This window comes from Pseudomonas sp. FJ2-5-13, assembly GCF_029201605.1.
Lineage (GTDB): Bacteria > Pseudomonadota > Gammaproteobacteria > Pseudomonadales > Pseudomonadaceae > Aquipseudomonas > Aquipseudomonas lactis.
In genome coordinates this window covers 5,108,452-5,339,137 of the sequence record NZ_CP104045.1, presented here as the reverse complement: position 1 = coordinate 5,339,137, position 230,686 = coordinate 5,108,452, and the positions used below count along the sequence as shown (strand labels likewise).

General features: G+C 60.2%; 199 protein-coding genes, 2 tRNA genes, 1 other RNA gene and 1 pseudogene (2 of these 203 running past the window's edge). 113 read left to right on the top strand and 90 right to left on the bottom strand.

Annotated features, from left to right (window positions below; genetic code table 11):
• The 9 genes from N2A98_RS23590 to N2A98_RS23550 form a co-directional block, all read right to left on the bottom strand.
• Positions 1–373: the start of a S24 family peptidase gene (locus N2A98_RS23590; protein WP_044269006.1), read on the bottom strand. 398 nt of this gene lie to the left of the window's left edge; the window shows 373 of its 771 coding nt (coding positions 1–373); its start codon is at positions 371–373; the stop codon falls past the left edge of the window.
• Between the two features lie 211 nt (positions 374–584).
• On the bottom strand, positions 585–1,112 hold the full coding sequence (ppa, locus tag N2A98_RS23585; protein WP_003176323.1) for an inorganic diphosphatase: 528 nt from the start codon (positions 1,110–1,112) through the stop codon (positions 585–587).
• 109 nt (positions 1,113–1,221) lie between these two features.
• A complete protein-coding gene (locus N2A98_RS23580; RefSeq protein ID WP_275622720.1) occupies positions 1,222–2,037 on the bottom strand; it encodes a M90 family metallopeptidase in 816 nt (271 codons plus the stop codon).
• A 6-nt stretch (positions 2,038–2,043) separates the two neighbouring features.
• Positions 2,044–2,700: a DedA family protein gene (locus tag N2A98_RS23575; protein WP_003194521.1), complete on the bottom strand. Its 657-nt coding sequence runs from the start codon at positions 2,698–2,700 to the stop codon at positions 2,044–2,046.
• A gap of 815 nt (positions 2,701–3,515) precedes the next feature.
• Positions 3,516–3,974 (bottom strand): GNAT family N-acetyltransferase, encoded by a 459-nt coding sequence (locus N2A98_RS23570; RefSeq protein WP_078803902.1) that lies wholly within the window; start codon positions 3,972–3,974, stop codon positions 3,516–3,518.
• An 89-nt stretch (positions 3,975–4,063) separates the two neighbouring features.
• On the bottom strand, positions 4,064–4,900 hold the full coding sequence (eutC, locus tag N2A98_RS23565) for an ethanolamine ammonia-lyase subunit EutC (protein WP_078803901.1): 837 nt from the start codon (positions 4,898–4,900) through the stop codon (positions 4,064–4,066).
• On the bottom strand, positions 4,897–6,291 hold the full coding sequence (locus tag N2A98_RS23560) for an ethanolamine ammonia-lyase subunit EutB (protein ID WP_003194516.1): 1,395 nt from the start codon (positions 6,289–6,291) through the stop codon (positions 4,897–4,899). Before N2A98_RS23560 ends, eutC begins: the two co-directional genes overlap by 4 nt.
• A gap of 63 nt (positions 6,292–6,354) precedes the next feature.
• The gene (eat, locus tag N2A98_RS23555) at positions 6,355–7,788 is read right to left on the bottom strand and encodes an ethanolamine permease (protein ID WP_275622719.1); all 1,434 of its coding nucleotides are present in this window, start codon (positions 7,786–7,788) and stop codon (positions 6,355–6,357) included.
• 179 nt (positions 7,789–7,967) lie between these two features.
• A complete protein-coding gene (locus N2A98_RS23550) occupies positions 7,968–9,488 on the bottom strand; it encodes an aldehyde dehydrogenase family protein (protein ID WP_032895131.1) in 1,521 nt (506 codons plus the stop codon).
• A 272-nt stretch (positions 9,489–9,760) separates the two neighbouring features.
• On the opposite strand from N2A98_RS23550, the gene N2A98_RS23545 reads away from it, so the two are divergent.
• The 5 genes from N2A98_RS23545 to N2A98_RS23525 all read left to right on the top strand — a co-directional run bounded on the left by N2A98_RS23545 (position 9,761) and on the right by N2A98_RS23525 (position 15,378).
• A complete protein-coding gene (locus N2A98_RS23545; protein ID WP_044268997.1) occupies positions 9,761–11,671 on the top strand; it encodes a sigma-54-dependent Fis family transcriptional regulator in 1,911 nt (636 codons plus the stop codon).
• 553 nt (positions 11,672–12,224) lie between these two features.
• Positions 12,225–13,016, top strand: a complete 792-nt coding sequence (locus N2A98_RS23540; RefSeq protein ID WP_275622718.1) for a hypothetical protein — start codon at positions 12,225–12,227, stop codon at positions 13,014–13,016.
• 109 nt (positions 13,017–13,125) lie between these two features.
• Entirely contained in the window at positions 13,126–14,475 is a 1,350-nt protein-coding gene (gene mpl, locus N2A98_RS23535) for a UDP-N-acetylmuramate:L-alanyl-gamma-D-glutamyl-meso-diaminopimelate ligase (RefSeq protein WP_275622717.1), read from the top strand.
• Positions 14,472–15,101, top strand: a complete 630-nt coding sequence (ubiX, locus tag N2A98_RS23530) for a flavin prenyltransferase UbiX (RefSeq protein ID WP_032895136.1) — start codon at positions 14,472–14,474, stop codon at positions 15,099–15,101. Before mpl ends, ubiX begins: the two co-directional genes overlap by 4 nt.
• Entirely contained in the window at positions 15,094–15,378 is a 285-nt protein-coding gene (locus tag N2A98_RS23525) for a YceK/YidQ family lipoprotein (protein WP_003194502.1), read from the top strand. The genes ubiX and N2A98_RS23525 overlap by 8 nt, the downstream gene beginning before the upstream one ends.
• A 494-nt stretch (positions 15,379–15,872) precedes the next feature.
• On the opposite strand, the gene N2A98_RS23520 is transcribed toward N2A98_RS23525, so the two are convergent.
• From N2A98_RS23520 to N2A98_RS23510, 3 genes are all read right to left on the bottom strand, one after another.
• Positions 15,873–16,514, bottom strand: a complete 642-nt coding sequence (locus tag N2A98_RS23520; RefSeq protein WP_014720096.1) for an oxidoreductase — start codon at positions 16,512–16,514, stop codon at positions 15,873–15,875.
• 29 nt (positions 16,515–16,543) lie between these two features.
• Positions 16,544–18,262: a C13 family peptidase gene (locus N2A98_RS23515; RefSeq protein ID WP_044268988.1), complete on the bottom strand. Its 1,719-nt coding sequence runs from the start codon at positions 18,260–18,262 to the stop codon at positions 16,544–16,546.
• A 196-nt stretch (positions 18,263–18,458) separates the two neighbouring features.
• Positions 18,459–18,914, bottom strand: a complete 456-nt coding sequence (locus N2A98_RS23510) for a MaoC family dehydratase (RefSeq protein WP_003194496.1) — start codon at positions 18,912–18,914, stop codon at positions 18,459–18,461.
• 182 nt (positions 18,915–19,096) lie between these two features.
• On the opposite strand from N2A98_RS23510, the gene N2A98_RS23505 reads away from it, so the two are divergent.
• From N2A98_RS23505 to N2A98_RS23490, 4 genes are all read left to right on the top strand, one after another.
• Positions 19,097–19,450 (top strand): CidA/LrgA family protein, encoded by a 354-nt coding sequence (locus N2A98_RS23505; protein WP_003194494.1) that lies wholly within the window; start codon positions 19,097–19,099, stop codon positions 19,448–19,450.
• Complete coding sequence (locus tag N2A98_RS23500; protein ID WP_032895141.1) at positions 19,447–20,163, top strand: LrgB family protein; 717 nt, start codon at positions 19,447–19,449, stop codon at positions 20,161–20,163. The genes N2A98_RS23505 and N2A98_RS23500 overlap by 4 nt, the downstream gene beginning before the upstream one ends.
• A 22-nt stretch (positions 20,164–20,185) precedes the next feature.
• On the top strand, positions 20,186–20,776 hold the full coding sequence (locus tag N2A98_RS23495) for an LON peptidase substrate-binding domain-containing protein (protein ID WP_047711863.1): 591 nt from the start codon (positions 20,186–20,188) through the stop codon (positions 20,774–20,776).
• Positions 20,777–20,876: 100 nt separating this feature from the next.
• Complete coding sequence (locus N2A98_RS23490) at positions 20,877–21,092, top strand: hypothetical protein (protein WP_032895144.1); 216 nt, start codon at positions 20,877–20,879, stop codon at positions 21,090–21,092.
• Here the strand turns inward: N2A98_RS23490 and N2A98_RS23485 are convergent.
• Both N2A98_RS23485 and N2A98_RS23480 read right to left on the bottom strand, forming a co-directional pair.
• A complete protein-coding gene (locus N2A98_RS23485; protein ID WP_275622716.1) occupies positions 21,086–22,402 on the bottom strand; it encodes a bifunctional DedA family/phosphatase PAP2 family protein in 1,317 nt (438 codons plus the stop codon). The two genes, N2A98_RS23490 and N2A98_RS23485, sit on opposite strands and share 7 nt — an antisense overlap.
• A 155-nt stretch (positions 22,403–22,557) precedes the next feature.
• Positions 22,558–23,241, bottom strand: a complete 684-nt coding sequence (locus tag N2A98_RS23480; RefSeq protein WP_047711861.1) for a DNA-3-methyladenine glycosylase — start codon at positions 23,239–23,241, stop codon at positions 22,558–22,560.
• Between the two features lie 175 nt (positions 23,242–23,416).
• On the opposite strand from N2A98_RS23480, the gene N2A98_RS23475 reads away from it, so the two are divergent.
• The 13 genes from N2A98_RS23475 to N2A98_RS23415 all read left to right on the top strand — a co-directional run bounded on the left by N2A98_RS23475 (position 23,417) and on the right by N2A98_RS23415 (position 35,908).
• Entirely contained in the window at positions 23,417–24,682 is a 1,266-nt protein-coding gene (locus N2A98_RS23475; protein ID WP_034126904.1) for a glutamate-5-semialdehyde dehydrogenase, read from the top strand.
• A complete protein-coding gene (gene nadD, locus N2A98_RS23470; protein ID WP_003194480.1) occupies positions 24,682–25,326 on the top strand; it encodes a nicotinate-nucleotide adenylyltransferase in 645 nt (214 codons plus the stop codon). The genes N2A98_RS23475 and nadD overlap by 1 nt, the downstream gene beginning before the upstream one ends.
• Before the next feature lie 66 nt (positions 25,327–25,392).
• Entirely contained in the window at positions 25,393–25,887 is a 495-nt protein-coding gene (gene rsfS / locus N2A98_RS23465) for a ribosome silencing factor (RefSeq protein ID WP_275622715.1), read from the top strand.
• Between the two features lie 9 nt (positions 25,888–25,896).
• Positions 25,897–26,364 carry a 23S rRNA (pseudouridine(1915)-N(3))-methyltransferase RlmH gene (gene rlmH, locus N2A98_RS23460; RefSeq protein WP_003176297.1) on the top strand — a complete coding sequence of 156 codons (468 nt, stop codon included), beginning with the start codon at positions 25,897–25,899 and terminating at the stop codon, positions 26,362–26,364.
• 15 nt (positions 26,365–26,379) lie between these two features.
• On the top strand, positions 26,380–28,278 hold the full coding sequence (gene mrdA / locus N2A98_RS23455; protein ID WP_003194477.1) for a penicillin-binding protein 2: 1,899 nt from the start codon (positions 26,380–26,382) through the stop codon (positions 28,276–28,278).
• 31 nt (positions 28,279–28,309) lie between these two features.
• On the top strand, positions 28,310–29,413 hold the full coding sequence (rodA, locus tag N2A98_RS23450; protein WP_044268991.1) for a rod shape-determining protein RodA: 1,104 nt from the start codon (positions 28,310–28,312) through the stop codon (positions 29,411–29,413).
• A 17-nt stretch (positions 29,414–29,430) separates the two neighbouring features.
• On the top strand, positions 29,431–30,441 hold the full coding sequence (mltB, locus tag N2A98_RS23445; RefSeq protein ID WP_047711860.1) for a lytic murein transglycosylase B: 1,011 nt from the start codon (positions 29,431–29,433) through the stop codon (positions 30,439–30,441).
• Positions 30,441–31,445 (top strand): septal ring lytic transglycosylase RlpA family protein, encoded by a 1,005-nt coding sequence (locus N2A98_RS23440; protein ID WP_078803896.1) that lies wholly within the window; start codon positions 30,441–30,443, stop codon positions 31,443–31,445. Before mltB ends, N2A98_RS23440 begins: the two co-directional genes overlap by 1 nt.
• 183 nt (positions 31,446–31,628) lie before the next feature.
• A complete protein-coding gene (locus N2A98_RS23435; protein ID WP_003194468.1) occupies positions 31,629–32,786 on the top strand; it encodes a D-alanyl-D-alanine carboxypeptidase family protein in 1,158 nt (385 codons plus the stop codon).
• Positions 32,787–32,871: 85 nt separating this feature from the next.
• Positions 32,872–33,147, top strand: a complete 276-nt coding sequence (locus N2A98_RS23430; protein ID WP_003194466.1) for a DUF493 domain-containing protein — start codon at positions 32,872–32,874, stop codon at positions 33,145–33,147.
• Positions 33,147–33,794 (top strand): lipoyl(octanoyl) transferase LipB, encoded by a 648-nt coding sequence (gene lipB, locus N2A98_RS23425; RefSeq protein ID WP_275622714.1) that lies wholly within the window; start codon positions 33,147–33,149, stop codon positions 33,792–33,794. The genes N2A98_RS23430 and lipB overlap by 1 nt, the downstream gene beginning before the upstream one ends.
• A gap of 25 nt (positions 33,795–33,819) precedes the next feature.
• Positions 33,820–34,821 carry a lipoyl synthase gene (gene lipA, locus N2A98_RS23420; protein ID WP_161794304.1) on the top strand — a complete coding sequence of 334 codons (1,002 nt, stop codon included), beginning with the start codon at positions 33,820–33,822 and terminating at the stop codon, positions 34,819–34,821.
• A 157-nt stretch (positions 34,822–34,978) separates the two neighbouring features.
• Positions 34,979–35,908: an LD-carboxypeptidase gene (locus tag N2A98_RS23415; RefSeq protein WP_275622713.1), complete on the top strand. Its 930-nt coding sequence runs from the start codon at positions 34,979–34,981 to the stop codon at positions 35,906–35,908.
• A gap of 110 nt (positions 35,909–36,018) precedes the next feature.
• Here the strand turns inward: N2A98_RS23415 and N2A98_RS23410 are convergent, their stop codons facing one another.
• The 5 genes from N2A98_RS23410 to leuS form a co-directional block, all read right to left on the bottom strand.
• Complete coding sequence (locus tag N2A98_RS23410) at positions 36,019–37,344, bottom strand: lytic murein transglycosylase (protein ID WP_044268967.1); 1,326 nt, start codon at positions 37,342–37,344, stop codon at positions 36,019–36,021.
• 61 nt (positions 37,345–37,405) lie between these two features.
• Complete coding sequence (arfA, locus tag N2A98_RS23405; RefSeq protein WP_003176285.1) at positions 37,406–37,570, bottom strand: alternative ribosome rescue factor ArfA; 165 nt, start codon at positions 37,568–37,570, stop codon at positions 37,406–37,408.
• Between the two features lie 665 nt (positions 37,571–38,235).
• On the bottom strand, positions 38,236–39,273 hold the full coding sequence (gene holA / locus N2A98_RS23400) for a DNA polymerase III subunit delta (protein WP_032895162.1): 1,038 nt from the start codon (positions 39,271–39,273) through the stop codon (positions 38,236–38,238).
• A 39-nt stretch (positions 39,274–39,312) separates the two neighbouring features.
• On the bottom strand, positions 39,313–39,918 hold the full coding sequence (gene lptE, locus N2A98_RS23395) for an LPS assembly lipoprotein LptE (RefSeq protein WP_014720078.1): 606 nt from the start codon (positions 39,916–39,918) through the stop codon (positions 39,313–39,315).
• An 88-nt stretch (positions 39,919–40,006) separates the two neighbouring features.
• Positions 40,007–42,613, bottom strand: a complete 2,607-nt coding sequence (leuS, locus tag N2A98_RS23390; protein ID WP_032895163.1) for a leucine--tRNA ligase — start codon at positions 42,611–42,613, stop codon at positions 40,007–40,009.
• A 261-nt stretch (positions 42,614–42,874) separates the two neighbouring features.
• Here leuS and N2A98_RS23385 point away from each other — a divergent pair, with 261 nt between their 5' ends.
• Entirely contained in the window at positions 42,875–43,180 is a 306-nt protein-coding gene (locus N2A98_RS23385) for a hypothetical protein (RefSeq protein WP_044268949.1), read from the top strand.
• Positions 43,181–43,277: 97 nt separating this feature from the next.
• Entirely contained in the window at positions 43,278–44,039 is a 762-nt protein-coding gene (locus N2A98_RS23380; RefSeq protein ID WP_057711033.1) for a YdcF family protein, read from the top strand.
• A gap of 636 nt (positions 44,040–44,675) precedes the next feature.
• On the opposite strand, the gene lnt is transcribed toward N2A98_RS23380, so the two are convergent.
• The 5 genes from lnt to miaB form a co-directional block, all read right to left on the bottom strand.
• On the bottom strand, positions 44,676–46,199 hold the full coding sequence (gene lnt, locus N2A98_RS23375) for an apolipoprotein N-acyltransferase (RefSeq protein ID WP_275622712.1): 1,524 nt from the start codon (positions 46,197–46,199) through the stop codon (positions 44,676–44,678).
• A gap of 8 nt (positions 46,200–46,207) precedes the next feature.
• Entirely contained in the window at positions 46,208–47,047 is an 840-nt protein-coding gene (locus tag N2A98_RS23370; protein WP_003194444.1) for an HlyC/CorC family transporter, read from the bottom strand.
• A 42-nt stretch (positions 47,048–47,089) separates the two neighbouring features.
• Positions 47,090–47,548, bottom strand: a complete 459-nt coding sequence (ybeY, locus tag N2A98_RS23365) for an rRNA maturation RNase YbeY (protein ID WP_044268940.1) — start codon at positions 47,546–47,548, stop codon at positions 47,090–47,092.
• On the bottom strand, positions 47,541–48,545 hold the full coding sequence (locus N2A98_RS23360; protein ID WP_019818064.1) for a PhoH family protein: 1,005 nt from the start codon (positions 48,543–48,545) through the stop codon (positions 47,541–47,543). Before N2A98_RS23360 ends, ybeY begins: the two co-directional genes overlap by 8 nt.
• Positions 48,546–48,775: 230 nt before the next feature.
• Positions 48,776–50,104, bottom strand: a complete 1,329-nt coding sequence (gene miaB, locus N2A98_RS23355; RefSeq protein WP_275622711.1) for a tRNA (N6-isopentenyl adenosine(37)-C2)-methylthiotransferase MiaB — start codon at positions 50,102–50,104, stop codon at positions 48,776–48,778.
• 130 nt (positions 50,105–50,234) lie between these two features.
• Between miaB and N2A98_RS23350 the strand changes: the two genes are divergently transcribed.
• Positions 50,235–50,561 (top strand): DUF1820 family protein, encoded by a 327-nt coding sequence (locus tag N2A98_RS23350; RefSeq protein ID WP_003215457.1) that lies wholly within the window; start codon positions 50,235–50,237, stop codon positions 50,559–50,561.
• A gap of 128 nt (positions 50,562–50,689) precedes the next feature.
• Here the strand turns inward: N2A98_RS23350 and N2A98_RS23345 are convergent, their stop codons facing one another.
• The 4 genes from N2A98_RS23345 to N2A98_RS23330 form a co-directional block, all read right to left on the bottom strand.
• Entirely contained in the window at positions 50,690–51,244 is a 555-nt protein-coding gene (locus N2A98_RS23345) for a tetratricopeptide repeat protein (RefSeq protein WP_014720065.1), read from the bottom strand.
• A gap of 226 nt (positions 51,245–51,470) precedes the next feature.
• Positions 51,471–52,754, bottom strand: coding sequence for a glutamate-1-semialdehyde 2,1-aminomutase (gene hemL, locus N2A98_RS23340; RefSeq protein WP_032895176.1), 1,284 nt, complete (start codon positions 52,752–52,754; stop codon positions 51,471–51,473).
• Between the two features lie 11 nt (positions 52,755–52,765).
• Positions 52,766–53,395 carry a thiamine phosphate synthase gene (thiE, locus tag N2A98_RS23335; protein ID WP_275622710.1) on the bottom strand — a complete coding sequence of 210 codons (630 nt, stop codon included), beginning with the start codon at positions 53,393–53,395 and terminating at the stop codon, positions 52,766–52,768.
• A 30-nt stretch (positions 53,396–53,425) separates the two neighbouring features.
• Positions 53,426–54,223, bottom strand: coding sequence for a hydroxymethylpyrimidine/phosphomethylpyrimidine kinase (locus tag N2A98_RS23330; RefSeq protein WP_044268934.1), 798 nt, complete (start codon positions 54,221–54,223; stop codon positions 53,426–53,428).
• A 276-nt stretch (positions 54,224–54,499) separates the two neighbouring features.
• Between N2A98_RS23330 and N2A98_RS23325 the strand changes: the two genes are divergently transcribed.
• The 4 genes from N2A98_RS23325 (at position 54,500) to N2A98_RS23310 (ending at position 61,111) form a co-directional block, all read left to right on the top strand.
• Positions 54,500–56,896 (top strand): hybrid sensor histidine kinase/response regulator, encoded by a 2,397-nt coding sequence (locus N2A98_RS23325; protein ID WP_275622709.1) that lies wholly within the window; start codon positions 54,500–54,502, stop codon positions 56,894–56,896.
• A gap of 197 nt (positions 56,897–57,093) precedes the next feature.
• On the top strand, positions 57,094–58,746 hold the full coding sequence (locus tag N2A98_RS23320) for an acyl-CoA dehydrogenase family protein (protein WP_078803891.1): 1,653 nt from the start codon (positions 57,094–57,096) through the stop codon (positions 58,744–58,746).
• Between the two features lie 185 nt (positions 58,747–58,931).
• The gene (gene amn / locus N2A98_RS23315; protein ID WP_153475217.1) at positions 58,932–60,404 is read left to right on the top strand and encodes an AMP nucleosidase; all 1,473 of its coding nucleotides are present in this window, start codon (positions 58,932–58,934) and stop codon (positions 60,402–60,404) included.
• A 71-nt stretch (positions 60,405–60,475) separates the two neighbouring features.
• The gene (locus N2A98_RS23310; protein ID WP_032895181.1) at positions 60,476–61,111 is read left to right on the top strand and encodes a pseudouridine synthase; all 636 of its coding nucleotides are present in this window, start codon (positions 60,476–60,478) and stop codon (positions 61,109–61,111) included.
• On the opposite strand, the gene N2A98_RS23305 is transcribed toward N2A98_RS23310, so the two are convergent.
• Both N2A98_RS23305 and N2A98_RS23300 read right to left on the bottom strand, forming a co-directional pair.
• The gene (locus N2A98_RS23305; protein WP_016773053.1) at positions 61,106–61,315 is read right to left on the bottom strand and encodes a DUF2788 domain-containing protein; all 210 of its coding nucleotides are present in this window, start codon (positions 61,313–61,315) and stop codon (positions 61,106–61,108) included. The genes N2A98_RS23310 and N2A98_RS23305 overlap by 6 nt on opposite strands.
• 227 nt (positions 61,316–61,542) lie before the next feature.
• A complete protein-coding gene (locus N2A98_RS23300; RefSeq protein ID WP_003194418.1) occupies positions 61,543–62,022 on the bottom strand; it encodes an Lrp/AsnC family transcriptional regulator in 480 nt (159 codons plus the stop codon).
• Between the two features lie 427 nt (positions 62,023–62,449).
• Here N2A98_RS23300 and N2A98_RS23295 point away from each other — a divergent pair, with 427 nt between their 5' ends.
• Positions 62,450–63,331 (top strand): DUF6515 family protein, encoded by an 882-nt coding sequence (locus tag N2A98_RS23295; RefSeq protein ID WP_275622708.1) that lies wholly within the window; start codon positions 62,450–62,452, stop codon positions 63,329–63,331.
• On the opposite strand, the gene N2A98_RS23290 is transcribed toward N2A98_RS23295, so the two are convergent.
• Positions 63,328–64,221: a cation diffusion facilitator family transporter gene (locus N2A98_RS23290; protein WP_275622707.1), complete on the bottom strand. Its 894-nt coding sequence runs from the start codon at positions 64,219–64,221 to the stop codon at positions 63,328–63,330. The two genes, N2A98_RS23295 and N2A98_RS23290, sit on opposite strands and share 4 nt — an antisense overlap.
• A gap of 9 nt (positions 64,222–64,230) precedes the next feature.
• Positions 64,231–64,650 carry a hypothetical protein gene (locus tag N2A98_RS23285; protein ID WP_014720057.1) on the bottom strand — a complete coding sequence of 140 codons (420 nt, stop codon included), beginning with the start codon at positions 64,648–64,650 and terminating at the stop codon, positions 64,231–64,233.
• Positions 64,651–64,903: 253 nt separating this feature from the next.
• Between N2A98_RS23285 and hrpB the strand changes: the two genes are divergently transcribed.
• Positions 64,904–67,414: an ATP-dependent helicase HrpB gene (gene hrpB / locus N2A98_RS23280; protein WP_275622706.1), complete on the top strand. Its 2,511-nt coding sequence runs from the start codon at positions 64,904–64,906 to the stop codon at positions 67,412–67,414.
• 39 nt (positions 67,415–67,453) lie between these two features.
• Here the strand turns inward: hrpB and N2A98_RS23275 are convergent, their stop codons facing one another.
• The gene (locus N2A98_RS23275; protein WP_047711849.1) at positions 67,454–68,542 is read right to left on the bottom strand and encodes an endonuclease/exonuclease/phosphatase family protein; all 1,089 of its coding nucleotides are present in this window, start codon (positions 68,540–68,542) and stop codon (positions 67,454–67,456) included.
• Positions 68,543–68,583: 41 nt separating this feature from the next.
• Positions 68,584–69,243 (bottom strand): YciC family protein, encoded by a 660-nt coding sequence (locus N2A98_RS23270; protein WP_275622705.1) that lies wholly within the window; start codon positions 69,241–69,243, stop codon positions 68,584–68,586.
• Between the two features lie 181 nt (positions 69,244–69,424).
• Between N2A98_RS23270 and N2A98_RS23265 the strand changes: the two genes are divergently transcribed.
• The 3 genes from N2A98_RS23265 (at position 69,425) to N2A98_RS23255 (ending at position 71,371) form a co-directional block, all read left to right on the top strand.
• Positions 69,425–70,138 carry a DUF2076 domain-containing protein gene (locus N2A98_RS23265; RefSeq protein ID WP_044268915.1) on the top strand — a complete coding sequence of 238 codons (714 nt, stop codon included), beginning with the start codon at positions 69,425–69,427 and terminating at the stop codon, positions 70,136–70,138.
• 119 nt (positions 70,139–70,257) lie between these two features.
• Entirely contained in the window at positions 70,258–70,734 is a 477-nt protein-coding gene (locus N2A98_RS23260) for an NYN domain-containing protein (protein ID WP_003194396.1), read from the top strand.
• A gap of 25 nt (positions 70,735–70,759) precedes the next feature.
• Positions 70,760–71,371: a 3'-5' exonuclease gene (locus N2A98_RS23255; RefSeq protein WP_003194395.1), complete on the top strand. Its 612-nt coding sequence runs from the start codon at positions 70,760–70,762 to the stop codon at positions 71,369–71,371.
• Between the two features lie 327 nt (positions 71,372–71,698).
• On the opposite strand, the gene N2A98_RS23250 is transcribed toward N2A98_RS23255, so the two are convergent.
• Entirely contained in the window at positions 71,699–72,007 is a 309-nt protein-coding gene (locus N2A98_RS23250) for a DUF3077 domain-containing protein (protein ID WP_275622704.1), read from the bottom strand.
• 216 nt (positions 72,008–72,223) lie between these two features.
• Between N2A98_RS23250 and N2A98_RS23245 the strand changes: the two genes are divergently transcribed.
• Positions 72,224–72,490 (top strand): acyl carrier protein, encoded by a 267-nt coding sequence (locus N2A98_RS23245; protein ID WP_275622703.1) that lies wholly within the window; start codon positions 72,224–72,226, stop codon positions 72,488–72,490.
• A 179-nt stretch (positions 72,491–72,669) separates the two neighbouring features.
• On the opposite strand, the gene N2A98_RS23240 is transcribed toward N2A98_RS23245, so the two are convergent.
• On the bottom strand, positions 72,670–73,131 hold the full coding sequence (locus N2A98_RS23240) for an Lrp/AsnC family transcriptional regulator (protein ID WP_275622702.1): 462 nt from the start codon (positions 73,129–73,131) through the stop codon (positions 72,670–72,672).
• 160 nt (positions 73,132–73,291) lie between these two features.
• Here N2A98_RS23240 and yedA point away from each other — a divergent pair, with 160 nt between their 5' ends.
• Both yedA and N2A98_RS23230 read left to right on the top strand, forming a co-directional pair.
• A complete protein-coding gene (gene yedA / locus N2A98_RS23235) occupies positions 73,292–74,188 on the top strand; it encodes a drug/metabolite exporter YedA (protein ID WP_003194388.1) in 897 nt (298 codons plus the stop codon).
• 48 nt (positions 74,189–74,236) lie between these two features.
• On the top strand, positions 74,237–75,571 hold the full coding sequence (locus tag N2A98_RS23230) for a DEAD/DEAH box helicase (protein ID WP_019818046.1): 1,335 nt from the start codon (positions 74,237–74,239) through the stop codon (positions 75,569–75,571).
• A gap of 121 nt (positions 75,572–75,692) precedes the next feature.
• On the opposite strand, the gene N2A98_RS23225 is transcribed toward N2A98_RS23230, so the two are convergent.
• Complete coding sequence (locus N2A98_RS23225; protein WP_047711846.1) at positions 75,693–76,919, bottom strand: TIGR03862 family flavoprotein; 1,227 nt, start codon at positions 76,917–76,919, stop codon at positions 75,693–75,695.
• Positions 76,920–77,090: 171 nt separating this feature from the next.
• On the bottom strand, positions 77,091–78,011 hold the full coding sequence (locus N2A98_RS23220; RefSeq protein WP_275622701.1) for a histone deacetylase: 921 nt from the start codon (positions 78,009–78,011) through the stop codon (positions 77,091–77,093).
• Positions 78,012–78,087: 76 nt separating this feature from the next.
• Between N2A98_RS23220 and N2A98_RS23215 the strand changes: the two genes are divergently transcribed.
• The 3 genes from N2A98_RS23215 to N2A98_RS23205 all read left to right on the top strand — a co-directional run bounded on the left by N2A98_RS23215 (position 78,088) and on the right by N2A98_RS23205 (position 80,270).
• A complete protein-coding gene (locus tag N2A98_RS23215; protein ID WP_014720044.1) occupies positions 78,088–78,657 on the top strand; it encodes a GNAT family N-acetyltransferase in 570 nt (189 codons plus the stop codon).
• Positions 78,658–78,816: 159 nt separating this feature from the next.
• Complete coding sequence (tesB, locus tag N2A98_RS23210) at positions 78,817–79,686, top strand: acyl-CoA thioesterase II (RefSeq protein WP_032895201.1); 870 nt, start codon at positions 78,817–78,819, stop codon at positions 79,684–79,686.
• Positions 79,683–80,270, top strand: coding sequence for an HAD family hydrolase (locus N2A98_RS23205; RefSeq protein WP_044268888.1), 588 nt, complete (start codon positions 79,683–79,685; stop codon positions 80,268–80,270). The genes tesB and N2A98_RS23205 overlap by 4 nt, the downstream gene beginning before the upstream one ends.
• A 132-nt stretch (positions 80,271–80,402) precedes the next feature.
• On the opposite strand, the gene N2A98_RS23200 is transcribed toward N2A98_RS23205, so the two are convergent.
• The 3 genes from N2A98_RS23200 to N2A98_RS23190 are packed head-to-tail and all read right to left on the bottom strand — an operon-like array spanning position 80,403 to position 82,721.
• The gene (locus tag N2A98_RS23200; protein WP_275622700.1) at positions 80,403–81,377 is read right to left on the bottom strand and encodes an alpha/beta hydrolase; all 975 of its coding nucleotides are present in this window, start codon (positions 81,375–81,377) and stop codon (positions 80,403–80,405) included.
• On the bottom strand, positions 81,378–82,262 hold the full coding sequence (locus N2A98_RS23195; protein WP_275622699.1) for a neutral zinc metallopeptidase: 885 nt from the start codon (positions 82,260–82,262) through the stop codon (positions 81,378–81,380).
• Between the two features lie 45 nt (positions 82,263–82,307).
• Positions 82,308–82,721, bottom strand: a complete 414-nt coding sequence (locus N2A98_RS23190) for a lipoprotein (RefSeq protein WP_044268883.1) — start codon at positions 82,719–82,721, stop codon at positions 82,308–82,310.
• Positions 82,722–82,920: 199 nt separating this feature from the next.
• Here N2A98_RS23190 and N2A98_RS23185 point away from each other — a divergent pair, with 199 nt between their 5' ends.
• On the top strand, positions 82,921–83,799 hold the full coding sequence (locus tag N2A98_RS23185; protein WP_003194370.1) for a DMT family transporter: 879 nt from the start codon (positions 82,921–82,923) through the stop codon (positions 83,797–83,799).
• Here N2A98_RS23185 and N2A98_RS23180 read toward each other — a convergent pair whose 3' ends face one another.
• A complete protein-coding gene (locus tag N2A98_RS23180; protein ID WP_003194368.1) occupies positions 83,800–85,134 on the bottom strand; it encodes an MFS transporter in 1,335 nt (444 codons plus the stop codon).
• 226 nt (positions 85,135–85,360) lie between these two features.
• On the opposite strand from N2A98_RS23180, the gene quiC reads away from it, so the two are divergent.
• Together quiC and N2A98_RS23170 are read left to right on the top strand one after the other, a co-directional pair.
• Entirely contained in the window at positions 85,361–87,262 is a 1,902-nt protein-coding gene (gene quiC, locus N2A98_RS23175; RefSeq protein WP_275622698.1) for a 3-dehydroshikimate dehydratase QuiC, read from the top strand.
• A 77-nt stretch (positions 87,263–87,339) separates the two neighbouring features.
• Entirely contained in the window at positions 87,340–88,005 is a 666-nt protein-coding gene (locus N2A98_RS23170) for a TetR/AcrR family transcriptional regulator (RefSeq protein ID WP_014720036.1), read from the top strand.
• A gap of 137 nt (positions 88,006–88,142) precedes the next feature.
• Here the strand turns inward: N2A98_RS23170 and N2A98_RS23165 are convergent, their stop codons facing one another.
• Positions 88,143–88,994 (bottom strand): shikimate dehydrogenase, encoded by an 852-nt coding sequence (locus N2A98_RS23165; protein ID WP_164545354.1) that lies wholly within the window; start codon positions 88,992–88,994, stop codon positions 88,143–88,145.
• Positions 88,991–89,437, bottom strand: a complete 447-nt coding sequence (gene aroQ, locus N2A98_RS23160) for a type II 3-dehydroquinate dehydratase (RefSeq protein ID WP_275622697.1) — start codon at positions 89,435–89,437, stop codon at positions 88,991–88,993. Before aroQ ends, N2A98_RS23165 begins: the two co-directional genes overlap by 4 nt.
• 206 nt (positions 89,438–89,643) lie before the next feature.
• Between aroQ and N2A98_RS23155 the strand changes: the two genes are divergently transcribed.
• The 9 genes from N2A98_RS23155 (at position 89,644) to N2A98_RS23115 (ending at position 100,370) form a co-directional block, all read left to right on the top strand.
• Positions 89,644–90,165 carry an RNA polymerase sigma factor gene (locus N2A98_RS23155; protein ID WP_003194359.1) on the top strand — a complete coding sequence of 174 codons (522 nt, stop codon included), beginning with the start codon at positions 89,644–89,646 and terminating at the stop codon, positions 90,163–90,165.
• Positions 90,166–90,228: 63 nt separating this feature from the next.
• A complete protein-coding gene (locus tag N2A98_RS23150; protein ID WP_044268872.1) occupies positions 90,229–91,227 on the top strand; it encodes a FecR family protein in 999 nt (332 codons plus the stop codon).
• A 199-nt stretch (positions 91,228–91,426) separates the two neighbouring features.
• On the top strand, positions 91,427–94,081 hold the full coding sequence (locus N2A98_RS23145; RefSeq protein ID WP_275622696.1) for a TonB-dependent receptor: 2,655 nt from the start codon (positions 91,427–91,429) through the stop codon (positions 94,079–94,081).
• A gap of 81 nt (positions 94,082–94,162) precedes the next feature.
• On the top strand, positions 94,163–94,783 hold the full coding sequence (locus N2A98_RS23140) for a heme acquisition protein HasA (protein ID WP_003194354.1): 621 nt from the start codon (positions 94,163–94,165) through the stop codon (positions 94,781–94,783).
• Positions 94,784–94,953: 170 nt separating this feature from the next.
• Positions 94,954–96,702, top strand: a complete 1,749-nt coding sequence (locus tag N2A98_RS23135; protein WP_275622695.1) for a type I secretion system permease/ATPase — start codon at positions 94,954–94,956, stop codon at positions 96,700–96,702.
• Entirely contained in the window at positions 96,699–98,021 is a 1,323-nt protein-coding gene (locus N2A98_RS23130; RefSeq protein WP_044268854.1) for an HlyD family type I secretion periplasmic adaptor subunit, read from the top strand. The genes N2A98_RS23135 and N2A98_RS23130 overlap by 4 nt, the downstream gene beginning before the upstream one ends.
• A complete protein-coding gene (locus tag N2A98_RS23125; RefSeq protein ID WP_044268851.1) occupies positions 98,018–99,346 on the top strand; it encodes a TolC family outer membrane protein in 1,329 nt (442 codons plus the stop codon). Before N2A98_RS23130 ends, N2A98_RS23125 begins: the two co-directional genes overlap by 4 nt.
• Before the next feature lie 134 nt (positions 99,347–99,480).
• Complete coding sequence (locus N2A98_RS23120) at positions 99,481–99,909, top strand: DUF4160 domain-containing protein (RefSeq protein ID WP_275622694.1); 429 nt, start codon at positions 99,481–99,483, stop codon at positions 99,907–99,909.
• Positions 99,906–100,370, top strand: a complete 465-nt coding sequence (locus N2A98_RS23115) for a DUF2442 domain-containing protein (RefSeq protein WP_275622693.1) — start codon at positions 99,906–99,908, stop codon at positions 100,368–100,370. The genes N2A98_RS23120 and N2A98_RS23115 overlap by 4 nt, the downstream gene beginning before the upstream one ends.
• Positions 100,371–100,484: 114 nt before the next feature.
• On the opposite strand, the gene trmA is transcribed toward N2A98_RS23115, so the two are convergent.
• Both trmA and N2A98_RS23105 read right to left on the bottom strand, forming a co-directional pair.
• On the bottom strand, positions 100,485–101,564 hold the full coding sequence (gene trmA / locus N2A98_RS23110) for a tRNA (uridine(54)-C5)-methyltransferase TrmA (RefSeq protein ID WP_044268842.1): 1,080 nt from the start codon (positions 101,562–101,564) through the stop codon (positions 100,485–100,487).
• Positions 101,561–102,856, bottom strand: a complete 1,296-nt coding sequence (locus N2A98_RS23105; protein WP_003194342.1) for an NCS2 family permease — start codon at positions 102,854–102,856, stop codon at positions 101,561–101,563. The genes trmA and N2A98_RS23105 overlap by 4 nt, the downstream gene beginning before the upstream one ends.
• A 188-nt stretch (positions 102,857–103,044) precedes the next feature.
• On the opposite strand from N2A98_RS23105, the gene N2A98_RS23100 reads away from it, so the two are divergent.
• The 4 genes from N2A98_RS23100 (at position 103,045) to N2A98_RS23085 (ending at position 107,278) form a co-directional block, all read left to right on the top strand.
• Positions 103,045–103,491, top strand: coding sequence for a DUF4879 domain-containing protein (locus tag N2A98_RS23100; RefSeq protein WP_275622692.1), 447 nt, complete (start codon positions 103,045–103,047; stop codon positions 103,489–103,491).
• A gap of 96 nt (positions 103,492–103,587) precedes the next feature.
• Complete coding sequence (locus N2A98_RS23095; protein ID WP_044268836.1) at positions 103,588–104,112, top strand: (2Fe-2S)-binding protein; 525 nt, start codon at positions 103,588–103,590, stop codon at positions 104,110–104,112.
• Positions 104,109–105,098, top strand: coding sequence for a xanthine dehydrogenase family protein subunit M (locus tag N2A98_RS23090; RefSeq protein ID WP_020301733.1), 990 nt, complete (start codon positions 104,109–104,111; stop codon positions 105,096–105,098). Before N2A98_RS23095 ends, N2A98_RS23090 begins: the two co-directional genes overlap by 4 nt.
• A complete protein-coding gene (locus N2A98_RS23085; RefSeq protein WP_275622691.1) occupies positions 105,095–107,278 on the top strand; it encodes a xanthine dehydrogenase family protein molybdopterin-binding subunit in 2,184 nt (727 codons plus the stop codon). The genes N2A98_RS23090 and N2A98_RS23085 overlap by 4 nt, the downstream gene beginning before the upstream one ends.
• Before the next feature lie 127 nt (positions 107,279–107,405).
• Here N2A98_RS23085 and N2A98_RS23080 read toward each other — a convergent pair whose 3' ends face one another.
• A complete protein-coding gene (locus tag N2A98_RS23080; protein WP_161904017.1) occupies positions 107,406–108,644 on the bottom strand; it encodes an MFS transporter in 1,239 nt (412 codons plus the stop codon).
• A gap of 316 nt (positions 108,645–108,960) precedes the next feature.
• Between N2A98_RS23080 and N2A98_RS23075 the strand changes: the two genes are divergently transcribed.
• From N2A98_RS23075 to N2A98_RS23060, 4 genes and pseudogenes are all read left to right on the top strand, one after another.
• Positions 108,961–110,400, top strand: a complete 1,440-nt coding sequence (locus tag N2A98_RS23075; protein WP_275622690.1) for a cytochrome ubiquinol oxidase subunit I — start codon at positions 108,961–108,963, stop codon at positions 110,398–110,400.
• A 1-nt stretch (position 110,401) separates the two neighbouring features.
• Complete coding sequence (gene cydB / locus N2A98_RS23070; protein ID WP_275622689.1) at positions 110,402–111,409, top strand: cytochrome d ubiquinol oxidase subunit II; 1,008 nt, start codon at positions 110,402–110,404, stop codon at positions 111,407–111,409.
• A 12-nt stretch (positions 111,410–111,421) separates the two neighbouring features.
• On the top strand, positions 111,422–111,586 hold the full coding sequence (locus N2A98_RS23065; RefSeq protein ID WP_003194328.1) for a DUF2474 domain-containing protein: 165 nt from the start codon (positions 111,422–111,424) through the stop codon (positions 111,584–111,586).
• A gap of 28 nt (positions 111,587–111,614) precedes the next feature.
• Positions 111,615–111,704: pseudogene (locus tag N2A98_RS23060) on the top strand (outer membrane lipoprotein carrier protein LolA); the annotation flags it as partial.
• Between the two features lie 12 nt (positions 111,705–111,716).
• Here N2A98_RS23060 and N2A98_RS23055 read toward each other — a convergent pair.
• Both N2A98_RS23055 and N2A98_RS23050 read right to left on the bottom strand, forming a co-directional pair.
• Positions 111,717–112,841: a class I SAM-dependent methyltransferase gene (locus N2A98_RS23055; protein ID WP_275622688.1), complete on the bottom strand. Its 1,125-nt coding sequence runs from the start codon at positions 112,839–112,841 to the stop codon at positions 111,717–111,719.
• Positions 112,842–112,981: 140 nt separating this feature from the next.
• Positions 112,982–113,692, bottom strand: coding sequence for a LuxR family transcriptional regulator (locus tag N2A98_RS23050; protein ID WP_044268823.1), 711 nt, complete (start codon positions 113,690–113,692; stop codon positions 112,982–112,984).
• 445 nt (positions 113,693–114,137) lie between these two features.
• Here N2A98_RS23050 and N2A98_RS23045 point away from each other — a divergent pair, with 445 nt between their 5' ends.
• Positions 114,138–114,914, top strand: a complete 777-nt coding sequence (locus N2A98_RS23045; RefSeq protein WP_056792028.1) for a ferredoxin--NADP reductase — start codon at positions 114,138–114,140, stop codon at positions 114,912–114,914.
• Positions 114,915–114,955: 41 nt separating this feature from the next.
• Here the strand turns inward: N2A98_RS23045 and mscL are convergent, their stop codons facing one another.
• Positions 114,956–115,372, bottom strand: coding sequence for a large-conductance mechanosensitive channel protein MscL (gene mscL / locus N2A98_RS23040; RefSeq protein ID WP_003194320.1), 417 nt, complete (start codon positions 115,370–115,372; stop codon positions 114,956–114,958).
• A gap of 287 nt (positions 115,373–115,659) precedes the next feature.
• On the opposite strand from mscL, the gene katB reads away from it, so the two are divergent.
• Genes katB through radA form a run of 3 tightly spaced genes read left to right on the top strand, consistent with a single transcriptional unit; the run spans position 115,660 to position 119,201 of the window.
• Positions 115,660–117,201 carry a catalase KatB gene (gene katB / locus N2A98_RS23035; protein ID WP_275622687.1) on the top strand — a complete coding sequence of 514 codons (1,542 nt, stop codon included), beginning with the start codon at positions 115,660–115,662 and terminating at the stop codon, positions 117,199–117,201.
• 57 nt (positions 117,202–117,258) lie between these two features.
• Positions 117,259–117,798, top strand: a complete 540-nt coding sequence (locus N2A98_RS23030) for an ankyrin repeat domain-containing protein (protein WP_032895235.1) — start codon at positions 117,259–117,261, stop codon at positions 117,796–117,798.
• 35 nt (positions 117,799–117,833) lie between these two features.
• Positions 117,834–119,201: a DNA repair protein RadA gene (gene radA / locus N2A98_RS23025; RefSeq protein ID WP_003194313.1), complete on the top strand. Its 1,368-nt coding sequence runs from the start codon at positions 117,834–117,836 to the stop codon at positions 119,199–119,201.
• Between the two features lie 128 nt (positions 119,202–119,329).
• Here the strand turns inward: radA and N2A98_RS23020 are convergent, their stop codons facing one another.
• Positions 119,330–119,698 (bottom strand): PilZ domain-containing protein, encoded by a 369-nt coding sequence (locus N2A98_RS23020; RefSeq protein ID WP_044268811.1) that lies wholly within the window; start codon positions 119,696–119,698, stop codon positions 119,330–119,332.
• A gap of 174 nt (positions 119,699–119,872) precedes the next feature.
• Between N2A98_RS23020 and N2A98_RS23015 the strand changes: the two genes are divergently transcribed.
• From N2A98_RS23015 to yjiA, 3 genes are all read left to right on the top strand, one after another.
• A complete protein-coding gene (locus N2A98_RS23015; protein ID WP_003194310.1) occupies positions 119,873–121,939 on the top strand; it encodes a carbon starvation CstA family protein in 2,067 nt (688 codons plus the stop codon).
• 15 nt (positions 121,940–121,954) lie between these two features.
• The gene (locus N2A98_RS23010) at positions 121,955–122,152 is read left to right on the top strand and encodes a YbdD/YjiX family protein (protein ID WP_003194308.1); all 198 of its coding nucleotides are present in this window, start codon (positions 121,955–121,957) and stop codon (positions 122,150–122,152) included.
• Positions 122,153–122,337: 185 nt separating this feature from the next.
• Positions 122,338–123,294 (top strand): GTPase, encoded by a 957-nt coding sequence (yjiA, locus tag N2A98_RS23005; protein ID WP_078466448.1) that lies wholly within the window; start codon positions 122,338–122,340, stop codon positions 123,292–123,294.
• A gap of 189 nt (positions 123,295–123,483) precedes the next feature.
• Here yjiA and glyA read toward each other — a convergent pair whose 3' ends face one another.
• Both glyA and N2A98_RS22995 read right to left on the bottom strand, forming a co-directional pair.
• Entirely contained in the window at positions 123,484–124,737 is a 1,254-nt protein-coding gene (glyA, locus tag N2A98_RS23000; RefSeq protein WP_003194304.1) for a serine hydroxymethyltransferase, read from the bottom strand.
• Positions 124,738–124,966: 229 nt separating this feature from the next.
• Positions 124,967–128,818: a bifunctional diguanylate cyclase/phosphodiesterase gene (locus N2A98_RS22995; RefSeq protein ID WP_044268778.1), complete on the bottom strand. Its 3,852-nt coding sequence runs from the start codon at positions 128,816–128,818 to the stop codon at positions 124,967–124,969.
• Between the two features lie 285 nt (positions 128,819–129,103).
• On the opposite strand from N2A98_RS22995, the gene ettA reads away from it, so the two are divergent.
• On the top strand, positions 129,104–130,768 hold the full coding sequence (ettA, locus tag N2A98_RS22990; protein ID WP_014720011.1) for an energy-dependent translational throttle protein EttA: 1,665 nt from the start codon (positions 129,104–129,106) through the stop codon (positions 130,766–130,768).
• A 66-nt stretch (positions 130,769–130,834) separates the two neighbouring features.
• Here ettA and N2A98_RS22985 read toward each other — a convergent pair whose 3' ends face one another.
• Positions 130,835–131,764: a LysR family transcriptional regulator gene (locus tag N2A98_RS22985; RefSeq protein WP_073452127.1), complete on the bottom strand. Its 930-nt coding sequence runs from the start codon at positions 131,762–131,764 to the stop codon at positions 130,835–130,837.
• A gap of 95 nt (positions 131,765–131,859) precedes the next feature.
• Here N2A98_RS22985 and N2A98_RS22980 point away from each other — a divergent pair, with 95 nt between their 5' ends.
• The 7 genes from N2A98_RS22980 (at position 131,860) to gdhA (ending at position 139,825) form a co-directional block, all read left to right on the top strand.
• Positions 131,860–133,053 carry an MFS transporter gene (locus N2A98_RS22980; protein ID WP_275622686.1) on the top strand — a complete coding sequence of 398 codons (1,194 nt, stop codon included), beginning with the start codon at positions 131,860–131,862 and terminating at the stop codon, positions 133,051–133,053.
• A 34-nt stretch (positions 133,054–133,087) separates the two neighbouring features.
• Positions 133,088–133,912, top strand: coding sequence for a hypothetical protein (locus N2A98_RS22975; protein ID WP_032900882.1), 825 nt, complete (start codon positions 133,088–133,090; stop codon positions 133,910–133,912).
• Positions 133,913–133,944: 32 nt separating this feature from the next.
• Positions 133,945–135,162, top strand: a complete 1,218-nt coding sequence (locus tag N2A98_RS22970; RefSeq protein WP_044268774.1) for an MFS transporter — start codon at positions 133,945–133,947, stop codon at positions 135,160–135,162.
• Between the two features lie 39 nt (positions 135,163–135,201).
• Positions 135,202–136,431, top strand: a complete 1,230-nt coding sequence (locus tag N2A98_RS22965) for a pyridoxal phosphate-dependent aminotransferase (protein ID WP_078803874.1) — start codon at positions 135,202–135,204, stop codon at positions 136,429–136,431.
• 24 nt (positions 136,432–136,455) lie between these two features.
• Positions 136,456–137,301, top strand: a complete 846-nt coding sequence (locus N2A98_RS22960) for a hypothetical protein (RefSeq protein WP_078466443.1) — start codon at positions 136,456–136,458, stop codon at positions 137,299–137,301.
• Positions 137,302–137,348: 47 nt separating this feature from the next.
• Positions 137,349–138,239 (top strand): phosphoenolpyruvate mutase, encoded by an 891-nt coding sequence (aepX, locus tag N2A98_RS22955; protein WP_044268765.1) that lies wholly within the window; start codon positions 137,349–137,351, stop codon positions 138,237–138,239.
• 248 nt (positions 138,240–138,487) lie between these two features.
• Positions 138,488–139,825, top strand: a complete 1,338-nt coding sequence (gdhA, locus tag N2A98_RS22950) for an NADP-specific glutamate dehydrogenase (protein ID WP_032895242.1) — start codon at positions 138,488–138,490, stop codon at positions 139,823–139,825.
• Here the strand turns inward: gdhA and N2A98_RS22945 are convergent.
• The 6 genes from N2A98_RS22945 to N2A98_RS22920 all read right to left on the bottom strand — a co-directional run bounded on the left by N2A98_RS22945 (position 139,822) and on the right by N2A98_RS22920 (position 145,134).
• Positions 139,822–140,319, bottom strand: a complete 498-nt coding sequence (locus N2A98_RS22945; RefSeq protein WP_078466441.1) for a GreA/GreB family elongation factor — start codon at positions 140,317–140,319, stop codon at positions 139,822–139,824. The two genes, gdhA and N2A98_RS22945, sit on opposite strands and share 4 nt — an antisense overlap.
• Before the next feature lie 56 nt (positions 140,320–140,375).
• The gene (locus tag N2A98_RS22940; protein WP_032895244.1) at positions 140,376–140,732 is read right to left on the bottom strand and encodes a hypothetical protein; all 357 of its coding nucleotides are present in this window, start codon (positions 140,730–140,732) and stop codon (positions 140,376–140,378) included.
• 198 nt (positions 140,733–140,930) lie between these two features.
• On the bottom strand, positions 140,931–142,016 hold the full coding sequence (locus N2A98_RS22935; RefSeq protein ID WP_078803872.1) for a type I restriction endonuclease: 1,086 nt from the start codon (positions 142,014–142,016) through the stop codon (positions 140,931–140,933).
• Positions 142,017–142,226: 210 nt separating this feature from the next.
• Positions 142,227–142,526 (bottom strand): chorismate mutase, encoded by a 300-nt coding sequence (locus N2A98_RS22930; RefSeq protein ID WP_044268754.1) that lies wholly within the window; start codon positions 142,524–142,526, stop codon positions 142,227–142,229.
• 175 nt (positions 142,527–142,701) lie between these two features.
• The gene (locus N2A98_RS22925) at positions 142,702–144,555 is read right to left on the bottom strand and encodes a DUF4105 domain-containing protein (RefSeq protein WP_034133734.1); all 1,854 of its coding nucleotides are present in this window, start codon (positions 144,553–144,555) and stop codon (positions 142,702–142,704) included.
• A gap of 90 nt (positions 144,556–144,645) precedes the next feature.
• Positions 144,646–145,134: a DUF3015 domain-containing protein gene (locus tag N2A98_RS22920; RefSeq protein ID WP_003194274.1), complete on the bottom strand. Its 489-nt coding sequence runs from the start codon at positions 145,132–145,134 to the stop codon at positions 144,646–144,648.
• Positions 145,135–145,397: 263 nt separating this feature from the next.
• Here N2A98_RS22920 and N2A98_RS22915 point away from each other — a divergent pair, with 263 nt between their 5' ends.
• Together N2A98_RS22915 and N2A98_RS22910 are read left to right on the top strand one after the other, a co-directional pair.
• A complete protein-coding gene (locus N2A98_RS22915; RefSeq protein ID WP_003194272.1) occupies positions 145,398–147,836 on the top strand; it encodes an ATP-binding protein in 2,439 nt (812 codons plus the stop codon).
• Positions 147,837–148,135: 299 nt separating this feature from the next.
• Positions 148,136–148,453, top strand: coding sequence for a hypothetical protein (locus N2A98_RS22910; protein ID WP_003194269.1), 318 nt, complete (start codon positions 148,136–148,138; stop codon positions 148,451–148,453).
• A 6-nt stretch (positions 148,454–148,459) separates the two neighbouring features.
• Here N2A98_RS22910 and N2A98_RS22905 read toward each other — a convergent pair whose 3' ends face one another.
• On the bottom strand, positions 148,460–150,283 hold the full coding sequence (locus N2A98_RS22905) for a hypothetical protein (protein ID WP_275622685.1): 1,824 nt from the start codon (positions 150,281–150,283) through the stop codon (positions 148,460–148,462).
• A 162-nt stretch (positions 150,284–150,445) separates the two neighbouring features.
• Here N2A98_RS22905 and N2A98_RS22900 point away from each other — a divergent pair, with 162 nt between their 5' ends.
• The gene (locus tag N2A98_RS22900) at positions 150,446–150,934 is read left to right on the top strand and encodes a TIGR00645 family protein (RefSeq protein ID WP_003194267.1); all 489 of its coding nucleotides are present in this window, start codon (positions 150,446–150,448) and stop codon (positions 150,932–150,934) included.
• A 15-nt stretch (positions 150,935–150,949) separates the two neighbouring features.
• Here N2A98_RS22900 and N2A98_RS22895 read toward each other — a convergent pair whose 3' ends face one another.
• From N2A98_RS22895 to N2A98_RS22880, 4 genes are all read right to left on the bottom strand, one after another.
• On the bottom strand, positions 150,950–152,383 hold the full coding sequence (locus N2A98_RS22895) for a glycosyltransferase family 39 protein (RefSeq protein WP_044268749.1): 1,434 nt from the start codon (positions 152,381–152,383) through the stop codon (positions 150,950–150,952).
• A gap of 115 nt (positions 152,384–152,498) precedes the next feature.
• A complete protein-coding gene (locus N2A98_RS22890) occupies positions 152,499–153,524 on the bottom strand; it encodes a hypothetical protein (protein ID WP_275622684.1) in 1,026 nt (341 codons plus the stop codon).
• 106 nt (positions 153,525–153,630) lie between these two features.
• On the bottom strand, positions 153,631–153,885 hold the full coding sequence (locus N2A98_RS22885) for a DUF6124 family protein (protein WP_034133731.1): 255 nt from the start codon (positions 153,883–153,885) through the stop codon (positions 153,631–153,633).
• 621 nt (positions 153,886–154,506) lie between these two features.
• Positions 154,507–155,025, bottom strand: a complete 519-nt coding sequence (locus N2A98_RS22880) for a cysteine hydrolase family protein (protein ID WP_275622683.1) — start codon at positions 155,023–155,025, stop codon at positions 154,507–154,509.
• A gap of 313 nt (positions 155,026–155,338) precedes the next feature.
• Here N2A98_RS22880 and N2A98_RS22875 point away from each other — a divergent pair, with 313 nt between their 5' ends.
• Complete coding sequence (locus tag N2A98_RS22875; protein ID WP_044268741.1) at positions 155,339–156,262, top strand: hypothetical protein; 924 nt, start codon at positions 155,339–155,341, stop codon at positions 156,260–156,262.
• A complete protein-coding gene (locus N2A98_RS22870; protein ID WP_275622682.1) occupies positions 156,189–157,256 on the top strand; it encodes a DMT family transporter in 1,068 nt (355 codons plus the stop codon). Before N2A98_RS22875 ends, N2A98_RS22870 begins: the two co-directional genes overlap by 74 nt.
• A 567-nt stretch (positions 157,257–157,823) precedes the next feature.
• Here the strand turns inward: N2A98_RS22870 and N2A98_RS22865 are convergent.
• The 5 genes from N2A98_RS22865 to N2A98_RS22845 all read right to left on the bottom strand — a co-directional run bounded on the left by N2A98_RS22865 (position 157,824) and on the right by N2A98_RS22845 (position 165,644).
• Positions 157,824–159,431, bottom strand: a complete 1,608-nt coding sequence (locus N2A98_RS22865; RefSeq protein ID WP_275622681.1) for a type I restriction-modification system subunit M — start codon at positions 159,429–159,431, stop codon at positions 157,824–157,826.
• A complete protein-coding gene (locus N2A98_RS22860) occupies positions 159,428–160,555 on the bottom strand; it encodes an AAA family ATPase (protein ID WP_275622680.1) in 1,128 nt (375 codons plus the stop codon). Before N2A98_RS22860 ends, N2A98_RS22865 begins: the two co-directional genes overlap by 4 nt.
• Positions 160,552–161,802 (bottom strand): restriction endonuclease subunit S, encoded by a 1,251-nt coding sequence (locus tag N2A98_RS22855; RefSeq protein WP_275622679.1) that lies wholly within the window; start codon positions 161,800–161,802, stop codon positions 160,552–160,554. The genes N2A98_RS22860 and N2A98_RS22855 overlap by 4 nt, the downstream gene beginning before the upstream one ends.
• Entirely contained in the window at positions 161,792–164,800 is a 3,009-nt protein-coding gene (locus N2A98_RS22850) for a type I restriction endonuclease subunit R (protein ID WP_275622678.1), read from the bottom strand. The genes N2A98_RS22855 and N2A98_RS22850 overlap by 11 nt, the downstream gene beginning before the upstream one ends.
• A 370-nt stretch (positions 164,801–165,170) precedes the next feature.
• The gene (locus N2A98_RS22845; protein ID WP_275622677.1) at positions 165,171–165,644 is read right to left on the bottom strand and encodes a hypothetical protein; all 474 of its coding nucleotides are present in this window, start codon (positions 165,642–165,644) and stop codon (positions 165,171–165,173) included.
• Here N2A98_RS22845 and N2A98_RS22840 point away from each other — a divergent pair.
• Positions 165,620–166,858, top strand: coding sequence for a hypothetical protein (locus N2A98_RS22840; protein WP_275622676.1), 1,239 nt, complete (start codon positions 165,620–165,622; stop codon positions 166,856–166,858). The two genes, N2A98_RS22845 and N2A98_RS22840, sit on opposite strands and share 25 nt — an antisense overlap.
• 321 nt (positions 166,859–167,179) lie before the next feature.
• Here N2A98_RS22840 and N2A98_RS22835 read toward each other — a convergent pair whose 3' ends face one another.
• On the bottom strand, positions 167,180–167,542 hold the full coding sequence (locus N2A98_RS22835; RefSeq protein WP_275622675.1) for a hypothetical protein: 363 nt from the start codon (positions 167,540–167,542) through the stop codon (positions 167,180–167,182).
• Positions 167,543–168,827: 1,285 nt separating this feature from the next.
• Here N2A98_RS22835 and N2A98_RS22830 point away from each other — a divergent pair.
• From N2A98_RS22830 to N2A98_RS22815, 4 genes are read left to right on the top strand one after another with little or no spacing between them, the layout of a single operon-like run.
• Positions 168,828–170,228 carry a YfjI family protein gene (locus N2A98_RS22830; protein WP_275622674.1) on the top strand — a complete coding sequence of 467 codons (1,401 nt, stop codon included), beginning with the start codon at positions 168,828–168,830 and terminating at the stop codon, positions 170,226–170,228.
• Entirely contained in the window at positions 170,221–170,574 is a 354-nt protein-coding gene (locus tag N2A98_RS22825) for a hypothetical protein (protein ID WP_275622673.1), read from the top strand. The genes N2A98_RS22830 and N2A98_RS22825 overlap by 8 nt, the downstream gene beginning before the upstream one ends.
• A complete protein-coding gene (locus tag N2A98_RS22820; protein ID WP_275622672.1) occupies positions 170,558–171,538 on the top strand; it encodes an integrase domain-containing protein in 981 nt (326 codons plus the stop codon). Before N2A98_RS22825 ends, N2A98_RS22820 begins: the two co-directional genes overlap by 17 nt.
• Positions 171,535–171,804, top strand: coding sequence for a hypothetical protein (locus N2A98_RS22815; protein ID WP_099268127.1), 270 nt, complete (start codon positions 171,535–171,537; stop codon positions 171,802–171,804). The genes N2A98_RS22820 and N2A98_RS22815 overlap by 4 nt, the downstream gene beginning before the upstream one ends.
• Positions 171,805–171,968: 164 nt before the next feature.
• On the opposite strand, the gene N2A98_RS22810 is transcribed toward N2A98_RS22815, so the two are convergent.
• The 5 genes from N2A98_RS22810 to N2A98_RS22790 all read right to left on the bottom strand — a co-directional run bounded on the left by N2A98_RS22810 (position 171,969) and on the right by N2A98_RS22790 (position 178,893).
• The gene (locus N2A98_RS22810) at positions 171,969–173,225 is read right to left on the bottom strand and encodes an integrase domain-containing protein (protein WP_191942866.1); all 1,257 of its coding nucleotides are present in this window, start codon (positions 173,223–173,225) and stop codon (positions 171,969–171,971) included.
• Between the two features lie 186 nt (positions 173,226–173,411).
• Positions 173,412–173,808, bottom strand: a transfer-messenger RNA (tmRNA) gene (gene ssrA / locus N2A98_RS22805).
• A gap of 94 nt (positions 173,809–173,902) precedes the next feature.
• On the bottom strand, positions 173,903–174,181 hold the full coding sequence (locus N2A98_RS22800) for a hypothetical protein (RefSeq protein WP_020301768.1): 279 nt from the start codon (positions 174,179–174,181) through the stop codon (positions 173,903–173,905).
• Between the two features lie 136 nt (positions 174,182–174,317).
• Positions 174,318–177,128, bottom strand: a complete 2,811-nt coding sequence (locus N2A98_RS22795; protein ID WP_275622671.1) for an FAD-binding and (Fe-S)-binding domain-containing protein — start codon at positions 177,126–177,128, stop codon at positions 174,318–174,320.
• 70 nt (positions 177,129–177,198) lie between these two features.
• Positions 177,199–178,893, bottom strand: a complete 1,695-nt coding sequence (locus tag N2A98_RS22790) for a lactate permease LctP family transporter (protein ID WP_078803828.1) — start codon at positions 178,891–178,893, stop codon at positions 177,199–177,201.
• 252 nt (positions 178,894–179,145) lie between these two features.
• On the opposite strand from N2A98_RS22790, the gene N2A98_RS22785 reads away from it, so the two are divergent.
• Positions 179,146–179,913 (top strand): FCD domain-containing protein, encoded by a 768-nt coding sequence (locus N2A98_RS22785; RefSeq protein WP_034133694.1) that lies wholly within the window; start codon positions 179,146–179,148, stop codon positions 179,911–179,913.
• 27 nt (positions 179,914–179,940) lie between these two features.
• Here N2A98_RS22785 and smpB read toward each other — a convergent pair whose 3' ends face one another.
• Entirely contained in the window at positions 179,941–180,423 is a 483-nt protein-coding gene (gene smpB / locus N2A98_RS22780; protein ID WP_003176160.1) for an SsrA-binding protein SmpB, read from the bottom strand.
• Between the two features lie 167 nt (positions 180,424–180,590).
• On the opposite strand from smpB, the gene N2A98_RS22775 reads away from it, so the two are divergent.
• A complete protein-coding gene (locus N2A98_RS22775; protein WP_003194226.1) occupies positions 180,591–181,025 on the top strand; it encodes a type II toxin-antitoxin system RatA family toxin in 435 nt (144 codons plus the stop codon).
• Entirely contained in the window at positions 181,018–181,320 is a 303-nt protein-coding gene (locus N2A98_RS22770; RefSeq protein ID WP_034133693.1) for an RnfH family protein, read from the top strand. Before N2A98_RS22775 ends, N2A98_RS22770 begins: the two co-directional genes overlap by 8 nt.
• 1,453 nt (positions 181,321–182,773) lie before the next feature.
• On the opposite strand, the gene N2A98_RS22765 is transcribed toward N2A98_RS22770, so the two are convergent.
• Positions 182,774–183,301: an outer membrane protein assembly factor BamE gene (locus N2A98_RS22765; protein WP_032895265.1), complete on the bottom strand. Its 528-nt coding sequence runs from the start codon at positions 183,299–183,301 to the stop codon at positions 182,774–182,776.
• Between the two features lie 98 nt (positions 183,302–183,399).
• Here N2A98_RS22765 and fur point away from each other — a divergent pair, with 98 nt between their 5' ends.
• Positions 183,400–183,804, top strand: a complete 405-nt coding sequence (gene fur / locus N2A98_RS22760; protein WP_003194220.1) for a ferric iron uptake transcriptional regulator — start codon at positions 183,400–183,402, stop codon at positions 183,802–183,804.
• 85 nt (positions 183,805–183,889) lie between these two features.
• On the opposite strand, the gene recN is transcribed toward fur, so the two are convergent.
• Positions 183,890–185,563 carry a DNA repair protein RecN gene (gene recN, locus N2A98_RS22755; protein ID WP_003194217.1) on the bottom strand — a complete coding sequence of 558 codons (1,674 nt, stop codon included), beginning with the start codon at positions 185,561–185,563 and terminating at the stop codon, positions 183,890–183,892.
• Between the two features lie 254 nt (positions 185,564–185,817).
• On the opposite strand from recN, the gene grpE reads away from it, so the two are divergent.
• From grpE to N2A98_RS22715, 8 genes are all read left to right on the top strand, one after another.
• Positions 185,818–186,378, top strand: coding sequence for a nucleotide exchange factor GrpE (gene grpE / locus N2A98_RS22750; protein WP_003194215.1), 561 nt, complete (start codon positions 185,818–185,820; stop codon positions 186,376–186,378).
• A 102-nt stretch (positions 186,379–186,480) separates the two neighbouring features.
• Positions 186,481–188,403, top strand: coding sequence for a molecular chaperone DnaK (dnaK, locus tag N2A98_RS22745; protein ID WP_275622670.1), 1,923 nt, complete (start codon positions 186,481–186,483; stop codon positions 188,401–188,403).
• Between the two features lie 317 nt (positions 188,404–188,720).
• A complete protein-coding gene (gene dnaJ / locus N2A98_RS22740; RefSeq protein WP_014719958.1) occupies positions 188,721–189,845 on the top strand; it encodes a molecular chaperone DnaJ in 1,125 nt (374 codons plus the stop codon).
• Between the two features lie 10 nt (positions 189,846–189,855).
• Positions 189,856–190,662 carry a 4-hydroxy-tetrahydrodipicolinate reductase gene (dapB, locus tag N2A98_RS22735; protein WP_003194209.1) on the top strand — a complete coding sequence of 269 codons (807 nt, stop codon included), beginning with the start codon at positions 189,856–189,858 and terminating at the stop codon, positions 190,660–190,662.
• Positions 190,663–190,921: 259 nt separating this feature from the next.
• Positions 190,922–192,058 carry a glutamine-hydrolyzing carbamoyl-phosphate synthase small subunit gene (carA, locus tag N2A98_RS22730; RefSeq protein ID WP_003194208.1) on the top strand — a complete coding sequence of 379 codons (1,137 nt, stop codon included), beginning with the start codon at positions 190,922–190,924 and terminating at the stop codon, positions 192,056–192,058.
• Between the two features lie 105 nt (positions 192,059–192,163).
• Complete coding sequence (gene carB, locus N2A98_RS22725) at positions 192,164–195,385, top strand: carbamoyl-phosphate synthase large subunit (RefSeq protein ID WP_003194205.1); 3,222 nt, start codon at positions 192,164–192,166, stop codon at positions 195,383–195,385.
• On the top strand, positions 195,382–195,858 hold the full coding sequence (gene greA, locus N2A98_RS22720; RefSeq protein ID WP_003194203.1) for a transcription elongation factor GreA: 477 nt from the start codon (positions 195,382–195,384) through the stop codon (positions 195,856–195,858). Before carB ends, greA begins: the two co-directional genes overlap by 4 nt.
• 28 nt (positions 195,859–195,886) lie before the next feature.
• On the top strand, positions 195,887–196,324 hold the full coding sequence (locus N2A98_RS22715; protein WP_275622669.1) for an MFS transporter: 438 nt from the start codon (positions 195,887–195,889) through the stop codon (positions 196,322–196,324).
• 9 nt (positions 196,325–196,333) lie between these two features.
• Here N2A98_RS22715 and N2A98_RS22710 read toward each other — a convergent pair whose 3' ends face one another.
• On the bottom strand, positions 196,334–196,642 hold the full coding sequence (locus N2A98_RS22710) for a YhbY family RNA-binding protein (protein ID WP_003176146.1): 309 nt from the start codon (positions 196,640–196,642) through the stop codon (positions 196,334–196,336).
• A 107-nt stretch (positions 196,643–196,749) separates the two neighbouring features.
• Here N2A98_RS22710 and rlmE point away from each other — a divergent pair, with 107 nt between their 5' ends.
• The 16 genes from rlmE to N2A98_RS22630 all read left to right on the top strand — a co-directional run bounded on the left by rlmE (position 196,750) and on the right by N2A98_RS22630 (position 212,966).
• Complete coding sequence (rlmE, locus tag N2A98_RS22705; protein ID WP_003194199.1) at positions 196,750–197,400, top strand: 23S rRNA (uridine(2552)-2'-O)-methyltransferase RlmE; 651 nt, start codon at positions 196,750–196,752, stop codon at positions 197,398–197,400.
• A gap of 200 nt (positions 197,401–197,600) precedes the next feature.
• Positions 197,601–199,511 (top strand): ATP-dependent zinc metalloprotease FtsH, encoded by a 1,911-nt coding sequence (gene ftsH, locus N2A98_RS22700; protein WP_032895273.1) that lies wholly within the window; start codon positions 197,601–197,603, stop codon positions 199,509–199,511.
• Between the two features lie 8 nt (positions 199,512–199,519).
• On the top strand, positions 199,520–200,371 hold the full coding sequence (gene folP, locus N2A98_RS22695; protein ID WP_047711796.1) for a dihydropteroate synthase: 852 nt from the start codon (positions 199,520–199,522) through the stop codon (positions 200,369–200,371).
• A gap of 16 nt (positions 200,372–200,387) precedes the next feature.
• Complete coding sequence (gene glmM / locus N2A98_RS22690; RefSeq protein ID WP_003194195.1) at positions 200,388–201,725, top strand: phosphoglucosamine mutase; 1,338 nt, start codon at positions 200,388–200,390, stop codon at positions 201,723–201,725.
• A 66-nt stretch (positions 201,726–201,791) separates the two neighbouring features.
• Complete coding sequence (gene tpiA / locus N2A98_RS22685; RefSeq protein WP_003194193.1) at positions 201,792–202,547, top strand: triose-phosphate isomerase; 756 nt, start codon at positions 201,792–201,794, stop codon at positions 202,545–202,547.
• Positions 202,548–202,551: 4 nt separating this feature from the next.
• Positions 202,552–202,935 carry a preprotein translocase subunit SecG gene (gene secG / locus N2A98_RS22680; protein WP_003194191.1) on the top strand — a complete coding sequence of 128 codons (384 nt, stop codon included), beginning with the start codon at positions 202,552–202,554 and terminating at the stop codon, positions 202,933–202,935.
• A 22-nt stretch (positions 202,936–202,957) separates the two neighbouring features.
• A tRNA-Leu gene (locus N2A98_RS22675) sits at positions 202,958–203,043 on the top strand.
• A gap of 96 nt (positions 203,044–203,139) precedes the next feature.
• Positions 203,140–203,216 (top strand) — tRNA-Met (locus N2A98_RS22670).
• 140 nt (positions 203,217–203,356) lie between these two features.
• A complete protein-coding gene (gene rimP / locus N2A98_RS22665; RefSeq protein WP_032873230.1) occupies positions 203,357–203,815 on the top strand; it encodes a ribosome maturation factor RimP in 459 nt (152 codons plus the stop codon).
• Between the two features lie 47 nt (positions 203,816–203,862).
• On the top strand, positions 203,863–205,344 hold the full coding sequence (nusA, locus tag N2A98_RS22660) for a transcription termination factor NusA (protein ID WP_003194187.1): 1,482 nt from the start codon (positions 203,863–203,865) through the stop codon (positions 205,342–205,344).
• A gap of 27 nt (positions 205,345–205,371) precedes the next feature.
• Positions 205,372–207,888 carry a translation initiation factor IF-2 gene (gene infB / locus N2A98_RS22655; RefSeq protein ID WP_003194185.1) on the top strand — a complete coding sequence of 839 codons (2,517 nt, stop codon included), beginning with the start codon at positions 205,372–205,374 and terminating at the stop codon, positions 207,886–207,888.
• A 159-nt stretch (positions 207,889–208,047) separates the two neighbouring features.
• Positions 208,048–208,443, top strand: coding sequence for a 30S ribosome-binding factor RbfA (gene rbfA / locus N2A98_RS22650; protein WP_044268596.1), 396 nt, complete (start codon positions 208,048–208,050; stop codon positions 208,441–208,443).
• A gap of 3 nt (positions 208,444–208,446) precedes the next feature.
• Positions 208,447–209,364: a tRNA pseudouridine(55) synthase TruB gene (gene truB / locus N2A98_RS22645; RefSeq protein WP_014719950.1), complete on the top strand. Its 918-nt coding sequence runs from the start codon at positions 208,447–208,449 to the stop codon at positions 209,362–209,364.
• A gap of 116 nt (positions 209,365–209,480) precedes the next feature.
• The gene (rpsO, locus tag N2A98_RS22640; RefSeq protein ID WP_003177875.1) at positions 209,481–209,750 is read left to right on the top strand and encodes a 30S ribosomal protein S15; all 270 of its coding nucleotides are present in this window, start codon (positions 209,481–209,483) and stop codon (positions 209,748–209,750) included.
• A gap of 195 nt (positions 209,751–209,945) precedes the next feature.
• Positions 209,946–212,051, top strand: a complete 2,106-nt coding sequence (pnp, locus tag N2A98_RS22635) for a polyribonucleotide nucleotidyltransferase (RefSeq protein ID WP_003194180.1) — start codon at positions 209,946–209,948, stop codon at positions 212,049–212,051.
• Between the two features lie 294 nt (positions 212,052–212,345).
• On the top strand, positions 212,346–212,966 hold the full coding sequence (locus N2A98_RS22630) for a BON domain-containing protein (protein ID WP_044268594.1): 621 nt from the start codon (positions 212,346–212,348) through the stop codon (positions 212,964–212,966).
• An 878-nt stretch (positions 212,967–213,844) separates the two neighbouring features.
• Here the strand turns inward: N2A98_RS22630 and N2A98_RS22625 are convergent.
• The 10 genes from N2A98_RS22625 to N2A98_RS22580 form a co-directional block, all read right to left on the bottom strand.
• On the bottom strand, positions 213,845–216,766 hold the full coding sequence (locus tag N2A98_RS22625; RefSeq protein WP_078803823.1) for a DUF748 domain-containing protein: 2,922 nt from the start codon (positions 216,764–216,766) through the stop codon (positions 213,845–213,847).
• 88 nt (positions 216,767–216,854) lie between these two features.
• Positions 216,855–217,871, bottom strand: coding sequence for a class I SAM-dependent methyltransferase (locus N2A98_RS22620; RefSeq protein WP_275622668.1), 1,017 nt, complete (start codon positions 217,869–217,871; stop codon positions 216,855–216,857).
• Positions 217,872–217,963: 92 nt separating this feature from the next.
• A complete protein-coding gene (acs, locus tag N2A98_RS22615; RefSeq protein ID WP_044268587.1) occupies positions 217,964–219,901 on the bottom strand; it encodes an acetate--CoA ligase in 1,938 nt (645 codons plus the stop codon).
• 105 nt (positions 219,902–220,006) lie between these two features.
• On the bottom strand, positions 220,007–221,671 hold the full coding sequence (gene pgi, locus N2A98_RS22610; RefSeq protein ID WP_003194166.1) for a glucose-6-phosphate isomerase: 1,665 nt from the start codon (positions 221,669–221,671) through the stop codon (positions 220,007–220,009).
• A gap of 224 nt (positions 221,672–221,895) precedes the next feature.
• A complete protein-coding gene (gene panC, locus N2A98_RS22605) occupies positions 221,896–222,747 on the bottom strand; it encodes a pantoate--beta-alanine ligase (RefSeq protein WP_044268581.1) in 852 nt (283 codons plus the stop codon).
• Positions 222,744–223,544 carry a 3-methyl-2-oxobutanoate hydroxymethyltransferase gene (gene panB, locus N2A98_RS22600; RefSeq protein WP_057711123.1) on the bottom strand — a complete coding sequence of 267 codons (801 nt, stop codon included), beginning with the start codon at positions 223,542–223,544 and terminating at the stop codon, positions 222,744–222,746. Before panB ends, panC begins: the two co-directional genes overlap by 4 nt.
• Before the next feature lie 361 nt (positions 223,545–223,905).
• Positions 223,906–224,391 (bottom strand): 2-amino-4-hydroxy-6-hydroxymethyldihydropteridine diphosphokinase, encoded by a 486-nt coding sequence (folK, locus tag N2A98_RS22595; protein WP_275622667.1) that lies wholly within the window; start codon positions 224,389–224,391, stop codon positions 223,906–223,908.
• Between the two features lie 2 nt (positions 224,392–224,393).
• A complete protein-coding gene (locus tag N2A98_RS22590) occupies positions 224,394–225,797 on the bottom strand; it encodes a polynucleotide adenylyltransferase PcnB (protein ID WP_003194157.1) in 1,404 nt (467 codons plus the stop codon).
• 696 nt (positions 225,798–226,493) lie between these two features.
• Positions 226,494–227,930: a sigma-54 dependent transcriptional regulator gene (locus N2A98_RS22585; protein ID WP_275622666.1), complete on the bottom strand. Its 1,437-nt coding sequence runs from the start codon at positions 227,928–227,930 to the stop codon at positions 226,494–226,496.
• Positions 227,931–227,952: 22 nt separating this feature from the next.
• Positions 227,953–230,686: the 3' portion of a sensor histidine kinase gene (locus tag N2A98_RS22580; RefSeq protein WP_003194154.1), read on the bottom strand. The gene runs 221 nt beyond the window's last position; 2,734 of the gene's 2,955 nt are visible here — the last part of the coding sequence; its start codon lies off the right edge, out of view; its stop codon occupies positions 227,953–227,955.

Sequence of the window (230,686 nt, the reverse complement as noted above, 5' to 3'; positions counted from 1 at the left end):
TGTGCAGGTTAACGCGGATGCGTTCGGTTGAGGTGAAGGTGGGGTGGAGAGGGATCTCCACGTCGGTTTTTTCCGGGCGGCAGGCGGGGCCTGTGAGGTATTTGCCTGTGTCTTCGCGGGCGGTTGCAATCCTTGCGGTGGGGCCTTCCAACAGGTAGTTGGCGGGCGGGTGTTTGGGGCCTTTGCCGTCGCTTAACCAGCGGCTTGAGACGCACAGCAACTCTGCGATCTCGTTGAGTCGGCCCATGGGGACGCCGCGTTTGAACCAATTGTTCACGTGCTGAGGCGTGACGCCGCGGTTCTTGGCGAAGTCGGAGGCGGAAAGATGAACTTCCCGTAGTAGCGCTTTTAAACGATCACCTGATGTATTCATAAACGCAGAGTTTACTGGCCGGAAAGTCTAATCAAATAAACCATGCGTTGATTTGCGGTTGTAGGATTTGGCTTAGTTGTGGCTGGATCTTTCAGGTGTGCAACTTAGTTAAACGCTGCAAATAAACATTGAACTTGATGTTTAATTCGGCCCATAAAAAAGCCCCGAATTAACGGGGCTTTTTAATTGCTGTGGCAATGAGGCGCGGGTATCAGCCTTTGTAGGCGGCAACCGACTTCATGATCTCGGCGCGGGCAGCGTCTGCGTTGCCCCAACCGTCGATCTTCACCCACTTGCCTTTTTCGAGGTCTTTGTAGTTCTCGAAGAAGTGCTTGATCTGTTCCAGCAGCAGTGGCGGCAGGTCGGTGTATTCCTTCACGTCCACGTACAGCTGGGACAGCTTGTCGTGTGGTACTGCGATGACTTTGGCATCGCCGCCGCCGTCGTCGGTCATGTTCAGGATGCCGACTGGGCGTGCGCGGATAACCGAGCCTGGGGTGACCGGGTAAGGGGTCACGACCAGCACGTCGAGGGGGTCACCGTCGTCAGCCAGGGTGTTGGGGATGAAACCGTAGTTGGCCGGGTAGAACATCGGGGTGGCCATGAAACGGTCAACGAACAGGCAGTCGCTGTCTTTGTCGATTTCGTATTTGATCGGCGCGTGGTTGGCCGGAATTTCGATGGCGACGTAGATGTCGTTCGGCAGGTCTTTGCCAGCCGGAATCTTGCTGTAGCTCATTGGGCGTTGCCCCCGTTAGTTGGCCATATGACATGGCCGGATTGGCCTAAAAGTGGCGGCGATTATAGGCATATTCTGACGCCGATGCCATGCGCCAAGCGTCGTACGGTCATTCGCCCTGTGGCGAGTAGCGCGGGTCGCTGGCTTGCAGTTGGGCTAGGCGGGCCAGGGGATCCTGGCGATAAAAGCGGCTGAGTTGGGCGTACACCTGTGGATAACTATTGAGCAGTAAATCCGGGGCGCTGAAGAAATATTCACTGGTGACGGCGAAGAACTCCGCCGGGTTTTCCGCAGCGTAAGGGTCTATCTCGGTCTCGGCGTCCGGGTTGGCGTCCAACTGGCGGTTGAGGTCATCGAAGGCGCCTTGCATGACGCTGGCCCAGTCTTGCACGCGCATGTCGTGGTGCAGGGGCGGCAGGCCGTTGGCGTCGCCGTTGAGCATGTCCAGTTTGTGCGCCAGTTCGTGGATGACCAGGTTGTAGCCTTCCCATTGGCCGCTGGCGAGCACGCCGGGCCAGGCGAGGATCACCGGGCCTTGTTGCCAGGCTTCGCCGCTGTGTTCGCCGTCCCACTCGTGTTCGACGCCGCTGGCATCGCGATGGCGTTGTGGGCTGAGGAAGTCGTCGGGGTACAGCACGATTTCATGGAAGCCCTGGTACCAGTCGAGGTCGCCCAGGTTCATCAGCGGCAGTTGCGCCTGGGCGGCGAGCAGCAGGCGTTGTTCCTGGTGCAGTTCGACGCCGGGCAGGGCGGTGAGGTGTTTTTCACTGAGGAACACCACGCAGGATTCGCGCAGCCACTGGTCTTGCTCTGGCGTGATGCCGTCGAGGAAGGTCAGATGGTGGCGCACCCGTTGCCAGGTGTCATCGGCAATCGGGTGCTTGGCCAGCAGGCGCCGGCGACGCCAGGCGCTGAAGGACCACACGGGCGGTCAGTGCGGGTTGGCTTCGGAGGACGTGCGGCCAAAGCGGCTGCGCACCACGCCAATAATCATTGGCACCAGGGACAGCAGGATGATGAACACCACCAGCAGCGACAGGTTCTTCTTGATAAAAGGCACGTTGCCGAAGAAGTAACCCAAGGTCACCAGGCCGCCGACCCACAGGATGGTGCCCAGTACGCTGAAGCCGAAGAAGCGCGGGTACGGCATCTTGGCCACGCCCGCGACGAACGGCGCGAAGGTACGCAGGATCGGCAGGAAGCGCGCCAGGGTCACGGTCTTGCCGCCGTGCTTGTCGTAGAAGTCGTGGGTTTTTTGCAGGTAGTCGCGGCGGAAAATTTTCGAGTTCGGGTTGCTGAACAAGCGCTCGCCCGCCGTTCGTCCGATCACATAGTTGGTGCTGTCGCCGAGGATGGCCGCCAGCATCAGCAGGCCGGCCAGCAAGACTGGGTCCATACCGCCGCCGGCTGCTACGGCTCCGGCGATGAACAGCAAGGAGTCGCCCGGCAGGAAGGGCATGACCACCAGGCCGGTTTCGCAAAAAATCACCAGGAACAGAATGGCGTAGATCCACGGACCGTAATTGGTTACCAGCATGTCGAGGTAGACGTCGAGATGCAGGATAAGGTCGAGCGGGTTGAAATCCATGGATGGCACCTGTGTGAATAGCCCGACTCAGCGGGCTTGTGCGGAAGCTCAGGCAATAAGGCTACAAGTAATTGTCGCGGTTCTTACAACCCTGAAAGGTCGGCATTATACGGATTGAGAGGTGAAAAGCGTGTGGCTTTTGTAGCGGGGAGTGTCGCGAAATTGTGAAGGGGTTGGGCTTCGCCTGAGTCGCCGGATCAAGTATGGGAGCTGGCTTGCCTGCGATGGCCATAGGTATCTACACAACACTATAACGCTCAACGGTAACCACGATGCGAAGCGAGTCGCTCTTGATCTGCTTTTGATCTTGATCTTAGGCGCCCCGTTAAACCACGCTGGCCGGAATTCGACAGGGATTTGGGGGGTAAACCGGCAGGGATGCCGGTTTAGCCGCCCCGCGCCATGGATGGCGCGTGGCGGCGGCCCCCCAAATCACTGGCGGATTACGGGCACACCGAGCCTAAGCGAGGTGCCGAGTGGTGGGGCAAGAGCGTTTTGCTTACTTTTGCGCTTTTCAAAAGTGAGCCGCTGTCAGAGCGGAACCCTAAGTGGCCATTACCGCAGGAATGGATATGTACACAATCCAACTGTGTTGACTGTCAGGCCGTCTTCGCAGGCAAGCCAGCTCCCACATTTGGACTGCGTCGCGTCAGGTAGATAAGCGTCGGCTGTCAGGCCGTCACGGGAGCAAGCTCCCTCGCCACAGGGTCAGGTAGATACCTAGGCTGCGATAGCCGATACAGTATGGCTGACCCTCCGCCATCGCAGGCAAGCCAGCTCCCACAAGGATATTGCGGTGTTTGGCTTACCGGTTTTCAGTCTTCGCTGATCGGCAACACGTAGTTTTTAAATTCGGTGTCTTCGCGAAACCCAATCGACTCGTAGGTCTTCTGCGCCACGTCGTTATCGCTGCTGGTCGATACCCGCAACCGCACCGCGTGGGTGTCCTTGGCCATTTTCTTGGCCGTGCGCATCAGGTTGTCAGCCACCAGTTGCCGGCGCGCATCCTCGGCCACATAGATGTCGTTGAGGATCCACACCCGCTTGAGCGACAGCGAGGAAAAACTCGGGTACAGCTGGCAAAACCCCAGCAGCCGCTTGTCGTCATCGTCGGCGAGGGCCAGGTAGATCACCGACTCCTTGCGCCGCAGGCGCTTTTCCAAAAAGGCCCGTGACGAGTCCGGGAACGGCAAGGCCCCGTAGAACTCGCGGTATTTGACGAACAACGGGGTCAACAGGTCCAGGTGTTCCAGGGTCGCTTGAGTAATCCGCATGCCAGGCCTCAACTTCCAAATGGGGTATGACCACACGAGCGGCCGTGACTCGATGCTGCCTAATGACGCCAAAAAGCGCAATCGTGCCGCTATCGGTCATCCGCCGGGCTGAGCAGGAAATTGCCCTTCATCAGGTCCGGGTCGTCGGATTCGAGGGTCTGAACCTGCGCCTCATCCTTGAGATTGACCCCCGACAACTGCCGGCGACACGCCTCTCGCATCAAGTACAGCAGGCGATGGGCCGCCATGCCGTAGCTCAAGCCTTCGAGCCGCACATTGGAGATGCAGTTGCGATAGGCATCGGTGAGGCCGACCTTGGGGTTGTAGGTGAAATACAGGCCCAGGCTGTCCGGCGAGCTGAGCCCTGGGCGTTCGCCGATGAGGATCACCACCATCTTGGCACCGAGTAGTTGGCCGATCTCGTCTGCCACCGCCACGCGGCCTTGCTCCACCAGGATCACCGGTGACAAGGACCAGCCTTCGGCGTGGGTCTGTTCTTCCAGGCGCGCCAGAAACGGCGCGGTGTGTTTATGCACTGCCAGTGCCGACAGGCCATCGGCCACCACGATTGCCAAGTCCACACCACCGGGCTGGGCCAGGGCGTAGTCGCGCAGCGTTTGCGCCGACTCATCGCTCAGGCGTCGCCCAAGGTCCGGGCGTTGCAGGTAGATGTGCCGGTCCGTGGCGGCGCTGTGCAACAACAGGCTGTCTCGGCCACGTTCGGCCAATTGGCGGCTGAGGCCGGTGTGATCGAAGGGCAGGTGCACCGCGTCCCGCGCCTGGGCGTGGGCAAACTGGAAGTCCAGTTGGGCGCTGGTGGGAAGGCTGGTACCGGTGCGGCCCAGGGCAATACGCGCCGGGGTGAGGCGGCGCAGTTCCAGCCACGGGTTGTCAGGCAATTCTGGTTGCACAGTCGGCTCCTTCATCCCAATTGCGCCAAGGCGTGGCGGAAGGCCGGTGGCAGGCTGTTGCCGAAGTGCACCTTGCCATCAGCCTGCGTGAAGATGCCCATTTTCGCCAGCCACTGCTCGAACTCCGGCGCCGGTTTTAAACCCAATGTTTGCCGGGCGTACAGGGCGTCGTGGAACGAGGTGGTCTGGTAGTTGAGCATGATGTCATCGGAACCGGGGATGCCCATGATGAAGTTGATGCCCGCCACGCCGAGCAGGGTCAGCAGGGTGTCCATGTCGTCCTGGTCGGCTTCGGCGTGGTTGGTGTAGCAGATGTCGCACCCCATGGGCACGCCGAGCAGCTTGCCGCAGAAGTGGTCTTCAAGGCCCGCGCGGATAATCTGCTTGCCGTTGTACAGGTACTCCGGGCCGATAAAGCCGACCACGGTGTTCACCAGAAACGGCTTGAAGTGCCGGGCCACGGCGTAGGCTCGGGTTTCACAGGTTTGCTGGTCGACGCCAAAGTGCGCATTGGCCGACAAGGCGCTGCCCTGGCCGGTTTCGAAATACATCAGGTTCTGGCCCAGGGTGCCGCGCTTGAGGCTCAAGCCCGCGTCATAACCTTCCTGCAGCACGTTCAGGTTGATCCCGAAACTGGCATTGGCCGCTTCGGTGCCGGCAATCGACTGAAACACCAGGTCCAGCGGTACGCCGCGGTTGATCGCTTCGATGGAGGTGGTGACGTGGGTCAGCACGCAGGCCTGGGTGGGGATTTCGTAGCGCTGGATGATCGCGTCGAGCATCTCCAGCATGGCGCAGATCGAGGCGATGCTGTCGGTGGCCGGGTTGATGCCGATCATGGCGTCGCCGTTGCCGTACAGCAGGCCGTCGAGAATGCTCGCGGCGATGCCGGCGGGTTCGTCGGTAGGGTGGTTGGGCTGCAAGCGCGTGGACAAGCGCCCGCGCAGGCCCAGGGTGCCGCGAAACTGGGTGACTACGCGGATCTTCTGCGCCACCAGCACCAGGTCTTGCACGCGCATGATCTTGGACACCGCCGCGGCCATTTCTGGTGTCAGCCCCGGCGCCAATGCGCGTAGGGCCTGTTCATCGGCCGCGTCGCTGAGCAGCCAGTCGCGCAGGCCGCCGACGGTGAGGTGGCTGACCGCTGCAAACGCCTGTTTATCGTGGGTGTCGATGATCAGCCGGGTGACTTCATCGCTTTCATAAGGAATCAATGCTTCCTGCAGGAAGTGCTTGAGCGGGATATTTGCCAGCGCCATCTGCGCCGCCACACGCTCACCGTCATTCTGCGCGGCGACACCGGCGAGGAAGTCCCCGGAGCGTGCGGGGCTGGCCTTGGCCATCACGTCCTTGAGGCTGTCGAAGCGGTAGGTTTGAGCACCTACCGCGTGGGAAAAGCTTGCCATACAGTGTCTCCTTGATGACGCGGGCCTGCTGCGGGCAAGGCGCCGCGTCGAGGTTTTCGGCAGTTAGTGCAGGGCGGTCTCTGCGGCCTGGATCGCCGCGAATTCCTCTTCCGGCGTGCCTGCTACCAAGTGATGCCGGCTGTAGAAAGCAAAGTAAGCAATTAATACTCCATAGATGATCGCCGCGCCAATCACCACGCGTGGGTCCACCAGAAAGCCCGCCACCACGGCCACGCAGGCCAGCACCAGCGCCACGCCCGAGGTGAAGATGCCACCGGGCGTGCGGTATGGCCGCTCCATTTTAGGGCGACGGATGCGCAGGGTGATGTGGGCGGCCATCATCAATACGTAGGAAATCGTGGCGCCAAACACCGCCACCAGGATCAGCAAGTCACCCTGGCCGGTCAGCGACAGGCCAAAGCCGATAATCCCGGGGATCACCAGCGCCAATACCGGCGCCTTGCTCTTGTTGGTCTCGGACAATTTGCGCGGCAGGTAACCGGCACGGGACAAGGCAAAGATCTGCCGCGAATAGGCGTAGATGATCGAGAAAAAGCTCGCGATCAAACCGGCCAGGCCGACCAGGTTGACGAAGCTGCCCATCCAGGTGGAACCGCCGTAGGACAACGCCAAAGCTTCAACCAGCGGGTTGCCGGATTTGATCAGCGCGTAAGTACCCGCACCGCCCGGCGCGATCACCAGGATCAACAGGGCAAAACTGGTCAGCACCACAATGGCGCCAATCAGCCCGCGCGGCAGGTCGCGCTTGGGGTTCTTGGTTTCTTCAGCGGCCAGCGGCACGCCTTCCACCGCCAGGAAAAACCAGATGGCATAAGGGATCGCGGCCCACACGCCGACGTAGCCGAACGGCAGGAAGCTGCTGGCGCCCTTGGCCTCGGTCACGGGTATGTCGAGCAGATTGGCGACGTTGAAGTGCGGCACCATCGACACCAGGAACACGCCCAGGGCGATCGCGGCGACGGCGGTGATCACGAACATCAACTTCAAAGCTTCACCCACACCAAAAATGTGGATGCCGATAAAGATGATGTAGAACGCCAGGTAGATCATCCAGCCGCCAATGCCGAACAACGACTCGCAATAGGCGCCGATAAACACCGCGATGGCGGCGGGCGCGATGGCGTATTCGATAAGGATGGCAGTACCGGTGAGGAACCCGCCCCAGGGGCCGAAGGCGCTGCGGGCAAAACCGTAGCCACCGCCAGCAGTGGGGATCATGGAAGACAACTCGGCCAGGGAAAAGCACATGCACAGGTACATGGTGGCCATCAGCAAAGTAGCGAGGAACATGCCGCCCCAGCCGCCCTGGGCCAAGCCGAAGTTCCAGCCAGCGTAGTCTCCGGAAATAACATAGGCGACGCCCAGGCCAACCAGTAGTACCCAGCCGGCGGCGCCTTTTTTCAGTTCGCGTTGTTGAAAGTAATCGGTGCCGACTTTTTCAAAGTCGACAGAAGAACCAGTGGGTTCGCTAGGCATGGGAAGTACCTTCCATTCTTATTGTTTTGATCCCGACAGGTTGGCGCCGGGTAATGTAGGAGCGAGCTTGCTCGCGAAAAACTTGCGAGCGCCTCGGGGGAGTCAGGCTACTCGCGTTATCGTTAACGTTCTTCGCGAGCAAGCTCGCTCCTACAGTGACGGTTGTTGCTTCTGTGGGGTTAGAAAAAACCCAGCGGATTAATGTCGTAGCTCACCAGCAAGTTCTTGGTCTGCTGGTAGTGATCCAACATCATCTTGTGGGTTTCACGGCCTACGCCAGACTTCTTGTAACCGCCAAACGCGGCGTGCGCCGGGTACAGGTGGTAGCAGTTGGTCCATACACGGCCGGCCTTGATCGCCCGGCCCATGCGGTAGGCGCGGTTGATGTCGCGGGTCCACAGGCCAGCGCCCAGGCCGAACTCGGTGTCGTTGGCAATCGCCAGGGCTTCGGCTTCGTCCTTGAAGGTGGTGATGCTCACCACCGGGCCGAAGATTTCTTCCTGGAATACACGCATGTCGTTGGTGCCCTTGAGCAGGGTCGGCTGGATGTAATAACCGGTGGCCAGGTCGCCCGTGAGCTTCTCGACCTTGCCGCCGGTGAGCAGTTGCGCGCCTTCGCCCTTGGCGATTTCCAGGTAGGACAGGATCTTGTCGAACTGCTGCTCGGACGCCTGGGCGCCGACCATGGTGTCGGTGTCCAGCGGGTCGCCACGCTTGATCGACTCGACCTTTTTCATCACCACTTTCATGAAGTCGTCGTAGATCGACTCTTCCACCAGTGCACGGGAAGGGCAGGTGCACACTTCACCCTGGTTGAAGAACGCCAGCACCAGGCCTTCGGCGGCTTTTTCGATGAATTGAGGTTCGGCTTTCATGATGTCGGCGAAGAAGATGTTCGGCGACTTGCCGCCCAGCTCAACCGTGGACGGAATGATGTTCTCGGCCGCCGCATGCATGATGTGCGAGCCCACAGGCGTTGAGCCGGTAAAGGCGATCTTGGCAATGCGCTTGCTGGTGGCGAGGGCTTCGCCGGCTTCTTTGCCAAAACCGTGCACCACGTTCAGTACGCCTGGCGGCAGCAGGTCGCCAATCAGTTCCATCAGCACACTGATGCCCAGCGGCGTTTGCTCGGCGGGTTTGAGCACCACGCAGTTGCCGGCGGCCAGGGCTGGCGCGAGTTTCCACGCGGCCATCAGCAGCGGGAAGTTCCATGGGATGATCTGGCCGACCACGCCCAGCGGCTCGTGGAAGTGATAGGCGGCGGTGAGTTCGTTGATTTCCGCGCTGCTGCCTTCCTGCGCGCGGATGCAGCCGGCGAAGTAGCGGAAGTGGTCGGCGGCCAGGGGGATGTCGGCGTTTAGGGTTTCGCGCACGGCCTTGCCGTTGTCCCAGGTTTCGGTGATGGCCAGCAGTTCGAGGTTTTGCTCGATGCGGTCGGCGATTTTCAGCAGCACCAGCGAGCGGTCCTGGGCCGAGGTTTTGCCCCAGGCATCGGCGGCTGCGTGAGCGGCGTCCAGCGCCTTGTCGATGTCTTTGGCGGTGGAGCGCGGGAAGTCGGCAATCGGCTTGCCGTTGACCGGCGAGGTGTTGGAGAAGTAGTTGCCATCGACCGGTGCCACGAACTCGCCGCCGATGTAGTTGCCGTACTTGGCCTTGAACGAAACGATGGCGCCTTCAGTACCGGGGTGTGCATAACGCATGGTGGGCATCTCCTGCTTTTATGTTTATTGGAGTACAGCGCGGCAAGCGCGTTATAAAGCGTAGAGCAAAGGTTGGGCCACTGCTGTGCGGGCCCGCAAAATCAAGGGGTTGGGCGTTGTTGCAAGGCGTTGCCGTGACAGGGGTGATACAGGCCAGGTGACAGTTTGTGCCACAAACGGTACAGCCTGTGACCGGTGGGTCGGGCCGGGATTGCAATGGCCGGATGGCTGGGGGATGCTGGGCGTTCTCACGCAGGGAGAATAATAAGAACATGCATAACGATCATTTCAGTCGCCATGCCCAGCAAGTCTTGACCGTCACCCGGGGCCAAGAGCTTTCCCAGGGGCCTGGCAGCGACCCGTCCATCGCCCGCTCCTGGCTGCGCTGTGTGGAGGACTACCACCTCGACCCGGCGCTGACCATCGCGCCCACTGTGCTCGAACACGGGCGCCTGCTGGAAAGTCGCGAACGCCTGCGGCAAGTGCTGCACATCGCCGGCAGCGAAATGAACAGCCTGCACCAGCAACTCTCCGGCGCCGGTCACGCGGTGCTGCTCACCGATGCACGCGGGGTGATCCTCAACTGTGTCACCGCGCCGTCGGAGCGCAAGATCTTCGAGCGCGCCGGCTTATGGCTGGGCGCTGACTGGAGCGAAGCCTGCGAAGGCACCAACGGTATCGGCACCTGCCTGGTGGAACGGCAGTCGTTGACGATCCACCGTGACGAGCATTTTCGCGGCCGCCATACCGGGCTGACCTGTTCGGCCAGCCCGGTGTTCGACCCTCATGGTGAATTGCTGGCGGTGCTGGATGTGTCCTCGGCCCGCGAAGCCGTGTCACGCCAGAGCCAGTTCCACACCATGGCGCTGGTGAACCTGTCGGCCAAGATGATCGAGAGTTGCTACTTCCTGCGTCACTTCGAACATCACTGGCTGTTGCGTTTTCACCTGCAGGCCGAGTCGGTCGGGTTGTTCAGCGAGGGCTTGCTGGCGTTCGATGGCGAAGGGCGCATTTGTGCGGTCAACCAGAGCGCCCTGAACCTGTTGGGGCAGTTGCGCGGCGGTTTGGTGGGCCAGCCGGTGGAAGCGTTTTTCGACTGTTCCCTGGATCAGTTGCTGGGGCGCGCCAGCGCAAATGCCACGGCCAGTTGGCCATTGCGCACCCGCGAGGGTCGGCCTCTGTTTGCAGCGTTGCGAGGCCAGCCGCGCAGTGTGCCGGCCCCTATCATCAAGCCGCAGGCGCCACGGCCTTTGGGTATCTGCCTGGGCGACCCGGCGTTGCAAAATGAGCTGCGCAAGGCCTCGCGAGTGTTCGAGCGCGACGTGCCCTTACTGATCAACGGCGAAACCGGCTGCGGTAAAGAAGCCTTCGCCAAGGCCGTGCACCAGACTAGCCAGCGGGGCGACAAGGCCTTTGTCGCGCTGAACTGTGCGGCGATTCCAGAAAACCTGATCGAGAGCGAATTGTTTGGCTATCGCGCCGGCAGTTTTACTGGCGCCCTTAAAGAAGGTATGCGCGGCAAGCTGCAACAGGCCGATGGCGGCACGCTGTTTCTCGATGAAATCGGCGACATGCCCCTGGCGCTGCAAACCCGCCTGTTAAGGGTGCTGGAAGACCGCCTGGTGGTGCCTATCGGTGGTGAACCCCAAGCGGTGAACGTGCGCATCATCAGCGCCACGCACCGCAATTTGCTGGAGCGTGTGGCCGATGGCAGCTTTCGCGAAGACCTGTATTACCGCCTGAACGGCTTGGAAGTTGCCCTGCCGCCGTTGCGCGAACGCACTGACAAGTCGCAACTGTTGGACTTCCTCCTGGCCCAAGAGGCGGGCACCGAGCAGGTGATGCTCGACGAGCCTGCGCGCCAAGCCTTGTTGGCATTCCATTGGCCCGGCAACCTGCGGCAGTTGCGTACGGTGTTGCGCACAATAGTGGCGCTTTGTGAGGGCGGGCGAGTCGGGCTTGAGGACTTGCCGGCGCTGATTCGACAGGCGCGGCCCCAAGGGCAGAGGCTGGATGCGCCGTGCGCCTCGCCGCTGGAGAGCGCCGAGCGTCAGGCATTACTCGATGCGTTGGCGCAGCAGCGCTGGCACATGAGCCATGTGGCTGAACAGCTGGGCGTCAGTCGCAATACGCTGTACCGCAAGTTACGCAAACATGGGATTTCACGGGAGGTTATGCATTAGGGGCGCGACAGTTGTCGGAATAACTCAGTTATTGCGGACTGCTCGTTTTTTGTCCCACGTGATTTAAGGTTTTTTATCGCTCTACGCACTCACGTCGTCCCGGAACGTGGTGCGCTGTTTTAAGCACTGATGGAATAAGGGCAGAGCATCACTTGCCCTTAAACACCGTTGTTTGAAACTTCTAGGGTGACAACACATGAATATTACAAGTCCAATAACGACTCCTGTGCCACAACTCCCTGTTCAACTTGATGTTACGCCCACGCCTGCACCGCAGCCCTTGATGGCGGGCTGGGGCGAACCGATGCACCCCCTTGAGCATGAGCCTGGCACGCAGTTGTCTGAGCCGCAGGCTGATCAAACGCCGAAGGTGCGCATCAGGCGTGGAATCTTCGGGCGGCGGTTCGGGGGAGGGTCCAGGCCCACACCGCCCGTGTCTCCCCCGCCGTCGCCCAGGGTACCGCCGGCCCCGGTCAGTCCCACGCCTACCCGGCCCCAAACCGCGACGGGAGGGAAAAAACCGACGGCAACCCACGACGCCTCTGGCACCAGCGTGACCGCGGGCAGTTCAGGCCAGTCGACGGCCAGTAGGCTCAAGGACGCGCTGACCAAGGGGCCTCAGACGCCCCCTCTCGGTGGCACCCCCCCTGTAAAACCGGCGGAATCGCCCAAGGTCAGTGTGGCCGATGTCACCCAGCGGCTGTTGGATGCCGACAGGCTGGTCAAGGCGGGCGTTATTTCTACATCGCCCTCTACCGGCAAGATGGTCAAGGACGCGTTCATCAACGCAGGCATCAATGGCATGGTCAGCGCGCCGATCAATGTGGGCGCTTATGCCGGGTCCGTGGCTGCGGGGGAAGCGATCAAGGGCCAATACGTACCGTCGCCGGTGCCGCCACCGCCACCGCATTTGCCTGGCGGTGTGCAGGCCGGTCAGAAGCCAGCGCCGCCAGTCATTACGCCGCCCACACCCGATGAGCCTGCGCCTGGGGCCACACGCCATTTGGATCGCGTAGAAAAGGTGATGCTGGAGTTTGCCAATCTCATCATCACGCTGGCGGGAAACACCGGAGACCGGCTTGTCATGGGCGACGCCTGGCCCAAGGAGCGCGGGGCACGCATGAGTAACCTTGAGCAGTTACTGGACGTTTCAGAAACCCATATGAAACAACTGGCCGAGGACCACGAGCTGATTTTCAAACCTCACATCGAGTCACAAACGTCCCCTGGTACCGGTGGCCGCTTAGGCGTGATCGAGCGTCGGTACCATGCCTTGAAAAAAACCGCTGACCGAATCATGACCTTGAAAGGCGCTGAGCTTAACAACACGCGCACCACGGTTTAAGTCATTCCTTTTGCCCGCCGGATCCTACCGGCGGGCGTTTCGCCCTCAGCTAATGCGTGCGAACTTTCCCACCCTACGCTAACCTGCCTCGATGTTTACGAGGTCGACTATGCACATTCATATTCTGGGTATCTGCGGTACGTTCATGGGTTCGATGGCGGTTCTGGCCAAAGAGCTGGGCCATCACGTAACAGGCTCCGATGCCAATGTTTATCCACCCATGAGCACGCAGCTAGAGGCGCAAGGGATTGAGCTGACCCAAGGTTACGACCCTGCGCAATTCGACCCGGTGCCGGACCTGGTCGTCATCGGCAACGCCATGTCGCGCGGCAACCCGGCGGTGGAATACGTACTGAACAAAGGCTTGCCTTACGTCTCCGGCCCCCAGTGGCTGGCCGACCATGTGCTGCAAGGCCGTTGGGTCCTGGCAGTGGCGGGTACTCACGGCAAGACCACCACCAGCAGCATGCTGGCCTGGGTGCTGGAACATGCGGGCATGAGCCCGGGCTTCCTGATTGGCGGTGTGCCGCAGAACTTCTCGGTGTCGGCGCGCCTGGGCCAGACACCGTTTTTTGTGATCGAGGCCGATGAGTACGACAGCGCCTTTTTCGACAAGCGCTCCAAGTTCGTCCACTACCGCCCGCGCACGGCGATCCTCAACAACCTTGAGTTTGATCACGCGGATATCTTCCCCGATCTGCCGGCGATTGAGCGGCAGTTCCACCATTTGGTGCGCACCATTCCCAGCGAAGGCCTGGTCATTCATCCCACCACCGAGCCTGCGTTGCAGCGTGTGATCGACATGGGCTGCTGGACCCCGGTGCAAACCACCGGCGCGGGTGGGCAGTGGCAGGCCAGGTTGCTCAGCGACGACGGTTCGCGGTTTGAAGTGCTGTTCGAAGGCCAGGCCCAAGGCATCGTCGACTGGGGCATGACTGGCCAGCACAACGTGGCCAACGCCTTGGTGAGCCTGGCTGCCGCTCGGCATGTCGGCGTGGTGCCGGCCATGGGCATCGCCGCCTTGAGCGCGTTCAAGAGTGTGAAGCGGCGCATGGAGAAAGTCGCCGACGTGAATGGGATTACCATTTACGACGACTTTGCCCACCACCCAACCGCCATTGCCACCACCCTGGATGGCCTGCGCAAGCGCGTGGGCGATGCGCAGATCATCGCCATCGTCGAACCGCGTTCCAACTCCATGAAGCTCGGCGCACACCGTGATGGCCTGCCTGAAAGCGTCAACGATGCCGACCAGGTGGTGTGGTATGCGCCAGCCAACCTCGGCTGGGATTTGCCGGTTATTGCTGCGCTGTGCACCATACCTTCGAAGGTTTGCGATTCGCTGGAAGGCATCATTGAGCAGGTGAAGTCCTTGGCCCAGCCCGGCACCCACGTGGTGGTCATGAGCAACGGCGGCTTCGGCGGCCTGCACGGCAAGTTGGCCGAGGCGTTGAAATGAGCGGGCCGGAGCGCATTACCCTGGCGATGACCGGCGCGTCTGGTGCGCCTTACGGCCTGCGCCTGCTCGATTGCCTGGTGCGTGAAGACCGTGAGGTGCATTTTCTGATCTCCAAGGCGGCGCAGTTGGTGTTGGCGACCGAGACCGATGTCGCGCTGCCTTCCAAAGTGCAGATGATGCAGGCGTTCCTCACCGAGTACACCGGTGCGGCGGCGGGGCAGATCAAGGTCTACGGCAAAGAAGACTGGATGTCGCCGGTAGCTTCGGGCTCCGGTGCGCCGGCGGCCATGGTGGTGGTGCCATGCTCCACCGGTACCTTGTCGGCGATTGCCACGGGCGCCTGCAACAACCTGATCGAACGGGCGGCGGACGTGACCTTGAAGGAGCGCCGCCAATTGATCCTGGTGCCGCGCGAAGCGCCGTATTCGAGCATTCACCTGGAGCACATGCTCAAGTTGTCGAACATGGGCGTGACCATTCTGCCCGCGTCGCCTGGCTTCTATCACCAGCCGCAGACCATCGATGATCTGGTGGACTTTGTGGTGGCGCGCATTCTCAACCTGTTGAACATTCCCCAGGACATGCTGCCGCGTTGGGGTGAGCACCATCTGGGCGGCGATGAATAAAGCGCTGCTGCTGTTGATGGCGCTGCAACTTACCGGCTGCGCCACGGCGCGCACGCTGGATGCGGCGCAACCGGGCGCACCGGTGGTGTATGCCGGCACGCGGCTGGATCTGTACGCGATCAATGGTGGCTGCTGCGCCAAGGACCGCTTTGGCGCCGAGGCCCCGAGCTATCCCCATCTCGACCTGCCGGCCAGTGCGTTGCTCGATACCTTGTTGTTGCCACTGTCGGTGTTGACGGTGCTGGGGGTTGGCTTCAACGCCACGGGCGGGCTGTAAGGCAGTGGCTGCCTGGGCCGGCCCCGGCGGCCAGCGCATATCTACCTGACGCCCGGCGATCCAAATGTGGGAGCGGGCTTGCTCGCGAAGGCGGCCTGGCAGTCAACACAGTTGGATTGTGTGCATATCCATTGCTGCGGTAACGGCCGCTTAGGGTTCCGCCCTGACGGCGAGTCACTTTGGAAAAGCCCCAAAGTAACCAAAGGGCTCTTGCCCCACCACTCGGCACCTCGCCTAGGCTCGGTGTGCCCGTAATCCGCCAGTGATTTGGGGGGCCGCCGCCACGCGCCATCCATGGCGCGGGGCGGCTAAACCGGCATCCCTGCCGGTTTACCCCCCAAATCCCTGTCGAATTCCGGCCAGCGTGGTTTAACGGGGCGCCTGAGATCAAAAGCAGATCAAGAGCGGCTCGCTTCGCATCGTGGTTAGCGTTGAGCGCTACCGCGTTATTTAGATACCGATGCTGCGATCAGGCCAGTACCAGCCCCGCATCATTACTTGCCGAGCTTGCGCAACTCGTCCGACTCCACCACCCGCACGCCATCCTGTTCTTCCAGCGCCAGGCGCCACATGGCGCGGGCCAGTTCGCAGACTTCAATACCGTGGTACTTGCCCGGAATAAGCCGTGACAAAGGCCCGGCCAACTGCTCGGCCAGGCGCGGTTCCAGTCGTTCGCCCAGCAGCAGCGACGGACGTACGATGGTCAACTGTGGCCAGTCTTGCGCTCGGAGCGCCAGTTCCATTTCCCCCTTGACGCGGTTGTAGAACACCGAGGATTTCGGGTCGGCGCCAATTGCGCTGATCACGATCAGATGCCGCGCGCCCAGTTCCCGTGCGCGCTTGGCGAAAGCCACCACCATGTCCAGGTCGACCGCACGGAACGCAGCTTCCGAGCCGGCCTTTTTGATCGTGGTGCCCAGGCAGCAGAAGGCGATATCCACGCGGCCGCTCAGTTGCGGCAGGAACACCGCCGGGTCGCCCACCGGGTTTTCCAGGCGTGGATGTTCAGCCAATGGTTTGCGGCTGGGTGCCAGCACGCGGGTCACGGTGGGTTCGTTGAGCAGGCGGTCGAGCAGGTGTTCGCCCGTGAGGCCGGAAGCCCCGGCCAGCAAGATATGCTGCGGTGTCAGGTACATGGTGTTTCCCCCTTGTTACACGTTACAGCTTAGTTGCCTTTGGCTTCCTTGCTATTCATTGAGACGCTTTCGAGCGCCTTTCGTGCCTGCTGTTTACGTAATAATTGCCAATGGGCGATCACGCCTTTAGGTGCCCAGATCTGCGGTTCGGAGGCTTCGAAATTGTCCGCCTGTTCGCGTTCGGCTACGTGCAGTTGTGCCAGTTTGAAGGCGTGTTGCAAATCATCCGTTTGGTTGAAAGCTTGTGCGAAAAGGGCATCACCGAAGTAGGTGAAGTCTGCTTCTTCCGAGCAGCCGAACGACACGCGGTCCGCGCGGGAGGCGGTCATGATCAGGGTGCGCTCATCTTTGAGCGCCGGTATGAAGCCGCCGGAGTAACAGGCGGAGATCACGATGACCTTGTCACGGTTTTTCAGTGGTGCGAGCACGGCCGCTAGTTCATCGGCGGGCAGGTCGGCCAGTTCCATGCGCGGTTGGTCGAGCACCAGTTCATGCTCATGGGTGCCATGGCTGGTCATATAAATGAACACCAGGTCTTCCGGCCCGGTGCGTTCGGCCAGGGTTTGCACCGAGCGGCGCAGGCTTTCGCGGGTGGCCAGAGGGCGGTCGGCGATGTGGTCGCGGTGGTTGACCAGGCGCACCTGCCCGCGCGCGCCGAAGCGGGTGGCGAGCAGGTTGCTGACGTAATCGGCTTCGCGCAGGAACACGCTTTGTTTGCCGTCACCGGCCAGCACCAGGGTGTACAGCTCCACGGCTGGGGTGGACGCGGGCACGGCTGCCAGGGCGTCATCGAGCAAGCGGCCTTGGGCCAGTATGCCGGTCTCCAGTGGGTCGGGCAGCAGCTTGCCCTCGGCGTCGCGTACGCGCAGGCCATTGACCCAGGTGCCGGACTGCACGGTGCCGTCGGTGAGTACTAGGGTGCCACGGCCTTGATAGTTGTCGCTGTCGAAGCCTCCGATATAGAAACTGCCATCGGTGAGGTTCAGACGCCCTTCACCGGTAAAGCGCCAGTCACTGAACTGGCCGACGTAGTGGCTGCCATCGACCCCGATCAATTCGCCTTTGCCGGTCAGCGCGCCTTCCTTGAACTGGCCGATCCACACATCGCCGTCGGCGTTCTCATAGCGGCCTTTGCCGTTGAGCTGGTTCTGCTTGAATTGGCCGACATAGATATCGCCCTCGGCGCTGTTGAAGGTGCCATTGCCTTCCAGTTGGCCATCGACAAAACGGCCGCTGAACTGGTTGCCGCTGTCGTCATTGCGTTGGCCTTCGCCATTGGGCTTGCCGTGGGCGAACTGGCCCTGGTACTGGCTGCCGTCGGCCAGTTCCAGGCGGCCGAGGCCTGAGTACTGGTCGTCCTGGAATTCGCCGCGATAAGTCATCTGCCCCTCTTTGAGGGTGCCTTCGCCGTTGCGTCGACCGTTCTTGAAGCCGCCCACGTAGCTGCTGCCCGAGGTGGTCAGGCTGCCCTGGCCGTCAAACAGGCCCTGCTTGAATTCGCCTTTATAGACTTCGCCATTGCTGCCGTGCCATTCGCCCTGGCCGTGCCACTGGCCTTTGTCGAACTGGCCGGCGTACCAACTGCCATTGGGGTAGTCCACACGGCCTTGGCCTTGCAGCAAACCGTTGATCACATCGCCACGGTAGCGGCCGCCATCGGGCAGGCGCGCATCGGGCGGCAACAGCGATTCGCCGTCTCCGCAAGCGGTGAGCAACAGGGCAAGGGCAAGGGGAGCGAGTGGGCGCATAGCGGGATCCGGATAATTGAGCGCCGAGTATGCCGTAGCCGGGGTGCCGAACCTAGTGGTCTATGCGCAGGATCCATCACCTGTAGGAGCGGGCTTGCCCGCGAAAAACTCACAGGCGCCGCATTTTTTCAGCCAGCACGCGTTATCGATGACGACCTTCGCGAGCAAGCTCGCTCCTACAGTGGGGGTGTGGTGGTTATACGAAGCACAGTGACAGCGACTCGGCGATGTAAGCCGGCTTCTCCTGGCCTTCGATTTCCAGGGTGGCCGTGGCCTTGAACAGCCATTGGCCCGGCTTCTTCTCGGTGACGTCTGTGAGGGTGACGTTCAGGCGCACCTTGGAATTCACTTTCACCGGCTGGATAAAGCGCACGCTGTCCAGGCCGTAGTTGACGGCCATCTTCAAGCCTTCGGGCATGATCAGGATGTCTTCCATCAGCTTGGGCATCAGCGACAGCGACAGGAACCCGTGGGCGATGGTGCTGCCGAACGGGGTTTGCGCGGCCTTGACCGGGTCGACGTGGATGAACTGATGATCGCCGGTGGCTTCTGCGAACAGGTTGATACGCGCCTGGTCGATGGTGAGCCATTCGGAACGTCCCAGTTCCTTGCCGACGTAATCTTTGAGCTGCGCTACGGGTACATAGGGCATTGCGTCTCTCCTTGGTTCATCATTTTTGCCCATCGGTAACGGGCGTTTTTATCGGTGACAGAGAACCAATGTAGATCATCATGGGCAATCAGCCCGGTCAACCCAAGATGCTTTTGGCGAATGCCGGAGCATAGGGCGGGCATGCTTATAATGCGCGCGAGCGTTGAGGGGGAGAGAGCGGGATGCTGTTACGTGGCCTGACCTGGCTGGTGCTGTTTCAATTGATCGGCACCGCGATCAATCATTTGTTGGTGCCGGTGCTGCCGGGGCCGATCATCGGCTTGCTGCTGATGCTGGGCTTTCTGGTCTGGCGCGGTGAAGTCGGCGAGCCCCTGAGCCTGGCGGCCGGCAGCCTGTTGCGTTACCTGCCACTGCTGCTGGTGCCGCCGGCCGTGGGGGTGATGGTGTACGCCAAGGACATCGTGGCGGATTTCTGGGCCATCGTCGGGGCGTTGGTGTTGTCGCTGGTGATCGCCATGGGCTTTGTCGGTGTGCTGATGCAGCAGATGGTCAAGCGCAAGGAGAAGGACCAATGATCCTCGACTGGCAAGGCGCCTGGACGGCGGTCATTCATCACCCGCTGTTCGGTATCGGTATCACCCTGGGCGCCTATCAACTGGTGCTGGCGGGGTTCGAGAAAACCCGCTGGATCTTCCTGCAGCCGGTGCTGGTGTCGATGCTACTGGTGATCGGCGTGCTGCTCACCTGCGGCCTGAGCTACGCCGAATACCGCAAGAGCACCGAGATCATGGGCATCCTGCTGGGGCCTGCGACCGTGGCCCTGGCGGTGCCGCTTTATCTGAACCTGCGACGGATTCGCCAATTGTTCTGGCCGATTTTTACTACGCTGGTGGTAGGCGGGGTATTGGCCACCGGCCTTTGTGTGGCGTTGGGGTGGTGGTTTGGTGCCGAACACAGAGTGCTGATGACCATGGCGCCCAAGTCGGTGACCTCGCCGATTGCCATGCTGGTGGCCGAGCAGATCGGCGGCGTGGCGGCCTTGGCAGCGGTGTTCGTGTTGATCACTGGGGTGGTCGGCGCGATGATCGGCCCAGCGCTCTTGACGCGCCTGGGTGTACGCAGCCCCGAAGCGCGCGGCATGGCTTTGGGCATGACCGCCCACGCCGTCGGTACTTCGGTGGCCCTGCAGGAAAGCGAAGAATGCGGCGCCTTCGCGGCGCTGGCCATGAGTTTGATGGGCGTGGCCACGGCGGTGTTCCTGCCGTTGGCGGTGTCGGTCATTGTTTAAACCAGGTTTTAAGGAAGCCGTTATGAGTCTGGCGCTATTCCCCCTCAACACTGTGCTGTTCCCAGGCTGCACCCTCGACTTGCAGATATTCGAGGCGCGCTACCTGGACATGATCGGCCGTTGCATGAAAAAGGGCGAAGGCTTTGGTGTGGTGTGCATCCTGGATGGCTCAGAGGTGGGCATGGCCCCTGACGGTTATGCGCTTGTCGGTTGTGAAGCGCTGATTCGTGACTTCAAACAGCAGGACAACGGCCTGCTGGGCATTCGCGTCGAAGGGGGGCGTCGTTTCCGCGTGCATGAGACCGACGTCCAGAAAGACCAATTGCTGGTGGCCGACGTGCAATGGCTGCAAGAGTTGCCGGACCCGCCACTGGGCGAAGAAGACGCCGACTTACTGGCGTTGCTCGAGGCCCTGGCCGAGCACCCGATGGTGGCTTCGCTGGACATGGGCGGTGACGTCGAAGGCCAGCAAGCCCTGGGCAACCGGTTGGCCTATCTGCTGCCGTTTACCGAGGCCGACAAGATCGACTTGCTGCAACTGGACGACCCACAGCAACGCTTGGATGCGATCCAGATGTTGCTCGATGAACTGCAGGGCGAACTGTTCACCTGAGGTTCGGATTTGCCTGACAGAGCTTTCAGACTTTGCTCGGTCGTCTCCACTGCGTCGCCTGCACTATTTTCCGATCACACAACAATGATCGGAGATAACCATGATTCGGCTGACACCTTCGGAACAAGTCGCGTGGGACGCTTATTTTGTCAGCGTGACCACGCAATTACTCCAGCAGCAAGCCTCGCGGGGCGCGGAGTACATCGCCGAGCGCGCCGCCGAAGTGGCCGATGAGATGCTGCTGGAGCGCCGCGAACGTTGCGTTGAACGGCGCAGTGCCTCCGTGGACTGGATCGGCCCGGCCAAGGGTCAGTAGGCGTACCTGAGCAGGGCGTGGGGCGTGCCGGTAAAGGCGATAAAACCGAGCACGGCCACCACGGCGGGCAGCACCAGCCACCAGGCTTTTTGCGACATGGCTGGCAATGGGCTGCGGTACTCGATTGCCGTCAGGCTGAACGCACATACGGTCATGGCCAGCAATGTGCCGGCCAGGATGTCTGTAGGCCAATGGGCGCCCAGGTAGACCCGCGACAAGGCAATGAACGCCGCCGGAATGCAGCCCAACAGCATCCAGGTCAGGCGCAGCCGCGTGGGTTGGCCGCGACCGGCCAATACCGCGAGCGCCAGGAAGAAGGCAAAGGCACCGGAGGCATGGCCGCTGGGCATGCTGAAGCTGGTCAGCGGGTCGGTGAGGATTTCCGGGCGGCCACGGGCAAAGAACAGCTTGGTGCCGGTGTTGATCACTGCCGCGCCGGCGAGGGTGGCGCCGACAAACACGGCGTGGCGCCATTGCCGCGCTAGCAGCAACAGGCCAGTGAACACCGCGCTGGCGAAAAACATCTTCTTGAACTCGCCCAGTTGGGTGACCCGCACCATCACTTCGTCCAGCCACGGGCTGCGATGTTCCTGCACCAGGGCGCTCAGGCCCTGGTCGAAGTCATTGAGATGGGGGTAGCCGATAAACAGTGCGATCAACAACACCAGGCTGGCGCAACCGATCCACAACGTGGCGCGCCGATGCCCACGCCAACTGCTGTTCAAACTCAGCCCCAGCAGCACCGCCAGGCACGCCGCGATAATCGCCGCTTCCGGCCAGAAACCTTCCGGCAACGGCAGGCGGAACGCGGCGCCGGCGGCCCAGCCCGGCAGCAGGTAGGCCACGGTCCAGCCCGCTGCGGCAATGATGCTCACGGCGGCGAAGCGCGGGAAGGGCATGTCGCACATACCCGCCACCATCGGCAGCATAGGGCGCAATGGTCCGATGAAACGCCCGACCAACAGGCTGGCAATCCCGTACTTGTGGAAGTAGGTTTCTGCGCCGTTCATCCATTCAGGATGCTGGCGCAGGCCGGGCAGGCGCCGGATGTTCTGATGGAAGTGGCGGCCCATGTAATAGGAAACGCCGTCGCCCAACAAACCGCCGAGGAAGCCCAGCAGCAGGGTTTCACTCAGCGACAGCGCACCGCTGCCAGCCAACGCGGCGATTGCAAACAGCAATACCGTGCCTGGCACGATCAACCCGGCAATCGCCAGACACTCCACGCACGCGACAATAAACACCGCCGCTGCCAGCCATTGTGGGTTGAGGGTCAACCAGCCGGTAATGCTATCGAGCCATTGGCCCATACAATCCACTCCATGCATACATATTCAAAAACACTGAAGATTCAATTGTGGGCTTGCTCGCGAATGCGGTGTGTCAGACACAGATTCCTGCACTGACACGCCGCATTCGCGAGCAAGCCCGCTCCCACATTGGATCCGCTGTGTTGCGGATATCATCAAATCAAAAAATAATCCCGGCCTTCGACCTGCCCCCGACGCAGCGGGTTCCGCGTGCAATAAGGCGCATAGCCAGCATCGACGAAGCGGTACATCAAGTGCTCATCGCGCCCGCTGGGGATACCCAGGCGCGTGGTCTGGATAATCTGCGTGGGCACTTGGCCCACGTCTTCGACATACAGCAGTTCCTGGTCGAAGCGCTTGGCGTCCCACATCGGCACTTTCAGGCCCAGTGCCTTGCACAGCAGCGTCTGGCCCGCACACAGCTTTTGCGAGGGGCGTGGGCTGCCATCGGGGTTGGGGTTGTTCAACAGCATCTGCGCCAGGCTCGCCGCGCCGGAAATGTCATCGACCCAGGGATAGGCCGATTTGATCAACACGGCATTGCCCGGGCCATGGGCGCTGAAGTTCAGCGAATCACCGCCACGGGCGTAGTACATGTAGATATGGCCACCATCCAGAAACAAAGCCTTACGCTTTTCTGTGTAGCCGAGTGAGGCGTGGCTGCCTTTTTCGGCCACGTAATAGGCTTCGGTTTCAATAATTCGCGCCGAAAGCCAGAGATCGCCCACGCGATGGCGAATGACTTTTCCGAGTAGTTCGCGGGCAAGCAGTTGCGCGTCGCGGTCGAAGAAGCTATCGGGCAGGGGGCTGGCGGGGAGCTGGGGCAAAAAATCGGGCATGGCGGTCAAGGGTTGATACGGCTAAATGTGACCGAATCATAACAACTCTCAGCTTAATTACGCCTGAACCTGGGGTTTTTACAGTTCATTTCGACCATCCGCCCCTCACCGCTGTCAGTCGGGCGGCGTCACAGCTATAATCTGCCGCTTTCCTCTTTGCCAAGACTCCCTGACCATGACTGAGTCCGTTCTTGACTACATGACCCGCCTGGGTCGCGCTGCCCGGCAGGCCTCGCGGTTGATCGCCCGTGCGAGCACTGCGCAGAAGAACCGTGCGCTGCTGGCGGCTGCCGATGCTCTGGATGCTTCGCGCTCCGAGCTGACCGCCGCCAACGAGCTGGACCTGGCCAATGGGCGCGCCAATGGCCTGGAGCCAGCCTTGCTGGACCGCCTGGCGCTGACCCCGGCGCGTATCGACGACATGATCGAAGGCCTGCGTCAGGTGGCCAAGCTGCCTGATCCCATCGGTGAAATTCGCGACATGCGTTACCTGCCGTCCGGTATCCAGGTGGGCAAGATGCGCGTGCCCCTGGGCGTGATCGGCATCATCTATGAGTCGCGCCCGAACGTGACCATCGACGCCGCGAGCCTGTGCCTCAAGTCGGGCAACGCCACCATCCTGCGTGGCGGTTCCGAGGCGATCAACTCCAACCGCGCCATCGCCGCCTGCATCCAGCAGGGCCTGGCCGTGGCCGAGTTGCCGGCTGAAGTGGTGCAAGTGGTGGAAACCACCGACCGCGCCGCCGTGGGTGCCTTGATCACCATGCCGGAATTCGTCGACGTGATCGTACCGCGAGGTGGCAAGAGCCTGATCGAGCGCGTCAGCCGCGATGCCAAGGTGCCAGTTATCAAGCACCTGGACGGCGTCTGCCATGTGTTCATCGACATTGCCGCCGACCTCGACAAGGCGATCCGCATTGCCGACAACGCCAAGACCCACCGCTATGCGCCGTGCAACACCATGGAAACCCTGCTGGTGCACGCCGGCATTGCCGAGCGCGTGCTGCCGCCGCTGGCTGCCATCTACCGTGACAAGTCGGTAGAGCTGCGCGGTTGCGAGCGCACCCGGGCGTTGCTGGGCGCGGACGTCATCGAGGCGACCGAGCAGGACTGGTACACCGAGTACACGGCCCCGATCCTGTCGATCCGCATCGTCGACGACCTGGACCAGGCCATCGAACACATCAATACCTATGGCTCCAAGCACACCGACGCCATCGTTTCCGAGCATTTCAGCGATGCCCGGCGTTTCCTCAACGAAGTGGATTCCGCTTCGGTGATGGTCAACGCCTCGACGCGTTTTGCCGACGGCTTCGAGTACGGCTTGGGGGCGGAGATCGGTATTTCCACCGACAAGCTCCACGCACGCGGCCCGGTGGGCCTCGAAGGGCTGACCAGTGAGAAGTACGTGGTGTTTGGCGACGGTCATGTGCGCACTTGATGACTAAACGCATCGGGCTGCTCGGCGGTACTTTCGACCCCGTGCACATCGGCCATTTGCGCAGTGCCCTGGAAGTTGCGGATGCCCTTGCGCTGGATGAGCTGCGCCTGCTGCCCAATTTCCGGCCGCCCCATCGCGACACGCCGCAGGTGGCCGCCGAGCAACGCCTGGAAATGGTGCGTGTTGCCGTAGAAGGTATATCGCCGCTGGTGGTGGACGATCGCGAACTCAAGCGCGATAAACCGTCCTACACTATCGACACCCTGGAGCTGATGCGCGCCGAATTGGCCGCAGATGACCCACTGTTTCTGCTTTTGGGCTGGGACGCATTTTGCGGCCTGCCCTCTTGGCACCGCTGGGAGGAACTCCTCCAGCATTGCCACATCCTGGTTTTGCAACGCCCGGATGCCGACAGCGAACCGCCGGATGCCTTGCGCAACCTGCTGGCCGCGCGGTCGGTAAGTGACCCCTTGGCCCTGACCGGGCCGAACGGGAATATTGCATTCGTCTGGCAGACCCCGCTTGCGGTGTCCGCCACCCAGATCCGTCAACTGCTGGCCAGCGGGAAGTCGGTACGTTTCCTGGTGCCTGACGCGGTCCTGGCCTACATCGATGCGCACGGGCTTTACCGTGCGTCGAACTAAAAAGGCGCGCTTGAACGCACGAACCGTGCAGCAAGCGCCCGAACATACGAGCAAAACGAGTTTTATATGACGAACAAAGACGTAAGCAAAGTTAAGCGCAAAGGCACCTTCAAAAGCGCACCGCTGCCGGTTGAAGCCCATGTTGGCCCGGAACTGGCTGGCGAAGAGCTGGTGAAAGTCGCCGTGGCTGCCCTGGAAGACGTTAAAGCCCAGGACATCCAGGTGCTGGACGTGCGCGACAAGCAGAGCATCACCGACTTCATGATCATCGCCACCGGTACCTCCAACCGCCAGATCGGCGCGATGCTGGACAAGGTTCGTGAAGCCGTCAAAGCCCAGGGCGTCAAGCCACTGGGTGAAGAAGGCAAGGGCGACAGCGACTGGGTGTTGCTGGACATGGACGATGTGATCGTTCACATGATGACCTCCAACGCTCGCCAGTTCTACGACCTGGAGCGTCTGTGGCAAGGCGCCGAGCAGAGCCGTGCTGCCGATGGCAAGCACCACAGCCCGGAAGTGGGCCACGCGCACTTCGACAAGCTCAACAAAGACCAGGAATAAGGAACGGCTGTGCGCCTGCGTCTGATCGCTGTCGGTTCACGCATGCCCAAGTGGGTGGAAGAAGGCTGGCACGAATATGCCAAGCGTCTGCCCGCTGAGCTGTCGCTTGAGCTGGTGGAAATACCGCTCAATACCCGGGGCAAGAACGCCGACGTGGCGCGCTTTATCCGTCAGGAAGGCGAAGCCATGCTGGCCAAGGTCGGCCCCAATGAGCGCATCGTCACCCTTGAAGTGCACGGCAAGCCCTGGAGCACCGAGCAACTGGCGGTGGAACTGGATCGCTGGCGCCTGGATTCGCGCACGGTCAATTTCATGGTCGGCGGCCCCGAAGGGCTGGCGCCGGAAGTCTGTGCGCGAGCCGATCAGCGCTGGTCGCTGTCGGCGCTGACGTTGCCGCACCCGTTGGTAAGGATTCTGATCGGTGAACAGCTGTATCGCGCCTGGACAGTTCTGTCCGGGCACCCTTACCACAAATAGTCTGCGCCGCCCCCGATGACCCAGCCGATCCGCATCAAGGACCACGAGAAAGACGCACGTCTGGTACGCGCGCGGGTGGTGTTCGGTGCTGTTTTGGTGGTGGTGCTGATGTGCGTGCTGATTGCGCGGCTGTATTTCCTCCAGGTGATCCAGTACGACTATCACTCCACGCTGTCGGAAAATAACCGGGTGCATGTGCAGCCGATTCCGCCGACCCGTGGGCTGATCTTCGACCGCAATGGCGTAGTGGTTGCCGATAACCGGCCCAGCTTCAGCCTGAGCATGACCCGCGAACGTTCCGGCGACTGGAAGCAGGTGCTCGATGTCATCGTCGAGGTGCTGCAACTGACGCCGGAAGACCGGGTGGTTTTCGAGAAGCGCATGCGGCAGGGGCGCCGGCCGTTCGAGCCAGTGCCGATTCTGTTCGAGCTGACCGAAGAGCAGATCGCCCGCATTGCGGTGAACCAGTTCCGCCTGCCAGGTGTGGAAGTGGTGGCGCAGTTGGTGCGGCATTACCCGCAAGGGCCGCACTTTGCCCACTCCGTTGGCTACATGGGGCGGATCAACGAGAAAGAGCTGAAAACCCTCGACCCGATCAACTACAGCGGCACCCACCATATTGGCAAAACCGGCATCGAGCGCTTCTACGAGGCCGAGTTGCATGGCCAGGTAGGTAACGAGGAAGTCGAGACCAATGCGCGTGGCCGCGTATTGCGGGTACTCAAGCGCACCGACCCGGTGCCGGGCAAGGACATTGTCCTGAGCCTGGACATCAAGTTGCAGGAAGCTGCCGAGATGGCCCTGGGCGGTCGACGGGGTGCCGTAGTGGCGCTGGACCCGAAGACCGGCGAAGTGCTGGCGATGGTCAGCCAGCCCAGCTTCGACCCCAACCCGTTTGTGACCGGCATCAGCTTCAAGGCCTACGCCGAGCTGCGTGATTCCATCGACCGGCCGCTGTTCAACCGCGTCTTGCGCGGCCTGTACCCACCGGGCTCGACCATCAAGCCGGCGGTGGCGATTGCCGGCCTGGATGCTGGTGTGGTCACGGCTTCAAGCCGGGTGTACGACCCTGGCTATTACATGCTGCCCAACTATGACCATAAATACCGTAACTGGAACCGCTCCGGTGACGGCTATGTCGACCTGGATACCGCGATCATGCGCTCCAACGACACCTATTTTTATGACCTGGCCCACAAGCTGGGGATTGATCGGCTGTCTGCCTACATGGGTAAGTTCGGCCTCGGTCAGAAAGTCTCCCTGGACATGTTCGAAGAATCCCCCGGCCTGATGCCGTCGCGGGAGTGGAAGCGTGCGACCCGCCGCCAGGCGTGGTTCCCCGGCGAAACCCTGATCCTCGGTATCGGCCAGGGCTATATGCAGGCCACACCGCTGCAACTGGCCCAGGCCACGGCGCTGGTGGCGAACAAAGGCGTGTGGAACCGACCGCACCTGGCCAGGACCATCGAAGGTGAAAAGCCGGTGGACGACAATCCGATTCCGGACATCGTGCTGCGTGACCCGTCCGACTGGGCCAAGGTCAACCACGGCATGCAGCAGGTGATGCACGGTGCTCGCGGCACCGCACGCAAGGCGGCAATCGGCGCGCAGTACCGCATTGCCGGCAAGAGTGGTACGGCCCAGGTGGTCGCGATCAAACAGGGCGAAAAGTATGACCGTTCCAAGGTGCAGGAACGCCACCGCGACCACGCCTTGTTTGTCGGCTTTGCCCCTGCGGAAGACCCGAAAATCGTGGTGGCCGTGATGGTCGAGAACGGCGAGTCCGGCTCCGGCGTCGCGGCCCCAGTGGTACGCCAGGTCATGGACGCCTGGCTGCTGGCCGACGATGGCCGGCTCAAGCCCGAGTATGGCGGCCCCCCTTCAAGCCCCGAGGTTACGGCCCGTGAAGAGTAATTTTGACCGCATCCTCTCCAGCGAAGATGTGATGCGTCGCCGTGCGACGTTGCTGCAACGCATGCACATTGATGGCCCCTTGCTGATCCTGCTGCTGACCCTGGCGGCCGGCAGCCTGTTCGTGCTGTATTCGGCCAGCGGCAAGAACTGGGACTTGCTGATCAAGCAGGCGTCCTCGTTTGGCCTGGGCCTGCTGTCGATGGTGGTGATCGCCCAACTGGAGCCGCGCTTCATGGCGCGCTGGGTGCCCTTGGGCTATGTCGCCGGCGTGTTGCTGCTGGTGGTGGTGGACGTCATGGGCCACAACGCCATGGGCGCCACACGCTGGATCAACATCCCCGGGGTGATTCGCTTCCAGCCGTCGGAATTCATGAAGATCCTGATGCCGGCCACCATTGCCTGGTACCTGTCCAAGCGCACCTTGCCGCCGCAGCTCAAGCACGTGGCCATCAGCCTGATCCTGATCGGCGTGCCCTTCGTGCTGATCGTGCGCCAGCCGGATCTGGGCACCTCGTTGCTGATCCTCGCCGGTGGCGCGTTCGTATTGTTCATGGGCGGATTGCGCTGGCGCTGGATCCTCAGCGTGCTGGCCGCCGCCGTGCCCGTGGCCGTGGCCATGTGGTTCTTCTTTATGCACGACTACCAGAAGCAACGGATCCTTACGTTCCTCGACCCGGAGAGCGACCCGTTGGGCACCGGCTGGAACATCATCCAGTCCAAGGCGGCCATTGGTTCCGGCGGGGTATTTGGCAAGGGCTGGTTGCTGGGCACCCAGTCCCACCTGGACTTCTTGCCCGAGAGCCATACTGACTTCATCATCGCGGTGATGGGCGAAGAGTTCGGCCTGGTGGGCATTTGCGCGTTGTTGCTGATCTATCTGCTGTTGATTGGTCGCGGCCTGGTGATCACGGCCCAGGCGCAGACGCTGTTCGGCAAATTGCTCGCCGGCAGCCTGACCATGACTTTTTTTGTTTACGTTTTCGTCAACATCGGTATGGTCAGTGGCCTGCTGCCGGTGGTTGGGGTGCCGTTGCCATTCATTAGCTACGGCGGAACTTCGCTGGTGACATTGCTGTCAGCGTTTGGGGTTTTGATGTCGATTCATACGCATCGCAAGTGGATCGCACAGGTTTGAATAAGGTGAAGATGTCAATGCAAGTAATGCGCGGCTGGGCGACTCGGCATGCGACCTGGATGGGCCTGATTGGGCTGCTGGGGGCAACGCAAGAGGCGCAGGCCGGTGACTACGATGGCTCTCCCCAGGTCGCCGAATTTGTCGGTGAGCTGACCCGCGACTACGGTTTTGCCGGCGAGCAGCTGATGGGCGTGTTCCGCGAAGCCCAGAAAAAGCAGGCGATCCTCGACGCCATCTCTCGCCCCGCCGAACGCGTAAAGCAGTGGAAGGACTATCGCCCGATGTTCCTCACTGATGCGCGCATCGCCCGCGGCGTGGACTTCTGGCGCCAGCACGAGGCAGTCCTGGCCCGCGCCGAGCAAGAGTACGGCGTGCCGGCCCAGGTGATCGTCTCGATCATCGGCATCGAAACCTTTTACGGGCGCAACACCGGCAGCTATCGGGTGATCGACGCCTTGTCGACCCTGGGCTTCGATTACCCGCCCCGCGCCGAGTTTTTCCGCAAGGAACTGCGCGAATTCCTGTTGCTGGCCCGCGAAGAGCAGGTCGACCCGCTGAGCCTCAAGGGCTCCTACGCCGGGGCGATGGGCTTGCCGCAGTTCATGCCCAGCAGCTTTCGCGCCTATGCGGTGGATTTCGACGGTGACGGGCACATCAATATCTGGAGCAACCCCGACGATGCCATCGGCAGCGTGGCCAGCTACTTCAAGCGCCACGGTTGGGTTGGCGGCGAGCCGGTGGTTATCCGCGCCGATGTCACGGGCGAGCGCGCCGACGAGGGCCTGACCCAAGGTATCGAACCGGTCAAGACCGTTGGGGAGTTGCGAGCGCTGGGCTGGTCGAGTCAGAATGCGCCACGCGATGACATGCCGGTGACGGCATTCCGCCTGGAAGGCGCAAATGGCCCTGAATACTGGATGGGCCTGAAGAATTTCTACGCAATCACGCGTTATAACCGCAGTGTGATGTACGCCATGGCCGTGCATCAGCTGTCAGATGAGCTGGTTCAAGCACGGGGCAACAAGTAATGCGGGTATCGCCGTTCAAAAAACCGCTCAAGCTGGTGGCGTTCGCCGCGTTGTCCTTGTTGGTAGCCAGTTGTTCCACCACCCCTAACCGTGCGCCGGCCAAGAAGGCGGGCGGTGCGGTGGTCCGCGCCCAGCCGGGCCTGGACATCAACCGCGCGCACAAAGACGGCGCGCCGTGGTGGGATGTGGATGTATCGAAAATCCCGGACGCCACGCCCACCCTGCACACCGGCCCGTACAAGGCCAACCCTTATACCGTGCTGGGCAAGAATTACTTCCCGCTGCAGGAATCCAAGACCTACGTGCAATCGGGCACCGCGTCCTGGTACGGCACCAAGTTCCATGGCCAGAACACCGCCAACGGCGAAGTGTATGACCTGTACGGCATGAGCGCGGCGCACAAGACCCTGCCGCTGCCCAGCTATGTGCGCGTGACCAACCTGGACAACAACCGTACCGTGATCCTGCGGGTCAATGACCGCGGGCCGTTCTATTCGGACCGCATCATTGACTTGTCCTACGCGGCCGCCAAGAAACTCGGTTATGCCGAAACCGGCACCGCACGGGTCAAGGTCGAAGGCATCGACCCGGCGCAGTACTGGGCCCAGCGTGGCAAACCGGCGCCGTTGATGCTCAACGAACCGGCTACCCCGCAACCGCAAGTGACGGCCTCGACCGGCAAGATCGAGCAGTGGACGCCGCCACCGGCGCAGCATGCGCCTGATACCGTGGTGGTACCGCATGCGGCAGCGGGCGCCTCCATGGCCGGTGGGCAATACCTGCAGGTCGGCGCTTTCGCCAACCCGGATGCGGCAGAACTGTTAAGGTCCAAGCTCAGCGGCATGGTCAGCGCGCCGGTCTTCATCAGCTCCATCGTGCGTAACCAGCAAACCTTGCACCGTGTACGCATGGGCCCGATCGGCTCGCCAAGCGAAGTGGCGCAAGTGCAGAACAGCGTGCGCCTGGCCAACCTGGGGCAACCCAGCGTGGTCACCGCAGAATAAGCAGTAACGGTTTGATGGCTCAGGCGCGCCTGCGCGCTTGAACCCTGGTTGTTGGCTCGTTGAACAATAAAAACCCAGGGGCAAGGGGTGAGCGGGCAACCGAACACGTGACAGTCTGGAAGCGGGCTGTCTGAATAGTTTTGCCCGCGAGGGCAAGTTTCCATAAGCAATTTCGAGAGACGGATGAACATCACCACCTTAGCCAAACGTACGTGCCTGCTTATCTCGCTGATCATCACCCCAGCCGCCTGGGCGGTTGAGATGGTGCCGGCCTCCCCGCAACTGGCCGCCAAGTCCTGGGTACTCATGGATGCCGCCAGTGGCAACGTGCTGGTCGAAAACGGCGGTGACGTGCGCCTGCCGCCTGCCAGCCTGACCAAGCTGATGACCGCCTACATCGCGACCCTGGAAATCCGTCGCGGCCAGATCGGCGAAAACGACCCGGTGACCGTCAGCGAAAACGCCTGGCGTACCGGTGGTTCGCGGATGTTCATCAAGGTGGGTTCGCAAGTCACCGTGAGCGACCTGCTGCACGGCATCATCATCCAGTCCGGTAACGACGCCAGCGTCGCCCTGGCCGAGCACATCGCCGGCAGCGAAGACGCCTTCGCCGACATGATGAACAAAACCGCCGGCGAGCTGGGCATGACCAACAGCCACTTCATGAACCCGACTGGCCTGCCAAACCCAGAGCACTATTCGTCGGCTCACGACATGGCGATCCTGGCGCGCGCGATCATCCGCGTTGACCCGGTGCACTACGCGATCTACTCCCAGAAGGAGTTCTTCTGGAACAACATCAAGCAGCCTAACCGCAACCTGTTGCTGTGGCGCGACAAGACCGTCGATGGCCTGAAAACCGGCCACACCGACGAAGCCGGCTACTGCATGGTGTCGTCCGCCGTACGTGATGGCCAGCGCCTGATCGCCGTGGTATTCGGCACCAACAGCGAGCAGGCCCGTGCGGCCGAGACGCAAAAACTGCTGACTTACGGCTTCCGCTTCTTCGAAACCCAGACCTTCTACCAGAAGGGTGCTGAGCTGGCGACCGCGCCGGTGTGGAAGGGCGCGACTTCGCAAGTCAAGGCCGGCCTGGCCGACGACCTGACCCTGACCATGCCTAAAGGCCAGCTCAAAAAGCTCGCCGCCAGCATGACCCTGAACCCGCAATTGGTTGCGCCAATCGCCAAGGGTGATGTGATCGGTAAGGTTGAAGTCAAGCTGGACGACAAGGTGGTGCACAGCGCCGACCTGATCGCACTGGACGCTGTCGAGGAAGGTGGTATCTTCCGCCGCGTATGGGATAGCATCCGTCTATTCTTCTACGGCTTGTTCAACTGATTGTGTGCACCTGCAAAGCCCCGCGTTGATCCAACGCGGGGCTTTGCCCGTCGCCACGGCTTAGCGCTTACGAGGCTGTTCTGCCATGACCGATAAAGAAGTAAAAGCGCCAAAAATCGAATTCCCTGTGACGGATTATCCTATCAAGGTAATCAGCGACACCGGTGTGGGCCGCAAAGACACGATTCTTGAGATCGTGCGTAAACATGCGACGATCAACGATAACCGGGTGGATGAGCGCTCCAGCACCACCGGTAAGTACACGACTATCCAGTTGCACATCGTTGCGACCGGTCAAGACCAGCTCTACGACATCAACAGCGAACTGCGGGCCACCGGCTTCGTGCACATGGTGCTGTGATGTCGCAAACCCTGGGCTTTCGCGAGCTCGGCCGGATGGCCTATGAGCCGGTCTGGCATGCCATGCAGCGCTTTACCAATGAGCGCGGCACCTCGGCCCCGGATGAAATCTGGCTGGTGGAACACGAGCCGGTCTTCACCCAGGGCCAGGCCGGCAAGGCCGAGCACTTGCTGCTGCCGGGTGATATTCCGGTGGTGCAGGTCGACCGAGGTGGCCAAGTGACTTACCATGGTCCCGGTCAACTGGTGGCTTACCTGCTGCTGGACGTGCGCAAGCTGGGGTTTGGCGTGCGCGACCTGGTCAGCCGCATGGAGACGTGCCTGATCGAGCTGTTGGCCAGTTACGGCGTGACCGCCGTGGCCAAGCCCGATGCACCGGGTGTGTACGTGGATGGCGCGAAAATCGCCTCCCTGGGGCTGCGCATTCGCCACGGTTGTTCCTTTCATGGCCTGGCCTTGAATGTGGACATGGACCTGGCACCGTTCCGGCGCATCAACCCGTGCGGTTATGCCGGGCTTGCAATGACCCAGTTGAGTGACCATGCAACATCCATTGAATTTGCCGAGGTAAGTGCCCGGCTGCGCGCGCAGCTCGTCAAACACCTCGACTATGCAGAGCAGACGACCCTGACGGGCGGAATCGATTGATATGACTACTGATGTTGTGCAAACCATGATCCCGACGCTGGACATCACTGAGCGTCCAGCCCCGGCCCCGCGTGCCAAGGTGGAAGCCGGCGTCAAGCTGCGCGGCGCCGAGAAGGTTGCACGCATCCCGGTCAAGATCATCCCGACCACCGAGCTGCCGAAAAAACCCGACTGGATTCGCGTGCGCATCCCGGTTTCGCCGGAAGTCGACCGTATCAAGTCGCTGCTGCGCAAACACAAGTTGCACAGCGTATGCGAAGAAGCGTCCTGCCCGAACCTGGGCGAGTGCTTCTCTGGCGGCACTGCCACCTTCATGATCATGGGTGACATCTGCACCCGTCGCTGCCCGTTCTGCGACGTCGGCCACGGCCGTCCGAAGCCGTTGGACGTCAACGAGCCAGAAAGCCTGGCCATCGCCATCGCCGACCTCAAACTCAAGTACGTGGTGATCACCTCGGTGGACCGCGACGACCTGCGTGACGGCGGTGCCCAGCACTTTGCCGACTGCATCCGCGAGATCCGCAAGCTGTCGCCGAACGTGATGCTCGAAACCCTGGTGCCGGACTACCGTGGCCGTATGGACGTCGCCCTGGAAATCACCGCCGCCGAGCCGCCGGATGTGTTCAACCACAACCTGGAAACCGTGCCGCGCCTGTACAAGGCTGCGCGCCCGGGTTCGGACTACCAGTGGTCGCTGACCCTGCTGCAGAAATTCAAGCAGATGATGCCGCACATTCCGACCAAGTCCGGCTTGATGCTGGGCCTGGGTGAGACCGACGAAGAAGTCATCGAAGTCATGAAGCGCATGCGCGAACACGACATCGACATGCTGACCCTGGGCCAGTACCTGCAACCCTCCCGCAGCCACTTGCCGGTGCAGCGCTTCGTGCACCCGGACACCTTCGCCTGGTTCGCCGAGGAAGGCTACAAGATGGGCTTCAAGAACGTGGCCTCGGGCCCGTTGGTGCGGTCTTCGTACCACGCCGATGAGCAGGCCAAGCTGGTCAAGGCGAGCCTGGTTTCGTAAGCCGCCCCCAGCATCAATGTGAAATGCGGGCTTGTGTGGGAGCGGGCTTGCTCGCGAAGGCGCCGTGTCAGTCACCTGATCCATTGACTGACACGGCGCCTTCGCGAGCAAGCCCGCTCCCACATTGGGTTCTGCATTACAGATAGGGAGAACATGGATGACCGCTCTACCGAGTGCCGCCGTACCTGCACTGCGCCCCGAAGGCACCCTCGGCCTGATCGCCCCCGCCGGCCCTGCCGAGTTGGATGTTGAAAAAGCCAGGCAATGGATGCGTGCCCGTGGCTACGACCTGCATATTTTCCCGGGTGTGCACGAACGCGACGGCTACCTGGCCGGTAGCGATGAAGTGCGCCTGCGCGATTTGCATGCGGCCTTCGCCAACCCCGACATCGATGCCATCCTTTGCCTGCGTGGCGGCTATGGCACGCCCCGTTTGCTGGATGCCGTGGACTTCGACCTGCTGCGTGCCAACCCCAAGCCGTTTGTGGGCTACAGCGATATCACCGCCTTGCACCTGGCGATCAACCGCTACGCGGGCTTTGTGACATTCCACGGCCCGATGCTCAATGCCGACCTGCTCGGCGGCAAACAGCCGCCCACCGAGTCCTCGTTGTTCAGCCTGCTGCGTGGCCAACGGGGCGCCGGCAGTGTGCTGCCGCACCCGATGGCCTACCCGCTGACCACCATCGAGCCGGGTGTGGCCTGTGCGCGCTTGCTGGGCGGTAACTTGTCGATGATCGCCGCCGTCATGGGCACGCCGTACGAACTAGACGCCGATGGCATCATCCTGTTTATCGAAGACGTCAACGAACCGCTTTATCGCATCGACCGATTGCTGACTCACCTGCGGTTGGCGGGCAAGCTGGCTCAAGTTGCCGGTGTGCTTGTAGGGGATGTGGCCGGTGTGGATAACCTGGCGCTGGCGCGTCTGTTGAAGCAGACCTTTGCGCCGCTGTGCATTCCAGTGCTGGCGGGCTGGCGCAGTGGGCATTGCGACCCGAACCTGACATTGCCGATGGGTGCCTTGGTGCGCCTGGATGCGGGGGAGCAGCGGGTGGTGCTGGAGCAGGATGTAGTCTTTAAATAATGGGCGCCTGTTGGGCCCCTTTCGCGAGCAAGCCCGCTCCCACATTTTGAAATGCATTCAACATGTGGGAGCGGGCTTGCTCGCGAAAGCGGTAGCCGTCATACAACGATCTATTGGCTCTGCAGCGACTCCAGCAACTTCACTGTCGGATACCCATCAGCCGGCCAGCCCAGCGCCTGCTGTGCAGCCCGAATCGCCTTGCGCGTGTTGGCGCCAATAATCCCGTCGGCATTACCCGCGTCGTAGCCCTTGGCGCTGAGCGCCGTCTGCAGGTCGATGCGTTGCGAACGGCTCAATGGCAGCTCATCTTTGGGCCAACTGCCCCGAATCACACCGCCACCGCCAAACCGCTCCGACAGCAGGCCAACCGCCAGTGCGTAGGACGACGAATTGTTGTACTTGAGGATCGCGCGGAAGTTATCCAGCACCAGGAATGCCGGGCCACGGTAGCCGGCCGGCAGCAGCAGGGCGGCGGACAGCTGGTCGACATTCGCCGGCAGGCTTACGCCAGGCGGCAATTGGATGCCCAGTTGCAGCCATTGCGCCACGGTCTTGCGCACGCCACCATCGGCCAGGCTGTAGTCGAAGCCCGACGGCAGCGGCTGCACTTCAACACCCCACGGCTGGCCTTTTTGCCAGCCGGAGCTTTGCAGGTAGTGCGCGGTGGAGGCGAGGGCATCGCCCGGGCTGTTCCAGATATCGCGGCGACCGTCACCGTCGAAGTCCACGGCGTGGGTGTTGTAGGTGGTCGGGATGAACTGGGTCTGGCCCATCGCCCCGGCCCAGGAACCTTTCATCTGGTCAGCCTGGATATCGCCATGCTGGATGATCTGCAGCGCCGCCAGCAGTTGCGCTTGTGCAAAGGCCGGGCGACGGCCTTCGTAAGCCAGGGTGGCCAGGGAACGGATTACCGAGTTATTGCCCTGGAACTGGCCAAAGTTGCTTTCCATGCCCCACACCGAGACCAGTGCCTGGCGGTCAACGCCATAGCGTTCTTCGATGCGCTGCAGGATATCGGCGTACTTGACCAGCAACGCCTGGCCATTGCGCACGCGCAGCGGCGACAGGGCGCCCTCGATGTATTCCCACACCGGGCGGGAAAACTCTGGCTGGCTGCGGTCGGCACGAATCACCGCCATATCGGGGGTGACGCCGGCAAAGGCGTTATCGAACACCGCGGGCGTAATCCCGGCTTGCAGGGCTTGTGCACGGAAGCCAGCCTGCCACTCGGCAAAGGTCTGGGTGGGTTGGATATCGAGATTGTCCACTGCCAATGGGGCAACCACGGCAGGCGCAATAGCCGGGGCGGTCTGGAGCTTGGGCAGGGGTTGAGCGTCCGCAGCCGTGGGCTTTTCGGCGCAGGCGACGAGCAGAATGAGGCTGGAGGCAGCGATCAATTGGCGTAGGTGCCAACGACGGGAAAGACTAGAGGGCATGCACAGGTCCAGGGATTACCAATCAGGTACAGACCTTATCATGCCAGAGGGGCGCTTGCCTTCAGGCAGCCAGAAAGTAAGAAGCCTCCCAGCTATTAGACTGGAAGGCTTCGCGGCGGTAGCTGCCTTTGCCTTTGCCGGCGCGTTCCTGGCGGCTGCGGAACAAGGGCTGGGCGATGATGGATTTGGCCTTGTTGGGGCCATGCTTGGATGGCTTTTTGCTCATGGTGGGTTCTCTCGCTTGGGGTGGAATGTGGCGGTGCAAATCATCTGCCGAAGTGGGCTGGCTGTAAAGCCCGGCGATAGGTGGGAAATGTCGCAAATAAGTGGTGGGCAGAGTCCATGTGGGGGCTTGCTCCCGCGACGGCCTGACAGCCGGCGCTTATCTCCCTGGCGCCCCAGGATCCAAATGTGGGAGCTGGCTTGCCTGCGATGGCCGCCTGGCAGTCAACACAGTTGGATGGTGTACATATCCATTGCTGCGGTAACGGCTACTTAGGGTTCCGCCCTGACGGCGGCTCACTTTTGAAAAGCGCAAAAGTAAGCAAAACGCTCTTGCCCCACCACTCGGCACCTCGCTTAGGCTCGGTGTGCCCGTAATCCGCCAGTGATTTGGGGGGCCGCCGCCACGCGCCATCCATGGCGCGGGGCGGCTAAACCGGCATCCCTGCCGGTTTACCCCCCAAATCCCTGTCGAATTCCGGCCAGCGTGGTTTGACGGGGCGCCTGAGATCAAAAGCAGATCAAGAGCAAGATCAAGAGCGGCTCGCTTCGCATCGTGGTTAGCGTTGAGCGCTACAGAGCTGTATCAGGAGCAAATGGGCCATCTGGCCCGCCGCCATCGCAGGCAAGCCAGCTCCCACAGGGTTTTGTGGTGTGGTGCTGAGGGGGTTATTCGGCAGGCAATGCCAGGCGCTGGCCGGCCATCAGCAGCGACAGACGGCTCAGGCTCATCCATGGCGAGCCGGCTGCCTGGCCTTTGATCTGTGCATCGATGCGCTGTGCTTCCAGCAGCAGTTGCGCCCAGCGTTGCGCCGAGTGCCGTTGCAGGGCTTTGCTCATCAGGGGTTTGCGTTTGTCCCACACCGGTGGCCGGGCCTGGCTGAAGCATTTGTCCAGCGGGGTGCCCTGGCTGTATTGCAGGGCAATGTTCGCCAACACGCGCAGCTCACGGGCCAGGGCCCAGAGGATCACCGGTGGTTCCACCCCTTCGCCGCGCAGGCCTTCGAGCATGCGCAACGCGTGGGCCGGCTCGCCGTTGAGGATGGCGTCCACCAGGCCGAACACATCAAAGCGCGCGCTATCGGCCACTGCGCCTTGCACGGTTTCGACGGTGATCTGCCCGTCTTCAGCCATCAACTTGAGCTTTTCGATCTCCTGGGCGGCGGCAAGCAGGTTGCCTTCGACCCGAGCGGCGATCAGCTCCACGGCGTCCTGTGTCGCCGCCAGGCCTGATTGCGACAGGCGCTGACGAATCCACTGCGGCAACTGGTTGCTGTCCACCGGCCAGATCTGGATGAACTGAGTCTGTGGACCTTCGACCAGGGCCTTGCCCCACTTGGTTTTCTGCGCGCTGCCGTCGAGCTTGGGCAGGCTGATCAGCAACACGGTGTCTTCGGCGGGGCGCGAGCAGTATTCCATCAGGGCTGCCGCGCCTTTATCGCCCGGCTTGCCCGAGGGCAGGCGCAGTTCCAGCAGGCGTTTCTCGGCAAACAGCGACATGCTCGCGCCAGCTTGCAGCAGCGTGCCCCAGTCGAAACTGGCGTCAGCGCTGAACACTTGGCGTTCATCGAAGCCTTGCTGGCGTGCGGCGGTGCGGATCGCGTCGGCCGCTTCCTGGCACAGCAGCGGGTCATCGCCGCTGACGATATACACAGGCGCAAGGCCACCTTGCAGGTGTTTGGCGAGTTGGGCGGGGGCAAGTTTCATAGGCGGGGCGAACGGGGCGCCAGGGGCGCCCCGTCTGGCTTACTCGACAGGGACTTCAACAGGCGACTGTTTCGGCGTGTTGTCTTCATATTCCTGCGCGGCTTTCAGGGCGTCGGCGTCAGCCTTGGCCTTGTTGTCGGCCACTTGCTGCAGCTCAGCCAGTTTTTCCGGGGTGAGCATTTGCAGGCGAGTCATCATGCGCTGGATCAGCTCACGACGCATTTCCTTGCGCACCTGGATGGTCTCGGAGTCCGAACCCACGAGGTTGTTGCCGTCGTGGCTCACCACTTTCTGCACCTGGATCTTGTCACCCATCAGCGGCAGCTGATCACGGCCTTGTATTTCGAACATCAGCGCCGTGTTCAATTCAACGTCGGACGCACGGCCGGCACTGGCGTAGCTGATATTGCGCTGGGTTTCGCGTTCATCCGTCAGGATCAGCTTGTAGGTCGCGCCGTTGTACACGTGCACACCGCTGTTTTCCAGGGTCTGGCGCAGCTGGGTGACGGTTTCGCCGTAGGCGTTGCGGGCGCTGACGTCGAGTTCCTTGAGCGACAGCTCATTGGTGCCGGTGCCGCGCAGCTGGAAGCCGCAAGCGCTCAACAGCACGGCAAGGCCCATAACCAGCAGATTGCGTTTGATCATTTTGTTGCTCCCCTTGAAACCAGGTGGGCCTTCTCGGGCCCTAAAGGTTTAGTTCGGCGTGGGGCCCAAGCCCCGCGCCCGATCCGATTTAGCTGGCGACGATATTGACCAGTTTGCCGGGCACCACGATCACCTTGCGGATGGTCAGGCCTTCGGTAAAGCGCAGCACGTTCTCATTGATACGTGCAGCTGCTTCAACCTCTTCACGGCTGGCGCTGGCCGGCATGTCGATCTGGCCACGCAGTTTACCGTTAACCTGGATGACCAGTTGCAGCGTGTCCTGTACCAGGGCGCTGTCATCCTGCACCGGCCAGGCGGCATCGATGACGGCACCGCTGTGGCCCAGGCGGCTCCACAGTTCATGGCTGATGTGCGGCGTGATCGGCGCGAGCAACAGGGTAACTGTTTCCAGGCCTTCCTGGATCAGCGCACGGTCTTGTTCGGTCGCCTGCGGGGCTTTTTCCAGCACGTTCATCAGCGTCATCACCTGGGCGATGGCGGTGTTGAATTTGTGGTTCTGCCCGACGTCCTGGCTGGCCTGGCGGATAGCCAGGTGGATGCTGCGGCGCACGGCTTTCTGCTCGTCGTTCAAGGCGCCGAGGTCCAGCTTGCCCGGCAGGCCCTGGCTGACATGGGCGTGGGCCAGGCGCCAGACGCGCTTGAGGAAACGGTGCGAGCCTTCGACACCCGAGTCGGACCATTCGGCGCTCATATCGGGCGGTGAGGCAAACATCATGAACAGGCGGCAGGTGTCGGCGCCGAACTGGTCGATCATCGACTGTGGGTCGACGCCGTTGTTCTTGGACTTGGCCATCTTCTCGGTGCCACCGATTTCCACCGGCAAACCGTCGGCTTTCAACTTGGCGCTGATGACCTTGGCCTTGCTGTCACGCTCAAGCTCGACATCCGCCGGGTTGAACCAGGTGTAGGCGCCATTGGCTTCGCGACGATAGTAAGTGTCGGCGATCACCATGCCCTGGGTCAGCAGGTTCTTGAACGGCTCATCGGAGCTCACCAGGCCTTCGTCACGCATCAGCTTGTGGAAGAAGCGCGCGTACAGCAGGTGGAGGATGGCGTGTTCGATGCCACCGATGTACTGATCCACCGGCAACCAATGGTCGGCTGCGGATTTCTCCACCAGGCCACCTTCATAGTGCGGCGAGGCATAACGAGCGTAGTACCACGAAGACTCGACGAAGGTGTCCATGGTGTCGGTTTCACGCTTGGCCGGCGCGCCGCATTTAGGGCAGCTGCACTCGTAGAACTCAGGCATGCGTGCCAACGGCGAGCCAGCGCCATCCGGCACTACGTCTTCTGGCAGCACGACCGGCAGTTGGTCTTCTGGCACCGGCACGTCACCACAGGTTTGGCAGTGGATGATCGGGATCGGGCAGCCCCAGTAGCGCTGGCGGCTGATGCCCCAGTCGCGCAGGCGGAACTGGGTGCGCGAGGCGCCGAGGTTTTTCTTGATCAGGGCCACTTCCATGGCGTCGAACGCGCCCTGGAAATCCAGGCCGTCGAATTCGCCGGAGTTGATCAGCGTGCCGTGCTCGCCGTAGGCGTCTTGCCACGGAGCGGGGTTAGTGTCGCCCGAGCTGGTGCGTACGACCGACTTGATCGGCAGGTTGTACTTGGTGGCGAATTCAAAATCGCGCTCGTCGTGGGCCGGCACCGCCATGACGGCGCCATCGCCGTAGTGCATCAATACGTAGTTGGCGACCCATACTGGCAGCTTCTCGCCGGTCAGCGGGTGCTCGACGAACAGGCCGGTTGGCAGGCCCTTTTTCTCCTGGGTGGCGACGTCGGCTTCGGCCACGCTGCCACCTTTGCATTCAGCGATGAACGCCTGCAGCTCAGGGTTGTTCTGTGCGGCCTGGGTGGCCAGCGGGTGTTCGGCGGCCACGGCGACGTAGGTCGCGCCCATCAGGGTGTCGGGGCGGGTGGTGAACACCTTGAGTGCGCCCGCTTCGCCGATGGAGTCGACGTTGTACGGGAACTGCACTTCCATGCCCTTGGATTTGCCGATCCAGTTGCGCTGCATGGTCTTGACCTGTTCAGGCCAGCCCGGCAGATCGTCGAGGCTCGACAACAGTTCATCCGCGTAGGCGGTGATCTTGAAGTAGTACATCGGGATTTCGCGCTTTTCGATCAGCGCGCCGGAACGCCAGCCGCGACCGTCGATGACCTGTTCGTTGGCCAGTACGGTCTGGTCGATCGGGTCCCAGTTCACGGTGCCGCTTTTTTTGTAGATCACGCCTTTTTCGAACAGGCGAGTGAACAGCCATTGTTCCCAGCGGTAGTAATCGGGCTTGCAGGTGGTGACCTCGCGGGACCAGTCCACCGCCAGGCCCAGGCTGCGCAGCTGGGTCTTCATGTAGGCGATGTTTTCGTAGGTCCACTTGGCGGGCGCCACGTTGTTTTTCATCGCGGCGTTTTCTGCCGGCATGCCGAAGGCGTCCCAACCCATGGGTTGCAACACGTTCTTGCCGAGCATGCGCTGGTAGCGCGAAATCACGTCGCCGATGGTGTAGTTGCGCACGTGCCCCATGTGTAGCTTGCCGCTGGGGTAAGGGAACATCGATAGGCAGTAGTAAGTCTCCTTGCCTGGCTGTTCACTGACTTCAAAGGACTTTTGCTCGTCCCAGAAGGTTTGGGCGGCATTTTCTATTTCACGGGGCTGATATTGTTCGTGCATGGCTACTTTTGAACTGGATAGGGGTGGCCTAATCCTCTTCGGTGCACTGTCCGGGTTGTTCGACACCAAGAAGCGGCGCGTCCATGCCCAAACCCTGCGGGAAGTGGAGTTACAGGAAGCGCCGTAGCATACATGACCCCACTCTATCGAGGGAAACCCTGATTGCGCGCCAAGGGCCGTCTGTCGCGGCACCGGGCAGGCGCAGCAACGGGGGCTACGCTGTTTAGTGGGGAGCAAGTATTTCTTCAATGAGGTGAGGGGATGGTTGAATCGCAGCGAACTTTAACGAAACCGCAGTTGTACGAAGGATTGATCGACCGTTTGGGTCGGGCATTGGATGCCGCAAGAACCGCAGGCCGATTGCGTGATGAGCGGCCTCTGGAGCTGGAGTTGCGAGGCTTGAGCCAGGCGGAGCTTGAATTGATCAATAACTACCTGGCGTTGAATCACGACCGCGCCTCCCATGGGCAGGCTTCCCCGCCCGCTCATTCGGCCAAGGTCATCTGGCTCAAAGACCTGGCGACCGGCCGCAGGCCAGAGAACTTGCGGTCTGTGCGGTGCAAATGAGCCCCGCGTTATCCGTTAGCGTTATCAAAATGTTGTCGGTAAGGATTGTTGCAAAACCCCGTTGCATCTAGGCTTCGGGCATCTTTGGAGATGCCCGATGCCTTTTCGTTATTTCATTAAACAACTGTTGTTGCCGCCCGGTATTTTTCTGCTGTTGTTGGCGTGTGCCTGGTGGTTTCGCCGCAGCCGTCCGCGCCTGGCGGGCTTGTGTTTTGCCCTGGGGCTTGGCGGGATGTGGTTGATCAGCCTGCCCGTGATGGTGCAGTGGGGCGCGCGCGTCCTGGAGACAGAGCCGCCTCTGGCCCGGGAAGACTGGGCTACATTGGCCCAGCGTGCCGACGCGATTGTGGTGCTGGGCTCGGGGCGCGAGCGTGGGGACATTGCGTGGGGCAGCGACCAGCCCACCGGTATCGGCCTGGAACGTGAGCGTTTTGCCGCGCGGCTGGCCAAGGCATCCGGTTTGCCGGTGCTGACCAGCGGCGGCTTGCACTACGGTACGCCGCCCAGTGAGGCCGAGCTGATGGCGGTGTCGATGCAGGATGACTTCGGCGTTAGCGTGCGCTGGAAAGAAGAACGCAGCCGCACCACCTGGGAAAACGCCCAGATGAGCGCCGAGATTTTGTTGCCGCAAGGCATCAAGCGGGTGGTGGTGGTGACCCAGGCCTGGCATATGCCGCGTTCGGTGTGGAGCTTTGAGAAAGCCGGCTTCACCGTGGTGCCGGGGCCGGTGGGCTTTCTGGGAGTGGACCATGGTCGACCGCTGGGCGGCTGGATGCCGGACGTCAAGGCGGTGTGGCAAAGCGGGCAGTTGATCAATGAGGCGGTGGGGCAGGTGGGGTATCGGTTGTTCTACCGATAGGTGCAACACAGGCGATCAATGGTGGGAGCTGGCTTGCCTGCGATGGCGGTGGGTCATTGAACACTCAGGGCACTGATACACCGCTATCGCAGCATAGGTATTTACACAACTTCAATACGACACTGACCCTGTGGCGAGGGAGCTTGCTCCCGTGACGGCCTGGCAGCCAGCGCTGTTCTAACTGACGCGCCGCTGTCCAAATGTGGGAGCTGGCTTGCCTGCGAAGACGGCCTAACAGTCCGACACAGGTGGACCGGGTACATATCCGTTATTTAGGTAACGGCTACTTAGGGTTCCGCTCTGACAGCGGCTCACTTTTGAAAAGCGCAAAAGTAAGCAAAACGCTCTTGCCCCACCACTCGGCACCTCGCTTAGGCTCGGTGTGCCCGTAATCCGCCAGTGATTTGGGGGGGCCGCCGCCACGCGCCATCCATGGCGCGGGGCGGCTAAACCGGCATCCCTGCCGGTTTACCCCCCAAATCCCTGTCGAATTCCGGCCAGCGTGGTTTGACGGGGCGCCTAAGATCAAAAGCAGATCAAGATCAAGAGCGACTCGCTTCGCATCGTGGTTACCGTTGAGCGTTACAGTGTTGTGTAGATACCTATGGCCATCGCAGGCAAGCCAGCCCCCACAGGTCAGAGCGTTTTGGACATTCGTGCGGCCAGCAGAGCCCAGCCAAACAATGCCAGGCACACAATGATCAACGGCCACGAACGCCATTGCAGGTATGGCGTGAGGTTATGCATCGGCACCACCTCCCCATAGAGAATGCCGCGCTCGAACTGCGGGATCTGCGCGGTGATCTGCCCGAACGGGTTGATCAGCCCGGTCACGCCGTTGTTGGTGGCGCGGATCATCCAGCGGCCAGCCTCCAATGCACGCATCTGCGCCATTTGCAGGTGCTGCAGCGGGCCGATGGAGCGGCCGAACCAGGTGTCGTTACTGATGGTCAGCAGCAGGTCGCTCTGGGCCGACAGGCCGGCGGCGAATTCGGGGTACACCACTTCATAGCAAATGAACGGCGCAATCTGGTAACCCTTGGCCTGCAGCATGGCCTGGTCAGAAGGGCCGCGGGCGAAGTCCGACATGGGCAGGTCGAAGAAGGCAATCAGCCCACGCAGCATGTCCTGCAGCGGCACGTACTCGCCAAATGGCACCAGTTTTTGCTTGAGGTAGGTGCCGTCGCCTTCACCCACCACGGTGATGCCGTTGAAGTAGCGCTTCTGGTGGTGCACTTCTTGTCGAATCGGTACCCCGGTGATCAGCGCACTGTCCCGGTCAGCGGCAAACTTGCCAATCATGCCCAGGTAGCCCTCCACGGACTCCTTGAGCACCGGCACGGCGGTTTCCGGCCATACCAGCAGGTCGACACGCTTGGAGCTCAGGCTCATGTCGCGGTACAGCGCCAACTGTGCATTGAGCTGGTCCGGGTCCCACTTCATGCTTTGCTCGACGTTGCCTTGGATCGCGGCCACGCTCAGCGGCGCGCCAGACGGCGATGTCCAGGCGTGATGCTTGAGCGCCAGGCCAATCGCCCAAGGCGCAACCAGCAATAACAGGCCTGCGCCGATGAAGGCATTGCGCTTGCTCGCCAGCAGGCGCGGCAGGTTGCACAGCAATGCGGCGGTGAGTGCCAGCGCGAAGGAAATCAGCCACATCCCGCCCAATGGCGCGAGGCCGGTCAACGGCCCATCGAGTTGACTGTAACCGGAGTACAACCACGGGAAACCGGTAAGGAACCAGCCACGAAAGGCTTCCTGGCCGACCCACAACGCGGCGAACGTCAATGCGTCCGCCAGCGGTGCTTCGTTACGGCGCAACCAGCGCGCCCACAGCCAGGCGGGCAGGGCAAAGAACCAGGCGATGGCGGCAGTGAATAGCAGCATCAGGAACCCCGCCAACAGCACCGAAGCGCCGCCGAAGTGGTGAATGCTGTAGTAGATCCAACTGGTGCCGGCGCCAAACAGGCCAAAACCGAAACACCAGCCACGGCCCAGGGCCTGGCGGGGTGTCAGCTCCCGCAGGCCGATATAGAACAGGCCGACCGCTACCAGCGCCAACGGCCAGATATCGAACGGCGCCAGCGCCAGGGTTGTGATGGCGCCGGCCACCACGGCCAGCAGGTTACCGGGCCAGCCGGGTGCGGTGAGACGGCGCATGTCAGTCCTTAGCGGGCAATAGGTGTCAAACGGATCAGATGGATACGACGGCTATCGGCATTCAAAATGCGGAAGCGATAGGCACCGATCTCGGTGGTTTCATTGCGCTTGGGCAAATGCCCGAACGCACTCATCACCAGGCCGCCGACGGTGTCGAACTCATCGTCCGAGAACTCGCTGTCGAAGAACTCGTTGAAGTTCTCGATCGGCGTCAGCGCCTTGATCAGGAAATCACCGCTGGGCAGCGGCTTGATGTAGCTGTCTTCTTCGACGTCGTGCTCGTCTTCGATGTCGCCGACGATCTGCTCCAGCACATCCTCGATGGTGACCAGGCCGGCCACGCCGCCGTATTCGTCAATCACAATGGCCATGTGATTGTGGTTGGCGCGGAACTCGCGCAGCAGCACATTCAGGCGCTTGGACTCGGGCACGAAGGTGGCCGGGCGCAGCAGGTCCTTGATGTTGAAGCTGTCGCCGTTCTCCTTGAGGATCAACGGCAGCAGGTCCTTGGCCAGCAGGACACCCATGACGTCGTCATGGCTTTCACCGATCACCGGGTAGCGCGAGTGCGCCGAGTCGATCACGGCCGGGAGGAATTCCCGAGGAGTCTGGGTCGCCTTGATGCTGATCATCTGCGAGCGCGGGACCATGATGTCACGCACTTGCAGGTCAGCCACCTGAATGGCGCCTTCGACGATGGCCAGCGCTTCGCTGTCCAGCAATTTGTTCTGGTGTGCATCGCGCAGCAGCTCCAAGAGCTCCTGGCGGTTTTTCGGCTCGTGGGCAAAAGCCTGGGTCAGTTTACCCAGCCATGACTTCTGCCCGTTGCTCGATCGGTCTTCGCTCATAGCGATTACTCTAAATCCTTTGATATGACAGTTGAGTGTTGATCAGCTTTCGTCGTCTGCATACGGGTCGCGGTGACCCAGTTCTGCAAGCAACGTTCGTTCCAGCGCTTCCATTTCCCAGGCTTCGTCATCGTCTATATGGTCGTAACCCAAGAGATGCAAGCAGCCGTGGATGACTAGATGGGCCCAATGGGCCTCAAGTTCCTTGCCTTGTTCCGCCGCTTCTCGCTCGACCACCGCGACGCAGATCACCAGGTCGCCCAGCAACGGGATATCCAGCAATTCGTCGGGCACATCGGCGGGGAAGGACAGCACGTTGGTGGCGTAGTCTTTCTGGCGCCAGGTGTGGTTCAGCTCACGGCCTTCGGCCTCGTCCACCAGACGAATGGTCAGCTCCGAGTCGGCGGTGCGCTGGCGCAAGGCCAGCTCACACCATTGGCGAAACTGGGCTTCGCTGGGGGCGGGCGCGTCGGTGGCCAGCTGCAGGTCTAGCTCAAGCATCGTGGCGAGCGTCCTTGGCGGGCGCGTCGTCGCGGTGTTCGAAACGCTCATAGGCTTCGACAATGCGCTGCACCAGCGGGTGGCGTACCACGTCCTTGGGCATAAAATGCGTGAAGCTGATACCCGGCACGTCCTTGAGCACCTCGATCACTTGGCCCAGGCCCGACTTGGTGCCCTTGGGCAGGTCGACCTGGGTGATGTCGCCCGTGATCACGGCGGTTGAGCCGAAACCGATACGGGTGAGGAACATCTTCATCTGCTCGACCGTGGTGTTCTGGCTTTCGTCGAGAATGATGAAGCTGTTGTTGAGCGTACGGCCACGCATGTAGGCCAGCGGGGCGATCTCGATCACCTGGCGTTCGATCAGCTTGGCCACGTATTCAAAGCCGAGCATTTCGTACAGCGCGTCGTAGAGCGGTCGCAGGTACGGGTCGATCTTCTGGGCCAGGTCGCCGGGCAGGAACCCGAGCTTTTCGCCGGCCTCGACCGCTGGGCGCACCAGCAGGATGCGCCGCACTTGCTCGCGCTCCAAGGCATCGACGGCGCAGGCCACCGCCAGGTAGGTCTTGCCGGTACCGGCCGGGCCGATGCCGAAGTTGATGTCGTTGCCGAGGATTTCCTTGACGTACTTCTGCTGATTCAAGCCGCGTGGGCGAATCATGCCTTTTTTGGTACGCAAGGCCACGCTGGCTTCGGCCACCGGGTTGTTGGCCAGGTCTTCCACAGCCGATTCCTGCAAGTACAGGTGCACGGTCTCCGGCGACAGCTCGCTACCCTTGGTTTCGCGGTAGAGGCGGCGCAGCAGGTTTTCTGCAGACGTGGTGTGTTGGGGTTCACCAATGAGCTCGAACTGATTGCCGCGGTTGCGGATCTCGATGCTCAGGCGTTGTTCGATCAGGCGCAGGTGCTCGTCGAACTGTCCGCACAGGTTGGCGAAACGGCGAGCCTCAAAAGGCTCGAGGATAAAACGATGGGGTTCTGCTATGGGTGCGTTCAAGGTTGCTTTTAGCCGCCCTTTGGCTGATGAGGTGAGAGAGAGAATAACGCCAGGCGCCGGTGTGCGAAAGCACTTAAATAGCCTGGCCCCACTCTCGATAACCCTGAAGAACCCCTGTGGGAGCTGGCTTGCCTGCGATAGCGGTGGGTCAGTTGGCACATTGGGCACTGATACATCGCTATCGCAGGCAAGCCAGCTCCCACATTTTGATCTTCATCCGGTCAGCGAGATCAGTTGATCAACGAGCCACGCAACGAGTGTGGCTGCGCCGCATCAATGTGCACATCGGCAAACTGGCCGATCAGCGTGGGATTGTCGCAGCGGAAGTTGACGATTCGGTTGTTCTCGGTACGCCCCTGCAACTCACCCGGGTCTTTCTTCGAATAATCGGTGACCAGAATGCGCTGGATCGAACCGACCATTTGTCGGCTGATTTCAAAGCCCTGTTGATTGAGGCGATGTTGCAGCGCGTTCAAACGCTCTTTTTTCAACGCCTCCGGGGTTTCATCCAGCAGCTCGGCAGCCGGGGTGCCCGGGCGCTGGCTGTAGACGAACGAGTAGGAGAAGTCGAAACCGACGTCCTCGATCAGCTTCATGGTCTGCTGGAAGTCTTTCTCGGTTTCGCCCGGGAAGCCGACGATAAAGTCCGAACTGATGCAGATGCCCGGCACGGCAGCGCGCAGTTTGCGCAATTTGGATTTGTATTCCAGCGCGGTGTGGTTGCGCTTCATCGCCGACAGAATGCGGTCCGAACCCGATTGCACCGGCAAGTGCAGGTGCTTGACCAGCTCTGGCACTTCGGCGTGGGCCTGGATCAGGCTGTCGGAGAACTCCAGCGGGTGCGAGGTGGTGTAGCGGATGCGCTCGATGCCGTCGACGGCGGCGACCACGCGGATCAATTCCGCCAGGTCGGCCAGGCGCCCGTCATCGGTCTGGCCACGGTAGCCGTTGACGTTCTGGCCCAGCAGGGTCACTTCGCGCACGCCGTTTTCAGCCAGGTGGATGATTTCTGCCAGCACATCGTCAAACGGCCGGCTGACTTCTTCGCCACGGGTGTAAGGCACCACGCAGAAGGTGCAGTACTTGCTGCAGCCTTCCATCACCGACACATAGGCGCTCGGCCCGTCGATGCGCGGTTCGGGCAGATGGTCGAATTTTTCGATTTCGGGGAACGACACGTCCACTTGTGGCAGCTTGGTGACGCGTGCGGCGTCGATCATTTCCGGCAGGCGGTGCAGCGTTTGTGGGCCGAACACCACATCGACATAGGGCGCGCGGTCGCGGATCGCAGCGCCTTCCTGGCTGGCCACGCAACCGCCGACGGCGATCACCATGTCCGGGTTGGCCAGTTTCAATTCACGCCAGCGGCCCAGCTGCGAGTACACACGGTCCTGGGCCCGCTCGCGGATCGAGCAGGTATTGAGCAGGATTACGTCGGCATCTTCGGCGCGGGCAGTGACTTCCAGGGCCTGGTGTTCGCCCAGCAAGTCGACCATGCGCGAGCTGTCGTACTCGTTCATCTGGCAACCGTGGGTTTCGATGTAAAGCTTCTTGGCCATGGGAATCGTCAACTGGTGGTAAAGAACCGCGCATTATAGGGGGCATGCCCATTGGTTCCTAGCGCTGTGCATCGGGTGCCATGCTATAGTTCGCGCCCTCTTTTATATCCCCATGTGTTGTTCGCCCACCATGACCAAACGTGAAGCTCCAATCTATAAGGTGATTTTCCTCAACCAGGGCCAGGTGTTCGAAATGTACGCCAAGCAGATCTATCAAAGTGATCTGTGGGGCTTCCTGGAGGTGGAAGAGTTCGTCTTTGGCGAGCGCACCCAATTGGTGGTCGATCCGGGCGAAGAAAAGCTCAAGGCCCAGTTCGAAGGCGTGGTGCGCAGCTTTGTGCCGATGCATTCGATTGTGCGCATCGATGAGGTCGAGCGCCTGGGTACGCCGAAGATCAGTGAGGCTCGGGGCATGAGCAATGTGATGCCGTTTCCGATGCCGATGCCTGAGAAGTAGGGCTTTAGACCGAGTCGCGCCCTTCGCGAGCAAGCCCGCTCCCACATTCGGCCGAGTTCCAGATTTGGAATGCGGTCAACTGTGGGAGCGGGCTTGCTCGCGAAGAGGTCATCAAAAACGCTGAGAATTCAGGGCAGGGGTGAGAACGGCGAACGCCCATCGGCGCTCTGCAACTCCTGCAGGTAGTTGCGGAAAATCTGCCCCAGCACCTGGGTCGCCACTTCCAGTTCATCGCGCTGCATGTGCTCGGCGACTTCGTCGGCGGTGTCCAGCGCGTCTTCGGCGCCATTGACCGCGGCCATTTTCAGCACGATGTACGCCTGAATGTTGTTGGCCGGCACGCCTTCGCCTTTGAAGAACATGTTGCCCAACTGGTATTGCGCCTGGGCGTGGCCCTGCAACGAGGCTTTCTCGAAGTAGCTCAACGCTTTGTTGAGGTCAACGGCCGGGTTCTTGCTGTCGTGGTAGTACTCGCCCAACTCGTATTGCGCCTGCGCATCCCCGTCCTCGGCCTGTTTCTGGCACGCGCTCAGGGCTTCGGCCTGGCTCTCTGGCTGGGTATTGAGGGTGCAACGACCCATCGCTGGGATTAACAACGAGTTGCCGCCGGCCTGGGCATGTGCCAGTAGCGGTTGAAGGAGCAACAGGCAGCCCAGAACCAGGGTGCGGCCGGTGCGTTTCATGGGAATCGACTTACCTCTGACGGGGCGCGCGGACCCTCGAGGGAGTCCAATAAGCGCGCATTATGAAATAAGCAGGCCTCTGCTTACAAAGTCTTTACTCGTTTTTCTGCTGCTTGGGCAAGTTATCTGCCGGATTGCAGGTCAATTCTCGAAAAAACCAGGAATTGTCTGTAAGCAAAGTAGCAAATCTGACGTTGCCAGGGGCAACGTCAGCGGTTGCCGTCACTTATTTCAGGGCCGCAAAGGCGCGCTCGGCAGCATCCAGGGTCAATTTCAGCTCGGCTTCGCCATGGGCGATCGAGGTGAAGCCAGCTTCAAAGGCGCTCGGTGCCAGGTACACGCCGCCTTCGAGCATCAGGTGGAAGAAGCGCTTGAACAGCTCGGCATCGCTGCCCATCACGTCATCGAAGGTGACAATATCGTCGGCGCCGCTGAAGTACAGGCCGAACATGCCACCGGCCTGGGTGGTCACGAACGGGATGCCAGCGGCATCGGCGCGCTGTTGCAGGCCGTCGAGCAGGCGCGTGGTGTAGTCGGTCAGCTCGGCGTGGAAGCCCGGGCGGCTGATCAGGCGCAGGGTGGTCAGGCCGGCGGCCATTGCCAGCGGGTTACCCGACAAGGTGCCTGCCTGGTAGACCGGGCCGAGCGGGGCGATGTGTTGCATGATCTCGCGCTTGCCGCCGAAGCAGCCTACCGGCATGCCGCCGCCGATGATCTTGCCGAAGGTGCTCAGGTCTGGCGTAACGCCGTAGTAAGCCTGGGCGCCACCGAGGGCGACCCGGAAACCGGTCATCACTTCGTCAAAAATCAGCACCACGCCATGCTTGTCGCACTGCTCGCGTAAGCCCTCAAGAAAACCCGGGGCCGGTGGAACGCAGTTCATGTTGCCGGCAACCGGCTCGACGATGATGCACGCGACGTCCTGGCCGACTTCGCTGAGCATCTGCTCGACGGCTGCGATGTCGTTGAACGGCAAGGTCAGGGTGTGCTTGGCGAATGCCGCAGGTACGCCAGCGGAATTGGGAACGCCCTGGGTCAGCGCGCCGGAGCCGGCTTTCACCAGCAGGCTGTCGGAGTGGCCGTGGTAGCAGCCTTCGAACTTGATGATGTTGTCGCGGCCGGTGAAACCACGGGCCAGGCGGATCGCGCTCATGGTGGCTTCGGTGCCGGAGCTGACCATGCGTACCATCTCCATCGACGGCACGATCGAGCAGACCAGGTCGGCCATCTCGGTTTCCATCGCGGTCGGGGCGCCGTAAGACAAGCCGTGTTGCAGTTGCTGGCGCACCGCGTCGAGCACGTCCGGATGGCTGTGGCCGAGGATCATCGGGCCCCAGGAGCCGACGTAGTCGACATAGCGCTTGTCGTCTTCATCGGTGACGTAGGCGCCTTCGGCATGCTTGAAGAACAGCGGCGTGCCGCCCACGCTCTTGAACGCACGCACGGGGGAGTTCACACCGCCGGGGATGTGTTTCTGGGCGTTGGCAAACAGGGTTTCGGAACGGGACATGGTCGGGCTCTCTAAACTGAAGATTTAAGAAGGTCGTTGAACGCACGGGCGCGGCGGGTGACTTCCTGGGTGCTGTCGGCACCGAACAGGCCGTGGACCACGGCGAGCAGGTCGGCCCCGTGGGCCACCAGCGGCTCGGCGTTTTCCAGGGTGACGCCGCCGATCACGCAGATCGGCAGGTGCAGGCGCTTGCGGGCCTGGACCAGCATGTCAACGGTGGCGGCAGGTGCGCCGGGTTTGGTCGTGGAATTGAAGAAGCGGCCGAAGGCGACGTAGCTGGCGCCTTCTTTGGCGGCCTGTTCGGCCAGTTCGATCTGGCTGTGGCAGGTGGCGCCGATGATCGCCTTGGCGCCGAGCAGTGCCCGGGCCGAGGTCAGCGGGCCGTCGGTCTGGCCCAGGTGCACGCCGACGCCCAGGCGCGCGGCCAGTTCGGCATCGTCGTTGATGATCAATTGAGTCTTGTAGCGCGAGCACAGCTCATGCAGCTTTTCGGCTTCACGCAGGCGCCGTGCTTCGTCGCTGCTTTTGTCGCGGTACTGCAACAGGGTGACGCCGCCATCCAGCGCCGCCTCGACGTAGGCGAGGAATTTGCCGGCCAACAGCTGGCTGTCGGTAATGGCGTAAAGGCCGCGTAGTTTCATCGGGCAAACCCCTTGCTGACGAGCGATAAGTTACGAGCAGAAATCCAGCGGCAATCGGCGCGGCACGAACTGGCCCTGGCCGAGTTGTTCGGCATCGCGCAGGGTACGCCACGTGTAGTTGAGGGCCGTTTGCACGGCGCTGGCCAGGCCTTCGCCCTGGGCAATGCGCCCGGCCAGCGCACTGGCCAAGGTGCAACCCGAACCGTGATAACTGCCTGGCAGGCGCTGGCAGGTAAAGGTCTGGCGCGTGCCGTCGCGGCTGTACAGACGGTTGTGCACTTCGTGCTCATCGCCATGGCCGCCGGTGATCAGCAGGTGCTTGATATACGGCAGCAGCTTCTCGGCGCAGTCGTCGGCGCTGCCGTCGGGCAGTTCCGCGAGGATCCGCGCTTCGGGCAGGTTGGGGGTGGCGATCAATGACAACGGCAGCAGCCGCTCGCGCATCGCATAACCGACCTCGTCCTTGCCCAGGCTACCGCCGCCGCCGGCGCGCAGCACCGGGTCGCAGACCACTGGCAAATGCGGGTGCGCCTGCAGCAGTTCGACCACGGTGTCGACCATCGCGGTGGAGCCGAGCATGCCCAGCTTGACCGCCGCGACTTCAGAGTCGCCGAGCACGGCATTGGCCTGGGCCAGTACCCACTCACGGTCAAGCACGCGGAAGTCGCTGACATTGACGGTGTTTTGCACGGTCAACGCGGTGACGGCCGGGGCCGCGTGGCAGCCCTGGGCGAGCAGGGCTTCGATATCTGCCTGCAGGCCGGCGCCACCACTGGGGTCGTGGCCGGAGAGACAGAGGACAACGGGGCGAGAGCAGTAGATATTCATGGTGCGCGAGCTTACCACCAAACGCTTTTTGCGTGGCTGTATGGCAATGGCAGAAGTTTGCCGCTGCGGTGTCGCTTTGCGTGGCTGAAAACCGCAATGGAAGTGGTCTGAAAGCATTGCCCTAGAGCCGTTCTAAAAAAAGTTCCGACAGTGGCTAATGGCTTTTACTGGCTATGCTAAAGTGCATCCAAACAACTTACTGTATCGCCGGTGTACGTCTTCTCAAAAGGAATGGGGGGCTTTTGACACAACCGGACCAGGCTACGCTGGGGCTCTATGCGCTATTTGCTGATTTTTTTATTGTGCGGGCTGCCGATGCTCGCCAGCGCCGTCGAGTTCAACCAGAACACGCGAAGCCTCCCGTTGGGCCGGGTCATGCAAGTGCTCGAAGACCCAACCGATGCCCTGACCATCGCCGATGTCAGCTCTCCCGCCTATGCCGCCCAGTTCAAGACCCATGACAAAGGCACCCTCAATGCCGGCTATTCACGCTCGGTGTTCTGGCTGAAGGTCAACCTGCACTACACCGCCACAGATCCCCGCGCACCACGCAGCTGGTTTCTGGAACTGGCCTACCCGCCGCTCAATCGCCTGGACCTTTACCAGGACGACGGCACCGGGAATTACCGCCTCACCGCCCGAACCGGCAGCGCGTTGCCGTTTTCCAGCCGTGAGGTGAGCCAGAGCAACTACCTGTTCAAACTCAGCTTCTTGCCCGATCAGCAACAAACCGTCTACCTGCGCTTGCAAAGCCAAGGCTCGATCCAGGCACCGCTGACATTGTGGGCCGGCACCGCCTACATGGAGGAGCAGCCGCTGCGCTTGTACGTGCTCGGGGCCATCTACGGTGTGTTGCTGGGCATGCTGATCTACAACCTGTTCATCTACCTGAGCGTGCGCGACACCAGCTACCTCTATTACATCCTCTATATCGCCTCGTTCGGCTTGTATCAGCTGTCGGTCAATGGTGTGGCGGTGGAGTACTTCTGGCCGAACAACCCGTGGTGGGCGAATGCCGCGGTGCCCTTCCTGATCGGCTCGGCGTCCTTGTTCGGCAGCCTGTTCGCGCGCAGCTTCCTGCACACCGCGCAGCACAGCCGCTGGCTCAACCGCATCCTGCTGGCGCTGGCGGCCTGTGGTGGGTTGGTGATGGCACTGGCGTTGTTGACCAGCTACGCCGTGGCTCTGCGCCTGGCCACTGCGCTGGCGCTGGTGTTTACCGTGACCATCTTCGTGGCGGCCATCAAAGCCTGGTACTGCGGGCAGCGCATGGCGCGTTATTTCATCATCGCCTGGTCGGCCTTCCTGCTCGGCGGGGTGGTCAATACCCTGATGGTGCTGGGTTACCTGCCTAACGTGTTCCTGACCATGTACGCCAGCCAGCTCGGCTCGGCCATTGAAGTGGCGCTGTTGTCCCTGGCCCTGGCCGACCGCATCAACGGCATGCGCGAACAGCAGGCACAGATTCTGCTCGATGCCAGCCAGAAACTCGAAGCGCTCAACCAGCAACTGGCCCGCAGCAACCGCCTCAAAGACGAATTTCTCGCCACCCTGACCCACGAACTGCGCACGCCGATGAACGGTGTGATCGGCTCGTTGGAGCTGATGCAAACCGTGTCATTGGACGATGACATGACGCAGTACCAGCAAACCGCCGCCGGCTCGGCGCGGGACATGATGCGCATGGTCAACGGCATTCTCACCCTCACCGAGTTGCAGGCCGGTCGCCTGGTGGCCCAGCCGCAAGTGTTCAGCCTGCGCGGCACGCTCGACACCTTGCGCCAGCAGTTCACCGGCAGCGCCCAGAGCAAGGGCCTGGCGTTCTCCATTGATATAGCCGATGAGGTGCCGGATCGGCTGATCGGCGATGCCGACAAACTCCTCCAGTGCCTGGATTGCCTGCTCGATAACGCCTTCAAATTCACCCACGTCGGCGCGGTTCGCTTGCGGGTGGTGGGCGTGCCACAAGGGGATGGCGCCTTGCACCTGAGCTTTATCGTCACCGACACCGGTATCGGCTTCGCCTTTCTCGATGAGGCCACGCTGTATCAGCGTTTCTTCCAGCTCGATGGTTCGATGACGCGTGAGTACGGCGGCCTGGGCATTGGCCTGGCGATCTGCCGGCAGTTGATCGAACTGCTGGGCGGGCGTCTGACCCACCATTCGGAACCCCGTAAAGGCAGCCGCTTCCAGTTGGAAGTGGACGTCTCGGTGCCGCAGCAGATCACGCCCGCCACGCAAACGCTGCCTGCACAGCGTGCGCCTCAGGAATGCACGGTGCTGCTGGTGGACGACAACAGCGTGGGCCAACTGGCGGTGCGTGGCATGTTGCTCAAGCTCGGTTACCGGGTTAAAACCGTGGACAGCGGCCCGGCAGCCCTCGCTGCATTGCAAGGGCACAGCTTCGACGCCGTGCTGCTGGATGTGCCAGAGGGTGGTTTCTCGTTGTGCTGCCAGATTCGCGCATTGCCCGGCTGCGGTGAATTGCCGGTGATCGCCCTGAGCACTTCGCCCAATGGCCCGGAGCGTGAGCGCTGCCATGGTATTGGTATGACGGATCGGCTGGCCAAGCCGGTGCGTTTCGATGCCTTGCAGGCGGCGCTTGAGCGCAGCGTGCTGTGCGCGGATGAGGGTGAAAGCGCCGAACATTCGGCGCGTATGCCACTTTTTTAAGCGCAGTGGCAGTGCTTAACTGAAAAAACCGGCCTCAATCGATCTGTGTTTTTTTGTAGGAGCGAGCTTGCTCGCGAAGAACCTCAACGATAACGCGCCCCTCCTGGGTTAGCGCGTTGCGCTCAGGTTTTTCGCGAGCAAGCTCGCTCCTACAAACAGCTCCATATCGACGTGGCCTTTTTTCCAGGAGGCCCGTCATGAACCTGCATCAGTTTGCCGAAACCCACGACGTCACCAACCAGCCACCGTCCCTGGACGGCACCAACCTGTATCGCACCGACTTGCCTTTGCAGGAATGGTCGCGCCGCTTTGGCGCTAGCTGGGCCGAGTCGCGCATGGATGCCTACGGCGCGCTCGCGGGTGGGCCGTTGATGGCAGCCGGATTCCTGGCCAACCAGAACAAGCCGGTGTTCAGCAGCCACGACCGTTATGGCCATCGCATCGACCTGGTGGAGTTTCACCCGGCTTATCACGAACTGATGCGCACCGCCGTCGAACATGGCCTGCCGTCGTTGCCGTGGGCCCATCCGCAGGCCGGCGCGCATGTGGCGCGTGCGGCGATGACCTACCTGCACAGCCAGGCCGAAGCCGGTAGCGGTTGCCCGCTGACCATGACCTTCGCCTGCGTCCCGGCCCTGCGCCTGCAACCGGAGTTGGCGGACCTCTGGCTGCCGAAGATCCTCAATACCCAGTACGACCCACGCAATGTCGGCATCGCCCACAAGGCCGGCGCCACTATCGGCATGGCCATGACCGAGAAGCAGGGCGGCACCGACGTGCGCGCCAACACCACCCGCGCTTACCCCGTGGGCGCGGGCGGCCCCGGCCAGGCCTACGAGCTGGTGGGGCATAAATGGTTCTGTTCGGCGCCGATGTGCGATGGCTTTCTGACCTTGGCCCAGACCGACAAGGGCCTGACCTGTTTCCTGCTGCCCCGGCACCGCCCGGATGACACGCGCAACGAGTTCTACATCCAGCGCTTGAAGAACAAACTCGGCAATTGCTCCAACGCCTCCAGCGAAGTGGAATTTCGCGGCGCCCTGGCGTGGATGGTTGGTGAAGAAGGCCGCGGCGTTCCAACCATCATCGAAATGGTCGCCATGACCCGTTTCGATTGCATGGTCGGCTCCAGCGCCTTGATGCGCCAGGCGCTGACCCAGGCCAGCCATCACTGCGCCCATCGCCAGGTGGGTGGCCGCGTGCTCAGCGAGCAGCCGCTGATGCAGAACGTGCTGGCCGACCTGGCCCTGGAAAGCGAAGCGGCCCTGGCCTTGAGCCTGCGCATGGGCCGCGCCCTGGATCATCTCGATGATGCGCATGAAGCCAAATTTGCCCGGCTGGTCACGGCCGTGGGCAAATACTGGATCTGCAAGCGCGCACCCGCGATGATCAACGAAGCCGCCGAATGCATGGGCGGTGCCGGGTATGTGGAGGACAGCATCCTGCCGCGCCTTTACCGCGAGGCACCGGTGAATTCGACGTGGGAAGGTTCCGGCAATGTGCAGTGCCTGGACGTATTGCGTGCACTGTCCAAAGAGCCCGGTGTGCTTGAGGTGCTGTTTGTCGAACTGGGCGATGGCCACGGCCACAAACAGTTGGCGCGGCATATCGAGCAGTTGAAGGCAGCGTTCATGGACACCCAGGACATCCAGTATCGGGCGCGGCAACTGACCGAGGACATTGCCCTGGCGTTGCAGGCCAAGTTGCTGTTGGAGGCGGGTAATGCGGCGGTCAGCGATGGGTTTATTGCCAGCCGGCTGGGTGAATCGTCGGGGCGCGTATATGGCACCTTGCCGCGTGGCGTCGACGTGGAAGCAATTGTCGCCCGCTCAACCCCGCAATCGCTCTGAATAAACACAATCCAAATGTGGGAGCGGGCTTGCTCGCGAATGCGGGGGGTCAGTAACTGAATAGGTAACTGATACACCGCATTCGCGAGCAAGCCCGCTCCCACATTATTTACCGCATTCCAATCCTGTGGTTTCGGTGACGCTTGGATACAGGCAAGATAAAGGCCTGCAAGTCAGAACACAGGATGCTTACCGTGACCGAAGCTTTTGTTGTCGTTAAAACCGCCGAAGAAGCCGTGGACCGGCTGGCGGCGCTGCATGAGCGTGCCACTGGCGCGCTCAACCAGGCGCTCAAGCAATACCTCAAGGACCGCGTCGAGCCCGACGCCGCGCAGCGCGCATTGTTTCGCTACCCGGAACTGCGCCTGACCTACCACTGCCACGGTGAAGTCCCACAAACCACTCGGGCGTATGCCAAGGTGCAACTGCCGGGTACCTACAGCGTCACCGTGACCCACCCGGCTGCGTTCCGTAAGTACCTGCTGGAGCAACTGGTGCCGCTGATGCACGACTTCACCGTCACGGTGGAAGTGGGCGTCAGCCAGCAGAACATCCCGTACCCCTATGTGGTGGAGCAGGGCGATGAACTGGCCGGCTCCGGCGTCACTGCCGCGACCCTGGCTCGCGTGTTCCCCAGTACCGACCTGTCTGCCGCCACCGATGGCATTGCCGATGGCCTGTACGACTGGGAAAACACCGACCCGCTGCCCCTGGCCCTGTTCGATGCCGCCCGCGTGGACTTTTCCCTGCGTCGCCTGGTGCATTACACCGGAAGCGACTGGCGCCATGTGCAGCCGTGGATCCTGCTGACCAACTACCACCGCTACGTGGACCAGTTCATCCTGCATGGCCTGGAACAACTGCGCAGCGACCCGCGGTTCATCCGCATGGTGCTGCCCGGCAACGTGGTGATCGACAAGAGCATGGACCACGGCGAAGCCTCGGCCATTGCCGCCGGCGTGGTGTGGCACCGCTACCAGATGCCGGCGTATCACCTGCAAGCCACTGATGGCCACGGCGTGACCCTGGTGAACATCGGCGTGGGCCCGTCCAACGCCAAGAACATTACCGACCACCTGGCTGTATTGCGCCCGCATTGCTGGCTGATGATCGGCCACTGTGGCGGCCTGCGCCAATCCCAGACCATCGGCGACTACGTACTGGCCCACGCCTATATGCGCCGCGACGGGATTCTCGACCGCGTGGTACCACCGAACATCCCGATCCCGGCCCTGGCCGAAGTGCAGTTGGCGCTTCAGCAGGCGGCGGCCAAGGTCACTGGCGAAAAAGGCGAAGAGCTGAAAAAACGCCTGCGCACCGGTACGGTGCTGACCTATGACGACCGGAACTGGGAGCTGCGCTGGGCTCAGGAGCGGCCGCTGATCAACCTGTCCCGCGCCGTGGCCGTGGACATGGAAAGCGGCACCATCGCTGCCCAGGGTTACCGTTTGCGCGTGCCTTACGGCACCTTGTTGTGCGTATCGGACAAACCCTTGCACAGCGAGATCAAGCTGCCGGGCTCGGCCAACGCGTTCTATGAGCGTGCGGTCAGCCAGCACTTGAAGATCGGCATCGAAGCGGTCGACCTGTTGCGCACCGAACTCAACTCCTTGCACTCGCGCAAACTGCGCAGCTTCGACGAGCCGCCGTTCCGCTAAGCGGTTGGGATGGTCATTTAGCGGTCAGGCCACTAGCATTGTCGGTCCTGACCGTTAGATGTTCCTTTGCCATGTCCCGTCCCAGCCGTCCCGATTCACGCCGCCCTGGCGTGAAACCTCCGCACTCTGCCGCTCGCCGCGTTGCCAAGGCGCCACCGGCCGAGCCGAAGTTGATCCTGTTCAATAAACCTTTCGACGTGCTGACCCAGTTCAGCGACGAAGGCGGGCGTGCGACGCTCAAGGATTTTATTGATATTCCCGGTATTTACCCGGCAGGGCGCTTGGACCGGGACAGCGAGGGCCTGCTGCTGTTGACCAATGATGGTCAGCTACAAGCGCGGATTGCCGACCCCAAGCACAAACTGGCGAAAACCTACTGGGTGCAGGTAGAAGGCGAGCCCACCGAAGAGCAACTGCAACGCCTGCGTGACGGCGTGGAGCTCAACGACGGCATGACCTTGCCGGCCGAGGCACGGCAACTGGATGAACCGGCATTATGGCCGCGCAACCCGCCGGTACGTTTTCGTAAAAGCGTGCCCACCCACTGGCTGGAACTGGTGATTCGCGAAGGGCGTAACCGCCAGGTACGGCGCATGACCGCGGCAGTAGGCTTGCCGACCCTGCGCCTGGTGCGCGTGCGTATTGGTGAGTGGTCGATCGACGGCCTGGATCAAGGCCAGTGGAAGGCGGTGCCGGCGCGCTTATAAGGCGCCGGATTCAATCAGGCCGATCACCACGCTCTTGATGATGAACGCCGCCACGCCCAGCCCCAGCACGAAAAACAGGATGAACGAACCAAAGCGCCCGGCCTTGGATTTCTTCGCCAGGTCCCAGACGATAAAGCCCATGAAAATGATCAGGATGCTGACCAGGCCAGTCATCATCCATTCTTCAAACAGGGCGGGATCGATGTTGTTCATGGGGCTCTTCCGACAAGACAAGCGAGCAGTATACGGCAGCGTCACACCAGCAACATTGACCTGAGTCCTGCACGGTCAAACTGTGGGGGGCCTGATGCCATTGTGGGAGCGAGCTTGCTCGCGAAAAACTCACAGGCGCCGCGTTCATTCAGAAGGCAGGCGTTATCGTTAACGTTTTTCGCGAGCAAGCTCGCTCCTACAGTTGGACATCGTGGTTTTCAGGTGCGCAGGTGGGTCAGGGGCAGTTCGGTGCTGTTCAATACCTGATTGAGCACAAAGCTGGAGCGCACGCTGGTCACGCCTTCAATCCGCGTCAGGTGGCCCAACAGCAGCTTCTGATAATGGTCCATGTCCGGCACTACCACCTTCAACTGATAGTCCGCATCCATGCCGGTCACCAAACTGCACTCCAGCACTTGCGGCAGGGTGCGGATGGCGGCTTCGAAGTTTTCGAAGCGTTCCGGCGTGTGACGGTCCATGCCGATCAATACATAAGCCGTGAGGCTCAGGCCGAGCATCTTGCGGTCGAGCAGGGCGACCTGGCGGGCGATGTAGCCGTCGTCTTCCAACTGCTTGACCCGGCGTGAGCAGGGCGAAGGCGACAGGCCGATGCGCTCGGCCAGCTCCTGGTTGGAGATCCTCGCGTCGCGCTGCAATTCCGCCAGAATACTCAGGTCGTATCGGTCAAGCTTGCTCATTGGGTTGGCCTTTGTCGTAACTATTGCGGTGAATTATCCATGAAGGGTTAAAAATTGCGCAAGCACTGTTTATTGACGCAATCTTCGCAATCCTCTGCCCGCCCGGCACGCCTATGATTACCAACAGAATCACCGCCTGGACAACAGTCCACAGCAACGCGCCCAATCAGGCCCGTTGCGGCCGCCGCCCCAGCAGGGTTGAGCCGGCCTCCAGGCTGCACACTGTCCACAAGACGGCGTGAGGTGAGCCAACGTCAAAAGCGTTGAGCCAGGACGAAATTCTCAAGGGGTGGCCGACGGGTCACCCCTTTTTCTTTGTGTGCGTTTTGCCTTCAGAAAATAGTTCTCGTGACTGATAACCTGTCTCAGAACCGGGCGAGGCTTTTCCAGTCTCATGATCAAGCCCCAATCCGCAGTGAGGAAAAGCATGAAGCGCATCTGGCGTATGGCAGGTGTTGGTTTGCTGGTGGTCAGCGTCGGCTCCCAGGCGATGGCCGACGAACGCGATAACTCACCGGGCCCGGGGCATGGGCCGCAGGGGCAGCATGAACGGGGCCCCGAAGGTGGGCCGCGGCCGGAGCATAACCTGCCGATCCAGGGCCGGCCCGATACCGTGCGTCAGACTCAGGAGCCGCGCCAGGGTTATTACCGTGATATTCCCAGACGTCCCGATGACAATCGGCATTGGGAGGCCGGCGGCCCTGGCTCGCGTCCGGGTAACGATCGCCCCGGTGATAACCGCTGGCCAGGCCGCCCCGACGGGCATGGCAACGGCTGGGGCCCTGGCCCGCAACATCCCCCTGGTTATGTCATCGACCGTTTTCCCGACCGCAATTACCGCGTGCCTTACCGTGGCCAGGACTACTTTTTCTCCGGTGGCTACTGGTATCGCCCCCAAGGTCCGCGCTACGTGGTGGTGACGCCGCCCTACGGCATCCGCGTGCATTACCTGCCGGACTACGCGCGTGAAGTGTGGGTAGGCGGCTCGCTGTTGTTCCTCGCCGCTGGCGCGTATTACGCCTATGAGCAAAGCACCCAGCAATACGTGGTGGTGCAGCCGCCGACGCAGGTGCCATCACCCCCGCCGGCGCCTCAAGGCAACGGCTATGACGTAGTGGCTTACCCGGCCAATGGCCAATCCCCGGCCCAGGTCCAGCAGGACGGCTACGACTGTTATCGCTGGGCGGTGCAGCAGAGCGGCTTCGACCCGCGCACCGTCACCTACGCCCCGGACCCAGCGGTGGTGCAAACCTACCGCCAGGCCCAGGGCAACTGCCTGGGCAGTCGCGGGTATCAGGTGCAGTACTAGGCCTTGCTGCCGGTGACCACTTCCCGTGGGTCGGCGTGCACCAGCACTTCGGCTTTCGGGTATTCCCGGTGAATGGCATCGGCGGCCTGGTCGCTGATGCCGTGTGCCACCGACAGCGTCAATTCCCCCGGTAACTCCAGGTGCAACTGCACAAACCAGTGGTTACCGGAAACCCGCGTGCGCAAGTCGTGGGCACCCAGTACGCCGGGCACGCCCCGGGCCAGTTCCAGCATGTGCTGGCTGACGTCCGGCGGTAACTCTTCATCCATCAGCACGGCAAAGCTTTCCCGGGCGATCTGGATCGCGCTCCACAGAATGTAGGCGGCGATTCCCAGGCCGAACCAGGCGTCGACCTGATGAAAGCCAAAGCCTGCCAACACCAGCGCAATCAGGATGCTGCCATTGAGCAGCAAGTCTGAGCGGTAATGCAGCGAGTCGGCACGCACCGCGTTGGAGCCGGTCTCGCGCACCACGCGGTGTTGCAGCATCAGTAGGGCTACGGTAAGCGCCAGGGACAAAATAATCACGCCGATACTCAACCACGGTGCGCCGACCGGCTCCGGATGCTTGAGCCGTTCATACGCCTGCAGCGCAATCAGCACTGCACTGCCGGCGATAAACAAGGCCTGCGCCATTCCCGCCAGTGACTCCGCCTTGCCATGCCCATAGCGGTGATCGTCATCGGCCGGGCGCAGGGCGTAATGCACCGCCAGCAAGTTCAACAGCGACGTCACGCCGTCGAGCAGTGAGTCGGTCAACCCGGCGAGCATGCTCACCGAGCCGCTGAGCCACCAGGCGATGGCCTTGGTCACAATCAGCACACAGGCCACGCCCACCGAGGCGCGGGTGGCCAGGCGCAAGAGCCTGGCGTGTTCGGGGCTGCTGGTCATGGGCAGCCCTTACGCGGCAGGCTGCAGGCCCAGGGCCGCCAGTTGCTGCACGCTGCCCTTGAACTGGATCAGGCGCGGGTCATCCAGCGGCAAAGTGCGGCCGGTTTCCTTCTGGATGATGCTTTGCAGCTTGGCGTTATCGACCTTGCCGTCGGCGCCGATGGCTTCGTGCAGTTTCTCGGGGGCGACCTGGGCGGTCTTGCCCGGTTCGAAGTAAATGGCGCCCGTGGCAAAGTCGACACCGAAGGCGATCAGGCCGGGGATCACATAAAACAACAGGCCGAGGGCATCGAGTACCGCGATGGTCGGGTCGATCTTGCCGTCGATCTGGCCACGGCGGTCGGGGTAGAAAATCGAGCCGCAGGCGGTAAGTTGGCTCAGCAGGGTAACGGCGAGGACACCGCCGATGACACGGGAAGCGATACGCATGAAAAAGTCTCCTGAACAGATTTAAGGGTGACTATAAGCCAGATCGGCCAGGCGCCGATGAACTCATGTGGGAGCTGGCTTGCCTGCGATAGCGTCGGCTCGGGGAATACAGTGGCAACTGTCATACCGCTATCGCAGGCAAGCCAGCTCCCACCTTTGACTGCATTCCCAGTCCCAAGAGTGGCTGTTTTTGAGACCCGCATCGGCACTCGGCAGTTCGCCGTTATACTCGCCGCTCTGCTTTGGAGCCAGTATGAATTCGTTGCCGATCGATGATGTTTTACCCGCCCTGCGTGACGCCTTGGCGCATCGCCATGAAGCCGTGCTGGAAGCGCCCCCCGGCGCCGGTAAAACCACCCGCGTGCCCTTGGCCTTGTTGCATGAGCCGTGGCTTGCCGGGCAAACCATCCTGATGCTCGAACCCCGGCGCCTGGCTGCCCGTGCTGCTGCCGAGCGGCTGGCCAGTGAGCTGGGCGAAAAGGTCGGTGAGACCGTGGGCTACCGCATTCGCCTGGACAGCAAAGTCGGCCCTAATACGCGCATCGAGGTGGTCACCGAAGGTATCCTCACCCGCCGCCTGCAGGACGACCCGGCGCTGGATGGCGTGGGCCTGTTGATCTTTGACGAGTTCCACGAGCGCAGTCTCGACGCCGACCTGGCGCTGGCCCTGAGCCTTAACGGTCGCGAGCTGTTTCGCGACGAGCAGCCGCTGAAGATCCTGCTGATGTCCGCCACCCTCGAAGGCGAACGCCTGGCCGGCTTGCTGGATGATGCGCCGATCCTGCGCAGTGAGGGGCGCATGTTCCCGGTGCAGATGCGCTGGGGCCGGCCGTACCAGGCTGGGGAGTTTATCGAGCCGCGCGTGGTGCAGACTGTCCTCGAAGCCCTGCATGACGAGACCGGCAGTGTGCTGGTATTTCTGCCGGGGCAGGCGGAGATTCGCCGGGTCAACCAGCAACTGGCCGAGGCCTTGGGTGATCGCCCTGATGTGCTGCTATGCCCGTTGCACGGTGAGCTGGACCTCAATGCCCAGCGCGCCGCCATCGACCCGGCGCCGGCCGGCAAGCGCAAAGTGGTGCTGGCCACCAACATCGCCGAGACCAGCCTGACCATCAACGGCGTGCGTGTGGTGATCGACGCTGGGTTGGCACGGGTGCCGCGTTTCGACCCCGGCAGCGGCATGACCCGCCTCGACACCCAGCGCATCTCCCGCGCCAGCGCCACCCAGCGCGCCGGCCGAGCAGGGCGGTTGGAGCCGGGGGTGTGTTACCGGTTGTGGTCTGAAGACCAGCACGACGGTCTGGCCGCTTATGGCAGTGCGGAAATCCTCGCCGCCGACCTGGCAGGGCTGGCCTTGCAACTGGCGCGTTGGGGTGTGACGCCCAACCAATTGGTGTGGCTGGACGTACCACCCACGGCCGCGTATGCCCAGGCTCAGGACCTGTTGCAACGCCTCGGTGCATTGAGCGAAGAAAACCTCACCGCCCATGGCCAGAAGATGGCGGAGTTGCCGGCTCACCCGCGTATCGCCCATCTGTTATTGCGTGGCCAGGACCTGGGTCTCGCCGCCACCGCCTGTGACGTGGCAGCCCTGTTAGGCGAGCGCGACATCTTGCGCGGCGGCGGTGCCGATTTGCACAGCCGCCTGGCGCTGATGTCCGGAGAAGAGCGTGCGCGCGGCACTCAAGGTGGCGTGCAGCGCGCCAAGCAACTGGCCCGGCAATACCGTGGCTACCTGCGCGGCAAGGCGACCCAGCCGGTGGACAACCCGGACCACCCGCGCTGGCTCGGCGCCTTGCTGGCACTGGCCTACCCAGACCGCGTCGCCCAGCAACGCCGCCCCGGTGGCGCTGAATACCGTCTGGCCAATGGCCGAGCGGCGCTGTTTGCCGAAGCCGACAGCCTGATGAAACAACCCTGGCTGGTGATCGCCGACCTGGGCAGCCGCCAGGGCCAGCGCGAAGAACGCATCTACCTGGCGGCGGATTTTGATCCGGCGCTGTTCGACACGGTGCTGGCCGAGCAAGTGCGCAACGTCGACCAACTCGACTGGGACGAGCGCGAAGGCGTCTTGCGCGCCGAGCGCCAGCGTAAAGTCGGCGAGTTGGTACTCAGCCGTGAACCCTTGACCGGTCTCGACGAGTCCGCCCGCAGCCAGGCGCTGGTCAACCTGGTGCGCCGCAAAGGCCTGGAACTGCTGCCCTGGACCCCGGAACTGCGCCAATGGCAAGCCCGTGTGATGTTGCTGCGCCAACTGGATGCGGGCAACACCAGCGAGTGGCCCGACCTCAGCGACAAGGCCCTGCTCGCCAGCCTGGAGCATTGGCTGATGCCTTACCTGGGCAAGGTCTCGCGCCTCAGCCATTTCGCCAACCTGGATATCTCCAGCTACCTGCATAACCTGCTGCCCTGGCCCTTGCCCCAACGCCTGGACGAACTGGCGCCTCAGCACGTGAAAGTGCCGTCGGGGTCATCGGTGCGCCTGGACTACAGCGAACAGCCGCCGATTTTGGCGGTGCGCTTGCAGGAATTGTTCGGGCTGGCAGACACCCCGCGCATTGCCGGCGGGCGCCTGGCCGTGAAGCTGCACCTGCTGTCCCCGGCGCGGCGGCCGGTGCAGGTCACGCAGGATTTGGCGAACTTCTGGCGCAGTACCTACGCCGAGGTGAAGAAGGATTTGAAAGGGCGCTACCCCAAGCATTACTGGCCAGATGACCCGTTGGTGGCCGAAGCGACGGCCCGGATCAAGCCTCGCAAACCCTAACGACAAAGATCCAATAGGTGGGAGCGGGCGTGTCAACGCTCATTGCGCGGCAGGCAGCAGGAAACGGGCAATGACCGGCAAATGGTTGGAGATGCGCAACGTGTCTTCCTGCCTCACCTTTGCCTCTACCCGCTTGATGCGCGGGCTGTAGAACAGGTAATCCAAGGTGCGATCCGGCCCGTCCAGGCTTGGGTCGTTGGGGAAGTGCGTCAGCCATTTTTCGCGATCAACCCCGCTGGATTCGCTATTGCGCGGGATCATCGGGTACTTGTCCCACAGCAGGTGCAACTCGCTGTCCGGCGAATACTGCCCGCGCTTAGCGGCGTCCAGGCGCAGGTATTGGCCCAGTGGCAGCAGGTTGAAATCCCCGCCGATCAACCAGGGCGTGCCCCGGCCTTCGAATTTATCCAGCAGTTTGGCTGTGGCTTGCACCTGTTGTTGCGCGGCCGAGCGGCCAGGTGCGCCGCCGTCCAGGCGTGTATTGAGCACGGCCAGTTGGCCGCCATCGCTCAAGGGCAGGTAAGTCAGCAGCAACGCAGGTTTAGGCTGGAACTGGCGGCTGATGAAGTTGGCTTCGGCGGCCGGCAGTTGCAGGCGTTCGGCGTGCTCGATCTGGTAGCGGCTGAGTGTCGCCAGCTTGCGCCCGACGCTGCCGAAGATAGGCAGGCTGGGCACAAAGTCGGCCTTCCAGTCGAACGCCTGAGTGCTGCACGGGTACAGATCCACCAGGCGCTCCTGCAACAGCGCAAGCTGGTCCTGATAGTGGGAAGGCTTGGCGCCTTCGTCGACTTCCTGCAACAGCAGGACGTCAGGCTGTTCGTCGCGAATCACCCGCGCCACTTCGTCGAGGCTGAACGCCATGTCTTCGACGGTGGGGCGATCGTCCGGGCCGCTGCCGTCCGGGGTGTCGTACCAGAACACGTAGTTCTTGCCCGCCAGGTATTGCACGTTCCAGGTCATGACCTTGAGCGCCTGCCCCGGCAACAACGTCGGCGCGCGGGGTGCCACGCAGCTGACGGGCAGGGTCTCTTTGTCGGCAGGGCGCCAGGTCAGGCTGTAGATCAGCGCGGCCAGCAGGCCGGCGATGATCAACAGGCTCAACAGGGTGATGCGCAATAAACGGGTCATCGGCTCGGCTTATATGCGTGTCAGAAGAGCCACGGAGCATATCACCGCACGTCGGCGTCGCCACCGATCAGCATGAATAAACGGAACAACACCACGCTGGTGAACAGTTGCAGGAAGCTGTGGGCGCTGTCCATCAGCAGCCCCAGCAACGGCGCCGGCTCAGGGTACGCCGCCACGCTGGCGCCCTTGAGCAGCCACAGCGGCGTCATCACGCACAGCAGGCACACCAGGATGCGCCAGAAATGCCCACGGGTCAGGCGCAGGCTTTCTTTCATCGCCGCCAACGCCGGCATGCCGCGCAATACCAGCAGGTATTCGGCAAACGCCAACACCACCATCAGCCACAAGCCCGGCAGGAAATACAGCGACAGCCCCAGCAGAATCAGCAAGGTGCTCATGGCCGTCAGCAGGGCAAAACGCGGCCACAGGCTCAAGGCCATGGCCCACACGTCCTTGGTGCGCGGCGACTCGCCCCGGGTGCGGGCGTCGAGAAACAGGATCAGGGCGCCGGTGTACAGCGGGTACACCAACAAACCCACGACCACGCTGTAGCCGGGAAACGCATCCGGGCCCAGCGCGTGGTCCAGCACCTGTTGCAGCAAGGCTTCGAGGATCACCAACGGCAGGCACAGCTGGACGATGGCGCCCAGGTTGCGCTGGGTAAAGCGGAAGGAGTCGCGCAAAACGTCTAACGGATTCATCAGGGTCATCACAGGCCTGGAAGCAGAGGGCGACACTTTAACCGATCAGGCTCAAAGGGGCGCAAACGTAAACCTTGAGTAAAGACCATTGAAACAACTCGTAACATCCCCATAACTGAAACGCCCCTGGCCTGATCACAGGCGGGACGAGAATTTTTTATCGGCAATCTACGAGGTCGCCATGAACAGCGAAGAGCAAACCCTGATCGATGGACTGTTTTCACGGTTGCAACAAGCCGAAACGGACTCAGCCCCCCGCGACGCCCAGGCCGAAGCGCGGATCAAGGAGCATATGGCTCGTCAACCCGCCGTCGGCTACTACATGACCCAGTCGATTCTGGTGCAGGAACATGCGCTGCAGAGCCTCGACGCGCAGAACAAGCAACAGGCCCAGCAGATCCAGCAATTGCAGGACGAGCTGCAACGGGCCAAGGCCACGCAACCTGCGCCGGCCAGCGGTGGTGGGTTCCTGTCGAGCATCTTTGGCGGCAGCTCCCGTGACCCACAGCCTGCGCCGAGCAACTCAGGTGGCGGCTGGCGTGAGCCGGCGCGGCCCGCTTTTGGCCAGCCGGCGCCGCAGCAGAACTACCAGCCGCCGCAAGCACCGGTCGCTGCACCAGCCGGCAGTGGTTTCCTCGGTGGCGCCATGAAGACCGCCGCTGGTGTGGCCGGTGGTGTGTTGCTGGCCGAAGGGATCAGCAGCCTGTTCCATCACAACTCGCAGCCCCAGGTGGTGGAAGAGATCATCGAACAACCGGCACCGGCCAGCGATCAAGGCAACTGGGGCAACGACGACCAGCAGTTCGCCGGTAATGACCGCTGGGGCAGTGATAACACCGACAGCGATTATTCGGACGATTCCTCATCCTTTGGCGACGACGATTCTTTCGTCTGACCCACGCAGACCGGAACGCTGCGGCGCTCCGGTCTGATTTTTTCCCGGAAACACTCCCTTGGCTGGCATACTGGCGCCCTTTCCGGGCGCTGGCGCCTGGCTGTCCATGAGGAAGTGCGGTGAAAAAAATTGCAGTGTTCGCCGATGTGCAAAACCTCTACTACACCGTGCGCCAGGCCTATGGTTGCCACTTCAACTACGCCGCCCTGTGGGCTGACATCAGCGCGCGCGGGCAGATTGTCGAGGCGTACGCCTATGCCATCGACCGCGGCGACAGCAAGCAGCAGCAATTCCAGCAGATCCTGCGCAACCTGGGCTTTACGGTAAAACTCAAGCCGTATATCCAGCGCAGCGATGGCTCGGCCAAGGGCGACTGGGACGTGGGCATCACGCTGGACATCATGGACGCCGCCGATCATGTCGACGAAGTCGTGCTGGCCTCCGGTGACGGTGATTTCGACATGCTGCTCGAGCGCATCATCCACAAGCATGGCGTGCGGGCCGTGGCCTACGGCGTGCCGGGGCTGACGGCCAACTCATTGATACGCGCCGCCAGTCACTATGTGCCGATCGAAGGCGCGTTGTTGCTCAAATAGATCGTTGAACGGAGTAGGAACAGGTTTGGAACGCATAGCGGTCATCGACTTTGAAACCACCGGCATCACCCCCAGCAGCCACTGCCGGGCCACGGAGATTGGCGTGGTCATCCTTGAGCGCGGGCAAATCGTGGACCGCTACCAGAGCCTGATGAACGCTGGCGTGCGCATACCGGCGTTTATCGAACAGCTCACCGGCATCAGCAACGCCATGCTGCGCAGCGCGCCACCGGCTGAGCGGGTGATGAACGAGGTCAATGAGTTCGTCGGCACCACGCCCTTGATGGCGCACAACGCCGCGTTCGACCAGAAGTTCTGGGACTTTGAGCTCGGCCTGATCCGCCGCACCCGCCTGCAGAAATTCGCCTGCTCCCTGCTCCTGGCCCGCCGCCTCATGCCGGCGGCGCCCAACCACAAGCTCGGCACCCTCAACGCCTACGCCAAACTGCCCCACACCGGCCAGGCTCACCGGGCGCTGGCGGACGCGGAAATGGCCGCCAACCTCACGGCGCACCTGGCCCAGGAACTGCGCCAGACTCACGGCCTGCGTGAACTGTCCCATGACCTGTTGTGCACCTTGCAGAAAGTGCCGGCGGCGAAGATCAATGAACACCTGAAGAAACATCGCGGGTTTTAAGGCCTGGCGCTGATCGTCCCCACGCTCCGCGTGGGCATGCATCTGGTGACGCTCCGCGTCACGACTTTAAGTGCGGACGCAGAGCGTCCAGGGCGGCATTCCCACGCAGAGCGTGGGAACGATCAGCAAGTCGCTAAATAAGTTGACTGACACACCGCCTTCGCGAGCAAAACATCGCGGGTTCTGATCCAGCCACCCCTCTCAAGAACACTGAAGTTCCAATGTGGGAGCTGGCTTGCCTGCGATAGCGGTGTATCAGCCAGACATTTATTGCCTGACCCTTCGCTATCGCGGGCAAGCCCGCTCCCACATGGGGTTATGCGTGGCCTATCGAGGCTGTGCGCACTCCAGCGCCTGGTCCACCACCCCCTTCGCCATCTCCACCAAATGCATCACCGCCCGCTGCGGCGCCTTCATCACCTCACCCGAGGCGTGGGCCGTCTCCACCGCGCAATGCAACAACTCCGCCGCATGGGCCAGGGCGTCTTCGAAGCTCAGGTTGTCATTCAGGATAAAGATCGGCGCATCCGGGGCGGATGCCTTGAGGTAGTAGTCGATGGCACGACGGTGGAGCAGGGCGTCTTCGCTGAGGAAGTCGGTTTTGTTTTCAGTTGAAGCAGAGGTTGCTTTGACCATGTTGAATCTCCGGGATCTTTAACGCTCTCCTTCCGTCAATTTCGGCTTGCACTTCCGGTCACCGAAGGGTCGATGACGCGTGGCAGATTAGCGGTCGCGTTCTGATGGAGCAAGGCTTGAAATGCTGCTCGGAAACGTCCTGCAATTGATCGGGATGGGTCTTGCTGGCCAATAGTGGCAGGCTTATCGGACGGGGTTTTGGAGAGAGGGCTAAAAGTGAAGGATCATCTGACCAGAGCCGACATCAGCGAAAAAGTGATCCAGCTATTCGTCGATATCATCGGCTTTATCGACCGAAGCGATGTGACGGAGCAAACCGATTTCATCCATGACTTCGACATCATTGATGACGACCTGACGTGCTTTGTCATGCAGATCAAGTGGCAGTTCAAGTTGCAAGCGACGCAGGAGGATTGGGATCACATCACGACCATCAAGCAGATAGTCGATCTGATCGTCCAGCGCAGATCGAGCCCTTTGTAGGAGCGAGCTTGCTCGCGAAGAACGCCAACGGTGACGCTGGCGTCCTGAATGCACGCGGCGCCCTCGGGTTTTTCGCGAGCAAGCTCGCTCCTACAGGGGGGGCGGCGGGCAACCGGTGAGGCCACTGGCGCCATCGCAGGCAAGCCAGCTCCCACAGTTGACCGCGTCGCTTGGGCAGGTCAGCCAGCATTTTTCCCATTGGCTTCCAACTGCCCCAACGGCACCCGCCGCTCTATGGCGCTGGACAAAATAATCGAGGTCTTGCTGAAGCCGAACTTCGCTACCCGATTAATCAGGTTTTCCAGCTCGGGCATCGAGCCCACCGCCGCTTGCATGATCACGCAGGGGTCGCCGGTGACGCGGTGGCATTCGGTCAGTTCGGGTATTTCCGCCAGGGCGTCGTACACCTTTTGGCTGCCATGGTTGGTCAGCCGCAACTCGATCACGCATTGAATCGGCAAACCCACTTTGGATAAATCCACCTTGGCCTGGTACCCGGTGATCACGCCGCTGGCCTCAAGCTTGGCCACGCGTTCGGCCACGGCGGGGGCGGAGAGGTTTACGGTGCGTGCCAGTTGCGCGTAGGAAGCGCGGCCATCTGCAAGCAGGGCGCTGAGGAGCATGCGGTCGTATTTGTCCATGATAAGGCTCCGGTTGCGCATCGCTTTCGAAAGCACGGTTTATAGCCTTGATAACCATGGTTTGAGAAGTGTATTGGCGTTTTAAACAGGTTTTGTAACTTAAGTTTATCCACCTTCGTTTCTAGAATAAGTCTCCCATTTCCTGCCATAGAGCCGCCCAATGCCTGGCCCACGTCGCTTTCCCTTACCGTTGATCGCCGCCTTTTTTGCGTTGTATGTGATCTGGGGTTCCACCTACCTGGTGATCCGCATTGGCGTGGAGTACTGGCCGCCGTTGTTGCTGGCGGGCATTCGGTTTTGCACGGCGGGCGCGTTGATGTACGGCTTTCTCAGGTGGCGCGGGGTGCCGGCGCCGACCTGGCCGCAGTGGAAGGCGGCCGGGATGATCGGCATTTTGCTGCTCACCGTGGGCAATGGTGGCGTGAGTGTGGCCGAACATATGGGCGTGTCATCCGGCGTGGCCGCGCTGGCGGTGGCGACGGTGCCGCTGTTTACCTTGCTGTGTGGGTTTTTCTGGGGCGCACGTAATACACGGCTGGAATGGGCCGGGGTGCTGCTGGGGATCATCGGCATCGCCATGCTCAACATGGGCAGCACCTTGCAGTCGAGCCCACTGGGCGCGGTGTTGCTGTTGATGGCGGCGGCGTCCTGGGCCTTCGGCTCGGTGTGGAGCCGCCACTTGCCGCTGCCCCAAGGCGCCATGGCCAGCGCCGCGGAAATGCTCGTGGCTGGCGTGGCGCTGCTGATCGTCAGCGCATTGTCTGGCGAGCACCTGCAGGCCATGCCGCCGCTGGAAGGCTGGCTGGCCCTGGCGTACCTCACGGTGTTCGGCTCGATCATTGCTTTCAACGCTTATATGTACTTGCTCAAGCACGTCCGCCCGGCGGCGGCGACCAGTTATGCCTACGTAAACCCGGCAGTGGCCGTGTTGCTGGGGATTGTGTTCGTGGGTGAGAGCATCGGCCTGGAAGAAGCCCTGGCAATGCTGGTGATCATCAGCGCGGTGTTGCTGATCAGCCTGCCCCAATGGCGCAAGCCCAAACCCGAAATAAGGTAAACTGCCGCGCATTACGCCCTTGCGCTGAATTTTTCCTACGGTAACTACATGACTTTCGCCACCCTTGGCCTGATCGAACCCTTGCTGCGCGCCCTTGAGACGCTTGGCTACCAGACCCCGACGCCGGTGCAGGCCCAAGCCATTCCGGCCGTGCTGGCCGGTCGCGACCTGATGGCCGCGGCCCAGACCGGCACCGGCAAGACCGCAGGTTTCGCTTTGCCGCTGCTGCAACTGTTGACCATGGAAGGGCCGAAAGTCGCCGCCAACTCGGCGCGTGCGCTGATCCTGTGCCCGACTCGCGAACTGGCCGAGCAAGTACACGCCAGCGTTGCCGAGTACGCCCAACATCTGCCGCTGACCACTTACGCGGTGTACGGCGGCGTGAGCATCAACCCGCAGATGATGAAGCTGCGCAAGGGTGTGGACATTCTGGTCGCCACCCCTGGCCGCCTGATCGACCTGTTCCGCCAGAACGCGCTGAAGCTCAACCAGCTGCAAACCCTGGTGCTGGATGAAGCCGACCGTATGCTCGACCTAGGCTTCTCCGAAGAACTGGCGAACATCTATCGCATGTTGCCGAAAAAGCGCCAGACCCTGCTGTTTTCCGCGACCTTCTCCGATGACATCCGCCTGCTGGCCGGGCAAATGCTCAACGACCCGCTGAGCATCGAAGTCAGCCCGCGCAACGTCGCCGCCAACACCGTCAAGCAGTGGGTGGTGCCGGTGGACAAGAAGCGCAAGCCGGAACTGTTTGTGCACCTGATGCGCAAGGGCCGTTGGAAGCAAGTGCTGGTGTTCGCCAAGACCCGCAACGGCGTAGACGCCTTGGTGGACAAGTTGCAGGGCCTGGGGATCAACGCCGACGGCATCCATGGCGACAAACCCCAAGCCACCCGCCAACGCGCACTGGACCGCTTCAAGGCCAGCGACGTGCAGATCCTGGTGGCTACTGATGTAGCGGCCCGTGGCTTGGATATCGAAGACCTGCCGCTGGTGGTCAACTTTGACCTGCCGATCGTGGCCGAAGACTACATCCACCGCATTGGCCGTACCGGGCGTGCGGGCAACACTGGTGAGGCGATTTCCCTGGTGTGTGCCGATGAGGTGAACATGCTCTCGGCCATCGAGATGCTGACCCGCCAGACCCTCACGCGCAAAATGGAACCGGACTTCGAGCCCGAGCACCGCGTGCCGGATACCGATGCCAGCGGGCAGGTGGTGAAGAAACCGAAAAAGCCGAAGAAGCCTAAGGCCTCTGGCGGTGGCGGCAAGCGCAACCTGGGCAAGTGGGTGGACAGTGGGGAAGTGGCCCCAGCTGAGCCTTCGATCAAGCCGGTGCGCAAGGTGCCGGTGTTTAATACCGGGCCGCGTAAGAAGAAGTGATTTTGCGCTGTGGCTGATGGCCTCATCGCAGGCAAGCCAGCTCCCACCTTTTGAATTGTGAACACAGTCAAAGGTGGGAGCTGGCTTGCCTGCGATGGCGGCCTTAAGTCCACCGCAGCGCTCAGCGGTTAAGCCATTCCAACATCCCCAGCCCAGCCGCCCGGCCACTGGCAAAACAGCCGGTCAGCAAATACCCACCGGTCGGCGCTTCCCAATCGAGCATTTCCCCCGCACAGAACACCCCAGGCAATGGCTTGAGCATCAACCGCTCATCCAGCGCTTCAAACGGCACACCACCGGCCGTGCTGATCGCCTCATCCATCGGCCGCGTCCTCACCAGCGTCAGCGGCAACGCTTTGATATCCACCGCCAATTGCGCCGGATCGGTGAAGTGTTCAGCGGGCGTCAGCTCGCGCAATAACGCCGCCTTCACGCCATCCAATCCCAACTGACTGTGCAAATGCTTGCTCATCGACCGCGAGCCACGGGGCTTGGCCAATGCGGCCTGCACCTTGTCCAACGGCTTGCTGGGCAGCAAATCGATATGCACCGTGGCCGCACCGTCGCGGTTGATCGCTTCGCGAATCGGCGCTGACAAGGCGTAGATCAAGCTGCCTTCAATACCGGTGGCAGTGATCACACACTCGCCCAGCCGAGGTTTGTCGTCTGCCAAGCCAATGGCGACGTTTTTCAACGGTGCGCCCGCGAATTTGCTGACCATCAACTCGCTCCATGCCGACACTTCAAACCCGCAGTTGCTCGGTTGCAGCCGCACATAGGGCAGGCCTTTGCCTTCAAACAGGTTAAGCCACGCACCGTCGGAGCCCAGGCGCGACCAACTGCCGCCGCCCAGGGCCAGTAGCACGGCGTCGCTGTGGACAACTTTTTCGCCCTCCGGGCTGTGGATAAGTAAATCGCCCTCGGCATTCCAACCCGTCCAACGATGCCGGGTGTGGATAACCACACCTTGCTCCCGCAGGCGCTTGAGCCAAGCGCGCAACAGGGGCGCGGCTTTCATATCGGTAGGAAATACGCGGCCAGAGGTGCCGACAAAAGTTTGAATGCCCAGGCCATGAATCCATTCGCACAACGTCTCGGCGCCAAAGCTGCGCAGTAGCGGTGCCATGTGCGGGGCGCGTTCGGCATAGCGCGACAGGAACGCCGGGTAGGCTTCGGAGTGGGTGATATTCATGCCGCCCACGCCTGCCAGCAGGAACTTGCGCCCCACCGATGGCATGCTGTCGTACAGGTCCACGCGCACGCCCGCCTGGCTCAAGACTTCGGCGGCCATCAGCCCGGCGGGGCCACCGCCGATAATGGAGACGTGGTGGGCAGAAGTCTGAGGCATGGGAAGGGCTACGGTGATATGAATAGGCCGAGCATTCTACCCGACCACGACGGCGCTGCCTGATCAAAAAACGTACACTTTCCTACAGGCCATACGGCCAAACGCTTGCAGCCGCTTACGCTCAAGTTATCCACAGGCCGTTCCACAGGCATTGTGGGTAACGCTCACACTTCAATGACAGCCTGATGACGTCCATACCCGTTGTGCGCTGTGGTGCAAGATGCCGTGGCGGCGGGCGAGGGCGGGGCGGTCCTTGCTGTAGCCGCCACCGATCACGCCCATCACTGGAATGTCGCGGCCCAGGCAGTGGCGCATCACGCTTTCATCACGGGCGGCGACGCCTTCGTCTGTCAGCTTGAGGTAACCAAGGGCGTCGTCCTTGTGCACATCCACGCCGGCGTCGTACAGCACCAGGTCTGGCTGGTAGAGCGGCAGCAGGTAGTTGAGCGCGTCATCCACCACCTCGAGGTAGTCCGCATCGCCCATGCCCATGGGCAGCGGGATATCCCAGTCGCTCTGGGCCTTGCGGGCCGGGAAGTTCTTTTCGCAATGCAGCGACACGGTGATGGCATCCGGCGTGTCGTGCAGGATGCGTGCAGTGCCGTCGCCCTGGTGCACGTCGCAATCGAAGATCAGCACACGATTGACCCGGCCGCTGGCCAACAGGTAATGGCTGATCACCGCCAGGTCATTAAAAATGCAGAAACCGGCCGGATAATCGTAATGGGCATGGTGGGTGCCGCCCGCCAAATGGCAGGCCAGGCCATGTTCCAGGGCCTGTTCAGCCGCCAGGATCGAGCCGCCCACCGCCCGCACCGTGCGCCGGGCCAGGGCTTCGCTCCAGGGCAGGCCGAGGCGGCGTTGGTCTTCGCGGGACAGTTCGCCGCCCATGTAGCGTTCGATATACCCAGGTTCATGGGCCAGGGCCAAAATGTCTGCCGGGCACAGCGACGGGCGCAGCAATTGGCTGTCTTCGGTGAGGCCGCTGTCCACCAGGTGGTCACGCAACAGGCGAAACTTGTCCATGGGGAACCGGTGGTCCGCCGGGAACTCAGGGCTGTAGTCTTCGTGGTAGATCAATGGCAAGGGCATGGGATTTTCTGACGGGAACCTGCGACGGATCTTAACAGCGCTGTACACTCACGCACATGGCAAGGCAGGGGGACCCATGGAGCCGATACTGGAATTGGAAAGTGCACGCTTGGTGCTGCGCCAATGGCGCGACAGCGACCTGCCGGACTTTGCGCGCATGTGCGCCGACCCGCAGGTGATGCGCTACTTCCCGGCGCAATTGAGCCACTTGGAAAGCGCGGCGCTGATCGGCCGGATACGCGGGCATTTTGCTGAATATGGCTTTGGTTTCTGGGCTTTGCAGCGCAAGGACACCGGTGAGTTTATCGGCCTGACGGGCCTTGCGAATGTCAGCTTCGAAGCCGGCTTTACCCCGGCGGTGGAAATCGGCTGGCGCCTGGCCCGTGAGCATTGGGGCCTGGGTTATGCCAGTGAGGCCGCCTGGACGGCGTTGCGCTGTGGTTTTGACCGCCTGCAACTGGACGAAATCCTGGCTTTCACCACCGAGAGCAATCTGCCCTCACAAAAAGTCATGCAGGCCATCGGTATGCATTACGATCCGCAGGCAGATTTTGAACACCCGAAAGTCGCAGCCGGTGACCCGCTGCGCCCTCATGTTTTATACCGCATCACCCGCGCCCAATGGTTGGACACGCTGCACGGATAAGCAGGCGGTCATGCTCAACAGAAACCTGTAGGAGCGAGCTTGCTCGCGAAGAACGCAAGAGCGCTGCGGTAAACCAGAAGCGCCGCGTCATCGTTAACGACCTTCGCGAGCAAGCTCGCTCCTACAGGTAGATACCGTTTTGCTTTGAGGAGAGTTTCAATGAGCCAAGTATTGGAAGATCTGGTGGACTTGCTGACCCTGGAGCCGATCGAGGAAAACCTCTTTCGCGGCCGCAGCCAGGACCTGGGCTTTCGCCAGTTGTTCGGCGGCCAAGTGCTCGGCCAGTCGCTGTCAGCGGCCAGCCAGACCGTAGACGAAGCGCGGCATGTGCATTCCCTGCACGGTTATTTCCTGCGCCCTGGCGATGCGGCCTTGCCGGTGGTGTATTCGGTAGACCGCGTGCGCGATGGCGGCAGTTTCAGCACGCGTCGTGTCACCGCGATTCAAAAGGGCAACCCGATCTTCACCTGCACGACCTCGTTCCAGTACGACGAAGAAGGCTTTGAGCACCAGACCACCATGCCGGTGGTAGTGGGCCCGGAAAACCTGCCGTCGGAGCTGGAGCTGACCCAGCAGCGTGCGCACCTGATCCCCGAGCACATGCGCGACAAGCTGCTGTGCCCCAAGCCCATCGAAGTGCGCCCGGTCACCGAAAAAGACCCGTTCAACCCGCAGCCGTCCGACCCGGTCAAGTACGTGTGGTTTCGTGCCGACGGGGCCTTGGCGGACACGCCGGCGCTGCATAAATACCTGTTGGCCTATGCCTCGGACTTCGGCCTGTTGACCACCTCGTTGCTGCCCCATGGCAAGACTGTGTGGCAGAAAGACATGCAGGTCGCCAGCCTCGATCACGCGCTGTGGTTCCACGCCGACCTGCGTGCCGATGACTGGTTGCTGTACGCCATGGACAGCCCGTGGGCCGGCAACTCCCGGGGTTTCTCCCGGGGCAGCGTGTACAACCGCGCCGGGCAACTGGTGGCGTCGGTGACCCAGGAAGGTTTGATCCGCCATCGCAAGGATTGGGCATGAGCCTCTGCGACGTTAAGCACTGGGTGTTCGACATGGACGGCACGCTCACGGTGGCGGTGCATGACTTTGCGGCTATCCGCGAGGCGCTGGACATTCCACCCGAAGACGACATCCTCACGCACTTGGCGGCCTTGCCGGCGCAGGAGGCCGCGGCCAAGCATGCCTGGTTGCTGGAGCACGAGCGCGAGCTGGCCCTGGGTTCGGTGGCGGCGCAGGGCGCGGTGGAGCTGGTACAGGAATTGGCCGCTCGCGGTTATCGCCTGGGCATCCTGACCCGCAATGCACGGGAGCTGGCGCATATCACCCTGGAGGCGATAGGCCTGGCGGACTGCTTTGCCATTGAGGATGTGCTGGGGCGCGATGATGCGCCGCACAAGCCGGATCCGGGTGGGTTACTGAAGCTGGCGGCGGCTTGGGACATATCACCCAACGAAATGGTGATGGTGGGGGATTATCGCTTTGACCTGGATTGTGGTCGGGCAGCGGGGGCCAAGACGGTGTTGGTGAACTTGCCGGAGAACCCGTGGCCGGAATTGGCGGATTGGCATGCCGAGGATTGTGCGGCGCTGCGCCGAATGATCTAACCCAGGCGACAGAGATCAAATGTGGGAGCTGGCTTGCCTGCGATAGCGGTGGGTCAGCTGACACTTTATCAACTGACAGTCCGTCATCGCAGGCAAGCCAGCTCCCACATTTTGATTAGGTTTCGTCAGTGATTACTGGGCGAACAGCACCTTTTCTCCCTCTGGCGAGGTAAACATCTTGTCCCCGTCATGCCCCACCCCCGGCACTTCTACCAGCCTGTGAGCCAACTGCGGATGCCGCTGCTTGAGGTAGTCAAAGTAGTTGTGCCCACGCATCAGCCGATACGCTCCCTGGGCCTCGGCTTCGCAGCTTTTATCCAGCGCCGGGTGGTTGGGGTCGGTGTCGTGCTGGCCCAGCAGGTAAGTGATATCCCGTGACACGTAGGCCTGTTCCAGTTGCTGGGCGCCTCGGTCACCCACGTAATCCGGCAGGTTTTGCATGCCGTACTTCCAGTCGTTGAAGCCTGGGCAACTGGTCGCATCGAACTTCACCGGGCGTTGCGGGCTGAAGTACGCATAGGACGACGGGTTAGCCACCACATACCGCAGGCGGATGCTTTCGGTGTTCAGCAGCGGGTGGTCGTGGCCGGTGAGGGCGAAGCGCTGCACCACTTGGCCACCGCCAGAATGCCCGGCAACCACGATTTCTTTCAGTGCCGGGAACAGTTTGCGGTTGCCCAAGTGCTTGATGATCTGGTCCAGAGCGCCATAAGAGCTGATCTGCCCTGGGCCGGTGGACGCGTCGCCGGCCATCCAGTCGTTGCCCTTCCAGCGCAAAACCTGATCATCCAGGTGGTTACGCTTCACGTCCGTTTGATTGAGAAACTGCGGCGCGATCACCAGCGTACTGCCGCCCGCCCCGGCATGCTCGGCGGCGTCGATGCCGCTTTGCAGGTAGGTTTGCGCATTGCGCAGGCGGCCATGCACGATGATCAATGCGCGCGTGACCTTGGGCAGCGGTTGGCGCCAATCCTGGCTCAGGCCCAGGCTGAGGTCGCCGGCCTCCAGATGAAAGCGATCGGGGCTGACCACCTTGACGCCGTGTTCGGCCGCGAAGGTGCAACAGGACACGAGCATACCCAGCAGTAACCCCAATCGTTTGATCATTTAGAGACTCTTGGCCGCGAAGGTATCGCATTGAGTGATCTGGCCCTGGGCGAAGCCGGTCTTGAACCAGCGCACGCGTTGGGCCGAGGTGCCGTGGGTGAAGGAGTCCGGTACCACGCGCCCCTGGCCCTGCTGCTGCAAACGGTCGTCGCCGATGGCATTGGCTGCGTTCAGGGCTTCTTCGATATCGCCGGGTTCCAGCCAGTTCAGGCGTTTTTGCGCATGGTTGGCCCACACGCCGGCAAAGCAGTCGGCTTGCAGTTCCTGGCGAACCAGCAGGCCACCGTCGCCTTCCATCTGCCGACCCTGTTGGCGCGCCGCCTGGATCTTGGACGAGATGCCCAGCAACGTTTGTACGTGGTGCCCGATTTCGTGGGCGATCACGTAGGCCTGGGCGAAGTCACCGGCGGCCTGGAAGCGTTGCGACATTTCCCGGAAAAAATCCAGGTCCAGGTACACCTGCTGGTCAGCCGGGCAGTAGAACGGGCCGCTGGCTGAGGTGGCGCCACCACAGGCTGAATTCACCCGGCCACGGAACAGGATCAGTTTCGGGTTCTTATACGCCAGCCCGTTTTGCTGGAACACTTGGCCCCAGGTGTCTTCGGTATCGCCCAGCACAGCGCGCACAAAGTCGGCTTGCTCATCGTTGGCCGGCGGTGCCTGACGCGGCTGGGTGCTGACCGACGGCGCCTGTTCCATCTGCCCGGTCAATTGGCCGAGGATCTGCATCGGGTCCTGGCCGGTCAGCCAGCCAATGCCGACGATCAGCACGATGGCCGTGAGGCTCAGGCCCTTGCCGCCGCCGAAGCGCATACCGCCGCCGCCGCCACTGTCATTACGGGCATCCACCACGTTGTCGCTGCGTCGGCCTTTTTTCCATAGCATGGGAGCAATCCTCTGTGTGCTAACCGTGATTGATTATGGTCGGTATTAACGGCAATAGCCTTCGCCAGTAGCAACGATCAGGCAGTCTTTTTTATCTGCCAGCCACTTCAAACCGGTGGCGGCGCCATCGCCAGCGCGCAACAGCTGCGGGCCGTCGGGGCGGGTGAAGGCGATGCCGTCGTCAGTGGCCTCACCTTTGAAGGTGCCAGCGTCATCGGCATCGAGGCCGTATTGCATGGTCAGCAGGTAGTGGCCGCGGCCAATGCTGTCGTCTTTGGCGATGGTCAGGTGCAAGCCTTCGACACCGACCCACTTGCCAACCCATTTATCGGTGGGCGGGGTCTCTGGCACCAGGGTCGCTTGCACGGAAGCGGGCGCGGGCTTGGGGGCTTCTTTCGGGGCTTTGTCGCAGGCAGCGAGCAGGGCGAGGGCAGACAGGGCAAAGAGGATTTTTTTCATAGCGGCAAGGCCTTGGTTAAAAAGTGTGCAACGCCGGGGCGAGCGTGCAGCGTTGGACTCGGATCCATCGATTTAGTGCGCTGTTCGCCCGGTGTTTGGTTATGCTCTTGGGGCAGACTCCGGCCCGGCTGCTAGATTACCGGGTTGAGCGCTACTTGGTTCAGTGCTCAGCGTCCCGCTCGCCACACAAGAGAATTCAATGACTGTCAGTACCCCGCTCTCCGGCGTCAACCATCCGTTCAAAGGCATCCTGCTGATTGTGCTGGCGACGTTTCTGTTCTCCAGCCACGACGCCTTGTCCAAATACCTGGCCGGGTTTTACCCGATCGTGATGGTGGTGTGGGCGCGGTACATGGTGCACACCTTGCTGATGGCTGGGATCTTCCTGCCGCAATCGGGCCTGCGTGTGTTGCGCAGCAAGCGGCCGGGCATGCAAGTGGTGCGGGCGTTATGCCTGTTGGGCACCAGCCTGTTCTTCACCACGGCGCTGCATTACATCCCGTTGGCCGAAGCTACAGCGGTAAACTTCCTGGCGCCGATCCTGGTGACTGCGCTGTCGGTACCGTTGCTCGGTGAGCACGTGACCCGTGGCCAGTGGCTGGCGGTGATCTGCGGGTTTATCGGCGTGGTGATCATCATCCACCCCGGCGGCGAGCTGTTTACCCCGGCAGTGTTGCTGCCGCTGTGCTCGGCGCTGTTCTTCTGCTTCTACCAGTTGCTCACGCGCATCCTCAGCCAATACGACAGCCCCACCACCAGCAACTTCTTCGCCGGCCTGTGCAACACCTTGGTGATGAGTGCGATGGTGCCGTTCTTCTGGCAAGTGCCGACGCTGTGGCACGCGGTGATGATGCTGGCGCTGGGCACCTGCGGGATGACCGCGCACCTGATGCTCACCCAGGCGTTCCGCTTCGCGGCGCCGGCCTTGCTGGCGCCGTTTGGCTATTGCCAGATCGTATTCGCGGGGTTGTTGGGCTGGCTGGTGTTCAGCCATACCCCCGATATGACCACGGTGGTGGGTATCGGGGTGATCTGCATGAGCGGGTTGGCCGCTGCCTGGCAGCAGCGGCGGCGTTAGTTAAACGTCTACCGTGGGGATCTTGCGCGGCGCCATGAAGTACATCCACACCAGTGCGATGAAATACATCGCCGGGATCAGGGTGAACAAGATCGTGTAGTTGTTGTTGGTTACCGTGAGGATGTGGCCGACGATCTGGGTCATGAACATGCCGCCGATGGCCGCGCACATGCCGCCGAAGCCGAACACCGTGCTCATCATGTGCTTGGGCGTGTAGTCCATCACCAGGCTCCAGATGTTGGCGGTCCAGGCCTGGTGCGCGCCGATGGCCAGGGAGATGGCAAACACCGCGACCCATAGCTGGCTGGAACCGGCCGCCATGATCACGCCGACGATGCAGCAGGCGAACAGCAGCATCGACAACAGCCGCGCCTTGATCGAGTTCATCCCACGGCCAATCAGGAATGACGACAGGATCCCGCCGCCCACGCTGCCAAAGTCGGCGGTGAGGTAAATGATGATCAGCGGAATGCCCATCTGCGTCACGTTGATGCCCAGGTTGTATTGCTGGTTCAAGAACGGCGGCAGCCAATACAGGTAGAACCAGAATACCGGCGCGGTCAGCGAGTAGGCGAGGGCGAAGGCCCAGGTGCCGCGCATGCGCAGGATGCGGCTGAACGGCACACGGGGTTGTTCCGGTTCGACTTCCTGTTGCACGTAGTCCAATTCGGATTGTTTAACGGTGGGGTGGTCTTCCGGGTTGTAGTACTTCAAGCCCCAGAGCACCAGCCAGATACCGCCAAGTGCCGACATGCACAGGAACGCTGCCTGCCAGCCCCACACGTGCAGGATCAACGGCAGCAGCATGGGCGTCATCATTGCGCCGACGTTGGTGCCAGCGTTGAAGATGCCGGTGGCCACTGCACGTTCACCCGCCGGGAACCACAAGCGTGTGGTCTTGACGCAGGCCGGGTAGTTGGCGGCTTCGGTCAGCCCGAGGATAAACCGGCAGACCATAAAGCCGACCGCCGAGGTGGCCAGGCCATGGGCGCCGGTGGCCAGGCTCCACAGCAGCACGGCGCAGAAGAACACGCGTTTGACGCCAACCCGGTCAATCAAGCGGCCTTGCAGCACAAAGCCGATGGCGTAGCCGACCTGGAACCAGAAGTTGATGTTGGCGTAGTCCATCGCCGTCCAGCTCATTTCCTTGGCGAGGATCGGTTGCATCACGCCCAGGGCGGCGCGGTCGATGTAGTTCAAGGTGGTGGCGAAGAACACCAGGGCCAGCATGCCCCAGCGCGTTTTACCCACGGCCAGGGCACCGCGGATCTTGTCGCCGATACCGGCGTGCGGGTTGCCCGGGCGCGCGGCCAGGGCTGGATTTTGCAGAGGCATGAGGTTTGTACCCGTTTTTTGAAATTCTTATGGTGTGTTCTGGGTCTTTGTTACGTGAACGAATTGCCCGGTCGATGGTGCGCAGTGGTTAAAAAGTCGTCAATTCGCCAAAGGGGCTTAGTGTTCGATAATCGCACCAAAAACTAACCGGTTCGTACATTTTAATTGCTGCCTGTAGGCTAGGGGCGAATAATTTGCCACAAACAACAATTGCCGGGAGTCTTCCATGCAACGTTCTATTGCCACTGTGTCCTTGAGCGGCACCCTGCCGGAAAAACTCGAAGCCATTGCCGCCGCCGGGTTTGATGGGGTGGAGATCTTTGAGAACGACTTGTTGTATTACGACGGCAGCCCGCGCGAGGTTAGGCAGATGTGCGCCGACCTGGGCATCGCCATCACTCTGTTCCAGCCGTTTCGCGATTTCGAAGGCTGCCGCCGCGATCGCCTGGCGCGCAACCTGGAGCGCGCCGAACGCAAATTCGATTTGATGCAAGAGCTAGGCACCGACCTGGTGCTGGTGTGCAGTAACGCCTCGGCCGACAGCGTGGGCGACGAACGTATTCTGCTCGATGACCTGAGCCTGCTGGCCGAACACGCGGGCAAGCGCGGCCTGCGCATCGGCTATGAAGCCCTGGCCTGGGGCAAGCATGTGAACACCTGGCAGCAGGTGTGGAACCTGGTGCGCCAAGTCGACCACCCAAGCCTCGGTGTGTTGCTCGACAGCTTCCACACCTTGTCGCTCAAGGGCGACCCGAGTGCCATCGCGCAGATCCCCGGCGACAAGATTTTCTTCGTGCAGATGGCCGACGCACCGATCCTGGCCATGGATGTGCTGGAGTGGAGCCGGCATTTCCGTTGCTTCCCAGGCCAGGGCGAATTTGACCTGGCGGGCTTTCTCGCGCCGATCATCAAAAGTGGCTACAGCGGGCCCTTGTCCCTGGAAATTTTCAACGATGGTTTCCGCGCCGCGCCCACCCGCGCGAATGCGGCGGACGGCTTGCGCTCGTTGCTGTACCTGGAAGAGAAAACCCGCCAGCGCCTGGCGCAGGAAGCACCCGCTGCGCCGGTGGACATCCTGTTTGAAACCCCGGCGGCCAGCGAGTACGACGGGATCGAATTCCTTGAATTTGCCGTGAATGAAAGCCTCGGCGCCAAGCTGAGCAATTGGCTGGAGCGCCTGGGCTTCGCCAAGGCCGGCCAGCATCGCTCGAAGAATGTAAGCCTGCTGCGCCAGGGTGATATCAACCTGATCCTCAACTGCGAACCCTATTCCTTCGCCCATAACTTTTTCGAGGCCCATGGCCCGTCGTTGTGCGCCACGGCGGTGCGGGTCAAGGACAGTGCCAAGGCCCTGGAGCGGGCGGTGGCCTACAAGGGCCAGCCTTATCGCGGCTTGGTCGGCCCCAACGAGCTGGAATTGGCCGCCGTGCGTGCACCGGATGGCAGCCTGATTTACCTGGTCGACCCCAGCGAAGGCGGGCTGTACGACACCGATTTCAACCTGCAGGCGGCCACACCCGCCAGCGGCGGCTTGTTGCGCATCGACCACATGGCCATGGCCTTGCCGGCCGACAGCCTCGACAGTTGGGTGTTGTTCTACAAAAGCCTGCTGGATTTCGAAGCCGACGATGAAGTGGTGTTGCCCGACCCTTACGGCCTGGTGAAAAGCCGTGCATTGCGCAGCCGCTGCAGCTCTATTCGCCTGCCGCTGAACATCTCCGAAAACCGCAACACCGCGATTTCCCACGCGCTCTCCAGCTATCGCGGTTCGGGCGTGCACCATATTGCGTTTGATTGCGCGGACATTTTTGCGCAAGTACGCCGGGCCAAGGAAGCCGGTGTGCCGCTGCTGGATATCCCACTCAATTACTACGACGACCTGGCGGCGCGCTTCGATTTTGACGATGAGTTCCTCAGCGAGCTGGCGTACTACAACGTGCTGTACGACCGCGACGCCCAGGGCGGTGAGCTGTTTCATGTGTACACCGAGCCGTTCGAAGGGCGGTTTTTCTTCGAGATCATCCAGCGCAAGCACGGCTATGCCGGCTACGGCGCGGCCAACGTGGCGGTGCGTCTGGCGGCGATGGCCAAGTCACGCAGCGGTGCGGTGCGCCAGGCCCGTTTATAAGGGCAGGGTGGGTGCTTCCTTCGGGGAGCGCCGCGGCCCATAATCAGCGCCTGCACAACAATGGCCGTGAGCGCACCATGACCTCGAGTCCCGATCTCCCCGCGGTAGCTGACGCACCGCGCAAGAGTCGCAAGAACAATCCGGAAAAGACCCGCGAAAATATTCTGCAAGAAGCCATTGTCGAGTTTGTTCAGCAGGGCCTGGCCGGCGCTCGTGTGGACGCCATCGCCGAGCGCATCCATACCTCCAAGCGCATGATCTATTACTACTTCGGCAGCAAGGAGCAGCTATACGTCGAAGTGCTGGAGAAGCTCTACGGCGATATCCGCAACACCGAAACGCGCATGAACCTCACGGCTCTGGAGCCGCGTGAGGCGATTCGCCGGTTGGTGGAGTTCACCTTCGATCACCACGACCAGAACGTGGATTTCGTGCGCATCGTCAGCATCGAAAATATCCACAACGCCGAGTACGTCAAGCGCACCGAGACCATCAAGGCGATGAACAGCAAAATCCTGGAAGGGCTGGGGGAGACCTTGCGCCGCGGGGCTGAGTTGGGGCTGTTTCGCGAAGGGCTGGAGCCGCTGGATGTGCACTTGCTGATCAACTCGTTCAGCTTTTATCGGGTGTCCAACCGGCACACCTTCAGCGAGATTTTCCAGATCGAGCTGTCGGATGAGGCGATCAAGCAGCGCCATCGGGAGATGATTTGCGAGTCGGTGCTGCGCTACCTGCAAGCCTGAGAACACCCAACTCCCAAGGAAGAAATGCAATCCATGTGGGAGCGGGCTTGCTCGCGAATGCGGTGGATCAGTTACCCCAGCTTTAACTGACGCACCGCATTCGCGAGCAAGCCCGCTCCCACATACCTCCCACATGTCTAAGCATTCATGCTCTGGAAATGCGCCAGCATCCTGTCTGCATCCGCCACTTCACCGCTGAACAACTCAAACGCCTTCACCGCCTGAAACACCGCCATATTGCCGCCATCCAACGTACGGCAACCCAAGGCGCGAGCGTCACGCAGCAGTTGGGTTTCCAGCGGGAAGTACACGATCTCCGCTACCCACAATTCGGCCCGCAACAACGCCGCTGGCACCGGCGTGCCGGGCAGCTTGGCCATGCCCATCGGCGTGGTGTTCACCAGGCCATCGGCCTCGGCCATGGCGTTTTCCAGGTGGCTGCCGACTTGAGCGCTACCGGCACCGAACTGCCGGGCAAGGTTATCCACAAGGTCCTGGGCGCGGGTGCGGTCGACGTCGAAGATGCTCAACTGCTCCACACCTTCTGCCAACAGTGCATGGGCCACCGCCGCGCCCGCGCCACCGGCGCCCATCTGCACCACGCGTTGGCGCGGCACGTTGTGCAAGTTGCGCCGAAAGCCTTCGGCGAACCCCAGGCAGTCGGTGTTATGGCCAATGCGCTTGCCATCCTTGAGCACCACCGTATTGACCGCGCCAATGCCCCGGGCCTCATCGGAGAGTTCATCGAGCAGCGGCAGGATCGCCTGCTTGCACGGGTAAGTAATGTTCAGCCCGGTGAAGTGCATCAGCTCGGCGGCCCGCAATAGTTCCGGCAGGGCGTTGAGGTCCAGGTGCAGCGGCTCCAGGTCGATCAGGCGATACAAGTAACGCAAGCCCTGGGCGTCGCCTTCCTGTTCATGCAGTGCCGGGGTACGTGAGGCCTGGATGCCGGCGCCGATCAGGCCGGCGAGAATGCGTGGTTTCATCAGGTGCGTCCCTTCAGCGTATGGCTGAAATGTTCCAGGGCCAGGTGGTAGCCATGGCTGCCAAACCCGGCCAGCACGGCCTTGGCAATCGGTGACACAAACGAGTGATGACGAAAGGCTTCACGGGCATGCACGTTGGATAAATGCACTTCGATCACCGGCACTTCACTGGCTACCAGGGCATCACGGATCGCGACTGAGGTGTGGGTCCAGGCCGCCGGGTTGATCACGATACCGGCGCAGCGGTTGCGGGCGCCGTGGATCCAGTCGAGCAATTCGCCCTCGTGGTTGGTCTGGCGAAACTCGATGGTCAGCCCGAGTTTGTCGGCGCTGCGCCCACACAGGGCGGCAATGTCGGCCAGGGTTTCATGGCCATAAGTGGCAGGCTCGCGGGTGCCGAGCAGGTTGAGGTTGGGGCCGTTGAGCACCAGCACGATGGGCGGCATAGAGGCTTCTCCACAGTTCTTATTGGTTGTGGAGTCAAAATGTACTGGTTGGTTAATTTGGTCAATGGATGGCAGCGGATCTGTTCGGTGATCGAACGTTTAATCAAGGCAAACGCTCGGCTCAATCGGATTAGATATCAATTGAAAACCATTCTCGACAACGCTTAAGATGCCCGCCTGTTTCCTTAACATTCCAGGGAGTCGGTTTGTCGGACGTGGATCTCAAGGGCCTGTTTCTCAAGCACGCTGATACGCTGCGCGGGTATCTGGCCCGCAGAGTACGGGACCCGCAGTTGGCCGCAGACCTGGTGCAGGAGAGCTTCCTGCGCCTGGCAGAAAAACCGGCCGGTGAGCGTATCGACAACTCCCAGGGCTATCTCTATCGAACGGCGAGCAATCTGCTGATCGACCATATTCGCCAGGAAGCACGGCGCAAGACCGACACCGTGCCCCACGAGGCGCTGGCCGAGATTGAAGATGACGTGGCCGGGTTGGAGGCTCAGGCAATGGCGCAGCAACAGCGGCAGGCATTGAAGCAGGCGCTTTCGGAATTGCCGGCGCGCACCCAGCAGATTTTCCGCTTGAACCGTATCGAAGGCATGACCCACGCTCAGGTCGCCCGGCATCTGGACATCAGCGACAGCAGCGTGCAAAAGCATCTGGCCAAGGCCCTGGCCTATGTGATGCAGCGCTTGCAGGAAGGCGAGGTGACGCCATCCGACGAATGAATTACCGAAAAACGCCAGGCCAGACGTCACAGCGTCTATATAACGAGAATTCGAGATTCACACGTGAATAGCCAGGGACCGCAACAGCACAGCATTACCGAGGCGGCCGCCGAGTGGGCGGTGCGCCTGCACGCCGGTGCCTTGAGCGAACAGGAACAAGCCGAACTGCGCCAGTGGATCGCCCGCGACAGCCGCCACGAAGCGGCCCTGCGGTTTGCCGAGCAGACCTGGGCGGCGCTGGGCGAGGTGCACAAGGACGAGGGTGTACACAGGCAGCGCCCGCCCGCGCCCGCTATACCCTTGCGCCGCGCCAAACGTCGAAGGCCGTGGCAACGTGCGGCCGCCGTGGCGCTGGTGCTGGTGGCGGCGGGCATCGGCTGGGTACGCGGGCCGGATGCCTTGCTGCGCTTGCAGGCCGACTACGTCACCCACAAAGGCGAAGTGCGCACGGTGCACCTTGCCGATGGCAGCGTGGTGGAGCTGGATTCCGATAGCGCCATTCGCCTTGAGTACGACGGCGTACAGCGCGGCGTCAACCTGCTCCAGGGCTCGGCGATTTTTCAGGTGGCGCCGATGGCCGGCGAAGAAACCCGACCGTTCGTGGTGCACAGTGCCGGCGGCCAGACCCGGGCGCTGGGCACACGGTTTGTGGTCGAACGTGAGCGCGAGAGCCAGGCCTGGGTGGGCGTGCTGCAGCACAGCGTCGAAGTGTCAGTGCCGGCGTCACCCAGAAACGGCCCTGCCGAGCAGGTCCTGCAACCGGGCCAGGCTGCGCGCTACAGTCCCCAGGACGGGGTGGTCAGCCTGGATCAGTTTGATGTGGATCGCGCCACCAGTTGGCACCGTGGTGTGTTGATCTTCGACCGGCAGCCGCTGGCCAAGGTCATCGAGCAACTCAACCGTTACCGCCCCGGGCGGGTGGTGTTGGCTAACGCGGACCTGGGCGAGCGCGAAGTCAGCGGCGTCTTCCGCCTGGACATGCTCGACAGCGCCCTGGCCACCCTGACCCAAGAGCTTCAAGTGCAACGCGTGGAGCTGGCTGGCCTCAGCCTGATCTACTGACCTTCCCGCGTTAAAAACCGATGCCCCTGTAGGCGCGAGCTCGCTCGCGAAAATACCAGGGCACCGCGTTTTCGTTGACGTTCTTCGCGAGCAAGCTCGCTCCTGCAAAAAATATTACTGACTTCCCGCGCCTCGCACGTCTTGCTAGGTGAGAAGTATTCGCATAAACAAAAAATGCTCAGCGCAGGGATCACCACCAATGTCAGCACTCACCAAGGGGCGTACCACCGGCAGCCGCTTAGCCCTGGCCATTCACCTGGGGTTGTTCACCGTGGCCGTACCGGCCTATGCGCAGCCTCCAGCTGCCACGGCTCAGTCCGCCGTGTTGACGTTCGATATCCCTGCGCAATCCCTCGGCAGTGCGGTGCTGGCGTTCGCTGACCAGGCCGGCCTGCAAGTGCTGTTCGACAGCCAGCGTCTGCACGGGCTGAGCAGCACCGCGCTCAAGGGGCGATTTGACGTGCAGGAAGGCCTGGGCCGCCTGCTGGGTGCCGCCCCGGTGGAGTATCGCTTTACCGGCGATCGCCAGGTCACCCTCACCCGGGTCGAGCAACAGGCCGGTGCCCTGGCCTTGGCCACCACCACGGTCACCGGCCTGCACCCGCAGGATTGGGTGTATTCAACTCCGCGCGCGGTGAGTGTGGTGGGGCGCGAACAACTGGACCGCAACCCGCCACGCCATGCCGCCGAGATGCTCGAAGAGGCGCCAGGCGTCTATTCCGCCGTCAGCCAGCAAGACCCTGGCCTGTCGGTGAATATTCGCGGTATCCAGGACTATGGCCGGGTCAATATGTCGGTCGATGGCATGCGCCAGAATTACCAGCAAAGTGGTCACCAGCAACGCAATGGCACGCTGTATGTCGACCCGGAGTTGCTGTCCGAGGTGGTGATCGAAAAGGGCGCGACCTCCACCCAGGGCGGTGCGGGGGTGATTGGCGGGGTGGCGAACTTCCGCACGCTTGAAGCCGCTGACCTGCTCAAGGATGGCAAGCAAATCGGCGGGCGCATTCGGCTCACCTCGGGGCTGGGTGGGCGCAGCAACGGCACGCACTTTATCGGCAGTTCGGCGTTTGCGGTGGGCACCGATGTCTGGGACATGCTGGTGGCCGCCAGCGAGCGTCACCTCGGTGATTACAACCCCGGTACCCGGGGCAGCATTGGCGAGTTGCGTACTGGCGCGGCGTACATGCCGGCGAGTGAGGAGCGGATCAAAAACACCACCGTTGCCTATTCGGGCTCGGTGATGCGTTCACGCTTGCTCAAGCTGGGGCTCAATCTTCCGGTTGAGCAGCGCCTGCAACTGAGCTACCTGGTCACCGAGGTCGACTACGACGACGTCAATATGATGACCGCCGAAAAGCCCCAGTTATGGGAAAAGCTAGGCAGCAGCAACGTCAAGGCGCAGAACTTCGCGCTCGATTACAGCTATGCGCCAGACAACCCGCTGATCGACTTCAAGGCCAAGCTCTACCATGTGGATACCCGCAACGACCAATCCACCCTGGCCCGGGGTATCAGCAAGGCTTACGACGTCACCTATCAAACCAATACCTACGGCGCGCAGGCGCAGAACATCTCGACCTTTGCCCTTACGGAGCTGACCACCCTCAAGGCCAACTATGGGTTGGAATTTTTCTACGACAAGGTCCGGCCGGACTCCAACCAGGGGGTAGAGGCTGGCTCGGCGCTGACGGCTTCGGCGGCAGAGAGCATCACGCCCAAAGGTGATCGCGCCATGGGCAGCCTGTTCGGGCGCCTGGACTTCGACTACGACGGTTGGCTGAACCTCAACGCCGGCTTGCGTTATGACCGTTATCGGCTGCGCGGCGATACCGGCTTGAACACCCGTACCTTCATCATTGGCACCACTCGCCAGATCAGTGTGCCCACCACTTATGACGTGGATCGCGAGGAGGGCCGTTTTTCGCCGACGTTTGGCTTGTCGGTCAAGCCGGGTGTGGAGTGGCTGCAACTCTTCGCCACCTATGGCAAGGGTTGGCGCCCGCCGGCTGTGACCGAAACCATGGTCAGCGGCCGGCCCCACGGCGGCGGTTCGGAGTCGATTTTCCCCAACCCTTACCTGAAGCCGGAGCGGTCCACGGCGTGGGAAGTCGGCTTCAATGTGCTCAAGGAAGACCTGCTGTTTTCCGATGATCGCATGGGCATGAAGGTGTCCTACTTCAACACCCGGGTCGATGACTTTTCCTATATGGCCCTGGGCGTGCAGCCGCCGGGTTATGGCAACGTCAATATCGGCAGTGCGGCCTATGTGAACAACCTGGAGACCACGCGTTTTCGGGGGCTTGAATACCAACTCGATTACGACGCCGGTTTTGCCTACGGCCAGTTCAACTACACGCGCATGCTTGGCAGCAATCAGTTCTGCAGCAAAACCGCGTGGCTGGGCGGCGTGACCAAGACCCAGAAACGCCCGGGTAACCGTGCCCCGGTGGACGCGATGGTGCCGGACGACGCAGCCAATGCCGGCGTGGGTTGCAGCGCGATCCTCGGCTCCTCCGAACACATGCCCATGGACCGCGGCACCGCCACGCTGGGCGCGCGGTTCTTTGAACGCAAGCTGGACGTGGGTGTGCGTGCCCGCTACAGCGCCGGCTACTACGTCAAGGGCGCCGCCGGGATAACCACCTCGCAAACCGGCGTCTACCCCGCTGACTGGAAGCCCTACACCGTCTACGACCTGTATGGCAGCTACCGCGCCACCGACCAATTGACCCTGCGCCTGGCCATGGAAAACGTCACCGACCGCGCCTACCTGGTGCCGCTCGGGGATGTGCTGGCCTTCACCCTGGGCCGTGGGCGCACCGTGCAGGGCACCGTTGAATATCAGTTCTGACCGCTTTTGCCCAGTGACGGGCAAAACCACAGCAGGCACCGGCTTGCTGGGGAGTGACCACCCAATGACTTGGAGTTTTGCATGAGCATTTCTATTTCATACAGCACGACCTACGCCGCCAGCACCGTCGCCCAATACCTGAACGACTGGTCGGCTTACTTTGGTGATCTCAACCACCGTGAAGGTTCGGTGAAAGAGGGTGTGAACACCGGTGGTTTCAACCCGGGACCGTTCGATGGCACCCAATATGGCGTGACAAGCAGCGTCAGCGATGCGGCAGTGGTGGCTGAAGGCAGCCTGCATTACACCCTGTTCAATCCGCCGACCCACACGCTGTGGGGTTCGCTCGACGGCCTGACCCTGGGCGATACCCTCGCCGGCGGCGCGAGCAGCGGTGGCTACACCATCGCCAACCAGGAAGTCAGCTTCACCAACCTGGGCCTGTCGAGCCTGCAATCCGAAGGCCGCGATGGCCAGGTGCACAAAATCGTGTACGGCCTGATGAGTGGCGACAGTTCGGCGCTGGCCTCGGCCATCGACACCCTGCTCAAGGGCATCGACCCAAGCCTGTCGGTCAACTCCACCTTCGATCAACTGGCCGCTGCCGGTGTGGCCCATCAGGAGCCGGCTGCATTTGCAGCTGCCGATGTGGGCCTGGTGGGTATTCAGGACGCGCCGCACGACTTCGCCCTGGCCGCCTGATGCAAAAAAGCCGATGAAAGATCGCTCTTTCATCGGCCTTGCTCGAACACCGTCGCCGCCCGAGTGCTTGCAGGCCAGGGCGGCGGCGGCTGCAAATTCTGTGGGCGCGCCACAGGTGCTGTCAACGCACCGGGCGGGCCCTTGCTTGACTCTTCAATGGGATGCCCTTCATGACTCGGCCCGGTGCCAAGCGCGCGAATGAGATGCTGGCTGCACTCACCGCCTATAAAAGCGCCTTCTTCAACATTGGCCTGTTCTCGGCGGTGATCAACCTGCTGATGCTGGCCCCGGCGCTTTACATGTTGCAGGTGTACGACCGCGTATTGGCCTCGGGCAACCAGATGACCCTGCTGATGCTGACGCTGATGATCCTCGGCCTCTTCGGCTTGATGGGCGCGCTGGAGTGGGTGCGCAGCCAGGTGGTGATTCGCCTCGGTACGCAGATGGACATGCGCTTGAACCAGCGTGTATTCGACGCCGCCTATGAAGCCCAACTCAAGGGTGGCACCCAAGCGGCGGGCCAGGCCCTGCACGACCTGACCACCTTGCGCCAGTTCGCCACTGGCCAGGCGTTGTTCGCCTTTTTCGATGCGCCGTGGTTTCCGGTGTACCTGCTGGTGATCTTCCTGTTCCACCCCTGGCTGGGCCTGCTGGCATTGGGTGGGGCGTTGCTTCTGATCGCATTGGCCTGGGCTAATCATTATGTCAGCCAGGCACCGATGGCCCTGGCCAGCCAACTGTCGATCAGCGCCAGCCAGCAGGCCACGGCCAACCTGCGCAACGCCGACACCATTGAAGCCATGGGCATGCTCGCCACCTTGCGCGGGCGTTGGTTCAGCCAGCACCAGGCGTTTCTGGTGCAGCAGAACCTGGCCAGTGAAAAGACTGCGGTGGTCACGGCCTGGTCCAAGGGCGTACGCCTGGCCCTGCAATCGCTGGTGCTGGGCCTGGGCGCCTGGTTGGCGGTCAACGGCGACATAACGCCGGGGATGATGATTGCCGGCTCGATCCTGATGGGACGTGTGCTCAGCCCCATCGACCAGTTAATCGGCGTGTGGAAACAATGGGGTTCGGCGCGCCTGGCCTATGAGCGCTTGTCGTTGATGCTGCAGGACAACCCGGCGCGGCCGGTGCGCATGAGCCTGCCCGTGCCCAAGGGCCAGGTGAGCGTGGAGCAGATCAGCGCCTGCGCGCCCGGCAGCCGACGTCTGGCGTTGGCAAACCTGGGTTTCAGCCTGCCGGCGGGGGATGTACTCGGTGTTATCGGCCCGTCGGGGTGCGGCAAGTCCACCCTGGCGCGGGTGCTGGTGGGGGCCTGGGCACCCTTGGCCGGCAAGGTGCGCCTTGATGGCGCCGACCTGGCCCTGTGGGACAAGCAACAACTCGGCCCGCATATCGGTTACCTGCCCCAGGACATCCAGTTATTCGCCGGTAGCATCGCGCAGAACATCGCGCGTTTTGAAGCGGTGGAGGCCGACACCGTCCTCGCCGCCGCGCAAATGGCCGGCGTGCATGAATTGATTCTGCAACTGCCCCAGGGCTACGACACGCAACTGGGGGAGGGCGGCGCGGGCTTGTCCGGCGGGCAAAAGCAGCGGGTGGCCCTGGCGCGTGCGCTGTATGGGTTACCGGCACTGATCGTGCTGGACGAGCCGAACGCCAACCTCGACGAAGTGGGCGAACAGGCGTTGCTGCAGGCGATCACCCAGCTCAAGCAGCAGCGCCGCACCTTGATCCTGATTACCCACAAACCCAACGTGCTGAGCCTCACCGACCAGTTGCTGATCCTCAAGGATGGCCAGATGCAAGCGTTCGGCCCCACAGCGCGAGTGCTGGAGGCGCGGCAAAAAACTGCGGCAAACAAACCGGTCTCGACCATGAGCATGAGCTACCGCCTCGGTGCAGGAAAACCCGCATGAGCCAGAGCAAGCCCATTTTGCTCAGTGACCCGTCTAACGTGCTGGCGCTGGATGACAAAAAATACTCACGCCTGGGTTGGTGGCTGGTGCTCGGCGGCTTTGCCGGGTTCCTCGGCTGGGCGGCGCTGGCGCCGTTGGACAAGGGCGTGGCGGTGCCGGGCAAGGTCATGGTGTCGGGGCATCGCAAGACGGTGCAGCACCCATCGGGCGGGATCGTCGAGCGTATCCAGGTGCGTGACGGTGACCGGGTCAGCGCGGGCCAGGTGTTGTTGCGGTTGAAGCAAACCCCGTTGCGCGGGCAGATGCAGTCATTGCGCAGCCAATACCTGGCGTCGTTGGCCAGCGAAGCGCGCTTGAGTGCCGAGAGTGAAGGCTTGCAGACCATTGTGTTCAGCCCCGAGCTGCTGGCCGATCCCGACGCCGCGAACACCCTGAGCCTGCAACGCCAGCTATTCAACAGCCGTGCCCAGGCACTGGCTACCGAACAGGCGGGCCTGCGTGAAACTATCGCTGGCTTTGAAGCGCAGTTGCGCGGCACGCGGGCCTCCCAGGCAAGCAAGGTTTTGCAGCGCGCGGCGTTGAATGAGCAGCTTCAGGGGCTGCGCGAGTTGGCGCGTGAGGGTTATATCCCGCGCAATCGCCTGCTCGACAGCGAGCGGCTGTACGCGCAAATCGACGGTGCCATCGCTGAGGATTTTGGCCGTATCGGCCAGTTGCAGCGCCAGGTACTGGAACTGCGCCTGCGCATCCGCCAGCTCGGCGAGGACTTTCAGAAAGACCTGCGCAGCCAGTTGGCCGAGACCCGCACCCGCAGCGACGACTTGCGCAATCGCCTGGCCTCTGCCGAATTCGAACTGGCCAACAGCCTGGTCCGCGCACCGGCGTCTGGCGTGGTGGTGGGGTTGCAGGTGTACACCGAAGGCGGGGTGATCCAGCCCGGCCAGACGCTGATGGACATCGTGCCCGAAGGCGAGCCACTGCTGGTGGAAGCACGGGTGCCGGTGCAGATGATCGACAAGGTGCACCCAGGCTTGCCGGTTGAATTGATGTTCTCGGCGTTCAACCAGTCCACCACGCCACGGGTGGCGGGCGAAGTCACCTTGGTCTCGGCAGACCGCCAGGTCGATGAGCGCACCGATGAGCCGTATTACACGCTGCGGGCCCAGGTCAGCGCGGCGGGTATGCAACAACTGGACGGCGTGCAGATCCGTCCGGGGATGCCGGTGGAAACCTTCGTCAAGACCGGCGAGCGCTCGATGCTCAACTACCTGTTCAAACCTTTGCTGGACCGCACCCATATGGCCCTGGTGGAAGAATGAAGGCGTTGTTGTTCACCCTCTGTTTAAGCTGCACACCGACGGCGTATGCCCTGGGTTTGTTGGACGTTTATGATTTGGCGCTGCGCAACGACCCGACCTTTCAGGCGGCGATTCAGGAGCGCGAGGCCGGTGAAGAAAACCGCGTGATCGGTCGGGCCGCATTGCTGCCTAACCTGTCATGGAGCTACAACAATTCGCGCAATGAGTCTGAAGTGACCCAGAGCACGGCAATCGGAAATGTCAGCAGCGACCGCAATTACCGCAGCTACGCCTCGGCCCTGACCTTGCAGCAACCGTTGCTTGATTACGAAGCCTATGCGCGTTTTCGCCAAGGCACCGCCCAGGCGTTGATGGCCGACGAGCGCTTTCGCGGCAAGAGCCAGGAACTGGCCGTGCGGGTGCTGAGCGCCTACAGCCAGGCATTGCTGGCACAAGAGCGCATCGCGTTGAGCCGTGCCCAGAAACGTGCGTTTGCCGAGCGCCTGCAACTCAATGATCGCCTGCTCAAAGGCGGTGAGGGCACGCGGACCGATGTGCTCGAAACCCAGGCGCGCCTGAGCCTGGCCCAGGCCGAAGAAATCGAAGCCATGGATGCCCAGGACAGTGCCTTGCGTGAGCTGGAAGCCATTGTCGGCCAGCCGCTGCACATCGAAGAGCTGGCGCCCCTGGCGCGTCAATTCGAGATCGCGCCGCTTGAGCCCCATCGTTTTGAAACCTGGCGTGAACTGGCCATGGCCAATAACCCCGAACTCAAGTCCCAGCACCACGCGCTTGACGTGGCCTCGTATGAGGTGGAGCGCAAGCGCGCCGGGCACCTGCCCAAGGTCAGTCTGTACGCGACCAGTCGCAAAACCAGTTCCGATTCAGAAAGCAGCTACAACCAGAAGTACGACACCAACAGCGTCGGCATCCAGGTCAGCCTGCCGCTGTTTGCCGGTGGCTCGGTCTCGGCCTCCACCCGTCAGGCGGCTAACCAACTGTCTCAGGCCCAATACGAGCTGGACGCGCAAACCGCTGCGACCTTGGTGGAGTTGCGCAAGCAATTCAACCTCAACACCAGCGGCGCGGCCAAGGTGCGCGCCTATGAAATGGCAGTGAGTTCCGCCACGGCGCTGGTGAGCGCCACGAAGAAAAGCGTCAGTGGCGGCGAGCGGGTCAACCTCGACGTGCTCGACGCCGAGCAGCAACTGTTCACCGCCCGCCGCGACCTGGCCAATGCGCGTCATGCGTACCTGCTGGCGCGCATTCAGTTGAAGTATTACGCGGGGTTGCTGAGCGAGCAGGACTTGCGGGCGTTGGCCGGGTATTTCCAACCCTCGGCATGAGTGGTTACAACCCGGCATTCGCCGGGTTTTTTATGGTTACTAATCTGTGAAACAGCTTCGGGAATAGGAGCCGGTTGTCGGGTGGCAGAGGGAAATTGTTACCTGGCGGAAAATAACCTAACGGATGGGTTACGATGAGAGTAGGTGCTTACAAAGGCTATGTCATTTCGGTGTTTATCAGGGATGAGCATTGCCCGCCCCATGTGCATGTCAGGGGCAAGGGATGGGATGCGCGGTTTCGTTTCAGTTTCCTGGATGGGGAAGTTGAGTTGTGGGACGTAGAGCCTGAACGGAGGCGGCCACCCATAGCACTTCTGAAAGAGATACGCGGGGCGATCATGCAGCGGCACTACTTGGCGCGGGCACGCAGGATCTGGTGGGAAAAACTGCAGACGGTTTGCCTGGAGAATCATTCCTGGAATTGGGACGCTGGCGAGTTGGTCCCCGGGTTGGTCATTCGACAAGGTGTCTACGTCATCGCGAGCGCCAGGCACGACGTCGTAGCGCAACGGACAATTTTGAATCTGGTAAGAGCGCCAGATTGCGTGGGGATTAATTTATGAAAATCATAAAAGCCAAAGTCACACCTTATGTACCTCTCACTGAAGCCGACGTTGACAAGGCAATCGCCCGTGGGCGCAAGTTGAAACGTCTGTACGCCAACGCCAGCAACGTGCGTTATGAAAACGACAGCCTCTCCATTGGCTTCAGCGATGGCAGCCGCGTCGTGTTGCCGGTGGCTGGCCTGCCGGAGTTCGAAGGGTTTTCAGCGGAGGATTTCCAGCAGTTGGAAGTGACGTTCGGTGGCAAGGCGATTAGCTGTGAGGCGCAGGACCTGGATGTTTCCATCACTGGCCTGATCGCTACAAGCAAGCCGCTGATGGACCTGGCAACCAGCCTGGTAGCATCGCGCAATGGTCGCAAAAGCAGCGCGGCCAAGACCGCAGCGGCCCGGGCCAATGGCAAGAAGGGTGGCCGGCCACGCAAGGAAGTACCGGATACCCCAGATACAACAGACACTTGAATAAACGGTAGGAGCGAGCTTGCTCGCGAAAAACCCACAGGCACCGCGTTCATCCAGGAAGCACGCGTTATCGTTGACGTTTTTCGCGAGCAAGCTCGCGCCTACCTTGCAGGTTTATCGGCGGGTCAGCAACACACCCGATTCCATATGGTGCGTCCACGGGAACTGGTCAAACATTGCACACTGGGTAATCCGGTGCGTGTCGTGCAGTTGCGCGATGTTCGCCGCCAGCGTCTCCGGGTTGCAGGAGATGTACAGGATGTTGTCGAAGCGCCGGGTCAGCTCGCAGGTGTCCGGGTCCATGCCAGCGCGGGGCGGGTCGACGAAGACGCTACCGAACTCGTAGCTTTTCAGGTCGATGCCGTGCAGGCGGCGGAACGGGCGCACTTCATTCAGGGCTTGGGTGAGTTCTTCGGCGGAGAGGCGCACCAGGGTGACGTTATCCACGCCATTCTCATCCAGGTTGCTCAGGGCCGCATTCACCGAGGTCTTGCTGATCTCGGTGGCCAGCACCTTGCGCACGCGGGTCGCCAGCGGCAAGGTGAAGTTGCCGTTGCCGCAATACAGCTCCAGCAAATCGTCCGGGCGGTCGCCCAGCGCTTCATAGGCCCAGTTGAGCATCTTCTGGTTCACCGTGCCGTTGGGCTGGGTGAACGCGCCTTCGGGTTGGCGGTAGCTGAAGGTGCGGCCACCGACGTCGAGTTTTTCCACCACATAGTCATGGCCGATCACATCGCGCTTGCCCTTGGAGCGACCGATGATGCTTACATTCAGCTCAGCGGCCAATTTGTTCGCGGCGGTGTGCCAATGCTCATCCAGCGGGCGGTGATAACACAGGGTGATCATCGCGTCGCCGGCCAGGGTGGTGAGGAACTCCACCTGGAACAGCTTGTGGCTCAGGGCGGCACTGGCTTGCCAGGCGGCCTTGAGTTGCGGCATCAACTGGTTGATGCGCTGGCTGGCGATGGGGAATTCTTCGATGAGGATCGGCGTGCGCTTGTCCTCCTGGGAGAACATCGCGTAGTGGCGCTCGCCGCCTTCGCGCCACAGGCGGAACTCCGCACGCAGGCGAAAGTGCTGCAGCGGCGAGTCGAAGACCTGCGGCTCGGGCGCGTCGAACGGTGCCAGCAGGTCACGCAGGCGCGTGACCTTGTCTTGCAGTTGAGCGGTGTAGCTTGCGGCGTCAAAAGTCATGCGTTGAACCAGCCCAGCTTGATCACAAACAGGATCGACAGGATCACCAGTGCCGGGTTCAGCTCACGGTAGCGGCCCGAAAGCAGCTTGATGGCGGTCCAGGCGATGAAACCGAAGGCGATGCCGTTGGCGATGGAGTAAGTGAAGGGCATCGCCAGGGCGGTGATCACCACCGGCGCTGCCACCGTAATGTCGTCCCAGTCGATTTCGGCCAGGCCTTGGCTCATCAACACCGCCACAAACAGCAAGGCTGGCGCGGTGGCGTAGGCCGGCACGCTGGCGGCCAGTGGCGAGAAGAACAGCGCCAGCAAAAACAGGATCGCGACCACGATGGCGGTCAAGCCGGTGCGGCCACCGGCGCTCACGCCTGCGGCCGATTCGATGTAGCTGGTGGTGGTCGAGGTACCCAGCAGGGAACCGGCCATGGCAGCGGTACTGTCGGCAATCAGCGCACGGCCCATTTTCGGCATATGGCCGTCCTTGCCCATCAGGCCGGCGCGCTTGGCGACGCCGATCAGGGTGCCGGAGTTGTCGAACAGGTCAACGAACAGGAAGGCGAAGATCACGCTGACCAAGCCGATGTCCAGCGCGCCCTTGATGTCCAGCTGCAGGAAGGTCGGGGCCAGAGACGGCGGTACCGAAGTCACGCCGATGAACGGCGTGAAGCCCAGGACGATGGAGGCGACGGTCACCGCCAGGATGCCGATCAGCACCGCGCCGCGTACGGCCAGGGCTTCCAGCGCGACGATCAGCACGAAACCCAGGGTGGCCAGGATCGGCGCCGGTTGTTTCAGGTCGCCCAGGCCCACCATGGTGGCCGGGTTGCTCACCACGATACCGGCGTTATGCAGGGCGATCAGCGCCAGGAACAGGCCGATGCCGGCGGCAATCGCCGAGCGCAGGGGCAGGGGGATGGCGTTGATGATCCACTCACGAATGCGGAAGATCGACAGCAGGAAGAACAACACCGCCGAAATGAATACCGCGCCCAGCGCCACCTGCCAGGTGTGGCCCATGTGCAAGACCACGGTGTAGGTGAAGAACGCGTTGAGGCCCATGCCCGGTGCCAGGGCAATCGGGTAGTTGGCGATCAGGCCCATCACGGTCGAACCAATGGCCGCCGCCAGGCAGGTGGCGACAAACACCGCGCCCTTGTCCATGCCGGTCTCGCCGAGGATGCTCGGGTTTACGAACAGGATGTAGGCCATGGCCAGGAAGGTGGTGATCCCCGCGAGAATCTCGGTGCGCACATTGGTGTTGTGGGCTTTGAGTTGAAACAGCTTTTCCAGCATGCCGGCTCCCTGTGACGCTAGTGTGCGTCGTGATTTGTTGACCTCTAAGTCAAAGCACAAACTGCGCCAAGCGCTTGTGGATTCAGAGAGGATCGGAAAAAGCGGCGCATCATACCAGCAGCCGAGGCTGTGTGGCGCATGGGCTTGAGGCATACTGCGCCGACGTTCAACAGCCGGTCATCGACAGCATGAAAAAAGCCAACCCGTGGAGTCTAGCTCTGATCGCCAGTATCGGCCTGTGGCTGGGTGCGGCACCGGCGTGGGGCGCGACTGCACCGGCCTTGAGCGAGGTGCGGGTGTTCAAGGTGGAATCGGCCAAGTGCAGCGAAGCGATCCCGGAGCGGGTCAACACCACCCAGATGTGCGAGCACCGCGGGCCCACCAAGGTTTCAGTGATGGAGGTCGGCTTGGGCAACAATCCCATCGGTCAATTCAATGGCGCGGTACTCAACGGCCAGCGCACGGCGGTCTGCCAGGTCGGCAACATCAGTGAGGCGTGCAACGGCGTGGGCACCTTGATGGGCTACATCTATGTGTTCGACCTGAACGTCCAGGCCCAGGGCTGGTTCGAATTCACCAATACCTCGATCAACCCGCCGCAAAACACCCTGAAAGCCCAGCTCAATATCCGCTGATCAATCATCTTGAACGCTCAAAACACCCGGAAGTCGTACCCCTAAGACGGCGATTTTCCTGAACGCCGCGGACGTACACCAACCCGTGAGGTGTTTATGAGCGCGACCCCCAATGGCGCGGCGGCCCAGCCGTTCGTCGCCCACCCGATACGCCTGACACTCAACGGCCAGGCTCGCCAACTGAACGTGTTGCCCTGGACCACCTTGCTGGACTTGCTGCGTGAGCAGTTGGACCTGGTGGGCAGCAAAAAGGGCTGCGACCACGGCCAGTGCGGCGCCTGCACCGTGTTGCGTGACGGCAAACGCGTGAATGCCTGCCTGACCCTGGCGGTGATGTGCGACGGCGCCGAGTTGACCACCATCGAAGGCCTGGCCGACGGCGACCAACTGCACCCCATGCAACAGGCCTTTATCCAGCACGACGCGTTCCAGTGCGGCTATTGCACGCCGGGCCAGATCTGTTCCGCCATAGGCTTGGTCAATGAAGGCCGCGCAAACGACCGTGCGCAGATCCAAGAGCTGATGAGCGGCAACCTGTGCCGCTGCGGTGCCTACAACAATATCCGCGATGCCATCGAAGACGCGCTGCCGGCCTGCCGTCGCCAGGGAGGTGAGTCATGAACCCCTTCCACTACAGCAGGCCGACCGATGTGCAGCAGGCCGTGCAGATGAGCAGCGCCGCCTCGCGCTTTATCGCCGGTGGCACCAACCTGCTGGACCTGATGAAAGAAAACATCAGCCATCCCGAGCACCTGATCGACATCACCGGCTTGCCGCTGCATGACATTCAAGAGACCGCCGAGGGTGGCCTGCGTATCGGTGCGCTGGTGAGCAACGCCGACCTGGCTTGGCACCCGCTGATCGAACAGCGTTACCCGTTGTTGTCCCAGGCCATCCTCGCCGGGGCGTCGCCGCAGTTGCGCAACATGGCCAGTACCGGCGGCAACCTGTTGCAGCGCACCCGTTGCTATTACTTCTACGACGCCGCGGTGCCGTGCAACAAGCGCCAGCCCGGCAGTGGCTGCCCGGCGCGCAACGGCTTGAACCGTATCCATGCGATCCTCGGCGCCAGTGAACAGTGCGTGGCCACCCATCCTTCGGACATGTGCGTGGCCCTGGCGGCGCTGGCGGCGCGGGTGCATGTAGAAGGACGCGGCGGCGCGCGGGTGATCGAGTTCGCCGACTTCCATCGCTTGCCAGGCGATGCGCCGCAACGTGACAACCAATTGGCCGACGATGAGCTGATCACCGCGATTGAACTGCCCGCCGATCACCTGGCCCGCCACAGCCATTACCTGAAGATCCGCGACCGTGCCTCCTATGCCTTCGCCTTGGTGTCGGTGGCTGCCGCCTTGGAGCTGGACGGCGATGAAATCATCGACGCCCGCCTGGCCTTGGGCGGTGTGGCCCATAAACCCTGGCGTGACCGCGCAGTGGAAGCCTTGCTGATCGGCCGCACGGTCAGCCGCGAAACCTTCAGCGCCGCCGCCGACGCCCTGCTGCAAGACGCCGAACCGTTGGAACACAATGGCTTCAAGGTCAAGCTGGCCCGGCGCGCAATCATTCGTGCCCTGAGCGACGCCGCCGTCGCAGGAGAACAGCCATGAGCGCTATCGGCAAACCCCTGGACCGCGTCGACGGTCTGCTCAAGGTCACCGGCCAAGCGCGCTACGCCGGTGAATTTCCCGAGGACGGCCTGCTGCATGGCAGCGTGGTGTCGAGTTCGATCGCCAAAGGCCGGGTGGTGCGCATCGATGCGTCCAAGGCGTTGGCGTTGCCGGGTGTAGTGGACGTGATCCATCACCTCAACCGGCCGAACATCGCCAGCTACGATGAGGCGTTCGCTGATGCCGATGCGGCCGATGGCTCGCCCTTTCGCCCGCTGTATAACGACCGCGTGCTCTACAGCGGCCAGCCCCTGGCCCTGGTGATCGCCGATAACCTTGAACTGGCGCGGCATGCCGGCTCACTGGTGCAGATCGACTACGCACCCGAAGCCTTCGAAACCAACCTGCTCACCCAGCAAGCGGCGGCGCACCCGTCGCCCCAGAGCCCACCCAAACCGCGAGGCAACTTCGAGGCTGAATGGGTCGGTGCTGCAATCAGTCTGGACCTGCACTACAGCACGCCCATCGAGCATCACAATCCGATGGAGCCCCACGCCAGCACCGTGCTGTATCAGCCCGACGGCAGCCTGCATATTCACGACAAGACCCAAGGCCCGCAGAACTGCCAGGCCTATGTGCAAAAAGTCTTCGGCTTGGATAAGAGCCAGGTGCGCATCTTTGCCGCTTTCGTCGGTGGCGCCTTCGGTTCGGGCCTGCGCCCGCAATACCAATTGCCGCTCGCGGTGATGGCGGCCATGGCGCTCAAGCGCTCGGTGCGCGTCACCCTGACGCGCCAGCAGATGTTCACCTTCGGCTATCGCCCGCGCACCTTGCAGCGTTTGCAGATGGGCGCCGCCGCCAATGGGCGCTTGCTGGCGCTGGGGCATACCGCGATTGGCCAGACGTCGCGCTTCGAGGATTTCAGCGAGCACGTGGTGGAGTGGAGCGGCATGCTCTATCACTGCGACAACGTGCAACTGACCTACAAGCTGGCGCCGTTGGACGTGTTTACCCCACTGGACATGCGCGCCCCCGGTGCGGCACTGGGTGTGATCGGCCTGGAATGTGCCATGGACGAACTGGCCTGCGCCCTGGCCATCGATCCGGTGCAATTGCGCCTGATCAACTACGCCGAACGTAACCAGAACGAAGACAAACCCTGGTCGAGCAAGGCCCTGCGCGAGTGCTACAGCGAAGGCGCCGAACGCTTCGGCTGGAGCCAGCGCAACCCGGAACCGCGCAGCATGCGCGACGGCCGCCAGTTGATCGGCTGGGGCATGGCCGGCGGCGTGTGGGAAGCCATGCAGATGAAGGCCAGCGCCAAGGCGCGCCTCGATGCCGAGGGCACGCTCACCGTCAGCAGCGCCACCACCGACATTGGCACCGGCACCTATACCGTGATGACCCAGATCGCCGCCCACGCCAGTGGCGTGGCGATGGCCGACGTGCGCTTTGTGCTGGGCGATTCGTCGTTGCCCACTGCGCCGTTGCAGGGCGGCTCGTTTACCGTCTCGTCTGTCGGCACTGCCGTGCAGCAAGCGTGCGAAGCGCTGAATGCCAAGTTGCTGGAGATCGCCCGGCAGACTTACCCGGTATTCAAGGAGGCCGATTCAGTTCGGTTTGAAGACGGCCAGCTACACAGCGGTGACGTGAGCGTGTCGTTGGCGCAATTGGTCAAGGACAGCGGTGAAGAGGCCCTGGAGGTACAGGTCGACAGCCAGCCCGACAAGAAGCGCGAGGGTTATGCCAGCGCTACTCACTCGGCGGTGTTCGTCGAAGTGCGGGTGGATGAAGACCTTGGCACCATCAAGGTCAGCCGTGTGGTCAGCGCCATTGCCGCCGGACGCGTGGTCAACCCCAAGATGGCCCGCAGCCAGATCCTCGGCGGCGTGGTATGGGGCATTGGCATGGCCCTGCATGAAGAGACCCAGGTCGACCACCAACTGGGACGCTACATGAACCACAGCCTGGCCGAATACCACATCCCGGTTAACGCCGATATCGGCGAGATTGACGTGCTGTTTGTCGAAGAACACGACGAGGTGGTCAATGCGCTGGGTTCCAAGGGCGTAGGGGAGATCGGTATTGTCGGCGTGGCGGCGGCGGTGGCGAATGCGATTCACCATGCCACCGGCAAGCGGGTGCGGGAGTTTCCGATTACCTTGGATAAGGTGCTTTAAAATGTGGGAGCGGGCTTGCTCGCGAATGCGGTGGTTCAGTCAGTGATGTACTGAATGACACACTGCATTCGCGAGCAAGCCCGCTCTCACATTGACTGTATTCCAACCTCAGGTCGGGCGGTGACGCCTATAACTTGGTTTCTTCCACCGGCACATGCATGCGATCCCGGTTAGCCAGGGTCGGGAACAGCTTGATCCACACCCCAGTCACCACCAGCGTGCCAACCCCGCCCATCACCACCGCAGGCACGGTGCCAAACCAGTGGGCGGTTATCCCGGATTCGAACTCGCCCAATTGATTCGAGGCGCCGATAAACAGGCCATTGACCGCACTCACCCGCCCGCGCATTTCATCAGGCGTTTCCAACTGCACGAACGACGCACGGATCACCATGCTGATCATGTCCGCCGCGCCCAGTACCACCAGCACCGCCAGGGAAAACCAGAACGAGGTCGACAGGCCGAAGGCAATGGTTGCTACGCCAAACACGCCGACGGCGGTGAACATCACGCGGCCCACCTGGCGGTCGACCGAAAAGCGCGCCAGCCACAGTGACATCAGCAACGCGCCCACGGCCGGCGCCGACCGCAGCAGGCCCAGGCCCCAGGCGCCGGTCAGCAAGATGTCCTTGGCGAACACCGGCAACAGCGCGGTGGCGCCGCCCAGCAGCACGGCAAACAGGTCCAGGGAGATGGCGCCGAGAATGTCCGGGCGGCTGCGGATAAAGCGAATGCCGGCCAGCAGCGAGTCCATGGTGGCCTTGGCTTTGTTCAGCGGGGTCTGGCGTGCGGGCAGGTTCAGGGTCAGCACGCAGGCGATCAGGTACAGCGCCACGGTGGGGCCGTACACCCACACGCTGCCAAACGCGTAAAGCAGGCCGCCCAGGGCCGGTGCGACGATGGTCGCCAGTTGCTGGGCCGATTGCGAAGCCGCCACGGCGCGGGGGAACAGCGCGCTGGGCACGATGCTCGGCAACAGCGCCTGGGTGGTGGGCATTTCAAATGAACGGGCGGCGCCCAGCAGGAAGGCGAGGATAAAGATCATCTCACGGGTCACGTTGCCGGTCAGGCCACCGATGGCCAGGGTCAAAGCAATCAGCGCCTGCAAGGTCTGGCAGATGGCCGCGACCCGGCGGCGCTCATAGCGATCCGCCACGTGCCCGGTGTGCAGCATGAACAGCACGCGCGGTATGAATTCCACCAGGCCGACCAGGCCCAGGTCCAGCACATTGCCGGTCAGTTGGTAGAGGTTCCAGCCGATCGCCACGGTGAGCATCTGGAAACCGCTGGCGGTAAAGATCCGCGCCAGCCAGAACGCGATGAAAGGGCGGTGGTGACGTAACAGCAACGCAGGTTCACTGGGCATCGGCAATCAGGTCGGCAACGGGAGAAGGGCGAGATTAGCATCAAGCTGTAACAAATAGTTGCAAGAACTGAGCTGAGGCAAGCTGTCACGCGGCAAAAGACCACACAGTCCTACAGCAAAAATGGGACTACTCTTTCAACGATGCTTGATCCAGATCAAAACCTGCCCCGGGATTGTTCTGGTGGTCGAAAGGCCAGATTCCCCACGCGATGGGTAATAAAAGAAACGAATTGAAATTCGCCACACTCCATATCCGTGGGGGCAGTGGGTGCAGGCTCCCAGCCAGCAGCCGGTATTACCTGACAGAGGAAGACTTATGTTCGGTTTGGAGGCGCTAGATCTCGCCCGAATTCAATTCGCGTTCACCATCTCATTCCACATCCTGTTCCCGGCGATCACCATCGGCCTGGCCAGTTACCTTGCGGTGCTGGAGGGCTTGTGGCTCAAGACTCATAACGATACTTACCGTGACCTCTACCATTTCTGGTCGAAGATCTTTGCCGTCAACTTCGGCATGGGCGTGGTATCGGGCCTGGTCATGGCCTACCAGTTCGGCACCAACTGGAGCCGGTTCTCGGACTTCGCCGGCTCTGTCACCGGGCCGTTGCTGACGTACGAAGTGCTCACGGCCTTCTTCCTCGAGGCCGGTTTCCTGGGCGTGATGTTGTTCGGCTGGAACAAGGTGGGGCGCAAGCTGCACTTCTTCGCCACGGTGATGGTGGCCGTGGGTACGTTGATCTCCACGTTCTGGATTCTTGCCTCCAACAGCTGGATGCAGACGCCCCAGGGCTTTGAAATCATCGATGGCCGCGTGATCCCGACCGACTGGCTGGCAGTGATCTTCAACCCGTCGTTCCCCTACCGCCTGATGCACATGGCCACGGCTGCTTTTGTTGCCACGGCGTTCTTCGTCGGCTCGTCGGCGGCCTGGCATTTGCTGCGCGGCAAGGACAGCCCGGCGATCCGCAAAATGCTCTCGATGGCGATGTGGATGGCGCTGATCGTTGCGCCCATCCAGGCAGTGATTGGCGACTTCCACGGCCTCAATACCCTCAAGCATCAGCCGGCCAAGATCGCCGCGATTGAAGGTCACTGGGAAAATATCGGCAACGAGCCCACGCCGCTGATCCTGTTCGGCTGGCCGGACATGAAAGCCGAGAAAACCAAATACGCGGTCGAGATTCCGTATCTGGGCAGCCTGATCCTGACTCACTCCCTGGACAAGCAGGTGCCGGCGCTCAAGGAGTTCCCGCCTGAAGACCGTCCCAACTCGACCATTGTGTTCTGGTCGTTCCGGGTCATGGTCGGCCTGGGGTTCCTGATGATCTTCACCGGTCTGTTCAGCCTGTGGCTGCGCCGGGGCGACAAGATGTACACGTCCAAGCCGTTCCTGTACCTGGCGTTGTGGATGGGCCCATCTGGCCTGATTGCGATTCTGGCCGGTTGGTTCACCACCGAAATCGGTCGCCAGCCCTGGGTGGTCTACGGGTTGATGCGCACGGCGGATGCCTCCTCCGGGCATAGCCTGACGCAGATGACCATTACCCTGGTGTTGTTCGTGGTGGTGTACTTCGCGTTGTTCGGCGCGGGCCTGGGCTACATGATGCGCCTGGTGCGCAAAGGCCCCGTGACCCACGACAGTACCGAGCCGGCGCATGGTGGCCCTGGCCAGAAACGCACCCCGGCACGTCCGTTGTCTGCTGCCGACGATGGCAGTGATAACGACCACGACCACATCCAGCACAAGGGGAATTGAGATGGGTATTGATCTTCCGCTGATCTGGGCCGTGATCATCATCTTCGGCATCATGATGTACGTGGTCATGGACGGCTTCGACCTGGGGATCGGCATTCTTTTCCCGTTTATCCCGGGCAAAGTCGACCGTGACGTGATGATGAACACCGTGGCGCCCGTATGGGACGGCAACGAAACCTGGCTGGTACTTGGCGGCGCGGCGTTATTCGGCGCGTTCCCGCTGGCCTATTCGGTGGTGTTGTCGGCGCTGTACCTGCCGCTGATCCTGATGCTGATCGGGCTGATCTTCCGCGGCGTGGCCTTTGAGTTCCGCTTCAAGGCCAAGGACCACAAGCGTCACCTGTGGGACAAGGCGTTTATTGGCGGCTCGCTGGCGGCGACCTTCTTTCAGGGCGTGGCGTTGGGCGCCTTTATTGACGGTATTCCGGTGGTCGACCGCCAGTTCGCCGGCGGCTCACTGGACTGGCTCACGCCGTTCACGATGTTCTGCGGCGTGGCGCTGATCGTGGCGTATGCCTTGCTCGGCTGCACCTGGCTGATCATGAAGACCGAAGGCAAGTTGCAGGAGCAGATGCACAACCTGGCGCGGCCTTTGGCCTTTGTAGTGTTGGCGGTGATCGGCATCGTCAGCATCTGGACGCCGCTGACCCACCCGGAAATCGCCTCGCGCTGGTTTACCCTGCCGAATCTGTTCTGGTTCCTGCCGGTGCCGATCCTGGTGCTGATCACCATGTACGGGCTGATCCGCGCCGTGGCACGTAACGCGCACTACACGCCGTTCCTGTTGACGCTGGTGCTGATTTTCCTCGGCTACAGCGGCCTGGGGATCAGCCTGTGGCCGAACATCATCCCGCCGTCCGTGTCGATCTGGGATGCCGCCGCGCCGCCGCAAAGCCAGGGCTTCATGCTGGTGGGCACGCTGTTCATCATCCCGTTCATCCTGGGCTACACCTTCTGGAGCTACTACGTGTTCCGCGGCAAGGTCACCCACGAAGACGGCTATCACTAGGAGGGTTGAAACATGTCCAAACCTTCGTTACACGAGATTGAACAGGCCGAGAAGCAGCCGCTGTGGCGCCGGCTTGGGTGGCTGGCGATGATCTGGACCGGCAGCGTGCTGGCCCTGTTCGTGGTGGCCAGCCTGATGCGCATGTTCATGAATGCGGCAGGCCTGAGCACCCACTGACACCCATACCAATAATGTAGGAGCGAGCTTGCTCGCGAAAAACGTCAACGATAACGCGGGGTGCCTGGCGCCCCGCGGTATTCTCAGGTTTTTCGCGAGCAAGCTCGCTCCTACAATAAGCAGGGATTTTTTATTTTCGCGCTTTGAGGATGACGAACTTGGGCGTGGCGGCTACTTGCTCTACGCCACGGAACAGCCGCGCCAGCTTGCTGTGGTAGCCCAGGTGACGATTACCGACGATGTACAAGGCGCCACCGACCACCAGCGCTTCGCGTGCCTGCTGGAACATGCGCCAGGCGAGGAAGTCACCGACCACTTGTTGTTGGTGGAACGGTGGGTTGCACAGCACCACGTCCAGCGACTGCGGCTCCTGGCCGGCCAGGCCGTCGCCGGCATGCACGGTGACGTCCCGTTCACCCAAGGCGGCCTGCCAGTTTTCGGCGGCTGATTGCACCGCCATGTACGACTCATCCACCAAGGTGTAATGCGCATCGGGGTTGTGCAGGGCGCTGGCAATTGCCAGTACGCCGTTGCCGCAACCCAGGTCCGCCACGCGGGCGCTGCCCAGGTTTTTTGGCAGGTGTGGCAGGAAGGCGCGGGTGCCGATGTCAAGGCCTTCGCGGCAAAACACGTTGGCGTGGTTGCGCAACTCGATGACGGGCGCGTCCAGGGTATAGCGGGTTGGGTAGGGCGAAACCGCAGCAGGGCGCTGCTCGACGCTGGCGATCAACAGCCGCGCTTTTTTGACCGCCAATGAGGCGTGCATGGGGCCGATGTAACGCTCCAGCAATTCTCCCGCAGCCCGGGGCAAATGCTTGACCATCGCACCTGCGATCACCTCGGCGCCGGGCGCCAGTTGCCCTTGCAGGCGGATCAGTTGTTCTTCCAGCAACGCCAGGGTTTTCGGCACGCGGATCAATACGCGATCGAATGGCCCGGTCGCAAGCTGGCTGGCCGGTATGAAGGGCACGGCATCAAAGGGTTTGCCGTTGCGCACCAGATTTTTTTCCAGGCCCTGAGCCGCGAGGAACGAGTCACCGCTGGAGGTCACCTGCACCTGGCCGTGAAGGCTGGCCGCCAGGGCGCCGAAGCTGTCATTGAGGACCAGCACGCGGGTGGCGGCAGTGGGCTGTTGCGCGGCGAGGTGGCTGAGCAGGTATTCGTCGGCGGCATCGAAGGCTTGCAGCGGATCATTGTGTTGCTCTGGCTGACGAATCAGGTCGAGCTGGGCGAAAGGGCTGTCAAGCAGGGGCATGGCGGGGCAAGGCTCTGGGTAATCGACGGACCGTCTGAGTGAACGGCGGGGCAACCATGGGAAGCGCACCCTCAACACTCAGAATTGGCCGTAAATGTTACGTTTTTTTCAACGCGATGACATGCGGTGTTTTGCGTAGGCTAAAACAGCCCGGCTTTAGCGGCGCGCAGCACCGCCTGGATCTTGTTGTGCACGCCCAGCTTCTTGAAGGTACTGCTGATATGAAAGCCTACCGTGCGTTCGGACAGGCAAAGAATCGCGGCAATCTCGGAGGCCGTCTTGCCCATCGCGGACCACTTGAGAATTTCCGTTTCCCGGGCGGTCAATTTGCTGGGCGCTTTGATGTCGGGCGCGTCGGCGTACTTCTGCGCGACGACCGCATGCATCGCATGGCAAAGCCACAACACCTGGCCGGCTTTTTCGTAAAGCTCTTCAGGGCTGACCTCGCCCTTGCTGCGAACCAGGGTCAGCATGCTGAACACACCTTGGAAATCATGCACGGCTTGGGTCCAGCCTAAATGCACCCCGCATGACTGGGCCAACTCCCACAGCTGGGGCGTGTTGGCAAAGGTTTTTGGTTCCCAGAGAATGGGCAATACCGAACTTTTGCAGTGGGTTACAACGGGGTCTACATCGAAGTAGTGTGCTTGTTTATAAATGTGGCTCCATTCGTTTGGATAGTTATTGAATAGAATGGGTTTTGTTTGAGTGTCTTGTGACTGGGAGCTCATCGTAAAAGAGCAATATTCGAAACCCAGCTCATAGGTGTGGTTAATCACCATCTCAAACACACTGGTGATTTCACTCTCGCCTTCCAGCTTGGGCAGCCGGGTGTTATGCCAATTGACCATCGGTGACTCTCCATAGGTTTCTGTGTGACTTGGGTACGTCCTGATCTCCCAATGCAACTCGAAAACAAGTGTAGGGGAAGTCCTACAACTGAGTCTGAAAAATATTTTACTTACAGGGTTTGTTTCGCACGCCGGTTTTGTACAAGGCTTGGAGTTTTGTATAAGGGCACTTGGCAGCGAAAGTTTTTCAACGTTTTTAATGTCTTAAAAACAGTATCAAAATGATGTCGTTGTAAGTGCTGTTTCATCTAGTGAGGTGTTCGGGGTGCATTAATAGCCAAATAATTAGTTCCACTGAGGCGCCCATGGTGTAGCCCCTGGCTGGCTCAAAAACGCGCGCGCCAGCTGCGCGAGCCTTCAGCGATTGCAAAGCCAGTATCAATCATCGGTGTTTGCGCGGTCTGTTTTGAGGGACACTAACGGCCTGTGCAAAACGGAGCCCCCCATGACGGCCAGTGCTGAGAAATTTACCCGCCAGACCCTGCTCGATGTGCAATCGCTGACCCCCAGCCTGTTCACCTTGCGCACCACCCGCGATGCCGGTTTTCGTTTTACCGCCGGCCAGTTTGTGCGCCTGGGCGTTACCAAGGCGGATGGCAGCACCGTGTGGCGAGCCTATTCCATCGTGTCTTCGCCGTTTGACGAGCATCTGGATTTCTTTTCCATCGTGGTCCCCGGTGGTGAGTTCACCAGTGAACTGAGCCGCCTGAAGGTGGGCGATACCTTGCTGGTAGAGCGCCAGGCCACGGGTTTTCTGACCCTTAACCGCTTTGTCGACGGGCGCGACCTGTGGTTGCTGGGAACCGGTACGGGCATTGCGCCGTTCCTGTCGATCCTGCAGGACTTCGAAGCCTGGGAAAAATTCGAGCGCATCATCCTGGTGTACAGCGCCCGGGAAGCCAAGGAACTGGCCTACCAGTCGCTGATCAACACGCTGGGTGAGCGTGAGTACCTGGCCGACTACGCCCACAAGCTCACCTACATTCCCATCGTTACCCGCGAGTTGCATCCGGGCGCGTTGAACGGGCGTATTACGGCCCTGATCGAAAATGGCGAATTGGAGCGGGCCGCCGGCGTGGAGCTGACGGCGCAGGATTCGCGCGTACTGATTTGCGGCAACCCGCAGATGGTCGATGACACGCGCCAGTTGCTCAAGCAGCGGGACATGCAACTGAGCCTGAGCCGACGGCCTGGCCAGGTGGCGGTAGAAAACTACTGGTAGAAAAAAGGCGCCTTACGAGGCGCCTTTTTTGCATCCGCAGGTTAAAGCGGCTTGTTGTTCTGTGCCTTGAGCAGATCGCGGATCTCGCCCAGCAGCACTTCTTCCTTGCTCGGCGTCGGCGGCAGGCTTGGGGCCACGGCCTCTTCGCGCTTGAGACGGTTGATCGCCTTCACGCCCATGAAGATTGCAAACGCGACGATCACAAAGTCGATAATGCTCTGGATGAACTTGCCGTACGCCAGCACAACCGCGGGGACATCGCCCTGTGCTGCCTTGAGCGTGATGGCCAGATCGGCAAAGTCCACGCCACCGATCAGCAGGCCGATGGGAGGCATTATCACGTCGCCTACAAATGAGGAAACAATCTTGCCGAAGGCAGCACCGATGATGATACCGACGGCCATGTCGACCACATTACCTTTGACCGCGAAGGCCTTGAACTCACTGATCACGCCCATAGGTTATTCCTTGTTACAGTTGAGGAGGGTGGAGGTCAGTGTAATTAAGTCGAACAGCGCTTGCTCGACACAACTGTTAACACTGTCGATTTTTATCGACACATTAAATCGCAAATAGTTTGCAAAGTGCCATCAATCGCGCGCGAATTACCGGCTATTTCAGCGAGTTACCAGATTTTTTTCTTAATCGGGCCTGTGGTGTTTTTCTATTTATCTTCTGACTCGCAGGTCACTAGCCTCTGGCAAGCACAACTGAATGTGCATTAAAAAAACCAGAGGAAACCTCGATGAACACTCCAATCAGCCGCAGGCCCGTGTCGGCGCGCCACGCGCTGGCCCTGGTGACCGCCAGCCTGCTTTCCCTCTCTGTGCAAGCCGCCAACCTGACCCGCGATAACGGGGCCAACGTCGGTGATAACCAGAACTCCCAGACCGCCGGCGCCAATGGCCCGGTGTTGCTGCAGGATGTGCAACTGATCCAGAAGCTGCAGCGCTTCGACCGTGAACGCATCCCGGAGCGCGTGGTGCACGCGCGCGGCACGGGCGCCCATGGCACCTTCACCGTGACCGACAACCTCAGCGACCTGACCAAGGCCAAGGTATTCGCCGCCGGTGAAACCACGCCGGTGTTCGTGCGCTTCTCGGCTGTGGTGCATGGCAACCACTCCCCGGAAACCCTGCGCGACCCACGGGGCTTCGCTACCAAGTTCTATACCGCCGAAGGTAACTGGGACCTGGTCGGTAATAACTTCCCCACGTTCTTTATTCGCGATGCCATCAAGTTCCCGGACATGGTCCATGCCTTTAAACCGGACCCGCGCACTAACCTGGACGATGACTCGCGGCGTTTCGACTTCTTCTCCCATGTTCCAGAGTCCACTCGTACACTGACCGAGTTGTACTCGGACTCCGGCACCCCAGCCAGTTACCGCGAAATGGACGGCAATGGCGTACATGCCTACAAGTTGATTAACACTAAAGGTGAAGTGCACTACGTCAAGTTCCATTGGAAGAGCCTGCAGGGCATCAAGAACCTTGATCCCAAGCAAGTTACCGAAGTGCAGGGGCGTGACTACAGCCATATGACCAACGACCTGGTCACGCACATCAACAAAGGCGACTTCCCCAAGTGGGACTTGTATGTGCAGGTGCTCAAGCCTGAAGACCTGGCCAAGTTTGATTTCGACCCACTGGATGCCACCAAGATCTGGCCAAATGTGCCCGAGCGCAAAGTCGGGCAAATGGTGCTGAACCGCAACCCGGCCAATGTGTTCCAGGAAACCGAGCAAGTGGCGATGGCCCCGGCCAACCTGGTACCGGGTATCGAGCCGTCGGAAGACCGCTTGCTGCAAGGCCGGGTGTTCTCCTACGCCGATACGCAGATGTACCGCCTGGGCGCGAACGCCCTGCAACTGCCGATCAACGCTCCACGGGTCACCGTCAACAACGGCAACCAGGACGGCGCGATGAACTTCGGCAAGACCACCACCGGCGTGAACTACCAGCCAAGCCGGCTGTTGCCACGCGAAGAGCCGCAAACCGCGCGCTACAGCCAGGCGCCGCTGGCGGGCAGCACCCAGCAGGCGAAGATCCAGCGCGAGCAGAACTTCAAACAGGCCGGTGACCTGTACCGTTCCTACACCAAGAAAGAGCGCGAGGACTTGATCAACAACTTCGGCGGCTCATTGGCCACCACCGATGACGAGAGCAAGCACATCATCCTGTCGTTCCTCTACAAGGCGGATCCGGAATACGGCACCGGCGTGGCCAAGGTCGCCAAGGGCGATCTGGCTCGCGTGAAAGCGCTGGCGGAAAAACTGACTGACTGATTCGTTGGTTGCGGTCGGCGCCTTCACGGGCGTCGACCTTTGGCAGGAGAACACCCTATGCGCATCTCTATCGGTTTACTGATGGCCATGCTGGCCTTCGCTGCCCATGCCGAGTCCCCCGACCCGGTGGCGCTCAAGGCGCAGTTGCAGGACTACTATTTCGACGCCGCCCGTCGTGGCGACCTCGACATGCTCAACACCTTCATTGAGTCCGGCTACGGTCTCAATACCCAGGACGACAAGGGCTACACCGCGTTGATCCTGGCTGCCTATCACGGCCAGGGCCCGTATGTGGAGCGTCTGCTCGATGCCGGCGCCGACGCCTGTGTGCAGGATAAGCGCGGCAACACAGCGTTGATGGGCGCCATCTTCAAAGGCGAGCTGAAAATCGCCCAGCGCCTGTTGGCCACCGACTGTAACCCTGACCAACGCAACGGCGCAGGGCAGACCGCCGCCATGTACGCCGGGCTGTTCAAGCGCGTCGAGTTGCTGGGGGCGCTGCAAGCCAAAGGCGCCGACCTGAACGCCGAAGACCCCGTCGGTAACAGCGCTTCACGTTTGGCTAATGGCGAAATCCGGACCCCAGCGTCGCGCTGAGCTATCATCGCGGTTTTTCGGTTGGAGGTTCTCATATGGCAAAGGCCAAGCGCATGTACGGCTGCACGGAGTGCGGCGCGACCTTTCCCAAATGGGCGGGCCAGTGCTCCGAATGCGGCGCGTGGAACACCCTGACTGAAACCATGATCGAGAGCGGCGGTGCCGCAGCCCCCACCGGCCGTGCCGGCTGGACCGGGCAACAGGCGCAGATCAAGACCCTGGCCGAAGTCAGCGTCGAAGAGATCCCGCGTTTTTCCACTGCCTCCGGCGAGCTGGACCGGGTACTGGGCGGCGGCCTGGTGGACGGCTCGGTGGTGCTGATCGGCGGTGACCCAGGCATCGGCAAGTCCACGATCCTGCTGCAAACCCTGTGCAGCATCGCCAGCCGCATGCCTGCGCTGTATGTCACCGGCGAAGAGTCCCAGCAGCAAGTGGCCATGCGCGCCCGGCGCTTGGGCTTGCCTCAGGATCAGTTGCGGGTGATGACCGAAACCTGCATCGAAAGCATCATCGCCACGGCGCGCATCGAAAAGCCCAAAGTCATGGTCATTGACTCGATCCAGACGATTTTCACTGAACAACTGCAATCGGCACCCGGCGGCGTGTCTCAAGTGCGCGAAAGCGCGGCGCTGCTGGTGCGTTACGCCAAGCAGAGCGGCACGGCGATCTTCCTGGTCGGCCACGTCACCAAGGAAGGCGCACTGGCCGGGCCACGGGTGTTGGAACACATGGTCGACACCGTGCTGTATTTCGAAGGGGAGTCCGACGGTCGCCTGCGCCTGCTGCGGGCGGTGAAGAACCGCTTTGGCGCCGTCAACGAACTGGGTGTGTTTGCCATGACTGACCGGGGGCTGAAAGAAGTCTCGAACCCCTCGGCGATTTTTCTCACCCGCGCCCAGGAAGAAGTCCCAGGCAGTGTGGTGATGGCGACGTGGGAAGGCACCCGGCCGATGCTGGTGGAAGTCCAGGCGCTGGTGGATGACAGCCATTTGGCCAACCCACGGCGCGTCACCCTGGGCCTGGACCAGAACCGCTTGGCGATGTTGCTGGCGGTGCTGCACCGGCATGGCGGCATTCCGACTCACGATCAGGATGTGTTCCTCAACGTGGTGGGCGGGGTCAAGGTGCTGGAGACCGCGTCCGACCTGGCGTTGATGGCGGCGGTGATGTCCAGCCTGCGTAACCGGCCGTTGCCCCATGACTTGCTGGTGTTTGGCGAGGTGGGGTTGTCGGGCGAAGTGCGCCCGGTGCCGAGTGGGCAGGAGCGCTTGAAGGAGGCGGCCAAGCATGGCTTCAAACGGGCGATTGTGCCCAAGGGCAATGCGCCGAAGGAGGCGCCGCCGGGGTTGCAGATTATTGCTGTGACACGCTTAGAACAGGCGTTGGATGCGCTGTTCGAATAATCCGCAACACTGCTGAACCCCTGTGGGAGCTGGCTTGCCTGCGATAGCGGCGGGTCAGCTTACCCATCCTTGTCTGATACACCGCCATCGCAGGCAAGCCAGCTCCCACCCTTGATTCATGTTGGCAGCTAGATCTCCAGCAGGGCGCCCAGTTCGCGCTCCAGCTCTTGCTCATCACCCAGGTTCAGCTCAACGAACCTGCGCAAATGGCTGATCGAATCCAGATCAATGTGTTTGCACACAAAGCCCAATTGACCCTGATCTTCATGGGTCAGCCGCGCTTGCAGCTTTATATGCGTCTTCTGGTCCAGGCGTATGTCGATGTCAAAGGGCAGCGCTTTATTCCCCTTCCAGTCGTCAGGCCGTTCCACCAGTAAACCTTTGAGTGATAGATCCAGCAGTTTCACCGGCCATTCGCTGCCGTTTTGCCGAAGTTCGGCCGTGGCATCAAAGGCAATCCGGCGGAAACGGCGACGTTCAGACGCATGCTCGGTCATGGTAAAGCCCTCTGTGAATGGGAGGAGTGTAGCCCCGGGCCATCAAGGGGTGATTATTTCGGCTTTTTTTACCGGTTGAAGGCTCTAGACCAACGTAGGGGGCTGGTCTTTAAGGCCAGTAGCGCTAAACTCGGGCTGGCTGTCCTTTCTGTCCACCCTGGCTGGAATATAAAAATGAAAAATAATAATAGCCTGCTACGCCACTTACCCTGGCTGGTGCTGGCAATCGTAGGAGCGTGCGCCCTGGGCGTAGTGGCCTTGCGCCGCGGCGAGGCGATCAACGCCTTGTGGATTGTGGTCGCTGCAGTGGCCATCTACCTGGTTGCGTACCGTTACTACAGTCTGTTCATCGCCAACAACGTGATGCAACTCGACCCTCGGCGGGCAACCCCTGCGGTGGTCAACAACGATGGTCTGGACTATGTGCCGACCAACAAACACATTCTTTTCGGTCACCACTTTGCGGCGATTGCCGGTGCAGGCCCGTTGGTCGGCCCGGTGCTGGCGGCGCAAATGGGCTATCTGCCCGGCACCCTCTGGCTGATTGCCGGGGTGGTGCTGGCCGGTGCGGTGCAAGACTTCATGGTCCTGTTCCTGTCCACCCGTCGCAACGGCCGTTCCCTGGGGGATATGGTTCGCGAAGAGATGGGCCGCATTCCCGGGACCATCGCGCTGTTCGGCTGCTTCCTGATCATGATCATCATCCTCGCGGTGTTGGCGCTGATCGTGGTCAAGGCCCTGGCCGAGAGCCCATGGGGCATCTTCACGGTGATGGCGACCATCCCGATTGCGATGTTCATGGGCATCTACATGCGCTACATCCGCCCGGGCCGCATCGGTGAAATCTCGATCATCGGTGTGCTGTTGCTGCTGGGTTCGATCTGGCTGGGCGGGCAGATTGCCGCTGATCCGGTGTGGGCCAAGGCGTTCACCTTCACCGGCATCCAGATCACCTGGATGCTGATCGGCTACGGTTTCGTGGCCGCTGTGCTGCCGGTGTGGCTGATCCTGGCGCCCCGCGACTACCTGTCGACGTTCCTGAAAATCGGCACCATCATCGCCCTGGCGATTGGCATCCTGGTCACCATGCCTGACCTGAAAATGCCGGCACTCACCCAGTTCATCGACGGTACCGGCCCGGTGTGGAAGGGCGGCCTGTTCCCGTTCCTGTTCATCACCATTGCCTGTGGCGCGGTCTCCGGCTTCCATGCGCTGATCTCCTCGGGCACCACGCCCAAGCTGTTGGCCAGTGAAAGCCATGCCCGTTACATCGGTTACGGCGGCATGCTGATGGAGTCGTTCGTGGCCATCATGGCGATGGTTGCCGCCTCGGTGATCGAGCCTGGCGTGTACTTCGCCATGAACAGCCCGGCCGCCATTGTCGGCACCGACGTGGTTACCGTGGCGCAGACGGTCAGCAGTTGGGGCTTTGCCATTACGCCTGAGGCGCTCTCTGCCGTGGCCCACGATATCGGCGAAACCACCATCCTGGCGCGTGCCGGTGGTGCACCGACGTTGGCGGTGGGTATCGCGCAGATCCTGCACAGTGTGCTGCCGGGTGAAAACACCATGGCGTTCTGGTACCACTTTGCGATCCTGTTCGAAGCGCTGTTCATCCTCACGGCGGTCGACGCCGGTACCCGTGCCGGTCGCTTCATGCTGCAGGACCTGCTGGGTTCGTTCGTGCCGGCGCTCAAACGTACCGAGTCCTGGACCGCCAACCTGATCGCCACGGCCGGTTGCGTGGCCATGTGGGGCTACTTGCTGTACCAAGGTGTGATCGACCCGCTGGGCGGTATCAACACCTTGTGGCCGCTGTTCGGTATCTCCAACCAGATGCTGGCGGGTATCGCGCTGATGCTGGCGACCGTTGTGCTGATCAAAATGAAGCGCCAGCGCTACATCTGGGTGACCATGTTGCCAGCGGTGTGGCTGTTGATCTGCACCACCACTGCGGGCTTCATCAAGCTGTTCGACGCCAACCCGGCGATCGGCTTCCTGTCGCTGGCCAAGAAATACAGCGATGCCCTGGCTAACGGCCAGATCCTGGCCCCGGCCAAGAGCATCGACCAGATGCAGCACGTGATCTGGAACGCCTACACCAACGCAACGCTGACGGCGCTGTTCCTGTTCGTGGTGTTCAGCATCCTGTTCTATGCGCTCAAGGTGGGTGTCGCCGCCTGGGGCAACAAAGAGCGTACGGATAAAGAAGCCCCGTTCCAGGCTGTACCGGACGCGTAAACGAGGATTGCAAACATGTTCAATGACATCAGTCGCCTCGGTAAATACCTCGGTCAGGCCGCCCGCCTGATGGTCGGCATGCCCGACTACGACACTTACGTCGAGCATATGCAAACCAAACACCCGGACAAGCCGGTGATGGACTACAAGGCGTTCTTCCGGGAACGCCAGGAAGCCCGTTACGGCGGCAAGGGTGGGCCCAAGTGCTGCTAGCCCGGTAACGCGGGTCAATGCGATACCCCCTGTGGGAGCAGGGTTTTCTGTGGGAGCTGGCTTGCCTGCGATAGCATCACCTCGGTCTGACGCAAGCACCGAGTTGTCTGCATCGCAGGCAAGCCAGCTCCCACAGAGGCCTTTGCTCCCACATTTGTTTCTGTGTTTCTTCAAGGAGAATCTCTTTGTCCTCTCCCATCCCCGTTACCATCCTCAGCGGCTTCCTCGGCGCCGGCAAGACCACCTTGCTGCGCCACCTGCTCAAAGCCGAGCACGGCTTGAAAATCGCCGTGATCGAAAACGAATTCAGTGACGCCGGTATCGACACCCAACTGCTGGGCGACGAGCCGGTGCAAGTGATGACCCTGTCCAACGGCTGCGTGTGCTGCACCATCCACACCGACCTGACCAAGGCCCTATACCTACTGCTTGAACGCCTGGACAGCGGCGAGATCGCCTTCGACCGGTTGGTGATCGAATGCACCGGCCTGGCCGACCCGGCGCCGGTGGCCCAGACCTTCTTCATCGACGAAGAACTGCGCGAGCGCTATATCCTCGACGGCATCATCACCCTGGTGGATGCGGCCCACGCCGAGCATCACCTGACCCAGACCATCGCCCAGGCCCAGATCGGCTTTGCCGACCGCCTGTTGGTGAGCAAGCGCGACCTGGTGGACGATGCCGCCTTCGACGCCCTCAGCCAGCGCCTCACCCGCATCAACCGCCGTGCGCCGATTCGGGTGGTGGACCACGGCAAGATTGACCTGGCCGAATTGCTGGATGTGCGCGGTTTCAACCTCAACGCCGGCATGAGCCTGCGCCCGGTCAGTGCAGCGCCGTCGGTCGACCGTATTTCCAGCCTGGTGCTGCGCACCGACCAGCCGCTGGATATCGACCGCCTCAGCGAGTTCATGAACGAACTGCTGGAAGACCATGGCAAGCAACTGCTGCGTTACAAAGGCGTGTTGAATATTGCCGGGGAGGATCGACGCATGGTGTTCCAGGGCGTGTTGAAGCTGTATGGCTTCGACTGGGATACCGAATGGGCCGAGGGCGAGGCGCGCGAAAGTGTGATTGTGTTTATTGCCGATGAGCTGCCCGAAGACAAGATCCGCCAAGGCTTTGAGCGGGTCTACCAATAAATCCGGCTTGAAATGCACTCCAATGTGGGAGCTGGCTTGCCTGCGATAGCGGCAGGTCAATCACTGATGGGCTGACTGCAAAACCACCATCGCAGGCAAGCCAGCTCCCACACTTGACCCTGTTTCAAATTGAAATCGGCATAAAAAAGCCCGGCACAAAAGCCGGGCTTTTTATTCAAGCAACTGCAGTTACGCGCCGTATACCGGCAGCTTCTTGCAGATGGCCTTGACCTTCTCACGTACCGCGTCGATCACGGCTTCGTTGTTCAGGTCGGCCAGGATGTCGCAGATCCAGCCGGCCAGTTCCTTGCACTCGGCTTCCTTGAAGCCACGGGTGGTTACAGCCGGAGTGCCGAAGCGCAGGCCGGAGGTGACGAACGGCGAACGTGGGTCGTTCGGCACGGAGTTCTTGTTCACGGTGATGAAGGCTTTGCCCAGGGCAGCGTCAGCATCTTTACCGGAAATGTCCTGCTTGATCAGCGACAGCAGGAACAGGTGGTTTTCGGTACCGCCGGACACCACGTCAAAACCGCGCTCGATGAACACGCTGGCCATGGTCTTGGCGTTCTTGACCACTTGCTGCTGGTAGGTCTTGAACTCAGGCTGCAGTGCTTCCTTGAAGCAGATCGCCTTGGCCGCGATCACGTGCTCCAGCGGGCCGCCTTGGGCGCCCGGGAAAACGGCGGAGTTGAGCTTCTTCTCGATCTCGGCGTTGGCACGCGCCAGGATCAGGCCGCCACGTGGACCGCGCAGGGTCTTGTGGGTCGTGGTGGTGACCACGTCAGCGTAAGGCACTGGGTTCGGGTAAACGCCCGCAGCTACCAGACCGGCCACGTGGGCCATGTCGACGAACAGGTAGGCACCCACCTTGTCGGCGATTTCACGGAAGCGTGGGAAATCCAGGATCTGCGAGTAGGCAGAGAAACCGGCCACGATCATTTTTGGCTTGTGCTCGACCGCCAGACGCTCGACTTCGTCGTAGTCGATCAGGCCGTTGGCATCGATGCCGTACTGAACGGCGTTGTACAGCTTGCCGGAGGACGAAACCGTGGCGCCGTGGGTCAGGTGACCACCGTGGGCCAGGCTCATGCCCAGGATGGTGTCGCCGCCTTGCAGCAGGGCCAGGTACACGGCGCTGTTGGCTTGGGAGCCGGCGTGTGGCTGGACGTTGGCGTAATCGGCGCCGAACAGCTCTTTTGCACGGTCGATGGCCAACTGCTCAACCACGTCGACGTACTCGCAGCCACCGTAGTAGCGCTTGCCTGGGTAGCCTTCGGCGTACTTGTTGGTCAGAACCGAACCTTGAGCCTCCATCACCGCAGGGCTGGTGTAGTTTTCCGAAGCGATCAGCTCAATGTGCTCTTCCTGGCGCACGGCTTCTTGCTCCATGGCGGCGAAGAGATCGGCGTCGTACTTGGCAATAGTCAAATCACGGCTGAACATGGCGGTCCTCAAGGATCGGGGGCAGAAAAGGAGGGCATTCTAACCCAATGGGTTTTAGATGGCATATGAAAGGACATCATGTCGCGGACAAGTGGGGCTCATCTGGGGATGGGCGGTGTCGGTACTGGCCCCATCGCAGGCAAGCCAGCTCCCACACTTGATCGGGTTCACACAGCCAAATGTGGGCTGGCTTGCCTGCGATGAGGCCCTGAGCCTCACCACAGCACTTTCAGTCAAACATGAAGAGGGCATCATTACTGAACTGCACCTCAAACCGGTTCGCCGGCATTGGCCGCCCGAACAGGTAACCCTGCACCTCATCACAGCCATGCTCACGCAGGAAGTCCAACTGCTCATGGGTTTCCACCCCTTCGGCAATCACCGCCAGGTTCAGGCTGTGGGCCATGGCAATGATCGCCCGGGCAATCTGCGCGTCCTGCTCACCCGAGGGCAGGCCGTCGACGAAGGTGCGGTCGATCTTCAGCACATCGATGGGGAATTGCTTGAGGTAGTTGAGCGACGAATAGCCGGTGCCAAAGTCGTCCACCGCGATGCTCAGGCCCAGGTTCTTCAGGCTGGCGAGGATCTGCAGGGCTTCGTTGACTTCGCGCATCAGGATGCTTTCGGTCAGCTCCAGCTCCAGGCACGCCGGCGGCAGGCCGGTGTCCTTGAGGATGGTGGCGATGCGCGTGCCCAACTGGCCGTCGGAGAACTGCCGCGCCGAAATGTTCACTGAAACTTTAGGCACGCGCACTTTGTTCTGGTGCCAGGCCTTGAGCTGGCGGCAGGCTTCGCTGATCACCCAGTCGCCGACATCCACCACCAGCCCGAGTTCTTCCAATACCGGGATGAAATCCCCAGGCGGCACCAGCCCGCGACGCGGGTGGCGCCAGCGCAGCAGGGCTTCGGCGCCGGTCAGGCGTTTGCCGTCGCCGCTGAATTGCGGCTGGTAATAGAGCACGAATTCGTTCTGGTCCAAGGCGTGGCGCAGGTCGCTTTCCAGCTCCAGGCGCTCCAGGGCGCTGGCGTTCATGTCGGCCTGGTAGAACTGGAAGTTGTTCTTGCCGCGTTCTTTAGCGTGATACATCGCCGTGTCGGCGTTTTTCATCAGTTGGCTCAGCTCGTTGCCGTCTTGCGGGCTCAGGGCGATGCCGATACTGGCGGTCACGAAGAACTCGCGGCCTTCGAGCACGAATGGCTTCACCAGGCTGGCCAGAATCTGCTCGGCCACATGGATCGCGCGGTTCAGCGCCATTTCGCGGCTGACCCGTGGTTGCAAAAGCAGGGTGAATTCGTCGCCGCCCATGCGCGCCACGGTGTCGTCTTCGGCCACACAGCCGAGCAGGCGCGTGGCCATTTCCTTGAGCATACGGTCGCCGGCCGCGTGGCCGAGGGAATCGTTGATCGGCTTGAAGCGGTCGAGGTCGAGGAACATCAGCACCACCCACGACTTCTGCCGTTCGGCGGACTGCAACGCGGTGTGCAGGCGGTCCTGGAACAGCGTGCGGTTGGGCAAGTGGGTCAGGGCGTCGTAGTAGGCCAGGCGGTGGATGCGCTGCTCACTGGCCTTGCGCTCGCTGATATCGCTGAAGAAACACACGTAGCTGGCCAGGTCGCCTTCGTCGTCGAACACCGCAGTAATGCCGACCCAGGCCGGGTAATGCTCGCCATTGAGGCGCTTGAGCCATACCTCGCCTTCCCAGGTGCTGTGCTGGTGCAATTGCTTGAGCACATAACGCAGGTGGGCTTCCTGCTGCTCATCGACGGTGAGCATATTGGGCAACTGGTCGAGCACATCGCTCACCGCATAGCCGCTGACCCGGCTGAACGCCTCGTTGGCCTGCACGATGTAACCGGCCGGGTCGGTGATCAGGATCGCCGAGGTGGAATGTTCGAATACCGTGGCCGCCATGCGCAGGTCTTTTTCGGCGCGGCGTTGCTGGCTGATATCACGGCCCACGCCGAGGATGCCTTCAAACGCGCCATGTTCATCCCACACCAGCACCAGGCGCAGCTCTATCGGCACCTTGCGCCCGTCGGCGCGCAGGCAGTCGAACAGAAACAGTTGGGTCTGCACTTCATCGCGCAAGGTGTTCAAGGCGTCGGGGTTGCCGAGGGCGCGGCTGACCTGCTCCATCAGGCTGTAAATGCCGGTCAACTGCTGCGGGTTGGCAACGATTGACTGCCAGCCGTTCTTGAACACCCAGTCCACGTCATAGCCCAGCACGGTGTTGACCGAGGGGCTGATGTAATTGAGCGCCAGTTGGCTGTCGGTGGAGCAGATCACGTCGCTGATGCTTTCGGCCAGCATCCGGTAGCGCTGTTCACTGTCGCGCAGCGATTCACTGGCCTCGATCTGGTCGGTGATGTCTTTGGCCACGCCGATGATCCGAGTGACCACCGTAGACGTATCCCGGGCCAGGGCCTGCTCGCGGATATCGAAGCGACGCCACTGGTTATTGCGGTGGCGAAAGCGCAGTTGGCAGTGCAGTTGGGTGGTGTAAGCGGCTTGGCGTTGCTGCTGACGCAAGTCGTGGTAATGCTCGGCGTCTTCGGGGTGCAGCAGGATTTCCCAGAAGTACTCGCCCATTTGCTGCAGTTCGGCCTTGTTGTAGCCCAAGGTGTGGCCCAGATGATGGTTGCTGAAAATCATGCGCTGGCTGATCACATCCTGCACATACAGGTGATCGGGCACCGTGCGCACCACATCCGACCAGAAGCTTTCACGCTCCACCAGCGACAGTTCGATCAGCTTGCGGCTGGTGATGTCGCTGATGCTGAGGATCACCGCCTTGACGTCATCTTGCTGCTCCGGCAAACGCATCACCAGCCACAGGTACTGTTCGTTGCCGGCCACGTCGTTGAGCTGGATTTCCAGCTCCAGCTGTTTTTGCCGGGTCAGTACGGCTTCCAGCACCTGATAGCCGATGGACGTAGCATTGCTCGGGCAATCATCGATCAGGCGCTCCCAGGCTTGCTCGCAGGACGCGACGTTCAGCAGGCGCACGGCCATCTGGTTGACCTCGGTGACGCGCAACTCCTTGAGCAGTTGCTTGCGCTGCGTGGGGTTGGCCTGCAACCAAGCGTGCAACTGCTCGCGGCTTTGCACCTGGGTTTTGTCGCAAAACGCCTTGAGCCCCGACAGGTCCAGCACGCACAAGGCCACGCCGGTGCCTTCGAAGATGTCCTGATAGCGCCGCCGGCCTTCATTCACCTGGCGTTGGCGGCGGCGCATGTTGAGCAGCACGATCACCGGGATCAGCGAAAACGCCAGGCCGAGCAGGCACTTGCCGATAAAGGCCGGCAGCAGCTGTTCCAGCACCGCACCGCGGTCAAACATGCCGCGCAGTTGCCAATCGCTTTTGCTCAACGGCGTGACCAGCACGCTGCGGTTCAATTCTTCCGGGGTCAGGGCGCCGGACCACTGCGCCGGCATCCCGCTGTCACGGCTGACCACACGATGGTTCAGGCTGTTCTCGATCGCCCACATCGGGCGCTGGCCCTGAACATCCTGGCGCGTGAGGTTAGCCAGATAATTGGGCGCCAGGCGCAAGGCCCAGTACACCTTGGAGCCACCGCTGGGTTGGTGCAGCAACAGATAGATGACCGTGCCGTCATTGTCGTTGCTCAGGTAGTAGGACTGGGCGTGACTGCGCTTGACCAGGTCTTCGAGCAGGGCACTGTCTCGGCTGCCTTGGGCAGTGTCGCTGATCAGGGCGCCGCTGGGGGCGAGCAGGGCGAAGCTGCGCAAATCCGGCAGGGAGCGCTGCAGAGAGCGCATCAAGGCCTGTTGCTGTTCGGCGGTGCGCGGTGGTTCGAGGATGGGCAGCAGATTCAGGGCGATCTGCGCGCTCAGGGCCATGTTCTGGCTGATCTGCTCGGCCAGGTCGGCGCTGTAGTCGATGGTGTATTGCTGTTGGTTTTTCTGGTTTTGCTGCAATTGGTCAAGCAGTTGCCAGAACAACAAGGCGAGCAACAGCAGGACAAGCGTCGCCAACGCGCCTTTCAAGGTGCCGTGCAGGGGCGCTCCCGGCGCAATATGAGCGGCGCGCAAGGGCGTGGGCGGCGTGACGTTGGACAAACTGTGATCCTGCGGTTTGGCTGGACTGGCGCGCGACGTGCACTATAAGCCGGACGCCCGAAGGGCGGCTAGCATGCCTTGAGTTGTGGCAAAGTGCCAGTCCTGCCTGGCTGGACTGCCCCAGCGCATTCAGGTAGCTTTGCCGGTTACGCGGGGGCGTTCCAGCCCCAGACATTCAGGCTTTTTTTGCTCGCTGGCATTGATGATAGTCAAAGGCCCGCGCGGCGCATGGCCTGGCACGGGCTTCGTCCGCTTAATTCATCAGTCACTGACGCTAGGTTCACCATGGCTCAATACGTCTTCACCATGCATCGGCTGGGAAAAGTTGTTCCGCCGAAGCGGGAAATCCTGAAAAACATTTCGCTGTCCTTCTTCCCTGGCGCCAAGATCGGTGTGCTCGGCCTCAACGGTTCGGGTAAGTCCACCCTGCTGAAAATCATGGCGGGCGTCGACACCGAGTTCGAAGGCGAAGCCCGCCCGATGCCGGACCTGAACATCGGTTACCTGCCGCAAGAGCCGATCCTGGACCCGACCAAGACCGTGCGTGAAGTGGTCGAAGAAGCCGTCAGCGTGATCAAGGACGCCCAGGCCCGCCTCGATGAGGTGTACGCCGCCTACGCCGAACCGGATGCCGACTTCGACAAGCTGGCCGCCGAACAGGCCAAGCTCGAAGCGATCCTGCAAGCGGGCGATGGTCACAACCTGGAGCGCCAACTGGAAGTCGCCGCCGATGCGCTGCGCCTGCCAGCCTGGGACGCCAAGGTCGAGCACCTGTCCGGTGGTGAGAAGCGCCGTGTGGCCCTGTGCCGCCTGCTGCTGTCGGCCCCTGACATGCTGCTGCTCGACGAACCGACCAACCACCTGGACGCCGATTCTGTCGCCTGGCTGGAGCATTTCCTCCACGATTTCCCGGGCACCGTGGTTGCGATCACGCACGACCGTTACTTCCTGGACAACGTCGCCGGCTGGATCCTGGAGCTCGACCGCGGCGCCGGTATCCCTTACGAGGGCAACTACTCCGGTTGGCTGGAAGCCAAGTCCGACCGTCTGGCCGCCGAATCCAAGCAGCAATCGGCCCACGAAAAAGCCATGAAGGAAGAACTGGAGTGGGTGCGCAAAGGCGCCAAGGCCCGCCAGTCCAAATCCAAGGCCCGTCTGCAACGCTTTGAAGAAATGCAGTCGCAGGAATTCCAGAAGCGCAGCGAGACCAACGAGATCTACATCCCGGCCGGCCCGCGCCTGGGTGACAAGGTCATCGAGTTCAAGAACGTCACCAAAGGCTATGGCGACCGCGTGCTGATCGACAACCTGTCGTTTGCCATGCCAAAAGGCGCGATCGTCGGCGTTATCGGTGGTAACGGTGCGGGTAAATCCACCCTGTTCCGCATGCTGATGGGCAAGGAAACCCCGGACTCCGGCAGCATCGAGATCGGCGACACCGTGCAACTGGCCTGTGTGGACCAGAGCCGCGACGACCTGGACGGCAGCAAGACCGTGTTCCAGCAGATCTCCGACGGTTCCGACCAGATCCGCATCGGCAACTATGAAATTCCGTCGCGCACCTACGTCGGCCGTTTCAACTTCAAGGGCGGCGACCAGCAGAAGTTCGTCAAGGACCTGTCCGGTGGTGAGCGCGGTCGCTTGCACCTGGCCCTGACCCTGAAAGAGGGCGGCAACGTCCTGCTGCTCGACGAACCGTCCAACGACCTCGACGTTGAAACCCTGCGTTCCCTGGAAGAAGCCCTGCTGGACTTCCCGGGCGCCGCCATTGTGATCTCTCACGACCGGTGGTTCCTTGACCGCGTCGCGACCCACATCCTGGCGTACGAAGATGACTCCCAGGCGGTGTTCTTCGAAGGCAACTACACCGAGTACGAAGCCGACCGTAAGAAGCGCTTGGGTGAGGCCGCTGCCCAGCCGCACCGTGTGCGTCACAAAAAGCTGGCCTGATGCTGCAATAGCCGCAGCAGCCTGTTGAAAAAATACCCCTCACGCAGGGGTATTTTTTTGCCCCCGTTATGCCGGAAGCGTTGTGGGCGCCAGGGCCGGGCGGCTGCGCAGCAATTCTTCGACCACTCCCATAAAGGCCTCGACCAACAATGAGCGTGATGGTGAGCGCGTGAGTATCAGCAGGTGTACCCAGGCTTCGGGGTCTGCCAAGGGGCGGTAGACCACGCCTTCCCTGGCCAGGGTGCGGGTGCACTGGGGCACCAGCGAGACACCTTGGCCTGCCGCCACCAGGGCGATGATCGAGGTGATCTGGCGCCCCGCTGGGCCCGGGCGTAGCGCCAGGCCGCGGCGTTGATACAGGTGCTCGATGGAGCCGTTGAGGCCCGAACCGTAATCGCTGGGAAACAGAATCAACGGGTACTCACTGAGCTGGGCGAGGGTGACTTCGTCCTGATCCGCCAGCGGGTTGTCGCTGCAAAGCGCCGCCACCAGCGGTTCTTGCCCCAATGACAAAGCCTCGACGCCGGTTTGCCCGGCCTCCGGCAGCAGGCGGCTCATGCCGACGTCGATGCGCCCGTCCAGCACGTGCGTGTGCAGGCTGCCGGAAGCGCTCTCCACCAAGGTCAGTTGCACATCGGGAAAACGCTGGGCGAAGGCTTGCAGGGTTTGGCTGAAGAGTTCCGACAACGCGATCGAACTGGCATAGCCTACGACCAGTTGGCCGGTCGAGCCGGCGGCCAGTTTGGCGGCGATGTCTTGTGCAAGCCTGGCGTGCTCCAGCGCCGCGCGGGCATAGGGCAAAAAGTGCTGGCCTTGGGCGGTCAGTGTGACCGTGCGGCTGGTGCGGTCGAACAGGCGAAAGCCAAGCTCGGTTTCCAGGGCCGAGATCTGCCGCGTCAGGGGCGGCTGGGCAAGGTGCAGGCGCTGGGCCGCACGGCCGAAGTGCAGCTCTTCGGCGACCGTCAGGAAGTAACGTAACTTGCGTAGATCAAGCATTCTGTTTCCTGGGTATTGATCGGTCCGAATTCGGTATTGGTGTTCCCTGCGCTGGGTATTCTATAAACATCCTCGACTATAAGACGAGAGGCCACATGAACCCGCGCATGCATCACGCCCGCTTCGCCGTGTTCCTGTGTGGCTGTGCGGCGTTTCTGAATCTTTATGCGACACAGAGCATCCTGCCTGCGTTTGCCGCAAGCTTCCAGGTGAGCGCCCGGCAGGCAGGGTGGAGCATCACGGTGACCACGCTGGCCGTGGCGCTGACCGCGCCGTTTGTCGGGCGCCTGACCGGACGTTTCGAGCAACGCACCGTGATTGCCGTGGCCGCGTTGCTGCTGGCGCTGCCGACGCTGCTGACGGCCTATGTGGACAGTTTTGCCGAGCTGCTGGTGTGGCGTTTTGTCGAAGGGATGTTGATCCCCGTGGTGTTCGCCACCAGCGTGGCCTATATCGGCGATCGCTGGCGTGCGGCCAGCGTTACCGAGATCACCAGTTTGTACGTCGCGGGTACGGTGCTCGGTGGGTTTGCCGGGCGCTTTGTCTCGGGTGTCATGACCCAATATGTGGGCTGGCGCGAAGCCTTCGAACTGTTGGCGGTGATCAGCCTGCTGGTCGGCCTGCTGATTGTGTGGCTGTTGCCGGCCAACCCGGTGGCGCGGCCCGGCGTCGCGGCCGTGGGCATGCACGAGGTGCGCCGGCTTCTGCGCAAACCCTTGCTGGCGGCCTATGGCGTCGGTTTCTGCGTGCTGTTCTCACAAGTCGCAACCTTTACCTATGCCGGCCTGTATCTCAGCCAGGCCCCGTTCAACCTGGGCGCCGCAGCCTTGGGCACTTTGTATGCCGTATTCCTGCTGGCGCTGGTGGTCATTCCTATTGCGGGGCGCTTGAGCAAATCGCGACCACAATCGCAGTTACTGACCGGCGCTGTGGCGCTCGGCATCTGTGGCTCGGCGCTGACATTGTTGCCGTCCCTGTGGCTGATCGTGCTGGGGCTGGCCCTGAGCTCGACCGGCGTATTCCTGGCACAGGCATCCGCCAATGCGTATATCGCCACCACGGCGGGCCCGGACAAGTCCGGCGCCGTGGGGCTGTACCTGACCGGCTATTACCTGGGCGGCAGCGCCGGCGCCGTGGTCCCGGCCATGCTCTGGAATCAATGGGGCTGGCCGGGCTGCGTGGCGTTGGTCGCAGGTTTTCAGCTGTTGTCGCTGGCGATTGCCCTGCTGGGCTGGAAACCGGTAACGCCCCAGGCCCTGATCGCCGGACAGCGCGGCAAACCAGCCTGATTTTTCATCCAATAAAGGACTATGAGAGGTGAACATGACTAACACCGTGATCAAGCACAGCCAGTTGTTAAAGCTCATCGAACCGGTATTGAACGACATGCCGGCCAGTGCCTTGCGCCACGCGCTGTTCGAAGCCTTCTGGGCGCAGGAGGAGGCGTTGGTGAGTATCGAAGACGCTTTTGCACGGCTCACCTCGCGTCGGCATTCGCCGGCGGTACTGCGCAAGTTCTTCGCCAGTTGGTCCAAGACCAATAATTCGGCGGCCAGTGTGTCCGGCCTGGCCAACCGCATTACCTTGCTGGCACGCTCTGATGAAGGCTCCGCCGCCGCCGCGCAGTTGTACCGCGCCTGCGGCAGCCTGCAACGCATCACCGATGAAGATCTGGGCGCGTTGGGCAACACCTTGCACGCAGACCTGTTCTACACCATGGCCACCGCGCTGTGCGGCGATGACCAGTGGATCTTGAAGGACAATTGCCTGCCCTCGGCGCAGGCGTTCAAAGACTGGACCGACACCCGCCGCCTGCGTGATCGCGACCTGCTGCAGGGGTTGCTGACCACGTTGATCCACGAGGTGTACACCCACGGCGAAGTGGAATTCATCCACCCGTTGTACTCGCAGTGGTTCGTGCGGGACATGGGCGTGCCGCCGGAGAAATCCCGTGCGACAGTGGCCTGGGTCACGGTGCACACCGGCGGTACCGAGAGCAACCATTTCGCCCATGCGGTGGCGGCGGTGAATGAGTTCACCACTGCCATGCAGATTGAAGTGGACCCCGCCACCGCGCGCGACATTTTTGCCCAATACCTGCAGCGTAAAGCCAGTGTGATGAGCGACTGTGCGCAGTTGCTGGGTTAACCCGGCGTTTTGCCTGAGAGCCTCTGACCCAGATGAACACCCTGAAGCAGACCGCAGCGCCATCGTTGTCGCCGCCTGACCCGGTCACTGTGCGTCGCCGCGCTCTGGTGGCCGGCTGCGGCGCGCATGCCGTGCACGACGGGCTGACCGATGTGATTTATGTGCTGTTGCCGATCTGGCAAGCGCAGTTCGGCCTCAGCTACGCCCAGATCGGCCTGTTGCGCGGTGCCTACGCGGGCATGATGGCCGGTTTTCAGTTACTGGCCAGCCGCGCTGCCGCGCGCTGGGGGCGTGAACGCTTGCTGGTAGGTGGCACGGCGTTGGCAGGCCTGGCCTACCTGCTGGCCGGCCAGGCCGGTGGGCTGGGCGTGTTGCTGTTGGCGCTGCTGCTGGGCGGGCTCGGCGCGAGTACGCAGCACCCGCTGGCCTCGTCATTGATCACCGATACGCATGAGGCAGGCGGGGGCGTCAAACAAGCATTGTCGCAGTACAACTTCAGCGGCGATATCGGCAAGACCCTGATCCCGGGGTTGATCGGCCTGTTGCTGGCGGTCATCAGTTGGCGCGCCAGTGTCACCCTGCTGGGTGTCCTCGGGCTGCTGGCGGCAGGTCTGTTGTGGTGGCTGATCCCGGCACGGGCCGAGGCGTCGGCAGCACCGGTGAAAGCTACCCGTACGGGCGGCGGCGCCGGTTCTGCGAGCGGCCTGCGTGCGCTGATCGTGACCGGCACGCTGGACAGCGCCGTGCGCATGGGGTTTCTCACGTTCCTGCCGTTTTTGCTCAAGGCCAAGGGCGCCGGGCCCGCGGGCATCGGCCTGGCGCTGACGATGCTGTTCGTGGGGGGCGCCTTCGGCAAATTGTTGTGCGGTTACCTCGGTGCGCGCATCGGCATGATGAAAACGGTGTGGGCCACGGAGTTCACCACGGCCGTGCTGATCGTCATGGCGGTGTACTTGCCCTACGCCGGCTTGATGGTGATGTTGCCGCTGCTGGGGCTGGCGCTGAACGGTACGTCGTCGGTGCTGTACGGCGCAGTCCCGGACCTGGCAGGGCCGGGCAAGCGCGACCAGGCGTTCGCCGTGTTCTACACCGGCACCATCGGTGGCGGCGCCTTGGCGCCGGTGCTGTTCGGCAGCCTTGGGGATGCCACCGGTGTGCCCATGGCCGTCCTGTTGCTGGCCGCCACCCTGTTGCTGACCTTGCCGCTGTCCTGGCGGGTTCAGCAAGGGTTGGAGGCCCAAGCCCGGTAGGGCGAACGAACGTTCCAACGTGTTCTGGCAGGTATAACAATGAATAACAGTGAACCCTCTGCCGTGTCATTGCCGTTGTCCCAGCGTGCGCAACGTCTCAGCGCACCCGGCACGTCCAGCATGCGCAGCAAAGCCAATGCCTTGAAAGAAGCCGGCGTCAATGTGGTCAACTTTGCCGCGGGCGAATTGTCCTTCGATGCCTGCCCGGTCATGCAAGCCGCCGCGGCCGAGGCGCTCGCCACTGCCCGCAACCGCTATACGCCGCCCATCGGCCTGCCCCAGCTTCGCCACGCGCTGGCGCAGCAGGTCACTCAGCGCTGCGGGGTGAAGTACGCCGCCGATGAAATAGCGGTAACCGCCGGTGCCAAGCAGGCGTTGTATAACGCCGCAATGGTGCTGCTCAATCCGGGGGATGAAGTCATCGTCGCGGTGCCGTACTGGGAAACCTTCCCCACCCAGATCCAGCTGGCCGGCGGCGTCCCCGTCTATGTCGACACGGCTGCGGATGACTATCGCCTCACCTGCGCAGCGGTCCAGAAGGCCCTGACCCCGCGCACCCGGATGATTGTGATCAACACCCCGAACAATCCGACGGGCACGGTTTATCAGCGCGAAGAACTGCTGGGGATTGCCCGGCTCGCCTTCGCACACAGGCTTTGGGTGGTGTTCGACGAGTGTTACCGCAAACTGGTGCGTGCGCCCCACGAGCATCACAACATCGTGTCGCTGTTTGCGCCGCTCAAACATCAGACGGTACTGGTCGATTCGTTTTCCAAGAGCCACGCGGTCACCGGCTGGCGGGTAGGGTATGCGTGCGCGCCGGCCCCAGTCATCGCCGCCATGCACAACCTGCAAGGGCATACGACGTCCAACCCCAGCAGCCTGTCCCAATATGCCGCGCTCGGCAGCCTGATGGCGGACGCGCCGCACTTTACCCGCCAGGTCAATGCCTTCCTCGACCAGCAATTGCTCGCGGCCTGCACTTGCCTTGGGCATGTCGACGGCATTCGGTGCGCCCCGCCGGAAGGGGCGTTTTATCTGTTTATCGACGTGTCCCGCAAGTTGGGTGGCCGCTACCTGGGCACCGTTATTCGTGACGTCGACCACTTGGCCGATCTGTTATTGACCGAGGCCCATATCGCGGTGGTGCCCGGCTCTGGCTGTGGCGACGAAAACAGCATCCGCATCTCCTACGCCGTTGAGCGTGAAGCGCTGATTGAGGGCCTCACACGCTTCGCTCGTTTCATGTCAGAAATCGTTGCGCATTAACCCCACCTTAAAAGGATATGAGCCGTGGAAAATCTGAGCCGCCAATTTATCGGGTACGTGAACCAGGCGCTGGTGGATGTCGAGGACGAACATCTGGCCCAGGCCCTGCTCAGCGGTTTCAACAGTCAAACCGCCGCGCTGGACACGTACTGCGAGACCTATGTCGACATGACCTCCAGTAATTGGAGCGAGTCGTCACTGTGTACGTTCTTCTGTGGCTGGCGCAGCCCGGACGGCGCCGCCCATGCCGTGTCGAGCATCATCGTGCGCATCCTCCAGGAGTCGGCATCGTTGACGGATGACGCCCGGTTGAAAATGCTCGAAGCGGCGGCCCATTGTGGGGAGATCATTGTCGAGGACATCGGGCTGGGTGAAATGCATGGGCATCCGCACCATTCCAAGCTGTATTACCGCATGGCTTCGGCCATCTGCGGCTCCGATGATTGGCGCCTGCAAGACAAATTCCTTAACCCGATCACCAAAGAGTTCTCCGGTTGGGTGGGGGAAAAACGCCCGTTGGCGCCGCAACTCATCGAAGCGCTGGAAATGATGGCCATGACGGAGTTGTTCAATACCGGCGAATACAACCTGATGACCCCGCTGTGGAAACAGTGGTTGCGCGATGTGCGGGGCTATAGCGCCGGTGAGGCCAGCCGCGTCGCGAGTTTTCTCAGCGTGCATTGCGGCAGCGTGGAAGCACGCCACTTCAAGCATGCCGCAGAGGCGTTGCGGCTGTATGCCAGCGCCACCGGGCAGGCGGTGGATTACGCGCGTATCGCACGGCTCTCCAGGGAGTACGTGGCCAGGGCCTGCGAACATCTGCAAAAGATGGCGTCGGTGCTCAAGTGCGAACAGCCCGCCTGGGATTGAGGCTGTCCGATAACCCCGTTGTGCCGCTGATAAGGAGCCTGAACCCTATGATGGATACCGAAGCGCGCCGACGTCCTCTGTCGGCGCTATTGGATAGCAACCGTTGCCTGCGCGTACTCGAAGCCCATAGCCCGATATCGGCGTTGCTCGCGCAGCGCGCCAGGCTGGAAATCAGCCCCGGGCATACGGTGGGGTACGACGCCATCTGGTCGAGTTCGCTGACCGACTCGACCCAGCGCGGGTTACCCGACATCGAAATTCTTTCGCCCAGTAACCGATTGCCGGGGATTCGCGAAATTTTCGATGTGTGTTCGCTGCCGCTGATCTTCGATGCCGATACCGGCGGCAAGGCCGAACATTTCGCGATTCATATCAAGATGCTGGAGCGCGCGGGCGTCTCGGCGGTGGTGATCGAAGACAAGTGCGGCCTGAAGAAGAACTCACTCTTGGGCATCGAGGTCGACCAGGCGCAGGAGTCCATCGAGGCCTTTTGCGCCAAGCTCCAGGCCGGCTGTGCGAGTCGCACCGGCTCAGGGCTGATGATGATTGCCCGGTGTGAAAGCTTGATCCTGGACCGCGGCATGGAAGAGGCGATGGCGCGGTGCCTGGCGTATGTCGAGGCGGGGGCGGACGGCATCATGATCCACAGCCGCAAGCAGGATGGCCTGGAAATCCTGGAGTTCGCCCGGCAGTTTCGCCGGCAGCGGCCCAAGGTGCCGCTGATTTGCGTGCCGACCAGCTATGTTCACCTGAAGTTCGAGGTGCTGGAGCGAGCAGGTTTCAACGCGGTGATTTATGCCAATCACATGTTGCGCAGTGCCTACCTGGCCATGCGCGATACCGCCGTCGGCATACTCGCCAATGGCAGGACGCTGGAGCTGGAGCCACGTTGCCTGGGCATCGACGAGATACTCGACCTGGTGCCGGGTACGCGCTAGTACCCTGCTCCCACATTTGATCGAGTACACCGGTCATGTGGGAGCTGGCTTGCCTGCGATAACGGCCTACCTGTTGGTGCAACACTCAGAGTGAAATCACCATTTAAGGGCAAAAAAAGGCAGTTATTTATACTTATTGCACCATTTAATTTCACAAAGGCGACATTTTGCCCTGTCGCGGTGCGAAACGAATTGATAAAGTCCGGCTCAATCTCTGTTTAACAACAATCAATTTGCCGAGACTTTTCATGACCGAATCCGTCGACTCCTTCCTTGCCCGCCTCAAGAAACGCGACCCGGACCAGCCGGAATTCCACCAGGCTGTAGAAGAAGTCCTGCGCAGCCTGTGGCCCTTTCTTGAAGCCAACCCGCACTATCTGACCTCGGGCATCCTGGAGCGCATCTGCGAGCCGGAGCGCGCGATCACGTTCCGGGTGTCGTGGGTGGATGATCACGGCAAGGTCCAGGTCAATCGCGGTTTCCGTATCCAGATGAACAGTGCCATTGGGCCCTACAAAGGCGGCTTGCGCTTTCACCCCTCAGTCAACTTGGGCGTGCTGAAATTCCTCGCCTTCGAACAGACCTTCAAGAACTCCCTGACCTCGCTGCCCATGGGCGGCGGCAAAGGCGGCTCGGACTTCGACCCCAAGGGCAAAAGCGACGCCGAAGTGATGCGCTTCTGCCAGGCGTTCATGAGCGAGCTGTACCGCCACATCGGTGCGGACGTGGACGTACCGGCCGGCGACATCGGCGTGGGCGCGCGGGAAATCGGCTTTCTGTTCGGCCAGTACAAACGCTTGAGCAATCAATTCACCTCGGTGCTGACCGGCAAGGGCATGACCTACGGCGGCAGCCTGATCCGCCCGGAAGCCACCGGTTTTGGCTGTGTGTATTTCGCCGAGGAAATGCTCAAGCGCCAAGGCCAGCGCGTCGAAGGCAAGCGGGTGGCGGTGTCCGGCTCTGGCAACGTGGCGCAGTACGCGGCGCGCAAGGTCATGGACCTGGGCGGCAAGGTCATTTCCCTGTCGGACTCCGAAGGCACCCTGTACGCCGAAAGCGGTTTGACCGAAGAACAATGGTCGGCGCTGCTGGAGTTGAAGAACGTACAGCGCGGGCGTATCAGTGAACTGGCCACACGTTTCGGCCTGGAGTTCCGCAAAGGCCAGACGCCTTGGGAACTGGCCTGCGATATCGCGCTGCCCTGCGCCACCCAGAACGAACTCGACGCCGACGCTGCGCGCACCTTGCTGCGCAACGGCTGCCTCTGCGTGGCCGAAGGCGCGAACATGCCGACCACCTTGGAGGCTGTGGATATCTTTATCGACGCGGGCATCCTGTTTGCGCCGGGCAAGGCGTCCAATGCCGGTGGTGTGGCGGTGAGCGGCCTGGAAATGTCGCAGAACGCCATGCGCCTGCTGTGGACCGCAGGGGAGGTGGACAGCAAACTGCACAACATCATGCAGTCGATCCACCATGCCTGCGTGCATTACGGTGAAGAAAACGGCCGCATCAACTACGTCAAGGGCGCGAACATCGCGGGCTTCGTGAAAGTGGCTGACGCGATGCTGGCCCAAGGCATCGTTTAAATCTCGGGTTCGACGCGTAACACTTCGATCAACTGATCGCCGACGGGGCGCTGCCACAGCACCTCGTCGCCCACCTGGGCGCCCAACAAGGCACGGCCCAGAGGCGAGCCCCAGTTGATCAAGCCCGCGTTGGCATCGGCCTGGTCTTCACCGACCAACTGGATGCGCTGCTGTTCGTCCTGCTCGTTGGCGAACGTGACCCAACTGCCGATCTGTACCTTGTCGGTGGACGTGGCCGGCACGACTACCTGGGCGCTTTGCACCCGCTGGTTGAAGTAGCGTAAATCCCGCTCAAGGTCAGCCTGGCGCTGTTTATCAGCCTGCTCACCTTTGGCGGCTTCGTCGCTGTGCTCCGCGTGTAACTGCGCCACCTTGGCCTGCAACTGCGCCAGCCCTTGCGCAGTCATGCGGTTGGGCTGCTCGCTGACCTGGCGCTCCACCGGCTGATCGGCCTGGGCCGCCGCGTTGTCTTCATTTACAAAAGCTCGGCTCATGGCGTTCTCCTTCCTATGGAAGTTGGGCCACGTTCGCGGGCTGATCGTTCCCACGATCAGCGTGAGCGATAGGCTTTGGCGGCGTCGCGATCTTTTTCCTGCTGCCAATCGTGTTCGCGGTCGTCCCTGCGGTTTTCCTCGTAATCGCGCAGTTCCTGGCTCTCGCGCATGGCCTTGCACTGACGAAACCCATCTTCCCAACCTTCGGCGTATGGCCGGTCTTTCAGATAGCGCGGCACATTCTTGCGAAACTCCCCGGTAATCACCCCAGCGGCCTGGCGCCCGCTGCTGCAACCGTCGTCAAAACCGTCGGCGAAGGCCGGTGGATAACCTTTGGCCAGTAATTCCTGATGGGTTGACTGGCAACCCGACAACCCCACCACCGCGCACAGCATGACCGCATACCGCCACATGGCGTACTCCCTGGCCGTTTTACGGCTGATAAGGAGAGTCTAGAAGGGGATTTGTTGGGGCGGTGTGAAGAAAAGGTGAGAAGGGTGTTTGGTTCACTCGCCGTTCGAAGTCGACGCTGTACCTATGGAGATGGAGCAATCTGTCTCGCCATAGGTACAGGGTGTGGGGTTGCGCTAATACCAGCCTGCTTTCAGGTGTTAGTCGTAATAACCCACTGTCTTTTTCAGTTGATCGGCGTATTCGTAAATCTCATCGATGGACGAAATCGCATGCCGCGTTTCATTTTTTTCCTCGTCGAATATCCCGAGGTATTTCTGGCTGCGATTGAAGTGAAGACGGCAAATCGGCTTACGGTTGTTATCGTCTAGCAGCACTCCAAAATAGCTCTGCGTATCCCTTTGTACGATTCGTTTTGCATCGACCACTGAGCGTACAACGGCCCGGACAATGTGATAACCCTCCAGCTCTTCCAGCGTCGTCAGGATTTTATCTTCTGTTTCATCTCGGTCTTGTGCGTCTGCCTTCGCGCTGTTTGTAACGGGTATTGATGCTAGCGAGGGTTGAATAACGCCGCTCATTGCGGACTTCAGACGATCGTTGATTTGATCATTCAGAAACTGGGCTAATGCTTTACGGGTCAGTTCGTAAAATTGCTCGCGAACCTTTTGTGTGATTACGCCCTCGTAGACACGGGAGGCGAAAAACTTCACAAAATCATCTTCTGGTTTGCTGACTTGCGTACCGATGAGCTTTTTCAATTGGCTGACGTATTTTAATTCCCCAGCAGCATTGATGATTGAGTCGACATCGAACGCTGATTTGGTGAGCTTGATCAGTTCAGGTACCGAGTATTCATCAATATCCAGTAAGTCCAGTTCCAAAAACGGTTTTTCGTCCATTTTATTGGGGGCGTCCAAGTCGGTAAAGAACCTGTAGACCTGACCGTTGGTGAGGATGGAAATTCTTGCGCTTGTGACGTGAAAGTATCGAAAGAGCTGCGAGGCGTGATTAATACTCAGGGACTCGCCGATCTTTTTGCATTCGATGAGTATTTGCACCTCACCGTCCTTCATGATCGCATAATCGATCTTCTCGCCTTTCTTCGTTCCAACATCACAAACAAATTCAGGCATTACTTCCAGTGGATCGAACACGTCGTAGCCCAGCACCGCGTTGATAAAAGGCATTACGAAGGCATTTTTTGTAGCCTCTTCTGTTTGAATGGCCGGGCCTTGCAATCGAACCTTTGCTGCCAGACTGGTGAGCTTTTCAAAAAAATCCATAGTGAGCCTCTTACCTTTTCAGATCCGTGTTTAGGTTGATGGCAGTTTGATATCCAACCAAGACTAGACGCAAACCTTCATAAAGCTAGGTCATCAGGAATAAGTTTTCACAGGTAAAAGGCTCAAAACATGGCTAAAATTTTCTACTTGTTTTTCAAGGAGTTATGAGGGGCTTAGAACTTCCATGCAGGCAAAGAAATTTGATTAATTTCAGCCTGCTGTTCCGAGCGCTGCATGCTCAGCCAATTCCTGTTGAATAAATGCAGCAATCATCGCGCGATAGACCTGCTCAGTGACCTCAGGGTTGGCGCCCACTACCTCGGATAATGCCCTCACCTTGGCGATTACTTGTTCAACCCGTTGTGGGGCCTTCACGTCATCGGTGTCTTTTTTGAAGCGTGCGGCTTGGGAAACGAAGTGGCCGCGTTCGGCCAGCAATGTGACGATATGTTGGTCGAGGCGGTCGATGTTTTCGCGCACTTCTTCAAGGGTGGTGCAGGCAACAGTCATGTCGATGGAACTCCTGATTTTGGCGAGGTGCGATGCGGTACGGCTGACTATACACGGGCCAAATGTGGGAGCGGGCTTGCTCGCGAATGCGGTGCGTCAGACAAACAATCAGTGACTGACACTGCGCATTCGCGAGCAAGCCCGCTCCCACATTTTGAACGTTGTAAGGCTTGCGTTAGTAGTGGTACCACTTCAGCTCAAGCATCACTTCATTGACTGGCGTGGACAGGTGGCTGAACTCACGCTGGGCACTCAGGCGCAGGCCCAGGTTGCGTGACAGTTCCCATTGCTGGTTGAGGCTGATGCTGCGCCGCACTTCGCCGTTGGTGAAGAAATCGCCCTTGGCTTCCAGGCTCAGGTTGCCCAACGGGTTTTTCCACAGCACGCCGGTATTGAAACCGGCGGCGGGGGAGATGGCTTCGCTGAAGTCGTTGTTGTGTTCCACGCGCACGGTGCCGAGGGCGAAGCCGAGCATGTCGTCGGAGAGTTGCCAGGTGCCACCGGCGCCGCCGTTGACGTGGGCCACGAGGGTTTCGTCGTCGTGTTTGCCCGGCACGCGTTCCAGGCCGCCGGTGACTTGCCACGACCAAGGCTGCAGCAGCGCATTGCGTGGCGTCAGCGAGCGGATAGTGGCCAGGTCCAGTTGCTGGAGTTGCCAGTGATTGCCCTCGTACTGGCGCAATTTCATTTGCAAAATTTCGATCTGCGCGCCCAGGGGGAAGCCTTCGGCGTTGTCGTTGAGGTCGTGGTAGGCCATGCGCAGGCCGTATTCGCCGAAGGCTTTGTCACCACGGGTGCCGATGCCGGCTTGCCAGGTGCGCGACTCGTGGCCGTTTTCCGGTAGGCCAGGCGGGGTGATCTTCAGGTCGGGCGCCGGGTTCTGGTTGATTGCGCGCAGCAGTTCGAAGCTGCGCTGGGAGCGTGTCGCATCGCGCTCCAGGCCATTGGCGCGGTAGCGGCCCAGGCGGTAAGCAGCATCCACGATCAGTGCCTGGCGCTCGCGGGGCAGGGCTTTGAATGCCGGTTCCTGCAGTTGCTTTTGGTCGTCGCTGATTTTCAGCACCCACTGTTGCTCATCGCTATCGAGTGGCTTGGCGCGTTCCAGCAGTTCACGTTCACGCGAAGGCCGATAGTCGATTTTTTCCACTAGCCCCGCATCCTTTACCGCTTTGACGGTATCGGTAGGGATCGCGGTGAGTGGGAATTGCTCAGTCAAACGCAGGCCAGGGCGGGCCACTTGCAGCAGTTCCAGCAGGCGATAGGAGCAGTTCTCGTCGAAGAAGAAGTAATCGAACTGGATCTGCTTGAGCTCCCACACGTGCTCGACCATACGCTTGGTCTCGACCTCGGTGAGGTTCAGGCGGTATTCCCACAAATCGCGGTTTTCGAGGCTGCGGTATTCGGAGAGTTTCTCCTGATAGGGCACCAGGGCGAACAGGCCCGGATAACCGCCCATCAGGCCCTTCCAGGCATAGAGGATGCTGTTGTCGGAGCCTTCGATATAGGCGCCGAAGTTGATCGCATAGCTGAGCAGGGCGGTGTTGTTGCTTTGCACGTCAGCCTGGTCGATGCGCAGCAGGGTGTGGCCGAACATCGACGACGGGCTGTTGAGGTAGGCCGCCGGGAAGATCATCACTGCACTATGGGGCGCGACGTCCTTGAACCACTGGGTGAATTCTTTGCATTCCAGCGCGGGCAGGTCGTTCAGTTGCAACTGCGCCTTGAGCCAGCGGGTACGTGCGGGGTAAACACATTGGGCGTGCTTTTCACCCAGGCTGGCCGGTGCATACAGCGCATCAACGGTGGCCTTGAGTTCCGCATCCGGATGGTGTGCGCCATCGGGAGCGAGGAAGAATTTCTTATCGCTGACATAGCTGCGCCAGCCACTGACTTTGCCGGCTTCGTAGTGCCCCAGCGACAGCCAGAACGGATCATTGGCCAGTTGCTGCAAACGTTGATCATCAAGGTGCGGGGCCGCGTACAGCGGGGCGCAGGCGAAGAGTGCCAACCAGGCAAAGCGTTTGAGCATAGGGGCAACTTAAGTCAAAAAAGTGAGACCCAAAGGGGAGGCGGGTCCAAAAATAGTACCCGCGCCTCGAAAGGCGCGGGCAGGTCGAGCTTAAGCCTGGGTTGCGTATTTCGCCAGACGGGCATCGCTTTTCAGTACAGCAATGGTGTTGTTGTGCACGTCGTCAGCGGTCACGTCAGCCTTGCTGAAGATCTGCTGGAAGTGCTCGTGGGTCACGGCCGCGAAGTGATCGCGATCTTCCGGCGCAACACCCAGTACCACCGCGTAGGTGGTCAGCGCTTCGCCGTTGCCTTTGGCCATGTCTTCGGACAGCTCGTTCATCATGCCATTCATGGCAATCCAGGACTTGCCGCCGTAGGTCAGGGCGCTGTTGGTGCTGCAACCGTTGGTGCCCGAGGTCATGCCGAAGGTGGCGTTACCCGAAGTACCGTTGGTGGTGGAGGCGAGGAAGTGGGCCGGAGTACCGCGCTGGCCTTCAAACAACATGTTGCCCCAACCGCAGTTCGGGCCACCTGGTGCTTCTGCCATTGCATTGAGGGAGACGACGGTGAAGAGAGTACCAAGAAGGATCCGTTTCATAGCTTTGTTCTCTTTGTGTGCAAACCAATGGACAAGGGTTCAGGTGCTCAACGCACCCTAGGGGCCAGTTATTAGTCCAACCCGCGCAGTTTGGAGTTTAGGCACGTTCCCAGGGTTCCGTGTTTTTTTATAAACATTCAGTGGCGGGCGATTTTTTTGTAGGACGCGTGCCGTGTCTATGCTTTCCCGAAAGCGCGCCTTGCCAGAGCGCTCAACCGGGAGCCAGAATGCCCCATCTGCCCCGCCTGATGTAAGGAAGCCCGATGCCTGATCCTGTTGCTGCCAGCTTGCGTCTAGCGCCCGAAGCGCTGACTCGCCCTTTCTCCGCTGAACAGTTCAGCTTCTCGACCACCAATGATTTGGAGCCCTTTCGCGGTGTGCTTGGCCAGGAACGTGCGGTTGAAGCCTTGCAGTTCGGCGTGGCCATGCCACGCCCCGGTTACAACGTGTTTGTCATGGGCGAGCCGGGCACCGGCCGCTTTTCGTTCGTCAAACGCTACCTGAAAGCCGAAGGCAAGCGCCTGCAAACCCCGGCGGACTGGGTTTATGTGAATAATTTCGATGAGCCCCGCGAGCCCCGCGCCCTGGAATTGCCAGGTGGCGCCGCTGCGGCGTTTATCGCTGATATCAACGCCCTGGTCGATAACCTGGTCGCCACCTTCCCGGCGGTGTTCGAACACCCCACTTATCAACAGCGTAAAAGCGCCATCGACCGGGCGTTCAACCAGCGCTACGACAAGGCGCTGGACGTGATCGAACGCCTGGCCCTGGAAAAAGACGTGGCGCTGTACCGCGACAGCTCCAATATCGCCTTTACGCCGATGCTCGACGGCAAGGCGCTGGACGAAGCCGAGTTTTCGCAACTGCCGGAAGCCGATCGCGAGCGTTTCCACACCGATATCTCCGAGCTGGAAGAACGCCTCAACGAGGAGCTGGCCAGCCTGCCGCAATGGAAGCGTGAGTCCAACAACCAGCTGCGCCAGTTCAACGAAGAAACCATCACCCTGGCCCTGCAGCCTTTGCTGGCGCCGTTGTCAGAAAAATACGCAGAAAACGCCGGGGTCTGTGGCTACCTGCAAGCCATGCAGGTGTACCTGCTCAAAACCGTGGTGGAGCAATTGGTGGACGACGCCAAGACCGACGCCCAGGCGCGCAAGCTGCTCGAAGAGCAATACTGCCCGAGCCTGGTGGTGGGCCACTCGGTCAACGGTGGCGCGCCAGTGGTGTTTGAACCGCACCCGACCTACGACAACCTGTTCGGCCGTATCGAATACAGCACCGACCAAGGCGCGCTCTACACCACCTATCGCCAGCTGCGTCCTGGCGCCTTGCACCGCGCCAACGGCGGTTTCCTGATCCTGGAAGCCGAAAAAATGCTCAGCGAGCCCTTTGTGTGGGATGCGCTCAAGCGTTCCCTGCAATCGCGCAAGCTGAAGATGGAATCGCCCCTGGGCGAACTCGGCCGCCTGGCCACCGTCACCCTCAACCCGCAGATGATTCCCTTGCAGGTCAAGGTGATCATCATCGGTTCGCGCCAGTTGTATTACGCCCTGCAAGACGCCGACCCGGACTTCCAGGAGATGTTCCGCGTACTGGTGGACTTCGACGAAGACATCCCCATGGTCGACGAGAGCCTGGAGCAGTTCGCCCAGTTGCTCAAAACCCGCACGTCGGAAGAGGGCATGGCGCCGCTCACCTCGGACGCGGTGGCGCGCCTGGCGACCTACAGCGCACGCCTGGCCGAACATCAGGGCCGCTTGTCGGCGCGTATTGGTGATTTGTTCCAGCTGGTCAGCGAGGCGGACTTTATTCGCCACCTGGCGGGCGACGAGATGACCGATGCCGGGCATATCGAGCGCGCCCTCAAGGCCAAGGCCACACGCACCGGCCGCGTGTCGGCGCGGATTCTCGACGATATGCTCGCCGGCGTCATCCTGATCGACACCGCCGGTGCGGCCGTGGGCAAGTGCAACGGCCTGACGGTGCTGGAAGTGGGCGACTCGGCATTCGGCGTGCCGGCGCGGATTTCCGCCACGGTGTACCCGGGCGGCAGCGGCATTGTCGACATCGAGCGCGAAGTTAACCTCGGCCAGCCGATTCACTCCAAGGGCGTGATGATCCTCACCGGTTACCTGGGCAGCCGTTATGCCCAGGAATTCCCGTTGGCCATCTCCGCCAGTATTGCCCTGGAGCAGTCCTACGGCTATGTGGACGGCGACAGTGCGTCCCTGGGCGAGGCGTGCACCTTGATCTCGGCCTTGTCGAAGACGCCGCTCAAGCAATGCTTTGCCATCACCGGCTCGATCAACCAGTTTGGTGAAGTGCAGGCGGTGGGCGGGGTCAACGAGAAGATCGAAGGCTTCTTCCGCCTCTGCGAAGCCCGCGGGTTGACCGGTGAGCAGGGCGCGATCATCCCTCAGGCCAACGTCGCCACGCTGATGCTCGACGAGAAGGTGTTGCAGGCTGTGCGTGCCGGGCAATTCCATATCTATGCGGTGCGCCAGGCCGACGAGGCGCTGAGCCTGCTGGTGGGCGAAGATGCCGGCGAGCCGGACGCCGAGGGGCAGTTCCCGGAAGGCACCGTGAATGCGCGGGTGGTGGAACGCTTGCGGGCGATTGCCGAGATGATCAGTGAGGAGGATTTGAAGGAGGCGGAAAAAGAGCTGGCGCAGCAGGCGTTGGCAGAAGCCAAGCCGACCTGATAGCCAAGGCGAAACGGGATCAAAACTGTGGGAGCGGGCTTGCTCGCGAATGCGGAGTGTCAATCACTGCATCTGTGACTGAACCAGCGCATTCGCGAGCAAGCCCGCTCCCACATTGACCTATTAAACCTGCCACAAAATTGACTCTCGCCTGGGACCAACGCCCGTTGGTCTCTACAACCTTGGTTTGTCGCGTTTTTATTCTATTCTCAGAGTCAGGGATATCCACAGGAGTCGCAGGATAGAAACAGCCTCGCCGTGCGCTGGGGCTGAACACCGATCTACCGAGGGTCGCCGCCATGTCGCGCAACCTTTGCCTTACCCGCCAGTGCCTGGGCCTGGTCACCCGTATCGAATGCTCCATTCGCCCTCTGGCCGGGGATAACGGGATGTGGACGCTGCTATTTGCCGCCGGCATGTCGGGCGAACAGCCATCCACCGTCAAATCCCAGGGTCCGTTCCATGGGCCTTTCGTGGCAGAACGCATGCTGGGCACCATCGTCGATAGCCTGACCTTGCACGGCTACGAGCAAATGGACGAGCCGCAGATCTGGTGCCTGCACCTGCAAGCCCATCTGCGCCAACTCAACGGCGGCCAGGAGCGGCTGGCCCTGTAGCGCCGGTTATTTGCTCTCAGGCTTGTCCAGCTTGACCTCAAAGCCGTATTGCACGGTGCTGAGGTCGGTGCGCTGGTAACTTTCCAGCGTGGTCGGCTGGCCGTAGAAATAATGCACGTCAAACATCGCCGTGCCGTATTCCTCGGCGCGGTGGCTGACACCGAGGATCTCCTTGAGGTAATTGCCGCTGGCATCCTTGGCGTAGAAACGCCAGCTGTCGGCGGGGAAGTCCTTCTGGTCGACGATCAGCGCGTTGTCCTTGAGCGACAGGCCCTTGGGCAGCTTGGCGGCGTCGATTGTGGCTTTCTCGATGGTGGCCAAAAACAACGGTACCGAGCCCACCACATACGCCGGGGTTTCCGGGAACAGGTTGAGGTCGTACGTCAGCGTGCCGCTGGCGGCATTCAGTTCGAACGCTTCGGTCGGCAACTCGATGGGCTTGCCTCGTTCGCCCTTGTCATCGGCGGTGAAGAAGGTGATAGGCGCGTCACTGTTGTTGCGCTCGGCACCGACCAGGTCGTCATTGAAGGTGAACGGGTGGTCGAACACGATTTTTGCGGCACTGGCGTCTTCGGTCGATTGGCTGAGGGTGACGCTGTTTTTCAGTTGGTCCTCCGTCATCGAGGCATCTTTGAGCCAACTGGCGGCGCCGTCGTCATACACCGTGACCGGCATTGGCAGGGGCTGTACGGTGTGTTGCAGGCTGTTCCTGTCAAAGCGCATCACCGGCAGGTCCAGGTCTTTACGGGTGAGCGTGGCCTTGGAGAAATCCAGCACATTGACCTGCAGGTTATCGATCAGCCCGTTGAAATACACCTTGGCGTAATGGCTGGTCTGCTGGCGCTCGAAGGCTTTTTGCGCGTCGGTCAGCTGTTTATCGAAGGCATCGGACCACGCGGTTTGTTTCTGCATCTCGGCCAGTTGTTTCTCATAGAACGCCACTTGCGCGGCACTCTCGTTGATCGAACCTGAGCGGGTCAGAAATTGCCCGGTGCTGTCCTGTGCCTGTACCAGCAGCGGGTTGGGTGACGCATCGCCCACTTCGGCGGCCAGGGGCTGGCTGTTGGTCAGTTCGATCTCGGCGTAGTTCTTTTCCAGCGTCAGCAGGTTGAGGGTGATGTTGCCTTCGGTGCGTTTATGGCCCACGTCTTGTTTGGTCAGGTCGAACGTCAGCACCTTGCCCGGGGTGATCACCTCCACCGCGCCCTTGAGGCTGATGGGTTGGGGTTGGCTCTTGTTTTCCGTCTCGATGCCTTCGATAAACGGGTAGGTCACCGTCAGGTCGTCGGGGTTGGTCAGGTTGGAGCTGCTGGGGCTCAGTTGAATGCCGGGGTCGGTTTCGGACCATTCCGGCTGGAAGGGAATGACTTTATCGTTGCTCAGGGTGACCGACTGCCATTCCAGGCCATGGGGGAAGGGGAACTGGTCCGGGGCGTTGAAGTTGAACGGGAAGACCGGCTGCAAATCCGTCAGGTAGTCGGAGTGCGAGGTTTTGCGCAGTACGAACAGGCCATTGATGTAGGTGTCCACCAGCGCTTGGGGCGTAGGGTAATGCTTGAGCAGGGCCAGGCTGTCTTCGCCGTATTCGGCTTCGATGGGCTTGCTGGCGAGCTTGACGCGCGCGCGCTCCAGCAACAGCAGCGAGCCGCCCAGGTCCGCAATGGCATCGCGCAGTTTAGGGTCCTGGATGCTGTCCAGGGACTGTTCGAACTTGGTGGTTTTCTCTTCGAGGGTCGCCTGCTTCTGCTCTTCTTTGGGGGAGCAGCCGCTGGCCATCAGCAACGCCGCGCACAGGCCGAGAGCGGCCAAAGGGGATCGCACATCCATCATCTGAGTTTTCCTGTCCGACATCATCGAGCCGAGTTAATGGTCTCGACACTAGCAGAAAAATTCTCTTACAGATGCCACTTGGGTCAGTTTTCTCGCGGTGACAGGGGCCAGGTGGCGGCTGGTATACTCGGCGCCATTTTTAGCCAAGCTGTGTGAGATTCAATGGAACGCTTTATCGAAAATACGATGTACGCCTCGCGTTGGCTGCTGGCGCCGATCTACCTGGGCCTGTCCCTGGGCTTGCTGGTCCTGGCGCTGAAATTCTTCCAGGAAATCATTCACGTAATTCCCAACATCTTCACCATGTTGGAAGCCGAAGTGATCCTGCTGCTGCTGTCGTTGATCGACATGGCCCTGGTCGGCGGCTTGCTGGTGATGGTGATGATTTCCGGCTACGAGAACTTCGTCTCGCAGCTGGATATCGACGAGAACAAAGAAAAGCTCAACTGGCTGGGCACCATGGACTCTTCGTCGCTGAAGATGAAAGTGGCGGCCTCCATCGTGGCGATTTCCTCCATCCACCTGCTGCGCATCTTCATGGACGCCAAGAACGTCGATCCAGAGCACCTGATGTGGTACGTGATCATCCACATGACGTTCGTGGTCTCGGCGTTTGCCATGGGCTACTTGGACAAGCTCACCAAGCATTAAGGCCACGCGCTGGCCTTACTGCTCCACGAAGTAGTAAGGCTGGCGGTTGACTGCCATCTGCTTGATCACCGTAACCGGCGCTTTCAGCCGGTCGGTGTGGTCCGTCAACGCCACGTTGCCGGGCTTGGCGCTCAGGAAGGCGCGCAGTTCGGCTTCGGTGTTCAGGATTGGCAAGTAGGCTTGCAGGTAGAACACGCTGGCGCCGTCGATGCGCTCGTTGGGTTGATACATCGCCACCGTCCTGCCTTCGTCTTGCAGGGTCTGGATCTGACTCATCACCGGTACGAATGAATGGCGTACGTCGGCTTTGGGCGCAAACCAGAAGGCCGCGCTCAGGTAGCAGGCGATGGCCAGGCTGAAAACCCCGCCAATAATGCGGCGATGATAACGGTACAGCCCCGGCTTATGGTCTTTGGCCCACTCCAGCAACACCCGCGCATATTCAGCGGCCAGCACCGCCGCGGCTGGCGTCAGTGCCATCAAATACACGGTGCGTTTGCTGGAAGCCAGGGTCAGCAGGGTGAACTGCGCCACCAGCCACACACTGAAAAACAACCGGTAGCGGTTGCGCACCAGGCTTTTGCGGAAGTGCCACAGGCCCAGGTACACCAGGATGTTCCAGGGCAGGAAGGCCTCGGGCAGTTTCGCGAGGTAATAGTAAAACGGCTCGTAGTGCCCGGCTTCTACGAACGAACCACTGAAGCGCCCGACGCTATTGGTCCATAACACTTCACCCACCGCCTGCATCCCGCCGCGCTGAAACAGAAACCCCAGCCAGATCAGCAGCGGCACCAACGCCAACAACGTGAACAGCGCCGGCTTGAGCCAATCGCCTAGCCGCAGGCGTTTATCCATCAGGCTAGTGCTGAGCAGGTACACAAAAATCACAATGCCCGGCATCGCCAGCCCCAACACGCCCTTGCTCAACGTAGCGATGACCATCCCGGCGGTAAACAACGCCCAGGCCCAGGTACTCGAACCTTCACGCTCGGGCCGTACCGCCTGGTAAAACCCCAGCAGGGCCGCGGTGACACCGAGGCTGAGCAACGAATCCTCACCCACACCTCGCACATTGCCCCAGTAACTGGCCATGGTTGCCAGGATCAACGCGGCACTGAACGCCAGCGTCTGCGGCCGCCCGAACCGACGCAGCATCCCGTACAACAGCATCACACTGAATAACCCGGCAAACGCCGACGCCAAGCGCACCGCCCCGGTGCTGGCGCCAAACAGGCGAATCGCCCCGGCGTCCAGCCACAGGCTCAGGGGCGGTTTTTCCAGGAAGGGTTCACGAAACAGGCGCGGCACCACCCAGTCATTGTCCAGGTGCATCGCCATGGCGATCCCGGACACCCGGGCTTCGGTAGAGCCTTGCAGCTCATGGTTGCCGAGGGCGAAGAAGAACAACAGAGCAGCAAGCAAGAGCAGCAGGGGAGCGGGGCGCGTCATGGAGTCTGGCTACCGGGGCATGAGACCGATCGGGCGACCGGTCATGGGTAGTCAGGGAGTATACGAGCGCGATTCTTAACCTTTGGTGAACGGCTGTGGGTTTTTCTCGGGCGCGTCAGGGCATTTTCAAGCTGGGCACTGCCGCTTTGCCTTGTTCGGTCAGCACCGGCTCCAATTGCTCCCAGGTAAAGCTCAAGTCGTTGTCGCAACCGTCACCATTGGCCGGTGTCGAGAGTTGCAGGCCCTGAGTGTTGAAGCTCAGGTGAAAGTTGGAGTAATCGGTGATCGCCGGGCAGCCCTCGTCAGTGGTGGTTTGCTTGGCCAGCCAAGTGCTGAAGGCGGCCGGCAGCTTCAAATGGCCGGAATAGGCGTCATGCCATTGCTGATGGCCGCCGAGCCAGGCCCATGGGTCCACACTGTCACCGGTTTGCAGGTTCCAGGAGTGCAGGCCCCAACTGATGCCCATGGCGCCTTGGCCTGCGGCCCAGCGGTAGAACCGCACGGTGAGAAATTGCGATGACCAATAGGCGGGCTCGACCTCGATCTCACTGGTATAGACCGAGCCGTTTCGACCCAGGTATTCACGCCGTTCATAAAAATAGTCGGTTAGATCTTCGTCATTGACGGCCAACGCGGCGAGTTGCTGATTGATCTTCTGCACCGCCGGGCTATCGCCCTCCAGCTTGAGCGTGACGCGTGGGCCTTGGGTCTTGAGCTGGTAGGTGTGGTTGTGGAAAGTCTTCTTCTCGGTCTTGATCGGCAACGGCGCGGCTTCCATGGGCGCGTTATAGGCATCGCTGCCGCAGCCGTCCGTGCCAATGCGGCGCAGGGCCAGTGGCAGCGGCGCACCGCCATCGGTTTTGCTCCAAGCACCAGAAAGGGTATCGCCCTGAGGCTTTTGCAGGGCCCAGAAACCGGTGTTGCCTTCCTCCACCCAAGGGGCGTTGTCGTTGGCCTGGGTCAGCTGAATCGGGGTACGGATGCGCTGGTAGTAATAACTGCCATGCTCCCCGTCGGCGCCGTTGAAACACACGGTGATAGCGGACTTGCCCAAAGTCCCTTGCCAAACCCCGGCCAGCTCGGCAGCGGTGGCAAGTAAAGGCATGACGGAGAGGGCGATGACGGCGAAGGGCTTGAGCACGGGTATCTGACTTCCGGTTGTCTGATAAAGGCCGTCAGGGTAATGGGAAGTGTGAGGGGATGCCAGGGGGCGAGATGCGGTGAGGCGTCTCGCCCTTTTTCGTGTTTTAAGGCTGTGGCGTCTGGGTAGTGAATGGTTGGGTGTTCAGGACTCGTTCTACCAGTAGCTCACCCAGAACGATTAATTGTTGGGCGGCGAGCAACTTGTGGCGGTGCGCGCCTTCAAGTTCGAAAGCCAGGTCGGTGGTCATGGCGTTGAGGGAGGCGAGGGTTTCGCTGGCTTGGATTAGCAGGGTTTCGGGGTGGATGTTTTCGGCGAGGATGAAGAGGGTGGTTGGGGGATTGGGGGTGATTTTTTTCACGATGAAGCTCCTACACTGTTTAAGGAGCTGCCTCCCCCTGCTGTCAAACAGGATTGGGTGGCAGCTGTACGCGGGTTGACAGACCGGAAGTGTAGGAACCCGGCGCACCCGAAGATGCCCCACGCACAGCCGCCATGAACGGAGCGGAATGCGCAAGCATGCCGTCTTATCACGGGGTGTGAAAGGTTACACTTTTCGGCCTGTCAAAGCCGGTCGCTGATCATCAGCGACGCAAAGAAGTTAGCGTTGTGAAGGCGGTTGCGCCAGTTCACCAACAGCGCGGCGTGTTGCGGGAAAATTCCGAAGCTTGGCCCTGCGGGGTTCAGCCTGGATTCATGATTATTACTGGTGTGTTTTTGCCAGGCGAAAAAAAGCTCAGGACTGCTGGGCAGGTTCTAACAATTGCCTGCGCGCTGTACTGAGCTGGTAGAGGGTTTTGTTCAGTCGCTGCCTGAGCGTCAAGCACGAGATGGGTTATCGCCGAGTCTGACGCTGCCATTGCTGCAACAGTCGCAGGTTATTCGCGACAGGCGAGTTTGGCCAGTTCACCAACAGCGCGCCATGTCGCGGGAAAATTCCGAAGCGCTGCTCTGGCGACTTTCTTTCCTCCGGAAACCTCTGCTAAAAGCTCCAGTCCTCAGCCTGAACCAACTGGCAGAACGGCCCGTTGAGCGTGGCATTGTGATGAGCCACGATGGCCTCGGCTTTCATCAAGGGCGTGTCAGAACAGGTATGGCCGTCGGCGATAAGTACCGCATCGAAGCCAAGGTCACGCGCGGCGCGGCAGGTGCTGTCGACGCAGTATTGCGTTTTCATCCCAGTGACCACCACACCGGTCGCGCCGCTGGAGCGCAGATTGTCAGCCAGATCAGTCATTGCAAAAGCATTAGGCCGGCGCTTTTCGAACACCACTTCCCCACCCAGCAACTTCAGTTCCTCGGCAACCAGCGTAAGCGGGCTGCCCGATTCGATTGGCGAGCCAGCGGGGCCGATATGACGCGCGAGAAAAATCGGCGCGCCTGCGCTGCGTGCCTTGTCCATCAGGGTATTGAGAGTTTCCAACAGCTCGTTGCAGCGCCAGGGTTTTTCCGGGCCGTGGATGAGTCCGACTTGGATATCCAGTATCAACAGGGCGTACATGGGTGCATCTCCTTGCGTGTGAGCCAGCGACACAAGGGCATAAAAAAAGGCCCTGTCCATCGCTGGCGGGCCTTTGAAGTTCGTTGGTTATTGGCTCACGACACCTCGCACGCTCCGCTTTCGGCGGTCGTGGTGATGGTTGTCGAGGTGAGGCAATAGGTACTCATGAGCTGACATTATCAATATCGCCGACGGCTGGCAACACAACGTCCAATGTCGCCTCAGTGCGAAAAACAGTCGTGTGAGTTCAAGTTACCAGCGCCCACCTATTGCATGCTTGAGTTCAAACGCTGGCATAAAGGAGGCCACGCTGATGCAATCCCAGGAAAAGGACCTGTCTCTTGTTAACCACCTCTCGCTCAGCCGCGACGAAATCGAAGCATTTCGTCACCAAGGGTTTATCAAACTCAAAGGCTTCTTATCTGAGCACGCCATTCAATCCTTGAAGCAGGCGGCCCGTTCGAAAGTGATCTCTGCACGGGAGTCGAAGTCTGCCTATGGGGATTCCTTCAGCCGGTTGACCTACGATCTGGGGACAACCGATGCGGTGAAGAACATCTATTCCTCGATCGCTTTCAGGACGGCCTTGGTGACGTTAATCGGGCATCCGCTGATCATGACCGAGTCCCAGAGTTTCGAGCTTACCCCGCATAAAGAGGGGTTTGCCTGGCACTACGATTCCCTGAGTTTCAGGTACATCCGCCCTCAGGACGCAGCCTTCAGCGTGTGGATCCCGTTGGATCCTATCGACAATTCAGGCCAAGGCGGGGGCATGGCTTATTTAGCCGAAGACATCTACTCCGCGAAGGCGAATTTCCAGATGGCCAGCCTGCTTTCCAAACGAATGGCTGCCGGCGTTGCCGTGGAGGATTTTTCCGCGCATTTGAGAGCTGTGTTCCAAACCCCCAGCCTGCTCACAGACCTGTTTGAAGCGTATAAAACCCAGGACGATTTTGCATTGGGCGACGTACTGCTGTTCACCAAATCGATGTGGCACCGCTCTGAACCGCTCTTGCCAGGCCCGCTCGCGACTCGACTGGCGGTGACCATGCGTTTTCTCGATTGGCGTTCACGATTGGACAAAACGATGTTCGAAGGCGAGTCTGAAAGCGGTGGCGGCGTAGGAATGGGGGTCAATTGGGGCAGACCGACCCAGACCGCCTATGGCTCGCAATTTATCGACATCAATGACGGCGACGAAATTCGCACTTCTACCTATTGTGGGCCTGTCATCTGATGCCCCCGCAAAGGTCGTCTGCAGAGGAGCGCTAATGTCCAGATCCTACGCGCTGGGGGTGGCAGCTGCGGTATTTGCCACCTTCAGCTGGGCGCTTAATTTTCTATCGCCCTACATGATGGGCGCGTTCGGTCCGATTGATTTCATTACCCTGCGGTTCATCGTGTCTGGCTGCATCGGTCTGGTGATGCTGCGTATCTATTGGCCTGGCGACCCCGTTTTAACCAGGCGCTCAATCCTCAACGCCGGGCTGCTGGGCGTGCTTGGCTATGCGGTGTACATCGGTTGCATCATGGGCAGCGTGCTCAATGGCGGCGCTATCATCGCACCGGCATTCCTGAGCGCTACACCGGTCATCATTGCGGTCGCGGGCAATATGATCGAGCGCACCACCACCTGGAGCAGCCTCGCGGTCCCCATCATCCTGGCGGTTTGTGGGTTGGTCGCGGCAAACTATGGCACCTTGGTCGGTGTTTTAGACAATGACCTGACCTCCTACCTGGTCGCGGTCAGCTACGCCGTGGGTGCGGTGCTGACCTGGCTGATGTTCAGCATACTCAACCAGAAGATGCTGGCGAAAATCCCCAGGGTGCACGCAGGCCTATGGACGGGCCTGATGATGGTCGGCGCCGGTCTGAGCGTGGTTATTTTCGTGCCGTTCGGGCTCGTATTGGACCTGTACACCTACCCGCATTTGGACCTGCACTTGGGCAACACCCTGCCGGTGCTGGCTGCCGCAACGGCGCTGGCCTGTGTTGCCTCCGTTGGCGGCGCATGGGCCTGGAATTTTGCCAGCCAAAGGCTACCGATGGCCCTGTCCGGGCAGCTTATTTCAGTGGAAACCATATTCGCAGTCGCCTTTGGGCTGATCGCCGAGCAGCGCTTGCCTACCGGTCTTGAGGTTCTGGGGATTGTTGGGCTGTTGGCCGGTGCTTCGATTGCGGTGAGGGTGATGGCTCAGGGGGATCGTGAGGGGGTGAAGGTGCTGGGTTGACTGATTGAGCTGGCGGGTGGGGTATGGCAATAGCGGATTTCCAGGCACGAAAAAAGACGTTCAAGGACGTCTTTTTTCGTGCATTTGGTGGGCCGGGGTAATTTGAATCAGTATCTTATCTTGTTGATTTAATTAACTAATATATTTTTATATTTTTTTCTGGAATACCGACTGGAATACCGTTCAGCTGAAATAGTGCACCGCTCAGCTCTCTTCGGAATTCACGTGTGCCGCTATCCATAGTCGTCCTAGTGAAATAAAATTTGTCACCTGTTGACTGACGAGTTTCTGCCTACTGCAGTGGGCTGCGTTCGACCACAAGCGGAATATGACCTATAAATAATCCGTGCTGGGGTGCCGCTGAGTGTAACGAACGGGCAGACTTCCACGACCTTTCGCGTCGGCCTGTTCGGGCTGGAAAACTGGGTAATATCGAGTACCTACGGCTACGCTGAAACAGGCGCTGGATAAGATGTCGGCTGGTAGTTGTGATTTATAGACGCATAACAAGGCAATAGCTGTCCGTGCAATGACTTGTTATGCGGTCTCATTGAATCGCTTTGCGGTTCACACTAAAGCTGGCAGGCCCAGCTCTTTCAGAAACGCATTGTGTTTGTCCCGTGCCTCATGAATGGTTTCTTCCAGTGAAACCAGTTCGGCATTTACGATTTGCAAGTCAATCTCTGCCTCTGCGCTTGCCGTACTGATGTAGCGAGAGATATTCAGGTTGTAGTCGTTCTTCTCGATCTCCTCCATCGTTACTCGTCGGGAGTAGCGGGGCTCTTCCTGGCGGAACTGGTAGGTCTCAATAATCTTGGCTATGTTCTCATCCGTCAGATGGTTCTGGCGCTTGCCTTTAAAGAAGTGCTCAGCTGCATTGATGAATAGTACGTCGTCTGGTTGCTTGCATTTTTTGAGCACGAGGATGCAAACCGGGATACCAGTGGAGTAAAAAAGGTTGGATGGCAAGCCAATCACAGTGTCGATGTGGCCGTCCTTTAGCAGCTTGGTGCGGATGCGCTCCTCTGCACCGCCACGGAACAGCACACCGTGAGGCAGAATGATGGCCATTACGCCCTCGTCTTTCAGGAAATGAAAGCCATGCAGCAGAAAGGCAAAGTCGGCAGCCGATTTGGGGGCTAGGCCGTGGTTTTTGAAGCGCACATCGTCGGCCTGGGCGTCCGTGGGTTCCCAGCGGTAGCTGAAGGGCGGATTAGCAACGATGGCGTCGAACGCGGGTTTTTTGGCGGGATTCAACTCGCGCAAGATGTCCCAGTCGTTAGTCAGCGTGTCGCCGTGATAGATCTCGAACTCAGTATCCTTTACCCCATGCAGTAGCATGTTCATGCGGGCCAAGTTGTAGGTGGTGATGTTCTTTTCTTGGCCGTAAATCTTGCCAATGCCATGCGGCCCCATGCGCTTGCGCACATTAAGCAGCAGCGAGCCTGAGCCGCAGGCGAAGTCCATCACGCTTTCCAGGCGTTGCTTGGGGCCGGTTTTCGGATCCTGGCTATCGAGGGTGACGATGGTGGAAAGGATGTCGGAAATTTGTTGGGGAGTGTAGAACTCGCCCGCCTTCTTGCCTGAGCCGGCGGCAAACTGGCCGATCAGGTATTCATAGGCATCGCCCAGTGCATCGATGTCCGTGGAGAATTCTGCCAGACCTTCGGCGATTTTTTGGATGATCGTACAGAGCTTGGTGTTGCGCTCTGTGTAGTTTTTGCCCAGCTTTGGGGAGCTCAGGTCAATTTCCGAAAAAAGTCCCTGAAAGGTGCTCTCAAAAGACTCGGTTTCGATGTATTTAAAGCCCGCCTGCAGTGTGTTGAGCAGTTCACCGTTCTGGGTGCGGGCCATATTGGCGATGCTGTTCCACAGATGCAGCGGCTGGATGACGTAATGCACCTTGCGCCGCATCTGCTTTTCAAATTCGGTGATGTCATCCGGGTTGTTTGTGTACCAGAGCGCGAGCGGCACACGTCGGTCTTCATCTTCGACTTTGGGGTAATCGCTGCCCAGCTCCTTCTTGGCTCCCGCCTCATAGTTGTCTGACAGATAGCGCAAGAAGAGAAAGGAAAGCATGTAGTCGCGGAAATCATCCGCATCCATGGCCCCGCGCAATTGGTCGGCAATGGCCCAGAGGGTCTTGCCCAGTTGTTTTTGGCTGGAGTCGTTCATGGTTTTAGCTCGAGAGTCGGGATTGGTGCTGTCGTGGAGGCAGTCTGCTCTAGGATGTCGGGCAGAGCGAAACGGTAGCGGTTGAGAAAGGCACTGAGGATTTGTCGGAAAAGCTCTTTGGTATCGTTCACCATCTCCATAGGTTGATAAATGGCGTATTTGCCATGGCTCAGAAGGTTAAGCGCTCGGGAATAGAGCACCTCATCTTCTACACCGTGAATACAGGCAGAAAAATCGTCATACCCGAAGAAGGTCGCGGTCTTCTCCATGATGCTGCGCAGCATATTGAAGTGGTAAGTGTAGAGTTTGCCACCCTCAGCAGCCTTGTGGATTTCTGCAAGCGTTGCCACATGATGGAAAAATGGCGTGTCATCCGTTGCCCGCAGGGTGTAGGTGGTACCGCGTTCGGGCCGGTGGAGGAAGTATTTTTTATGCGGTTCTTTCTTCAATTCATTGCACACCACGTTGAAGAACAGAGCGTGGTGGGAAGAGAGGACGACTTTCCAGCGATCTTTGCCTCTGCGGAGCAGTTTCGCGAGATCGCTCGCCACGGCAATGGCATTGTTGTCGTCCAGGGAGGAGATAGGGTCGTCTATATAGAGGTATTCGACCCACGCATAGGACTCGGCTCCGTCGATCACTCGCTCGCAAATGGCCATGAACAGACACCAGATGAAAATGTTCTCCTCACCGCGGGATACCTTGATGTAGCTGGCTTCATCTTTACGGAAGCTGATGGTCCATTTGTCGTAGTCGATATCAAAAATAAAATCCGTGTACCGACTGAGGTAGCCTCCAATGCTTTCCTCCAGGGCCAAATCTTTGAGGCCATTGAAAAACTTGGAAGCCGCGTTGAGGCGTAAGTGCCGCGCACTGTCGTTATCCAGGTCGTTGTCCCAAGAGAAAAGGTCTTCGGTGAAGGCGTTGAAATAGAGCGTGTCGGGGTTCCCCTTATTTTTGCGCTTCCCAGCGTCTTTGAACTCCATGGACAGGCGGGTTTTGCCTGTGCCGTTGTATGCGTAAAGCAGCACAAATCCCTGATTTCCACCGGTCAGGTCATCCCGCAGCCGGGTGACTAGTTTTCCAATGTTCGTGAATTTCTGAATCTTCGGCTTTCCACTCATGCAGCTGTCTCCGCCGCAGGGAAAAGCTGCTGAGTTAGTCCTTTTTTTTGCATTTTGAGGACTGCTAGCTTTTGGATTTGGGCGGTGATGAGGTCGTCGAGGGAGGTCAGACAGTCGGCGATGCGTAGTTGTTCTGGGATAGTAGGAACAGCAACGATTAGTTCTTTCCGGAAAGTGGTCGGATTGATGTTGGCCTGACTGATACTTGGCTTGGCGAGTGTCTTTATTTGTGCCTGATGCAATGGCGTATTCAGCATGAAGTTACAGAACGAAGGATTGATCCGCTGTTTGTTCAGACGATACGTGACGATGTAGGAGGCCGTTATGCACTCTGATTTGAGCCGGAAGAGAGAAATTTTTCCGACTAGGGCGGGGCTATTGGTTCTATTGAGAAGAATATCTCCGTCCTCCAAGCGGAAGGATTCGAACGAGTCAGGATCCAAATCGATATAGACCAGGTTTGTAAAATCTAGCCCGCCGTCGACCATATTTCCCATGCGCAGAACCGGATACTGACCTTTCGGTGAAGTTGAGCTTGATGTCCCGTAGAAGGATTTGGTTACAAACTTATCAAATGGACACACTTCCCACTCCCCGTCGTTTTGGAATTCAGGGAATCGGAGGCGGGGTTGGTTTTCGCCTTCGCGAGGGAAAAGTAGCTGCATCAGCCCTTTTTTATGTGTCTTAAGGGCGTGTACTTTTCGAGCTTGCACAGCGATCAGATCGTCTACCGAACTGAGGCAATCGGCGATTTTTTTTTGTTCGTCAGGTTTGGGGACTGCAACCCTAATTTTTGAATAGGCAGATATCCAATGTCGTCCATGGGCACCGACTTCGTAATTAACTCTCTGCATTGATTCGTAAATAAACTTGATGTTGGCGCCTTTTTTCGCCAACAAAATCTTCATTGCTGACGATTTCGCCTTAAACTGAAAATCCACGTATTGAGATGCGGTTGTGAAATCATCAAAAATAATAACTGGAAGGGGATGGTCAAAAACCCCTTCAGTCTCATTCGTATATCCCAAAATGAAGGTTTTTCCGGCTGTGACGACCGGTGTTTCGTACTTGTCGTCATAGGCCGTGCTATTCACCAAAAACTTTGTAGGCTGGAGATAATCCAAGCATTCTCCTAACTCTTTTGGCCCCCAACTCTCCGCATCCTGAAACTGTGGGAACCGCAGCTTGGGCACCAGTGTGGGAAGATCATCTTCCTGTAGGCTCATGGTTTTAAGTTTACTGCTCATAAGCACTGAGTCCTGAGATGTCGCGGCCTTGGGCGCGTTTAGTTAGCAGAGGGTGCAAATCTTCCATTAGGGCCAGCTCGGCTTGGGTGCGGGCTTTCCAGCCGAGTTCGAGAGGGGCCATGAGGTCGCTAAGCTGTTCGCCGTCGAAGATCATACGTTGCAGGATGCGCTCTACAAAGCCTTGCAGGGCGGCGGGTGGCAGCCGATGTTTTGTGGCGATGGTGGCGAGCTCAGCACTGTCTTTTTCGTTTTTGAAGTGGGCGTAGCCGTTGCGGATAGCAGTTTCGCTAAGGCCTTCTCCTGCTTTGAGGGTGGCAATGTAAGCGGCAATGTCATCTCGCTCGTTCATAAACTTGGCATCGGCCTGGATCAGACCGATGAGCTGTTCGCGACTCATCTTCTGTTTTCCCGGTTCCTGCTGCGAGAAGCGGGACATGAGCCCCACGATATAGTCGTAGTCAATGACGGCTGAGGCGAAGAGGACGAACTCGAAGTCGAGTTGGTCCACCTCGTCTACGGGGCCATCTGCATCTTTTCCGCCCTTGTCCTGCTGGGCCTTGAGGCGCTGGGCCGTTTCTAGATAAGCGCCGCGAAAGCCGAGCAGATTTTCCTTTGGCAGGATGTGCTCAATGGCGGCGGCGTTGTCCGCGGTGAGGTCGGTGTATTGGTCAAGCTGGGTTTTGAGGCGCTGCACTTCCTTGAAGTGGCTGATAAAGGCCGCGCGGGCTTCGTCGCCCTTAAGGTTGGGTACAGCCTCGGGAGCGCAGTCCAGGCCCTGCGATTGCAGGAAATCGTCCAGTTTTTGCACGGCGGCTTGGAGTTTTTCAATAACCACAGGGGCCTTGTCCACCAGCCAGATTTCGCGTGCTTGGGAGTCGGATTTTTCGCCAGAGAACAGGGTGATAGCTGCATCCACAGCTTCTTGCTGCTGGCGAAAGTCGAGGATGTTGCCGTAGGGCTTGGTGCCGTTGAGTACGCGGTTAGTGCGAGAGAATGCCTGGATCAAGCCATGGTGCTTGAGGTTTTTGTCCACGTAGAGCGTGTTCAGGTATTTGGAGTCGAACCCGGTGAGAAGCATATCCACCACGATGGTGATGTCGATTTTCTGCGCGTGCGGGTGGTCGGCGTTAGGCCATTGCTGGTCTTTGATTCGCTTTTGCACGTCCTGGTAGTAGAGGTCGAACTCGCTGACGCTGTGGTTGGTACCAAAGCGAGTGTTGTAGTCGGCCAGGATAGCCTTAAGGGCAGCTTTTTTACCTTCTGGATCTACTTCGTTGTCCTGCTTTTCCTGCGGAAGGTCTTCCTGAATCTGCTTCACATCAGCGTCGCCCTCGGCGGGCGGCGAGAAAACACAGGCGACATTCAGTGGCTGAAAGTCGGAGTTGATAAGCTGTTTGGCTTTTTGCAATTCGGCAAACAGGCCGTAGTATTCGATAGCGTCGTTAATACTGGCGGTAGCGAGGATCGCGTTGAAGCGGCGCTGGCCGGTGGCCATGTCGTGCTTGGCCATAATGGCTTCGATGACCGCTCGCTTAGCCAGGCCTTCACCTGGCTTGGGAATCTTTTTGCCCTCTGGCTTGAAGTAATCGATATGAAAGCGCAGGACGTTTGCGTCCTCAATGGCGTGGGTGATGGTGTAGGCGTGCAGCTGCTTCTGGAAAAGTTCTTTCGTGGTTTGGTACGAGGCCTGCTGGTCTTCCACCTTAATGCGGGAGGCATTGTCTTCAAAGATGGGCGTGCCGGTGAAGCCGAAGAGCTGGGCCTTGGGGAAGAACGCTTTGATGGCCTTGTGGTTCTCGCCAAATTGGGACCGGTGGCATTCGTCGAAGATGAAGATAATGCGTTTATCGCTCAACGGGGCCAGTTGCTCTTTGTAGGTGAGCTGGTCATTCCTCTTGCGCTGCTTATTGCGCTTGCTGTTTTCATCCAAGGCGAGGCCGAGCTTCTGGATGGTGGTGACGATGACTTTGTCGGCATAGTCCTCGGAAAGCAGGCGACGCACGAGCGCTCCGGTGTTGGTGTTCTCCTCGACGCAGCCCTCTTGAAACTTGTTGAACTCCTCGCGGGTCTGGCGATCGAGGTCTTTGCGGTCCACCACAAATAGGCATTTCTCGATGTCAGGGTTGTCCTTGAGCAGGGTTGAGGCTTTGAAAGATGTGAGCGTTTTACCGCTGCCGGTGGTGTGCCAGATGTAGCCGTTGCCACAGTTTTGATGGATGCATTCCACGATTGCCTTGACGGCATAGATCTGATACGGGCGCATCATCATGAGCTTTTGCTCACTGGCAATTAACACCATGTAGCGGCTCAGTGTCTGGCCGAGCGTGCATTTGACGAGGAAGGTCTCGGCGAAGCTGTCGATGTGAGTGATTTTTTTGTTCGCCTCGTCGGCAAACTGATAGATAGGTAGAAAACGCTCGTCGGCGTTGAACGCGAAATGGCGGGCATTATTGTTGGCGAAGTACCAGGTGTCCGTGCGGTTGCTGACGATGAATAGTTGAAGAAAGCAGAGCAGGGTTTTGGAATAGCCATTGCCGGGGTCGTTTTTGTATTCGACTATCTGCTCCATGGCACGACGTGGACTGATACCAAGAGTTTTCAGCTCCACCTGTACGCATGGAACACCGTTGATGAGGATCAGAACATCGAAACGGTGGTGGCTGTTGTCTGTATTGATGCGCAGTTGGTTGACGACCTCGAAGGTGTTTTTGCACCAGTCCTTGATATTTACCAGTGTGTAGTTCAGCGGAGTACCGTCTTCGCGGGTGAAGGCGTTACGCTCGCGAACGGTGCGAGCTGCGGCGAAAGCGTCGGGGGTGACGATCTCGTCAAGCAGGCGCGCGAATTCGCCATCGCTGAGGCGAACGCGATTGAGTGCCTCGAATTTTTCGCGGAAGTTAAGCTCCAGTGAGTCGCGGTCTGTGATGTCTGGGCGGTAGGTGTATTTGAGCTCAACTAGCTTGTCGATAAAGCTTTGTTCGATTTTTTGCTCACTCATTGATGGTGCTCTGCAATCTTCATGTGGCCAGTAGTAAAACATGACTATTGTGAATCTCCACGTGCCAACCGCAAAGGGCCTGCGTTGAGCTGCGTGTTACTCATTTCTTTTGCGGTTCTCGCGATGACTGCTGATGGGGGCACTACGCTCAATACCATCCTACGGGCGCAGGTTTAACCCAAGGCCGCACCTTCCAAGTCCGGCTATCCTGTGTAGCAGATTCCAATGGGGCTTGGCCAAGATGCATGCGTTCTTATCGTAGCCGCCGATCGGTCCAGCTATACGGAGTGTCGCACCCCATGCATTGATTAAGCGCTGCTTCGTCGCGGGTGGTGATTCCAGCATCCGAGTGTGGGAAAGGTAGTCGGACTCATTTATAGGGCAGACCGTCCGCTTTTGGTCGATTCTTTTGACAAAGTCGGTCCACCCAAACGGCATGATTATGGACTGGTGAAAACGCCTTTTTGCACGCTGCTACGTGAAATCTGAACCCGGAAGCCTGTAAGCCGAAAGTAAAGATTTCAATCTCGGACGCATATTTTTTGCTGTGGAAACCATCGCGGACTTTGTCAACAGGATCGACCGAAATCGGCTTTTCAGATAGCGTCGGTTTCGGGCCGTGCGGTCCGGCAGTACCGAATACTGTTTCGACGAGTGAGGGGGGCGGCTCTTTTGTAAGCGTAAACATTACTAGGGGAGCATTTTTCCGCGTCAAGTGGAAGCAGAAACGGAATGTAAGAAAATTAAATGTTATCTCAGTTTCGCCACATGCTAAGGGTGCTTCGGCATTGTCGAAAAATGAATGAGTAGGGCTTAGAAATGAGACGAGTGATTTTCTATTCATGGCAGTCCGACCTTCCATCCAGGGGAAATCGTGGCTTTATCAACGACGCACTCGAGCGCGCAATTCGAACCATAGCCGCAGATGATGACGCAACTCTTGAGCCGGTTTTAGATCGCGATACAGCAAACCTTGGTGGGACACCTGATATAGCGCACAGCATTCTGGCTAAGATTTCTGCCGCCGACGTGTTCGTTGCTGATGTCAGCATAATCAATGCGGGCTCTTTGCGGCCGTCGCCGAACCCAAACATTCTTGTCGAACTGGGCTATGCGGCAGCGGAGCTTGGTTGGGAGAACATCATACTGGTACAGAACATCGCTTTCGGTGGGCCAGAGCTACTTCCGTTTGACTTAAGAGGTAGGCGCGTAATTACTTATTCGCTTGACTCAGAGACTGCACCTGCTGAAGCCCGGGGTTTACTGCAAGGCCGATTCGAGGGGGCTTTGCGGTCTTCACTGAGTCCGAGTGTTGCTAGCGGCTTGCCCAGCGGCCGTGAAGCGAAGCTTTGGTGGGGCGTTTGGAGGAACCGCATCGGAGAGATCCTGGATCAAACGCTTTTTGTGCGTGAAGTGGGGCCAAATGGGTTCCTTTTTGATTTGTCTGTCTCGCACGGCGCCCATTATGGGCACATCACAGCTTATGCGAGAGTGATGTCACAAGACCTTGCTTACTGTCGCCTGCAAAATGGACCGGGTCAGCCTGACGGCGAACTTATGTTCAGACGCGAGCTTACCGATGGTGGCCGCGTGGTTATCATTGAAGAAGTCTCACGATGCTCATACTTCGGAGGCACGCGTGCCCACTTCGGCGGAAGGCTTACCCACGAATACGAGCCGTGGTTTGACGCAGGATGTCTGAACGAACTAGAGGTGGCTCGACTGTATTCGCTAGTTGGTTCACACCTGAGCACGATGCGACTCTGCTCGAGCGATATGGGCTCACATGAAAATACCGATGCTCACCTAATGGATGTGCGCGCTTACCGGGGGGGCGTCGCAGGGCTCTATGCGTCAATGGGAAGCCTTCTTATGGTCGCAGACGACGGTCGAATGTGGGCTGCGTTCACTGACGACGCCGTTCTTAGGTATTTCACAAACGTACCAGATTATAGAGCCCGACTACCGGAAACAATTGAGGAGTGGCGGCGCACCTTCGGTGAGATAGAGGTCGTCTACTGTGAGGCGGTTGACGTCGTTCCTACGCGGGATATCTGATCAAAGGTCTGGCGGCAGCGTCCAGATGTCGAAGCCGAACGCCGAATGTCGCTGGTGGATCGAAAGCGGTTAGTTGTCACAGCCCGCTCAGAAAAAGGAAGAGGATTCCCACTCGAATCGTATATCCACCCCGTTAACAAACCAGCCAAAAGGCCGGCCGGGAAATGAATAAGTTGAATAGGTTGGCCGCCAAAGGTGTAAGGCAGTGGCAACAAGACTGTACGTTCCTGTGGTAGAAAACGACTCGCCAGAAGTGCAGTTTTTGGACATCAAAAGAGCAAAGTAAACTGCAGCGAAGCTGCAGATTACTTTATATTTCTCTCACAATCGGTTCCACGATGCTAGGAATGTTGACATAGGAACGCCGCGGAATACATACCGGCTCTTTTTGCCGGAGTTCGTGAGTTCGTAATATACAGGCATCGCTTTACATTCCGCGACTTTGGAAGCGATTTTTCGCATAATAGGGCCAACCTCTCCAGGGCTTCCAAAGCTTCTGGAAATAGAGCCAAACGACTTTAGATCTAGGCTGCGCCACTGCCTGCCATCAAAGATGTAACCATCGATATAGCCTGTTCTGTTTGCGCCAGGGTGGAGGCGTACGTCGCCAATCGAAGCAAAGGAGTTAATGCTATCCAATACAACGCCAGAAATTATCAGTTGCTGCGGTGCGGTACTGCTCATTCTCTTTCCTTGAATTTTGATGCTGAATTGGCCGTAAATCTCTACTGTTAAATAGAAAAGCGAACAGACCTGCATTGAGGTTACAAAACCTTTGACAGTGTGTCTATGGCCCGCTTTGGAGTGATCGCCTCGTCTGTAAATGTCCGTATATGGACTCCTCCTCGTTGCAAGCAGACGCTGATCATGCGGCGTAAAGCCGACACTTCCCAATTAACCAGCTTTGATGCTTGAGTCTGTATCTGACGTTTGAGATTTGCTTTTCCCGCCAAACCCTCCGATCCAGCGATCTTTGATCGCGCCGATCGGAGGGTTCACTCGCTTTTTTCTCGAAGCCACCTCGTTCCCCCTCCTATTTCAAATTTGATTAACGTCACTCCGTCGTTTATACGTCAGAAATGACCCACGACCGTTATCGGTGCAGTGCAGTTAAAATGTCAAAGCGGAGCTATTGCTAGAGGAGTGGCGACAGCGGCGACACCGGCGACAAACCACGTCGGACGTGCCCTGGAGCGTGGCGACAAAGTGGCGACAGTCGCCACTTCTGGCCCACTTTGCTCCCAATGCTTGACCGCCTTTTCGAGCAGGTATAACAATTAGCGCACGGATCGCTGTCGTTGACAGCACCTGCCCAGGTAGCTAGAACCTTCAAGGCTACGCCACTTGCGTGGTGGTTCTTCCGAAGTGCGATTAGCGTCCGGCGGCTCGCACGGTCACTCCCCAAGAGTGATGGATGCCTACTCGACTGATCTGCCCACTGCGGCAGACGATGGACCTTTCTCGCTGCACTGCAGCAACCTCACCTCTCGGCACACTTCGTTGCGCCAATCCGCGCCCGTCTCTTTCTTCTGGAAAGAGACGGGCGCTCGTACCACTGCTGCAAGCCACGTCGTACAGGGCATTGCCGCAACTCTCCTCGTGACAATCGACCTGACAAATCCGATTCGTCGCCATCCGCAACGACACAGGCACCGGTGCCGCAGCCAATGGAAAGGCTGCATCTGACTGACAGTCAGGCATGCCCCAGGTGTCCATGTCGTTGCCTTCTCCTACTCCGGATCTCCAGGTGCCGAACTCGTCAGTCGGCACAGCCTCTACCCGCCCGCATCTTCGGATGCGACTAAGGAGGCCAGATTCATGGGGTTATGCCCTCGCTCCTGGTTGTAAGGAGCCGTTCGTTCCGCGTCAGTGAGCACCTCACAGGCCGCAGGAGCCTTGATCCCTGATAACACTCAACAACCGTGGCGGGACTACGTGAGGACAACCAGCAATGAACGAGGAGAGGGCCATGCAGCAGTTAGATCCGAAGCTTGAACTATCACGACCACCTCGACCGTTGATTGAGTCGAATCCCGTGGCCCAGCCTTATCCGGTTCAGGCACTGGGTGGGATTCTTGGGCCTGCGGTGGAGCGCATGGCCGAGGTCATCGGCGTGCCCCAGGCATTGGCTGCACAATCGGTGTTGGCTGCCTCGGCGCTGGCTACCCAAGGTCATGCCGGCTTACAGCTCGACGGGAGAAATTATCCCCTCTCTCTGTACCTGATCACGGTGGCAGCTTCGGGGGATCGTAAAACGGCGGCAGACCGATCTGCATTGCTGCCAGCACGCCAATGGGAGCGTGAGCAGTGGCAGCGCTACCGCGAACAGCTTGCCCGGTACCGCGCCGCACAGCGCCAGATGCAGCGTATCAACCCTGCCGATCCCGACTCCGCGAACGGTGTACCGCTCGAAGCGGAGCCCTCTGCACCGAGGCTGATTACCACGGACCCAACTATTGAAGCGCTGATCAAAGGGCTCTGCCATGACCTGCCGAGCATGGGGTTGTTCTGCGATGAAGGGGGACAATTCCTCGGCAGCAGCACCATGAGTCGAGATAACCGTTTGAAAGCGGTTACGACCTTGTCGTCACTCTGGGACGGCAGTCCGATAGATCGCGCGCGGTCTATGGCGGGTGAAAGCTTGCGAGCTTACGATCGACGCTTAAGCCTGCACCTGATGCTGCAACCGTATCTAGCCATGCAGTTACTCAGTGACCCATTGCTGCAGGGGCAAGGCATTCTCGGTCGCTGCCTCATCACCTGGCCCACCAGCCTGGCCGGACAACGCAGTTACCAGTCTGTCGACTTGTCCAAAGACCCCGCCCTAAAGCGATATCACCACCGTCTTTCGGCCCTGTTTCATCAGCCTTGGTCACTTTCCGCTGACGGTGCCTTGCGGCTATCACCGCTGACACTGAGTCCGTTAGCCCGCCGTCGCTGGATTGATTTGCATGATGCTATCGAAGCTCAGCTGGGGGAGTTTGGCGAGCTGGCCAGCGTACGGCCCAGCGGATCAAAGGCCGCCGATAACCTGCTGCGCGTCGCCGGCACTCTTGCAGTTGTGGAGGAGAGCAGCGTCGTGGAGGTCGACCATATCCAACGGGCCTCCGCTTTAGTCGGCTACTACCTCACCGAGATCCAGCGCCTGACTGAGCAGGAGCCAGTGTGTCGAGTAAAAGAGGAGGCAGACCGGCTGCTGCGATGGCTACAGGTCAAAGATTGGAAGCGTTTCAGTATTCGTGAATTGAATCGCAACGGTCCCCGCTTTGCCCGCAAGAGCAGTCGTCATGCCGCTAAGCTGCTGGTCGAGTTGATTGATCATCAGTGGTTGATCACTGATGGCCACACCTTCGAGGTGCGCCATGTTTAATCTTGATGAAGCGCTGCGCAACCATCTGGCTCAGCGTCAAAAGGAGCCCAAAGCGCGATTTGTCGCCGCTACTGTCGCCACTTTGTCGCCACGCTCAAAACCAGGCAGGACAAGGGCTGTCGCCGCTGTCGCCAGTGTCGCCACCACCCATAAAGCTATCGCCTCTACGACAGCCATTATTCAATGGTTGAAAGAGGAGGGCGCGCATCTTTACGTCACCGACAACACGCTGTGTTTTCGCCCGACTGATTGGGCTCAGCTCGCGATTGTAAGTGCGCACTGGCGAGCCCTTTTGCATGATCTCGCAGCAGCCGATCAGGAACAGAAAAATGGCTCGGGTCGGTAAGCGAGCAGGACGCAATTTCGGCTTCGGTCGCCAGCTCAGCTATGCCGGACCGCAGGCACTGAAAGACCTGTTTGGCGACGGCCATTTTGCTACCGTCAAAGCCCATAGTGATCGCTGGGAGGCCTTCGTGCGTTGGTGTCTATCCGAGGAAGGGCCGAGGCTCAATGATGCGCGACAGATCGACCGCGAAGTCCTAATGCGGTACGCCGTCCACGTGCGGGAGCAGGTTGATCAGGGCAACGTCGGCATTGCCACCGCGCAGAACCGACTGTCCAGCGTGAACCGAACGATGGCCGCGCTGCGCGGTGATCAGTACGTCAAAATCCCGAGTCCGAGTAAGGCGCTGGGCTTGCAACGCTCAAGCGTGCGTAGTGAGGCTCCGCATGGCCAAGACCGTGCCCAGGTCGAATTGATCGCGCGGGCGCTGTCAGATCGTCAGCAATCGAGGGTGAGTGCCATTGTGCTCCTTGCTCGGGAGACCGGCATGCGTCTGCGTGAAGCGGTCTTGGCGGACTTGCCCAGGCTGCAACGTGAGGCTCGGCAACTGGGCAAGATCAATATCCAGGATGGCACCAAAGGTGGTCGATCAGGGGCCTCGGCACCGCGCTGGATTACGGTAACGGATCAAGTTCGCGATGCCCTGGATTGGGCCAGCGCGAACTCACCCAATGGCAGTCGGAATTTGTTGGCGCCCGACGAAAGCTACAAAGACTTTATGCAGGCAGTTGTGCGACCGGCACGGGACATCCTGCATGAGCATGGATTAAAAGGTTTTCATGAGCTGCGGGCGGCTTACGCCTGTGAGCGCTATGAGCAACTAATCGGCTTTCCTGCACCCGTTAATGGTGGTCGTGTTCATCAAGAGGATCGAGCACTTGATCAGCGAGCCCGTAAGCAGATCAGCCACGAGTTGGGACATAACCGCATCGATGTGGTGAGTGCCTACATCGGAGGCCGCCGATGACGGCCGAGTTCGACATAGCGTTGTTCCTGCGCCCCGTGCTCAAAGGTGCACATGCCACGCAGCAGCGGCACATCAGGCAAGCAGAAAGGATGCACGAGGTAATTCGTGAACGCTGGGGTTGCGCGACTCCCTGGTCCTGGAGAGAAAAGCACGTGAGATGGTTTCTGGAGCACTATTTGCGATGCTCAGCTCCAGCTACCATCTACTACTACGAGTTAACAGCAGGGTTGATCCGCCGTAGAAAGGCAAAAGTCGTGGTTGCCTGATCGACCGTTAAGCGTGAGCCCCTGAGTTTGGGAATGCGGAGCCTTCCCAAACTCAGGGGCTTGGCTGAACAAGCGCAGACATACCAGAGATTTAGCGACAGTCGTCATTTCTGTCGCCATGCGGCACTACACGGACTGTTGGCGGTATCGTTAACCTTGGATGCTCAGCGGATCGGCACCACGTTGCGGTCCCTGGTTTGATTGATGGCCGATGCCGACAGGCTGCCGGTGGCCGCCTTCTGGATATGTTCACTCCACCAAGCCATCATCGGACGCCGGCGTTCGATGTAATCCGTCCGGTTGTAGGCGCTACGAACTTCGTCCTTGTCGACATGCGCCAGCGCGACCTCGATCAGCTCCGGATCCCAGCCATGCTCATTCAGGATGGTGCTCGCCATCGAGCGCAAGCCGTGGCTGACTAGACGGTCCTGAAAGCCCATGCGCTTCAACGCCATGTTGGCGGTCTGGCTATTGGCATGGGTGCGGGGGTTTCTATCTGAGGGGAACACGTACTCTCTGTTACCGCTGAGTTGCTTGAGCGTCTCCAGTAACGAAAGTGCCTGGTCGGTAAGGGGGATTGTGTGCGGCCGACGCTTTTTCATGCGCTCTGGCGGAATGGTCCAAATGCGCTTGTCGAAGTCGATATCTGCCCATCGTGTGGTGGCTGCTTCGGCAGGGCGGGTCATCGTATGCAACTGCCATTCAATCAGGCAGCGGGTCGTGCGTTTGATACTGGCATTCGCGATTTCCATCATGAGCTCGGGAAGCTCCTCAGGTGGTAGCGCAGCCATGTTCTCTTTCTTGGGTTTCTTGAACACCGCCCGAATTCCATTGAGGGGGTTCGCAAATATCAGCCCGGAGTTGACCCCATAGGTCATGATCTCGTTGAGTCGTTGACTCAATCGTTTCACGGTTTCGAGGCTCCCTTTGGCCTCGATTGGGCGAAGGATCTTGATAACCATCGGAGCAGTGATTTGAGAGAGCGGCGTTGTTTTCATGCTTGGGAAAACATGTAGTGTCAGCGATCTCCAAATGTCTTCGGCGTAGGCTTTGGTTACGGAGTCTTTCTTCAACTCGAACCAGGCGGTGGCCACCTTCTCGAAAGTGTGTTCAGTCTCAGCAAGTTTGGCTTGCCTCACCTCATCACGCTGGGTTTTGGGATCAATGCCCAGAGCGAGCAGCTCACGCGCCTCCGCGGCTTTCTTCCGGGCGTTGGCTAGCGAGAGGTCGGGATATGGACCAAGCGCCATATTGATACGGCTTCTGGTCAGGGGCTCGCGGTAATTGAAATTCCACATCATCGAGCCGCTTGCGCGTACTCGAAGCTGCAAGCCATCGCCATCGCTGAGGACGAAGTCTTTACCAGTTGCCTTGACTGCCTTGAGCTGGCGATCGGAGAGGCGGGTTGCGTTAGTAGGCATGGGGGCTACCTCCAGCACCGTTTTGGTATCCTGAAAATAGCATTTGGTAGTCCGGGATACCACCTGGGATACCAAAGCGGCTGGAACTCAGAAATCCTCCAGAGCCCCCAAAAGCGCTAAAAGCCCCGTATTTACTGGATTTCAGGCACAAAAAAAGACGTCCGTGGACGTCTTTAGATGATCAAATGGTGGAGCCGGGGGGATTTGAACCCCCGTCCGCCAGTACTCCGCTGTCGGTACTACATGCGTAGCCGTTTCTATTAAGTTAACCCTCAGCGACCCGAAGGGCAGGGTGCTTTGGGCGAGTTGTGTAAGTTTTAGCCGCTTCGTCCACAACGTACTGCACGGCGATTCTGTTCTATATGACAATCACTTTGGGTTTACAGACATCCCCTGGTGATTGCTGGACCCGAAGGTACCAGAAGCTCAGGGCTAAGGCTGCTTACGCAGCGAGAGCGAATTCCTGGCCGTAGTTTTCGTCATTGGCAACTATAAGAAGTTGCAACAGTGGATTTACGAGTTCTGTTACCAACTCGGCATGCACCTAAAGTTTCGCGACCGGCGTCGAATCCTAAACGGCCCCGTGCTTGTAACTCGTTGTTTCTTAGTGAGTGACAAGCCTGTGCAGTGTACGCCAAAACGTCAGCGAAGGCCAACCCGAAGGTTGGCCCTCTCGCCTACTGGCCGCCTTTCTCGCTGTTCTGCAGGTCTTGCAGGGCCTTGGAGGTGATTTCGATGCACTTCTTCTCATCACCTGCGGCGTGGGCGGCCTTGGCCTGGGAGACGGCGGTGTCTATTTCGCCACTTTTGCCGCTGGTGTCGGTGGCGAGCAGGGCTTTGCCGTTGTTGATTTTGTCCAGGTTGATCTGGCACAGGTCTTTGTCACCGGCGGCGAAAGCGGGGGAGGCGAGCATCGCAGCGGTCATGAACAAGCCAGCAAGAGCGGAACGCTTCATAGGGTGTCTCCTTGCGCAAAAGGGCTCGACGCTGCTGGCGTGCAACCGCTGCCAGCGACATCACTGATGGGCCTCGTTGGTCGAGGCCTATGCAGATGACTGCGCCGGTGCGCCAGGGTTCGGTTTTTTTGCCGGGTCAGTGGGCGCGGGCGCGGGTGACGCGGTCTACCAGGTAGACCAGGCCGTGGTAGTCGATGCCGCCATGTTGGCTCAGGCCGATCTCGCAGGTGCGGCTGGTGGAGATGCCTTCGCTGCAAGATTGCACGGCGTCCTTGAGTGAGCGCAGGGAGTGGGCGTTGAGTTCCGGGGTGGTGAAGCCTTTGTCGCCGGCAAAGCCGCAGCAATGAATGCCTTCGGGGATCACCACGGTTTTGGCGCAGCGTCGTGCGAGTTCGATCAGTGCCTGGCTCTCGCCCAGGTGTTGGGTGCTGCAGGTGACGTGCACGGCGATGGGCGCTTCCTGGGGTGTGAAGTCGAGGCGGTCCATCAGGTGGGTGCGGATAAAGCGCACGGGGTCGTAGAGGTCCAGGCGCGTTTCTTCCAGCTCTTGCACCAGGCGCAGGGTGCAGGGGCTGGTGTCGCAGTAGATGGGGTCGAGGCCGCCGCGGCTGGCGTGGAGCAGGGCGCCGATCAGTTCCTGGCGCTTGTGTTCGGCCTGCTCGGCGTAGCCTTTGGACGCGAAGGGTTGGCCGCAGCAGAGGCTGTCCTGGTTGTCGGGGAAGACTACCTGGTAGCCGGCCTTTTCCAGCAACTGGCGGGTTTTGTCGTACAGCGACATTTGCTCTTTATCGCCGGCTGCCGGGCCCATGGCGCGGGAGACGCAGGCGGCCAGGTACACCACGCGAGGGCGCGCGTCTGTCACAGCGGGGCTGAAGCGGATGGCTTTTTCGGGCTGTGGCATGGCGTTGGTCCACTGCGGAATTTGCCCTTTGGACAGCTTGGTCAGCGTGCTCGAGAGCCTGGCCAGCCGTGGGGCGCCCAGCAGCATGCGCGCACCGTTGGCAACGTGCAGGGTAAAGCGCGCACCTTGCAGCGCGGTTGCGAAATGGCTGGCGAGCCAGTCGGCGGTTTTCGTACGGTCGGCCTCGCGGCTGCGCAGTTTTTTCACCAGGTCGCCGGTATTGATGCCTACAGGGCAGCGTTGCGCGCATAAGCCGGTGGCGGCGCAGGTGTCGATGCCCTGGTAGTGGTAGGCCGCTTCCAGTTCGGTGGTGTCCACGCCTGCGCGTTTTTTGGCCTGGATGTCGCGCCAGATCACGATGCGCTGGCGCGGGCTCAGGGTCAGGCCCTTTGACGGGCACACCGGTTCGCAGAACCCGCACTCGATGCACTTATCCACAAGCTCATCGGCGGCGGGCAGGGGCTTGAGGTGTTTGAGGTGAATCTGCGGGTCTTCGCTGAGCACCACATCCGGGTTGAGGATGCCGTTGGGGTCGAGCAGGCGCTTGAGCTGCCACATCAGTTGATAAGCGTCGCTGCCCCATTCCAGTTCGACGAAAGGGGCCATATTGCGTCCGGTGCCGTGTTCGGCCTTCAGCGAGCCACCGAACTCCACGGCCACCAGTTGTGCGACGTCATCCATGAACGCTTGATAGCGTGCGACTTCTTCGCTGCTGTTGAAGCCTTGGGTGAACACAAAGTGCAGATTGCCTTCCAAGGCGTGTCCGAAAAGGATGGCTTCGTCGTAGTGGTGTTTGTCGAACAGTGCGATCAAGCGGTTTACGCCAATCGCCAACTGCTCTACCGGGAAGGTCACGTCTTCGATGATCACGGTGGTGCCGGTTTTGCGCACCGCGCCTACGGCGGGGAAGGTGTCTTTGCGGATGGCCCACAGGCGGGCGTTTTCCAGTGGGTCTTCGGTGAAGTCGACTTGTTTCTCCACGGGAAACGCCGCCAGGGACGCCATGATGCGCGTCAGTTGTTCGTGCAGCAGCGATGGCGAAGCGGCGCGGGATTCGATCAATAGTGCGCAGGCGTTTTCCGATAGGTGCTGTACGAAAGCAGGCATGCCCGGTTTGTCCTGCACCGACCGCATGCTGCGTCGGTCCAGCAGTTCAACGGCGGAGACGGGTTGGGTTTTCAGCACGGTGACGGCGTTGCAGCAGGTTTCGACATCCGGGAAGACGATCAGCGCCGAGGCTTTGTTGGGGTGATCGATCACGGTGTCGTAGGTGACCGCACTGATAAACCCCAGGGTGCCCTCGGAGCCAACCAGCAGGTGGCTGAGGATGTCCAGAGGATCATCGAAATCCACCAAGGCATTGAGTGACAGGCCGGTGGTGTTTTTCAGGCGGTATTTGTGGCGGATTTTTGCCGCCAGCTCAGTATTTGCCCGTGTTTCACGACCTAACAGGGCCAGGCGTTCAAGCAGTGCGCTATGTGACTGGCGGAAGGCTTGCACGCTGGCGGCATCTTCGGTGTCCAGGCGGCTGCCATCGGCCAGCACCAGGCGGATGCCCGCCAGGGTGTGGTAGGTGTTTTGCGCGGTGCCGCAGCACATGCCACTGGCATTGTTGGCGACGATGCCGCCAATTTTGCAGGCGTTGATCGACGCCGGGTCTGGACCGATCTTGCGCCCGAATGGCGCGAGCCAGGCGTTGGCCTGGGCGCCGATCACGCCCGGTTGCAGGCGGATTTGCGTGCCTTGCCCGCGAATTTCGCGGTGGTTCCAGTTATCACCCAGTACGATCAGCACCGAGTCGCTGATCGCCTGCCCCGACAGGCTGGTGCCCGCTGCCCGGAAGGTCACCGGCACATGATCGCGCTGGGCCAGTTGCAGCAGTGCGACGACTTCGTCTTCTGACTCTACGCGGATCACCAGTTGTGGGATCAATCGGTAGAAGCTGGCGTCGGTGCCGAAGGCGAGGGTGGAAAGTGGATCGTCGAAGCGGCGATCTTGCGGGATCAGTTGTGCGACGTCGCTGAGAAAAGCAGCAGGCAGGCTCATCGGTCCTCCAGAAATAGCAGACGCCGGCATCGTTGTCCGGCGTCGATTCTTACCCTATTACGTGCAGGTCTCAGTGCACCAGCATACCGGTGAACCAGTACGCCTGCGCCAAGGTGATCAGCCCGACGATGGTGGCAAAAAACAGGCTGTGCTTGAGGGTAAAGCGGAACAGGTCGGACTCCTTGCCCACCAGGCCTGTGGCGGCGCAGGCCACGGCGATCGACTGCGGCGAGATCATTTTGCCGGTCACGCCTCCGCTGGTGTTCGCGGCTACCAGCAGGGTGTCGTTGACGCCGATCTGGTGAGCGGTAGTGGCTTGCAATGAGCTGAACAGGGCATTGGATGAGGTATCGGAGCCAGTCAAGAAAACCCCCAGCCAGCCAAGGAATGGCGAGAAGAACGGGAAGGCAGCACCGGTGCCGGCCAGAACCAGGGCCATGGTCGAGGACATGCCGGAATAGTTGGTGACGAAGGCGAATGCCAGCACCATGCCGATGGAGAGGATCGGCCAGCGCAGCTCAAAGAAAGTTTCTTTTAAAGTGGTAAGACCAGTTTTGATGTCGATTTTCAATACCAGCATGGAGACCAGTGCCGAGAAGAAAATCGCAGTGCCGGTGGCAGATATCGGGTCCAGCTTGAAGACGGCCGGGATGGCGGTCGGGTTGGTCACGATGGGCGCGACTTTAACCACCAGTTGATCCAGGTGCGGGATCGCAAAATTGAACACCCAGCCGTACATCGAACCGCCCGCGGCGAACAGGGCCTTGAAGGGTTTGAGGGTCCAGATGGTCACCAGTACGGTGAGGATCAGGAACGGCGACCACGCCTTGAAAATTTGCCCCAGGCTGTAGGGCGAAACCACGGTGTTGCGCGGCAAGCCGAAGCCGCCGGCGCTGGAGGTGACCGCTACGCTGGAGGTGGCGCCGGCAATTTGTGCGCCTGCGGTGCGCTTGGGTTGCCAGACTTTCAGGAACAGCGTCAGGGCAATCAGGCTGGCGAGTGCCGAGGTGATGTCCGGCAGCTCTGGGCCAATGAAGTTGGAGGTGAAATATTGGGTGACGGCAAAGCTCAAGCCCGCCACCAGGGCTGCCGGCCAGGTTTCGCGAACGCCGCGCAGGCCGTCCATCATGAACACCAGCCAGAACGGCACGAACAGCGACAGCAGCGGCAGTTGGCGGCCGGTCATGGCGCCAATCTTGAACGCATCAATGCCGGTGACCTGGCCGGCGACGATGATCGGAATGCCCAATGCACCGAAGGCCACAGGCGCGGTATTGGCAATCAGGCACAGGCCGGCGGCGTACAGAGGGTTGAAGCCCAGGCCTACCAGCAGCGCGGCGGTGATCGCCACGGGCGCGCCGAAACCGGCGGCACCTTCCAGGAAGGCACCAAAGCAAAAACCGATCAACAACACCTGCAAGCGCTGGTCGTCGGTGATCGACAGCACGGAGCTGCGGATGATTTCGAACTGGCCGCTCTTGACCGTCAATTTGTACAGGAATACCGCCGCGACGATGATCCAGGCGATGGGCCACAGGCCGTAGGCAAAACCATAACCGGCCGCAGCCAGAGCCATGTCTACCGGCATCTGGAAGGCGAAAATGGCGACCAGGATCGACAGGGCCAGGGTGATGCTGCCGGCCACATGGCCTTTGAGGCGGAACACGGCCAGCGCCAGGAAGAAGAATACGATGGGAATGACGGCGGCCAGTGCGGATAGGCCGAGGCTGCCGAGTGGGCTGTAAAGCTGTTGCCAGGTTTGCATATGGGGTGGCCCCTGATTGTTGTTGTTTGATGAGCTTGGGTAATTGGTAATACCAATTTACAATCGCTGTGGGCTAGATTAAGAGGCTGGGCAGGGGTGTGTCAATTTGCCGCCTGCGAAACTTTGGTCGTAGGTCGGAAGGCGGGGTGTTCTGATCAGCGAAATTGAAGGCGTTCTGATAGGTGCTGTCGGCACGTCGATAGGCCAGAATAGGGGCCCCGGCGAGTGGTCGGGATGGTGGAGAGTTGAGTTATGGGGTTTGATCAGGTGCGTCAGCGCCGTTTGTCTGACGATATTGTCGAGCAGCTTGAGGGCATGATTCTCGAGGGCACGCTGAAGTCGGGCGAGCGTTTGCCGGCCGAGCGCGCGTTGGCTGAGCGCTTTGGTGTGTCGCGCCCATCGTTGCGTGAGGCGATTCAGAAGTTGGCGGCCAAGGGCTTGCTGGTCAGTCGCCAGGGCGGTGGCAACTATGTGGTGGACTCCCTGGGTTCGACCTTCAGCGATCCGCTGTTGCACTTGTTGGAAAGCAATCCCGAAGCACAGCGCGATCTGCTGGAGTTTCGTCAGACGCTTGAGGCTTCGTGTGCTTATTACGCGGCGTTACGCGCCACGGAAGTCGACCGTGAACGGCTGACCGCCGCATTTGAGGCGTTGCAGGATTGTTATGCGCGCGCCGACGAAGTGAGCCGAGTGGAGGAGGGCGCTGCGGATGCAAGGTTTCACTTGGCGATTGCCGAAGCCAGTCATAACGCCGTATTGCTGCACACCATTCGTGGGCTGTTCGACCTGCTCAAGCGTAACGTAGTGACGAATATTGGTGGCATGTACCAGCAGCGTACCGAGACCCGCGACATGTTGATCAATCAGCACCGGGACTTGTACCTGGCCATCATCGAGGGGCGGGCCGAGCAGGCGCGCGACGTCTCGACACGGCATCTGCTGTATGTGCAGGAGGTGTTGGAGGAGGTGCGTCAGGAGGTTCAGCGCGTGGCTCGGGCGGAGCGGCGCAAAGGGATGTAGCCCGCGTGGGCTACACCGTCACAAGGATTACTCTTCCTTGCCTTTGTTGCGCACGGCGCGATGCAGCTCGCGATTGGAATCGCGCTCGCGTTCGGTGTCGCGCTTGTCGTATTCCTTCTTGCCCTTGCCCAATGCGATCTCGCATTTGACCAGGTGCTTGCTCCAGTACCAGGACAAGCAGATGCACGCGTAGCCTTTTTGCTGCACGGCTGCGGCGAGCTTTTCGAGTTCGCGGGCATTGAGCAACAACTTGCGCGTACGCACCGGGTCGGCAATCACGTGGGTGCTCGCGGTGGTCAGCGGGGTGATATGACTGCCAAGCAGCCACGCCTCGCCATCCTTGAGCAGCACATAACTGTCGACCAGCTGCAGTTTGCTGGCACGCAGACTTTTTACTTCCCAGCCGGCCAGGACCAGACCAGCCTCGAACCGATGTTCGATGAAGTAATCGTGTCGCGCTTTTTTATTTTGCGCGATGGTCCCTGTGGGGTGTTTCTTTTGTTTAGCCATAGGGGCGGCATTATAGGGAGTTGCGAGCGTGTCGGCTACGGTCAACCTGTGTGCTTGAGCGAGTTGGACGAATCCCGGACAATGCGGGCAGTTCTTTGGTTTTTTTCTCTCGCGGATTGGGCTGTTCTTTCGCGATGTTTGCCTTAAGCAGTGGAAGTAACGCTCACATGACGACGCATATTCAACGTTCGGCCCTGTTGCCCTACCCGGCGCAGGCGCTCTATGACCTGGTCAACGACGTGGCGCGTTACCCAGAGTTTCTGCCTTGGTGCTCGACGGCCGAGGTTCTGGAGAGCAGTGACGAGCACATGGTTGCCAGTGTGGGGGTGGCCAAGGGCGGCCTCAGCCAGCACTTTGTGACGCGCAATGTGCTGGTGCCGGGTCAATCCATTGAAATGAACCTGCAGGAAGGGCCGTTCACCCAACTGCACGGTGTGTGGGTGTTCAAGGCGCTGACGGACAAGGCCTGCAAGATCAGCCTGGATCTTTCGTTTGATTATGCCGGGCCGATTGTTCGTGCAACCTTGGGGCCTTTGTTCAATCAGGCAGCCAATACCCTGGTGGATGCGTTCTGTCAGCGCGCCAAGCAACTGCATGGTTGAGATTGAGGTGGTGTTTGCCGCTGAGGACCGCCAGGTGTTGCTGGCGGTAAAGGTGGCTGAAGGCACTAGTTTGCGCGAGGCGGTGCAGGCGTCGGGAATGGCAGCGCATTTTCCTGATGTTGATCTGGCTGATTGCCCGGTGGGTATATTTGGCAAGGTCGTCGTGGATGCACAGGTGCGCTGCGTACAAGCCGGTGACCGTATTGAGATCTATCGGCCTTTGCTGGCCGACCCTAAAGAGGTGCGCAGGCTGCGCGCGGCCAAGGCGGCATTGGCCAGGCAAGCGAATTCTTGAGCTTGCCAAATGGCAGCGTAGCTATCTGCAGACCTGCGATACGAAGCTGAACCCTTGACGGCCTGTCAACCGACACATATCTCCTTGGAACCCCGCGATAGCGGTGGTTCAGCTGAAGAATTATTGACTGACACACCGCCTTCGCGGGCAAGCCCGCTCCCACAGGGGATCTGAGGCAGGCGCTGATTTTGTGGGCAATAAATGGCTAATGTGTGTGGCTTGCCTGCGAAAGCGGTGGTTCAGTTGAAGAATTATTGACTGACACACCGCCTTCGCGAGCAAGCCCGCTCCCACAGGGATCTGAGCCAGGCGCTGATGCTGTGGGCAATACAAAACCAGTGTGGGAGCTGGCTTGCCTGCGAAAGCGGTGGTTCAGTTGAAGAATTATTGACTGACACACCGCCTTCGCGGGCAAGCCCGCTCCCACAGGGATCTGAGCCAGGCGCTGATTTTGTGGGCAATACATGGCTAATGTGGGAGCTGGCTTGCCTGCGAAAGCGGTGGTTCAGTTGAAGAATTATTGACTGACACACCGCCTTCGCGGGCAAGCCCGCTCCCACAGGGATCTGAGCCAGGCGCTGATTTTGTGGGCAATACATGGCCAATGTGGGTGGCTTGCCTGCGAAAGCGGTGGTTCAGTTGAAGAGTCATTGACTGACACAGCGCTTTCGCGAGCAAGCCCGCTCCCACAGGGACTGAGCCAGGCGCTGATTTTGTGGGCAATACATGGCTAATGTGGGAGCTGGCTTGCCTGCGAAAGCGGTGGTTCAGTTGAAGAATTATTGACTGACACACCGCCTTCGCGGGCAAGCCCGCTCCCACAGGGATCTGAGCCAGGCGCTGATTTTGTGGGCAATACATGGCCAATGTGGGAGCTGGCTTGCCTGCGAAAGCGGTGGTTCAGTTGAAGAATTATTGACTGACACACCGCCTTCGCGGGCAAGCCCGCTCCCACAGGGGGCTGAGCCAGGCGCTGATTTTGTGGGCAATACATGGCTAATGTGGGAGCTGGCTTGCCTGCGAAAGCGGTGGTTCAGTTGAAGAATTATTGACTGACACACCGCCTTCGCGGGCAAGCCCGCTCCCACAGGGATCTGAGCCAGGCGCTGATGCTGTGGGCAATACAAAACCAGTGTGGGAGCTGGCTTGCCTGCGATAGCGGTGGTTCAGTTGAAGAGTCATTGACTGACACAGCGCTTTCGCGAGCAAGCCCGCTCCCACAGGGGGCTGAGCCAGGCGCTGATTTTGTGGGCAATATATGGCTAATGTGGGAGCTGGCTTGCCTGCGAAAGCGGTGGTTCAGTTGAAGAATTATTGACTGACACACCGCCTTCGCGAGCAAGCCCGCTCCCACGGGGGATTTGAGCCAGGCGCTGATGCTGTGGGCAATATCGCTATGCAAATGGCAGGCAACAAAAAGCCCGGCATGCCGGGCTTTTTATCGAGCGCAAAGTTATTGCGGGCTGGTGTCCAGAGGCTCAGGCGTCGGCACGGGCACGGTTTCCACGTTGTCGATGTCTTTCTGGATGCTGTCCAGCAGGGAACCTGGCTTGGCCGGTACCTCGGATTTTGGTTTTTCAGCTTGCTGCGCAGGGGCGGTCACGTTGGTGCCGCTGTCCTTGCCCAGCAAAGCTTCATCGCGGCTTACGCCGGGCATGAAGTCACCTGACAGGCTCACGAGCTGGTCATTGCCATTGAAGATGACACTGACACGCTCCTGTTGGCGTTCACCGCCACCCGGCTGCAGGCTGTAGAGATAATCCCAGCGATCGGCATGGAAAGTGTCGGTCAGCAGGGGATTACCCATGATAAACCGTACTTGCCGTCGGGTCATTCCCGGGCGTAACTGGTCTATCATGTCCTGCGTGACGACATTGCCCTGCTGGATGTCGATTTTGTAAACCCCGGGGAATGAACAACCGGCGAGTGCGAGCAGTCCCACAAAGGTGAAACTGGTTAGCAAGAGCTTGGTGTTTTGCATCGGTGGGCGACTTCCACTATCTTGGCTGGGACAACGTAAACGCCGATCATACCCGTATTAAGAGAAGCTGCGAAGCAGCATCCGCGAGAAAGCTAACCATGGTTGAAAATAGCGAACTACGCAAAGCCGGTCTCAAAGTGACTCTGCCACGAGTCAAGATTCTACAAATGCTCGATTCTGCTGAGCAGCGCCACATGAGTGCCGAAGACGTTTACAAGGCGCTGATGGAGTCTAACGAGGACGTCGGCCTGGCCACGGTCTACCGTGTACTGACCCAGTTTGAAGCCGCAGGGCTGGTGGTTCGTCATAATTTCGACGGCGGTCATGCGGTGTTTGAATTGGCTGACGGTGGTCACCATGACCATATGGTTGACCTGGATACCAATGAGGTTATCGAGTTCACCAGCCCTGAAATCGAAGCGCTGCAGCACAAGATTGCTGAGGAGCATGGGTTCGATTTGGTCGACCACAATCTCGTGTTGTACATCCGTAAGAAAAAGTAAAAATCGACGCAGTTTTGCTTTGCGAAACGATTGAAGGCGACCCTCGGGTCGCCTTCGTGCTTTCTATAGAGTGGAAAATATCGCTTCAGGCCTTCGCGGCCACCACCATTTTTTTCGCGTGAGCCAAGGACTCTTTAGTCAAGTCGATACCACCAAGCATCCGCGCCACTTCTTCCACCCGTTCCGATTTGTTCAGCTTGGAGACGGCTGTGTGTGTCGCGTCGCTACCGCGCACCTTATGCACAAACAGGTGCTGATGCCCTTGAGCTGCCACTTGCGGCAAGTGGGTCACCGTAAGCACCTGGCCGCGATCCCCCAGGCGGCGCAGCAATTGGCCAACAATTTCTGCGGTCGGCCCGCCAATGCCCACATCCACTTCATCGAATACCAGGGTGGGTACCCGTGAGGTCTGTGCGGTAATCACCTGGATCGCTAGGCTGATCCGCGAGAGTTCGCCGCCGGAGGCCACTTTGGCCAGGGCCTTGAGCGGTTGGCCGGGGTTGGCACTCACCAGCAGTTCGACGTGCTCCAGCCCATGGGGCTGCAATTCTTGACTGGCGTTGGGATGCAACTCGATGGTGAAGCGCCCGCCTGGCATACCCAGGCGTTGGATTTCCAGCTCAACGGCGCTTGCCAGGCTAGTAGCTGCCTGCTGGCGCAGAGCGCTCAGTTCCCGGGCTTTTTCCTGATAATGACGGGCAAACGAAGCGAGCTCCTCGCCCAATCGCTCAATGGATTCGTCGTTCGCGTTGAGTGTTTCGATTTCATCCAGCAGTTTCTGCTGCATGGTTGCGACTTCCGTCGGCTGGATTCGATGCTTGCGAGCCAGGGTATAAATAGTGTCCAGGCGTTCTTCTATTTCCTGCAGGCGTGCTGGGTCGGCGTCGAAGTGGTCCAGGAAACGATTGAGTTCGCCCACGGCCTCTTCAACCTGGATTTGCGCGCTGGTCAGCAGGGTGGTCGCTTCGCTCAGTGAGCCAGAAGCATTGTTCACGCTGGACAGGCGATTGAGGCTGGCGGTCAGTGCGTTGAGCACATTGCCGGAGTCGCTCTCGCTACATTGTTCGACCACCTGGCGGCAGATGCCCAGCAGGGTTTCGGCGTTGGTCAGGTTCTTGTGTTCCTGCTCAAGCTGTTCCAGCTCGGTTTCACCCAGGCCCAGGCTTTCGAGCTCTTCCAATTGATAGCTGAGCAACTGGTGGCGGGCGCGTTGTTCGTCGCCGGAGTTGGAGAGGCGTTCCAGCTCCTGGCGTGTCTGGCGCCAGCGTTGGGCGGCCAGTTGAACTTGCCGGGAAAGATCGGTGGCGCCGGCGTACTCATCGAGCAGGCGGCGGTGGGTATCGGTTTTCAACAGGGATTGATGTTCGTGCTGACTGTGGATATCGATCAGCAATTCGCCCAAGGCTTTCAAGTCGCCCAGTGGGCAAGGTGTGCCGTTGATATAACCGCGGGAGCGCCCCTCGGCGGTGATCACCCGGCGCAGAATGCAGGGGCCTTCATTATTAAGGTCGCGCTCGGCCAACCATGCTTCGGCTTCGGGGATGTCCGCCAGGTCGAAGGTGGCCAGGATATCGGCCTTGTCGGAGCCAGGGCGTACCACGCCACTGTCGGCGCGATCGCCAAGCGTCAGGCCGAGGGCGTCGAGCATGATCGACTTGCCGGCGCCGGTTTCGCCTGTGATTACGCTCATCCCGCGATCCAGTTCAAGATCCAGGTGTTCAACGATGGCGTAGTTATGTACAGACAGGTGCACGAGCATGACGGCCGCTCCCAGGCTTTAGGTCTGGTTATTTATACAGTGTTTTGTTCGGGGCTGACAATCCTGGCGCTTAGCTCGATTTGCTTGAATCGCGATTTTTTTTAGCGCGATGTGGAATGAGCGTGAAGGAAATGATCCAGGTCAATCGAAAGACTTTTGGTAACGCCTGCGCCCTTGAACCTGAAAATTGTGGCCCCATATACCGGAGCAGAAGCGCGAGTTGAGTTCGCGCATGATTTTGAAAGGAGAAATCTATGGCTGACGAACAGACGCAGGATACGCAAACTCCAGACGCCAATTCGGCTGCCGGTGATGAACTGGCGACTCGTGTGCAAGTGCTCGAAGAGCAATTGGCCGCTGCGCAGGATCAATCGTTGCGTGTTGCCGCCGATCTGCAGAACGTCCGCCGCCGTGCCGAGCAGGATGTAGAGAAGGCTCACAAGTTCGCGCTGGAAAAATTCGCCGGTGACCTGCTGCCGATCATCGACAGTCTGGAGCGTGGTCTTGAGTTGTCCAACCCGGACGACGAAAACATCCGCCCAATGCGCGAAGGCATCGAGCTGACCCTGAAAATGTTCCAGGACACCCTGAAGCGCTATCAGTTGGAAGCGATCGATCCGCAGGCCGGCGAGCCGTTCAATGCTGAGCATCACCAAGCCATGGCCATGCAGGAAAGCCATGACCTGGAACCCAATAGCGTGATCAAGGTGTTCCAGAAGGGTTACCAGCTCAACGGTCGCCTGATGCGCCCGGCAATGGTGGTGGTGAGCAAGGCTCCTGCACCCGTAGCACCTTCTATTGATGAGCAGGCTTGAAATCCGCCGCAAGGCCCCCATTTATAAGTCAAGCGTTTAAGTGCTACCGCAGTTAGCCACAACTGCTGCGGCAACCAAATTCAAGTTTCGGGAGAGTAAATCATGGGCAAAATTATCGGTATCGACCTGGGGACCACCAACTCCTGCGTCTCCGTGCTGGAAAACGGCGTTGCAAAAGTTATTGAGAACGCCGAAGGCGCACGTACCACTCCGTCGATCATCGCTTACGCCAACGACGGTGAAATCCTCGTCGGCCAATCGGCCAAGCGTCAGGCAGTGACCAACCCGCACAACACCCTGTACGCGGTAAAGCGTCTGATTGGTCGTAAGTTCGACGAAGAAGTCGTACAGAAAGACATCAAGATGGTGCCTTACAAAATCGCCAAGGCCGACAACGGTGACGCCTGGGTTGAAGTGAACGGCCAGAAAATGTCGCCGCCACAAATCTCGGCTGAAATCTTGAAAAAGATGAAGAAGACCGCCGAAGACTACCTCGGTGAAGCAGTGACTGAAGCGGTGATCACCGTTCCGGCCTACTTCAACGACAGCCAACGTCAGGCCACCAAAGACGCCGGCCGCATCGCGGGCCTGGATGTAAAACGTATCATCAACGAACCAACCGCAGCTGCTCTGGCTTACGGTATGGACAAGGCCAAGGGCGATCACACCGTGATCGTTTACGACCTGGGTGGCGGTACGTTCGACGTTTCCGTGATCGAGATCGCAGAAGTTGACGGCGAGCACCAGTTTGAAGTGTTGGCCACCAACGGTGACACCTTCCTGGGTGGTGAAGACTTTGACATTCGTCTGATCGACTACCTCGTTGACGAATTCAAGAAAGAAAGCGGCATGAACCTCAAAGGTGACCCGCTGGCCATGCAGCGCCTGAAAGAAGCCGCTGAAAAAGCCAAGATCGAGCTGTCTTCCGCTCAGTCGACCGACGTGAACCTGCCGTACATCACTGCAGACGCTACCGGTCCTAAGCACTTGAACGTGAAAATCTCGCGTTCCAAGCTCGAAGCGCTGGTTGAAGACCTGGTTCAGCGCACCATCGAACCTTGCCGCATCGCGCTGAAAGACTCCGGTATCGACGTTGGCTCTATCAACGACGTGATCCTGGTAGGCGGTCAGACCCGTATGCCACTGGTTCAGAAGCTGGTCACCGAGTTCTTCGGCAAAGAAGCTCGTAAAGACGTGAACCCGGACGAAGCCGTTGCCATGGGTGCTGCCATCCAGGGTGCCGTACTGGCCGGTGACGTGAAAGACGTGTTGCTGCTGGACGTAAGCCCGCTGACCCTGGGTATCGAAACCATGGGTGGCGTGATGACTGCGCTGATCGAGAAAAACACCACGATTCCTACCAAGAAATCCCAGGTGTTCTCGACTGCCGATGACAACCAGGGCGCCGTGACTATCCACGTGCTGCAGGGCGAGCGTAAGCAAGCTGCGCAGAACAAGTCCCTGGGCAAGTTCGACCTGGCTGAGATTCCACCAGCACCACGTGGCGTGCCACAAATCGAAGTGACCTTCGACATCGACGCCAACGGCATCCTGCACGTCGGCGCGAAAGACAAGGCCACCGGCAAAGAGCAGAAGATCACCATCAAGGCCAACTCCGGCCTGTCTGATGAAGAAATTCAACAGATGATCCGTGATGCTGAAACCAATGCTGAAGCGGACAAGAAGTTCGAAGAGTTGGCAGGCGCCCGTAACCAGGGTGACGCGCTGGTTCACTCGACGCGTAAAATGATCGCTGATGCTGGCGACAAAGTGACCGACGAAGAGAAAACCGCAATCGAAGCGGCAGTGGTTGCCCTGGAAGCCGCCATCAAAGGCGACGACAAGGCTGCCATCGAAGCCAAGGTTGAGGAGCTGTCGAAAGTCTCCGCTTCAGTTGCTCAGAAAATGTACGCCGAACAAGGCCAGCCGGCTGACGGCGCTGCGCAACAAGCAGAGCCTGAAGCCAAGCACGACGATGTTGTCGATGCCGAGTTCGAAGAAGTTAAAGACGACCAGAAGAAGTAACTTGGTCGCCCGGTTGACCGCTCACAAGCGGTGACTGGTAGGATGTCGCCGCGCGGGAGCTTGCTCCCGCGTTGGCGTGTCTGGGGTATGCGAATTTTTACAGCATGCGACAACGCTCGGATGCTGGCGGTGTGAACGGGAATGCTCCTGCTTTCCGAATGACAGTCACCGCGTTTTTGGCCGGGTCCCTGGCTGAAAGCAGTAATGACCAGGATCGTTGAATTGACGTGAGTTGGGTCCGGGCCTGTATTGGGGCTCAACGAGTTTGGCAGGGTTCAGGAGGGCCAGGTCGAACGTCCTTAAGAGTGCAAAGACTTATGGCAAAGCGTGACTATTACGAAGTATTGGGTGTGGAGCGTGGCGCCAGCGAGGCGGAGCTGAAAAAGGCCTACCGTCGCCTGGCGATGAAGCACCACCCGGACCGTAATCCGGATAACAAAGAATCCGAAGAGATGTTCAAAGAGGCCAACGAGGCCTACGAATGCCTGTGTGATCCCAATAAGCGTGCAGCCTACGACCAGTATGGCCATGCCGGTGTCGACCCAAGCATGGGCGGCGGCGGTGCCGGTTTTGGTGGCCAGAACTTCTCCGATATTTTCGGCGACGTATTCAGCGACTTCTTCGGCGGTGGCCGTGGCGGTCAGCGTGGCGGCCCTCAGCGCGGCAGCGACCTGCGTTACACCCTGGAGCTGAACCTGGAAGAGGCCGTGCGCGGCACCAGTGTCAATATCCGTGTGCCGACGCTGGTTAACTGCAAGCCGTGCGATGGCTCCGGTGCGAAGAAAGGCTCCTCGCCGATCACGTGCCCGACCTGTGGCGGTATCGGGCAGGTGCGCATGCAGCAGGGCTTTTTCTCGGTGCAGCAAACCTGCCCGCGTTGCCATGGCCAGGGCAAGATCATTTCTGATCCGTGCGACTCCTGCCACGGCGAAGGCCGCGTCGAAGAGTACAAGACGCTGTCGGTGAAAGTGCCGGCGGGTGTGGATACCGGTGATCGTATTCGCCTGTCGGGCGAAGGCGAGGCGGGTGCCCAGGGCGGCCCTACGGGTGACCTGTACGTGGTGATCAATGTGCGTGAGCACTCGATCTTCCAGCGTGACGGCAAGCATTTGTTCTGCGAAGTGCCGATCAGTTTTGTTGATGCAGCACTGGGTGGCGAGCTGGAGATTCCGACGCTGGATGGTAGGGTCAAGCTCAAGATTCCCGAGGGGACTCAAACCGGCAAGCAGTTCCGCATTCGTGGCAAAGGCGTTGCGCCTGTGCGCGGTGGCGGTGCTGGCGACCTGATGTGCCGTGTGGCGGTTGAAACCCCCGTGAACCTGAATCGTCGTCAGCGTGAACTGCTGGAAGAGTTCCGCAGCTCGCTGGAAGGCGATGACTCGCACTCACCGAAGACCACAGGCTTCTTCGACGGTGTAAAACGCTTCTTCGGCGACCTGTAAGGATCTGAATATGCGACGTATAGCCGTAATGGGCGCTGCCGGGCGCATGGGCAAGACGCTGGTCGAGGCGGTGCAGCAACGCTCGCCGGCCTCCGGGCTGACGGCGGCGATTGTTCGCCCAGGCAGTACGTTGATCGGCGCGGACGCAGGTGAGTTGGCCTCATTGGGTCGCATCGGTGTTTCGCTGTCTGGCAACCTTGAGCAGGTGGCTGACGAATTCGACGTGCTGATCGACTTCACCCTGCCGGAAGTGATGCTGAAAAATCTGGCCTTCTGCCGCAAGGCAGGCAAGGCCATGGTGATCGGCACGACCGGTTTGAGTGCCGAGCAGAAGCAGTTGCTGGTGGAGGCGGGCAAGGATATTCCGATCGTCTTCGCGGCCAACTTCAGCGTGGGCGTAAACCTGTCGCTGAAATTGCTGGACCTGGCGGCGCGCGTGCTGGGTGATGAAGCAGATATCGAGATCATCGAGACCCACCATCGCCACAAGATCGACGCGCCTTCGGGCACGGCATTGCGCATGGGTGAAGCCATTGCGGATGCGCTGGGTCGCGATCTGTCGAAAGTGGCGGTGTACGGGCGTGAGGGCCATACCGGTGCTCGTGCGCGTGACACCATTGGTTTTGCCACTGTGCGCGGTGGTGATGTGGTCGGTGATCACACAGTGCTGTTTGCCACCGAAGGTGAGCGTCTGGAAATCACCCACAAGGCCTCCAGTCGCATGACCTTCGCCAAGGGCGCGGTGCGTGCTGCGCTCTGGTTGGAAGGGCGTGAGCCAGGCCTGTACGACATGCGTGACGTGCTGGATCTGCACTAAGCAGTAGCTAAAACGGGGGCTCAGGATTATCCTGTGGCCCCGTTTTTACCCGCTAAGCGACGTCCTGTCGCATTCCCCTGCCTTTAAGGCTCATTAGCGGTGGACCAAAAAAGCCTTTTTCTGTAAGCTACAGCTTTAGTGTGTCCACTAAAAGCGCGCAGAATAATTCAGTGAAGAAGCGGGGTGACGTGTCCATACGTCACTCCGCTTTTTTACAACCTGCGATCGCCCTTTCAGGCTTTATTTACGGGAGGTCTTCTTGACTAAGCCAGCCATACTCGCCCTTGCTGATGGCAGCATTTTTCGCGGCGAAGCCATTGGAGCCGACGGTCAAACCGTTGGAGAGGTGGTGTTCAACACCGCCATGACCGGCTATCAGGAAATCCTTACCGATCCTTCCTACGCCCAACAGATCGTTACCCTGACCTATCCGCACATCGGCAACACCGGCACCACGCCGGAAGATGTCGAGTCTGATCGTGTCTGGTCGGCGGGCCTGGTGATTCGTGACCTGCCACTGGTTGCGAGCAACTGGCGTAACACGATGTCGCTGTCCGATTACCTGAAAGCCAACAACGTTGTGGCGATCGCCGGTATCGATACGCGCCGCCTCACGCGCATCCTGCGTGAAAAAGGCTCGCAGAACGGCTGCATCATGGTCGGTGACAATATTTCCGAAGAGGCGGCGATTGCCGCAGCGCAAGGCTTCCCTGGCCTGAAGGGCATGGACCTGGCGAAAGTCGTCAGCGTCAAAGAGAAGTACGAGTGGCGTTCCACTGTGTGGGATCTGAAGACCGACAGCCACGCGACTATCGAGGCTGCCGATCTGCCTTACCACGTGGTCGCCTATGACTACGGCGTCAAGTACAACATCCTGCGCATGCTCGTCGAGCGCGGTTGCCGCGTGACCGTGGTGCCTGCGCAAACCCCTGCCAGCGATGTGCTCGCGATGCAGCCGGACGGTGTATTCCTGTCCAACGGCCCGGGTGACCCTGAGCCATGCGACTACGCTATCCAGGCCATCAAGGACGTGCTGGAGACCGAGATTCCGGTGTTCGGTATCTGCCTTGGCCACCAACTGCTGGCTTTGGCCTCCGGCGCCAAGACCCTGAAAATGGGCCACGGCCACCACGGTGCCAACCACCCGGTACAAGACCTGGACACCGGTGTTGTGATGATCACCAGCCAGAACCACGGTTTTGCGGTGGATGAAGCCTCCCTGCCGAGCAACGTGCGCGCCATTCACAAGTCGCTGTTCGACGGTTCCCTGCAAGGCATTGAGCGCACCGACAAGAGCGCGTTCAGCTTCCAGGGCCACCCTGAAGCCAGCCCGGGCCCGAACGACGTAGCGCCGCTGTTCGACCGTTTCATCAATGAGATGGCCAAGCGACGCTGACTGAGTGGCCTGCGGGCGGCCCCGTATCGCGGTGGCCCCCGCAGGCTCTTCAAAGATTGTTCAAGACGGCTTGCCGACTGACCTGCGGATTTGAGTGACAAACCCATGCCAAAACGTACAGACATAAAAAGCATCCTGATTCTCGGCGCTGGCCCGATCGTGATCGGCCAGGCCTGCGAATTCGACTACTCCGGCGCCCAGGCCTGTAAAGCCCTGCGCGAGGAGGGCTACCGCGTCATCCTGGTGAACTCCAACCCGGCCACCATCATGACCGACCCGGCCATGGCCGACGCCACCTACATCGAGCCGATCAAGTGGCAGACCGTTGCCAAGATCATCGAGAAAGAGCGCCCGGACGCGCTGCTGCCAACCATGGGCGGCCAGACCGCTCTGAACTGCGCCCTGGACCTGGAGCGCGAAGGCGTCCTGGAAAAGTTCGGCGTAGAGATGATCGGTGCCAATGCCGACACCATCGACAAGGCTGAAGACCGTTCGCGTTTCGACAAGGCCATGAAGTCGATCGGCCTGGCGTGCCCGCGTTCCGGTATCGCCCATAGCATGGAAGAAGCCAACGCGGTCCTCGAGACCCTGGGCTTCCCGTGCATTATCCGTCCGTCCTTCACCATGGGCGGCACCGGCGGCGGTATCGCATACAACCGTGAAGAGTTTGAAGAAATCTGCGCTCGCGGCCTGGACCTGTCGCCGACCAAAGAGCTGCTGATCGACGAATCCCTGATCGGCTGGAAAGAATATGAGATGGAGGTTGTCCGCGATAAGAAGGACAACTGCATCATCGTCTGCTCCATCGAAAACTTCGACCCGATGGGCGTGCACACCGGTGACTCGATCACCGTGGCGCCAGCACAGACCCTGACCGACAAGGAATACCAGATTCTGCGTAACGCCTCCCTGGCGGTATTGCGCGAGATCGGCGTTGAAACCGGCGGTTCCAACGTTCAGTTCGGCATCTGCCCGGACACCGGCCGCATGGTCGTGATCGAGATGAACCCACGTGTATCGCGTTCTTCGGCACTGGCCTCGAAAGCGACTGGGTTCCCGATTGCGCGTATCGCTGCCAAGCTGGCTATCGGCTACACCCTGGACGAGCTGCAAAACGAAATCACCGGCGGCGCGATGCCGGCGTCTTTCGAGCCGTCTATCGACTACGTCGTGACCAAGCTGCCGCGCTTTGCCTTCGAGAAATTCGCCAAGGCGGATGCACGCCTGACCACCCAGATGAAGTCTGTTGGTGAAGTCATGGCGATCGGCCGCACCTTCCAGGAGTCCTTGCAGAAAGCCCTGCGCGGTCTGGAAGTGGGTGTTTGCGGCCTGGACGAGAAGCTCGACCTGAGCAACCCGGAAAGCATGAGCATCCTCAAGCGCGAGCTGACCGTGCCGGGCGCCGAGCGTATCTGGTACGTGGCGGACGCCTTCCGTGCCGGCCTGAGCGTCGAAGATATCTTCGGCATGAACATGATCGACCCGTGGTTCCTGGTGCAGATCGAAGATCTGATCAAGGAAGAAGAGAAGGTCAAGACGCTGGGCCTGTCGTCTATCGACCGCGACCTGATGTTCCGCCTCAAGCGCAAAGGCTTCTCCGACCAGCGTCTGGCCAAGCTGCTGGGTGTGACTGAGAAGAACCTGCGTACTCATCGCCACAAGCTGGATATCTTCCCGGTCTACAAGCGCGTTGACACCTGCGCCGCAGAATTCGCCACCGACACGGCCTACATGTACTCCACCTATGAGGAAGAGTGCGAAGCCGCGCCGACGGGCCGCGACAAGATCATCATCCTGGGTGGCGGTCCGAACCGTATCGGCCAGGGCATCGAGTTCGACTACTGCTGCGTACACGCCGCCCTCGCCCTGCGCGAAGACGGGTACGAGACCATCATGGTCAACTGCAACCCGGAAACGGTTTCCACTGACTACGACACCTCCGACCGCTTGTACTTCGAGCCGGTAACGCTGGAAGACGTATTGGAAATCTGCCGCGTCGAGAAGCCTAAAGGCGTGATCGTCCAGTACGGCGGCCAGACCCCGCTGAAATTGGCGCGCGCCCTCGAAGCCGCCGGCGTGCCGATCATCGGTACCAGCCCGGATGCGATTGACCGTGCCGAAGACCGTGAGCGTTTCCAGCAAATGGTTGAGCGCCTGAACCTGCGTCAGCCGCCGAACGCCACCGTGCGCAGCGAAGACGAAGCCATCCGCGCGGCCAGCAAGATCGGCTATCCGCTGGTGGTGCGTCCGTCCTACGTGCTGGGCGGCCGGGCGATGGAAATCGTCTACGAAGAAGAAGAACTCAAGCGCTACCTGCGTGATGCGGTGAAAGTCTCCAACGACAGCCCGGTGCTGCTGGACCACTTCCTCAACTGCGCCATCGAAATGGACGTGGATGCGGTCTGCGACGGCACGGATGTAGTCATCGGCGCCATCATGCAGCACATCGAACAAGCCGGCGTTCACTCCGGTGACTCGGCCTGCTCGCTGCCGCCGTACTCGCTGCCGGCGCACATCCAGGACGAGATGCGCGAACAGGTCAAGAAGATGGCCTTGGAATTGGGCGTTGTCGGCCTGATGAACGTACAGTTGGCGCTGCAAGGCGAAGACATCTACGTCATTGAAGTCAACCCGCGTGCTTCGCGTACCGTGCCGTTTGTTTCCAAGTGCATCGGTGTGTCCCTGGCCATGATCGCTGCGCGTGTGATGGCCGGTAAGACCCTGAAGGAAATCGGCTTTACCAAGGAAATCATTCCGAACTTCTACAGTGTGAAAGAGGCGGTGTTCCCATTCGCCAAGTTCCCTGGCGTGGACCCGATCCTGGGCCCAGAGATGAAGTCCACCGGTGAAGTGATGGGCGTGGGCGATACCTTCGGTGAAGCATTCGCCAAGGCCCAGATGGGCGCCAGCGAAGTGCTGCCAACCGGTGGTACCGCGTTTATCAGCGTGCGTGATGACGACAAGCCACTGGTTGCAGGGGTCGCCCGCGATCTGATCAACTTGGGCTTTGAAGTCGTGGCTACCGCCGGGACCGCCAAGCTGATCGAAGCTGCCGGCCTGAAAGTACGCCGCGTGAACAAGGTGACGGAAGGCCGTCCGCACGTGGTCGACATGATCAAGAATGACGAAGTCACCCTGATCATCAACACCACCGAAGGTCGTCAGTCGATCGCGGACTCCTATTCCATTCGTCGTAATGCCTTGCAGCACAAGATTTACTGCACCACTACCATTGCTGCTGGCGAAGCTATCTGTGAGGCGCTCAAGTTCGGTCCGGAAAAGACCGTGCGTCGCTTGCAGGATCTACACGCAGGATTGAAGGCATGATCAAATACCCAATGACCGTCCAGGGCGCCAAGGCCCTGGAAGAGGAACACGCCCATCTGACCAAGGTCGTACGTCCAAAGCTGAGCCAGGACATCGGTACGGCCCGCGAGCTGGGTGACTTGAAGGAAAACGCTGAATACCATGCTGCTCGTGAGCAGCAGGGTATGGTCGAGGCGCGGATTCGTGACATCGAGGGCCGGATTCAGAATCAGGTCATCATTGATGTCACCTCCATCCCTCATACCGGTAAAGTGATTTTCGGCACCACTGTTGAGATCGCCAACGTCGAGACTGATGAGCGCGTTGTCTATCACATCGTGGGTGAAGATGAAGCTGACTTCAAACTCGGCAAGATCTCTGTTGGTTCGCCGCTGGCCCGCGCCTTGATTGCCAAGGAAGAGGGTGATGTGGTGGCCGTCAAGACGCCGGGTGGCGTGATCGAGTACGAGATTGTCGAAGTTCGTCACATCTGAAAGACGGCGCCCGCTGCGTGCGGGCGCCATGCTTTGGCAGCTCTCTCAGATGCTTTGGGTGGGCGGCCTATGGCTGTTGCATATTGGTGTATTGCCGGCGTTGGGCCTGATTGGCCTGGCGCCGCTGCTGATCGATGAGATCGACGGATTGCTGAGTGCGCTGCTGGTGAGTTTTGCGGCGGCGTGCGTGCTGCTTCAGGTGTTGGTGCTGGTCAAGGCTGAAGGCCTGAAGAGTTTGTGGCGGGATATTCGCGGGCAACTGCTGCTGATGGCGCTGTATGCATGCGCAATGTTTTGCGTGGTGCATGTGTGGCTGCCGCAAGCGTTGCGCTGGCAGTTATTCAGCTATCTTGTGCTAGGGTTCTCTGGCCTGGTGCTGGTTATGCAACCTGCGCCGGGTGGCCTGGTGCTGGTTATGCAACCTGCGCCGGGATGGAGTGGCGGGGCGCGCGAAGCACGCCCTTGACCCTTTTCATCATTTGAAGCGATGAACGTTCGACAGTTGCTTGTTGACGCTGAAGTTCTTGCGATACAGCAGCGCCATCTTGCCGATGACCTGAACCAGGTCCGCTTTGCCGACCTTGCACAATTCTGCAACGGCGGCCAGGCGCGCTTCGCGATCAAGGATGTTGACCTTGATCTTGATCAGTTCGTGATCGTTCAGTGCGCGCTCGAATTCGGCTAGCACACCCTCAGTCAAACCGTTGTCTGCCACAATCAGAACTGGTTTCAGATGGTGGCCAATGGATTTGTACTGTTTCTTCTGCTCTTGAGTGAGCGGCATAATCTGACCCCTGCGTCTGATCTTGTAAAAAGCGGCGGCCAGTTTACCCGAGCGAGTCCGGGACCGCCCAGTTAATCACGACCCGTTTTATTTTTTCGAGGTGGCCCGTGGCCCGTTCCAAAACCAGCCTTAAGTGGCTACAAGAACATTTCAATGATCCTTACGTCAAAAAGGCGCAAAAGGACGGCTATCGTTCCCGTGCCAGCTACAAGCTGCTGGAGATCCAGGACAAGGACAAACTGATCCGTCCAGGCATGAGCGTTATCGATCTCGGCGCGGCCCCCGGTGGCTGGTCCCAGGTGACCAGTCGTCTGATTGGTGGGCAAGGTCGATTGATCGCTTCGGACATCCTCGAGATGGACAGCATCCCGGACGTGACCTTTGTTCACGGCGATTTTACCGAGGACAAGGTATTGGCCGAGATCCTGGAGGCTGTGGGAAATTCGCAGGTAGACCTTGTGATTTCCGACATGGCCCCCAATATGAGTGGATTACCGGCTGTTGATATGCCGCGTGCCATGTTCCTGTGTGAGCTGGCGCTGGATTTGGCAGGTCGGGTGTTACGTCCGGGTGGCGATTTCCTGGTGAAGGTGTTCCAGGGCGAAGGTTTCGACGAGTACCACAAGAACATTCGCAAGTTGTTCGACAAGGTGCAGACCCGCAAACCGGACTCTTCCCGTGACAGGTCCAGGGAGCAGTATCTGCTGTGCCGTGGCTACCGCGGCGTCGAAGGCGCTGCGAGCGAAGAGCGTTTTTGAGAAATTCGAGGAGGGCGATAGGTTTTTTTATATCGCTTTCGTCACGAAGCTTTACGAATATTGCGTAGTCAAAGTTTCACAAAGGGTTACAGACGGCGCCTGCCAGAGTTGTAGGTAATGTAGTAAGTTAGGCCGGTGAATATCATGCGAAGCGCGCGCCAGTAGCGGAGCTTGCTTCAGAGGGTAGTTAATTGAACGATATGGCAAAGAATCTGATCCTGTGGTTGATCATTGCGGCTGTCCTGGTGACGGTGATGAACAACTTCTCCAGCCCTAACGAGCCGCAGACCCTCAACTATTCCGACTTCATCCAGCAAGTTAAGGATGGCAAGGTCGAGCGCGTAGCGGTTGATGGCTACGTGATTACCGGTAAGCGCAACGATGGCGACAGCTTCAAGACCATTCGTCCTGCCATTCAGGACAACGGTCTCATCGGTGACCTGGTGGATAACAAGGTCGTTGTGGAAGGCAAGCAGCCTGAACAGCAAAGCATCTGGACTCAACTCCTGGTGGCCAGCTTCCCGATCCTGGTGATTATCGCCGTGTTCATGTTCTTCATGCGCCAGATGCAAGGCGGTGCGGGAGGCAAGGGTGGGCCGATGAGCTTTGGCAAGAGCAAGGCGCGCCTGCTCTCCGAAGACCAGGTAAAAACCACTTTGGCTGACGTTGCAGGTTGCGACGAAGCCAAGGAAGAAGTCGGCGAGTTGGTCGAGTTCCTGCGTGATCCGGGCAAATTCCAGCGTCTGGGTGGCCGTATCCCTCGCGGTGTGCTGATGGTGGGCCCACCGGGTACCGGTAAAACCTTGCTGGCCAAGGCGATTGCCGGCGAAGCCAAGGTGCCTTTCTTTACCATTTCCGGTTCTGACTTCGTCGAAATGTTTGTCGGCGTCGGCGCCAGCCGTGTTCGCGATATGTTCGAGCAGGCCAAGAAGCACGCGCCATGCATCATCTTCATCGACGAAATCGATGCCGTTGGTCGCCATCGTGGCGCTGGCATGGGTGGCGGTCACGATGAGCGTGAGCAGACCCTCAACCAGTTGCTGGTAGAGATGGATGGTTTCGAGATGAATGACGGCATTATCGTCATCGCCGCAACCAACCGTCCCGACGTGCTGGACCCTGCGTTGCTGCGTCCGGGCCGTTTTGACCGCCAGGTTGTGGTCGGCCTGCCGGACATTCGTGGTCGTGAGCAGATCCTGAAAGTACACATGCGCAAGGTGCCGATGGGTGACGACGTGGCTCCGGCTGTGATCGCCCGTGGTACTCCCGGCTTCTCCGGTGCTGACCTGGCAAACCTGGTCAACGAGGCGTCGCTGTTCGCTGCCCGTACTGGCAAGCGCATCGTTGAGATGAAAGAGTTCGAATTGGCGAAAGACAAGATCATGATGGGCGCCGAGCGCAAATCCATGGTCATGTCCGAGAAAGAGAAGCAGAACACCGCTTATCACGAGGCCGGTCACGCCATTGTAGGTCGTGTTGTGCCTGAGCATGACCCGGTCTATAAAGTGTCGATCATTCCCCGTGGTCGGGCACTCGGTGTGACCATGTTCCTGCCGGAAGAGGATCGTTACAGCCTCTCCAAGCGTGCGCTGATCAGCCAGATCTGCTCGCTCTATGGTGGCCGTATTGCTGAGGAAATGACCCTTGGCTTTGATGGTGTGACCACTGGCGCCTCCAATGACATTATGCGTGCCAGCCAGATTGCGCGAAACATGGTGACCAAGTGGGGCTTGTCGGAAAAACTCGGCCCATTGATGTACGCCGAAGAAGAAGGCGAAGTGTTCTTGGGTCGTGGTGGCGGTGGGCAAAGCGCCAGCTTCTCGGGTGAGACAGCCAAGCTGATCGACTCCGAGGTTCGCAGCATCATTGACCAGTGCTACGGCACGGCCAAGCAGATCCTGACTGACAACCGTGACAAGCTGGACGCCATGGCTGATGCATTGATGAAGTACGAAACCATCGATGCCGACCAGATCGACGACATCATGGCGGGCCGTGCGCCGCGTGAGCCGCGCGACTGGGAAGGTGGTTCGGGTACTTCGGGCACTCCGCCTGTGGTGCAGAATGAGCGCCCTGAAACGCCTATCGGCGGCCCGGCAGCTGATCACTAAGGTTTGAAATGACTTCTGCTTTGTCCTCTACCCGGTTGCCTTGCGGCAACCGGGTTCTTGATTTGGCCCGGACGCATGTCATGGGCATCCTCAATGTAACCCCTGACTCCTTTTCCGATGGTGGCCGCTTCAGCCAGCTGGACGCCGCGTTGCACCACGCCGAGGCGATGGTGGCTGCCGGTGCGACGTTGATTGATGTGGGAGGGGAATCGACCCGCCCTGGCGCCCGCGTTGTTTCTCCATTGGAGGAGCTGGAGCGTGTGGCGCCGGTGGTTGAGCGCATTGCCCGTGAGCTGGATGTCATCATCTCGGTAGACACCTCCACCCCGGCAGTGATGCGCGAAACAGCGCGTCTCGGAGCGGGGTTGATCAATGATGTGCGTTCGCTTCAGCGCGACGGCGCCCTTGATGCGGCCGCTGCAACTGGCTTGCCCGTCTGCCTCATGCATATGCTGGGTGAGCCCGGCAACATGCAGGACAATCCGCATTACGACGACCTGGTTGGCGAGGTAAGTGGGTTTCTTGCTGAGAGGATTGCCCAGTGTGTGGCTGTGGGTATTGCGCCCGAACAGATCATCCTCGATCCGGGGTTTGGCTTTGCCAAGACCCTGCAGCACAATCTAAGCCTGTTCAAACACATGGACGCCTTGCACGCCCTTGGTCGCCCGCTGTTGGTCGGCGTTTCGCGCAAGAGCATGATAGGGCTCGCCTTGAATCGCCCGGTCGGCGAACGCCTGTATGGCGGCCTGGCGCTTGCGGCGCTTGCTGTAACCAAGGGCGCACGTATTTTGCGTGTGCATGATGTCGCCGAAACGGTCGATGTGGTGCGCATGCTCGCTGCTGTAGAATCAGCCGAATAAGAATGATGGAGCACTTATGACTAAGAAATATTTTGGCACCGACGGCATTCGTGGTCGGGTCGGCGAATTCCCGATCACCCCTGATTTCATGCTCAAACTGGGTTGGGCGGCAGGCATGGCGTTCCGCAGCATGGGCGCGTGTCGCATCCTGGTGGGCAAGGACACCCGAATTTCGGGCTACATGTTTGAATCCGCGCTGGAGGCTGGCCTGTCCGCCGCCGGGGCCGACGTGATGCTGCTGGGCCCTATGCCTACGCCGGCAATCGCTTACCTGACGCGTACCTTTCACGCTGAAGCCGGTATTGTGATCAGCGCCTCCCACAATCCTCATGATGACAATGGCATCAAGTTTTTCTCGGGGCAGGGCACCAAGCTGCCTGACGAGATCGAGTTGATGATCGAAGAGCTGCTGGATGCGCCGATGACGGTGGTTGAGTCCAGCAAGCTGGGCAAGGTGTCGCGCATTAACGACGCGTCAGGCCGCTATATCGAATTCTGTAAAAGCAGTGTTCCGAGCAGCACCAATTTTGCAGGCTTGAAGATTGTTGTCGATTGCGCCCATGGTGCGACCTACAAGGTGGCGCCGAGCGTCTTCAAGGAGCTGGGTGCACAGGTCACCGTGCTGTCGGCTCAGCCTAACGGCTTGAACATCAACGACAATTGCGGCTCTACCCACATGGAGCAGCTGCAGGCTGCTGTGCTGGCTGAGCATGCGGACCTGGGCATCGCTTTTGACGGCGATGGCGACCGTGTGCTGATGGTGGATCACACCGGCACGATCGTGGATGGTGATGATCTGTTGTTCATCATTGCCCGTGACCTGCATGAGCGTAACAAGCTGCAAGGTGGCGTGGTCGGCACCCTGATGAGTAATCTCGGGCTGGAATTGGCGTTGGCAGAACTGGGGATTCCCTTTATTCGCGCCAATGTCGGTGATCGCTACGTGATCGCCGAGCTGCTGGAGCGTAACTGGTTGGTCGGCGGCGAGAACTCCGGGCACGTGGTTTGCTTCCAGCACACCACCACGGGCGACGCGATCATCGCCGCGCTACAGGTGCTGTTGGCCCTGCGTCGCCGCGAGGAGAGCCTGGCCCAGGCGCGCCAAGCCCTGCGCAAGTGCCCGCAAGTGCTGCTCAATGTGCGTTTTGCCGGTGGCGAAAACCCCATCGAGCACCCTGCTGTCAAAGAGGCTTGCGAGCGCGTGACCCAGGCAATGGCGGGGCGCGGGCGTGTGTTGCTGCGCAAGTCCGGCACAGAGCCGCTGGTGCGTGTGATGGTCGAAGGCGAGGACGAAACACAGGTTCGCGGCCATGCCGAAGACCTGGCAAAACTGGTAACTGAAGTTTGCGCCTGAATTCGGCTTGCCAGTGATGATGTGGTTGGGTAACATCTGCGCCCACTTTGACCGACGGGGTACAGCATGCGTCGCACTATGGTAGCTGGTAACTGGAAGATGCACGGTACCCGCGCCAGTGTCGCTGAGCTGATCAACGGCCTTCGTCACTTGGCCTTGCCTAGCGGTGTTGATGTCGCGGTGTTCCCGCCTTGCTTGCATATCAACCAAGTGGTTGATGGCTTGAAGGGCAAGTCGATTCAGGTCGGCGCGCAGAACTCTGCGGTAGAGCCGATGCAAGGTGCGTTGACCGGCGAGATTTCGCCGAGTCAGCTGGTTGATGCGGGTTGTTCCTATGTGCTTGTCGGGCACTCCGAGCGTCGCCAGATGATGGGCGAGCGGGATGGGACGCTCAACCGCAAGTTCGCCGCAGCACAGGCTTGTGGCTTGATTCCGGTGTTGTGCATAGGGGAGACCCTTGAGCAGCGCGAATCGGGCAAGACTCTTGAAGTTGTCTCGCGTCAGCTGGGCAGCATCATCGAGGAGCTGGGTGTTGGTGCATTTGCAAAGGCGGTCATTGCTTACGAGCCGGTCTGGGCCATTGGCACCGGGCTGACTGCTACACCGCAACAGGCGCAGGATGTGCACGCAGCCATCCGCGCGCAGTTGGCGGCAGAGAATTCTGAAGTCGCACAAGGTGTGCGGCTTCTATACGGCGGCAGCGTGAAGGCGGCCAATGCGGTCGAACTGTTCGGCATGCCGGATATCGATGGGGGGCTCATTGGTGGAGCTTCCCTGAATGCAGATGAGTTCGGTGCGATCTGTCGCGCCGCGGGAAACTGAAAAAATGCTGGAAACAGTCGTAGTCGTTTTTCATCTGTTGGCTGCCCTGAGCGTAGTTGCTCTGGTTTTGTTGCAACAGGGTAAAGGTGCGGATGCTGGTGCGTCTTTCGGTGCAGGTGCTTCAAATACTGTGTTCGGAAGCCAAGGTTCCTCTACCTTTCTTAGTAAGTTTACTGCTATACTTGCCGCAGGTTTCTTCATAACCAGCTTAGGGTTAGGTTACTTTGCTAAAGAGAAAGCTCATGTGCTGACTCAAGTAGGTTTGCCAAACCCAGCAGTGTTGGAAGTTCCAAAAGCAAAACCGGCTTCTGATGATGTCCCGGTGCTTCAAGAGCAAAAGTCGGCTACTCCAGCGACTGACGTACCTCCAGCTCAAGAGCAGAAGTAAGAAGGGTTGTAAACGCTGTATTGCCGAGGTGGTGGAATTGGTAGACACGCAACCTTGAGGTGGTTGTGCCCATAGGGTGTAGGGGTTCGAGTCCCCTTCTCGGTACCAATTATCAGGAGAGCCCGCTGTTGCGGGCTTTCTTGTAGGTGGAAGGTTACATTGACCCTGCAAGGGATCGGTCGTATACTTCCGCCCCAGCTTTGTCGCGGGGTGGAGCAGTCTGGTAGCTCGTCGGGCTCATAACCCGAAGGTCGTCGGTTCAAATCCGGCCCCCGCAACCAGTTTTAGCGGAGCCCCTTTTAAGGGGCTTTTTGTTAGCTGGACACTTTCAACGCCGCTGTTCGACGGCGTTTCAAGGATGGGCGTTTCGCCCATTTTTTTATTTTGCACAGCATGCACATACATGCACGAGGGGGTTCAGGTGTCGAGCAAGCTAGAAGAGTTGCAGGCCTTGTTGGCCCCGGTGGTCGTGGCCCTAGGCTATGAATGCTGGGGTATTGAGTTTTCGGCTCAAGGTCGCCACTCAATGTTGCGCGTTTATATCGATAAAGAGGGCGGCGTGCTGGTGGACGATTGTGCCATTGTCAGCCGTCAGATCAGCGGTGTGCTGGATGTTGAAGATCCAATCTCCGTTGAATACACCCTTGAAGTTTCCTCGCCAGGCATGGAACGCCCACTGTTCACTATCGAGCAGTTTGCTAAATATGCCGGTGAACAAGTGAAGATCAAGCTGCGCTCCCCCTTTGAAGGGCGACGCAACTTTCAGGGCCTTCTGCGCGGTGTAGAAGAGCAGGATGTCGTGGTGCAGGTAGAAGACCATGAGTTCCTGTTGCCGATCGATATGATCGACAAGGCCAACATTATTCCCAGTTTTGACTGAGACGCGGATCCCGCGGATCCAATGGCTTGCGAAAGGCGAGGCGTACGATGAGCAAAGAAGTACTGCTGGTTGTTGAGTCGGTATCCAATGAAAAGGGTGTACCGGCAAGCGTGATTTTTGAAGCGTTGGAGCTGGCCCTGGCCACTGCTACCAAGAAACGTTTTGAAGACGAAGTAGATCTGCGTGTGGAAATCAACCGCCACACCGGTGCCTATGAGACTTTCCGTCGTTGGACGGTGGTCGAAGAGGACGATCTTGATGATCCGGCAATCGAAACCTGGCCAAGCAAGGTTGCGCAAACGCATCCGGGCGCTCAGGTTGGCGATGTTGTTGAAGAAAAGATCGAGTCGATCGAATTCGGCCGTATTGCTGCACAGACCGCCAAGCAGGTCATCGTGCAGAAGGTTCGCGAAGCCGAGCGCGCTCAAGTCGTTGACGCCTATCGCGAACGCCTGGGTGAAATCATCTCCGGCACCGTGAAAAAAGTTACCCGCGACAACGTGATCGTCGACCTGGGCAACAACGCCGAAGCGTTGCTGGCCCGCGAAGACATCATCTCTCGCGAAACCTTCCGTGTCGGCGTGCGCTTGCGTGCGCTGCTCAAGGAAATCCGCACCGAGAACCGCGGCCCACAGTTGATCCTGTCGCGTACCGCGCCGGAAATGCTGATCGAGCTGTTCCGTATCGAAGTGCCGGAAATCGCCGAAGGCCTGATCGAAGTGATGGCTGCGTCCCGTGACCCGGGTTCGCGTGCCAAGATCGCGGTCCGCTCCAAGGACAAACGCATCGACCCGCAAGGCGCTTGCATCGGTATGCGCGGTTCGCGCGTCCAGGCAGTGTCGGGCGAATTGGGCGGTGAGCGTGTGGACATCGTCCTGTGGGACGATAACCCGGCGCAGTTCGTGATCAACGCCATGTCGCCAGCTGAAGTGGCGGCAATTATCGTTGACGAAGATGCCCATGCAATGGACATCGCCGTTGGCGCAGACAATCTGGCTCAGGCCATTGGTCGTGGTGGTCAGAACGTGCGTCTGGCCAGCCAACTGACCGGTTGGACCCTGAACGTGATGACCGAATCGGACATCCAGGCTAAGCAGCAAGCTGAAACCGGTGACATCCTGCGCAACTTCATCGAAGAGTTGGAAGTCGATGAAGAACTGGCACAGGTGCTGGTAGATGAAGGCTTCACCAGCCTGGAAGAGATTGCCTACGTACCGTTGGAAGAAATGCTCAACATCGACGGCTTTGACGAGGATATCGTCAACGAGCTCCGCGCTCGGGCCAAGGATCGTTTGTTGACTAAAGCCATCGCTACTGAGGAAAAGCTGGCAGACGCCCATCCGGCCGAAGACCTGCTCTCGCTTGAGGGTATGGACAAGGATTTGGCGATGGAACTGGCGGTGCGCGGCGTAATTACCCGCGAAGACCTGGCCGAGCAGTCTATTGACGATCTGCTCGACATCGACGGCATTGACGAAGATCGTGCCGGCAAGTTGATCATGGCCGCCCGAGCCCATTGGTTCGAGTAATTAGGCGCGGCCTGAGGAGAGAAGTGCATGACGCAAGTCACGGTGAAACAACTGGCCGATGAGGTCAAAACACCGGTAGAGCGCCTGTTGCAGCAGATGCGTGAGGCAGGTCTGCCGCACACCGCCGCCGATGAAGGTGTGAGCGATAGTGAGAAGCAGTCTTTGCTGACTCACTTGAAGAGCAGCCACAAGGCGAAAGTGGAAGAACCGCGCAAGATTACATTGCAGCGCAAAACCACCAGCACCCTGCGGGTTGCAGGTAGCAAGAGCATCAGCGTTGAAGTACGCAAGAAGAAAGTCTTCGTACAGCGCAGCCCGGAAGAAATCGAAGCCGAGCGCAAACGCGAGCTGGAAGAACGTCGCGCAGTAGAAAATGCTGCACGTCAGAAGGCTGAAGAAGAAGCCAAGCGTCGCGCCGAAGAAGAAGCGCGTCGCCAGCCTGCTGCTGCGCAACCTGCTGCCACTGACGCGGTCGCCGCCCCTGTTGAAGCTGTGCGTGAGGCTGCCCCGGCTGCCGCTGCACCTGCTCCTGCAGCAGATGCCCGCAAGCGCGACGAGCCTCGTCGTCCGGACAAACCACGTGCTGACGACAACAATCGTCGCGGTGGTGGTGGCGATGGCGAGCGTAAAAACGCTCCGCACCGCGCCTCGGTCAAAGAGAAAGCGCCTGCGCCACGCGTTGCCCCACGTACCACCGACGAAGAAAGCGATGGCTTCCGTCGTGGTGGTCGCGGCAAGGCCAAGCTGAAGAAGCGCAACGCCCACGGTTTCCAGAGCCCAACCGGCCCTGTCGTGCGTGAAGTGAAGATCGGCGAGACCATCACTGTGGGCGATCTGGCCCAGCAGATGTCGGTCAAGGCTGCTGAAATCATCAAGTTCATGTTCAAGCTGGGCACTCCAGCCACCATCAACCAGGTACTGGACCAGGAAACTGCCCAGTTGGTTGCTGAAGAGCTGGGCCACAAAGTGACCCTGGTCAGCGACACCGCCCTGGAAGATTCCCTGGCCGAGTCCCTGAAGTTTGAAGGTGAAGCGGTTTCCCGTGCGCCGGTTGTGACCGTAATGGGCCACGTTGACCACGGTAAGACTTCCCTGCTCGACTACATCCGTCGTGCCAAGGTTGCCGCAGGCGAAGCCGGTGGTATTACCCAGCACATCGGTGCATACCACGTTGAAACCGAGCGCGGCATGGTCACCTTCCTCGACACCCCAGGTCACGCCGCGTTTACCGCAATGCGTGCCCGTGGTGCCAAGGCGACCGACATCGTGATCCTGGTGGTTGCAGCGGACGACGGCGTAATGCCGCAGACCATTGAAGCTGTCCAGCACGCCAAGGCTGCCGGTGTTCCTCTGGTCGTTGCCGTGAACAAAATCGACAAGCCGGGCGCTGATCTCGATCGCATCCGTAGCGAACTGTCGGTTCACGGCGTGACGTCCGAGGAATGGGGTGGCGAGACGCCATTCGTATCGGTCTCGGCAAAAATGGGTACCGGCGTTGACGAACTGCTCGAAGCGGTCCTGTTGCAAGCCGAAGTCCTGGAACTGACCGCTACTCCATCGGCTCCTGGCCGTGGCGTCGTGGTTGAGTCCCGTCTCGACAAGGGCCGTGGCCCGGTTGCTACCGTGCTGGTTCAAGACGGTACCCTGCGCCAAGGCGACATGGTGCTGGTCGGTTCGAACTACGGCCGTGTACGTGCCATGCTCGACGAGAACGGCAAGCCAATCAAGGAAGCCGGTCCTGCCATCCCAGTCGAGATTCTCGGCCTGGACGGTACGCCGGACGCTGGCGACGAGATGAGCGTAGTGGCCGACGAGAAGAAAGCCCGTGAAGTGGCTCTGTTCCGTCAAGGCAAGTTCCGCGAGGTCAAGCTGGCCCGTGCTCACGCCGGCAAGCTGGAAAACATCTTCGAGAACATGGGCCAGGAAGAGAAGAAGACGCTTAACATCGTCCTCAAGTCTGACGTTCGTGGTTCCCTCGAAGCGTTGAACGGCGCCTTGAACGGCCTGGGTAACGACGAAGTGCAAGTGCGCGTTGTCGGTGGCGGTGTCGGTGGTATCACCGAATCCGACGCCAACCTGGCACTGGCTTCCAACGCTGTACTGTTCGGCTTCAACGTGCGTGCCGATGCTGGCGCTCGCAAGATCGTCGAGCAGGAAGGCCTGGACATGCGTTACTACAACGTCATCTACGACATCATCGAAGACGTCAAGAAAGCCCTTACCGGCATGCTTGGCAGCGACGTCCGGGAGAACATCCTGGGTATCGCCGAGGTGCGTGACGTGTTCCGCTCGCCGAAATTCGGTGCGATCGCCGGCTGTATGGTGGTTGAAGGCACTGTGTACCGTAACCGTCCAATCCGTGTACTGCGTGAAGACATCGTTATCTTCGAAGGCGAGCTGGAATCCCTGCGCCGCTTCAAGGATGACGCTGCCGAAGTACGTGCCGGCATGGAATGCGGTATCGGCGTCAAGAGCTACAACGACGTCAAGGTTGGCGACAAGATCGAAGTCTTCGAGAAGGTTCAGGTTGCTCGCAGCCTCTAACTCGCGCACTTCAGGAGCCGCGCAGCGTGTGGGCATGCAGATGCCCCGCGCAGCGTCAGGACTCTAAACGCAACGCCCGGTCTGGCTTTTGTCAGGCCGGGCGTTTGCCGCTTTCAGACCCCACGGGTTTCACCGTGTGGCAGTAACAGGTAACAAGACATGGCAAAAGAATACAGCCGTACCCAGCGTATCGGCGATCAGATGCAGCGTGAGCTGGCCCAACTGATCCGTCGCGAAGTCAAAGACCCACGCGTTGGCCTGGTCACCATTACCGCTGTTGAAGTGAGCCGTGACGTGGGTCACGCCAAGATCTTCATCACCGTGATGGGGCAGGACAGCAGCGAAGAAATCGCGCAAAGCATCAAGGTGCTCAACTCCGCCGCAGGTTTCCTGCGTATGCAGTTGGCCCGTGAAATGAAGCTGCGCAGCGTTCCGCAGTTGCACTTCCACTACGACGAAAGCGTCGTGCGTGGCGCGCACCTGTCGGCCCTGATCGAACGCGCCGTGGCTGAAGACAGCCAGCATCCGTCCACACCTGACGACGCCAAGGAGTAAGCGGTGGCTCAGGTCAAACGTATTCGTCGCAACGTCAGTGGCATCATTCTGCTCGACAAACCCATTGGCTTTACCTCCAATGCCGCGTTGCAGAAGGTTCGCTGGCTGCTCAACGCCGAGAAGGCCGGGCACACCGGCAGCCTTGATCCATTGGCCACCGGTGTATTGCCGTTGTGCTTTGGCGAGGCCACCAAGTTTTCGCAATACCTGCTTGATTCCGACAAGGGTTACGAAACCCTGATGCAACTGGGCAAGACCACCACCACGGCAGATGCCGAAGGTGATGTTTTGCAGGTTCGCGACGTGACCGTTGGTCGTGCGGATATCGAAGCTGCCTTACCCGCTTTTCGTGGGCAAATCAGTCAGATACCGCCGATGTACTCGGCACTCAAGCGCGATGGCCAGCCACTTTACAAGCTGGCACGTGCGGGCGAAGTAGTGGAGCGCGAACCGCGTTCTGTTACTATTGCGCGCTTGGAATTGCTCGCTTGCGAAGGCGACACTGCCCGTTTGGCCGTGGACTGCAGCAAAGGCACCTATATCCGTACCCTGGTGGAAGATATTGGTGAAAAGCTCGGTTGCGGCGCGTACGTTGCAGAACTGCGACGCACCCAGGCCGGGCCTTTCAGCCTGGCCCAGACGGTCACGCTGGAAGAGTTGGAAGCGGTACATGCCGAAGGCGGCAATGAAGCGGTTGATCGCTTCCTGATGCCATCGGACAGCGGTTTGCTCGATTGGCCGCTGCTGCACTTCTCGGAGCACAGCGCGTTCTACTGGCTCAACGGCCAGCCGGTACGCGCCCCGGATGCCCCGAAGTTCGGCATGGTGCGAGTACAGGATCATAACGGTCGCTTTATCGGTATCGGTGAAGTGAGCGAAGACGGGCGCATCGCGCCGCGTCGGCTGATTCGGTCAGAATGACCGGACGAGTGTGGCTGTTAACAGGCATGGTCACTACTCATTTTTAGATACAGGGATTTGTCCCTGGCCTGTTGAAACTGCCCTTTGGGTGGTTTCCTTAAAAAAAGGATTGCCTCATGGCTCTCGACGTTCAAGAAAAAGCACAAATCGTAGCTGACTATCAGCAAGCTGTTGGTGACACTGGTTCGCCAGAAGTGCAAGTTGCACTGCTGACCCACAACATCAACAAACTGCAAGGTCACTTCAAGGCCAACGGTAAAGACCACCACTCCCGTCGTGGTCTGATCCGCATGGTAAACCAGCGCCGTAAGCTGCTGGACTACCTGAAAGGCAAGGATCTGGGTCGTTATCAGACTCTGATCGGTCGCCTGGGTCTGCGTCGCTAATAAGCGATTGCGCTAGAGGTTGGTTGTCTGCCGCGTGTCATCGGGATTCCCGTTGGCCCGTGGTAGGCTCCCAGCCTCAAGTTTTATCTGGATACACGTTTTACCCTGGACGAGCGTCGGGCCGATTCCCGTCATTGCCCAAGAATTTCGCAAGAAGACAAGTTCCCCCAAGAGCCACAAAGAAGGTAGGACACCGTGAACCCGGTTATCAAAAAATTCCAGTTCGGTCAGTCGACCGTTACCCTCGAGACAGGCCGTATCGCCCGTCAAGCCTCCGGCGCAGTGCTGGTTACCGTTGACGACGACGTGACCGTATTGGTGACCGTTGTTGGCGCCAAGACCGCTGACCCGAGCAAGGGCTTCTTCCCTCTGTCCGTTCACTACCAGGAAAAAACTTACGCTGCCGGTAAGATCCCTGGCGGTTTCTTCAAGCGCGAAGGCCGTCCTTCCGAGAAAGAAACCCTGACTTCCCGACTGATCGACCGTCCGATCCGTCCGCTGTTCCCAGAAGGCTTCATGAACGAAGTGCAGGTTGTCTGCACCGTCGTTTCCACCAGCAAGAAGACCGATCCGGACATCGCTGCGATGATCGGTACCTCGGCTGCCCTGGCCATCTCCGGCATTCCTTTCGATGGCCCGATCGGCGCTGCCCGCGTTGCGTTCCACGAAAGCACCGGCTACCTGCTGAACCCGACTTACGAGCAACAGAAAGCCTCGAGCCTGGACATGGTCGTTGCCGGTACGTCCGAAGCCGTATTGATGGTTGAATCGGAAGCCAAAGAGCTGACCGAAGACCAGATGCTGGGTGCCGTACTGTTTGCTCACGACGAGTTCCAGGTTGTGATCAACGCGGTTAAAGAATTGGCTGCCGAAGCTGCCAAGCCAACCTGGACCTGGGCTGCTGCCCCGGAAGCCACCGAGCTGCTGGGCGCTATCCGCTCCGAGTTCGGCGCTGCCATCTCCGACGCCTACACCATCACCGTCAAGGCCGACCGTTACGCTCGCCTGGGCGAGTTGAAAGACCAGGTCGTTGCCAAGCTGTCCGGTGAAGAAGGCCAGCCTTCTTCCAGCGAAGTCAAAGCGGCTTTCGGTGAGATCGAATACCGTACCGTTCGCGAAAACATCGTTAACGGCAAGCCACGTATCGACGGTCGCGATACCCGCACCGTACGCCCGCTGAACATCGAAGTTGGCGTACTGCCCAAGACCCACGGTTCGGCGCTGTTCACCCGTGGCGAAACCCAGGCCCTGGTGGTTGCGACCCTGGGTACTGCCCGTGACGCACAACTGCTGGACACCCTGGAAGGCGAGAAAAAAGACCCCTTCATGCTGCACTACAACTTCCCTCCGTTCTCGGTGGGCGAGTGTGGTCGTATGGGCGGTGCAGGTCGTCGCGAAATCGGTCACGGCCGTCTGGCTCGCCGTTCGGTTCAGGCCATGCTGCCTGCCGCTGACGTGTTCCCGTACACCATCCGTGTTGTATCGGAAATCACCGAGTCCAACGGTTCCAGCTCCATGGCTTCGGTCTGCGGTGCTTCCCTGGCACTGATGGACGCCGGTGTGCCAATGAAGGCACCGGTTGCCGGTATCGCCATGGGCCTGGTTAAAGAAGGCGAGAAGTTCGCCATCCTGACCGACATCCTGGGTGACGAAGACCACCTGGGCGACATGGACTTCAAAGTAGCCGGTACCGCTAAAGGTGTGACCGCGCTGCAGATGGACATCAAGATCAAGGGCATCACCGAAGAAATCATGGAAATCGCTCTGGGCCAAGCCCTGGAAGCGCGCCTGAACATCCTCGGCCAGATGAACCAGATCATTGGTCAGTCCCGCACCGAACTGTCGGAAAATGCTCCGACCATGATCGCGATGAAAATCGACACCGACAAAATCCGTGATGTCATCGGTAAAGGCGGCGCGACCATCCGTGCGATCTGTGAAGAAACCAAGGCTTCGATCGACATCGAAGACGACGGCTCGATCAAGATCTTCGGCGAAACCAAGGAAGCGGCTGAAGCAGCACGCCAGCGCGTCCTGGGTATCACCGCTGAGGCCGAGATCGGCAAGATCTACGTCGGCAAGGTTGAGCGCATCGTCGACTTCGGCGCGTTCGTCAACATCCTCCCAGGCAAAGACGGTCTGGTTCACATCTCCATGCTGAGCGATGCTCGCGTTGAGAAAGTGACCGACATTCTGAAAGAAGGCCAGGAAGTGGAAGTGCTGGTACTGGACGTGGACAACCGCGGCCGTATCAAGCTGTCCATCAAGGACGTAGCAGCAGCCAAGGCTTCGGGCGTTTAATCACCCGCAGGCTTTACGCTGAAAAAAGGACTCTTCGGAGTCCTTTTTTTATGGGCGCAAGAAAATGAAGCAGAATCAGCTGTTTAGCGCCGCCCAAAAGCCGCAACTTGCATGCAGGCACGATGAGCTTCATGCAAGTTGCACGATTTCGAAAATTCATGCTTTTCATAAGTCATTGTTTAATAAGGGTTTTAATCTGTTAGGTGACTTGGCACACTGCCTGCAATATCCCTGGTAGAGCTGCAGCATGAAGGTTTACGCCTGCAGACTTTTAATAAAACAGGAGTTACTCGTATGAAGAAGTTCGCTCTCGCTACTGCTACCGCTCTGACCCTGGCCATGGGTGCTAACGTAGCCTTTGCTCAGACTTCCCAAGCCCCTATGACTTTGGCGGCCGGTGAAGCGACCAAGGCTAAGGAAAGCGTTTCGGATACTTGGATCACCACTAAAGTCAAAGCTGACCTGCTGACCGAAAAAGGCATTCCAGGTTCGGACATCAAGGTTGAGACCAACAAAGGTGTGGTTTCCCTGTCCTCCGACGTCGCTATCTCGGATTCGCAGAAAGCTACTGCTGTAGCCATCACCAAGAAAATCAAAGGTGTGACTGCAGTTTCCGCTGACGGCCTGCTGGCTGGCGGTGCTACCAAGGCTGACGGCATCGACAAAACCAAAGGCGCTGCCCACGACGCTAAAGAGACCACCAGCGACACTTGGATCACCACTAAAGTGAAGGCTGACCTGGTAACTGAAAAAGGTATTCCAGGCACCGACATCAAGGTTGAAACCAACAAAGGTGTTGTATCCCTGTCGTCGGCTACCGCTGTGACTGCTGCGCAGAAAGCAACCGCTGTAGAGATCACCAAGAAAATCAAAGGCGTTAAAGCTGTATCGGCCGATGGCCTGAAAGCAGAGTAATGCTGAACGTTTCGTTTGAACTGAATAGCGGCGGCTTAGGGTGAGTTAGATATCCACCTGACGCACCTCTGGAGTTCATGCGACCGACCACACGGATGTGGTCATTGCAGGCCCCGGCACTTGTGTCGGGGCCTGTTCTATTTCGGGTTGAAACAGAAATCAGGCCAAAAAAATGTGGGAGCTGCCTGCGATACGCATAGGTGTCTACACAACTTCGCAGCGACGCTGAACCTGTGGCGAGAGAGCTTGCTCCCGTGAGGACCTACCAACCGACGCAGATGTGCCTGACACACCACGATCCAAATGTGGGAGCTGGCTTGCCTGCGATGGCGGCCTGACAGCCGACGCCCAGCTACCTGACACCCCAACGATCCTACTGTGGGAGCGGGCTTGCTCGCGAAGGCGGCCTGGCAGTCAACACGGTTGGATTGTGTATATATCCATTGCTGCGGTAACGGCTGCTTAGGGTTCCGCTCTGACAGCGGCTCACTTTTGAAAAGCGCAAAAGTAAGCAAAACGCTCTTGCCCCACCACTCGGCACCTCTCTTGGGCTCGGTGTGCCCGTAATCCGACAGTGATTTGGGGGGCCGCCGCCACGCGCCATCCATGGCGCGGGGCGGCTAAACCGGCATCCCTGCCGGTTTACCCCCCAAATCCCTGTCGAATTCCGGCCAGCGTGGTTTAACGGGGCGCTTGAGATCAAAAGCAGATCAAGATCAAGAGCGACTCGCTTCGCATCGTGGTTACCGTTGGCTGCTGCAACCTACAAAATTGTGTAGATACCTATGCTGCGATGCGGGTACCTCGGTCATTCAGTTGCACCGAGGTGATGCTATCGCAGGCAAGCCACACACATTAGGATGGACGGTGCTTAGAAGTTACTCAGCATCCAGGTGCATTGGAGTGATCACGCGGCCATCTTTCTCGGCCTGCCCCAGCTGCGCATCGATGAAGTACACGCGGTCATCTTCCAACTGGCCCTTGTCTACCAGGTAATCCTTGATGGTGCTGGCTCGGTCCTGCCCCAACTGGCGCAGTAGCACGTCACTGCCACTCCAGAACTTGATCACCCCGTCCTTGAGCTTCGCCGAGCGCTCGTCGCTGCCCAGGTCTTTCCATTCGGCCGGTGGTTGCTGTTTGAGACGGGTGCGGTAGATGCCTTCCAGCAAGGGTGCTTTTTCCTTCTCCGGCACTTCAAGCAACGAGGCCTGGGCCGGGACTTTGTCGCCACGGCGCTGGAGGATCTTGTAATAGTTGTATTGGTATTCGCGTTCCAGTCGCTGTGCGGCCAGGAACGGCCCGTCGCTGCTGGCAGCGGCGGTGCCTTCAATTTCCAGGCGCAGGGCAGGGCGTTCTTTCAGCGCCTTGGCCAGGGTGTTCAGAGCGCCTTCGGCGTCTTTGTTCAGCTCACTGGAGCCGGCGGCGAACGACACATTGCCCAAGTCTTCAGAGCCGCCACCGGTGACCAGCCCACCAATGAACTTGAAGGGCGCTGTTGCCGCGCGCACCACGAGGTTGCGCAGGGTCTGCCACACAATCGGCATCACGCTGAATTGTGGGTTGTTCAGGTCGCCGCTTACCGGCAGTTCGATGGAGATCTTGCCGTCGGAGTCCTTGAGCAGGGCGACAGCCAGGCGAATCGGTAAGTCCACGGCATCGGAGCTGTCGACTTTTTCACCCAATTGCAGTTGCTCGACCACCACTTTGTTTTCAGCCTTCAACTGGCCTTTGGTGATCACGTAGTGCAGATCGAGATTCAGGCGGCCCTTGCGGATGCGGAAGCCCGCAAATTTCCCTGAGTAAGGTGTCAGGTTGGTCAACTCGACACGCTTGAAGCTGGTGGCGATGTCCAACGCGGCCATCGGGTCAAACGGGTTCACGCTGCCTTTGATCGTCACTGGCGCGTAACGGTCCACCTTGCCCTTGATGTCGACGCTGGCCGGTTTGGCCTGGCGGCTGTCGATGGTGCCAATCTGGCCGTTGAGCTGTTGAATCGCGGTGGCAAAGTTGGGCGTGAGGCTAAAGTCGGCAAAGTTGGCCGAACCGTCGTTGATCGCGATCTGGCCGATATGAATGCCCAAGGGCTTGTCGTTACTGGCGGCAGGTTTGGCGGCCGACTTGCTGCCGCTGTCGGCGGGCTGCGGGATCAGCAGGTCGTCGATGTTGGTGGTGCGATCTTCGTTGATCATGAAGCGCGCATACGGCTGCAACAAGTTGACCTTGTCGATCGACAGGCTTTGGCCGTGCTGGTAATTCACGCCTTCGAGCACCAGGCGTTGCCATTTTAGGAAGTCGCGGGTCTTGAGGGTGTCCAGGGTATGCAACTGGTCAACCTGAGCGCGGCCGCTGACCTGAAGGGCCAGTGGCTCGGTGCTTTTGAGGTTCACGTCCAGGTTGCTGCCCAGCATGCCGCTGCGCAATTCCAGGCGAATAAACGGGCTGATATAAGCCTGGGCGACCCGCAGGTCGATGTCCTGGGTGTTCACTTTCAGCTTGGCGCTGACGGGGTTGAGGTTAACCTCGCCGGTTGCCTGGATCTTGCCTTGTTTGCCCAGGCCGGTGTCGATCTTCAAGGCAAAGGGGCTCTGGTTGAGGCTGTCGAAGTTCTGTACGTCGACATTCAACGGGCCCAGTTCCAGCGCGACCGCAGGTTTTACCTGGCGGTCTGCCAGGTGCACCTGATAGTTACGCAGTTGCACATCCTTGAGCAGCACTTGCCACGGCTTGCTCGGTGCCGCCGGTTGCGCCGAAGGCGCGTCGGCAGCGGCTGGCTCGGGTGCCTTGGCCGGTTTGCTCGGTTGGCTGGCGAACAGTTTCTGCCAATCCAGTTGACCATCGGCCTCACGGGCGGCCCAGGTTTCCAGCTTGTTGCTGCGGATCTTGCCGACAATGACCTGCTGCTTGGCCAGGTCTACCGTGGTTTCGCTGACGTCCAGGCGTTCCAGGCGCGCCAGTGGCCGGCCATCGGGGGCCTTGATAGCGAAGGGGGCGATACTGGCGGCGGTGTTGGTCAGGTTCAGCTCGGTCTCTTTGGCCAGGCTGAATTTGTAGTCAGTGCTGAAGTTGAGCACCCCGTCTTCCAGCACCAGTGGCAGGGCGTCACGCACATACGGCCACCACGCTTTCATCTTGCCGTCGGTAACCTTCAAGGTGCCTTCGGAGGTGATCGGTACCAGGCTGAAGTTGCCTTTCCAGTCGATCTGACCCCCTTCGGGGCCAGCGGCGACCAGGGTCATGTCGGCATTGTCGTCGGGCAAGGTGCTGAGGTTTTTCAGCTCGAAGTCGAGTTCGTCGTAGAGGAATTCGATGGGTTCGCTGGGGCGCAGGTCCTGGAAATGCACGTTACCACCGGCCAGCTTGATGCTGTCGATACGCAGTGGGAACGGCTTGGCATCAGGATCGGCCGGGGTTGGCTCGCTCGGTGGCAGTTTGAACAGCTGCGCCAGGTTCAGTTGGCCGGACTTGTCGAACAGCAGTTCGGTCTTGGGCTTGTCCAGTTGCACATCGGCCAGGTGCAGGGCGCGGGTCCAGAGGCTGTCGATCTGCAGGTTGGCGTAGAGGCGTTCGAAACCCACTTGCTCTTTGCCCGGCTCACCAATCTTCAGGCCCCACAGCGTCAGTTCCAGGCTGAAGGGGTTGAGTTCGATACGCTCGATTCGCGCCGGCACTGTGGCGTAGTTGGCCAACTGTTGGTTGGCAATGCGAAGGGCGATGCCGGGTAATATCAGAAAGCCCAGCAAGCTGTACAAAGCAAGGGCGGTCAACAAGGCGCCTACGGCGCGGATCAATCCTTTGGGCATGGGTGAACGCCATCTATGTCGAACAAGAGTGCCTTGGAGTATGGCACGGGAATTCGGTTCCGAAGAACCGTGGGCGCTGGGAAACTTCCTACAAATGCAGGATCAGGGTCTTCAACGGGGGCTGTTGGTCCCGGGAAGGAAAGTCGGCCCCAGGTGTCATCACTTGCCATTCGCGTACCGGGCGCCCGGCTTTTTCCGCGCAGCGCAGCACCTGCTCACGCCAGTCCTCCATGCTGACCTTTGCCAAGTTGTTGCAGCAAATCAGCACGCCATTGTTGGCGGTGGCCAGCAGTGCGGGTTTGAGCAGGCTTTGATAGTCGCGCAACAAATCGACGGTGCCGAAAGCGCTCTTGGCCCAGGCGGGAGGATCGAGCAGTACCAGGTCGTACTGGCGCTGTTCCAGGCGCGGATAGCTCGGCAGCTTCTGCCCGCGACGCTGGGTGATGGGCAGGCCTGCCAGTTGGCGAATCGCCGGGAAGTAGTCGGACTGTATGAATTCCATGCTCGGCAACTGCGGGTTGAGTTGGCCGTTTTCACGCCCCACCGCCAGGTTGCCCTCGGCAAAATCCAGGTTGCACACCTCGCGTGCACCGCCCGCAGCCGCGCTCAAACCGACGCCGCAGGTATAGGCGAACAGGTTCAGCACGCTTTTGCCGGCGCTGTGGTCCTTGACCCAGCCACGGGTGTTGCGCAGGTCGAGGAACAGCAGTGGGTCTTGCCCGGCGTGGCGCCCACGCACACGGTAATTGAGGCCCCACTCGTGGCCGACCAGATCTTCCAATGCGCCAGGCTCTGCGCGGTACACCGTGTCTTCGCGGTCGATGCGTGAGTTGCCGCGGGCACGGTCGTTGTACACCAGCAACAATTCCAGGCCCATGTACTGGTTGATCAGTTGGTACAGGTCCAGCAGGTCTGCCGTTTCCAGGGACTGGTGGAAGCTTTGTACCAGCAATTGCGGACCGTAGCGGTCGATGGTCAAGCCGCCGGCGCCTTCCTGGCTGCCGTGGAACAGCCGATAGCAGTCCGTACCCTGGCTGTGCAGCGTGTTGATCAGGTCTTGGCGGTGATCGAGGGCGGCGCGCAGCGCCTGATTCAAGGGAGTCATGGAGCGCGCCTTGCTTGCAGATGAATAAGAAAAAGGGGGCGCGAAGTTTAACAGCTAACCCCGGCCTGCACAGGCCGGGGATTATCCTGGCGCTACCGGTTGAGGCGTTTGTCGATCAAACCGTCCACCACGCTGGGGTCGGCCAGGGTCGAGGTGTCGCCCAGGCTGTCCAGTTCGTTGCAGGCGATCTTGCGCAAGATACGCCGCATGATCTTGCCGGAGCGGGTTTTCGGCAGGGCTGGCGCCCATTGGATCAGTTCCGGTTTGGCGAAGCTGCCAATCTCCTTGCTGACCAACTCCAGCAGGTGCTTTTTCAATTCGTCGCTGGGTTCGACGCCATTCATGGGGGTGACAAACGCGTAAATGCCCTGGCCTTTGACGTCGTGGGGATAGCCCACCACAGCGGCTTCGGCGACCTGGTCATGCAGCACCAGGGCACTTTCCACCTCGGCGGTGCCGATGCGATGGCCCGAGACGTTGATCACATCGTCGATGCGCCCGGTGATCCAGTAGTCGCCGTCTTCATCGCGCCGTGCGCCATCCCCGGTGAAGTAGTAGCCGGGGTAGGGCTTGAAGTAGGTGTCGATCATGCGTTGCGGGTCGCCGTAGACGCTGCGAATCTGCCCCGGCCAGCTGGCCTTGATCGCCAGGACGCCACTGCCGGCGCCACTGATTTCCTTGCCCTGTTCATCGAGCAACACCGGTTGTACGCCGAACATGGGCTGTGTCGCGCAGCCCGGTTTGATGCGCTGGGCGCTGACCAGCGGGCTGAGCATGATGCCGCCGGTTTCGGTCTGCCACCAGGTATCGACAATCGGGCAGCGCTGTTCGCCGACGGCGTTGAAATACCAGTCCCAGGCTTCCGGGTTGATCGGCTCACCGACGCTGCCCAGCAGGCGCAGGCTGGCGCGGGATGTGCTCTGCAACGGGCCGTGGCCTTCACGCATCAGGGCACGCAGGGCGGTGGGCGCGGTGTAGAAGATATTCACCTGGTGTTTATCGATGACCTGCCAGAAACGCGAACTGTCCGGATAACTCGGCACGCCTTCGAACATCAGCGAGGTGGCGCCATTGGCCAGCGGGCCATAGACGATATAGCTGTGCCCGGTGACCCAGCCCACGTCGGCGGTGCACCAGAACACTTCACCCTCTTGGTAGTCGAGCACGTACTTGAAGGTCATCGCCGCTTGCAGCAGGTAGCCAGCGGTGGTGTGCAGCACGCCTTTGGGTTTGCCGGTGCTGCCGGAGGTATAGAGGATGAACAGTGGGTCTTCGGCGTCCATCGGCTCGGGTGGGCAGTTGTCGCTGGCGGCGTCCAGGGCGGCTTGGTACTTGAGGTCGCGGCCTTCGTGCCAAGTCACGCTCGCTCCGGTGCGCTCCACCACCAGTACCGTGCTGACATTCGGGCAACTGGCCAGGGCTTTGTCGACGTTCTGTTTCAGCGCCACGGGTTTGCCACCGCGTACGCCTTCGTCGGCGGTGATCACGGTGCGGCAATCGGCGTCGAGAATGCGGTCGCGCAGGGCGTCAGGAGAGAACCCCCCGAACACCACCGAGTGCACCGCCCCTATTCGCGTGCAGGCCAGCATGGCGTAGGCCGCTTCGGGGATCATCGGCATGTAGATACACACGCGATCACCTTTGCTCACGCCACGGCTTTTCAAGACGTTGGCCAGGCGGCTGACGTTTTGGTGCAGTTGACGGTAAGTAATCGTGCAGGATTTTGACGGATCATCGCCTTCCCAGATGAAGGCCGGCTGATCGGCGCGCTGCGCCAGGTGGCGGTCGATGCAGTTGTAGCTGACATTCAACTGACCACCGGCAAACCATTGGGCGGCACCGGTGTGGATGTCTGACTGCTGGACGCTGTGCCAGGGTTTTATCCAGTCGAGAAAGCCCTTGGCCTGTTCGGCCCAGAAGGTGTCTGGCTGCTCGATAGATTGGCGATAGAGGCGCTGGTAGTCCTCTTGACTGAGATGCGCAGCCCGGCGGACGGCATCGGCGGTGGGAAAGGTGCTGATATCGAACATGAGCGCTCCTTATTCTTGTTTTTGCGACAAGTCATAAAGATGCACCCTGAAGCGGGAGGGTTCAAGGCCAACGTCCAAACCGACGTTGGCCTTGAATGCACGGCTTCAGCCGCGGTGACGACCACGGAAGTAGTTGATCAGGCCCTGGGTCGAAGCATCTTCGGCCAAGGTTTCTTCGGCGCCGGTCAGGCGGTTGTACACGCCTTTGCCCAGCTCTTTGCCCAGTTCAACGCCCCATTGGTCGAAGGCATTGATGCCCCACACCACGCTCTGCACGAACACCTTGTGTTCATACATCGCCACCAATGCGCCCAGGCGACGCGGGCTGATGCGCTCGACCACCAGGGTGTTGCTCGGACGGTTGCCCGGGATCACCTTGTGCGGTGCCAGCTTCTGTACTTCGGCTTCCGGCAGGCCCTTCTCACGCAGCTCGGCTTCGGCCTCGCTGCGGGTCTTGCCGAGCATCAGCGCCTGGCTCTGGGACAGGCAGTTGGCGTACAGCCACTGATGGTGGTCGGACACCGGGTTGAAACTGACGATCGGTACGATGAAGTCGGCCGGGATCAGCTGAGTCCCTTGGTGCAGCAACTGATGGTAAGCGTGCTGGCCGTTGCAGCCCACGCCGCCCCAGATCACCGGGCCGGTATCGGTGGACACGGGCGTGCCGTCCTGGCGCACACTCTTGCCGTTGGATTCCATGTCCAGCTGTTGCAAATGCTTGGTGATGTTACGCAGGTAATGGTCGTACGGCAGGATCGCATGGCTCTGCGCACCCCAGAAGTTGCCGTACCACACGCCCAGCAAGCCCAGCAGCACGGGCATGTTGGCTTCGAACGGTGCGTTCAGGAAGTGCTGGTCCATGGTGTAGGCACCCGACAGCAGTTCCTTGAAGTTGGACATGCCGATGGCCAAAGCAATTGGCAAGCCGATGGCCGACCACAGCGAGTAGCGCCCACCGACCCAGTCCCACATTGGGAAAATGTTCTCTTCGCGGATACCGAACGCCACGGCCGCGGCATTGTTGCTCGAGACGGCGATGAAGTGGCGATACAGCTCGGCTTCCGAGCCCCCCTGGGCCAGGTACCAGGCGCGGGCGGCCTGGGCGTTTTTCAGGGTTTCCAGGGTGTTGAAGGATTTGGACGAGACGATAAACAGCGTGGTCTCGGCGCGCAGCTTCATGGTCAGTTCGTGGAACTCACTGCCGTCGATGTTCGCCAGGTAGTGGCAACGCACGCCTTTGTGGGCATAGGACAGCAAGGCCTCGGAGACCAGCTCCGGGCCGAGGAACGAGCCACCGATGCCAATGTTCACCACGTCGGTGATCGGCTTCTCGGTGTAGCCACGCCACAGGCCGTCGTGGATACGGCCGACCAGGTCAGTGATCTGGTTCAGCACTTTGTGCACGTCCGGCATGATGTTCACGCCGTTGACCGACAGCTTGTCGCCCACCGGGCGGCGCAGGGCGGTGTGCAGGGCAGGGCGGCCCTCCGAGGAGTTGACCGGTTCGCCAGCGTACTGCGCGTCGATCGCCGCCTTGAGATTGACTTCCTTGGCCAGGCCCACCAGCAGGTCGCGGGTTTCGCTGGTGATCAGGTTTTTCGAGTAATCGAGGAAAAGTCCGCAGCTGCTCAAGGTGAACTGGGAAAAACGCTGAGGATCGGCATTGAACGCCTCGCGCATGCTGAAATCCTGCATGGCTTGGCGATGTTGAACAAGCGCTTGCCAGGCGGGCAGCGCGGTAACGTCATGAGGGGTGCGGTAGTACGCCATCGCTGCGGGTTTCCTTTTTATTACGGGGACTGCCTTTAGGACACTTCAAAGCCCGGAACATCCAGTCTTATCGCAAGGACTGGGTTCCAGACAGCGCTAACCATAGCGCAGGGCAGTTACATTAAACCTAGCGTGTGGATATGTCTTGGCTTTGTCTGCGCTGTGGCCGGTACTTTTTTATACCGGCACAGCCGTCGGGGCAACAGGTTGAGGGTAAAGCGGGGTCAGGCGAGGTTCAGGTGCAGGTTATCGATCAGACGTGTAGCCCCCAGGTAAGCGGCGACCAGGATCACCACATCACGATCTTCAGCCGTGGCCGGGCGCAGATGCACGCCTTGGCGCACTTCCAGGTAGTCCATGCGCAGCCCTGCGGCTTCAATCTGCTGGATGTGCTCGGCGCGAAGCCTGGCGAAATCATGATCGCCGCCTTTGATGGCCGTGGCGATCTGGCTGAGCGCGCGGTACAGCACTGGCGCGACCGCCCGTTGCTCCTCGCTGAGGTAACCGTTGCGTGATGACAGCGCGAGGCCGTCCTCGGCGCGCACGGTGGGCTCGCCGATGATCTGGATCGGCATGTTCAGGTCGCGGACCATGGCGCGGATCACCGCCAACTGCTGGTAGTCCTTCTGGCCAAATACGGCCATGTCCGGTTGGACCATGTTGAACAGCTTGCTGACCACCGTGGCCACGCCTTCGAAGTGCCCTGGGCGGCTGGCACCGCACAAGCCTTCAGACAGTTGTGGCACGCTGACACGGGTCTGGCCGTTCATGCCATCGGGGTACATTTCCTCCACCGTGGGCGCAAACAGCAGGTTGCAACCGGCCTGCAGGAGTTTTTCCTGGTCGGCGGCCAATGTGCGCGGGTATTTGTCCAGGTCTTCGCCAGCGCCGAATTGCAGCGGGTTGACGAAAATGCTCGCCACCACAAAATCCGCTTGCTGCGCGGCCTTGGTCACCAGGGTGGCGTGGCCGCTGTGCAGGTTGCCCATGGTGGGCACAAAGCCGATGCGTTTGCCGGCGTTGCGGGCGTGGGTTACGGCGGCCCGCAGTTCGCGGACGGTTTTAACGGTGTTCATGCCGAGAACCCGTGTTCAATACCTGGGAACGTCACGTTTTTGACTTCGCTGACGTAGGCGCTCAGGGCGGCGTGGATGCTGTCCTGGCCGGCCATGAAGTTCTTCACGAACTTAGGCACGTGGCCGGTGATCGACAGGCCGAGCATATCGTGCAGGACCAGCACCTGGCCGTCGGTGGCTGCACCTGCGCCAATCCCGATTACGGGCACTTTGACGGCCTGGGTGATTTCGGCAGCCAGTTCGCTCGGCACGCACTCCAGCAGAATCATCGCCGCACCGGCTTGTTCCAGGGCGATGGCATCGGCGCGCATCTGGCGGGCCTGGGCTTCGTTGCGGCCCTGGACCTTGTAGCCACCGAGGATATTGACCGACTGCGGCGTCAGGCCCATGTGTGCGCACACTGGCACGCCGCGCTCGGCCAGCAGCCGGATCGACTCGGCCAGCCACACGGCACCTTCGACTTTGATCATGTGTGCGCCGGCCTGCATCAGCTTGCCGGCGTTCAGGAAGGTTTGCTCAAGGGTGGCGTAACCCATGAACGGCAGGTCGGCGATGATAAAGGCGCCATCGTTGCCACGCTTGACGCTGGCGGTGTGGTAGGCCAGTTCATCGGTGGTTACGGGCAGCGTGCTGTCATTCCCTTGAAGAACCATGCCCAGGGAGTCGCCCACCAGCAGCACTTCGACGCCAGCCTGGCAGCTGGCGTGGGCGAAAGTGGCGTCATAGCAGGTCAGCATGGTGATTTTTTCACCTTTGAGCTTGAGGCTCTGCAAGGTGGTCAGGGTAATGTCTGGCATGAAAAGGGTCCTCGTTCAGGCGCTTGGAAACAGCGAGTAACGCGCGTGAGTCTTCGTTTATACAGGCGCACTGTCTTGAAAGCAGTGCTTATAAGGCCTGGATTGCGCCCTGTCGCGCCGGGTTGGCGGCAGCGGGACGCCTATAGTCGTGAGGAGGACACGGGAAGTCAATTGGATGTGTTACCGCATTGTTACGATGGCGGTGTTACCGCTGTTACTGAAGCGATTGCGCAACGTGCGCGGTATTACGGCAGAGAAGATCAAAGGTGGGAGCTGGCTTGCCTGCGATGGCATCCACTCGGTGTGGCTGATACACCGAGTCGCTTGCATCGCAGGCAAGCCAGCTCCCACATTGACCGAGTCATTCTTGCGGGAGGCGTTCCAGGCCGACGAACGGGCAAGCGGTGAGCAGGTCGCTCAAACGCTGGCCGTCAGGCAGCTGCAGGTCGGCTGGCGCTAGCTCAGCCAACGGATACAGCACAAACGCGCGCAGATGCATCTGGTAGTGCGGCACCTTCAGGCGCGGCTCGTCGATCAGGCGATCACCGAACAGCAGGATATCCAGGTCCAAGGTGCGTGGGCCCCAGCGTTCCAGGCGTTCGCGGCCCTGATCGTTCTCGATGGCTTGCAGCGCATTGAGCAGGTCCAATGGCGCCAAGTGACTGTCCAACGCCGCAACGGCGTTGGTGTAGCGCGGCTGGCCCGGCAGCAATGAATCGCTTTGGTAGAAAGCGGATACCCCAGCGAGGTGGGAGCCAGGCAGTTGCGCCAGCGCCTCGATCGCGCTGCGCAATTGTTGGTGCGGGGCAGCCAGGTTGCTGCCCATGCCGATGTAGATACGTTCCACGTTTATTCGCCCGCAGCGCCCGAGGCATCGGCACTGCTGCGTTTACGCTTGGTGCCGCTGCGGCGACGCTTTTTCGGGCCTTCGCCGGCGCTATCGCCTTTGCTGCCCAGTTCACGAATCATTTCGCGGCGCTGGCTGTCATTGGCGTCCTGATAGTCGGTCCACCATTCACCCAGGCCATCGGTCTGCTCGCCCGCGCTTTCACGCAGCAGCAGGAAGTCGTAGCCGGCACGGAAGCGCGGGTTGTCCAGCAACAGATCGGCGCGCTTGCCGCTGCGGCGTGGCAGGCGCTCCTGCATGTCCCAGATTTCGCGGATCGGCATGGTGAAACGTTTGGGGATAGCGATGCGTTGGCACTGTTCGGCGATCAACTCGTGAGCCGCTTCCTGCATGGCCGGGATCGGCGGCATGCCACGGTCCTGCAAGCGCAGTACGCGTTTGGGCAGGGCCGGCCACAACAAGGCGGCAAACAGGAACGCCGGGGTCACAGGCTTGTTCTGCTTGATGCGCAGGTCGGTGTTGATCAAGGCTTCGCTGATCAAAGTGTGGGTGTACGTTGGGTTGTACTCCAAGGCCTCGGCGCTGGCCGGGAACAATGGGTCGAACAACTGCAGGTCCACCAGCATTTCAAAGGTGTCGGCGGCGTAGCCCGACAGGAACAGCTTGAGCACTTCTTCAAACAGGCGTGCCGAGGGGATTTCCCGCAGCATCGGCGCCAGTTCGCGAATCGGCGCGGCGGTGTGCTTTTCGATGCCAAAGTTGAGCTTGGCGGCGAATCGCACGGCGCGCAGCATGCGCACCGGATCTTCCTGGTAGCGCTGCGTTGGGTCGCCGATCAGGCGGATCAGGTTGTTGCGAATGTCGTGTACGCCGTTGGCGTAATCGAGGATGCGCTCGCTGACCGGGTCGTAATACAAGGCGTTGATGGTGAAGTCGCGGCGTTGCGCGTCCTCTTCCAAAGTGCCATAGACGTTATCGCGCAGGATGCGCCCGCTCTCGTTGCGGGAAGACTGGTTGGTGTCTTCCTCTTCATCGTTTTGCGGGTGACCGGCGCGGAAGGTCGCGACCTCGATGATTTCGCGACCAAAGTGGATATGCACCAGCTTGAAGCGCCGGCCGATGATTCGTGCATTACGAAACTCGGCGCGCACTTGTTCAGGCGTGGCGCTGGTGGCGACGTCGAAATCCTTGGGCGTGATGTTGAGCAACATGTCGCGTACGCAGCCACCCACCAGGTAGGCCTGGTAGCCGGCGTTCTGCAAACGTTCGACGATGTTCACTGCATAACGGCTGAATTGAGCGCGCTGCAGCGAATGCTGGCTGCTATTGAGCACTTCAGGCGTGCTGCGTTTGTGTTGCGTTCGACGCAAGGGAGAACGGAATGACTGGAACAACTTCTTCAGCATGGGATGCACTGTTTGAAGGAATGTTCGGCCATAACGAAGAATGACCGCATGATGGGCGGGGATTCTAGCATTTAGTCGGGGGATGGTGTAGGAACAAGCTAAAGGCATTGCGCCATAAGCGTTTGAAGGTCAAATCCCGGAAACTACAAGGGGAGCCGAAGCTCCCCCAGAAGTAGTTGCGTGCTCTATTTTTATTATTGATGTCGGGCTTCTTGTTTTTGTTGATCGCCCTCGCCATGAAGCTTCACCTTCATGACACTCCCAATCGGGAGTCAAGAGCAAACGGATTGCTTTGGTCGCTGTGTTGCTGATCTACGATCCAACCAGTTCAGGCTCTGCCTTAGGGCAGTTTTTGTTGTTCTCGGCCTGGTTGCGGGGCAAGCCGCAAATGCAACGCCTCTCCAAAAGAATCAGTTAGCTGCGCCTCCGCCGTGTTGTTTTTGTTATGCGTGAGTCGATTCGTCTTATTTTTATTGTCTTGTACAAAGCTTGTTATTGTTTTTGTACTAAGCATATAGCAGGGTGCGTGCCAACTTTTGCGCCGACCAGCAAAACCGGGGGGTTGGGCTGGTTTCGCCGGTTTGAGGGCAAAAAAAAGCCGGGGCTTCGTTACCGTAAGCCCCGGCTTTTGTTACGTGAAAAGTCAGCGGTAACAGTTTTTTCACATCAACAGGTGTTACCTGTGGGGCTGCGCCCTCAGCTTTCGCTGGCCACCCCGGTTTTGCGCCGTGGAATGCCCAGGCGCTGGCGCCGTTCCCACAGGCATTTGCGACTCACGCCCAGCTTGCGTGCCAGCTCGGTCTCGGTCATGTGGTCCTGATGCTCGAGCACGAAGTGCTGGAAGTAGTCTTCCAGTGACAAATCTTCCGTCGGTTCATGGCTGGTATTGCTGGCTCCGCCCTGCTGCGGGGCCAGGCCGATGAAGTCGTCGTCATCCAGGTCACTGAGTTCGATGTCGATGCCCAGCAACTCGGCGGAAATCTCCGGGCTCTCGGACAGGATCACGGCGCGCTCGACGGCGTTCTCCAGCTCACGCACGTTCCCTGGCCACGAGTAGTGACGGATCGCCTGCTCGGCGTCCGCGGCAAACTTCAGGTCGGTGCGGTCAATGCGCGCGCCTTGACGCAACAGGAACGCGTTGGCAATTTCGTTTACGTCGGCGCCACGCTCGCGCAGGGCCGGCAGTTTGAGCGCGATGACATGCAGGCGGTAATACAAGTCCTCACGGAACTGACCGATCTTGGCCAGGCTCTTGAGGTCTCGGTGTGTCGCTGCGATCAATCGAACATCGACTTTCTGCGATTGCACCGAACCGACGCGGCGAATTTCGCCTTCCTGCAGCACGCGCAGCAACCGCGCCTGGGCTTCCAGGGGCAGCTCGCCAATTTCATCGAGGAATAAAGTGCCGCCATCCGCGGCTTCCACCAGGCCCGCACGCCCGGCGCTGGCGCCGGTGAACGCGCCTTTCTCGTGGCCGAACAACTCGGACTCGATCAGGGATTCGGGGATCGCCGCGCAGTTCACCGAGATCATCGGTGCTTTGGCACGCTTGGACAGGTTGTGCAGGGCGCGGGCCACCAGTTCTTTACCGGTGCCCGATTCGCCCTGGATCAATACATTGGAGTCGGTCGGCGCCACTTTGCGGATCTTGCTGTACAAGTCCTGCATCGGTGGGCAGGAGCCGATGATGCCGATCTCGCCGTTGCTGTTGTCGACACCCGGTTTTTCGCCAGCGCTGGCCTTGCCGGTGGGGCGTTGCTCGACAGGCGCGCTGCTGGCCGACACACGGTCACGCAGGATGCGGGCCACGGCCTGGAGCATCTCATCGTGATCGAAAGGCTTGGCGATGTAGTCCACCGCGCCCATCTTCATCGAGTCCACCGCCGAACGCAGGCTGGCGTAGCTGGTCATGATCAGCACCGGGGTGCCCTGGCCCAGCTTGATCAGCTCGGTGCCCGGGGCGCCGGGCAGGCGCAGGTCGCTGACAATCAGGTCGAACGTGGGAATGCTGAATCGCTCTTGGGCTTCCTGCACCGAGCCGGCTTCGCTGACCTGGTACTGATTACGTTCAAGCAGGCGTCGCAAGGCAGAGCGGATAATGGTTTCGTCTTCGACGATCAAAATGTGCGGCATTGATTCAATTCTCTCGACGGTCTCAGTTCACAGCGGACGTCGCTTCGACATGACGCGGCAAGGTCACCCGGATACGGGTGCCGCGTTGGCTTTGTGTGTCAGCCGGGCTGTCGATGGTGATTTGTCCATAATGCTCTTCAACGATGGAATAGACCAGTGCAAGGCCCAGACCGGTACCTTCACCGGGGTCCTTGGTGGTGAAGAAGGGTTCGAACAATCGGTCCATGATGTTCTGTGGAATGCCGCTGCCTTCGTCTTCCACGATCAGGTCGACCGTGTGCTCGAAAGCCTCGCTCTTGACGCGTACAGCACTGCCAGCCGGCGACGCGTCGCGGGCGTTGGACAGCAGGTTGATCAGCACCTGGGCCAGGCGTTGTGAGTCGCCATCGACCCAATGGTCCGGATCGCACAGGTTAAAGAACTGTACTTCGAAATTGCGCCGGTTCAAGGCCAACAGCCCAATGGCATCCTGCGCCACTTCGGCCAGGCACACCGCTTCGTCCTGATTTTGATGGGCGCCGGAGTGGGCAAAGCTCATCAATGACTGGACGATGCGTGAAACCCGCTTGGTCTGTTCGAGGATCTGCCCGCTGATTTCGGTGATTTCCCCATCTTCTTCGCGCTCTTCGCGCAGGTTTTGCGCCAGGCAGGCGATACCGGTGATCGGGTTGCCGATTTCATGGGCCACGCCGGCCGCCAGGCGCCCGATACTGGCCAGGCGTTCGGAGTGCACCAGCTTGTCTTCGAGCATTTGTGTATCGGTCAGGTCTTCCACCAGCAGCACCAGGCCGCTGTTACCCGGTGCCAAGGGTTCATCGATGGCGGCTTTGTGCAAGTTGAGCCAGCGGGTCTGGCCGTCGAGGGCCAAGTGTTGCTTGTGCAAGTGCTCGTCCGGCAGGTTGATGAAGCCTTGCAGCAGCTCTTTCCATGGATCGCCCAGGGTATTGAGGCGTGAACCCACAACCCGTTGGGCGGCGATACCGGTGAGTTCTTCCATGGCCTTGTTCCACATCAGGATTTCCTGGTCCTTGGCCAGGGAGCACACGCCCATCGGCAGCTCCTGCAGAGTCTGGCGGTGGTAACGGCGCAGGGCGTCGAGTTCGGCGGCCAGGCCTGTGAGGCGTGAGTGGTAATCCTCCAGCCGGCTTTCGATGAAGTGGATGTCTTCGGTAACGTAGTTTTCGCCACCGGCCTTATAGGGCAGGAAGGTTTCCACCATGTCCTGGGACACGCTCGGCCCCATCAACCCGGACAGGTTGGCCTCGATACGGTCACGCAGACGGCGCAGGGCATAGGGGCGGCGCTCGTCAAATGGCAGATAGAGGTCGCGCAATGCCTGTTCGACTTCCTTTTGTGCGGCCTTGGCGCCCAGGGGCTTGGCCAGTTGCGTGGCGAACTCCTGGGGCGAGGCCGCATGCAGTTCGCGGCGTTGCGGGCGGCGCACGTTGTCCACCGCGCAGGCTTCGGCGGCGCTGGTTTCTTCGGCGCTGGCGTTGGTGAACAGCGAGATCAGGGTAAACATCAGTACGTTGGCGGCCAGCGAGGCGATGGCGGCCATGTGCCAACTGGTGTCGTCCAGCACGTAGATCATGTTCAGCAACGGGATATAGAAGCCCTGCAGGTTGCCGACCAGCGGTAGCAGCATGGTCACGGTCCACACCAGGATCCCGGCCAGCAGCCCAGCAATAAAGCCACGTCGATTGGCGGTCGGCCAGTACAGCACCGACAACACGCCCGGCAGGAACTGCAAGGTGGCGACAAACGCGACAATGCCCAGGTTGGCCAGGTCTTGCCCGGCGCCCAGCAGCAGATAAAACGCGTAGCCGGCCATGATGATCGCGACGATCAGCGCACGCCGGGTCCATTTCAACCAACGGTAGATATTGCCCTCCGCCGGCGGCTGGTACAGCGGCAGTACCAAGTGGTTGAGCGCCATGCCCGAGAGTGCCAGGGTGGTGACGATGATCAACCCGCTGGCTGCCGACAACCCCCCGACATACGCCAGCAGCGCCAGGGCTGGGCTGTTGGCGGCAATACCGATGCCCAGGGTGAAATACTCGGGGTTGGTGGTGGCCCCCAGTTTCAGGCCGGCCCACAGGATCAGCGGCACCGCCAGGCTCATCAGCAACAGGAACAGCGGCAAGCCCCAGCTGGCGCTGACCAGCGAGCGCGGGTTGAGGTTCTCGGTGAAGGTCATGTGGTACATGTGCGGCATCACGATCGCCGAGGCGAAGAACACCAGCAGCAGCGTACGCCATGGGCCTTCCTGCAAGGGGGTATGCAAGGCGGCGAGGGCGGTCTGGTTTTGCAGCAGCCACAGCTCCAGCTGTTGCGGCCCGTCGAACACGCCGTAAAGCGCATAAAGGCCGACGCCGCCGATGGCGATCAGCTTGATGACCGACTCAAAGGCAATCGCAAACACCAGGCCCTGGTGTTTCTCGCGGGTGGCGATATGGCGAGACCCAAAGAAGATGGTGAACAAGGTGATCAGTGCGCAGAACGCCAGGGCAACCCGATGTTGCACGGGCTCGCGGGTCAGGATGCTGATGGAGTCGGCCACCGCCTGGATCTGCAGGGCCAGCAGGGGCAGCACGCCGATCAGCATGAAGATCGTGGTCAGCGCGCCGGCCCAGGTGCTGCGAAAGCGAAAGGCAAACAGGTCGGCCAGGGAAGACAGCTGGTACGTCCGGGTGATTTTCAGGATCGGGTACAGCAGCACCGGTGCCAGCAGGAACGCGCCCGACACCCCAAGATAA

Coding starts and splice junctions, on each gene's coding strand:
- panC (WP_044268581.1), bottom strand. CDS start 222,747: ATGAACACCGTTAAAACCGTCCGCGAACTGCGGGCCGCCGTAACCCAC.
- tesB (WP_032895201.1), top strand. CDS start 78,817: ATGAGCCAAGTATTGGAAGATCTGGTGGACTTGCTGACCCTGGAGCCG.
- N2A98_RS22865 (WP_275622681.1), bottom strand. CDS start 159,431: ATGAACGACTCCAGCCAAAAACAACTGGGCAAGACCCTCTGGGCCATT.
- N2A98_RS23380 (WP_057711033.1), top strand. CDS start 43,278: ATGCCTTTTCGTTATTTCATTAAACAACTGTTGTTGCCGCCCGGTATT.
- dapB (WP_003194209.1), top strand. CDS start 189,856: ATGCGACGTATAGCCGTAATGGGCGCTGCCGGGCGCATGGGCAAGACG.
- N2A98_RS23010 (WP_003194308.1), top strand. CDS start 121,955: ATGTTCAATGACATCAGTCGCCTCGGTAAATACCTCGGTCAGGCCGCC.
- N2A98_RS23515 (WP_044268988.1), bottom strand. CDS start 18,262: ATGCGCCCACTCGCTCCCCTTGCCCTTGCCCTGTTGCTCACCGCTTGC.
- N2A98_RS23495 (WP_047711863.1), top strand. CDS start 20,186: ATGAGTCTGGCGCTATTCCCCCTCAACACTGTGCTGTTCCCAGGCTGC.
- lipA (WP_161794304.1), top strand. CDS start 33,820: ATGATCCCGACGCTGGACATCACTGAGCGTCCAGCCCCGGCCCCGCGT.
- N2A98_RS23480 (WP_047711861.1), bottom strand. CDS start 23,241: ATGCCCGATTTTTTGCCCCAGCTCCCCGCCAGCCCCCTGCCCGATAGC.
- N2A98_RS23300 (WP_003194418.1), bottom strand. CDS start 62,022: ATGAGCAAGCTTGACCGATACGACCTGAGTATTCTGGCGGAATTGCAG.
- mltB (WP_047711860.1), top strand. CDS start 29,431: ATGCAAGTAATGCGCGGCTGGGCGACTCGGCATGCGACCTGGATGGGC.
- gdhA (WP_032895242.1), top strand. CDS start 138,488: ATGACCGAATCCGTCGACTCCTTCCTTGCCCGCCTCAAGAAACGCGAC.
- N2A98_RS22850 (WP_275622678.1), bottom strand. CDS start 164,800: ATGAGTGAGCAAAAAATCGAACAAAGCTTTATCGACAAGCTAGTTGAG.
- grpE (WP_003194215.1), top strand. CDS start 185,818: ATGGCTGACGAACAGACGCAGGATACGCAAACTCCAGACGCCAATTCG.
- N2A98_RS22985 (WP_073452127.1), bottom strand. CDS start 131,764: ATGCTTGATCTACGCAAGTTACGTTACTTCCTGACGGTCGCCGAAGAG.
- N2A98_RS22585 (WP_275622666.1), bottom strand. CDS start 227,930: ATGCCGCACATTTTGATCGTCGAAGACGAAACCATTATCCGCTCTGCC.
- fur (WP_003194220.1), top strand. CDS start 183,400: ATGGTTGAAAATAGCGAACTACGCAAAGCCGGTCTCAAAGTGACTCTG.
- holA (WP_032895162.1), bottom strand. CDS start 39,273: ATGAAACTTGCCCCCGCCCAACTCGCCAAACACCTGCAAGGTGGCCTT.
- rsfS (WP_275622715.1), top strand. CDS start 25,393: ATGACGAACAAAGACGTAAGCAAAGTTAAGCGCAAAGGCACCTTCAAA.
- N2A98_RS23140 (WP_003194354.1), top strand. CDS start 94,163: ATGAGCATTTCTATTTCATACAGCACGACCTACGCCGCCAGCACCGTC.
- rbfA (WP_044268596.1), top strand. CDS start 208,048: ATGGCAAAAGAATACAGCCGTACCCAGCGTATCGGCGATCAGATGCAG.
- tpiA (WP_003194193.1), top strand. CDS start 201,792: ATGCGTCGCACTATGGTAGCTGGTAACTGGAAGATGCACGGTACCCGC.
- carB (WP_003194205.1), top strand. CDS start 192,164: ATGCCAAAACGTACAGACATAAAAAGCATCCTGATTCTCGGCGCTGGC.
- ubiX (WP_032895136.1), top strand. CDS start 14,472: ATGAGCGGGCCGGAGCGCATTACCCTGGCGATGACCGGCGCGTCTGGT.
- N2A98_RS23080 (WP_161904017.1), bottom strand. CDS start 108,644: ATGCCCAGTGAACCTGCGTTGCTGTTACGTCACCACCGCCCTTTCATC.
- N2A98_RS23230 (WP_019818046.1), top strand. CDS start 74,237: ATGACTTTCGCCACCCTTGGCCTGATCGAACCCTTGCTGCGCGCCCTT.
- N2A98_RS22625 (WP_078803823.1), bottom strand. CDS start 216,766: ATGCCCAAAGGATTGATCCGCGCCGTAGGCGCCTTGTTGACCGCCCTT.
- N2A98_RS22770 (WP_034133693.1), top strand. CDS start 181,018: ATGGTTGAGATTGAGGTGGTGTTTGCCGCTGAGGACCGCCAGGTGTTG.
- N2A98_RS23430 (WP_003194466.1), top strand. CDS start 32,872: ATGACCGATAAAGAAGTAAAAGCGCCAAAAATCGAATTCCCTGTGACG.
- N2A98_RS22860 (WP_275622680.1), bottom strand. CDS start 160,555: ATGAGTGGAAAGCCGAAGATTCAGAAATTCACGAACATTGGAAAACTA.
- N2A98_RS22845 (WP_275622677.1), bottom strand. CDS start 165,644: ATGAATAGAAAATCACTCGTCTCATTTCTAAGCCCTACTCATTCATTT.
- N2A98_RS23265 (WP_044268915.1), top strand. CDS start 69,425: ATGAACAGCGAAGAGCAAACCCTGATCGATGGACTGTTTTCACGGTTG.
- N2A98_RS22630 (WP_044268594.1), top strand. CDS start 212,346: ATGAAGAAGTTCGCTCTCGCTACTGCTACCGCTCTGACCCTGGCCATG.
- N2A98_RS22900 (WP_003194267.1), top strand. CDS start 150,446: ATGGAACGCTTTATCGAAAATACGATGTACGCCTCGCGTTGGCTGCTG.
- N2A98_RS23145 (WP_275622696.1), top strand. CDS start 91,427: ATGTCAGCACTCACCAAGGGGCGTACCACCGGCAGCCGCTTAGCCCTG.
- miaB (WP_275622711.1), bottom strand. CDS start 50,104: ATGGCCAAGAAGCTTTACATCGAAACCCACGGTTGCCAGATGAACGAG.
- N2A98_RS22895 (WP_044268749.1), bottom strand. CDS start 152,383: ATGACGCGCCCCGCTCCCCTGCTGCTCTTGCTTGCTGCTCTGTTGTTC.
- N2A98_RS23180 (WP_003194368.1), bottom strand. CDS start 85,134: ATGCCTCTGCAAAATCCAGCCCTGGCCGCGCGCCCGGGCAACCCGCAC.
- N2A98_RS23545 (WP_044268997.1), top strand. CDS start 9,761: ATGCATAACGATCATTTCAGTCGCCATGCCCAGCAAGTCTTGACCGTC.
- N2A98_RS23225 (WP_047711846.1), bottom strand. CDS start 76,919: ATGCCTCAGACTTCTGCCCACCACGTCTCCATTATCGGCGGTGGCCCC.
- N2A98_RS22710 (WP_003176146.1), bottom strand. CDS start 196,642: ATGCCGCTCACTCAAGAGCAGAAGAAACAGTACAAATCCATTGGCCAC.
- lipB (WP_275622714.1), top strand. CDS start 33,147: ATGTCGCAAACCCTGGGCTTTCGCGAGCTCGGCCGGATGGCCTATGAG.
- N2A98_RS23200 (WP_275622700.1), bottom strand. CDS start 81,377: ATGATCAAACGATTGGGGTTACTGCTGGGTATGCTCGTGTCCTGTTGC.
- N2A98_RS23525 (WP_003194502.1), top strand. CDS start 15,094: ATGAATAAAGCGCTGCTGCTGTTGATGGCGCTGCAACTTACCGGCTGC.
- hemL (WP_032895176.1), bottom strand. CDS start 52,754: ATGTCCCGTTCCGAAACCCTGTTTGCCAACGCCCAGAAACACATCCCC.
- N2A98_RS23310 (WP_032895181.1), top strand. CDS start 60,476: ATGTCCCGTCCCAGCCGTCCCGATTCACGCCGCCCTGGCGTGAAACCT.
- N2A98_RS23115 (WP_275622693.1), top strand. CDS start 99,906: ATGAAAATCATAAAAGCCAAAGTCACACCTTATGTACCTCTCACTGAA.
- N2A98_RS22910 (WP_003194269.1), top strand. CDS start 148,136: ATGTCGCGCAACCTTTGCCTTACCCGCCAGTGCCTGGGCCTGGTCACC.
- N2A98_RS22765 (WP_032895265.1), bottom strand. CDS start 183,301: ATGCAAAACACCAAGCTCTTGCTAACCAGTTTCACCTTTGTGGGACTG.
- N2A98_RS23320 (WP_078803891.1), top strand. CDS start 57,094: ATGAACCTGCATCAGTTTGCCGAAACCCACGACGTCACCAACCAGCCA.
- rpsO (WP_003177875.1), top strand. CDS start 209,481: ATGGCTCTCGACGTTCAAGAAAAAGCACAAATCGTAGCTGACTATCAG.
- N2A98_RS22620 (WP_275622668.1), bottom strand. CDS start 217,871: ATGACTCCCTTGAATCAGGCGCTGCGCGCCGCCCTCGATCACCGCCAA.
- N2A98_RS22775 (WP_003194226.1), top strand. CDS start 180,591: ATGACGACGCATATTCAACGTTCGGCCCTGTTGCCCTACCCGGCGCAG.
- N2A98_RS22590 (WP_003194157.1), bottom strand. CDS start 225,797: ATGCTGAAGAAGTTGTTCCAGTCATTCCGTTCTCCCTTGCGTCGAACG.
- trmA (WP_044268842.1), bottom strand. CDS start 101,564: ATGACTTTTGACGCCGCAAGCTACACCGCTCAACTGCAAGACAAGGTC.
- dnaK (WP_275622670.1), top strand. CDS start 186,481: ATGGGCAAAATTATCGGTATCGACCTGGGGACCACCAACTCCTGCGTC.
- thiE (WP_275622710.1), bottom strand. CDS start 53,395: ATGAAACTACGCGGCCTTTACGCCATTACCGACAGCCAGCTGTTGGCC.
- N2A98_RS23250 (WP_275622704.1), bottom strand. CDS start 72,007: ATGGTCAAAGCAACCTCTGCTTCAACTGAAAACAAAACCGACTTCCTC.
- N2A98_RS22880 (WP_275622683.1), bottom strand. CDS start 155,025: ATGTACGCCCTGTTGATACTGGATATCCAAGTCGGACTCATCCACGGC.
- N2A98_RS23475 (WP_034126904.1), top strand. CDS start 23,417: ATGACTGAGTCCGTTCTTGACTACATGACCCGCCTGGGTCGCGCTGCC.
- N2A98_RS22975 (WP_032900882.1), top strand. CDS start 133,088: ATGACTAACACCGTGATCAAGCACAGCCAGTTGTTAAAGCTCATCGAA.
- yedA (WP_003194388.1), top strand. CDS start 73,292: ATGCCTGGCCCACGTCGCTTTCCCTTACCGTTGATCGCCGCCTTTTTT.
- rodA (WP_044268991.1), top strand. CDS start 28,310: ATGCGTCGCCGTGCGACGTTGCTGCAACGCATGCACATTGATGGCCCC.
- quiC (WP_275622698.1), top strand. CDS start 85,361: ATGCAACGTTCTATTGCCACTGTGTCCTTGAGCGGCACCCTGCCGGAA.
- greA (WP_003194203.1), top strand. CDS start 195,382: ATGATCAAATACCCAATGACCGTCCAGGGCGCCAAGGCCCTGGAAGAG.
- N2A98_RS22715 (WP_275622669.1), top strand. CDS start 195,887: ATGCTTTGGCAGCTCTCTCAGATGCTTTGGGTGGGCGGCCTATGGCTG.
- mpl (WP_275622717.1), top strand. CDS start 13,126: ATGCACATTCATATTCTGGGTATCTGCGGTACGTTCATGGGTTCGATG.
- N2A98_RS22970 (WP_044268774.1), top strand. CDS start 133,945: ATGAACACCCTGAAGCAGACCGCAGCGCCATCGTTGTCGCCGCCTGAC.
- infB (WP_003194185.1), top strand. CDS start 205,372: ATGACGCAAGTCACGGTGAAACAACTGGCCGATGAGGTCAAAACACCG.
- N2A98_RS23275 (WP_047711849.1), bottom strand. CDS start 68,542: ATGACCCGTTTATTGCGCATCACCCTGTTGAGCCTGTTGATCATCGCC.
- N2A98_RS22945 (WP_078466441.1), bottom strand. CDS start 140,319: ATGAGCCGAGCTTTTGTAAATGAAGACAACGCGGCGGCCCAGGCCGAT.
- N2A98_RS22870 (WP_275622682.1), top strand. CDS start 156,189: ATGGCTCGCAATTTATCGACATCAATGACGGCGACGAAATTCGCACTT.
- glmM (WP_003194195.1), top strand. CDS start 200,388: ATGACTAAGAAATATTTTGGCACCGACGGCATTCGTGGTCGGGTCGGC.
- dnaJ (WP_014719958.1), top strand. CDS start 188,721: ATGGCAAAGCGTGACTATTACGAAGTATTGGGTGTGGAGCGTGGCGCC.
- N2A98_RS23415 (WP_275622713.1), top strand. CDS start 34,979: ATGACCGCTCTACCGAGTGCCGCCGTACCTGCACTGCGCCCCGAAGGC.
- N2A98_RS23095 (WP_044268836.1), top strand. CDS start 103,588: ATGAGCGCGACCCCCAATGGCGCGGCGGCCCAGCCGTTCGTCGCCCAC.
- N2A98_RS22825 (WP_275622673.1), top strand. CDS start 170,221: ATGTTTAATCTTGATGAAGCGCTGCGCAACCATCTGGCTCAGCGTCAA.
- N2A98_RS22830 (WP_275622674.1), top strand. CDS start 168,828: ATGCAGCAGTTAGATCCGAAGCTTGAACTATCACGACCACCTCGACCG.
- N2A98_RS23105 (WP_003194342.1), bottom strand. CDS start 102,856: ATGCTGGAAAAGCTGTTTCAACTCAAAGCCCACAACACCAATGTGCGC.
- N2A98_RS22795 (WP_275622671.1), bottom strand. CDS start 177,128: ATGAGCCTGCCTGCTGCTTTTCTCAGCGACGTCGCACAACTGATCCCG.
- N2A98_RS23125 (WP_044268851.1), top strand. CDS start 98,018: ATGAAGGCGTTGTTGTTCACCCTCTGTTTAAGCTGCACACCGACGGCG.
- leuS (WP_032895163.1), bottom strand. CDS start 42,613: ATGCACGAACAATATCAGCCCCGTGAAATAGAAAATGCCGCCCAAACC.
- nusA (WP_003194187.1), top strand. CDS start 203,863: ATGAGCAAAGAAGTACTGCTGGTTGTTGAGTCGGTATCCAATGAAAAG.
- N2A98_RS22935 (WP_078803872.1), bottom strand. CDS start 142,016: ATGGATTTTTTTGAAAAGCTCACCAGTCTGGCAGCAAAGGTTCGATTG.
- N2A98_RS22840 (WP_275622676.1), top strand. CDS start 165,620: ATGAGACGAGTGATTTTCTATTCATGGCAGTCCGACCTTCCATCCAGG.
- N2A98_RS23505 (WP_003194494.1), top strand. CDS start 19,097: ATGCTGTTACGTGGCCTGACCTGGCTGGTGCTGTTTCAATTGATCGGC.
- N2A98_RS22930 (WP_044268754.1), bottom strand. CDS start 142,526: ATGACTGTTGCCTGCACCACCCTTGAAGAAGTGCGCGAAAACATCGAC.
- N2A98_RS22905 (WP_275622685.1), bottom strand. CDS start 150,283: ATGATGGATGTGCGATCCCCTTTGGCCGCTCTCGGCCTGTGCGCGGCG.
- N2A98_RS22815 (WP_099268127.1), top strand. CDS start 171,535: ATGACGGCCGAGTTCGACATAGCGTTGTTCCTGCGCCCCGTGCTCAAA.
- N2A98_RS23285 (WP_014720057.1), bottom strand. CDS start 64,650: ATGCGTATCGCTTCCCGTGTCATCGGCGGTGTCCTCGCCGTTACCCTG.
- mscL (WP_003194320.1), bottom strand. CDS start 115,372: ATGGGCGTGATCAGTGAGTTCAAGGCCTTCGCGGTCAAAGGTAATGTG.
- N2A98_RS23385 (WP_044268949.1), top strand. CDS start 42,875: ATGGTTGAATCGCAGCGAACTTTAACGAAACCGCAGTTGTACGAAGGA.
- N2A98_RS23570 (WP_078803902.1), bottom strand. CDS start 3,974: ATGCGGATTACTCAAGCGACCCTGGAACACCTGGACCTGTTGACCCCG.
- eat (WP_275622719.1), bottom strand. CDS start 7,788: ATGCCTAGCGAACCCACTGGTTCTTCTGTCGACTTTGAAAAAGTCGGC.
- N2A98_RS23090 (WP_020301733.1), top strand. CDS start 104,109: ATGAACCCCTTCCACTACAGCAGGCCGACCGATGTGCAGCAGGCCGTG.
- N2A98_RS22800 (WP_020301768.1), bottom strand. CDS start 174,181: ATGAAGCGTTCCGCTCTTGCTGGCTTGTTCATGACCGCTGCGATGCTC.
- N2A98_RS23220 (WP_275622701.1), bottom strand. CDS start 78,011: ATGCCCTTGCCATTGATCTACCACGAAGACTACAGCCCTGAGTTCCCG.
- N2A98_RS22875 (WP_044268741.1), top strand. CDS start 155,339: ATGCAATCCCAGGAAAAGGACCTGTCTCTTGTTAACCACCTCTCGCTC.
- folP (WP_047711796.1), top strand. CDS start 199,520: ATGACTTCTGCTTTGTCCTCTACCCGGTTGCCTTGCGGCAACCGGGTT.
- lnt (WP_275622712.1), bottom strand. CDS start 46,199: ATGCGCCGTCTCACCGCACCCGGCTGGCCCGGTAACCTGCTGGCCGTG.
- recN (WP_003194217.1), bottom strand. CDS start 185,563: ATGCTCGTGCACCTGTCTGTACATAACTACGCCATCGTTGAACACCTG.
- radA (WP_003194313.1), top strand. CDS start 117,834: ATGGCAAAGGCCAAGCGCATGTACGGCTGCACGGAGTGCGGCGCGACC.
- N2A98_RS23440 (WP_078803896.1), top strand. CDS start 30,441: ATGCGGGTATCGCCGTTCAAAAAACCGCTCAAGCTGGTGGCGTTCGCC.
- N2A98_RS23130 (WP_044268854.1), top strand. CDS start 96,699: ATGAGCCAGAGCAAGCCCATTTTGCTCAGTGACCCGTCTAACGTGCTG.
- N2A98_RS22980 (WP_275622686.1), top strand. CDS start 131,860: ATGAACCCGCGCATGCATCACGCCCGCTTCGCCGTGTTCCTGTGTGGC.
- N2A98_RS23120 (WP_275622694.1), top strand. CDS start 99,481: ATGAGAGTAGGTGCTTACAAAGGCTATGTCATTTCGGTGTTTATCAGG.
- N2A98_RS23015 (WP_003194310.1), top strand. CDS start 119,873: ATGAAAAATAATAATAGCCTGCTACGCCACTTACCCTGGCTGGTGCTG.
- N2A98_RS23185 (WP_003194370.1), top strand. CDS start 82,921: ATGACTGTCAGTACCCCGCTCTCCGGCGTCAACCATCCGTTCAAAGGC.
- secG (WP_003194191.1), top strand. CDS start 202,552: ATGCTGGAAACAGTCGTAGTCGTTTTTCATCTGTTGGCTGCCCTGAGC.
- amn (WP_153475217.1), top strand. CDS start 58,932: ATGCTTACCGTGACCGAAGCTTTTGTTGTCGTTAAAACCGCCGAAGAA.
- N2A98_RS23485 (WP_275622716.1), bottom strand. CDS start 22,402: ATGGGCCAATGGCTCGATAGCATTACCGGCTGGTTGACCCTCAACCCA.
- N2A98_RS23345 (WP_014720065.1), bottom strand. CDS start 51,244: ATGAAACGCACCGGCCGCACCCTGGTTCTGGGCTGCCTGTTGCTCCTT.
- N2A98_RS23195 (WP_275622699.1), bottom strand. CDS start 82,262: ATGCTATGGAAAAAAGGCCGACGCAGCGACAACGTGGTGGATGCCCGT.
- N2A98_RS22785 (WP_034133694.1), top strand. CDS start 179,146: ATGGGGTTTGATCAGGTGCGTCAGCGCCGTTTGTCTGACGATATTGTC.
- aroQ (WP_275622697.1), bottom strand. CDS start 89,437: ATGCCGCCCATCGTGCTGGTGCTCAACGGCCCCAACCTCAACCTGCTC.
- N2A98_RS23270 (WP_275622705.1), bottom strand. CDS start 69,243: ATGAATCCGTTAGACGTTTTGCGCGACTCCTTCCGCTTTACCCAGCGC.
- N2A98_RS23085 (WP_275622691.1), top strand. CDS start 105,095: ATGAGCGCTATCGGCAAACCCCTGGACCGCGTCGACGGTCTGCTCAAG.
- N2A98_RS23020 (WP_044268811.1), bottom strand. CDS start 119,698: ATGACCGAGCATGCGTCTGAACGTCGCCGTTTCCGCCGGATTGCCTTT.
- N2A98_RS22925 (WP_034133734.1), bottom strand. CDS start 144,555: ATGCTCAAACGCTTTGCCTGGTTGGCACTCTTCGCCTGCGCCCCGCTG.
- N2A98_RS22940 (WP_032895244.1), bottom strand. CDS start 140,732: ATGTGGCGGTATGCGGTCATGCTGTGCGCGGTGGTGGGGTTGTCGGGT.
- N2A98_RS23325 (WP_275622709.1), top strand. CDS start 54,500: ATGCGCTATTTGCTGATTTTTTTATTGTGCGGGCTGCCGATGCTCGCC.
- nadD (WP_003194480.1), top strand. CDS start 24,682: ATGACTAAACGCATCGGGCTGCTCGGCGGTACTTTCGACCCCGTGCAC.
- N2A98_RS23550 (WP_032895131.1), bottom strand. CDS start 9,488: ATGCGTTATGCACACCCCGGTACTGAAGGCGCCATCGTTTCGTTCAAG.
- katB (WP_275622687.1), top strand. CDS start 115,660: ATGAACACTCCAATCAGCCGCAGGCCCGTGTCGGCGCGCCACGCGCTG.
- N2A98_RS23135 (WP_275622695.1), top strand. CDS start 94,954: ATGACTCGGCCCGGTGCCAAGCGCGCGAATGAGATGCTGGCTGCACTC.
- acs (WP_044268587.1), bottom strand. CDS start 219,901: ATGTTCGATATCAGCACCTTTCCCACCGCCGATGCCGTCCGCCGGGCT.
- N2A98_RS23240 (WP_275622702.1), bottom strand. CDS start 73,131: ATGGACAAATACGACCGCATGCTCCTCAGCGCCCTGCTTGCAGATGGC.
- N2A98_RS22855 (WP_275622679.1), bottom strand. CDS start 161,802: ATGAGCAGTAAACTTAAAACCATGAGCCTACAGGAAGATGATCTTCCC.
- arfA (WP_003176285.1), bottom strand. CDS start 37,570: ATGAGCAAAAAGCCATCCAAGCATGGCCCCAACAAGGCCAAATCCATC.
- N2A98_RS23560 (WP_003194516.1), bottom strand. CDS start 6,291: ATGGCAAGCTTTTCCCACGCGGTAGGTGCTCAAACCTACCGCTTCGAC.
- N2A98_RS23190 (WP_044268883.1), bottom strand. CDS start 82,721: ATGAAAAAAATCCTCTTTGCCCTGTCTGCCCTCGCCCTGCTCGCTGCC.
- N2A98_RS23410 (WP_044268967.1), bottom strand. CDS start 37,344: ATGCCCTCTAGTCTTTCCCGTCGTTGGCACCTACGCCAATTGATCGCT.
- N2A98_RS23030 (WP_032895235.1), top strand. CDS start 117,259: ATGCGCATCTCTATCGGTTTACTGATGGCCATGCTGGCCTTCGCTGCC.
- ppa (WP_003176323.1), bottom strand. CDS start 1,112: ATGAGCTACAGCAAGATTCCGGCTGGCAAAGACCTGCCGAACGACATC.
- N2A98_RS23370 (WP_003194444.1), bottom strand. CDS start 47,047: ATGAGCGAAGACCGATCGAGCAACGGGCAGAAGTCATGGCTGGGTAAA.
- N2A98_RS23350 (WP_003215457.1), top strand. CDS start 50,235: ATGACCAAACGTGAAGCTCCAATCTATAAGGTGATTTTCCTCAACCAG.
- ftsH (WP_032895273.1), top strand. CDS start 197,601: ATGGCAAAGAATCTGATCCTGTGGTTGATCATTGCGGCTGTCCTGGTG.
- smpB (WP_003176160.1), bottom strand. CDS start 180,423: ATGGCTAAACAAAAGAAACACCCCACAGGGACCATCGCGCAAAATAAA.
- pgi (WP_003194166.1), bottom strand. CDS start 221,671: ATGGCGTACTACCGCACCCCTCATGACGTTACCGCGCTGCCCGCCTGG.
- mrdA (WP_003194477.1), top strand. CDS start 26,380: ATGACCCAGCCGATCCGCATCAAGGACCACGAGAAAGACGCACGTCTG.
- N2A98_RS22820 (WP_275622672.1), top strand. CDS start 170,558: ATGGCTCGGGTCGGTAAGCGAGCAGGACGCAATTTCGGCTTCGGTCGC.
- N2A98_RS22965 (WP_078803874.1), top strand. CDS start 135,202: ATGAATAACAGTGAACCCTCTGCCGTGTCATTGCCGTTGTCCCAGCGT.
- N2A98_RS23520 (WP_014720096.1), bottom strand. CDS start 16,514: ATGTACCTGACACCGCAGCATATCTTGCTGGCCGGGGCTTCCGGCCTC.
- N2A98_RS23330 (WP_044268934.1), bottom strand. CDS start 54,223: ATGAATATCTACTGCTCTCGCCCCGTTGTCCTCTGTCTCTCCGGCCAC.
- N2A98_RS23500 (WP_032895141.1), top strand. CDS start 19,447: ATGATCCTCGACTGGCAAGGCGCCTGGACGGCGGTCATTCATCACCCG.
- N2A98_RS23170 (WP_014720036.1), top strand. CDS start 87,340: ATGACCTCGAGTCCCGATCTCCCCGCGGTAGCTGACGCACCGCGCAAG.
- hrpB (WP_275622706.1), top strand. CDS start 64,904: ATGAATTCGTTGCCGATCGATGATGTTTTACCCGCCCTGCGTGACGCC.
- panB (WP_057711123.1), bottom strand. CDS start 223,544: ATGCCAGACATTACCCTGACCACCTTGCAGAGCCTCAAGCTCAAAGGT.
- N2A98_RS22790 (WP_078803828.1), bottom strand. CDS start 178,893: ATGCAAACCTGGCAACAGCTTTACAGCCCACTCGGCAGCCTCGGCCTA.
- N2A98_RS23215 (WP_014720044.1), top strand. CDS start 78,088: ATGGAGCCGATACTGGAATTGGAAAGTGCACGCTTGGTGCTGCGCCAA.
- N2A98_RS23075 (WP_275622690.1), top strand. CDS start 108,961: ATGTTCGGTTTGGAGGCGCTAGATCTCGCCCGAATTCAATTCGCGTTC.
- N2A98_RS23575 (WP_003194521.1), bottom strand. CDS start 2,700: ATGGATTTCAACCCGCTCGACCTTATCCTGCATCTCGACGTCTACCTC.
- N2A98_RS23295 (WP_275622708.1), top strand. CDS start 62,450: ATGAAGCGCATCTGGCGTATGGCAGGTGTTGGTTTGCTGGTGGTCAGC.
- eutC (WP_078803901.1), bottom strand. CDS start 4,900: ATGAAGGAGCCGACTGTGCAACCAGAATTGCCTGACAACCCGTGGCTG.
- N2A98_RS23065 (WP_003194328.1), top strand. CDS start 111,422: ATGTCCAAACCTTCGTTACACGAGATTGAACAGGCCGAGAAGCAGCCG.
- N2A98_RS22835 (WP_275622675.1), bottom strand. CDS start 167,542: ATGAGCAGTACCGCACCGCAGCAACTGATAATTTCTGGCGTTGTATTG.
- N2A98_RS23045 (WP_056792028.1), top strand. CDS start 114,138: ATGACGGCCAGTGCTGAGAAATTTACCCGCCAGACCCTGCTCGATGTG.
- N2A98_RS23055 (WP_275622688.1), bottom strand. CDS start 112,841: ATGCCCCTGCTTGACAGCCCTTTCGCCCAGCTCGACCTGATTCGTCAG.
- N2A98_RS23290 (WP_275622707.1), bottom strand. CDS start 64,221: ATGACCAGCAGCCCCGAACACGCCAGGCTCTTGCGCCTGGCCACCCGC.
- glyA (WP_003194304.1), bottom strand. CDS start 124,737: ATGTTCAGCCGTGATTTGACTATTGCCAAGTACGACGCCGATCTCTTC.
- lptE (WP_014720078.1), bottom strand. CDS start 39,918: ATGATCAAACGCAATCTGCTGGTTATGGGCCTTGCCGTGCTGTTGAGC.
- N2A98_RS22915 (WP_003194272.1), top strand. CDS start 145,398: ATGCCTGATCCTGTTGCTGCCAGCTTGCGTCTAGCGCCCGAAGCGCTG.
- N2A98_RS23205 (WP_044268888.1), top strand. CDS start 79,683: ATGAGCCTCTGCGACGTTAAGCACTGGGTGTTCGACATGGACGGCACG.
- cydB (WP_275622689.1), top strand. CDS start 110,402: ATGGGTATTGATCTTCCGCTGATCTGGGCCGTGATCATCATCTTCGGC.
- N2A98_RS22920 (WP_003194274.1), bottom strand. CDS start 145,134: ATGAAACGGATCCTTCTTGGTACTCTCTTCACCGTCGTCTCCCTCAAT.
- N2A98_RS23100 (WP_275622692.1), top strand. CDS start 103,045: ATGAAAAAAGCCAACCCGTGGAGTCTAGCTCTGATCGCCAGTATCGGC.
- aepX (WP_044268765.1), top strand. CDS start 137,349: ATGATGGATACCGAAGCGCGCCGACGTCCTCTGTCGGCGCTATTGGAT.
- N2A98_RS23435 (WP_003194468.1), top strand. CDS start 31,629: ATGAACATCACCACCTTAGCCAAACGTACGTGCCTGCTTATCTCGCTG.
- ettA (WP_014720011.1), top strand. CDS start 129,104: ATGGCTCAATACGTCTTCACCATGCATCGGCTGGGAAAAGTTGTTCCG.
- N2A98_RS22810 (WP_191942866.1), bottom strand. CDS start 173,225: ATGCCTACTAACGCAACCCGCCTCTCCGATCGCCAGCTCAAGGCAGTC.
- ybeY (WP_044268940.1), bottom strand. CDS start 47,548: ATGCTTGAGCTAGACCTGCAGCTGGCCACCGACGCGCCCGCCCCCAGC.
- N2A98_RS23050 (WP_044268823.1), bottom strand. CDS start 113,692: ATGGTCAATTGGCATAACACCCGGCTGCCCAAGCTGGAAGGCGAGAGT.
- N2A98_RS23490 (WP_032895144.1), top strand. CDS start 20,877: ATGATTCGGCTGACACCTTCGGAACAAGTCGCGTGGGACGCTTATTTT.
- N2A98_RS23510 (WP_003194496.1), bottom strand. CDS start 18,914: ATGCCCTATGTACCCGTAGCGCAGCTCAAAGATTACGTCGGCAAGGAA.